The sequence below is a fragment of the Mesonia hippocampi genome (assembly GCF_014197445.1).
GTDB classification, from domain to species: Bacteria; Bacteroidota; Bacteroidia; order Flavobacteriales; family Flavobacteriaceae; genus Mesonia; species Mesonia hippocampi.
In genome coordinates this window covers 57,672-242,424 of sequence record NZ_JACIFO010000004.1, presented here as the reverse complement: position 1 = coordinate 242,424, position 184,753 = coordinate 57,672, and the positions used below count along the sequence as shown (strand labels likewise).

Here is a 184,753-nt window from a genome sequence, read left to right as displayed (position 1 = left end):
ACGATAGACGTTCCAAATGATGTAATTACGAACATCACCCAGATTACCAACGATAGCGATGTTATCACAGAAGTTACGGAGTTAATCAACAACGATATCGTAAACCAGGGCGATATTTACACAAGCATTCAAAACTTAATCGATACGAATACGGATGAGTTTATCGATAACGGAAACGGCACCTTTACACATATAGCGGTAAATGGTGACAGCGTTACCTTCGATGCAAGTACGATAACGATGACTAAGCAGGTAAACGGCACCTACTTATTAGAAGATATCAATGGCGATAGCTTAACGATAGACGTTCCGAACGATGTAATTACGAACATCACCCAGATTACTAACGATAGCGATGTTATCACAGAAGTTACGGAGTTAATCAACAACGACATCGTAAACCAGGGCGATATTTACACGAGCATTCAAAACTTAATCGACACGAATACGGATGAGTTTATCGATAACAACGATGGTACTTTTACACATATAGCTGTAAATGGTGATAGCGTTACTTTCGATGCGAACACGTTGAAGATGGTAGACAATCAAGATGGTACCTATCAATTATTAGACGCCAATGGCGATAGCTTAACGATAGACGTTCCAAACGATGTAATTACGAACATCACCCAGATTACTAACGATAGCGATGTTATCACAGAAGTTACGGAGTTAATCAACAACGACATCGTAAACCAGGGCGATATTTACACGAGCATTCAAAACTTAATCGACACGAATACGGATGAGTTTATCGATAACAACAATGGAACCTTTACACATGTAGCAGTAAATGGCGATAGCGTTACTTTCGATGCAAGTACGATAACGATGACTAAGCAGTCAAACGGCACCTACTTATTAGAAGATATCAATGGCGATAGCTTAACGATAGACGTTCCAAACGATGTGATTACGAACATCACCCAGATTACCAACGATAGCGATGTTATCACAGAAGTTACGGAGTTAATCAACAACGACATCGTAAACCAGGGCGATATTTACACAAGCATTCAAAACTTAATCGACACGAATACGGATGAGTTTATCGATAACAACAATGGAACCTTTACACATGTAGCAGTAAATGGCGATAGCGTTACTTTCGATGCGAACACGTTGAAGATGGTAGACAATCAAGATGGCACCTATCAATTATTAGACGCCAACGGCGATAGCTTAACGATAGACGTTCCGAATGATGTGATAACGAACATCACCCAGATTACTAACGATAGCGATGTTATCACAGAAGTTACGGAGTTAATCAACAACGACATCGTAAACCAGGGCGATATTTACACGAGCATTCAAAACTTAATTGACACAAATACGGATGAGTTTATCGATAACGGAAACGGCACTTTTACGCATGTAGCGGTAAATGGCGATAGCGTAACCTTCGATGCGAATACAACTACGCTTACAGATAATCAAGATGGTACTTATACCTATAAAAATGAAGCAGATTCTGAGACTATTATAAAACCTGTAGATTATAGCAATTCAGCAGTTAAAACAGGCAGAAAATGGATAGGAAATAAGGATGTTTACGAACTTACTGCTGAGGTTAATTTAGCAACAGTTTCTAACGTTATAGATGCAGATGCAGCAGGAGTACCTGTTAATGCTACCTTATTAAGTGTACGTTTTATTAATAAAACTACTAAATCTATTAGTACAAACATTATTAGGTACCAAAGTGGAGATATAATTTTAGGTACCGCAGGTTCAATGACAACCTTACACCCTGCAGGAGATTACTACTTAATCGTAGAATACGTAGTAGAATAAATTAAGAACAATAATAAAGCTAAAAAATGATAAATTATAAATCAGTTTTTATAACATTATTTCTAGCAAGCTCAATAGCTACCTATGCACAAGTAGGTAGCGGAGCTACTGGAATAGGAACCGAAGCTCCAGAAGAAATGCTACATGTAGCAGAAGGAAATGTACGAGTAAATAAAATAAATACCAATACAGGTGTAGTTACAGATAAGATAGTAGTGGCCGATGCTAGTGGGGTGTTAAAAACCGTAAATGCAACAATGCCTAAGTTCTTCTACATGCCATCAGTGATTATGCCAACAGCACAAGATCAAGTACCAGGTATGGCAGGGGCAACTTATAATGCAGGTACTTTTACCGTAAATTTACATGCCAATTACCAAAGTCAATTTAATACTCCGGCCGTTTCTAACACCGGGGCTACAACTACGCTACCTGTTATAGCAGCAAATGCGTTAGATTATCATATTGTTTGGTATGATAATACCGTTTTTGAGAATGTTGTTATAAATAACCTAGGGGAACTTAGTTATACCATTAAAGCAACGGCAGAAATTACCGTAGGCTCATTTATGAATATTGTTTTTGTAGTGAAGTAAAAATATAAAAGATGAAGTTAATTGTTATAATAAGCACTTTTTTATGTTTAATATTTACTAGTGTGAATGCTCAGAGTAGTAGCTTAGTTTCTTTAGAAGAAAAGAAAGAAAAAATAACTTTAGAAGAAAGAGAGTATTTAGACTACTTAATTTATGATGTACCTAGTTCTTTATCGTTTTATGAAGAGCAAGTGGTTAGAGACATAAGAAAAGAAAAAAGTATTCAGACAGTAGAGTTTGATAACGTAGCCTTATTAGAAAATATCAAAAACAAAAAGTACAAAAAAGATTTCAATACAGCTTGTTTACTTATGGTACGTTGGGAGAAGGGAGATGATTTAAACTTGACTAAGGAACAATTAAAAGAGTTTAAAAGCTTAAAATTCCTCCTTATTAAAAGCTATCAGCCAGTAAATAAGCAATTGGAAAACTATTTTACTAAACATATTAAGTTAGAAGATAGAGCTATAGAAATAGAAGTATTATACACCTATATAGGTGAAGAATTTTAGAAAAAAAAAGGATATGTTTTTAAATAGAAAAGCAATATTTTTATTACTATTTACTTTAAGTTTTTTTTCACTTAAAGCACAAATAGATTTCACCCCAAGGCAATCTTCTAAAGCACCTGAGCCGTATAAAAATGTTTCTAATTATTATTTACAAGGGGATTTTACTATGATAGGAAATACTAACCTTACATTAAAAGTTTACAGCAATAATCAAAATAATAGTAATGAGGATATGGAATTTGTAGATGTAGATGGTGATGCAACTACAAAAAATTCTTCTTCAGCAGTATTGGAAATTCCTGATGCTGAATGTGCTGAAATAATTTATGCAGGTTTATATTGGTCTGGTAGAGGGTCCAGTAGTCTTGTTTATAATGGGTTAGATAAAAGGAAGGTAAAGTTAAAAAAAGCAGGACAAGCTTATCAAGAGATTAATGCAAATAGAGTTGATAACAATCCTGAAATTTCTTTTACTAGTAGTAATTATTCAAGTATTTATGCTGCTTATGCAGATGTGACTGATTATGTAAGGACACATGGAGTTGGTAATTATTTTGTTGCAGATATAGCTACAATAGAAGGTGACGGCGGAGCCACAGGATATTTTGGAGGCTGGGGAATGGTAGTTATTTATAAAAACCCAGCTATGAAGTGGAGAGATATAACTGTATTTGATGGTTATGGGTATATGAATAGTTCCGCTGGCTCTAAAACATTACCTGTTTCTGGTTTTAAATCAACTCAAAATGGACAAGTTAATATAAAAATGGGGATGATGGCAGGAGAAGGTGATGTTGGTATTTCTGGAGATTACTTTCATATAGAGAGAAAAAACTCAGGAAGTTACCAAGCGTTATCGCATGCAGGAAATTCTACCAATAACTTTTTTAATTCATCTATTGTTACAGGAGGAAATAGTAGGAATCCTAATCTTCAGAATAACACAGGAATGGATATTTCTATGTTCAATCTTCCCAACACTAACAATAGCATAATAGATAATAACCAAGAATCAACAAGTTTCAGATTTGGTTCAAATCAAGATACCTATAGTATTTTTAGTATTGTTTTTGCCGTAGATGCTTATGTCCCAAAGATAGAAGTAGAAAATTCGAATATAACACCAGGAGTGGTTAATGGCGGAAATGTAGTTCCAGGACAAGAACTTAGCTTTAATCTAGACGTTAGGAATAAAGGAACAGAGCAAATTAGAAATGCTAAAATAGAAATTCCATTACCGTCAAATGTGCACTTTTCAGAAGGAATAATAAACGAAACTACGTATATTACAGGAAGTTCTTATTACTGGGAAAACCCAATAACAAATAGTCCTTCTACAGATTTTACAACGATTCCAGGAGGGAAAATAATTTGGGAGATAGGAGATATTCCTTTAGCAAGTGATTTAACTACAATCTTAGGTTCTTTTATATATAAAATAAAAGTAACAGAAAATTGTACTATATTAACTACAGGAGCAGGAGGTTGTGGTTTAGAAATTCCAATAAATGGAGGAGTAACAGGAGAGGGATTAACCTCAGGAAACCTATTAGAAGCCAATTTAATTAGTGATTATGGCTCAGGAGCTTGTGCAGGTCCCGTTTATGAAGACTTTGAGACGTACATTAATGTAAATAATGTAAATTGTCCTAATGTTACAGAAGACAATATAAAGCAGTTTGTTGTAAGCTGTAAAGATGTAGTAGAGCGAGATATTGTTACTGCAGCTTATCCCGAAGGAACAGTGTTTTACGATGCTATTCCAACAGAAACAGGGGCTAGTGTAGTAACTGGAGATTTTTTAGTAAATAAAATAGGAAAAACACCTACTTCTTATTATGCAGTTCTATTAGGGAGTTCTAGTGGTTGTTATTATAAGTTAGAAACTGTACATGTTCAGTGTCATTTAATCACCAACCCAATGTTGCCTTCAAAGGCTAAAAAATAAAATAACAATGAAGCATATAATAAAAATAGCAAGTATAGCTTTGTGTGTGTTTTGCGGAAGTCCCTATGCACAAACCACTAACGAAGGGATGTTTTACGTGAGTGAAGGCACACAGTTTTCAACCCTAGCGGATTTGGATAACAAACCGACAGGAGCCTTTATTAATGATGGCGAAGCTTTTATTTATGAAAGCTTTAATAATGATGGTTTGGTCGATTTTTATAGCAACACGGGGTTAACACGTTTTATCGGAAGCAATACCCAGTTGCTGTCTGGAATTCAACCAAGCGCGTTTTATAATATTTATTTTGATAACACTAGTAGTGAGGTTCCTTTTCATCTATCTGGTAATATTGAAGCCTATGGACTGGTTGATTTTTTTGAAGGTATAGTCGATAACGATAACCATGGTGGTAGCTTTTTATTCAGTACTAATGCCGACCACGTTAGCACCTCCAATTTAAGCCACGTAGATGGTTTTGTACATAAAATAGGCGCAACAGAATTTACGTACCCTATAGGAGATAAAGGCTATTATAGGTATGCAAAAATATCGTCACCTCAAAATACTGGAGCTAACTTTAAAGGAAAATATTATTTCGAGAACTCTAACAGTTTATATCCGCATGCACAACGTTCAGATGCTATTGTCACTATTAACGAAAAGGAATATTGGGAAATAAAAGAAGTGCCAACAGCTCAAGATAATGTATTGGTAAGCCTATCTTGGGATAGCGCTACAACACCTGCCAATTTTATAGCAGCAGCAGAAAATGGAAACCTTACCATAGTACGTTGGGATGAAGATTTAACGTTATGGACCGATGAAGGCGGAATTATAGATGTAGATGCACAAACCGTTACAACAGCCGTAAGCTTAGAAAAATACGGGATGTTTACATTTGCAATACTTAATGAGAAGGACCTTAACCCATGTAATATCGTAGTATATAACTCTGTTACTCCAAATGGAGACGGCATTAATGATTATTTTATAATCGATAATATACATAATAATGAGTGTATCTCAGAGCTTGAAGTACAGGTGTTTAACCGTTGGGGAGTAAAAGTATTTGAGACGAGCGATTATGATACTTCAGGGAATGTTTTCGATGGTTTTTCTACAGGTCGTCTTACCGTAAAAGATAAAGATATTTTACCAACAGGAACATATTTCTATATCATTACGTATACATATAATGATGGAGGCACAGCAGGAAATCGACGTCATAAAAAAGCAGGTTATTTATATTTAAATAGTAGAAGTTAATCAACCAGATTATACCTAATTCATTATGAAATATATTATTAAATCAGTTATTGTAGTTGCCTTACTTTTGCTATCCATACAAGGCATGCAAGCGCAACAAGATTCTCAATACACACAGTATATGTATAACACAGCTACTGTAAACCCGGCTTATGCAGGAAGCAGAGAAGTATTAAGCATATTGGCTTTATACCGTTCGCAGTGGGTAGGATTAGACGGAGCTCCAGAGGTATTAAACTTTTCTGGGCATACGCCTGTTAACGAGAAAGTTGGTTTAGGGCTAAGTTTTACTAACGATAGGATTGGCCCAACCTCAGAAACTACAGCAGTAGCCGACTTTTCTTATACCATTATGTTAGGAGCAGCAACCAAACTATCTTTTGGAGTGAAAGCAGGAGGGAATTTTCTGGATGTAAATATGAACGAGCTTAATGAGTTTAATGTAAACGACCCGTTATCGTTTAACCATACTTTATCATCGCCGGTAATAGGAGCAGGAACCTACCTCCATACCGATAATTGGTATGTAGGTTTATCTATTCCTAACTTTTTAACTTCAAAACATTATGATATAGATTCGGACCTTAAAATATCGGAAGCCTCAGAAGAGATGCATGCTTATTTAATTGCAGGATATGTATTTAATTTAAATCCGAATCTGAAATTTAAACCAGCAGTATTAACCAAAGCAGTATATGGTTCTCCGTTAGCTTTAGATCTTTCTGCAAACTTCTTGTTTCATGAAAAGCTTACCCTAGGAGCCGCTTATAGATTGGATGCTGCGGTGAGTGGAATGGCAGGATTTCAGGTAAACGAAAATATCATGATAGGTTATGCTTACGATTATGAAACCTCAGAACTAAGTAATTATAACGATGGTTCTCACGAGATATTTTTGCGTTTTGAGTTAGGTACTCGTGTTAGAGGGGTAGTAAACCCAAGGTTCTTTTAAGTGTTAACCAATAAAAGTAGACAAATGAAAAAACAATTACAATATAGTTTAACCTTAATATTCCTAATCGTATTTAGCAGTAATACTGTTTTGGGGCAAGACCGTAAGCTACGTAAAGCGGAGAATAGGTATAACCAATACGATTTTGTAGATGCGTCTAAAATTTATGAAAAAGTAGTAGCTTCTGGATATGTATCAGAGGAAATTCTTCAAAAACTAGGAAACACCTATTATTTCAATGCAAAGTATAAGGAAGCGAAGGAGAAATACGAATCCTTAATGGAATTAAATGATGAGTTAGAGCCTATCTATTACTTAAGGTATGCACAATCATTAAGAGCAATTGGGGAGAATAAAGAGGCAGAAAAATGGTTTGACCGTTATGCTAAAATTGTAAACATTTCGGAAGAAGATTTTTCAACCTCAATAGATTATAACCAACTTATAGAAGAAAACTCAGACCGCTATAAAATAAAAAACTTATCGATAAATACCACAGGGATAGATTATGGAGGAGGAATCCACCAAGGCAATTTGGTATATGCTTCTACGGGAGATTCGATAAAAAAATCTAGGTTGAAAACAGATAGCTGGAGTGGTTTGGGCTATATGCGTTTAAAGGGAGTAAATATAGAAGAGGCAGACTCTACTTCTTTTGATAATCTAGGAAACGGATATAAAGTTAAAGGAGATTTAAACTCTAAGTTGCATGTGTCTTCAGCATGTTTTACCAAAGATGGTAAAACCATGTATTTTACACAAAATATTTTATTACCAGAAAAAAATGCTACACAGGCACCACATGTATTAAAAATATATAGGGCTAGGCTTTCTGAAAAAGGAAAATGGGAAAATGTAGAAGGATTATCGATAAATAGTAACAGTTATTCTAACGCACATCCTGCGCTAAGTCCTAATGAAGATCAGCTTTATTTTGTGTCTAATCGTCCAGGAGGAGAAGGAGAAACCGATATTTATGTGGTAGCTATCGATAAAGAAGGAAACCTAGGCGAAGTAAAAAATTTGGGCGATAAAATAAATACTCCAGCACGAGAGACCTTCCCTTTTGTATCGCAAGCAAATGAATTATATTTCTCATCAGACGGGCATTTAGGACTCGGAGGTTTAGATATTTTTTACGTTAAAATTAATGATGATAATACTTACGGTCACCTTTTAAACGTTGGAACTCCAGTAAACTCTAAGTTTGACGATTTTGCTTATACTGTACGAGAGAATACCAATAAAGGCTTTTTCAGTTCCAACAGAAAAACAGATGAAGCAAAAGGTTATGATGATATTTACACCTTTGTAGAAACAAAACAAATTAAAGATGTATTAAGCACGACTATTTGTGGTCAAGTTATCGATATCCAAACAAAAGAACCTATCCATAATGCGAGTGTAAGCTTATTAAATAGAGATAATGAGGTGCAAAATACGGTAAAAACAGATAGTTTAGGAAATTACTGTATGGAAGCAGAACGATTTAAACACTATTTGGTACGAGCCACCGAAGAAACTTACGACGCAGATGAGCAAATGCTAGAAACAAAAGAAGAGAAACACGAAGTCAATTTTGAATTAAGAAGAAATAAAGTACCATTAGAACCAGGACAAGATCTTGCAAAGGTGCTTAACATTCCAATTATCTATTTTGATTTTGATAAATCTAACATCCGTCCAGATGCAGCAATAGAATTAGAAAAAGTAGTAGCGGTATTACAAGAGTATCCTTTCTTAAAAATAGATATCCGCTCACATACCGATAGTAGAGGTAGAGATGCTTATAATATGGCGTTATCTGAACGCAGAGCACAATCTACATTAAACTATATGGTAAAAAGAGGTATAGACAAGGAGCGTTTGACAGCAAAAGGATACGGCGAAACACGCTTAGTAAACAACTGTGCAAATGGAGTACCTTGCTCTAAAGAAGAACATCAACTTAATAGACGTTCAGAGTTTATAGTAATAGAATAAGGTTTATTATATTAGGGTTATAAGTAATAAAAAAGTGGTTTCGTTAAGAAACCACTTTTTTTATATAGTAATTCAATACAAATTATTGAAAAATAGCTTAAAGTGAATTAAGGAATTTTTGAACACTCTGTCTTTTAAAAACCTCAGGAAATAACTCTTCCATAATAAACGCATATTCAGCATCTATATGGGTTGCTTTTTTTAAGTAAGAATATGCTTCAGAAGGGGAATTTATAAGAAAAGAAACTCCTGAAAGCCGATAAAATACTTCGGCAGCTTCTGGGTGAAACTCTTTTGCTTGGAGTAATGTTTCCTTTGCTAATTCATATTCGCCGAGCTCTAAAAGTAGGTCGCAACGAGTAACCCATGTTTCGAGTTCATAATTACCTAAGTCTAAGCTTTTCTTAAAACCTTTTACGGCTTCTTCATAAAAATGAAGTTTTTTATTTATGTGTGCAAAGCGTTTCCAATAATGTACATTGGCCTCATCTATGCTAATGGCTTTATTGATATAGTATAAAGCTTTACGGAAATCTTTACGTTTATAATAAAAATCGGTTAAAGTGTTCCAGACTTTATCTAAAAGAGGATCCTCGTTTGCTGCCTTTAAAAAGTATTGTAAAGCAAATTCGGGCTGTTGTAGTTTATCGTAACATTTTCCTATGTGTAAATAGGCAAAAGCTGTAGGGTCTTCTAATTCTAAGGTGATAAGGTAATTATCAATAGCTTCTTGGTAGTGTTTTAGCTTTTCTAAAACCTTTCCTTTTTCCATATAGGCACCTAAAAAATGATCGTCCGATATAATAGCATAATCAAAAGCAGTGAGTGCTTTTTCTAACTGTTTTAGGCTCATGTATTGTTTTCCTAGTTGGTGCCAAGCAACTTCAGAATAAGGGCTTTTGTCAAGAAATTTATTTAAAAACAGTATGGCTTGGTGGGGTTGTTCTAAAAAATCGAAACAATAAATAACATTGTATAAAGAGCTATAGTCATCAGCATCAGATTCTAGACATTTAATAAAATGTATTTTGGCCTGCTCGTAATCTTCTAAGAACATGTATTCCATAGCGATAAGAGAATGTACATCGGCTTCATCAGCGGTATGGTTTAAAGCAAAAAGAAGCGTGTTGATAGCCTCGGTATGTTTGTTTTTTTTAGAGAGAATACACGCTTTTTGGATGTAGATTTCTTCATTAGAAGGTTCTATCTCTTGTAGACTTTCAAGGAGTTCATTAGCATCGTTAAGTTTGTTTTCAAAAATAAGTACTTCTACATGAAATAACCTAAGGTTGATAGATTGCGGATGCTGTTCTAAGCCAAGCTTAATTGCTTTTTTGGCTTTAGACATTTTACCATTTTCGAGGTAATAGTAGGTGATGTTTTCAAACTCATCAGCATCAAAAAATAGAATATCATTTGTTTTTAGCATCGATTCAAATCGATCTAAAGAAAAATCATATTGACCATCGTTATCACTTATTTGCATAGAGAATAGGTATTCTTTTTATACGTTATTAAAGTTAAAGGTAATAAACATAGTTTTGTTTGAAATCCTTTTGGACTTGTTAACATATTAATTAACACTTTCGTTTTGAATTTCATTTAAGCAGGTTAAAATAACATTACAACCTTCTTCTATTTCTTGCTCAGTAATGGTAAGCGGTGGAGTAATGCGTACTGCTTTAGGTTCAAATAAAAGCCAAAATAAAATTAAACCTTTTTCTTGTGCTTTTAGCACGAGTTTATTGGCAATTTCTGCCGATTGTACAAGAACGGCTAGCATTAATCCCTTTCCTCTTATTTCGGTAATGTATGGATGTTTTAATAAGTTTCTAAACAAGGTTTCTTTTTGAAGGCTTTCTGCCATTAGGTTGGTGTTTAAAAGCTCTTCTAGCGTAGCTTTAGCAGCAGCAGCGATAACAGGGTTTCCGCCAAAGGTAGTAATGTGTCCCATTTTTGGGTTATTGCTAAGGCTATCCATAATTTTTGCGGGAGCAATAAAGGCTCCTGCAGGTAACCCACTGGCCATTCCTTTTCCTATTACTAAAATATCAGGAATAACGTTGAAGTCTAAATAAGAAAATAGTTTTCCTGTTCTTCCAAAACCGGGTTGTATTTCATCTAAAATTAATAAAGCGCCAACTTCTTCACATCGGGCTTTTACTTTTTGTAAATAATTGTTTTGAGGAAGAATAAAACCTGCACCGCCTTGTATGGTTTCTAAAATAACGGCAGCTGTATTTTCTGTAATAGATGTTAGGTTATCAGTATTGTTAAATAAAATGTGTTTTATTTCTGGAATAAGTGGTAAAAAAGGCGTTTTTCTTTCTTCATAACTCATTAAACTAAGCGAGCCCATAGTGTTTCCGTGATAGGCATTTTTTGCCGCTATAATTTCACTTCTACCTGTATATCGTCTAGCTAATTTTAATGCACCTTCTATGGCTTCGGTACCGCTATTTACCATATAGGTTTTTGCTGTTGGAATTGCCGTGTTTTCAGCAATAAGTTTAGAAAACTCAATGGCAGGAGCCAAGGCGTATTCGCCATAAACCATGACGTGCATATATAAATCTAACTGATTTTTTATAGCTTTTACAATAGTAGGATGGCAGTGCCCCAAGCCACACGCAGATACTCCAGCTACAAAGTCTAGGTATGCTTTTCCTTCTTTATTGTATAGGTAACTTCCTTTTGCTTTAGCTACTTCCATACCAAGCGGTTGAAGGGAAGTTTGTGCTTGGTAGTTTAGAAAATCTTTATTCATTAGTTGTTTTCTATAATGTTATGGTTGGGAGGTGTAGAGGTGTTAATGCTATCTTTCTCTGGGTGTTTGAGTAAGTTTGGCGTTAAACGAGAGTTTTTATGAAGTTGCATTTTGGTGCTGTCTTGCTCAAAGAAACTTTCTTGTGTTTTAGGGGCGTCTATACCTTTTATTTTAGGTAATTCTAAAGAATCTTTACCTATAAAGAGGTCTTCTTTTCTTCGTAGCATTTCGTTTCCTCGCCAGTTAAATCCTTTTAATTTTCTTGCATTTTCGGGCAATTCTTTTTCAGGGTATAAGGTGTTTTTCGGATTGGTGTGGTAGGTAATATAGGTGATTTCTTTGTCTTTAAATTCGATATTTATACTGGAAGAAATAGCTTTGTTAATTCCTATTAAGGCTAAATCGTTATCTCGAGAGTAGTAAATAGTTTCTGTATTTTTTATAAAGTTAACCTCTGTTAGCTCATTTTCATTATTAAATAAACCAAACATTTCTTTTCCTTTTACCTGGTTATAATCTCCAACGGTATCTTTTTGAATCATAAATGCATTGTAGTATACTAAAAGCGAATCTAGTTTATTGGTTTTTGGATTGTTAATAAGCTTGATAGTATCTCCTGTAAGCTGATTGTTTTGTGCCCAAACTATGGGTTTTCCCATCATTGTAGTTACTCCTGTAACTTCCGAAATATGTACCGAGTCACATTTACCGCTCATATCGCTTTTAAATAAGCGTGTATTGTAGTATCCCCTAATAATGCGTTTGTCTGTTTTTCCTGTAATCATTAACGTATCACTATGGATGTGGATAGAATCGCGCTCCTGCTTCATAGAGGCTAAAGCTCTTTTGGTAATAAATACAGAGTCTTTTTCGCGATAAACTTCGGCATAATGTCCGCTAATAAGCGATTGGTTTGCTGTATCTATTACTTTTATATGATTGGTTGCCGAGGCAAAACCTTTTTCTCTGTTAAAATAAATGCTATCGCCCTTAAGGTTTCTTGTTTTATAATCTACACTTGCGTTTTTTACAAAGTGCCCAACATCACCACGGGTATCATAAAAACCGCGTTCGCAATAAACTTTACTGTCTTTTCCTGTAATGGTAGAAGGACCGTATAAATAGGCATGACCCGATTCTTCATAAAAATCTATATGCTGAGAGTTAATAATGTATTTAGGGTGTGTAACAACTACATTGTTGAGAAAAGAATATTTTCCATCTTGCATATAATACCGACCTATTTTACTGTTAATTGTACTGGCGGTATCTTTTACAGTTCCTCCGCTACGGTAAAAAGCTTGCTGTTTTTTTCTGTCAAAAAATAAACTATCTGTGGTAAGGGTATTTTGTTTTGTTTCTAGTTTTACCCGGTTACTGATAAAAGCAAATTGCGTTTTCCCGTTATACTCGGCATAAGTTCCCTGTAGTTGTATAGAGTCACCTTGTTTTATTTGTACATTGCCATAAGCCCTAAGGAAATCTTCTTCAGGATATAAAATGGCTTGATCACACCAAAAGTCTATGCCTTCATGTGTAAAGTAAGGTTGTTTCCCTTCTGCTTTTACAAATATTAAAGCTCCAGGGTATTTTTCTTCATCGGTAAGGAAACGATTGTTTTCGTAATCTATTTTTTTCTGAGCATGCAATGCATAAGGGAAACTCAGGATAAGGATAAAATATATAAAATGAAATTTCTTCAAGTGTATTTTTTTTTCAAAAATACAGATAATAATTGAATGCATTTACTAAGGAAAATAAAAAAGCCTTCTAGAAGTGAAGGCTTTTTTATTTTAGTGTTTTAGCGTTGGATAGTTTGTTTTCTATCTGGACCTACCGAAACAATTTTTATAGGTATTTCTAGGTGGTCTTCAATAAACTTGATGTAGTTTTTAAAGTTTTCGGGAAACTCATCTTCCGAAGTCATTTTTGTTAAATCTTCTTTCCAACCTTTTAGCTCTGTATAAATAGGCGATAAGCTATCGTCTTCTATTGTATAGGGTAAATGTTTAATTTCTTCTCCTTTGTATGTATAGGCTGTGCAAACCTTTAAGCTATCAAATCCGCTTAAAACATCGCCTTTCATCATCATTAATTGGGTAACGCCATTTACTTCTGCGGCATATTTTAAGGCTACTAAATCTAACCAGCCACAACGTCTTGGCCTTCCTGTAACGGCACCAAATTCGTGTCCGTTTTTAGCCATGGTTTCTCCTGTTTTATCAAAAAGCTCTGTTGGGAAAGGGCCGCTTCCTACTCGGGTTGTATAAGCCTTAAAAATACCAAAAACTTCTTTTATTTTATTTGGAGCAATTCCTAACCCTGTACAAGCTCCTGCAGCCGTGGTGTTGCTAGAGGTAACAAATGGATAGGTGCCAAAATCTATATCAAGTAAAGAGCCTTGAGCACCTTCTGCTAAAATGGTTTTTTCGCTTTTTTGCGCTTGGCTTAGGTATTCTTCAGAGTCTATAAACTGTAATTCTTTTAGTTTTTTTACAGCATCAAAAAACTCGGCTTCCAGATCGTTTAAATCATACTGGATGTCTACGTCGTAATGTGCAATCATAGACTCGTGTTTATTGGCAAGATTACGGTATTTTTCTTTCCAATTGGTGAGTTCTAAATCGCCAATTCTAAGTCCGTTTCTTCCTGTTTTGTCCATGTATGTTGGGCCAATTCCTTTTAAAGTAGAGCCTATTTTGGCCTTTCCTTTAGACGCTTCGGAAGCGGCATCTAGCAACCTATGGGTTGGTAAAATAATATGAGCTTTTCTGGAGATAAGCAGGCTTTTTTTGTAATCGATATTAAATTTATCGAGCCCCTCGAGTTCTTTTACTAAAACTACGGGGTCAATTACAACTCCGTTTCCGATAAGGTTGATTACATCTTTGTGAAAAATTCCAGAAGGGATTGTTCTTAACACATGTTTTATCCCGTCAAATTCTAAAGTGTGTCCTGCATTTGGACCCCCTTGAAAACGAGCAATGATATTATAATTTGAGGTGAGAACATCTACGATTTTTCCTTTTCCTTCGTCTCCCCACTGCAAGCCTAATAGCAAATCTACAGCCATAAAGATATTTTTTAATTAGATTTTTTTCGTGTTCCGTAAAGGTATAGTGAATGATTGGAGATTTCTACATCAAAAACTTCTTCTATTGTTTTTTTGATGGATTGAATGCGTGGGTCGCAAAATTCAATAACTTCTCCAGTATCGGTTAGTATTACATGATCGTGCTGACGGTCAAAGTAAGATTTTTCGTACTGAGCCTGGTTTTTTCCAAATTGGTGTTTTCTTACCAAACCACAATCTAGTAAAAGTTCTATTGTGTTGTATAGCGTAGCTCTACTTACACGGTAGTTTTTATTTTTCATGATGATATAAAGTGATTCTATATCAAAATGATCGTTGTTGTCGTAAATCTCTTGGAGTATTGCGAAACGCTCCGGAGTTTTACGATGTCCTTTTTCTTCTAAAAACTTTGTAAATACGTTTTTTACAACAGCTTGATCGTCTGAATGTTTTTTTGTGCCTTCCATAGTAATAGTTGCAAATTTACGCTTTATTCACGGGTAATTTTATCTATTCCGTTAATTTTTTTAAGCCTATCGATTAATTTTTTCAAAATAGTATTGTTTTTTACGGTAACGGTTACTTTACCTTCAAAAACAGAGCCTTCGCTGTTAAAAGCAATACTGGTAATATTTACATGGAGGTTGTTTGAAATAATTTTGGTAATTTCATTAACCAACCCAATGTTATCTAAGCCTGATAGTTTTATAATGGCTTTAAATTCTTGTTGAGAAGAGTCTATCCAAATAGCTGGAATTATCCTGTAGGCGTAATTGCTTTGTAACTGGAGTGCGTTGGGACAGTTTTTTTTGTGCACTTTAATTCCTTCGCTTACGGTTATAAAACCAAATACATCATCGCCAGGAATGGGGTTGCAGCAATTTGCCAGTGTGTAAGGTAGTTTTTCCTCATCTTTTCCAAATACTAGTAAATCATAGTTATAACTGTCTTCTTCGATGGTTATAGGTTGTTCTTGCTGCGAAGGTTTTCTAATTTTATTTTTAAAGAAAGAAACTAAAGCGTTGCTGCGTGAAGCGGCATATTTTTTTAGGGATACATTGTCTATTTTTCCAACACCTACTTGGTAAAATAAGTCTAAACTAGTTTTTACTTTGAAGAATTGTACTAACTCGTTTACGGTTTTTTCGTTAAACTGAATTTTTTGTGTACGGAGTTTACGCATTAATATTGCTTTTCCGTCATCTGCAATAAGTCGTTTTTCTTCTTTTAGTGCTGTTTTTATTTTAGATCGTGCTCTTCCTGTATGTACGTAGTTTAACCATTGGTGGGTGGGTTTTATACCTTCGGAAGTAATAATTTCTACGGTGTCTCCGCTTTTTAGTTGATGGCTTAGAGGAACTAGTTTTCCGTTAACTTTTGCTCCTCGGGTTTTTAAGCCAACTTCGGTATGGATGCTAAAGGAAAAATCTAAAGGGGTGGCTCCTTTTGGGAGTGATTTTAAATCTCCTTTTGGGGTAAAAACAAATATTTCTTTGGCATATAGATTAAGTTTGAAGTGTTGTACAAAGTCTATAGCACTGGCATCATTGCTTTCCAGGGTTTCTTGGAGTTTATTTATCCATTGGTCAAAATTATCGTCTTGTTTTTCTTTACCGTGTTTGTATTTATAGTGTGCCGCATAGCCTTTTTCTGCAATTTCATTCATTCGTTCACTGCGTATTTGCACTTCTACCCATCTTCCTTTAGGGCCCATTACGGTGGTGTGTAAAGCCTCATAACCTGTAGATTTTGGTGCAGAAAGCCAGTCTCTTAATCGAGTTGGGTTTGGTCTAAAGTGGTCGGTAACAATCGAATAGATTTTCCAAGCAATAAATTTTTCTGTTTCGATATTGCTTTTGTAAATAATTCTTATTGCAAACTTATCGTAAACTTCTTCGTAGCTTACGTTTTGTTTTAGCATTTTTTTTCGAATAGAATAAATAGATTTTGGCCTGCCTTTAATTTCATAATCAAGTTGTTCTTGATCTAGAGAAGTAGAAATTACATTGCTAAAATCTTTAATATAGGCATCTAACTCTTCTTTACTCTCTTTTCTTTTGGTTAAGATTTCATGATAAACTTCAGGCTCTGTATATTTTAGGCTGAGGTCTTCGAGTTCTGTTTTTATTTGATATAGCCCAATCCGGTGGGCTAATGGCGCGTATATGTAAAGGGTTTCCGAGGCAATTTTCAGTTGTTTATCAGCTCGCATAGCATCCATAGTTTGCATATTATGAAGTCTATCGGCTATTTTTATGATAATCACCCTAACGTCTTCGTTTAGGGTAAGTAGCATTTTTCTGAAATTTTCAGCTTGGAGCGATACGTCTGCTTCTTTTGGGATGTGACTTATTTTTGTGAGTCCTTCTACAATTCTAGCAATATCTTCTCCAACCAAGTCTTTGATGTCTTGTACAGAGTAGCTTGTGTCTTCCACTACATCATGTAGTAGTGCTGCAGCAATAGAAGTGGCATCTAAGCCTATTTCTGAAGCTACAATTTTAGCCACGGCAATGGGGTGAAAAATATAGGCTTCCCCAGATTTTCTGCGTTGATCCTTATGGGCTTCTACGGCTATTTCAAAAGCTTTTCTTATAAGCGATTTATCTTCTTCACTTAGGCTTCTGTAGCTTATACGAAGTAGCTCTTTGTATTGTTGAGCTATTTCTTTGTTTTCTTCTAATATTTCTTTTTCGGTCATTGGCATACCACTAATATAATAAAAGCCGTAAAAATAAAGAAGTATTTATAATAAATAAGCAGCTTTGGTTGTTATGGCCAAAACTGCTTAGTGAAATTTTATTAAAAATATAGATTTTATTTATTTTGTTCTCCTAGTTCTACAGCTCTGTGAAAAGCAGCATAAGCGGCATCTTCTATTAATTGTTTTACATTATTATCTTCCATCGAGTCTAATGCGGCACGAGTAGTTCCACCTTTAGAGGCAACTCTGTTCATCCAGGATTGTGGTGATAGGTCAGATTGGTTAAAAAGTTCCACCGCGCCTTCAAATGTGTTGCTAACGAGTACTTTAGAGTCGTAATCGGAGAACCCCATTTTTTTTGCAGCTTCTAGCATTGAATTCATAAAATAGAAAACGTATGCAGGGCCGCTACCTGAAATACCTGTAGAGGCGTCTATAAATTTTTCTGAATTTACATGAACAGATTCTCCAGTGGTATCAAGTAAATTTCTAACACTTAGCAGTTCTACGCGGGATACTTCTGCTGCTTCTGTGTAAGAAGTAACTCCTTTACCCACTTGTGCAGGTAGGTTAGGCATGGTTCTAATAACTTTGTTTTGTTGAAGCTCTTTTTGGATGTATTGGATGGTGACCCCAGCCATTAGCGAGACAAAAATTTGTTGTTTATTAAGTAGTGGTCTCATTTCTTTAAAAAGTGCCTCGGCATGGTAAGGTTTTACTGCAATAAAAACAATGTCGCTGTCTGGAAGGCAATCTGTTAGTTTTTCATAAACATTAAATTGGTTTGTTTTTTTTAATGAAGTTGTTTTTTTAGGGTCGGTGTCGTAAATTCTTAACTTTTGTTTTCCTAATAATGGAGAATCCATCATTCCTTCTGCATAAGTAAGACCCATATTTCCGGCTCCTATAACTAATACTTTCATTTTTTTAATTTTATAGATTTATAAGTATTTTGTCAATGTATTTGATATGTCTTGCAAGGATTATGCAAGGTTTAGTTTAAAAATAATTATTAAGTTGTTTTTTTGAATATGGTAATTTATTATAAATTTTATTAAAATAATAGTTATTTAAAAACTAAATTAATGATTGTTTTGTAATTTTGTTTTTTTTAATGAGGTAAAATAAACTGTCATTGTTTCGGGATTATGCAATAATGTCAGACAGCTTATAGAAATAAAAAAGTGCCTAAGGTTAACTAGGCACTTTTGGATATTTAATAGAGAAAAAATTAATCTTCTTTTCTAGGTTTTTCTTCTCTTTTAGTTCTAGGTAATAATGCTTTTCTCGATACCTTTTCTTTTCTTGTTTTAGGGTCTACACCAAAATACTTTACATCAAGTACGTCACCAAGGTTTACAACGTCGGTTACATTATTTGTGCGTTCCCAAGCAAGTTCAGAGATGTGTAGTAAGACTTCATTTCCAGGAGCATCTAAGTATTCAACTACTGCACCAAAATCTAAAACTTTAATTACTTTAACTTCATAAACACTACCTTTTTCAGGTTTAAAAGTTAAAGCGTCGATGCGTTTAAGTACAGCGTCGATACCTTCTTGGTCTGTTCCAAGAATTTCAACCACACCTTTTTCGTCTACTTCATTGATAACAATTTCGGTGCTGGTTTCTTTTTGTAGTTCTTGGATATGTTTTCCTCCAGGGCCAATCATAGCGCCAATAAATTCTCCAGGAATAACGCGGGTAATAATTTTTGGAGCATGTGCTTTTACGTTTTCATTTGGAGTAGCTATGGTATTGGTAAGTTGCTCTAAGATGTGTAACCTGCCGTCGCGAGCTTGTTTTAGGGCTTGGATAAGAATTTCGTAAGAAAGTCCTTTAATTTTTATATCCATTTGGCAGGCCGTAATTCCGTCTGCTGTTCCTGTTACTTTAAAGTCCATATCTCCTAAGTGGTCTTCGTCTCCTAAAATATCAGAAAGTACCGCGAAATCATTTCCGTCGGAAATTAATCCCATAGCAATTCCTGATACTGGTTTTTTAAGCTGTACTCCGGCATCCATTAATGCTAAAGTTCCTGCGCATACAGTTGCCATGGATGAAGAACCATTAGATTCTAAAATTTCAGATACAACACGTACGGTATAAGGACATTCTTCTGGAATCATGGTTTGTAAAGCACGTTGTGCTAAGTTTCCGTGTCCTACTTCTCTTCTAGAAGTACCTCTTAAAGGGCGTGCTTCTCCTGTAGAGAAAGGAGGGAAGTTGTAATGTAAATAGAAGTTTTCTTCTCCTTGGAAAGTAGGTGAATCTACTACATTTACTTCTCTAGAAGTTCCTAAAGTTACGGTAGCAAGGGCTTGGGTTTCACCTCTGGTGAAAACTCCAGAACCGTGTGCAGATGGTAGATAATCTACTTCACACCAAATTGGACGGATTTCGGTGGTTTTTCTTCCGTCTAAACGTATACCTTCTTTTAGTACTACATCGCGTACTGCTTTTTTCTGTGCTGCATTAAGGTATTTATTTATTAAACCTCCAATTTCGGTAAGTTCTTCCTCGGTATAGGTTGAGGTAATTTCTTCTTTAATTTTAGAAAAAGCTTCTCCGCGTTCTGTTTTGCTTGTGCCTTGTTTTGCTATGTCGTAGCATTTTTGGTAAGCAAGCTGCATAATTTTATCTTCTAGAGCGGTGTCTTCTTGTTCTGGTTCGTAGCTTCTGGTTTCTTTTTTACCTACAGCTTCGGCAAGTTTTCTTTGTGCTTGACACTGAATTTTAATGGCTTCATGGGCTATTTTGATAGCTTCAGTCATTTCTTCTTCAGAGCATTCTTTCATTTCTCCTTCTACCATGGCAACGCTGTCTTCAGAGGCTCCAACCATCAAGTCTATGTCGGCGTTTGCTAATTGAGTGCGGCTTGGGTTAATGATAAATTCCCCATCAATACGTGCTACTCGAACTTCAGATATTGGACTTTCAAAAGGAACGTCTGATAATTGGATGGCTGCAGAGGCAGCTAGACCAGCTAAGGCATCGGGCATAACCTCTTCGTCATGCGACATTAGCTGTATCATTACTTGAGTTTCGGCATGGTAATCTTTAGGGAATAAAGGTCTTAATACGCGATCTACAAGGCGCATTACTAAGATTTCTTCGTTGCTTGGGCGTGCCTCACGTTTAAAAAAACCTCCTGGGAAACGTCCTGCTGCTGCAAATTTTTCGCGATAATCTACAGTAAGTGGTAAAAAATCTACAGGGCTTGCTTCGTAGTTAGATACTAGGGTGCAAAGTAATTTTGCTTTTCCCATACTTACAACTACAGATCCGTGTGCTTGTTTGGCTAGTTTGCCTGTCTCTAAGGTGATGCTTCTGCCATCTCCTAAATCGATAACTTCCTGAAATGTTTTTGGAATCATGTTTTTTAAATTCTAATTAAACAATGGTCTTCCGTTTTTTATAACGGTCTGTGTTGTGTTGTTGTGGGTGTTGCTGACCAATGAAAAACTTAGTGAGGAACTTTTGTTAATCTATAAATGTATAAAAAAAAGGGGCGTAAAGCCCCTTGAAGTGTGATTATTTTCTTAATCCTAATTCTTTTACTATTGCACGATATCTCATAATATCTTTTTTCATAAGATAATCTAACAGACTTCTGCGTTTACCTACAAGCATAACAAGAGATCTTTCTGAGTTGAAATCTTTTTTGTTGGTTTTTAAGTGTGCAGAGATGTGCGCAATTCTTTTGGTAAATAAGGCTATTTGACCTTCGGCAGAACCTGTATCATTTTTACCTTTACCGTGTTTCTCGAACAATTGTTCTTTTTCTTCTTTTGTTAAATACATTCCAATATTATTTCAATGATTATTATGTACCGATAGGTTTTCTATCGAAAGGGGCAAATGTACGATTATTTTTATTTTTTATAGAATTTGTGCGTAAATATTTTTTGTTTGGAGTTGTTAAGCTTTTGAGGCTAAGGCTATTTTTGAGAATAGAGGTTGTGAAGAATAAATTTTATGGAATAAAAAAGCTGTATCAGAACATTATGATACAGCTTTTAAAAATAACAAGATTGTTTTTATATCCTTACAGGTTGATTTTGAATTAAATCTATGTAAAGGTTAACTTTATCTTTAAGTTCTTTACGAGGGGTGATAAAATCTAAAAACCCGTGTTCTAGTAAAAATTCAGAAGTTTGGAAGCCTTCTGGTAAATCTTTACCCGTAGTATCTTTAACAACACGAGGTCCTGCAAAACCTATTAAGGCTCCAGGCTCGGCAATGTTAATATCGCCTAGCATAGCGTAGGATGCTGTTGTACCTCCTGTAGTTGGGTCTGTACAAAGCGAGATATAAGGTAGTTTTGCTTCGCCAAGTTGTGCGATTTTTACCGATGTTTTTGCCAATTGCATAAGCGATAAAACAGCTTCTTGCATACGGGCGCCTCCAGATTTAGAGATAATAAGTACAGGAAGTTTTTTCTTGATGGCATAATCTATAGCGCGTGCAATTTTTTCTCCAACTACAGAGCCCATAGAGCCTCCAACAAAGTTAAAGTCCATACAGGCAATAACGATGTCTTTTCCTTTAGATTTTCCTACTGCTGTACGGATAGCATCTTTTAGTCCTGTTGCTTCTTGAGCGTCTTTTATACGTTGAGGGTATTTCTTTTTATCCTCAAATTTTAGAGGGTCTTTAGCAATAAGATCTTTATCTAGCTCCTTAAACTTATTGTCGTCGAATAAAATTTCAAAATACTCTTTACTTCCAATACGAACGTGGTAGCCGTCTTCTGGACTTACGTAAAAGTTTCTTTCTAACTCTTCTGAGTCTACAATTTTACCGGTAGGCGATTTATACCACAATCCTTTAGGGACGTCCTTTTTATCTTGGGTTGCGGTTTGTATTCCTTTTTTAGTTCTTTTAAACCAAGCCATATTTTTTGCTTTAGGTTAATAATAGGGTTTTTACCTTACAATGTGTTTATATTGTTAAGGTCTTCAAAAGCCTTTTTTAATCGATTGATAAAAGTTAGTTCACCTTCGCGAAGCCATTTTCTAGGATCGTAATATTTTTTATTAGGAAGTTCATCTCCTTCAGGGTTTCCTATTTGGCTAGAAAGGTAGTCTTTATATTTGGTTATGTAATCTCTTACACCTTCATTAAAAGCATATTGTTGGTCGGTATCTATGTTCATTTTAATAACGCCATAATCTATAGCTTCTCTTATTTCTTCGACAGAAGAGCCGCTACCACCATGAAATACAAAATCTATGTGGTTGTGTTCTACGTTGTATTTTTTAGAAATAAATTCTTGTGAGTTTTTAAGAATTTTAGGTGTAAGTTTTACGTTTCCAGGTTTGTATACACCGTGTACATTTCCAAAAGCGGCTGCGATGGTAAATTTCTCGCTAATTTTGCTTAATTCTTCATACGCATAAGCTACTTCTTCTGGTTGTGTATAGAGTTTAGATACATCAACATCGGTATTGTCTACGCCGTCTTCTTCTCCTCCGGTAATTCCTAATTCTATTTCTAAGGTCATTCCCATTTTCTCCATTCTGCCAAGGTACTCTTTACAGATTTCGATGTTTTCTTCAATAGGTTCTTCACTTAAATCAATCATGTGAGAACTGAATAGGGGTTTCCCGTGTTGTTTATAGAATTTCTCTCCTTCGTCTAAAAGGCCATCTATCCAAGGGAGTAATTTTTTTGCGCAATGGTCTGTGTGTAAAATTACAGTAACGCCGTATGCTTCGGCTAAATCGTGTACGTGTTTAGCTCCTGTAACTGCTCCTAGAATTGCTGCTTTTTGGTTTTCGTTACTAAGTCCTTTTCCTGCATTGAAAATAGCTCCGCCGTTTGAAAATTGAATGATTACTGGTGCATTTACAGTTGCAGCTGTTTCTAAAACGGCATTGATAGAGTTAGAGCCAACTACATTAACCGCAGGTAATGCGTACTTGTGTTTTTTTGCATGTGCAAAAATCGCTTGGACTTCTTTTCCGGTGGCAACTCCTGGTTTTATGTTATGACTCATAGTATAAGAGGTGTTTTATTGATTTTTAAGTTTACAAAATTAAGAAAATATATGTGAAAATAGATGTGATTAAAAAGGATAATTAATCCCGAAATTAATTACAGAGTTCTGAAAATTGTATTTGGTAAACCATTTTTGGTCGTCATATGCGGGGTCGTAGGTCTTAAAGCCAAGGTCTAATCGTATTACAAAAAAGCTAAAATCGTAGCGTAGGCCAAAACCAGAACTTACAGCAATTTCGGTTAAATCTTTAACCGATTCAAAACGAGAGGGTTTGTGTTCTACATTGTCTAAAACATTCCAAATGTTACCTGCGTCTATAAAAATAGCACTGTCTAAGGAGCCAAAAAGGTTAAACCTGTATTCGGCATTAAGGCTTATTTTAAGGTTAGCTTCATTAAATTCGTTACGTCCGCCGCTGCTTCCTGGACCTATGTTATAAGGTTTCCATCCGCGATTGTCATTGGCTCCTCCTGCAAAAAAACTTCGGGCAAAAGGAATGCTGTTGGCATTTCCTAAAGGGATGGCGATTCCTGTAAAAATTCTTGTGGCAAGAATGTTTTTATTTCCAAAATCCCAGTGTTTTATCAAATCAAACTCTCCTTTTATGTATTGTGAGTATTGTACATTAAAAATGCTGTAAGAATCATTTTCTTTAGATAAATTTAAAAGCGGACTGGCAAGGTTTAGGAGGTTTCCAGCGCCTTCTATTTTAAAACGAAACTGAGTGAATTCTTTATCGTAGATGTTTTCTTGCGTATTTTTTAGGTAATTAAAACTCGTGGCAAGGATAAAGTTGTTTTCTGTAAGCCGGTCTTGACGTTCTATAATATCTCGAATTTCTTCTATTTCGGTATTTTCTAATGTGTATTGATTTTGTTTATAATCGTTAAGAAAAGCGGTAGTCCCGTCAGGAATGCTTAAATTTCCTTTGGAGTTGAAGTAATTTTGGTCAATTTGAGTGATGTTGTTGCCTGCAATTTCGTTTAAACGATTATAGGAGTTTGTATAAACATTAAAGTAATTGCTGGTGTTTAGATTTCTAACATACTGGGCATCTATAAGTTTTAATCGGTAAGTACGCTCTTTGTCGGGGTTCCATTTATAGGTGAATTCTCCAGTGATGTTATGTTTGTCTAGCCCTATGTTTTTTTGTGTGCTTATTCCTGTTTTTAATGTGGTAAAAGGATACATGTATTTAGGAATAATGTTGTCTGTATTTAGTGGGAAGGCTATTTTCGGAAAGCTTAAGCTGGCATCGACACCCACTTCGGAAATATTAAAGAATTTATCTTGACTATCGGCAGCTTCTTTAGATGAACCTACACTTCCTCGTGCTGCGATTTCAAAAACTTCAGCTCCGCCAAAAATGTTTCGTATTAAGAGTGAACCTCCAAAACCAATTCCGAAATTTTGAATGTTACTTCGGGAGAGGTCAAAATTAAAATCTATACCAAATTTGGGTTTTGGGGTTAGAAAAATATTGGTGATTAGTTGTGTGTTTGTACTGTCTCTAGGATCTTGTATGTATTGGATATTTGGGTAGTTAAAAACACGTAACCCATTTATACGGCTGTAGGTTAATGCTCTGTCTTTATCGCTAAAAGTATTTCCTTTTTTTATAAAAATAAGGTCGCTTAAGGCTTTAGGATTGTATGCAAGTTTCTCAAAACTAAAAAAATTATAGCCTCCATAGTGTGTAGAATCTGTGGCAGTATGGTCTGCACTTCCTTTATAGTCAGTAAAAACATTTACTTCGCTAATTTTATGTATTTTAAAAGGTACTTTGTAAGCAGAATCTTCTTTTTTTTCTTCTCGGTTGGTTATCACCATATCTATATTTACCTTATGGTCTGTTGCAATAGTATCGGCATAAAAGGTAATGTATTCTTGGTCAAAATGGTACAAGCCATTATTTCTAAAATAGGTGGTTATGCGCTCGCGCTCGTCTTTGAAATTTGTGGTGTTAAATTTTTCGCCAGATTTTATGGGGCTTTCATTTTTAATGTTAAGGTATAACGAGTCGGCATCTTTTGCGCTAATACTGGTAGATAGGCTATCTAAAATATAAGGTTTGTTAGGGGTTATTCGGTAGGTAACATGAGCACGTTTATTGTTTTTTCTGGTTATTTCGTGTTTTGCTTCTACGTTAAACCAGCCATGATTCCAAAACCATGCTTTAAGGCGCTCTTCAGATTTTTCTGTAAGTTCTTCGTTTACAATAGTGGGTGCTTGCCCTGTGTTTTTTAGGAAATTATTAAAATTGATATAGCCTTCGGCAAGATTACCTGCTTGCTTTTCAGAAAGAAAATTTACTAAACGCTCTTTGCGTTTGGGTTTTTTATGTATCCATTTATAAAAAGCAGAATCGGGTTTTACTTTGGCTAGGTTATAAATATGTAAGCGCAACGGGATACCTACAAAGGGGAGTTCTACATTTGGCTGTTGGTATATTTCTGCGTATGCCTTTTGATTTTTTATAAGTTTATCATTAACATAAATATAATTATCGGTAAGCAGATGTTCTTGATTAGGTACTCTTTTTACACTATTACATGCACTTATGCTGATAAGTAAAATAATTAATGATATTTTTGCGATAGAAATCTTCAAATAGTCACATTTTAGAGTTCAAAAATACATCATTTTATGATTAGTAAAACTCAAATTAAGTTAATAAACAGCTTGTCGCAAAAAAAGTACCGTCAAAAACACGGATTGTTTATTGCGGAAGGGATAAAAGTTATTAAAGAAATCTTAGCTTCTTCGTACGAAGTTACCGATATTTTTAGTAAAACAGATGTTTTTTCTTTGCTAAAGCCTACAAATTTACATTTGGTAACTGAAAAGGAGTTAAAAAAAATATCTAAGCTTACTACGCCACAAACGGCCTTGGCGTTAGTGAAAATTCCACCAGTAAAAAAAGTAAACCTATCAGGAGTGGTTGTGGCTTTAGATGGGGTTCGAGACCCAGGTAATTTAGGAACCATTATAAGGCTTTGTGATTGGTTTGGTATAGAGCATTTGCTTTGCTCGCCCGATACGGTAGATTGTTATAACCCTAAAGTGGTGCAGGCGAGTATGGGTTCGTTAACACGGGTAAATATACACTACAGAAGTTTACCAGAAGCCATAGAGCAAACGGCACTTCCTGTTTTTGGTACTTTTATGGAAGGAGAAAATGTTTATCAGCAAAACCTGCCTAGTGAGGGTATTTTAATTATGGGGAACGAAGCTAACGGGATTAGAGATGATGTTGCGCGTATGGTTACTCATAGGTTAAGTATTCCGCAATTTGGTGCTAATGGTGCTACCGAGAGTCTTAATGTAGCCACTGCTGCTGCAATTTTGTTAAGCGAATTTAAGCGTGCTTAATTTTACTGAAAAGTAAAGTTTATAAAAATTGCTCTACTCTCCATGCTGTTGATGTTTCCTGTATAAGGGCTGTTAGGGTCTAGGTCTCTTTTAAGTTCATCATTAATAGCAAAAACTCCTCGAATAGATGGCGTGAATTTAAAGAAGTAAAGGTAAAAGTCTATACCAAAACCAATTTCATAATAATAGGTATTGGTGTTCATTCTAAATTCACCAACACTATTATCGTCGGGATTATTTTCGTTGCTCGAAAGGTTTATAGAAGTAGATACGCCTCCTACCACAAACGGCTTAAAATTATTAAGGCGCTTTGTAGAAAACTTCATAAGCAGCGGGATATGTATATAGGTAGATTTTACCTCGCGTAGGTTGTCTTCGGGGATTTCAGGATACATAAAATTTCGTTGGGTAAACATTACCCCAGGCTCCAGGCGTAAATCCATATAATCATTAAGCCTTAAATTACCTATAAGCCCTACATTAAAACCTGTTGTTTTGTCAATAATAATGTCTTGCGTAGGGTGTTCTTTATAATCAAATTTAAAATCGTAGGCATTAAAACCTAAAAAGTACCCCCAAGACCAACGGTTTTTATCGAAATTTTCAAGATTTTTTATGTTGTTTCCTCTTCTAAAAAAGCCTTGAGCTTGTATATGTTGTAAGCCTAAAAATAGGCATAACAGAATAAAAACATGTTTTTTCTTAAACATAAAAAATATATTTTTTAGGCTTTGGAAGCACTATAAATGGTAGCAACGCCCAAAGTTTGTGGTTTGTGTTCTACATTTGTAAACCCAATTTTTTGTAAAATATTGTTGAGTTTTTTCCCGTAAGGAAAAATAGCCGCACTATCGCTTAAGTATTGGTAGGCTACTTTGTCTTTAGAGAAGATGCGCCCAATAGAAGGTAAAATATATTTTGTGTAGAGCTTGTAGCCTTGTTTGTAAGGTGTTTTTGTGGGAACCGAGGTTTCTAAAATCACAAAAATCCCCCCAGGTTTTAATACCCGTAAAATTTCTGCTAAACCGTTTTCTAAGGTTTCAAAATTTCTTATTCCAAAAGCTACTGTTATCGCATCAAAACTATTGTCACTAAAGGGAAGTGCTTCAGAATCACCTTGAACCATTTCTATTTTATCGGTTAGGTTTTTTTGCGCTATTTTTTTTCGTCCAATACTAAGCATTCCTTCCGATAAATCTAACCCCGTAACGCTAGGGATACCCGCTTCTGCCATGCTGATAGCTAGATCTCCAGTGCCTGTAGCAATATCTAAAGCGGTTTTTGGTGTTGTAGAACTTACAAGTTTAATTACTTTTTTTCGCCAAGAAGTATCTATACCAAAAGAAATAACGCGGTTTAAGCCATCGTAATCTTCCGAGATGGTATCAAACATTTGTTCAACCTGTTTTTTTTTGGTGAGCTTAGAATCTTTATAAGGCGTGAGCTTTTTGGTCATTGCGAAAAATTTTTGCAAAGATACGTTATCTATAATAGAATAATATCAATGTGATAAAAAATTGTAAACTAGCTATTTGTTCTTTTAGAAGAAAAATAGAAGTATATTTGCTTTCCGAAAAACGTAAATTTTATTTAAGAAACTGATTTTTAATATGTTTTTCGTCTGTTTTAATCTATAAAATTCACAATTAGGTTATGAAAATTATTATTGCTGGGGCAGGGGAAGTAGGCTTTCATTTGGCAAAATTACTTTCGTATGAATCGCAGAATATAACATTGATAGACAATGAGCAAAACAACTTGCAGCATGCCGATAGTCATTTAGATATTATTACAATTAAGGGCGATGCTACCTCAATAAAAATATTAACAGAGGCCCAAGTAGATGAAGCTGATTTGGTGATTAGTGTAACGTCTAGCGAAACCACAAATATTACCATCTGTGTACTCGCAAAACAACTGGGCGCTAAGCGAACAATTGCTAGAATTTCTAACGAAGAGTTTATAGAGCGTAAAAGTAAACTAGGTTTTAAACGTTTTGGAATAGACGAACTTATCTCGCCAGAATCTTTGGCAGCTAAAGAGATAGAAGAATTACTAAATAGATCTGCGTTTAACGATACTTTTATGTTCGATCAAGGGGCATTAACAATGGTTGGTTTTAAATTAGCAAAAAATGCTCCGTTTGTGGGTGAGACCATAAGCAGCGCTGTAAATATTTTTCCAGATTTAAAATTTGTAACCATTGCCGTGCAACGTTATGGAACACAATACACGCTTATTCCTAGAGGGAATACAGTTTTTAAAGAAGGAGACCAAGTATATTTTGTTACCACACAAGACGGTGTAGATGAACTCTATAAACTTACGGGAAAAACTAAGCACGAAATTAAAAACATCATGATTCTTGGAGGGAGTAAAATAGGAAGAAGAACCGCCAAGAGCCTTTGCGATGCAAAATTTAATGTAAAGCTTATAGAATCTAACCGAGAGAAAGCATTCGAGCTGGCAGACGAACTTCCTAAAACATTAGTAATACATAGCGATGGAAGAGATGCAGAGGTTCTAGAAGAAGAGAATATTTATGATATGGATGCGTTTATCGCAGTGACTGGAAATTCTGAAACTAACATTATGACTTGCCTGATGGCAAAATCTAAAGGAGTGATGAAAACCATATCGCTGGTAGAAAATATGGATTATTTTCAATTAAGTCATTCTATAGGAATTAATACCTTGATTAATAAAAAGCTTCTTGCCGCAAATACCATTTTTAGGTATATAAGAAAAGGAGATGTTGTGGCGATGACAAAACTAAACAACATGAATGCGGAGCTGTTAGAGTTTATTGTAAAAGAAGACTCTAAAGTTAGTAATAAACGCATAGCTGATATTAAGTGGCCTCGAAATGCAATTGTAGGTGGAGTTATTAGAAATAAAGAAGGAATTATCCCGATGGGAGATTTTACCATAAAACCAAACGATAGGATTGTAGTTTGCTGTTTGCCACAAGCTATTCGGAAAGTAGAAAATTTGTTGTAAAAATGCCTAAGCTTAATTTAAAAATTATTACCCATATTATGGGGCTTTTACTGCTTTGTAATGGAGGGTTTATGTTGTTGGCCTGCATAGCGAGTATCATTTATAAAGATGGGGCTATTGTAGAGTTGGCAGGAGCATCTTTTACCACTATGCTGGTTGGGTTAATATTAATGTTTGCTACCAAAAATCATAAAAAAGAATTAAAGCAACGCGAAGGGTATATCATTGTAACTTTTGGTTGGGTTTTTATGACACTAAGCGGGATGTTACCCTATCTTTTTACAGGAAGCATAGATAATGTTACCGATGCTTTTTTTGAAACCATGTCGGGCTATACCACAACAGGTGCAACTATTCTTAATGATATCGAAATTCTTCCTCACGGGGTTTTGTTATGGCGAAGCTTAACACATTGGATAGGAGGGATGGGAATTATTGTTCTTGCTGTAGCCATCTTACCCTTGTTGGGTGTGGGAGGAATGCAGCTGTTTGCAGCAGAAGCTCCTGGGCCAAGTGCAGATAAATTAAAACCTAGAATAGCCGATACCGCAAAAAGATTATGGCTTATTTATGTAGGCTATACCGTTGCAGAAACAATACTATTAAGCGTAGCAGGAATGAGTGTATTTGATGCACTAAACCATGCCTTAAGTACGTTATCTACAGGTGGGTTTTCTACAAAAAATGCAAGTGTTGCTTATTGGAATGACGATCCTGTAATTCAGTATATTATTATTGTATTTATGTTTTTGGCAGGAACTAATTTTGTAATGAGTTATTTTAGTTTCAAGGGGCAAATTCAAAAAGTATTACGCAATGAAGAGCTGAAATGGTATTTTATTTTTATAGCAGGACTTACGTTAATTTCTTCTGTGATAATTTATTTTCAGGCCGACCCTTCTTTGTCATCCATAGATCATCCAATGGTGTGGGGAGAGTATGAAAGCGCTTTTAGGCATTCATTGTTTCAAGTGATATCGGTTATTACTACTACGGGATTTGTTTCTGCAGACTTCACTATGTGGACTCCCTTTTTGAGTATGCTCTTTTTTGGGCTTTTCTTCTTAGGAGGCTCAGCAGGTTCAACCTCGGGAGGAGTAAAAATTGTTAGGCATATTATTATGATACGAAATGGGATAACCGAGTTTAAGCGTACGCTTCATCCTAATGCTGTACTTCCTGTACGTTATAATGGAAAAGCTATTCAAGGGAAAATTGTATTTAATATTTTAGGTTTTTTTATATGGTACCTTTTGGTGTTTATAATCGGTGCTGTTTTTCTTGCTTACCTAGGTTTAGATTTTGAAAGTGCTATAGGTGCTGCAGCATCATCTTTAGGAAATATTGGTCCAGCCTATGGGATGTTGAGCCCAGTAGATAATTTTGATGTATTGCCCGATGCAGGTAAATGGTGGAGCGCTTTTTTAATGTTAACAGGAAGGCTAGAGCTGCTAACTGTACTTATTATATTTACACCTTTTTTCTGGCGTAACAGGTAGAATAATGCTATAAAAAAATCCTGAAACATTAACTTTCAGGATTTTTTTATAGGTGAAAGCATGAAGCCTTTAGCTTAAGGCTTTCTTTATTCTGTTAATGGCTGTTGTGATTTCTTCTTTACTGGCAGCGTAGGATAACCTAATACAATCTGGATTTCCGAAGGCTTCTCCTGTTACTGTAGCAACATTGGCTTCCTCTAGTAAATACATAGATAGGTCTGAAGCGTTCTGAATGGTTTTTCCGTTAAACGTTTTTCCGAATAAGGCAGCAACGTTAGGGAATACATAAAAAGCACCTTCTGGGTTGTTGCAGTTAAAGCCTTCAATGCTGTTTAAAAGGTTAAGAATAAGTGTTCTTCGTTCTTTAAATTCATCTACCATGTATTTAATTTTACTTACAGGCGCACTAACAGCTGCAATGGTTGCTTGTTGTGCAATAGAATTTGCTCCACTGGTAATTTGTCCTTGCATTTTAGTACAAGCTTTAGCAATAGCTTCTGGAGCGCCAATGTAACCAATTCTCCAGCCTGTCATAGCAAAAGCTTTGGATACTCCGTTTACAGTGATGGTGCGGTTATACATATCCTCAAATTGAGCCATAGAAACATGACCGCCTACAAAATTAATGTGCTCGTAAATTTCATCGCTCACTACGATAATATCGGGGTGTTTTTGCAGTACATCTGCTAAGGCTCTTAGTTCTTCTTTACTGTAAATAGAGCCACTAGGGTTACATGGCGAACTGTACCATAGCATCTTTGTTTTTGGTGTGATGGCCGCTTCTAATTGCTCTGGGGTTATTTTAAAATCATTTTCTATAGAGGTTTGTACTTCTACAGGTACGCCTTCTGCTATCTTTACAATGTCTCTGTAGCTTACCCAGTATGGACAAGGTAAAATAACTTCGTCTCCAGGGTTAATACATACTAAAGCGGCATTGGCTAAGGCTTGTTTTGCTCCGGTAGAAACAACTATTTGAGCGGTACTATAAGTAAGGTTGTTGTCTCGTTTAAATTTTCCTGCAATAGCTTCTTTTAGTGCTGGATAACCATCTACGGGCGGGTAACTCGTGTAGTTGTCATTTATGGCCTGGATAGCGGCTTCTTTAATAAAATCGGGAGTATTAAAGTCTGGCTCGCCCAAGCTTAAGCTAATAATGTCTTTTCCTTCGGCTTTTAACGCTCTAGCTTTAGCAGCCATAGCTAAGGTAGCTGAGGTTTGCAGCTTGTTTATTCTTTCGGAAAGAAGATTTTTCATATGCAAATAATGCTTTTGTATAACGTAAATAAGGAACTTAATATTAAATTCAAAGGTATAAAACTTATTGTGATTTACCGAATTCAGCAAACTAAACTGTTTGTAATCCTATAGAATGAGGTGGTGCATTATTAATTTTAAAATAGCCAAAGAATTTTTTCTAAAAAATTAGGCTTTAGTTGTACTTTTGCATAAAAATAAAAAGTTGGATTTACTACAAAAATACTTTCCGAACCTAACTGAAGAACAATTGGTTCAGTTTGAAAAACTACAAGAACTTTATAAAGATTGGAACTTGAAGATTAATGTGGTTTCTCGTAAAGATATCGATGAGTTATATTTAAGGCATGTGTTGCATTCGTTAGGAATAGCTAAATTTCAGGGGTTTAATCCTCATGCTAATGTTCTTGATGTAGGTACAGGAGGAGGTTTTCCTGGTGTGCCTTTGGCCATTCTATTTCCTGAAACAAATTTTCATTTGGTAGATAGTATTGGGAAAAAAATTAAAGTTGTAGACCATGTAGTAGAAGGTTTAGGTTTAGAAAATGTAAAAACCACTAATGCTCGTGTAGAGGAGCTTGATGGGCAATATGATTTTATAATAAGTAGGGCTGTTGCCCAAATGGAGACTTTTGTACGTTGGATAAAAGGGCGTATTAAGAAAACGAGTAAGCATGAGCATAGAAATGGTATTTTGTATTTGAAGGGCGGAGATTTGGAAGAGGAGTTGAGAAAATATACAACAGCTCAAATTATTCCGTTAACCAATTATTTTTCGGAAGATTTTTTTGAAACAAAAAAGCTGGTTTATCTTCCGCTAAAATATAAAGGCTAATAAATATGGAAGCCCAATTAAGTATATCGAGATACTAGAATTGGGCTCTGTAGATAGATTGGTTGATTAGCTTCTTTTTAAAGAGAAAGGTGTTAAATTATGCTAAATATAGTGTAAAAATATAAAGTAATCAAGGTAAAGTGATAAAAACAAAAAAAGCTACGGTTAATCCGTAGCTTTTTGTTTTATATTGTTTTTTGAAGCTTATTCTTCTCCGAAAAAACGGATATCTATAATTTGTTGGTGGTACAAAAGTTTCTTTGATTAAGCGAACAGAAACCTAGCGCATTAGGTTAAGCTTAGAGCCTGCTTTATCGTTTGTTTCGCTGGCTCTTGCTCCTCCAAAAGGCTGTCTGCCTACTACGGCTCCTGTACGTCTGCATCGGTAAGTTTATAGCCTAAAACAAGTCGTCCGCCGTTATATATCCTACGTAAGGATCTAAGCCTGCGGCTAACATTCTTAGACGCTTTATTGTTTGACGTGCCTCCTCCGTGTTCGCTCGTTTGCACATAATGTTGGAGTTCGTGGGCGATTGTTTCTTTGGTTCCTTTGGTGCTTCTTTCATAGCCTTTGTAATAAGCAAGGTTTATAGTTAGTGTTTTTCCGTCTGCCGATAAATCCATAACAGACTGTCTATTAGCATTATCAGTTACTTTGACTGTGATGTCTTTAGCTTTCGGAAAATACTAAAAAACGCTGGATATTTCACAATATCCGATAAATTATATCTACTACCTACTCTTAAAGCAGGCATTCTTACATTCATTTTGTTTTGGTCTATTCTATAAGCCCACTCCCATTTACCGTTATTGGTGTTTTGCCTAAGAAAAAAACCTGTTTTTTTCCATATCTCATTTAAGGATACCCCTTCGCTAAACATCTTGTTGGCTTGGTTAAAGCTTTCTTCAAGATGATTGTCTTTGCTTTTACGATAAGGAAAAATTTGTAATATCGATGCTTCGCCCAATTCTGCTAACCGGGTTTTCATTCTGTCAGCATCAAGAATAATTCTTGTTTTTGGGAAAGCCTTTTTTATCCTATTAACAAGCTTAGTAAAGGCACTCTTATCTATTGGGTTTAAGCGTTGTTTTCCTTTTTGGGATTTTGGCTTTTTTGTTGTTGAGTTTTCTCCGCTTGTTCGGCTTTGTGTCTTTCCTCTGCTTTCTTGAATATTGCCATCGCTTTTTTCTCGAACTCTGGGTTTTTCTTCATTAGCCTTGCCGTCTCTAGTTTGAATCGTGCTTTCATTGCTGGTGTGAACCTTGCCCATTTCTCTGCTGTCAGCTTCCCTTGATCCTTCTTGTTCTGTTCTGCTTTCTTGTTCATAATATTTATTGTTAGACTCTTCTTTTTCTGAAAAATAGTTGCTTATTTCTTCATAGGTGGCAAAATCTACCCATGCTGCTGCTTATAAAGATAATAAAAACAAAAAAAGCTACGGTTAATCCGTAGCTTTTTGTTTTATATTGTTTTTTGAAGCTTATTCTTCTCCTAAAAACGGATATCTATAATCTGTTGGTGGTACAAAAGTTTCTTTGATTAAGCGAACAGAAACCCAACGCATTAGGTTAAGCTTAGAACCTGCTTTGTCGTTTGTTCCACTGGCTCTTGCTCCTCCAAAAGGCTGTCTACCTACTACGGCTCCTGTACATTTGTCGTTGATGTAGAAGTTTCCTGCAGCGTTTTCTAAAGCTTTTGTAGCTTGTTCTGCCGCATAACGGTCTTTAGAGAAAATAGCTCCTGTTAATGCGTATTCACTAGTAGTGTCTACTAGGTTTAGCATTTCTTCCCATTTGTCATCTTCGTAAACATAAATTGTTGCTACAGGGCCAAAAAGCTCAGTTTCCATGGTAACATATTTAGGGTTGCTGGTAAGGATTACCGTAGGCTCTATAAACCAACCTTTAGATTTATCGTAGTTACCTCCCATAATTACCTCGGCATCAGTATCGTTTTTAGCTCTGTCGATATAACTGGCTAATTTATCGAAAGATTTTTCGTCGATTACAGCATTAATAAAGTTGCTCATGTCTTCTGGCGACCCCATTTTGAAGGATTTTAGATCGGCCTCTAATTCAGCTTTAACGCTTGGCCACATGCTTTTAGGGATATACATTCTAGAAGCAGCACTACATTTTTGTCCTTGGAATTCAAAAGCACCTCTAGCGATTGCAGTAGAAACTTCTTTTGAATTTGCAGAAGGGTGTGCAACAATAAAATCTTTACCGCCAGTTTCTCCTACAATTCTAGGGTAAGTTTTATAGTTACCTATATTTTGCCCTATTTTACTCCAAATGCTGTTAAATACACCTGTACTACCTGTAAAGTGAACTCCTGCAAAATCAGGGCTGGCTAATACAGTTTCGGTAATCATTTGGGCATCTCCCATTACCATATTTATTACGCCGTTAGGAACTCCTGCCTCTTGGAAAACTTCCATAAGTACTTGTGCAGAGAACATTTGTGTTGCGCTAGGTTTCCAAACTACAACGTTCCCCATCATGGCAGCACTTGAAGGTAAATTCCCTGCAATAGCTGTAAAGTTAAATGGGGTTATGGCGTAAACAAAACCTTCTAAAGGTCTATATTCTACTCTGTTCCAAGCGTGCTCGTCAGATTCTGGTTGTTCATCATACATTTGAGTCATGTACTCTACGTTGAAACGTAAAAAGTCTATAATCTCACAAGCTGAATCTATTTCTGCCTGGAAGATGTTTTTAGACTGCCCAATCATGGTTGCAGCATTTATTTTAGCACGATAAGGTCCGGCAATTAAATCAGCAGCTTTTAAAAATATGGCAGCACGTTGTTCCCATGCTAATTGTGACCATTTTTTTCTAGCTTCTAAGGCAGTGCTTATGGCTTGTTCTATATGTTTTTTTTCTGCAGTATGAAATGTTCCTACACAGTGTTGGTGATCGTGTGGAGGGTTGATATTTCTAGTATTGTTGGTGCGGATTTCTTGATCGCCTATATATAGAGGGACGTCAATTTTCTGGTTGTATAATTCTTTATACATTTTTAAAACTTCGTCTCTTTCTGGAGTGCCTGGTGCATACGATTTAATAGGTTCGTTTACTGCCGGAGGCACGTGAAAAAATCCTTTTCCCATAATTTTTATTTTATAATTCTACACATATTTATATAGCTGTAAATATAGCTATTTTATGCTATTTTAATAATGAAAATAAAAAGAATTGTTTAGGCTTTAATTTAGGGCAAAAGGAGCGCTAAGTTTAAATGTGGGAATTTTAACTTTAAATGTTTTGGTAGAGGTGAAGTTTATCATGTTATAGTAGCCACTCATGGCACCAAATGGCGATGTAATAAGGCATCCGCTACTGTAGTTGTGTGTTTCGCCAGGTTTTAAAACAGGTTTTTTCCCTATTATACCTTCGCCATTTATAATCTCGTTTTTGCTTAATGAGTCTTTAATGAGCCAAAATCGGGAGTTGAGTTGTACAGAATCGTTGCTCTGATTCTCTATGGTAATATGATAAGTAAAGGCAAAATGAGTTTTATAGTTTTTAAGGAAAGCGCCTTGAAAACTTGTTTTTACAGATATTTTTATACCTTTTGTGATTTGTTGTATCATACTAATTAACCTTCTCTGTGCAAAGGCACTAGAATCAAACCACTAAGATATTAAAATAAAAATTAAAAAACTATTTTTCTGTTGTAAAGCTGTAAAATTAATTGGATATATTTTTGCTGTTTGCGCTTCCTACTCCTATTATCCTGTCGTATCTTCCGCCTAAATCTCGGTAATAGGCCAAGACAGTATAATTGTTTTCTGTTTTATCGAAATTACCAGAGATGGCACCATGATCTATGCTTCCGTCTTTATTTACAAGAATGTATTTATAGTTGTAAAAGCCTTGTTTGAAAAGATGTTTTAATTGGTAACTGTCTGTTTTTTTGTTGTAGGTAAGTTTTGTGCTGTCGTCTATGGTGTAATTATTAAAGCTTCCGTAGAGGTGTATTGCTGCATCTTCAGGAATATTGTAAGGGTTTAGTAGGTTGAAATGTACCCAGGTGTACTCGGCTTCAATATTGTTGTTCTCGCCTTGTAGGGTTCGTATTACATAGCTCCCGTTAATATCGGGGTTGTAAGTATATGGTTCGTGTGCTCGGCTGGCATTGGCGTATAAGTAGGTGTTATAGATATCGATCAATTCAATTTTTCTGATATTCATTGCGGTTCCGCGAACATCTTTGGTGTCGAAGGCTAAAAATTCATTTCCTCCCCAAAACGAAGCCTCTTTGTCATAGCGATAAATAAACTTGTTCCCTGTGTTGTACTGTGGTTTAAGGTTGTAGATGCTTTCTTGTAGGTTGTTGTTTTTTATAATTAGGGTTTTAAGATTGCTGTCTGGGTTTCTTATAAGGAGGTTGTCGCTTCCATCTATAGAAAAGTATACAGCTTGTTTTTGGTCTATGTATTTTAAGTCGCGTGTTCGTTTAATTTCGGTAGTAACTTTTGCAATGTCTTCATAAATCATAAATTTTCTTGAGAAAACAATTTCATCTTTATTGTTGTAAATTTCCAGCATGTAGTTTCCGCTTACTTTTAATCTTTTTGTGTTTTTGTTAGGGATTTCTAGCCAGTAATGAGAATATATTTGGAGTGTGTTGTATGAGTTGAGGTAATTTGTGATCCTCATGTTATCATAGCCTTCCATGTATTCGTTTTTTGATAATTCTGAAGGCGTCCAATCGAAATTGTAATGTGTTATTTTGTAATAATAATCGGCTTCATCTCCAATTAAATCATCAAATGATATGTGTATAGACTCTCCGAGTTTTACAATAGGAGTTCCGCTAAATTCAATTCCACCTTCAAACTGGATGGTTTTTATATATGCGGGTGGGGTGATTTCTGGTTGCTGGCTCCAAACAATGCTACTGTATATGATGGCTATAAAAATGAAAAATGAAAATTTCATGACGTTTTTTTGGGTTAAATATACATATTTTTATTTGTAGAGATTTTTATAAAAGTAAGATTAAAACCTGATTTTATTTAGAAAGAATATAAATAAGCAACTTCCATTAGACAAGGCTATAAGATGATAATTTAATTACTAAATTTGCAATCGCGAATAATTAACTTTATTTAAAACACTATGTCAAACGACATTAAAATCAAAAAAGGTCTAGATATAAAATTAGTAGGTGAGGCTGAAAAGTCTACTGAAAATGCCGCTTCTAGTGCGATTTATACCATAAGACCCGAAGACTTTCACGGAATACTCCCAAGACTTATAGCTAAAGAAGGAACCAAAGTAAAGGCTGGAGAAACAATTTTCTTTAATAAAAATATTGAGGAAATGAAGTTTGTATCGCCTGTTGCAGGGGAAGTTGTAGCGGTAGAACGCGGAGAGCGAAGACGCATTATGGCTGTACGGATTAAAGCAGATGCTCAACAAGAGACTGTAGATCACGGAGCTTTAAATGTGGCTAGTGCCGATGCAGAAACTATCAAAACAAGATTATTAGCTTCAGGAGGCTGGGTTTTTATTAAACAACGTCCGTACGATGTAATTGCTAATCCTGAAAAAACACCTAAAGCCATTTTTGTTTCTGGGTATGCTTCGGCACCACTTGCTGCAGATTACGATTATGTATTGCAAGGTAAGGAAAAACAAATGCAGGCTGCTATAGATGCTTTATCGAAACTTACTACAGGTAAGGTTCATGTAAGTGTAGGGAGTGCAAAATCTCCTATGGCAAATTTAACCGGTGTTGCTATACATAAGGTTTCAGGGCCGCATCCAGTAGGGAATGTAGGGACGCAAATCAATAAAATAGATCCCGTTAATAAGGGAGAAACCGTTTGGACAATTACACCGCAAGATTTAGTAATTCTTGGAGACTTGTTTCTTACAGGGAAATTTAATCCAGAACGTATCATAGCTTTAGCTGGATCTGAAGTGAAAAAGCCACGTTATTTTAAAACAAAAATAGGAGCCGATGTAGCTTCTGTTATTTATAACGAAGGCGTTACTAAAGGAGCTAATGTTCGTGTAATTTCAGGAAATGTACTTACGGGGAGAAAAGTTTCTGCAGAGAACGGTAGTCTGGATTATTATAATAACATGATTACGGTAATTCCAGAAGGCAATCATTACGAACTTTTTGGGTGGAATAAACCTATTACCGATAAAGTATCTACCTCTAGAGCAATGACTTTCTCGTGGTTAAGTCCCAATAAAAAATATAAGCTTAGCACCAATACCAACGGAGAGCACAGAGCCTTTGTGCTTACAGGGATTTACGAGGAGGTATTTCCGTTAGATATGTTCCCGATGCAAGTGCTAAAATCTTGTATGTATAAAGATTTAGACGAGATGGAAGCTTTAGGAATGTATGAAGTAGCACCAGAAGATTTTGCTCTTACGGAATTTGTATGTGTTTCTAAACAACCACATCAACAGATTATTAGAGAAGGTTTAGATTTAATGATTAAAGAAATTGGTTAATAACTTCATTTTAATCATAAAAAAGAAAAACATATAGAAAATGGGTTTATTTGATAAATTACATAAAATTAACGATAAATATAAAGGAACAAAATTAGCTCCTTTATTTAACGGCTTTCATACCTTCTTATTTACACCAAACGAGGTGACGCATGGAGGAACGCATGTTAAAGCGGCAGACGATCTTAAACGTACCATGAATACAGTAATCATGTCATTAGTGCCATGTTTAATTTTTGGGATGTTTAACGCAGGATACCAACATTATTTAGCATTAGGCGATATCGAAGCTGTAGAAGGTTTCTTTTCAGCTGCTTTTTGGAGTTGGGATAACCTAGTAATGGGAATAATAAAAGTATTACCCTTAGTAATTGTATCCTACGTAGTAGGTTTAGCAATAGAGTTTTTATTCGCGGTAATAAAAGGTCATGAAATAGAAGAAGGTTACTTGGTAACAGGTATGCTTGTGCCTTTAATTGTTCCTGTAGATTTACCACTATGGATGCTAGCCGTAGCAGTAGCTTTTGGAGTAGTAATAGGAAAAGAAGTATTTGGAGGTACAGGAATGAATATCCTGAACCCTGCCCTCACTATTAGAGCATTCTTATTCTTTGCATACCCTACTTGGATGTCTGGAGATAAAGTTTGGGTACATGGTGCGGTAGAAAATGCACAGCAAATGGCAGCAGGTAAAAATGTAGATGCTATTTCGGGCGAAACTATTTTAGGAAGTTTAGCACAAGGACATGAAGTACATTATTCTGTAGCAGATATGTTCTTTGGTTTTATCCCTGGTTCTATCGGAGAAACTTCAACCTTACTTATTGCCCTAGCAGCCTTATTCCTTATTTTTTCTAAAATAGGAAGTTGGAGAATTATGTTTTCTGCAGTAGTAGGAGCACTAGTAATGGGACTTATATTTAATAGCGTTGTAGATGCCGGCTGGATTACAGAAGGAAGTAAATTCTATACCTTGATGAGTACAGAATTTTGGCATCATTTATTAATAGGAGGTTTTGCCTTTGGGGTTGTATTTATGGCAACCGATCCTGTAACCGCTTCCCAAACCAATAAAGGAAAATGGATATACGGATTCTTGATAGGCTTTATTTCTATCTTAATACGTGTATTTAACCCAGCGTATCCAGAAGGAGTAATGCTAGCTATCTTATTGATGAATGTATTTGCTCCAACCATAGATCACTATGTGGTGCAAGGAAACGTGAAGAAAAGAATGAAACGTCTAAAAGCAAAAACAGCGTAACATGAGTAAAAGAACAGACAGTAACGGATATACAATATTATTTGCCATAGGAATGGTAGTGGTAGTTGGTGCTTTACTTGCTTTTACCGCAGCATCGCTAAAAGGTAAAATATCTACCAATGTAGAGCTGGAAAAACAGCAAAACATCCTTTATGCAATGGGTGTTAATGAAAACAATGAAACCAGTGCTATCTTTGTATCAACCAAAGATGCTCCAGAACTTTTTGGAAAGTACATAACCAAACAAATTGTACTAGAAAGCAACGGAGACATAACAGAGGATGATAAAGCTTATTTAATTGATATTAAAAAAGAAAAAGCAAAAGGAGCAGAAAGAAGATTACCTTTATTTGTTGGAGAAAAAGACGGAAAAACGTTTTACATAGTTCCAATTAGAGGAAAAGGTCTTTGGGACGCTGTGTGGGCATACATTGCTATGGATGAAAACATGGTAATCCAAGGGGCTTATTTTGACCATAAAGCAGAAACCGCAGGTTTAGGAGCCAATATTAAAGAGCGTTTCTTTATGGATGATTTTATAGGAGAACATTTACTAGATAGTAAAGGAAACTTTAAAGGAGTAGCCATTACCAAAAGTAATGCAGACCCGTTGAATAAAGATAAAAAGGATAACGAAGTAGATGCCATTGCAGGAGCAACAATTACTGGAAACGGTGTTGCAGATATGCTTAGAAATGATCTTAAGCTTTATAAGCCTTATTTTGATAAATTAAAAAACAAATAATCGTATGGGACTTTTATCTAGAAAAGATGCAAAATTAATTTCAGACCCATTAGCAGATAATAACCCAATTACTATTCAAGTATTAGGTATTTGTTCTGCATTAGCAATTACAGCCGAGCTTAAAGCATCTATCGTAATGGCGGTATCCGTATTATTCGTAATGGGAGTAGGAAACGTAGTTATCTCTTTAATAAGAAATATCATTCCTTCAAAAATTAGAATTATAGTACAGCTTACCGTAGTAGCTGCCTTAGTAATTATTGTAGACCAAGTGCTAAAAGCCTTTGCATACGAGTTAAGTAAAACCTTATCCGTTTTCGTAGGGCTTATTATTACCAACTGTATTATTATGGGGCGTTTTGAAGCCTTTGCTTTAGGAAACGGGCTTTGGAGATCGTTCTTAGACGGAATAGGAAATGCCTTAGGATATGGTGTAATTTTAATTATCGTAGGGTTTTTTAGAGAACTTTTAGGAGCAGGTACGTTATTAGGCTATAAAGTATTAGGAGATCCAATAGAAAAAACAGGCGTTTATGCTTTTGGATACGAAAATAATGGCTTTATGCTATTAGCACCAATGGCACTTATTGTAGTAGGAATTATCATTTGGGTACAACGTAGCCGTAATAAAGCCTTAATAGAAGACGAATAACATTTAAAGCCTAATCAATTTATAGATTAGTCTAAAAGATATCATATGGAACATATAGAATTATTTTTTAAATCAATTTTTATAGATAACATGGTATTTGCAACATTCTTAGGGATGTGTTCTTACCTTGCAGTATCTAAAAAAGTAAGTACTGCGGTTGGTCTTGGAGCTGCTGTAATTTTTGTACTTGCAGTAACCGTACCAGTAAACTGGTTATTAGATCAATATATTTTACAACCAGGAGCGCTAAAATGGTTAGGAACAGAATATGCAGATTTCGACCTTAGCTTCTTATCATTTATCATGTTTATTGCAACCATTGCAACCATGGTACAATTAGTTGAGATTATTGTAGAAAAGTTTGCACCAGGCTTATATAACTCTTTAGGTATATTTTTACCACTTATTGCTGTAAACTGTGCAATTTTAGGAGGATCTTTATTTATGCAATCTCGTGAGATACCAAGCATAGATTTAGCTTTTAATTACGGAGTATCTTCAGGAATAGGTTGGTTTTTAGCTATTTTAGCAATTGCCGCTATTAGAGAAAAAATCCGTTACTCTAAGGTGCCAGGACCACTAAGAGGCTTAGGAATTACCTTTATTATTACAGGGTTAATGGCTATCGGATTTATGAGTTTTGGAGGTATGTTAACAGGAGGTGATGATGAAGCAAAAGCTAAAGAAGAAGTAAAAACAGCCGAAGCTCCTCGAAAAGCAAACGAAAATAAATTAGTTACTAACACCACTTCAATAAATGAGTAACATGATATTAGCAGTAGATACAACAGGAACTGTCTTAGTAACCGTAGTTGCATTTTTAGTATTAACTTTATTATTGGTAGGATTGTTATTGTTTGTAAAACAAAAACTATCTCCATCTGGTCCAGTTACCATAAAAATCAACGGAGAAAAAGATATCGAAGTAGAATCTGGAGGAACTCTTCTTTCTACCTTAGGAAATCAAAAAATATTTTTACCATCAGCTTGTGGTGGTGGTGGTACATGTATTCAGTGTGAATGCCACGTTTTAGCAGGAGGAGGCGAAGCACTTCCTACAGAAACCCCTCACTTTACACGTAAAGAGCTACAACACGGAGCTCGTTTAGCATGCCAGGTAAAAGTAAAACAGGATATGGAAATTACCATTCCTGAGGAAGTATTCGGAATTAAAAAATGGGAAGCAGAAGTTGTGAGAAATTACAACGTAGCTTCATTTATTAAAGAATTTGTAGTTCGTATTCCAGAAGATATGAATTATAAAGCAGGAGGTTATATCCAAATAGAAATACCTCCTTGCACCATAAACTACAAAGATATAGATATTACCGCTCACCCAGAAGAGCATGAAACTCCAGATAAGTTTCAAGCAGAGTGGGATAAGTTTAATCTTTGGCCATTAAGCATGAAAAACGATGAGGTTGTAGAGCGTGCATACTCTATGGCTTCTTACCCAGCAGAAGGAAGAGACATTATGCTTAACGTGCGTATTGCTACACCACCATGGGATCGAAATAAAAACGGTTGGATGGATGTAAATCCAGGAGTTGCTTCTTCTTACATATTCGCTCAGAAGCCAGGAGATAAAGTAACTATTTCTGGACCTTACGGAGAGTTCTTCATCAACGAGAGCGAAGCAGAAATGCTTTACGTTGGTGGAGGAGCAGGAATGGCACCAATGCGTTCGCACCTATACCACTTATTCAAAACCCTTAAAACAGGAAGAACTGTTACCTATTGGTATGGTGGTCGTTCTAAACGTGAGCTTTTCTATATAGAACATTTTAGAGAATTAGAGAGAGATTTCCCTAACTTTAAATTCTATTTAGCTTTATCTGAACCTTTAGAAGAAGATAATTGGAAAGTGAAGAAAGATATTAACGATGAAGCAGGAGACGGTTTTGTTGGCTTTATCCATAATTGTGTAATCGATAATTACCTTTCAAAACACGATGCCCCAGAAGATATCGAATTATACTTCTGTGGACCACCATTAATGAATAAAGCGGTAGAGAAAATGGGACAAGATTTTGGTATCCCAGATGAAAATATCCGTTTTGACGATTTTGGAGGATAATATTTCAACCTATATAATTTCAAAAAACCGATTTGCTCTGCATTTCGGTTTTTTGTTTTTACAAAGGCTTATATCCCATTATTTATAAAATCTAATTTGTACTTTTGAAAAATGGAAATACTTAGCGAACAAGAACTACATAATTGGGCCATGAATATTGTTGGGCATGACCTCGAGGAACAAGGTTATGAATTTTTGGCAGTAAATAGTAAACTAAAAAAAAATCCGCAATTTGTTGCATTAAAAAAGGGGCAGTTAAGCTTTGTAATTGTAAGAGCAGTTAGCTTTCCTAACGACCCGACTCAGTATGACCGCCGTTTAATACAAAAAATTAAAACACATGCAGAAAAGTATAAAGCAAAAACACTGTATGCCGGCGTAGGATTACTAAATGCAGACGATCCAACAAAACCTGTGGCTAAAAACCAAGATTATAAAATTAATTATTATGGCTTTCAAGAAATTGGTTAAGATAAATAAAGGCGTAGCGTTTATCGCTTTACTTTTGATAGGAGTTATTTTTTCTTGTAAAGAAAAAAATAAAACACCAGACAAAATGAAATATGTTTCGGGGGAAGCTTTAGGGACAACTTATCATATTAAATATTTCTCAGAAGATAATTTTGAAGCATCAACTAAGGTAGATTCTATTTTTAAAGCCATCAATTTATCGATGAGTACTTATCAGCAAGATTCCGATATTTCTAAAATTAATCATGGTGATACAAGCGTTGTAGTAGACGATATGTTTAAGGAAGTATATGAATTGTCGGAAAGTATTTCTCGTAGCACAAAAGGTTATTTTGACCCCACAGTAGGGAATATTGTTAATGCTTATGGTTTTGGAGGAGAGAAGGTAGAAATTAAGTTGGATTCTGTAAAAATAGACTCGATGATGACTTATGTTGGAATGGATAAAATAGCGCTGACAAATGAAAATAGAATAAAAAAAAACAGCCCTAATGTATATTTAGAATTTAACTCTATTGCAAAAGGTTATACCGTAGATCGCCTTGGTATAATGTTAGAAAAAGCAGGCGTAAACAATTATTTGGTAGAATTAGGCGGAGAGCTTCGTGCAAGAGGTAAAAATATAGATAATCAGAAAAACTGGCGTGTAGGAATCGATAATCCGCAAACAAAAGACAGAAGCTTTTCAACGGTAATTAGCCTTAAGAATGTGGCTATGGCAACCTCTGGAAATTACAGAAAATTTAGGTTTGATAGTTTAACGGGAAAACGTTATGTACATACCATCAATCCGTTAACGGGATATTCTTATAAAAGTGATATTTTGAGTGCTTCGGTACTTGCTAATACTTGTGCAGAAGCCGATGCTTATGCCACGGCATTTATGGCAATGGGTTATAGCAAAGCTTTAACAGTGTTAGAAGAAATACCAGGGATAGAAGTATATTTTATTTATGATGAAGCAGGAACGGTAAAAACCTATGCTTCTAAAGGTTTTTTAGCGGCAGGAGCAGCGCCTAAAGGAGACGACATTAAAACTAACTAGGTTTTTTGCAAACCGGTAGAAGTTCTCCTTTTGCAAGGCAGTATTTTTTAACCTCTTCTTCTGTTAGTGTAGCAGTGTAGTTTATAGCATCTACCTTAAAGCCAATGCTGCTTAATTTATCAAAATAATCTAAGCCGTAAACGCGTACATGGTCATATTGTCCAAATATTTTAGTACGCTCGGTTGGGTCTGTAATGCTATCGTCTTCAAAGGTGGTTTTACGGGTTATATCTTGTGGGATTTGAAATATTCCCCATCCACCTGGTTTCATTACTCTAAATAATTCTTGCATAGCTTTAGTATCATCGGGAATGTGTTCTAAAACATGATTACAGAAAATTACATCAAACTCATTATTTTTAAACGGAAGTTGACAAATGTCTGCGTGAACATCGGCAAGCGGAGAGTTTAAATCGGTAGTGGTATAGGTTATATTTTTTAACTTTTTAAAACGTTTATAAAATGCTTGTTCTGGTGCAAAATGCAATAGTTTTAGTTCTTTGTTAAAAAAATCGGTTTCATTTTTTAAATATAACCACAGCAAGCGGTGTCGCTCTAAGGAGAGTGTAGAGGGCGATAAAACATTAGGACGTTGTGTGGCATAACCATAGGGCAGAAACTTTTTAAAGCTTCTGCCATCTATGGGGTCTGTGTATTTGTTTCCAGATAGGTAGAGTTGTAAAACAGGCTTTGCAAGGTAGCTTAGCTTAATTAAAACTGGCCTAGGTATAGTATTTAAAGCCTTTTTAAAAAGTTTTTGTATCATACTTTATTATAACTATCTGGTTAAATGTTTATGCACGATTTACGGCTAAACGATTAAAAGGACTTTGTGGAATATAGCGTTAGTTTATTTTTTTCTAAATTCATCTTCCTCATTGCTAGTTATTCCTAAAGCTTCATATACATAATCGAATGTAGATAAAAGCTGGGGTTTGCCATCAACAAGAGCAACATCGTGTTCAAAATGAGCACTAGGCTTTCCGTCGGCAGTTACAATGGTCCAACCGTCTTTTAATTGTTTTATTCTTCTGGTGCCCAGGTTAATCATAGGTTCGATAGCAACAGTCATTCCTTCTACAAATTTTTTACCTCTTCCTCGTCTTCCGTAGTTTGGCATTTCAGGGTCTTCATGCATTTTTTTGCCTAACCCGTGTCCTACAAGTTCACGTACTACCGTGTAACCATTATCTTCTGCATGTTTTTGTATGGCAAAACCTACATCACCAACACGGTTTCCTAGTTTAAACTCTCTAATTCCTAGGTAAAGTGATTCTTTGGTAATATCTAATAATTTTTTTGTCTCGGGTGCTACATCTCCTACTTCAAAGGTATAAGCGTGGTCTCCGTAAAAGCCATTTTTTATAGCGCCACAATCTACCGAAACAATATCGCCATCTTCTAGTGGAGTAGCCGTAGGCAACCCGTGTACCACAGCTTCGTTTACACTGGTAAGAAGCGTAGATGGGCAGTCGTAAAGTCCTAAAAAACCAGGAATAGCTCCTTGAGCACGGATAAAATCTTCGGCGAGTTTGTCTAATTGGTTGGTAGTAACACCAGGTTTTATTTCTTTAGCGAGCATGCCTAAAGTTTTAGAGACAACTAAGGCACTTTCTCTCATTAGTGCTATTTCTTCTTTATTTTTTGGGATAATCATAACTTATTATTTGGGGTGTATTTTTCTCCAGAAATTATTTTTAGGATGTCTTTTTCTAAATTTTCTTTTGGAGTTTCTACAATACGGTTTATTTCTTCTTTGTTTTTATCTAGAAAAATTATCGTAGGCACAAAATTGATGTTTTTATTTTTTTCGTAACCTTGTTTACTTTCTTTGTTTTTATCTAGCGCAATTGTTTTTAAGCCTTGCATGTTGTAACCTGCTAAGTGTAGTAGTTTATATAACTTTGGGATTTCATTCTGACAATCGGGACACCATGTACCAATATACATTTCTATGGTGTAATTATCTAGGCGTTTGGTTAATTGCTCAAGTGTATTTTTATCAATTGTATAAGCTTTATAAGTAGGCGAAAACCATGTTTCTGTATAAGAATTTATGAAATTTTGGTAAGTAATAATACCTGTATAATCTTCGGGAACGGTATTTTTATTTTCCATATTAAATAAAAATTGAAGGTTTAAAGCTTTTCTATTAATAATGACTTTTGTGTCATTAAAGCAGGTTTCTCTATGCCCATTATTTCTAATAGAGTAGGGGCAATATCGCCTAAAATCCCATCATTTATCGCATGGGTTTGTTTGTTTTCTATAAGAAATACAGGTACGGGGTTGGTGGTATGTGCTGTATTTGGGCTTCCGTCATCGTTGCGCATTTTTTCGCTGTTACCATGGTCTGCAAGAATAATAAACGTATAGTTTTCTTGTCCTGCTTCAACCAGTTTTTTGGCGCATTCATCTACGGTTTCGCAAGCTTTTATGGCAGCATTAAAATCTCCGGTATGTCCTACCATATCTGGATTAGCAAAATTGATACAGAAAAAATCTATTTTTCCTTCTTCTAAGTGAGGAACTAATTTTTCGGTAAGTTCGTAAGCACTCATTTCTGGCTTTAAGTCGTAAGTAGCTACCTTGGGCGAATGAACTAAAATTCGCTCTTCTCCTTGAAAAGGCTTTTCTCTCCCTCCAGAGAAGAAAAAAGTTACGTGTGGGTATTTTTCTGTTTCGGCAGCTCGAAGTTGTGTTTTTCCTGTATATTCTAATACTTCACCAAGTGTAGCTTTAATATTTACTTTGTTAAAAACAACTTTTATATTTTGATAGCTATCATCATAATTGGTAAGGGTTACAAAATATAGGGGGAAAGCCTTTAGGTTATATTCTGGGAAATCTTGTTGTGTAAGGCATTCTGTTAGTTGTCGCCCTCTGTCTGTACGGAAATTAAAAAAAATAACCACGTCTTCCTCTTGTATACTAGCTACAGGTTTTTCGTTTTCTGTGATGACCAATGGGGTAATAAATTCATCGGTAATATCAGCATCATAAAGTTCTTGTATACTTTGGGTAATATTGGTGGTTGGTTTTCCTTTTCCTTGTGTTAATAGGTTATAAGCTTCGGCTGTTCTTTCCCAGCGTTTATCTCTATCCATGGCATAATACCTTCCTATAACACTGGCGAGCTTTGCTTGTTGTTTAGGTAAAAAATGCTCTAAATCGGTTAAAAAACCTTTTCCAGATTTTGGGTCAACGTCGCGCCCATCGGTAAAGGCATGTACATATTTTTCGGTTATCCCGTAGTCATTAGCGGTTTTTATTAATCCTTTTAAATGGTCTATATGTGCATGCACCCCTCCGTCGCTCACCAAACCTATAAAATGTATAGGTTTTTGGTTGGCTTTAGCATAGTAAAAAGCTTGTTTAAGTACAGGTTCCTCTAATAAACTGTTGTTTTGTACCGCCATGTTTATTTTGGCTAAATCTTGGTAAACAATTCTTCCAGCACCAAGGTTCATGTGTCCTACTTCGCTGTTTCCCATTTGTCCTTTTGGCAAACCTACATGCTCACCATCGGTGCGTAGGCTAGCGTTAGGATATAGTTGATATAGGCTATCTATAAACGGTGTATTTGCTTTTTTGATTGCAGAGTAGTTTGGGTTTTTAGGAATTCCCCATCCATCTAAAATTAAAAGAACTGCTTTTTTTTCCATGGATAATTATTTGGGCGATAAAGATACGGAAATATATGTAGCTATTTTTAATGTTATCTTAAATTAGTAATTCCATGTTATCATCTAATACCTTGAAGAACTATTAAAAATACTAGGTAAAAGGGGCTCTACTTTCCATTCCTTGGTTGCTGGTGCTGTTTGATGAACATTGCGTAGTGTCCGTTTTGTTTCAATAAATTTTGTGGACTGCCATTTTCAACGACCTTACCTTTATCCAATACAACTATTTTGTTTCTCTCTATTGCAAGTTGAAAACAGTTCCTGAAGGATCAGTTATCAATAGCTTTGGCCTCATTCAATTCTTCTTTTCTATGATTCATTTTTTATAGTTTTTCGTATATCACTTATTACGAACAAGTTGATCTTAAAAAAGCTTATTTTTCAGCTTCCCTGATTTCCTCTTTATTCATTTTTATTATGTCTATACTACAATGATTTTATTGTTTCCAATTAAGATTTCCATTTTTATCGAACATTTCGATAGATGGATTCCCTAAACTGTCAACCTTTAAGATAATTCTTGGTATTTCGTTGGCATCTTTCATAACCAGTGAAGCGTTCCCGTTTTCCGTAACCAGATTGATTCTATTGACGTTGTGTCCTGGTTTTCCTGATAAATCTTTGTCATTAATAATCAAACCGGCTTTAAAATAATTATCCTCTTTATTATCCTGAGCGAGAACACCAACAGCATCGGCATTTTGATAGTCTAAAGCTATAGTATTTAAATTTGTGGTTTCATTATTAGTTATGGCAATTCCCTCTCGATCATCACCGTTTTTATCATAAAAAATAAGCTCTGCCCGATTTTATCCCTTACAAATGCATCTCTTTAAACAGCAGTATGTAAGGTCTTTACATACTCGTTCAAACTTAACGATTTTCTGCCAAGCAATTTTTCAAGTGAATCCGATGTAAATGAAAACTCACCCGCTTTAATCCCGTTTGCCATACTTACTAATAAATCTGCTACTTCAACAGGTATTTGGTAGCTCATCAATTCTTCTTTAAAATCGGTATCCGCAATGTCAATGTGCTGAATATTCATTTTCTTTTCAGCGTTTATTAGCTGTGCCAATTCGGCAAATGAATACGCTGTATTACCTGTGATTTCATAGGTTTGGTTTTGGTGTGTGGGTTCGGTCAGTACGTTTGCAATGGCTTCTGCAATATCAGTCCTTGAAACAAAACTTACTTTTCCTTTTCCCGATGGATAACGGATTACGTTGGTCAGTAAAGCGTTTCCAATCAGTTCGGGTATGGCTTCCATATACATAGTGTTTCTGAAAAACGTGTAAGGAATATTTGTTTTCTTTATCAGTTCTTCCGTGTGGTATTGCGTTTCCGTTCCCTGAAAAATGGTGTTTGGTCGGGCTTGTACCATACTTGTATAAACAATGTGCTTTATGTTGTTTTTTGCCATTGCATTTACAACATTTTTTTCCTGCTGTTTGGCTGTCTCTACATCTACCCCAATAGTAGAAATCTGTAATGCTTTTTCTACACCTTTAAAGGCTTGTTTGAGCGTTTCATAATCGTTGTAATCCGCTTGCCTGATAATTACACCCTGTTCCTTAAAGTCGTTTATCGTTTCGGGATTTCTGACAATGGCAACAATGTTTGTCGGTGCGACTTTCTGCAATAAAAATTGAATGGTCGCTTTTCCCAAATGTCCGTTTGCTCCTGTAATGGCTATCATAATTATACTTTTCCTGCAAAATTATCAGCCTGTTTTGTTTTAAAATTGGATAAAACCGACAGCCATTAAATCTTCCATTCAGGAAAATTCGCAACTTGTTCGTTGGCCTTGTGTATAAAATGCTTCGGGCTTGTTCCTGCAAACTCCTTAAAATCCCTGATAAAATGCGATTGGTCAAAATAATCGTTTTGATAAGCAATGTCTGTCAGTTTATTAAATTGGGTTTGACGTATGTTTCCCAAAGCAGATTGAAAGCGGTTTATCCTTGCAAATAGCTTGGGAGAGATACCAATGTGCTGTTTAAAATACCGTTCCAATGAACGTTCGGATAAGCTTAGTTCGTTTTGAATGGTCGGTAAGCTCACGCCTTTTTGCAGTTGGGTAGTTGCAAAATTTACTTTTTCGTTTTCCGCTTTTCTTTGTTCAGCCTGTTGTATCAAAAAGGACGATAACAATTTAATTCTTTGTTCGGCAGTAGCAGTATTTAAAAGTTGGTCGGTTATGTTGGTTTTTATCAGTTCGTTGATGTCAATATGTTGGTTGGTCAGTTCGTTTGCATCTATTCCAAAAATGGATTTTAATGCAGTAGGTTGAAAATAAATGCCAATGTTACGGAAAGGTTGTACTGCTTTATGTTCTGTATACCGTGTCGTTTGTCCGTACAAAAATAACTGTGGTAGCTTTTTATTGCCTTTATCAAGAAATGCTTTTTTGTTCTCTTGAAAAATTAACCCTGGCAAGCCGTCCGACATTATTTTGAATGTCTTATCGGAAAATTCTAAACTATCGTCTTCCAACATCCAAAAGTAGCGAACGTATTTTCGCAATGGGTCTGTCGGATATATTTGTTGATAGTTCATTTTGCCAGTACTATTTTTGTTTGCAAGGATGATTGATAAATAATCGCTAACGCTATATTAGTAAGGAGTCACATGGGTTAAGTTCAACATTTGAAACGAATTTAAAGTCTTGATTTTAGTATTGGATCTCCTTTATTTTTAGCGTTTAGATGTTTTCAGTTTTGTTTTTATCGTTTTGACCGTACAGCTTTTATTTTTTTCAATTTCTCGTCAGCAATATACTTTTCGTATTCCAGAGTTTCTACTCCATAAATTGCAATTTTCCCATTACCATCAAAATGAATTCCAAAGCCATATCTTTTGGCTAAAGGAGACGTTCTCAAACAAGCTTGTCCTTTGGAGAAAAAAAGTTCTCTAGCTTCTTTATATTCAGTTTTGGTCAAATCATTTCTATCTGCAAATACCATAAATAATATATCATCAGAGGTATACTTGTATGGGTTTTTCGCAATTAGCTCAAATTGAATTTCTGCAATAGTTCTTTTTTCTTTAGTAGGAGGTTTTGTCCCACATTCAGCCTTTGAGTCTTCTGAAACTTCTATAAATGTGTCAAAATAATTTGTACTGTGTTTTTCCATAGGCTACTTACTGTTAAATTAATCTCTTTAGATTTGTCATATTATCGCTTGGTTTTCTTTCCCATTCAGAAAAAGGTGTTTCTGCAATTATGGGACGCAATTTTTTGCTTGCTTCAAAAGCAAGGTCTGAATTTTCCCAAAGTGAAAGCATAATTATTCTATCATTTTCTTCGTCAAGCCAAGCACCTGCTTCAATATTCCCTTCGCAGGTTGATGCAATAGAGCTGACTTTTTCCGCTACTTCTAAAATATTCTGCGAAAACCCTTCTTTCGGGTAATGAATTCCAAGTGTTAAGTATTTCATTTCTATTTTTTTTTGAGTTTCACTTACAATGACCGCTAACGCCCTGACGGGTAAGGCGATTTGCGTTGAAGTGCTAACTTCAAGAGCAAAGGGAGCTATTAGACGTAATTCGCTATATCCGTTTGTTGTTGAGAGTTCACCTATGTAGGCGTTTCAAGTCAAAAACATTAATAATTTACTACAAATATAGCGAATTACAATTACAGTCGTACTGTCAGGGTGTTGTTCGCGTAGAAACCCAAATAATCAAAGCTGATGCTATTTTGAAAGCAATACAACATCATGGCTTTTTTTGTGAAGAACTTCTATAACATAAAAGAAGTACCCATTTGCCCATTTTTGGTCGGGAGATTTAATTCCGACCAAAAATGGGTTACCTTTCTCCTATTATATACTTCCCTTAATTTGACACACTTCGCATTAACATTTCGAAAGGCCCATACTTGAACTTTCTGCCCCAAAGTTTACTAAAGTAGTAACTTAAAACGAAGTAAATTATCGAATATAGTGCTATTAATAATGGGTGAATTGGATTATCGAAGTTCAGCTCAGGAGAGTATTCTTTTCCGCTTATCCACTCCAAGAGAATGACTCCGAGCGTTAAATGCAAAATATAATGCGTCAATGTCATTTGCCCGGTTTTTGCTATGTTTCTCACTATGCTTTTTTCTTCTATAAATTTACTGATGTACATAAAAAAAGCTATAAGCATCAATCCTATCCCAATAGTGCTTAATAGAAAAGGCAAAAAAGGAGGTAAATAATCGGCATTGATGAATTCTAACAACTCCTTATCTGTAGAATACTGATTGACAACAACTTGTAAAAAAACTATTGAAAAATATATAACACCTCCAACAATAGACGTTTTCTTTTGTACTTGGGACTTGCTCCAATCCAATCTTCCAAGATACATGCCCAAGGTAAAATAGGCTAACCAGGGAAACATTGAATTCCAACCATTATAAAATAGGTTTCTTGTAAAACCATTTATTGTCCAAAGATCATTGTATTGTAGCGTATCAAAATCCCACCCTGTTTCGTAAGGAATGAAAACTAACATAATATGGAATAGAACAATAGAAAAAGCTGTCGCCCAGATGAAGTATTTTTTATTTAAAAAAACAATCAGCGCAGCTATTGTCATGTAACCACCATAAAAATGTAAAATATCAGCAGGCCACCAAAGTGCTAACAGCAAACCCAAAACGAACAAAAACAAAGCTCTTTTTAAAATCGTTTTTCGTAGTTTGTTTTCCTCTTCTTCGGAATACGTTTGCCTATTGGTCATTAAAGCAGTTCCCATTCCAGCAAGTAATACAAAAAGCGTACTTGAATTACCACTAAACAGTGTTAATAACTGGCTGCTCCAACTCGTATCATTAAAGTTGCCAAAAACCATGTTGAAATTGACAACAAACATACCAAATATGGCATAAGCCCTCGCCAAATCAAAGCCGATAATCCTCTTTCTCTGTTCCATAAAAAATTGCGTTGTTTAAATAGAGTGCAAAGATTCATAGAAGTTTATTCAGGAAATTTGACTTAGGTCAAATAATCATATTTTAGCTCTTATTCTGCTCAAGGTTTCTAAAGATATACCCAGATAAGACGCTATATAAGAGAGTGGAATTTGTTGGATTATTTCCGGTTGGTTACTGAGTAAATGTAAATAGCGTTGTGTAGCATTCAAGGTATGAAATTCGAGCAATCTGTTTTCTAACCACATGGCATAATATTCAGTAATTAATAAATCTAATTTCACCAATTCTGAATGCAGGCTTTTTGCTTCCTGAAAAGAGTGATAGTCTAATTGTGATACAGTTGAATCCGTAATGGCTTGAATAAATTCTCGACTCGGTTTTTGTAACACGTAACTGTCAAATGAAACGGCAATATCATCTTCAAAGAGAAATTCTGTTGTTATTTCTTTACCATCATTTAAGTAAAATTTGCGAAGTATTCCTTTTTCAACACTGTAAGTGAATCTACAAGTTTCATTTTGATGTAAAAGTACCTCCCCTTTTTTATACGTTTTTGTGGTTGATATTTTTTCGAGTATGCTGTATTCTTCCCTGCCTAAGTTATTAATAAATTCGTTTATTTTTTGGAGTTGACTCTTCATAAAAATTGTTGGTAGTTCATTTTGAATCTTGTTAATGTTCTCGGTAAAAACCTTACTAAATAGTAATCTCATTAAGCACTAAAATAGTGTTTTTCTACACAACTTAGCAGTAACTAACTTATCATTGACCACTTATAAATTTACAATGTGCTAGCTTCTTTATTATAAGTCCTCAACTAGCTGAATTAAATTTCCACAGGTTAAAGTATGGGAACACATTGAAACCCCATGTTACTCATAAAATGTACAACAAAGTTGGTTTTATCACTTGTGCCATAGACGCGTAATATATTATCACAATCTTCTAGATCAAAATTCATTTCGTAAGCAGGTAACTTATTTTTTAATTGTTCCACAATTTCCTGAGCTTCTTTTTCTTGAACAATATCTGTTTTAAAAATAGCGACAATCATTATTGGTTTTGGCGTTTTAACTTTTAAAGTATTTAACCGCTTGGCGCACACTACCTAGTATTATGGTTATATTCATCTGTTTTTTTTTTTTTCTAGCTGACACTACTTTAAAAGCATAACATTGCAAACTCTAAACACAAAGGAGCATTTATTTAAAGAATCTCGTTATGTGAATTACCTGAATATTGCTTTTCGTTTGTTTAAGTTAATTCATTGTTAGGTTGATACTGTACTTTTTGTAAGGCAGATGCTGTTACAATTACCCAAATTGTACAAACTAAAATCACTACTCGACCAATACCACCAATGGGTGTTTCCGGTGTCAACATTCCATTGGTTTCGGCTAGATATATTGACATTGCAGTAATCATTATAACTTCAACAATAAAAACCATTGCAGTCATTATCAAAACCCTAGCTTTAAACGGTTTTAGTTCATCCCTCTTCACAAATTGAAAACTAATAAAGATCGTAGCGAGTATAAAAAAACCTAATTATCCTGCTGCTCCAGTATGTACACTTCCACTTGTGGTCATATTTTCAGGAAGGGTATGAATGGGGTCTGTATTGAATATCCCTGCAAGGAAATTCCCAATGGCAGCAATAAGCATTAGTATCCCACCTATTTTACCTCCCTTGGTTTTCAAGTTTTGAAAGACATAGATGCCTAGTGCCGAAAATGACAATCCAAGTAAGATAAACGAAATGTTCATTAGCCAACCCAAATTTCCAAGAGCATACATACTAATGGGTTGCCAACTCGGATTAATGTCGACATTTATAATATGATGTAAAGCCAAAATACAAATGAATCCAATAGCTGAGATATTCGAAATTTTAAGTGTATTCATAACTATTTGCTTTGATAGTTAATCATCCAATTAATACCATACTTATCTTGAAAGCTTCCGAAGTATGCACCCCAAAACATGTCTTGAATTGGTATTTCTACCACACCACCTTCAGATAGTTCGTCAAACAGTCGTTTTGCTTCTTCTCTTGATTCAGGCTCTAAATTTAGGTGCATGTTATTACCTTTATTAACCGTCATTCCAAACTCTTTCGGAGCATCAGTTCCCATTAAAATATGACCACCAAGAATGGGTAGCTCTACATGTAAAACCATTTTTTTAACTGATTCAGCCATAGGAGGCTGATTAGGATTGGCTGGAGCTTCTTCAAATCGTTGAATACCGTTAATAAAATCTGATTTGAAAACTTGCTTATAAAAGTTAAATGCTTCTTCTGTATTCCCCGGAAAGTTTAAATAACTGGATACTCGTGCCATATTGTTTGTTTTATTCTGTTTGCGCAATCTAAATTGGGATTCTATGTATTGGTCAAGATTTTCAAGACCAGCTGTAAACCCTTCCTTGAATCCCATATCAATAATCTTTTCAAGGTCTTCCAATGTGTCGAAACTTAATACAATATTGACAATAGTTTCTTCTCCCTGTTTTTTGAAATTATTTTCCCATTTGTTTCGTGGAAGCGAAGTGTTAGGGTTTCCTTCTTCATCACAAAAACCATCTAGTGCCGAAAAAAAATTTTGTGGTATGATTTTGAGGTAATCAACTTTTGCCCAATGCATTTCTCCCTCGGGGCTTACCATGGCATAATGCCACTGGCCTCCCTCTCTGAAGTCCATCGATTTGGTTTGCGCTGTCCAGGGTTTAGGAGCCCACCATTGGTCTAGAATTTCCGCTTCTGTCCATGCGGTCCATACTAAATCGACTGGCGCGTTAAAAGATCGCTCAACCTTGATTTGATTGTTTGCCTTGTCAACATTAAAGTTGAATAATATTGCTTTTTTCATTTTCTATTTAGTTTTAGTTGCTCTAATACATTATCTAATTGATTGAAACGTTGAGCAAGTAGTTGCTTAAATTGCTCTAACCATTTTTCTATCTCCTCCATCTTGTCTGCGTTTAAATGATAGTGAATTTCTCTGCCTTGCTGTTCTTGTCTCACAATTTCACATTCAGAAAGAATTCGAAGATGTTTTGAAACTGCTTGTCTGCTCGAGTTGAAATGTTCTGCAATCGCATTAGGGGTCAAAGCACCAACTGTTAACAACATAATTATTGCTCGCCTTGTAGGGTCGGCTATAGCTTGGAATACATCTCTTCTTGTTCTCATAAGTTTTAAATATGCTACCGTATGGTTGCAAATATAAATGCAATTATTTGGTTGCGCAAAATATTATTACATTTTTCTAACTAATTATTGATTTGGACTGCTGTGAATTAAATTTTTCTTTTAAGGTTTGCATATCCTCACTTACTTTTCTTTCAATTACTCTTGCATAAATTTGAGTAGTAGCAATTTTAGAATGGCCCAACAACTTGGAAACAGTTTCAATAGGTACACCATTACTTAAAGTAACTGTGGTTGCGAAAGTGTGACGAGCAATATGAAAAGTTAGATTCTTTTTAATTTTACATAAATCCGCAATTTCTTTCAAATATGAGTTGAGCTTTTGATTTGAAATGTTAGGGAATAAGGTTTTTGTCTTTTTAGTTTTGAGATGATACTCATATTTCTGAATTAATTCTTCGGCAATTGGCAGTAATGGAATCTTTACTTTATTATGCGTTTTTTGTCTATTGGTGATTATCCATTTTCCACCATCTATACCGAACGTAATATTATCTTCGTTGAGGTTCATTACATCAATATACGATAAGCCAGTATAGCAACTAAAAACGAATAAATCCTTAACGAGCTCCAGTCTTTCAATTTCAAATTCCTTTTCAATAATAGTCCGTAGTTCATTTTCACTTAAAAACTCGCGCTCATTTTTAATGTATGTTGGTTTGAATTTTATAAAAGGATCTTTATCTATCCATTCCATTTTATACGCTAATGTTACCATTTTACGAAGTCGTTGGATATGCTTCATAACTGTATTGTTTTCCATTTGCTTTTGATGGTCCTCCGGAACATAGGAACGTAAGAACTTTTCAAAATCAACCAGAAAACGGAATGTTAATTGAGACAAGTATATGTCTTGGATTTTCTTTTTGATTAGAAATAGTTTGACATACTTTTGAGTTGTGAAGTAATTCTTTAAAGTACCATAACTTAAAGATTCACTCATTTGGGTGTTGTGATAATCAACCAATGTAAGTAGAGAATATTCTTCGTTATCTTCTCCTAGAAACCTTGCTTTAATGGATTGGGCACAAATAAACACTTTTTCTTTTACAAGTTCATCGTGAGCTTCATAGACTCTATTTTTAATCTGATTTAAATGTCTGTTGAGTAGTCGGGATTCTTATTTACTTCCTCTTGCTCTTCCTTTGTTAGAATCCCATTCAGATACAGTTATTTTCCGCTGTAAACTGATGTTTGCTCGTTTACCGTTTACAGTTATTCGTGCATAAACAGAAACTTCATTATTAATTTTACGCGAAGCGCTTACCTAAAATGATAAGCTAAAGGTGGTTTGTGATTGCATAGTTGTCGTCTTTTAGTTAAACATTCATTCAAGACGAAAGTCAAATCAACTATTTCAATTACAGAATTTTAAGCATCTATTCGGTTCACACTTTTTGTGTTTTGAAACTGTGAACCGAATTGTGAACCGAATTAAGCCATATTAATTCAATACTTATGATAGCCCAAAAACCATAAAACCTTGTAAATCATACGATTTACAAGGTTTTAGTTTCTATTGGTATTAATTTTTGTCGGGGTGGCAGGATTCGAACCTGCGACCTCCTGCTCCCAAAGCAGGCGCGATGACCGGGCTACGCTACACCCCGAGGTGTTTTGTTTATTTTGAGAGTGCAAATATAATATTAATATTTAAACTGTCAAAAATTTTTTTGCGGAGAGACCGGGATTCGAACCCGGGCATCGAAAAACGATGACAGCTTAGCAGGCTGCTGCATTACCACTCTGCCACCTCTCCTGTAATAAAATTATGAACATCGCATAATAGCGGATGCAAATATATAAGAATAAAGCGTCTTTGCAAAATAAAATGGTTAAATATTATTTGTTTTTAGGTATTTCCTTGTAAAAGAGTGAGTTATTTTTGTTTATTTAATACTAACTTTAAATAAGGGTATTAAAACGATACTTAATGGTTAGAAATAAGCGCAAAATAATAACAGTATTTGTTCTTTTTTTAATATAAATGAAATGGGCTTATAAATTTAAAATATAATTAGATAAACACTAGGATAACATAATTTATTACTAATAAAATTACTGTTAAAATTCAATCTTATTTATTATCTTAGTTCTATGGTCTAAGAAAAAATAGTTTTTTAAACAATAGGGCTAAATGTAAAAACCTAAATAATTAATAGAATGAAAAGAATACAAAAACTAGCTTTAATGATTGTAGGCGTAGCAGTAATGTTATCCTGTAATTCTAATTATCAAAAAAGTGATATTAACTTGAATAATGGAGAAAAATGGACTGTTAATAATGAGATGAAGCCCCATATAGAGAAAGGTAACGCATTGTTGGATAGCTTTATTTCACAGCAAGACAAGGATTATTTGGGACTGGCAAAAAATCTTAAAGCGCAAAACAAAGCATTAATTAAAAGTTGTACGATGAAAGGAGAAAGCCATGATGAATTACATAAGTGGCTTAATCCACATATGGAGCTTATAGAAGCGCTATCTAATACAAAAAACGATAAGGATGCGACATTAATTGTTGCTAAACTCGAGAATTCTTTTAAAACATACAATACCTATTTCCAATGAATTTGATTGATATCCACGAAAACAAAAGCGTTAGTGCAAAACAGCTTTCTACTGCCATAACTTCAAAAGTTATAGCACTTCAGATACTGGCTAATGGGCTTTTAAAAGAACATATCACAAATACTCCTGCAGTTTTAATTTGTGTAAAAGGAGAGGTGATATATGAAGATGAAAGAGGTAATAAAATAAATTTGACATCAGGAGATTTTAAAGAAATTGAACCCTTGGTGAAGCATTGGGTAAAAGGAATTCGAGATTCTCAATTAATTTTAATAAAATAAAACTACCATCAATATTTGCTGAATATACAAATTAATTGATAATGAATTATTAAAACTAAAGCGTTGGATAACTATATAAAATTCTCACCGATAGCTCTATTGTAATAAATAGAATTGCTTATTTGTTGAAAGAAAATAACATTGCCGTTAATATTGTAGACAATGTTGAATCTTCTCGATTGGCAGGATTTGGCAGTCCTATTAACAATGTTGAACTTTATGTTTAAAGTCCGATTTTAAAAAGGCCGAACAGGTTATAAAAGAGTTTAAAGCAAGAGAATTATAACCTCCCTAAGGTTCTTAGGGGTTTATAAAAGCTCTTTATGAATTCCTAATACATAGTTTTTAAGGTATGTAGGCAGTTCGTTTTCTACAAAAAAATCAGCACCTAATACTTTTTTATTTTTAAGCAAATTGTTTAACGGTAGTTTAGTGTATTGATGGAGCATTTTTTTGGCAGTAGGTGCGTATGAAAAATGCCAAGGTTCGTGTAGAAAACCAGGCCTATCTGTAAGATTCGGGTAGGTCATTATAAATCCGTAGGTTGCGGCGTGTTCTTCCATCCAAAGGCGAAGATTGTTATAAGGGCCATCCTCGTAGTAATTTTCGGTAAGCAGTAGGTTTTTAGGGCGCTTTGCATTTGCATCGATAATATCGATATCGGTTCCCCAGTGATGTCTTGAGGTACCTGGAAAAGTAGAATATTGAGTAATGTTTTTTATAATAGCCGTCTCAGATAAACCTTTTGCTTTATAGCGATTATACTTCCTATTCCATATTTGTTGTTGCCGTAAATAGCTGCGATAGCCAGAAACAATTTGCGGATTAATGTTCTCTTTTGCGGCGGCATTTTTAAGGGATAAAAACGCATTATAGGTTTCTTTCTGTACAATGCTTTTGTTTAAAATAAGCGAATTGTTTTTTCCTAATAATTGTGCTTGTGTATAGGCTTTCTGATAGGTGAATTCTGGTAATGGAACCATACAAAACGCTATTGCTTTTGCGCTTTGCTTTATAAAATTTCTACGCTTCATCGGTTAAATGTTTATACATTACAAAGTGAGTTCCTATTTCAGGAATTTCAAAAGCATTACCTAAAATATTAAAATCAGATTTTTGGTAAAATTTAAGGGCACTTTCTCTAGCATTCATCCAAAGTAGATCTGCATTTTTTTCGGCAGCCAAATCGGTAGCTTTGGTTAAAAGTTTTTGTCCGTATTGTTTATTTTGAAAATCTTTTAATACCGCCATTCCCCTAAGTTGGTAGGCATTTTTAGCAAGTTGAGGGTGCTGGTTTTTTACAAGCGTAGCAATTCCTGCTAAGTTATTGTTATCATACAAACCTAGGTGTACTGTTTCTTTGTCCTGATCCATATCAAAATAGCAATGTTCGATGGTTTTTCCTGGGCGAAGCACAGCCTGGCGAATGGGTAAAATTTCGGCTAGTGTTACAAGCGTTAAGGTTACAGGCATATTCTAGACTTTTAATGATTGGTAAGCTTCAATTTCTTCAAACTTTATTTCAACAAATGGACATAAAGGGTCTATTTTTAACTTATTTTCTTTGGCGTAGTTTACTACATGGTCTAAAAGATAAGAAGCTAAACCCTTTCCTTGTAAATCTTTTTTTGTTTGCGTATGGTCAATAACCATAATATTGGGTTCTCTTTTTTTGTAAGTAAGTTCTGTAATAACATGGTTATCTTGGCTTATAAAAAATATACCGCCTGTATTACTTTCTTTATGTTTTATAGGATATTTCATGATAAATAAATTATGAAGATATAAAGGTAAACCATATTTTTTTAAAAAAATTGGAAGGAAATAAAAAAGTGTTGTATATTTGCCTCCACAAAATTGCGGGAGTAGCTCAGTTGGTAGAGCGTCAGCCTTCCAAGCTGAATGTCGCCGGTTCGAACCCGGTCTCCCGCTCAAAAGGTTACTTGAAAAAGTAACCTTTTTTTATTTTAAATTCTTAAAAGATGTGTTTGGGGCAACTTCATAAGGTATTTCCCCTTGTTTAAAAACACGAGCCTTTAAGTTACCTTCCAAAACAATATCTTTTTCGGTTGCTTTTAACCAACTTCCTTCTCGTAGCCCAATTACAGGCGTTGAGTTATATGCATGAAATTCTTTAATACGGGTTTCGCGAGTTTCTCCTTTATGGGTAGAATTTGGATTAGGGTCTAAATAATGAGGATTGATGTTAAAAGGGAGTATGCCAAGGCTGTCATAACTTGGTGGATATACAATTGGCATATCGTTGGTGGTTTTTATGTTTTTTCCGCAGATATTACTTCCTGCACTCGTTCCTAAATAAGGGATTTTTCGGTTTAAAATAGCATCCTGTAAAGGAGCGATAAGCTTATGTTGATAAAGCTGATTTAGTAAAACAAAGGTGTTTCCTCCGCCTGTAAAAATAGCCTCAGCTTGTGTTATGGCCTCGGTATAATTCTTAAACTCATGTATGCCTTTTACCTTGATGTTTAAAGCCGCTAAACCTTCTTGCGCTTTTTGGGTATAAACATCGTGTGAAATTCCACCAGGACGAGCAAATGGAATAAAAATAAGCTCCTTGATGTTGTTAAAATGCTCTTTAAGAGTAGGCTGTAAGTAAGCAAGGTATTCACTGCCGTGAATTGTAGAAGTACTCGCAATTATGGCGTTCATATTAAATATATTTTTTGTAAATTTAAGATAATATAAACGAACTAAAAATTAGGATAAAAACTAAACGAATGAAAAAATACTTTTTATTGACAGTCATAACTTTATTAAGTTTTATAGGGAGTGCTCAACAATTTTCTAGAGTATTATTAAAGGGTGAAGTAATTGCTCCGCTAGGAGGAAATGCCGCAGATATTAATATTTTTAATAAAAACACAGGCATGGGAACTTTTACCAACGATGATGGCTTGTTTGTGATTGCTGCTCAAAAAGGAGATGTGCTTATTGTTTCGGCATTACAATATCAAGTGTTTTCGGTAGCGGTAACCACATTTATGCAGGAGGAGCAAAAAGTAATTATAACCCTACGCGAGTCTGTAAACCAATTGGAGCCAGTTAAAGTATCTTCAACAAAACTTTCTGGAGATATTATTGCCGATGTAAATAAGATTGATGTAATGGAGGTTGAACCTTTATCCTTATCTTCTATAGAGATTGTACAAACATACGATTACCAAATGGCTCAAGATAAGTTATCGCCAACAGAAAATATTGCTATGGAAGACCATTATTTAAAATATGGCCTAAACATTGCAAATGTTTTTAGGTTACTTCTGCATAAAAATTCTGATAAAAAAACAGATAAAAACAACCTCACTAAAGCAGTAGATAAATTATGCGAAAATAACTTTATAAAGGAACAGTTGCAGATTTCGCCAGAAAACATGGAGCCTTTTTTAGCCTATGTGAAAGAAAATAATTGGGATGAAAACTTGCTGAAAAAAGAGAATCAGTTAGACTTATTAGCTTTTTTATTAGAAAAATCTAAAGATTTCAGGTTGCAACAACAAGATAAATAAATCGTATATTAGGTGTAGAATTCCTTTTATGTCTAAACCTTATATTTTGAAGTTACCTTGTTTGTTGTGTTTTATGCTTTTCTCGTGTAGTTTTTTTGCACAAGAAACATATTTGGAAGGAAAAATATTAGCCGACTCTATCGCTTATCGAGAGGTGAATATTATTAACCTGACTAAAAAAATAGGAACCATTAATCAAAAGGATGGAAGCTTTAAAATAACAGCAAAGCTTGGCGATACATTGTTTTTTTCATCTATTCAGTATAAGGTAAAGCGCTTGCCAGTAACCAAAGAGGTTTTGCAATCGCAGCCTGTGCTGGTTTCTTTAACAACCGAAATTAATGAATTAACAGAAGTAGTAATAACAGATATGCAGCTTACAGGAGACGCAAAAAAGGATGCGGCACTCATCCCTACCAAACCTTATTTTAATCCTTTTGGTGGAGGCGAAAATAAATATACCGTAGAAGAAAGACGTTTATATACGGCGGTAACAAGTTCGAGCGGAATTCCGCTCGATTTGCTTATTAATAGCCTTACAGGTAGGCTAAAACGTTTAAAGCGCGATAGGGATAATGCTTATTTCGAAAAGCTTATTCAAGAGGCTAAAGACTTGATGCACCTGAATTTTTTTACTGATGATTTACATATTGAAGCCGATTATGTAGATGATTTTATTTATTTCACTTCAGACGATAAGCGCTTTAAACCCTATGTAAAACAAAAGAGAACCCTTGAGCTCATCACTTTATTTAAATCTAAAGTAAAACCTTATGAGCTTTTTAAGGCAGCACAAAACAAGCCGTTAATTACAGAATAAAGCAGTGGCGTTTTTTTATAAACAAGTGTATTTAGGAGATTGAAAATTATATAGAAAAGCCTATGTTGTAAGTCCGTTTTTTATAGTAATTTTGTAAAAATATTTTATCATGCCCGTATTACCTTTATTTATTAGCGGAGCCGAAATAACTTTTATCATGTTTGTATTGGTAATCGTATTTGGTGCCGATAAAATCCCCGAAATAGCTCGAGGATTAGGCAAAGGTATGCGTACGTTAAAAGACGCTACCAACGATATTAAATCTGAAATTTCTAACAGCGCAGAGAAACATACACAAGGCTTTTCTGAAACTACTGCAGATATTCAGAAAGAAGTAGATGATGTGCAAAAAGAGTTAGAAGAGTTTACTGGTTCTATAAAGCGCAGGCCTTAATGCTAGAACAGTTTCTGCATTATGACGAGCAGCTACTTATTTATCTTAACAATTTAGGTTCTCTCCGTTATGATGCTTTTTGGTTGCTTGTTACCCGTATATGGTTTTGGATACCTTTGTATCTTTTTATAACAATCCTCTTTTTTAAAGCACTTAGTTATCCTAAGTTTTATGTAGCTATTTTAGGGTATTTGCTAAGTTTTGGAATTTCCTTTGGGCTTGCCCAATGGATTAAAGTAGCTGTTGGTAGGTTACGGCCTAGTCATTATACAAAAATAAGCGAACAAATACGAGTACTTCACGACGCTACGCATTTTAGCTTTGTTTCTGGGCATAGCGCAACTTCTATGGCAATAGTGGTGTATGTAGTGTGCTGGTTTACGCATAAAAATAAATGGATTTTTCTCTTATTTTTATGGCCTTTATTATTTGCGTATAGCCGTATTTATGTAGGTGTGCATTATCCGTTAGATATTTTAGTGGGTTACTTTTTAGGGGCAATTGTAGGTGTGGCGGTTTTTTATGGCATAAAATATTTAATAAGCCAAAATAAACCTAGTACAACACAATAAATAGTAAAAAGATAATTCCTGCAATAAGGTTGAAATAAACAATGTTGTAATAGGTGTTTTCGCTTATTTTTCTTTTACTAAGCATAAAATAAATGCCTATTCCGTTACTGATAAACAAGATAAATGAAAAATACTTTTTAAAAGGAGTTAGCCCGTTTGATAGGTATTTCCGATTAGATTTTTCAGGTTTAGCGATTTCTCTTACATCTTTCATCAGCCCAAGAATAGGACTGTAATACAGTTTTATTTCTCTGGTTTCTAGCAAATGGGCATTCATAAATATTTTCTTCCCTTTTGTAAAATGCCTATATCCCAATATTTCTAAATAATCGCCATTTCGGAGCACTTCTTTGTTGATGTTTATAATGGTATCTTTTTCTATTTTAGAAGGAAGAATAAAAATATCGGTATAAACAAAGCATAGCAAACCAAACGATAAGAATATAAAGTTAACCCGAAAGCTATTCGAAAATCGTTTATAATAGTGCCGTAGATTACGCGTTATCGGGATGTTGCTTTCATTCAAAATTCAACTTATTTTACTCGTGTAATGGTGAGGCCGTCTCTAATTGGGAGCAATACGGTTTCTACCCGAGGGTCTTCATTAACTTTTTTATTATAGCTCAATAAAGCCTCGGTATCCTTATCTCCTTTAGTAAGCGGCTCGATTACTTTTCCGCTCCAAAGTACATTGTCTGATAAAATTACGCCTCCTTTGTTCATTTTTGGTAAAATAAGGTCAAAATAGTTGGAGTAATTACTTTTATCGGCATCTATAAAAACCAAATCATAGGTTCGCTCTAATTTAGGAATAATAGATAAAGCATTGCCTATATGTTGTTTAATTTGATTGCTAAGCGCAGACGCATGAAAGTATTTTTGTTGAAAATCAAAAAGCTCTTCATTAATATCTATGGTATCTAAAATTCCTTTTTTTTGCATTCCTTCTGCTAGGCATAAGGCAGAGTAACCGGTATAAGTTCCAATTTCTAAAATATGTTTCGGGGAAATAAGTTTACTCAACATGCTTAACACCCTACCTTGGTAATGCCCACTTAGCATTCTGGGACGAAGAATTTTCAGGTGTGTTTCTCTATTTAATTGCTGTAATAATTCAGGCTCTTTGGCAGAGTGATCATCAATGTATTGTTCTAGTTCTTCTGGTAAAAAGTTCATAATTATTCGTTTAAAATACGTTTGATAAGTGCTTTTTTTGCTTTTTCATCTTTTCCACAAAGCCATGTAATTACGTTGTTTTCCCAGATGTCATCATATTGTTTTGGGGTAATAATTTCTCGTTCTACAGCTAAATCTAGAATTTTACCGGGGTAAGATGATTGTGGAGCACTTTCCATTTCTCCAAGCGGGTAAGGGTCGTCTAGTCCCATAATAATTTGTTTTGGTTTTTGGTTTTCTACCAAAAGCTTTAATGAGCCTGTATCGTGTACAAGGGTATCAAAGAAAATATTAGGATGTCCTACCGATTTTCTAGGGTGTGTTTTTCCTTCAAATAAATCTGGGCGACCATCAAAACCTTGAATTCTTCTTCCTAAATTAATTTGCGCTAATTGTCCGCCGTGAGCAAAACATACACGCATATTTGGGTATTTATCGGGGTAACCATTTAAGGTAAGAAAATGATAGGCATCTGCACATTGGGCAAGCATCCAAATTAAATGAAAACGCCAAGCGGTATTTTCAAGATTGATAAATTTTTCGCCATCATAAGGGTGTATTTCTACCGCAAGGTTGTATTTGTTGGCAAGCTCAAAAATAGGTTCGTTTTCTTCATCAAAAATACAACGCCAGGTGCCTATACTATCCATGTAATGTGTAGGTAAACAAAGTAAACTCATACCTAATTCTTCTACGCAGCGTTCAATTTCCCATAAAGCACCTCTTACAAAACCAGGGTGTACTACAAAACCACATGTAAATTTTGAAGGATGGTCGTGCTGGATGCGTGCGTTAAAATCGTTTTGAAAACGCAAGGCTTGTTTCATTTCTTCAACACGTAAGCCGTTCCCGTAGAGTTGTGATAGGTTTAAAACAACGGCGTGATCTATTTCAAAGCGCTCCATCCATTCTAATTTTTCGTCCAAGAAAAAACTAGAATCGGTTACGGGGCGTCTCCAATTTTTTTGGAGCATATATTTTCGTTCTTCATCTACCCAAAATATTTCTTTATCTTTCATGAATTGAGGAATTTCTTCTGGGTATGGAAGTAAATGTGAGTGTCCGTTGATGCGCAGTTTTCTTTTCATTAAATTAGTTTTAGCTGGGTGTAGGAATGCTTTTTTAAAATTATTAATTGGCGGTGTATTGGATACAAATGTTTTTGGGTTCGGTAAAAAACGCTAGCGCGTAATGGCCACCTTCTCTTCCTACGCCGCTGTCTTTCATTCCGCCAAAAGGTGTTCGTAAGTCTCTGTTTAACCAAGTGTTTACCCAAACAATACCCGCTTCTAATTGGTTGCTTAATCGCATAGCCCGATTGATATTGGTTGTCCAAAGGCTTGCAGATAAGCCATAACGAACATCGTTTGCATAGCTTAATACTTCTTCTTCAGAAGAAAAAGGCAACAAGGTTACTACGGGGCCAAAAATTTCTTCTTGGTTAAGTGCACATTGGTTAGAAGGCACTTCGATAATAGTAGGTTCAAGGTAATATCCCTTCTCAAATCCTTCAACAGTTACTTTCTTACCGCCATAAAGGATATTGGCTTGTTGTTTGGGAGCACTTTTGATGTAGGCTTCTACTTTTTCTAAATGACTTTTAGATACCAAAGCTCCTAAACTAACATCCTTGGCTAGTGGGTTGCCTACTTTTAACTGTTTTACCTTTTCGATAAAGTCGGTTTTAAATTTTGTATAAATGCTTTTTTCTATAAAAATACGAGAACCGCAAAGGCATATTTGTCCTTGGTTAGCAAAGGATGATTTTACAGTGGTTTCTAGCATTTTGTCATAATCGCAATCAGCAAAAATGATGTTGGGGTTTTTTCCGCCCAATTCTAACGAAAGCTTTTTGAACATAGGGGCAGCGGTACGGGCAATATGTTCTCCTGTTTTTGTGCCGCCAGTAAATGATATGGCTTTGATTTTAGGATGCTCGGTAATGCTTTGTCCTACTTGGCTTCCTAAACCGTGAATGATGTTTAATACCCCTTTAGGAAGATTGATTTCTTGGCAGATTTTTGCTAATAAAAAAGCTGTCATAGGAGTAACCTCGCTGGGCTTGGCTATCACACAATTTCCTGCCGCCAATGCAGGGGCAATTTTCCAGCTAAAAAGATATAGGGGGAGGTTCCAAGGTGAAATACAGCCTACAACACCAATGGGTTTACGCAAGGTGAAGTTTATGGTGTTTCTTCCTGTAGTTTCATGTGCATTGCTTGAAAATTGAGTAATGGCATTGGCATAAAACCTAAAATTGCTTATCGCTCTAGGGATATCTACCTTTTTGGCTAATGAGATAGGTTTGCCATTATCAATGGTTTCTGCTAAGGCAAAATCTTCTAGTTTGTCTTCAATGGCTTGTGCAATTTTAAATAACCAAGCACTGCGTTCCTCTATGCTGGTGTTGCTCCAAGCGGGGAATGCTTTTTCTGCAGCGATTACAGCTTTTTCAACATCGGGGGTATTGCTACTTGGAATTGTACCATAAACCTCTCCCGTTGATGGATTAAAGTTGTCTAACCACTCGTTTTGTATAGGAGGGTAGAAAGCACCATCGATATAGTTTTCTATTTGCATTAGGCGTTTTGTTTTTTATAAGCAATTACTTTTATTTCTATAAGCAAATGCGGATGCGGAAGCTGATGTGCGGCGACTGTAGTTCGAGTAGGACCTGTTTCTGCATCGAAAAATTCGCCATAAGTTTCGTTATAACCTTTAAAATCGTTCATGTTTACTAAAAAAGTAGTCACATCGACTACATCTTTAAGCGAGGCGCCTTCCTCTTGTAAGATACTATTTATATTTTGAAGTACGGCGGCGGTTTGCTTTTTAATGTCTAAAGTGGTGGTGCCAAATTTATCAACTTCGACTCCTTCAAAAGTGTTGTCTGGACGTCTAGAACTGGTACCAGAAACAAAAATAAAATCACCAACACGTTTTACATGTGGGTATTTTCCTCTTGGAGTTGCTTTGCCTTGAATTACTTTTCCTTTCATTTTTACTAATTATTTTACACGAAACGCTACGTTCCCCATTTTTTCTACTTGTACTTCGATGTGTTGATTTTCTTTTAGATAAATGGCCGCTGTGGCAGCCCCAGCAAGTACAATATCTCCCTTTTTTAAAGGAACTTCTGCTTTTTGGGCTAAGCGTGTGAGTTCTACAACAGATTGTAATGGGTTGTCTAAAATAGCTGAGGTTTTTCCTGTTTCGACAGTTTTACCATCTATGTGCAGGGAAATATTTAATTCTGAAATATTGGTATCTACATCAATCCAATTTCCAATAACATAACCTGTAGAAGAACAATTGTCTGCAACAACATCTTCTAAAGAAAATTTAAAGTTCTCATAGCGTGAGTCTATAATCTCGATAGCAGGAGCCATTTTATCAATATAGTTATGAATTTCGCTTAACCCAATGGCTTCTGTTATGTCTTGATTTAACCTAAATGCTATTTCAGGTTCTGCTCTGGGATGAATCCACTGGTTTAAACTTACCTCTTCTTCTGGTGCAATATGCATTTTATCGGTAAGAATTCCCCAGATTAAATCGTGAACTCCCATTTGTTCCATTTTAGCTCTACTGGTAAAACCCAGCTTAAAGCCTGTGGTTTTTTCGCCGCGTTCTATACGTTTATTGATAGATAAGCGCTGGATGTTGTAAGCTTCTTCGAGGGTTATATTTTCTGTTGCGGCTAGTTGTGCTATGGGTTTACATTTCCTAGCGGCTTCATCTAGCTTTAGTGCAATTTCGTCTTGTGTCATGCTGTTTTTATTTAGCGTGAATTAATACGCTAATAAGTCTTTTTCGGTTAATATTTTTTGTGTTTGTTCTTGTACAAGATTTAGTTTTTCTTGTAGCGACATCTTGTTGTTTATTTTATTTTCTGCAATTAATTGAAGGATAGCCTTGTCTTGAGCTCTTCCTTTTGCCATGGCTTCGGCGTAGCCTATTTCTTCCTGGAAGGTAACTAAGCGATATTTGGAAGCGTATTCTTTAGGGGTATTTTCTTCGAAAGCAGTTTCTAATTTTCTTTTTTCTTGAAAAATAGGAGCTGCGGTATGTGCTTTCATTTCATGAAAGTTGTCAATCGCAAGGTCGGCAATAGCATCAGTATCTTTTTTACGCATTTTTTCGTAGCGATTAAAGGTATCTTCCCAGTTGCCTTGGTGTTTTTTTAAGGCTTCGTTAAAAACAACAACATCTTCAAAAGAGGCGTTCATTCCTTGTCCGTAAAAAGGGACAATGGCGTGAGCAGCGTCTCCCATAAGCAGGGTTTTGCCATAGCTTTGCCAGGGTGTGCATTTTACAGTGCCTAAAGTTCCTGTAGGGTTTTCAAAAAATTCTTTTCCTAAATTAGGCATTAAGGCAAAAGCATCGGGATAAAATTCTTTAAAATAGCTTTCTACTTTTTCAGGTGTAGTAAGGTTATTAAAGTTGTGCTCCCCTGTTTTGTAGGCTAGAAATAGGGTTACTGTAAAGCTTCCGTCGAGGTTAGGAAGGGCAATCAGCATATTTTCTTTACGAGGCCAGATGTGTAGGGCGTTTTTATAGAGCTGAAATTCACCTTTGGCATTAGGTTCTATAGAGAGTTCTTTATAGCCATGCGTGAGGTAATCTTGCGAGTAGCTAAATAGAAACTCATGGCTGTCCATCATACTTTTTCTTAAAGCAGAACCTGCTCCGTCTGTTCCGAAGATTAAATCGGCAGTTTTATGATAGGTTTCTTTGGTTTGGTAATCTTGAAAGCTGGCTTGTGTTTTCTCTAAATCTACCGAGAGGCATTCTTGGTTAAAATGTATGCTTACATTAGGCATTTTTTCAGCCTCGTCGATAAGTAGTGCGTTTAAATCTGTTCGGGATATGGAGTTGATGTACTCTTCCTCCAGTCCACTATAAGGAGAGAGAAAGTTTTCTTCTTGATTAGGATGAATCATCCTTCCGTTCATAGGGATACATAATTCTTTTACTTTATCGGTTACCCCAACCATTTGCATGGCTTTTAACCCTCGGTCTGATAAGGCTAAGTTGATAGATTTACCAGCCGAAATATCGGTATTTCTTAAATCTGGTCTTTTCTCATAAACCGTTATGTTGTATCCGAGTTGAGCTAGGCGAAGGGCTAATAGCGAGCCACAAGGGCCTGCACCTATAATCATTATATTTTCTTTTTTCATGCGAGTAGGTTTTTAAGAATCTGAACCATTTTATAAACATCCTCGAAAGAGTTGTATAAAGGAGCGGGTGCAAGTCTAATTACGTTGGGTTCTCTCCAATCGGTAATTACTCCAGCTTTCATTAACTTATCAAATAAGCTTTTGTCGGCATTTTTTAGTTTTATTGATAATTGGCAACCACGTTCGTTAGCGTTTCTAGGGGTGATAATTTCTATTTTTTCACCTTCCAAATCTTTTAAAAGGTATTCTAAATATCCTGTAAGTTTAACCGATTTTTCTCTGATGTTCTCAAATCCTGCAAGGTCAAAAACGTCTAATGATGCTCGGATTGCCGCCATTGATAGAATAGGAGGGTTACTTAGTTGCCAACCTTCTGCGCCTTCGATTGGGGTAAAATCATAGCGCATGTTAAAGCGTGTTTTTTTATCGTGTCCCCACCAACCAGCATAGCGTTTTAAGCTATTGTTGTTTGCATGCCTTTCGTGTACAAAGCAACCACCAACACTTCCTGGGCCGCTGTTTAAGTACTTATAAGAGCACCAAACGGCAAAATCGGGGCCGTTGTCGTGTAGGTTAGGTTGTATGTTTCCTGCTCCGTGTGCTAAGTCTATTCCTACTTTTGCGTTGTATTGATGTCCTAGGGTTGTTATTTTTTTAATAGGGAAAGATTGTCCTGTATAATAATTGGTAGACCCAATAAGTAGGAGGGCAACTTCATCACCATGTTGTTGCATAATGGCTTCTAGGTCTTCAAACCTGCAGAGTTCTTCTCCTGGTCTTGGTTCCCATAAAATTAAAGCTTCTTCGGGATTATAATCGTGTGCTTTTATTTGAGATTCTACTGCATATTTATCTGAAGGAAAAGCATCTTTTTCGATAATAATTTTAAATTTTTTGCTGGTAGGACGGTAAAAAGAAACCATCATTAGGTGAAGGTTTACCGTTAAGGTATTCATCATCACTACCTCTATAGGTTTTGCGCCTACAATTTTTGCCATTTTCTCGGTAAGAAGCTCATGGTAAGGCATCCAAGGGTTTTTTGCTTCGAAGTGTCCTTCTACGCCAAGTGTAGCCCAATCGTTAAGTTCTTCTTCTAAGTATGCTTTGGTGAGTTTGGGTTGTAGGCCAAGGGAGTTTCCGCAGAAATATAGTTGAGGTTCTCCGTTTGCTGAAATAGGGATATGGAATTGTTCTTTAAAATCACGAAGTGGGTCTTTATGGTCTTGCTCTTTTGCGTAATTTAAAGTGTTTTGGTAATTATATTCTATCATTTGTAAGCTATTCAAAAAAATGTTCTGATTCCTACAAATTTATAAATTCTTTAAAATATTAGGCTTATTTCTGCCAATTAATAATTTAATGAATTATGACTTTTTATAATTGGTTAGCTCTAATGTTATTTTTATTATGTTGTTTTAAGTGTAGGGATATGGTTTATCGATATAAAAAAATCAAAGCCCAATGCTAAAATAGTTAGTATTGGGCTTTAAATTTAGTAGGTTAATTGGGTTAGAATTTTAATTCTACATCAATTTCAAAATCATCATAAATGGTTTTGTCTCCTAAGTTGTCAAAAAAGCTTCCAGAACCGTATTTGATGCCGTAGTTGGTGCGGTCTATAACTAATTCTGCTTCGGCTTCATTTGCTTTAACTTCTATATCAAAGTTTATTGTTTTTGTAGTTCCTTTTATGGTAAGTTTAGCTATTACACCATAATCGTTGTGTCCTTTTTCGGCAACATTAGTAATAACTAGTTTTGCTGTTGGGTGGTTTTTTACTCCGAAAAAGTCATCAGAGCTTAGGTGGCCTTCTAGTTTTTGTTTTCCTTCACCAGAGATGTCGGTAACATTTAGCGATTTCATATCTACAATAAATTCACCGCCAACAAGTTTGTTGTTTTCTAGTTTTAAGTGACCCGATTTAAAGTGTAAAGTACCTTCGTGAGAACCTGTAAGTTTTTCTCCTTTCCACTCAATTTTACTTGTTTTGGTATTGATTTTTTTTGTGTCTTGAGCAAGAATACTAGTGCTTCCTAATAGTGCTAATCCGATAGCAATTGATTTGAATGTGAACATTTTCATAAGGTTAAAGTTTAAATGTTTATAAATAAATTTTCTTGATTTTTTCTTACTTTTTTAAGTGCTTGGTTGGTATCGTTTTCACTGCGGTAACCTATGGCTGCAATTACTGTGGTAGCCAAACCTTGTTTGTCTAGCTGTAAGATTTTGTCGTATTCTTTGGTGTTAAAACCTTCCATAGGGGTGGTGTCTATTTGTAAATGTGCAGCGGCGCTTAAAAGGTTTCCTAACGCGATGTAAGTTTGTTTGGCAGCCCAAGTTTGTTGTATTTCTGAGGGTAATGGCAAGATTGTATTTTCTATAACTTCTTTGAAAGGAGCTAAGCTTTCTAAAGGTATTTCTCTGGTTTTGCTAATGTTGTCCATATACTCTTCAATGTGTTGTAAGGTAATATGGTTGGGTATAGCAAAAACAATAAGGTGCGAAGCATCTGTTACTTGCGATTGGTTCCAAGAAGCTTCAAAAAGCTTATTGCGCATTTCTTGGTTTTCAATAATCAAAATTTTGTAGGGCTGTAACCCGTAGGAAGAAGCCGAAAGTTGTAATGCTTTTTTTAACATTTCTAAATCTTCAGGACTAATTTTTTTAGTAGAGTCGTACTGTTTTGTAGCATATCGCCACTCGAGGTTTTTTATATAATCTGTCATTATTTTGTATTTGATTCTCTTAATTTTTCTAGCAATTGTATCATTACTTTTTTATCTTCAGAATTTAAATTTCTGGTGATTTCTTTTTCTTCTTTATCTAGTTCGGGGTCTATTTTTTCAAGTAGATCTAAGCCGTTTTTAGTAATAAAAACTTCTACTTTTCTTCTGTTGTTTGGACAAGTAGAACGTTCTACCAGTTGTTTTTCAATAAGTTTATCTACAATGCGAGTGGTGTTACTTTTTTTATGAATCATCCGTTCTTGGATATCAGCCATATTTACAGCGGTATCTTTTTGTCCGCGTAAAATTCGTAACACATTAAATTGTGGTTGAGAAATTTCATGCTGTTTTAATAATAATGCTAGGCGTTCTATAATATCGGCATTACTTATAAATAAATTTAAAAGCAGTTGTTTGGTAAGCGATAGCTTTACGTTGGTTTTTATGATTTCCTCTACATTCATGTATAAACAATATTTGTAGGTACAAATTTAATAGAAGGAAATAAAGTTCAAGCATAACGAAGTGTTAAAAAATGTAAATCGAATCTTAATTATTGTGTTTTTAGGATTAAAGTGTTGTTAAATAAAGTGTTGACTATTTTTATAAGCGATACTTTTGTTTGAAAATGAATTAGATGATGAAATTTCTACTTACTTTTTTTGGGGTTTTACTTTGTTTCTCTTGTAAGCAAGCAGGAGGAATGGAAGTGGAAAAAAATCAAGTCTTGGTAGAGAAGTATTCTTTTTCGGAATTAGAATCTTTATTAGTTCCGACTGGACATAAACCTAAAGTAGTTAATTTTTGGGCAACTTGGTGTACACCTTGCCTTGAAGAATTGCCTTATTTTTTGAAATTAGAAGAAAAAGGATTGGCCGATGTGGTATTGGTAAGTTTAGATATTCCGTCGATGTTAGATTCTCATGTAGTTCCGTTTATAGAAAAAAACAAGATAAAATCTCAAGTTGTATTGTTAGACGATCCTTATAGTAATTTATGGATTCCAAAAATAAATAAGAATTGGAGCGGAGCCATTCCTGCAAGTTTAATTATCGCTAACGATACCAATGTTTTTGTTTCTAAACCATTTCCAGAATATAAGCCTTTAGCAGAATTAGTAAAAAATTTATAACCTGATGAAAACATTTGTTACCCTAAGCATTGTTGCGTTATTATTGTTGGTGTCGGTAATTTCTTTTGGAGATATTTTTTCTAATCGCTCATACTCTAATGCACTAAAAGGAGGTTATAAAATTGGCGAACAAGTAACCGACTTTAACTTACTTAATGTTGACGGAAATTATGTTTCTCTTGCAGATTACCCTGCCGCAAAAGGATTTATTATTGTTTTTACAACAAACCATTGCCCGTATGCTAAGGCGTATGAAGCGCGTATAGCTAACCTTGATAAAAAATATAAATTACAAGGCTATCCTGTTATCGCAATAAATGCTAATAGTCCAGATATTATAGCCGAAAATAACTTTACCAATATGAAAGTTAGGGCACAACAAAAAGCATTTACATATCCATATTTATTTGATAAAAATCAAGAAGTTTGTAAAGCCTTTGGAGCAAGCAAAACCCCACATACGTATTTATTGTGTAAAGAGAATAAGAAATTGGTGGTGAAATATATAGGTGCGATAGATGATAATTATAAAGATGCAAAACAAGTACAGCAAAAATTCTTAGAAGAAGCAATCCAAGCTTTATTACATGGTGAAGAAATAGCCATAAAAACTACAAAAGCCATAGGATGTAGTATAAAATAAGTAAGAAATTATACTTTTGTATAATAATAAATTATAATTTTATACGCATGAAAGATTTGTCGCAACAAGAATGGGCAACAGCTATACAAACCGATACTAACGCTGTAATATTAGATGTACGAACCGATGAAGAATTTTCGGAAGGATACATCAAAAATGCAAAACAAATAGACATCTACCAAGCACAACAATTTATGGAAGAAGTCAATGCACTTGATAAATCAAAAACCTATTACATTTATTGCCGCTCAGGAGGCAGAAGCGCACAAGCCTGTATGCTATTAGAGCAAATGGGTTTTAACGAAGCCTTTAATTTACAAGGTGGATTTTCAGAGTGGCAAGGAGAAATTGAAAAATAATTTTTTCTTAGATAAGATAAAAAAACAAAACCCCATTAAAATATGGGGTTTCTGTTTTTTATAGTGGAGTCGGGGAGACTCGAACTCCCGTCCAAACAAGCAATTCAATAGCTTTCTACATACATAGTTTTCACTTCGGTTTTCGAGAAAAAGCCGGCAAAAAACCTCCTACTTTTTCCTTAGCCTTAAAAAATTCGGTATTACTTAAAGGCATCATAACACCTAGATTTATTTTATCGGTGCCTCTTAACGGAACGCCATAAATCAAGGCTTTCCAGAGGCATCTCAGCTCGCTACCTCGTAGCGATTAAGCATAACTTACTATAGTTCAGATTATGCAGCTAAGGCGTAATTATTTTCGCCGTTTAAAAAAGATAGAACCTGAGATTTACGAGCTATATCCCAGCGCTCGGTATGCTTACTATCCAATTGGTCTTGCTGTCAAAACCAAATCGACCCCAATATGTCACAGAACTTATTCTGGGCGTTACGCTTGCAAGCAAGCGTCGGGCTATCCGCTACAATCTTTTGCAAGCAAAAGTATTTTCGCTGCTATCCCTAACGCAAGGCTGCAAAGATACAGATAAAATTTTTATATTTACAAACCACTAAAATTTATCAATACTTATTCTAAAATCACAAAAATTTATGAAATTCGGATTAATTACAGAGAGAAAATCTCCACCTGACAGAAGAGTAGTCTTTTCCCCTACAAAGCTAGCAACAGTAAAAGCTCAATTTCCGCAGGTAAATTTTTTGGTAGAAGCTTCAGCTATTCGAGTTTTTCCCGATGCTTTATATCAAGAAAACGGCTTTGAAGTAACTAAAGATATGTCTTCTTGCGATGTATTACTTGGGGTGAAAGAGGTGCCTATCTCTGCTTTAATTCCTAACAAAAAATATTTTTTCTTTTCACATACCATCAAGAAGCAACCTTATAATAGGGCGTTATTACAAGCGGTTTTGGAAAAGAATATAGAGCTTTATGACCACGAAACAATTACAGATGCCTCAGGTTCTAGATTAATTGGTTTTGGTCGTTATGCTGGGATTGTAGGCGCATACAATGGGTTTAGAGCCTTAGGAATGCGGGATAAACTCTACGAACTTCCTAAGGTAGAAAATCAGCCCGATTATAAAACGGTAAAACAAGCGTTAGATGCTATAAAAACTAAACTTCCGGCAATAAAAATAGTGTTGACAGGAAGCGGAAAGGTTGCTTATGGAGCAAAAGAGATTTTAGATCATTTAGGCATAAAAGAAGTAAACGTAGACGATTATTTGTCTAAATCTTTTAGCGAGCCTGTGTATTGCCATATTGATGTACTGGATTACAACAAGCGTAAAGATGGACAGCACTTAGATAGGTTTGATTTTTATAACCATCCTAAAGATTACCAATCGGATTTTATGCGGTTTGCCAAAGTGAGCAATTTTTTTATCACAGGACATTTTTACGGGGAAGGCGCACCTGCTTTTTTTACAAAAGAAGAAGTGAAATCTCCAGCGTTTAAAATCGATTTAATAGCCGATGTAAGTTGCGATATCAACGGGCCTATACCATCTACGATTAGGGCTTCAACTATTGCGGAGCCTTTTTATGGTTATCATCCAGAAACAGATACCGAAGTAGCATTTAATGCGCCGGGAGCTATAACTGTAATGGCGGTAGATAATTTACCTTGCGAGCTACCTAAAAATGCAAGCGAAGGTTTTGGAGAGATGTTTTTAAAAAATGTAATTCCTGCTTTTTATAATCATGATAAAGATGGAATTTTAAAACGAGCTAAGATGACCGAAAACGGTAAGCTTACTCCCAAATACGCTTATTTACAAGCTTATGTAGAAGGAAAGGAGTAAGCTATTTTGTTTTTTAATATTTAGCTACCCATAAAGGAAAATGAAGCAACTCATTAAATAAGTCCTCGGTTACACTACCTACGAGTAAGGATGAGAATGTGTTGCTTCCTTTATCTGCAACAATAAGTAAATCTATATTTTCTTTTTGGCCTTCTTGATTTAAGCGCTGACTTATACTGATATCTTGTTTCCTGTAGATTTCCAAATCATATTTTTGATCTAGTTTAAGTTTACGCATAAAACGGGCACCTTTCTCGGTAGCGTGCTTTTTTATCGTGCTTGCCATGTTTTCGGTAGGAAGATAATGTGAAAATTGTAGCGGTATTTTATATACATAAACCGCATTAACTTTAGTGTCTTCCTGTTTGCTTTTTATGTATTCTGCCACGCCAAAAGCTTTTTTAGAAGCCATAGAGAAATCGGTTCCTACCCAAGTTTTTTCTAATTTTATAAGGGTGTTTTTAGGAACAGATAAAATATGACATTTTAGTAGCTTTAGGAGTTTATTGCTTAATACCCCAGAGCCATTTGCGGTGTTTTTATTTCCTACAATGGTAAGTTGTATGGCGTATTTATTTACGATATAATTGAAAAGCGATTCGGTATATGGGTCATCTGATATAAGTACTTCCCACTCGATAGTACTAGTGAAGTTTTCTTCAATTTTATCGTTGAGTTCTTCACCCACAACATCATCTAAATTGATATCGTCTAAAGCTTCTGAAAATAAATTAGAAAACTCATAACGTTTAATGTTGTGAACAAAATAAACTTTTTCTACCTGAAGTTTTTCTGCGATAAAAGAAGTGTATTTTATTAAGGTGTTATCTATGGCAGATAAGTCTAAACCTACCAAGATATTTTTTATGGGGTTTGTTGCAAAAATAGTGCTCATGATGTTATAGGGTTTATTCTTCTTTTAATTGTTTTGCGTTTCGTTTAGAAATAATATCGGCAATTACTTCTTCATAATCATCTTTTTCTTGTTGAGCTATCCGCTGTGAGCGTTTTTTGTAATCTTCAGAAAGGCCTTTGTATAGCGAATAACACATGGATAACAAAATTAAGGCAAACGGTAATCCCGTGGCTATTACGGCGGTTTGTAGTGCTTTTAGACCTCCTCCAAAAAGCAGTACCGCAGCCATAATTCCTTCTACAAAGGCCCAAAATATACGTTGTCCTACAGGGGCGTCTATTTTCCCTCCAGTGGTAAGGCTATCTACAACAAGCGAGCCTGAATCTGATGAGGTTATAAAAAAGCCAGCAATTAGCAAAATGGCAATTACATTTAAAATATCTGCAAAAGGAAGTGTTTCTAAAAATGCATACATGGCTAAAGCATAATCTTTTTGAGCTACTTCTGCAATAGCATTGTTTCCTAACAATGTTTCGTGTATGGCTGAACTACCAAAAGCAGTAATCCAAAAGAAAGTTACAATTGCAGGAACAATAAGGACACCTAAGATAAACTCTTTTACAGTACGCCCTTTAGAGATACGAGCAATAAACATTCCTACAAAAGGAGACCAAGCTATCCACCATCCCCAATAGAAAACTGTCCAATCATTTTGCCAATTAGAATCTACAAAAGTTTCTGTCCATGTAGATACTTGCATAAAGCTAAAGAAATAACTTCCGGTATTTTGTATAAAAGCTTCAAAAATAAAAATGGTAGGGCCTAAAATAAGTACTAAAATTAATAATACAACGGCAATACGCATATTCCATTCGCTTAAAATTCGGACTCCTTTGTCAACACCCAGTACAACAGACAGTGTAGCAATAAGTGTAACCCCTATAATAAGCCATATTTGGGTAGACATACCCGTAGAAATACCAAATACATGGTTAAGACCACCAGCAATTTGCTCTACGCCTAAACCTAATGAGGTAGCTAAACCAAATAAAGTAGCTAACACAGCAAAAATATCGATGAGATCGCCAATAATACCATAAATACGATCGCCTAGAAAAGGGTAAAAAACCGACCTTATGGTAAGGGGTAAACCTCTAGAGTAAGCAAAATAAGCTAATGCAAGCCCTACTAAAGCATAAACCGCCCAAGCATGTAGTCCCCAATGTAAAAAAGTCAAGTCCATAGCTTGTCTAGCAATAAAGTCTGGGCTAGCGTCTTGGTTTAGCGGAGGTTTAAGAAAGTGTGTTAAAGGCTCTGATACACTCCAGAAAATAAGTCCAATCCCCATTCCTGCACTAAATAGCATAGCAAACCAAGAGAGTGTTTTAAACTCTGGCTTCGCTTTTGGTCCTCCAATACGTAGTTTGCCATATTTACTAAAGGCGAGGTACACCATAAATATTAAGAAAATATTTACGCATAAAATAAAAAACCAGCCTCCTTTAGTAGCTACAAAAGTTTGTGCGGCATCAAAATATTTTTTGGCTGTTTCACCAAAATAAAGAGTGAAAAACACACACAGGCTAACAATAATGGCCGATGTGAAAAATACAGGGCCGTTGACCTGTAGACCAAAAATTGATTTTTTCTCGTCGCTACGAATAATTTTCTTTGCCATAAATAATAATGTATGTTAAATTAAAAATAATAACCAATGTTTATATTAAATCTTGCTTCCCATTTTGCATCGGGATTTCCTTGGGCAAAATCGTCTACGTAATTTCCTCCTAACCAAGAGTGGTTGTATCCGGCGGCATAATCTACATAAGTGTATACTTGCCCAGTAGTAAGCATGAGTCCAAAAACATTCATATATGAATTAGTGAAACTCTTTTCATATTTATCCATAAAAGCAAAATCATTATACAGGCGGATATTACTAATAGGACCTAATTCTATGGGGATATCTTTAGCAATAGCAAGGGAGTAGATGTTAAAATTGTTAGCTACTTCATAGCTGCCTCCATAAGCAGCCATACTAATGCTGTTGTTAGAAGGGTTGCTTTTAGGATTGTGTTTTGCTGTTGTGGCTTGAGCTTTTAGAAGCCAGTTTTTATAAAGAAGTTCGTAATGTATAGCTAGTGCGTGGTGGCTGCCAACTTCTTTGGTTTCGGTATTGTAAATTCCACCGTATTGTAAAGATGCACCTGCTTTTTGTTGTATGCTATCCCCGAAATGATAACGTATTTTTCCGTTAAATTGATTTATTTCTTTTTGAATTCCTGCAATATCATAAGAGTATCTACTCGGAGAAATAGGCGAGTTGTTGCCAAAATTTAACTCCTCTGCATTTTTAAAAAAAGCAAGATGATACTCCCAACGTTTACCTTTATGAATAAATTTAACTCCCATATCATGGTCGTCTTCTAGCCCAACATAATAAGTAAGGTTAAAAAACCAGTTATGTGAGTTGTAGCGTTGTATACCAAAAGGAACTTGAGTGAGCCCTATTTGGATTTCATCTTTTTCGTTAAATTGATAACCTACCCAACCTTGTTTTAGCATACCGCCACCAAAAGAATCGGAATATAATCGGTATTCGGCATTTAAGTTGATTTTTTTATACGAGGCGTTAGCATTTACCCTAAACATATCGTAGCCAAAATCACCACCTCGTTTTTTTTGCCCTTCTTTCCAAGAAGATAGGTTGTAATTAAAACGCAGTGCGCCTCCTAGCGTTAATTTGGGTTTTTCTTGACTATAGAGTTTTAATGTAGAAAAAAGGAATACTAATCCCAATACTAAGGATAGTAGGTTGATTTTCTTTAAATTCACAACAAATTGGTACTAGTTAGATTACAAAGTACCGACTTTTTTTAGAGAAACCCCTATTGAGTTTATCAATTAAAAAAGCCGTAAGATAAATAGACTCTATCTTGCGGCTTTTTTTCTCTTAAAACACTGTTTAATAGAAGTATTTTAAGTATTTGTTTATTTCTAACGAAAATATTTCATAGCTTTTTTATGTTATTTAATTTGGTTTAAATAATAACAATAAAATTACATTTAATGTATTTATAAGCTTATTACTGTTTTACGTATTTTAACAAGGTTGGTAAGTAGCCTTTCTAGATTATCTAAGTGTAGCATATTAGCTCCGTCACTTTTTGCATTAGCAGGGTCAAAATGGGTTTCTATAAACAATCCGTCTACCATATTTACAATTCCTGCACGAGCAATGGTTTCTATCATTTCGGGTCTTCCGCCTGTTACCCCGATAGATTGATTAGGTTGTTGCAAAGAGTGGGTAACATCGAGTACCGTTGTGGCGTATTTTTTCATGGTAGGAATTCCTCTAAAGTCAACAATCATATCTTGGTAACCAAACATAGTTCCGCGGTCGGTAAGCATTACGTTTTCGTTGTGGCTATCTAAAACTTTTTTTACCGCATGTTGCATGCTCTCGGGACTCATAAATTGTCCTTTTTTTAAGTTTACTGTTTTTCCTGTTTTTGCTGCTGCAACTACCAAGTCTGTTTGGCGTACTAGAAAGGCAGGAATTTGGAGGATATCTACATATTGAGCCGCTATTTCGGCATCGTTACTTTCATGAATATCGGTAACCGTAGGAATGTTAAATGTTTCTGCTACCTTACGGAGAATTTTTAAGGCTTTTTCGTCTCCAATTCCTGTAAAACTATCTATTCTGCTACGATTCGCTTTTTTGTAACTACCTTTAAAGATGTACGGAATGGCAAGTTTATCTGTAATGGTAACAATACGTTCTGCAATACGTAATGCCATGGTTTCATTCTCGATGGCACAAGGACCCGCCATAAGGAAAAAGTTATTGCTCTCGGTATGTTTTATATTTAGTATATTGCTTAAATTCATGCTGTAGGTTTTCTGTTTGTAAAACAAAGATAAGTTATTTTGTGCAGCTAAAATTTGTTTTCTAAACTAAGGATGTAAAGATTATTCATCAAAGGCTTTTTAAAACTTTTAAAAGAAGACTTCTTGTTTTTGAGAAAAGGCAGGAATAAGTGTTTTTTGTTAAAAAAAACGTAAAAAATAACGCTTAATGTTCCGTTAAAAATAATTTTTAAATTCAATAACTAAAAAAAATCTTTTATATACAGAAATATAACGTACATTTGCAGCCTTTCAAAGAAATAAGGTTAACTTATGAATATTAGAAACATAGCTATTATAGCCCACGTTGACCACGGGAAAACTACCTTGGTTGATAAAATTATGTATCATTGTAGGCTTTTTCGCGAAAGCGAAAACACCGGAGATTTAATTCTGGACAACAATGATTTAGAACGCGAAAGAGGAATTACAATTACCTCTAAAAACGTATCGGTAACTTATAAAGATACTAAAATCAATATTATTGATACGCCAGGTCACGCCGATTTTGGAGGAGAAGTAGAGCGTGTTCTAAACATGGCAGATGGTGTTTTACTACTGGTAGATGCCTTTGAAGGCCCAATGCCACAAACACGTTTTGTACTACAAAAAGCCATAGATTTAGGACTTAAACCTTGTGTGGTTGTTAATAAAGTAGATAAAGAGAACTGTACGCCAGATGAGGTACACGAGAAGGTTTTTGACTTGATGTTTGAATTAGGAGCAGAGGAGTGGCAGTTAGATTTTCCAACCGTGTATGGGTCGGCTAAAAACAATTGGATGAGTACCGATTGGCAGAAACCAACCGAAAACTTAGAACCTTTGTTGGATATGGTTATCGAGCATATTCCTTCTCCAAAAGTAGAAGAAGGTAGCTTGCAAATGCTTATCACATCCTTAGATTTCTCTTCTTTTACTGGAAGAATTGCTATTGGAAGATTACAACGTGGCGTTTTAAAAGAAGGAATGCAGGTTTCTCTAGTAAAACGTGATGGAAGCATTATAAAATCTAAAATAAAAGAGCTACATACTTTTGAAGGCTTAGGAAGACGTAAAGTACAAGAGATTAAAGCAGGAGATATATGTGCAATTGTAGGTTTAGATGGTTTTGAAATTGGAGATACAATTGCCGATTTTGAAAACCCAGAAGCCTTGCCAAGCATTACGATAGACGAACCTACCATGAGTATGTTGTTTACGATAAACGATTCGCCTTTTTTCGGAAAAGATGGAAAGTTTGTCACCTCGCGTCACGTAAAAGAAAGACTGTACAAGGAATTAGAGAAAAACTTAGCTTTACGCGTAGAAGATACAGATTCGGCCGATAAATTTATGGTTTTTGGTCGTGGTGTATTACACTTATCAGTACTGATAGAAACAATGCGTAGAGAAGGTTACGAACTTCAGATAGGGCAACCACAAGTAATTATTAAAGAAATAGATGGCGTAAAGTGTGAACCTGTAGAAGAACTTACCATAGATTTACCAGAAGAAGTTTCAGGAAAAGCAGTAGAAATGGTAAGCTTGCGTAAGGGTGAAATGCTTAGTATGGAAGCCAAAGGAAGCCGTATGATTTGTGAATTTATAATTCCGTCTAGAGGAATTATAGGCTTGCGTAATCAGCTGTTAACCGCTACCGCAGGAGAGGCAATTATGGCACACCGATTTAAAGAATATCAACCCTTAAAAGGAGATATCCCACAACGATTAAATGGGTCTTTAGTATCTATGGAAAACGGAACGGCTATTCCGTATTCTATCGATAAATTACAAGATAGAGGTAAGTTTTTTATCGATCCAGGAGAGGCTATTTATGAAGGACAAGTTATTGGCGAAAACTCTCGGCAAGACGATATGACGGTAAATGTTACCAAAACTAAAAAGCTATCTAACGTACGTTCGGCAGGAGCCGATGATAAAGCAAAAATTGTTCCTGCTATTAAATTTAGTCTGGAAGAAGCTTTAGAATATATCCAAAAAGATGAGTATGTAGAGGTTACTCCAAACCACTTGCGTATTCGTAAAATATATTTAAAAGAAGTAGATCGTAAGCGTTACAAAATAGTATAAAAAATACTTGATTTTTTAAAAGGCTAGCGAATTTCGTTAGCCTTTTTTGCGTTTAAAAACGTATCTTCGTTAGTTAAAAGCTTTTATTTTGGAGGTAATACAGTATTCAGAAACATATAAAACCGTTTGGGATGATTTTGTAAAAAACACTAAAAACGGAACCTTTTTGTTTTACCGAGATTTTATGGAATACCACAGCGATAGGTTTCAAGATTTTTCGTTAATGGTATTTCAGGATAAAAAACTTATTGCCTTATTACCTGCCAATAGGCAAGGCGATAAAGTTTTTTCGCATCAAGGGTTAACTTATGGAGGTTTGGGGCTTTCTAAAAAGATAAAATTTGAAGTAGTTACAGCTGTACTGAAAAATATCTTGGTCTATCTCTGTGAAAACAAGATTAATTCTTTTATACTAAAGCTGATGCCGAAAATTTATAACCTATATCCTTCAGACGAAATAGATTATTTATTGTTTATTCTAAAAGCAAATTTATTACGGAGAGATTTGTCGGCGAGTATAAAAAATAGTGAAGCTCTACGCATACAATCCAATAGAATAGAAGGCGTAAAGAAAGCTAAAAAACAAAACTTAGAAATACATAAAGTTACTGAATTTGATGGTTTTTGGGAAAATATATTGATACCTAATTTAGCAGAAACACACCAAGCAAAACCAGTACATACAGCTGCAGAAATAAAATATTTACAGCGTAATTTTCCTGAAAATATTCATCAGTATAATGTGTTAAAAGAAGGAGTGATTGTTGGAGGAGCTACAATTTTTGAAACCAAAACGGTAGCTCATGTACAATACATTTCGGCAGATAAAAATAAACAACAATTGGGAACCTTAGACTATCTTTTTTGGCACTTAATAGAAAATGAGTTTAGCCATAAAGCCTATTTTGATTTTGGGACATCGAACGAGCAAGGAGGAAAGGTAATAAATAAAGGCTTGTTGTATTGGAAAGAGGCTTTTGGAGCAAGAGGCGTTGTACATGATTTTTATGAAGTAAACCCTCAGCATCACCTATTGTTAAATACATTATTTATATAGATGAACATTCAATTCTTAAACCTTCAGAAAATAAATAAGCCTTATCAAGAGGCCTTTCAAGAAGCTTTTTCCTCTTTTTTGGCATCAGGGTATTATGTGTTAGGAAATTCGGTGATTGCTTTTGAAGAAGCTTTTGCAAATTATTGTGGAACAAAATTTTGTATAGGAGTCGGTAACGGTTTAGATGCCTTGCGGCTAATTTTAGAAGGCTATAAAGCATTAGGTAAATTAACCGAAAACGATGAGGTTCTAGTTGCAGCAAACACCTATATAGCAACTATTTTAGCGATAAAACAAGCGGGGTTAACTCCTGTTTTGGTAGAAGCCGAAGCCAGGACTTATGGTTTAAATTTTATGGATGTTCGGAGGAAAATATCTAGTAAAACAAAAGCAATTATGCCTGTGCATTTATATGGGCAAATAAGCGGAACGAAAGAGTTATTGGCTGTCGCAAAAGCACATGATTTGTTAGTGATAGAAGATGCGGCACAAGCACATGGTGCAAGTTTAGAAAACGGCAAAAAAGCAGGTAATATAGGGCATGCTGCGGGTTTTAGTTTCTATCCTACCAAAAATTTAGGGGCTTTGGGTGATGCTGGCGCCATAACAACCAACGATGAGGCTTTAGCTACAAGCGTTAGAAAGCTTAGAAATTACGGGACATCTACCAAATACGTTAACGATTTGATAGGTTTTAATTCTCGTTTAGACGAAATTCAAGCAGGCTTTTTAAGTATTAAACTTAAAAACTTAGACAAGGATAATCATAAACGGAAAGCAATTGCTAAAAAATATTTAACGCAACTATCTAACCCGAAAATCATCTTACCTAAAGTGAACGACTTTAATGCACATGTTTTTCATCTTTTTGTAATTAGGGTAGAAAACAGGACAGATTTTGAGCAGTATATGAAAGCGAATAACATAGGAACTTTAATTCATTACCCTATTCCGCCGCACAAACAGCAGGCACTATCAGCGTTTCATAATTTATCTTTTCCTGTTACAGAAGAAATTCATAAAACCATTATAAGTATTCCTATAAGTCCAGTAATGACAACTGAAGAGGTAGATAAAGTGATTAACGTGATTAACGCTTATTAATTGAGTTTAAAGGAAAAAATAAAGAATAATTTATTATTAAAAATGACATCGCTTAATGGAGGAGTGATGGCAACCAAGCTTGTTATTTCTATATTTGTTCAGCGGTTAATTGCGGTACATTTAGGTGAAGTAGGAGTGAGTAGAATGGGGCAATTACGCGATATGCTAAATATGGTAACAACCTTTTCTTCCTTAGGTACATTTAATGGCGTGGTAAGGCATATTGCTGAAACAAAATACAAGCATAAAGCTTTTGAAAGGGTGCTGTCAACCTCATTTCTGTTAACATTGGCAGGGAGTTTTATCATTTTTTTAGCCCTGTTTTTTGGAGCAGATTACTTTAGCGAGGTGTTGTTTAATACAACCGAGTATGCTTGGATTATAAAAGTATTAGGCGTGTTATCTCCAGCCATTGGGGTACAACGCTTGTTTTACGGAATAGCAAATGGATTATCGGTGTATAAAAAAATAGCAATTTTTGATTTTTTAGGCTATTTGTCAGCAACAGTATTTACATTGGTCATGCTTTTTACCCGAGATCTAGAAGGTGTATTATTGGCTATTGTAATTAGTCCTGTGCTACAATTGTTAATATTGATAGGCCTGTTTTTTAAATTGTTACACAAGCGCTTAAAGGTAAAATTACGTGCAGATAAGGAAATCGTAAAAAGCTTTATGGGCTATGCGCTCATGGCATTTGTGTCGTCTATCCTTATCAATTATGTAAGTATAGATATCCGTAATATGTTGGTAAATAAATTATCGGAAACAGATGCGGGTATTTGGACAGCAATGACCAATATTTCTAAAAATTACATGCTTTTTTCGAGTGCTTTGTTTTCGATGTATGTATTGCCTAAATTCTCTCAAATTCAAGCCGCCAAGGATTTTAAAAAAGAAGTTTGGTATATTTATAAAACCTTATTGCCTATTTTTGGCTTAGGAATGTTGCTTATTTATTTGCTGCGCGATTGGGTAGTAGCCATAATCTATCCAGGGTTTGAGGGTTTAACAACATTATTTAAATGGCAATTGATAGGCGATTTTATTAAGCTAGCATCCATTATATTGTCTTATCAGTTTTTAGCAAAACGATTACTTAAATATTTTATTTTTACCGAAATATTCTCACTTATTAGTTTCTATGTATTGGCAAATTATCTGGTAAGTAAAATAGGTATAGAAGGCGTGGTGCTTGCAGACGCTTTACGCTACTTGCTATATTTTGTGGTAGTAGGTTTGTGTGTAATTAATTATTTTAAACAGCAAAAAAAGAATAGGAATGAAGTCGAAAATTAATGATGTAAAATGGATTGATATTCCAAAAATAACCGACCCAAGAGGTAACCTGGCTGTGGTAGAAAAACATACACTACCTTTTGCTATAAAACGAGTTTATTACCTATACGATGTTCCTAGCGACGCGAGTCGTGGAGGACATGCACATAAAAAATTGCTTCAGGTTTTGGTAGCGGTTAGCGGAAGCTTTGAAGTGATAATTGATGATGGCGAACAACGAAAAAAAATTCTTTTAAACAAACCTAACAAAGCACTTTTTATTCCGAATGGAATATGGCGAGAAATAGAGAATTTTTCATCAGGTTCGGTTTGCCTTTCATTAGTGTCTGATGAATTCTCGGAGGTAGATTATATAAGAGATTATGATGATTTTTTAGCTTATTTTGAAGTTAAAATGTAAAAATGTGCTAAGCTTTTTAGTTTAGTATACCTCCAAATGTTTTTTATGTTTTTGTGTTTTAAAGCTTCCTTTAATCTTTCGTGTATACGTTTTAGTAAGGCTTGATGCTCTGCTTTGCTTTGGTTTCTTTTAAGGGATTCTTTAAAAATAATTTCTAAAGAAACGTTTAAGGCTTTATTATATTTAGAGGAGCTATGAAACTGACTCCCTAAAGAGTTGGTGAGTACTCTTTTTTCTACCAAAAAATCATCAATAAAAGCAATGTTATATAATCTAGAAGCCCTAAACCAATAATCTAAATCTTCGAAAGAAAGCTTTTCATTGTAACCATTTAACTTATCAAAAATACTTCTTTTTACCATCGAGGCTACCGAGCACATTACAAGTCCGCTTCCTATTAACCTGAGATAATTGGTTTGATGTAATTTTTTATCGATTACTTTTTGTTGGTTATCAACCTTAAAGTAAGGCGATAATCTTTTTCCTTCTGGATTTATTAGATAAGCATTCCCAAAAACAATAGCCGTATTTTCTGGTGAGTTATTAAAACAAGCTATTTGTTGGGTTATACAGTTGGGGAGTAAAATATCATCGGCAGCTAAATCTATCAAGTAGCTTCCGCGTGCTTTTTTTACCGCTAAATTAAAAGCTTTGGTGTTGCCAAGATTGGTAGGGTTAATTAGTACTTTTACGTCTGGATGTGTTTGTTGCCATTGTTTAATGATAGCCGCCGAATTATCGGAACTTTTATCATCAACAATAATTAATTCGATATTTTTGTAACTTTGGTTAATTACAGATTCTAGACTAGCAACAACAAACTGTTCATGGTTGTAACAAAGACAAATAACACTAACAAGAGGTAACGCCATTTAGGAATAATTTTGAGTAAAAGTAATAATAAAATAGCAATTGTAACCTACGGTTTAGAAGTTGGCGGACTCACGAGGGCCGTTTTTTTGTTGGCTAAAGCATTAACTTTAAACGGAGAATGTGTTTCTATATTAAGTTTAAAAAAAGCAGAAAGGCAAGAGAATTTTGTAGTCTCGTTTGGATTGGGACAAACAATATTGTCAAAATTAACAGCATACAAAGCATTTAAAGCACATTTAAAAACTAACAATTATGATTGTGTTATAGATATGCGTTTTAGGCTTAATCCGGTTGCAGAGTATTTTTGGGTAAAGTATTTATACCATAAGCAGCCAGTTATTTACACCATCCATAGTGCTCATACCAATACATACCTCACAAAGTATAAGCTTGTAGCTAATTGGTTGGTGAAGCAGGTTCCTTTTGTTGTTGTTAGCAAAGGAATAAAAAAACAACTGGAAACAACTTTTTCTACACAAAGTACGGTTTTGTACAATCCTATGGATTTTTCTGAAATCGAAAACCTACAAAATGAAGGAGAAACATTGGCATTCCAATATATTTTAGGAGTAGGACGAATGGATGCTTCTAATGTAAAACGATTTGATTGGATGATAGAAGACTACCTGCAATCAAATTTACCAATAAACAACATACATTTGGTATTGTTGGGAGATGGCGTTATGCAAGAAAAATGGAAACGTAAAGCCGCACAAACCGAGCATAAAGATAAAATTCATTTTCTAGGGAATAAAGAGAATCCTTTTTCTTATTTTAAACAAGCATTATTTACCATATTAACCAGTAGAAATGAAGGCTTTCCGTATGTGCTCACAGAAAGTTTGGCATGCGGAACTCCTGTAGTTGCTTATGATATTCCTACAGGACCATCAGAGATTATCCAAGATGGGAAAAATGGATTGTTAATTTCTGCTGGCAATAGAGCGGACTTTATTGCTGCAATTAATGCTTTAAGCTCAGACAACAAGATGTTGATGCAACTGCAAAAGAATGCGAAAAAATCGGTAGCTTATTTAAACTTTAAGACTATTGCAAACCAATGGAAATCGCTTATTAATAGTAAGCACTAATGTCTATTCCTTTCTTTTTTAAAAGCTGTTTTAAAGCATATAACTTCCTTAATAAAGAGGGAGGAAGTTTTAATAATAGCTTTGTTTTTGTAGGGATATTTTTCTTGTCAACATTTTTTAGGTAAAAATCGCGTTGTTTTTTATATCCTAGTAGGTAAAAGTTTAAGGCGTATTCAACACGGTAAAGATCTAAAAATTGCTTTAGCGAAGGCTTGTTTTGTTCAAACTCCTTAAAGCGGTCAAAATCTATTAATTTCTTTTTGTAAATGGGGGTTTTAGAGAGGCTGTAGTTATTCTCGTTATAGTTGTAAATAAGTGTAGTTTTATTAGTTATGGCTATTTTGTAATGTAGTGCAATACGAATCCAATATTCTAAATCTTGTCCACTAGATATATTCGCATTAAAACCGCCTATTTCGTCAAAGACCGTTTTCTTGATACATACAGCCGAGGTTAAAGCAACACGGTTAATTAAACTGCTTTTAAAAAAATCTTGTACATAACCTTCGTAGGTTGTTTCTATGCCTATAAAAGTGTTGTGAAGGTGGTGGTGTTTTGTAATTTCGGTAACATACCTGCTGCAATACATGCCCGCTTTAGGGAATTTTTGTATTGTATTGTCTAGCACTTCTAGGTGGTTTTCTTCCCAAATATCATCAGCATCTAAAAAAGCAATATAAGCTGCTTTCGCCTGTTTGATACCGTTATTTCTTGCTTCAGAAACACCTTGGTTCTCTTGTTTTAGAACTTGTATTCTGCTGTCGTTAATGGTATCGATTAGCTCAAGACTATTATCGGTAGAACCATCATCTACAATAATTACTTCAAAATCTTTAAAATTTTGATTCATAACACTTTTTAAAGTGCTAAGTATAAATTTTTCTTTATTAAATAAAGGGATAACGACAGAGAACTTAGGCATTTTGTTCGAGTTTAATAAGGTAGTAGAGTTTGTAAAAATCAAGTGTTTTTAAAACGGGTTTTTTTCCTAATAGATTTTTTTTTATTAGTGGTTCACTCACATTGCCTAATAGGTAAATAAGGTATAAGGCTAAACTTAAGTTTTCTAATTTCTCATAGTAAGTTAACAGCTTTATGTATGAAGAAGGGATTAATTTTTGGTTTTTTAAAAACAAGGCGCTTTTTACACTTAATAAGCTTTTGTTTAAAAAAATAGTGTTGTTTTCTAAGCCTAAATGAAAAATAGGATTGTTTATATGTAGAATTCTTCCTTTTTGTGTTTTAAAATTGTAAGCAAACAAGGTGTCTTCATGCCCATATTGTTCTATGGTTTCATTAAAATAAATCTTGCTAAAGATACTTTTTTTAATAAGAAAATTGGCCGATGAAAAATTATTGTAAGGGTTTTGGTTTCGTAACGAGGCCGTTTTGGTTTCTCTTTTGTGGCCATATATCCACCTTAAATATTGGGCGGAATCGGTTGGTTTTTTAGTACTATAATTAATTCCCCCAGCTATTAAATCTGTTTTAGGATTTATAGCAGTTATGTATTTTTGTAAAAATGTACTAGAAGCAGGAAGTACATCGGCATCTAAAAATAGCAACCAATTGTATTTGGCTTTTTTGGCTAGTAAATTTCGTATCTTACTCCTGCCTATGTTTTGGGTTAATATTTGGTAATTGGTAAAGCTGAGGTTTTGTATTTTTTTATTCTTGGCAAGAAACTTATCGGAAGCATCTTCATAGGCTAAAATTTCAAATGTTATTCCTAAATTTAGGGCTTGCTGATGTAAGTTGTGAATTAGTTTTATAACATCATAATTATAAATAGGAACAAGAATAGAAAGCATTTTATTAGAAATTAAACATTCTTCTGAACTACTTCAAACACTTTTTGCCCATCGCATTTTAAGGTTTTTGAAGGGTACTTAAGCAGCAAAGCATAATCGTGCGTTGCCATCAAGATGGTGTTTCCATTTTTATTTATTTCCTGAAGCACTTCCATTACCTCTACGCTGGTTTGCGGGTCTAGGTTTCCTGTAGGTTCATCGGCAAGTATTAGTTCGGGGTCGTTTAATAGTGCACGTGCAATCGCAATACGTTGTTGCTCACCTCCAGAAAGCTGGTAAGGGTATTTAAAGTTTTTACTTTGCATACCAACTTTGGTTAATACTTCGGTTATTTTGGCATCCATAGCTTTTTTATCTTTCCATCCCGTTGCTTTTAAAACAAATAAAAGGTTATCTTTTACGCTGCGGTCGTTTAGTAATTTAAAATCCTGAAAAACCACGCCTAATTTTCTGCGTAAAAACGGAATTTGTTTTTCCTTTAAACCATTTAGGTTAAAGCTCACAATGTTGCCTTCGCCTTCTTGTAGCGGGATATCCCCATAAAGCGTTTTCATAAAACTACTTTTTCCTGTCCCCGTTTTACCTATAAGATAAACAAACTCTCCTTTGGTAACTTCTACATTTACTTCCGATAGAATTAAGCTTTCACGTTGATAAATAGCCGCATTGGACAGTGATAAAATAGTTTCAGGCATCATATTATTTTTTAAACTTTAAAGGTAAACTAAAATTTTTATTCCTATAAATTTTTTACGAAAATACACGGAAAGTTAGATTAACATAATTATCACAGCAGAATTTCGTTATAGAAGTATAGAATCGATTATATTTGATTAACGATTAAAATCTAAAAATGTTTTAAATGAAACATCGTCTAAAACTTAGCCTTTTAGGCTTATGCCTATCGGCAGGTACAGCTTTTGCACAACAATCTGTGCAATATACACATCCAGAAGAAAAATTTTATGAAGCTATAAGTCTTTACAATCATCAACAATATTATGCTGCGCAGCAACTTTTTAAAAGTGTAGATGCAGCTTATTTAAACGATTTAAAAGGCGATGCTGCTTATTATATAGCCGATTGTGCTGTAAGGCTTAAGCAACCCAATGCCGATGTATTGATGCAGGATTTTGTAAACTCGTATCCTAACAATACGCATCGAAATTCTGCCTATGGGAAAGTAGCTAATTATTATTTTGATGCCGGAAACTACAAAAAAGCAGAGCAATGGTATGCCAAAGTAGATGTTTATAACCTGAGTAAAAAAGAACAGGAAGAGCTAAACTTTAATAAAGCATACACTTATTTTAGGGCTGGTGACAAAGAAAAAGCAAAGGTTTATTTTAATCGGGTACTCCACAGCGAACAATATGCAGACCAAGCCAAGTATTATTTAGGTTTTATGGCTTATGAAGGGGAAGATTACCAACAAGCAGACCAATTGTTTCAAGAGGTAAAAAACACAGGAGGACAAGATAAAAACATGGCTTACTTCCAAAGCGATATGAGCTTTAAACAAGGGAAGTTTCAAGAAGCTATCAAGTTAGCTAAAGAACAGTTAGCAACCGCTTCTGTTTCAGAAAAATCGGAGTTAAATAAAATTATAGGCGAGAGTTATTTTAATTTAAAAGAATACGAAGCTGCTATTCCTTATTTAAAACAATACCGTGGTAAAAAAGGAAAATGGAACAATACAGATTATTACCAATTAGGCTATGCGTATTATAAACAAGCAGAATTTCAAAAAGCCGTAAATGAATTTAATAAAATTATAGGTGGGAATGATGTTGTGGCGCAAAATGCCTATTATCATTTAGCAGAATCTTACATTAAACTGGCAAAAAAACAACAAGCCCTTAATGCGTTTAAAAATGCTTCAGAAATGAATTTTAATGAAAAAATTCAAGAGGATGCGGCTTTAAATTATACCAAATTAAGTTACGAAATCGGAAATAGTTATAAAAGTATTCCTGAGGTATTAACTTCTTTTATAAAAAAATACCCAAATAATCCTGAACGAGATACTATAGAGGAATTGCTAGTAGACTCCTATGTTACTGCAAAAAATTACGAAGCTGCACTTTTACTTTTAGAAGGAAGCAATGCGTATAAAGATAAAAAAGTCTATCAGAAAGTGGCGTATTTTAGAGCGATAGAATTATATAATGAAGCGAATTATAAGCGAGCCAGTCAATTATTCGAAAAATCATTGGCACAACCTGTAGATTCAGAATTTACCGCAAAAGCAACCTTCTGGAAAGCCGAAGCTGCTTATAGTTTAAATGAATATGATGCGGCTTTAATAGGCTACAAAGAATTTAAACGAATGCCAGCTGCTAAAATATTAACCGAATATAAAAGCATAGAATATAACTTGGGTTATACTTACTTTAAAAAACGCAATTACCCCGCAGCAATTACTCATTTTAAGGCATATACAAAAACCACAAATCAGTCAACCACACAGCTAAACGATGCTTGGTTGCGTTTGGGCGATAGCTATTTTGCCAATAGCAACTATTGGCCAGCGATGGAAGCTTATAATAAAGCCATTGCCATGAAAGATATCGATAGCGATTATGCTTACTTCCAGAAAGCCATTAGCTATGGGTTTGTGGAGCGTAACCAGCAGAAAATAAAAGATTTAGAAGCATTTCTTGAAAAATATAAAAAATCTATTTATAGAGATGATGCCTTATACGAATTAGGAAATACTTATGTGGCCGAAGGGAATACAACAAAAGGTTTAAAGGCATATCAGCAGCTTATCAAAGAGCAGCCTAAGAGCAATTTTATTGCTAAAACCATGCTAAAAGAAGGACTTATTTATTACAATAGCGATCAAAATGAACAAGCCTTAACTCAGTTTAAAAAAATAGCCAAGAACTATCCCAATACCAATGAGGCTACACAAGCCGTTACAACAGCTAGGAACATTTATATAGATTTAGGGAAAACCAACGAGTATGCTGCTTGGGTAAAAACCTTAGATTATGTAGAAGTTTCTGATGCAGATATAGATAACACCACTTTTGAAGCCGCCGAAAAACAATTTGTTAATAACCAAACCGAGAAGGCAAAAACAAGTTTAACAGCTTATCTTAACCAATTTCCTAACGGGATACATGCGTTAGAAGCTAATTTTTATCTCGCACAATTGTATTATAGAGCATCCGCTTATCAAGAGGCAATTCCATATTACCAAGAAGTATTAAATAAAAACAGAAACCAATTTACCGAGCAAGCATTAGCAAGAATCGGAGAAATTTATTTAACTCAAAAAAACTACAAGAAAGCTATTCCGGTATTAAAAGAGTTAGAAGAGGTAGCAGATTTTCAGCAGAACATAAGCTTTGCGCAATCTAATTTGATGAAAGCTTATTATGAGCAAGAACAATATCAGCAAACTTTAACCTATGCAGAAAAAGTGCTGGCAGATACAAAAGCAGCCGAAAACGCAAAAACAGATGCACAGTTATTTATAGCCCGTGCCGCTATGAAAACAAATAACGAAGCAAAGGCCGAAAAGGCTTATGCCGAAGTACAAAAAAAGGCAACGGGTATCTTAGCTGCCGAAGCTCATTATTATCAAGCTTATTTTCAACATCAATCGGGTAACTATGAGGCATCTAACCAAGCCGTACAAGTTTTAGCAAGAGATTATTCTTCTTATCAAGAATACGGTTCTAAAGGGTTATTATTAATGGCTAAAAACTTCAATAAGTTGGGTGATGCTTATCAAGCAACCTATATTTTAGAAAGTTTAATTAATAACTTTAAGCAATACCCAGAAGTGGTTAAAGAAGCCGAACAAGAGTTGATTCGTATAAAAACAGAAGCAGCAAAAACAAATGCTTCGGTTAAACCACAAGAAGATTAAAATCCGTTATAAATAGATAGTAAAGACGAATGAAAATAGTAAAATTAAAATATTCATTTTTGTTAAGTGCATTGAGTGTTTTTGTCATGAATGCACAAGAAACAAATAATAAACCTGCCGACACCATAAAAACAGAACGCCTGATTATTGTAAAACAATATTCACCTACGGTAAGCGATGCGTTTAAAGTTAAACAAGCTCCAAATACGGCAGATTCCGCTCAGTTACAGAAAAAAGCTATTCAATACACCATAAATTCTTTTCCTGTAGCTTCTACCTTTCAGCCACAAAAAGGAAAAGCCGTGGGGATACAAAAAAAACCGCAGCCTAAATTATATAAAAATTATGCTGCTTTAGGAGTGGGAAATTATACCAATATCATGGCGAAATTCTACGGTGAAGTAGATTTAAAAAACAAGCAAAGTTTGGCTATTGGGCTGAATCATAACTCTTCGCAAGGCGGAATAAAAGATGTTTTGCTAGACGATAAATATTACGATACACAACTCAATATAGGCTATAGCAAAATTACCGACCGTTATGTGTGGGGGCTAGATTTAGATGTACAACACCAACTTTACAATTGGTACGGAACGCCTAACGGATTGCATCATGATATGACACTAGCAACAAAAGGAGGTTCTACGTTTCAAGAAATACAAGATGAAGCCATAAACTTAATAGATCCTAAACATACTTATTTGACTGTAGGTGTAGGCGGAAACATTCAAAATACTAATGAAACTGCAATTTTTGATAAGGCTAAAGTTTATTTTAGAAATTTTACCGACGATTATAGCAGTATGGAAAACCAATTAAGTGTTGCTCCAGAATTTAAATTTCTCATCGAAGAAGATAGCTTTATAAAAACAAAAGTAGGTTTAGATTACCTTAGCGGAAGTTTCGATAAAGGGAAATTAACATATAACCCACAAGGTTTTTTAGCATCAGCCGAAGAACAAAAATATAGTTTTTTAAACCTGTCTGTAGCACCGAGCTACCAATTGGTAAACAACGATTTTGCTTTAGATATTGGTTTACAAGCAGTACTTAATTTAGATAATGAAAACAGTAAAACCAATTTTTATGTATATCCTAAAGTAGAAGCTTCGTATGCTATTGCAGGCGATTATTTTAAGCTTTATGCAGGAGCAAAAGGAGGTTTAACCCAAAATACGTATTATAATTTTGTACAAGAAAACCCTTATGTAGCACCAACCTTAGCAATACAACCAACCGATAAACCTTTTGATATTTTTGCAGGAACCAAAGGGAAATTTACCGAAGATTTAAGTTATGACTTTCAAGTAAGTTACAGCTCAGAGAATAATGCCGCTATGTTTGTAACTAACCGATACAGTGCTTTAGCAAATTTAGAAACAGCCGTTGTACTTAATGAAACTGCCAAAAGTTACCAATACGGTAATGCTTTTCATGTAATTTACGACGATATAAAAACCTTACGAGTGGCAGGAGCTTTAAACGCAAAGGTAAACGAAGATTTACTCCTTAGGCTTTCGGCAAGTTATGCCAACTATTCATTAAACACACAAGAAGAGTATTATAATAAACCAAATTTAGAGGCATCCTTAACTGGGAGTTACCAAATTACAGACAAGTGGTTTGCCGATGCGCAATTGTTTTTCTACGGAGAACGTAAAGATAGGATAGACCGTTTGCATAGCGAAATAGTTATGGGAACATTTTTCGAGCAAAAAAATGTAACCTTAGATGCTTTTATCGATGCAAACTTAAAAGTAGGTTATAAAATAACACCGCAATTAACCGCTTTTGTAAAAGGAAATAACTTGTTGAGCGATAATTATGAACGTTGGTATAATTACCCTGTACAAGGAATACAAGTAATGGGCGGACTTAGTTATCAGTTTAACTGGTAGTAAAATAGATGATAGATTAAAAAAAGACTTTCTAATTATTTTTAGAAAGTCTTTTTTTATGATCCAGAATTAAACGTTTAAAGTTAAAACCGCTAGGTAATCGTAATGTTGCCCTTTTTTTACAAGTTTACACTGGAAACCATTGGTTTCTGCCGCCAGAGCAAGTGAGTTGAAATCGATATAAAGCCAATCAAAAACTCCCGACTTATCTCCTTTATAACTAAGTTGATACGTGAGCTCTCCGTAATACTTGTTCGGGTTAACCCAAATTCCGCCATCTTCATCGGTATCAAATAAATACTGTAAATCAGAAGAGTCTAAAAGTACTTTTCCATGAGGCGTTAAAAGTGTTTTTAGATGGGTGAAAAACAAGTTGAGGTTTTTCATTTTTCCTATAATTCCGCTACCATTCATCAGCATTAAAATAGTATCAAATTGTTCGTTTTTCACATCGAAAAAGTCAATATTTTCTGCATTTTTAATACCGCGTAATTTACAAACTTCGATAGCTCCTTCAGAAAGGTCTATGGCTTTTACCGCTATGTTTTTTTCTTGCAAATATAGCGAGTGGCTTCCTGCACAAGCGCCAACATCTAAGGTTTTTCCAGCGGCCAGTTGTAAAGCTTTTTGTTCTAATACGGGCATTTCGGAGAAATTACGAAATAAATAAGCTGTAGGAATTTCATCGTCATCAAAATCGGGAGAATGCACCATGATGTTGGTCCAATTTTTTTGGTGGTAAAAATCTAATACTGCATTCCCGAAAATATCGTTATTTTTCTTCATAAACCTATTTTATAATTATTTTTGCATCATGGAAGATTTTTTAAAACAACTCCCTAAACTTGCCAAAGATAAAAATAAGGAGAACAAAAAGTTTTTTAAGCAATTAAAAAATAAACCGCCAAAGCAGTTGGATGTTTTAATGCAAGAATTGCATGAAGATGAATTTAAGCGTACCGATTGCCTAAGTTGTGCAAATTGTTGTAAAACCACAGGGCCTTTATTTACCGATAAAGATGTTACAAGAATTGCAAAGTTTTTAAAAATGAAACCTCAGCACTTTATAGCTACTTATTTGCGTATAGATGAGGATAACGATTATGTGTTACAATCGCTTCCGTGTACGTTTTTAGGGCAAGATAATATGTGCTTGATTTATGATGTGCGACCAAAGGCTTGTGCCGAATTTCCGCATACAGACCGTAGGAAGTTTCAACAAATTTCTCACCTAACCATAAAGAATGTAGAGATCTGCCCGGCAGCTTATAATATTGTGGAAGAAATGAAGAAGCGATTGCAATAAACTTATTTCCAAATAGATGTTAAAATTATTAGAAGGTTTCGTTATTACTTATAAATTAAATACTTACTTCTTGTTTTTTTAAAATCATCAATGCCTTTTTGCCAGGATTTTCTAATCTCGGATGCTGTTGTATGGGTTTCTATTTGTTTACGTAAAGCTGATGTCCCTGCCAGTTTTTCGAAAAAATTAGTAAAGAATAGGTTTTTGTTTTTTGTGTTTTGATAAGCTTCTATTAGCCATTTTAGTTCGATATGACTTAAATAACTGGTATTTTCGAGGTTTCGTCCATAGCATAATTCCCCTTTGTTTTTAGGATTTTTGGCACCAAAATTAGGTTGAGGTGTATATTGATAATCAAAATGGTTTTTAGCGAGCCATGGCGAACCAAATACTTGAAATTGTTTAGTTGTTCCTCTGCCGGCATTAACATTAGTGCCTTCAAAAAAGCATAAGCTCGGGTATAGGTTAATGGCTTTAGCGTTAGGTAAATTAGGAGAAGGTTTAATAGGAAGCTCGTAGGCTGTTTGATGGGTGTAATTTTCTAACGGAATAATAGATAGTTGGCATGATACTTTATTTTTAAGCCATTTTTCTTCATTTATCATGCAGGCATATTCACCAATGGTCATCCCATAAACAATAGGGACAGGATGCATCCCAACAAAACTTTTATGTGCTTCTTCTAAAATAGGCCCATCTATATAATGCGCGTTGGGGTTTGGCCTGTCTAAAACAATAACCGGAATGTTGGCTTCTGCTGCAGCTTCCATTACATAATGTAAAGTAGAAATATAGGTGTAGAAACGTACACCAACGTCTTGGATATCGAATAAAATAATATCGATATCGGCAAGTTGTTCTGCATTTGGTTTTTTGTTTTTTCCGTAGAGCGAAATAATTGGCAATCCTGTTTTTTTATCAAGTGCGTTTTTAACATGTTCGCCAGCGTCGGCATTTCCGCGAAAGCCATGTTCTGGCGAGAATACTTTTTGGATGACTATATCTCTATTAAGTAAAGAATCTACAAGATGAATGTATTTTTTATTCTCTTTGTAGATTATAGAAGTTTGGTTAGCTACCACACCAACTTTTTTATCTTGCAATAATGGGAGGTATTTTTCCGTTTGGTTAGCAGCAATTTTTATATCGGTAGTGCTTTGCGCAAAAAAAGTATTAATGCCAAAAAGCATGCTGAAAAGAAAGAGAAAACCTGTATTTTTGAAAAATCTGAAAAACATCATATAGATTGAAATTTGAACTGTTTATAGCCAAGCGCCTTATTGGTGCAAAAGATTATAAAAGTAGTATATCGGCACCAATTATAAAAATTGCCATTACCGCTATTGCTTTAGGGGTGGTTATGATGTTGATTGCGGTAGCTACAGGAATCGGGTTACAAGAAAAAATACGCGATAAAATAGCGGCATTTAATGGGCATATTGTTATTCATCATTTAGATAATAATAACTCCAATACCTCAGAGCGTCCTATTTTACTAGCGCAACCTTTCTACCCAAGTTTTACAAGTGTTACAGGGGTTTCGCATATACAAGCTGTAGCAAAAAAATATGGCGTAATTCGTACCGAAGATGATTTTGAAGGAATTGTTTTTAAAGGAGTAGGTGAGGATTATCGGTGGGATTATATGGAAGAGTATTTAGTCTCGGGACGGCTACCAAACTTTAACGATAGCATTAAGTATAGTAAAGAAATCATGTTGTCTACCTATACCGCGGCACGATTAAACTTTAAGCTTAACGATCAAGTTGTGGTCTATTTTATGGGGGATAATGCTCAAAGAAAACCCAGGCTAATTGCTTTTGATGTAGTTGGTTTTTATAATTCTGGTTTTGAGGAATTTGATAAGAATTATATTTTGGGTGATTTAGCTCAGATACAACGTCTTAATAAGTGGGATAAAAACCAGGTAGGTAGTTTTGAGGTGTTTGTAAATGATTTTACAGAAATCGATCAAGTAACAGGAGAAATTTACCAAACAATAGATTCGTTTTTAGATGCTACAAGTATAAAACAAAGCTATGCCTCTATTTTTGAATGGTTATCGATGTTTGATTTTAATATCATCTTAATTATAGGAGTTATCATACTTGTTTCTGGGATTAATATGGTTACGGCTTTGTTAGTGCTTATTTTAGAACGAACCCCAATGATAGGAACTCTTAAAGCTTTAGGGAGTAATGACTGGAGCATACGTAAACTATTTTTATACAATGCAGCTTACTTAATTGGAAAAGGTTTGTTCTGGGGAAACCTAATAGGAATCGGTTTATTGTTGGTACAGAAATACACTAAGATAATTCCGCTTCCGCAAGAAACTTATTATGTAGCAGAAGTACCAATATTTATCAATGTTTGGATAATTATTTTAATCAATATAGGCACGTTACTGTTGTGTTTATTAATGCTTTTAATTCCATCGGTAGTCGTTACTAAAATTAGTCCGTCTAGAGCCATGCGCTTTGAATAGCCTAGGCTTTTAAATTTTGCATTCGCTGAAGTAATGTAGGGTGGGAGTAATGCATAAAAACATACCACGAATGTGGAGTTAAGTTGCTAAAGCTTTTTTGCGATAATTTTTTTAAACCACTAATTAAGGCTGTGCTATTAAAGGTTTCTTTAGCATAATTATCGGCTTGGTATTCAAACTTTCTACTTATGATATTCATTAATAAGCCTGTAGCCTCAGAAATAGGGGTGTATAAAATCCCAAATGTAATTAATCCGATATGAAAACTAGGGATGTCTATATGTAAAGCTTCCGATAGTAAAGGGTTTCCCGCAAGTAGCGAAAATATATAAAGCGTAATTCCTGTAGTCATAATTCCTGCCACTAGGTTATATAGAATATGTTTCTTTTTGTAGTGCCCAACTTCATGAGCTAGAACGGCTATAATTTCATCTTCCGTCAAATCATTTATCAGCGTATCGTATAAGGTAACTTGTTTTGTACTCCCAAACCCCGAAAAATAAGCATTAGCTTTAGTGCTTCGTTTAGAGCCATCAATCACCATAATACGGTTTAATTTAAAACCTACTTTTTTTGCATAAGCTTCAATTTTATTACGTAGCTCTCCTGGAGCTAATGCGGTTTGTTTATTAAAAATGGGAACAATTAATGTGGTGTAAAACATATTTATAAACACAGAAAAAATACTTATTACAATCCATGTGTACCACCAAAAATTATCGGGAAATTTATAATATAACCAAGTGATTAATGCTAAAATGGCTCCGCCAAGTAGCGCCATAAGCAACCAAGATTTTAATTTATCTAAGAAAAATGTTTTCCGATTGGTTTTATTAAAACCATACTTCTCTTCGATAACAAATGTGCTGTAATAGGCAAAGGGCGTTGTAAGCAAATCGCTTCCGAGCATAATAATCCCGAAGAAAATAATGGAAATCCATATAGGATTTTCGGTATAGCTGCGTGCAAAATTATCTACAAAGGCAAATCCATCTAAGATGAAAAACAACAAGGTAAGCACAAGGCTAAATATGGTGGAAATACGACTAAATCTATAGCGTACCTTTTTATATTCTTGAGATTTTAAATATTCATCTTTAGCATAAACATCGGTTAGAGGTTTAGGAATAGGGTCGTTAAAATGTTTTGCATTTAAAAAATCAATAAAGCTATCTACGCAGAAATTTAGTATGATAATTCCGATAAGAAGATAGAAAAGAAGGTTAGCATCCATAGGTAATAGCATTAATTATTGCGTTGGCGTTTGGCTTCAAAGATTAAAATTCCGGCAGCGACCGATACGTTCATCGAATCTATTTTACCTTCCATAGGTATTTTTATGTTTTGTGTTGCAGCGGTTCGCCATTCATCTGTCAATCCGTCTGCTTCTGTTCCTACAACAATAGCCGAAGCTTCTTTATAGTTTTGGCTGGTGTAATTTTTGGCTTTTTGTAAGATGGCGGTGTATATGTTGATGTTTTTTTCTTTTAAAAAAGCAATAATTTCTGCACTGCTAGCCATGGCTATATTGTTGGTAAATACACAGCCAACACTAGAGCGTATAATGTTAGGGTTGTATAAATCTGTTCTAGGATTGGCAATAAAAAAAGCATCTACATTTGCGGCATCTGCTGTACGTAGTAAAGCACCTATGTTTCCAGGTTTTTCTGGGGCTTCTGCGATAAGAATTAACGGGTTTTCTGGAAGCTCTATTGCTGAGAGTAAATGGGGTTTGTTTTTAGCGATACCTATTATACCTTCGGTGCTATTTCGGTATGCAATTTTTTGATAAACCTCTTGGCTAATGTTAATTAAGGTTGCGTTGCCTGTGTTAATATGAGGTATATGTTCTGCCGAAAATACTTCGGGGCAAGTATAAATTTCTGTAAACATATATCCTGCGGCAATGGCTAAATTAATTTCGCGTAAGCCTTCTACAACAAAAAGCCCTTCCTTACGTCGGGTTCTAGATTTTTCTTGTAATTGTAATAGTTGTTTAATGTTTTTATTATGAAGGCTACTAATGCTTTTCATCTTGTATGATTTATAGGGCAAACTTACGTAAATTAAGAAAAATGCTTAGGGTTTTTATGGGCGTAATTTACCAATAATGCAACTACATAATTGTAGCTTTTTATACCTTGTGGTTGGTTATTTGTTTTAAGAAAATTATCGTAAAATAATTTAAAAAATGGTTCTAACATATTTTGATGTGTTTCCCAAAAGACACTCACTTCTTGATAATTTTTTTTAACTCCAGGATGAAGTTGAGCTACTAGGTTTTCAAAACTACATTTATCACGAGCATAAAGTTCGCCTAAGCAATACTGCAAGGCAAAGGCATTACCTGCATACCTAAACCTTATATCGGTGTGTTGCATGGTTGTTAAGCAGGCTAAAAAATTAGCTTCACTTTCTTTAGCAATTCCTAGTTGGTGCGCAATTTCATGTGTGGTGGTACTCGGTAATTTAAAGAGAGGAATTTTTGTGTTTATTTGTGCTTCGTTGGTAAAAGGGTTTAAATACCCATTAAAACCCATATAGGTTAAAGGGGTAGAAAGCAATGAGTTTTTAACGCTTTTTTTAGGGTAGGTAAAGTTTGGGAAATCAATTTCTAGTTGTTGATAAGCAAGAGCAGATTTTTTATAAATTTCATTTAAACTATAATTAAAATCAACCTTAGTCGAATCGTTTTTAGCAATTTCTATTTGTAAACGGTTTGTATTTAATACAAGCTGGTGCGTGAGTTGAATAAGCTCTTCTGTATTGTAATCTGTGCCGATATTTAACTTTTTATGTAAAGGTTCTCGATAATAATTAAAGCCCCACAGTACATGGAATAAAAAATAGCCAATAGAAAAAGTGGCTAAAAGCTGGATAAGCCGAGAAGTTGCTTTTTTAAATCGAGATTTAAAAACTATAAACACCCACCTGGCGATGCATGAAATAGCAAGTATATATAAAATATCTCCGACCGAAAAAGGAATCCAGCCTAATAAAGTTCGAGATAACAAGGCAATTTTAGGGTATAAACCTTCGCTATACAGCAATTCTACCTGGGAAGGGAAACGCTGTAAAAGATGTAAAATAAATAGTTGAACAGGTAAAAATACCACCCAAAAAATTGAGGCTTTTCTCTTCATGATTAAAAATACATATTGCCAAAATAAGCATTTTTTGATAGCTATACAGATTGAGTGATTAAAAATAAATAGTTAAAAAACAGGAAAACAAATTTATAACCTAAGAGAAGTCTAAGCAAATTCTTATTTCTAAAGATAATCGGTACCTTTGTAAAACCAATAAGCGTATAAAATAAAAAATATGAATACAGAAATAAGAAATTTAGCTCCAAAAGAGGTTTGGAATAATTTTGCCGATTTAAATGCTGTTCCTCGTCCTTCAAAAAAAGAAGAAAAAGTAATTGCTTTTATGCAAGAGTTCGGAAAAAAACTAGGTCTAGAAACCTTAACCGATGCTGTAGGAAATGTTGTAATCAAGAAACCTGCTACAAAAGGTTACGAAAATAAAACAACGCTTGTGCTGCAATCGCATTTAGATATGGTTCATCAAAAAAATAATGATACCAATTTTGATTTTGCAACCCAAGGTATAGAAATGTATGTAGATGGTGACTGGGTTAGGGCTAAAGGGACTACACTTGGAGCAGATAACGGACTAGGTGTAGCAACCATTATGGCTATTCTACAGAGTGAAACTATCGAGCATCCTGCAATAGAAGCTTTATTTACCATAGATGAAGAAACAGGGATGACTGGAGCCAAAAATCTAGACGAATCTATCTTAGAAGGAGAAATTCTGTTAAACTTAGATACAGAAGAGGATGATGAAATAGGTATTGGTTGTGCAGGAGGAGTAGATATTACAGCAACAAAAACCTATACACCTGTTGCCGTAGAAAACGGGAGTAAAGCTTATAAAGTTACCGTAAAAGGATTAAAAGGAGGACACTCTGGGATGGATATTATCAAAGGACTTGGTAATGCCAATAAGCTTATAAATAGGGTTTTATATACAGCTTACCAAGAAGAAGCATTTTGTATTTCTGAAATAGATGGCGGAGGCCTACGCAACGCGATTCCACGTGAAAGCAATGCTATAATTACTACAAAAAACAACAATTTTGGTGCAGTAATAGAAAAAGAAGCCTTAGCTATAAAAGCCGAATATAAACTTCTTGAAGCTGATTTGGAAGTAGTAGTAACTGAAGTAAACCTACCAAAAGAAACACTTACAGCTGAAGATACATTAGTGTTATTAAAAACGCTTTATGCTGCACCAAACGGTGTTTACCGCATGAGCCCAGAAGTAAAAGGCTTGGTAGAAACCTCTAATAATATTGCACGTGTAATTGTAAAAGAAGGAAATATAAAAATTTCGTGCCTTACACGTTCTTCGGTAGAGACAAATAAGTGGGATTTTGCTAATGCACAGCGTTCGGTTTATGAATTAGGCGGATTTACAGTAGCGTTTTCTGGAGAGTATCCAGGTTGGGCGCCAAATGCAGATTCTGAGATTTTAAAAGTCTTAGACAGTTTATACACAAAAATTAATGGAGAGCAAGCTAATGTAGCTGCTTGTCATGCAGGATTAGAGTGTGGAATTATAGGAAGCCATTACCCTAAAATGGATATGATTTCTTTTGGACCAACTATTCTAGGTGCACATTCGCCTGATGAACGTGCAAGTATTTCTTCAATGCAAAAGTTTTGGAACTTTTTATTAGAAGTGCTTAAAAATTCTCCAGAAAAGTAATTGATAATACTATATAAAAGAAAAGAGCTGTGTTTGAAAAAACATGGCTCTTTTACCTTCTAGGATGGAAGTTTTCAACTACCTCTTTTAAGTGTGTTCTGTCTAAATGCATATAAATTTCGGTAGTGGTAATGCTTTCATGCCCTAGCATTTGCTGTATAACCCTTAAGTTTGCTCCGTTTTCTAATAGGTGCGTAGCAAATGAGTGCCGAAATGTATGCGGGCTAATGTTTTTGTTTAATTGGGCTTTTTCGGCTAAGGTTTTAGTAATGGTAAAAATCATAGCTCGAGTAAGCTGCTTTCCTCTACGGTTTAAGAATAGGAAATCTTCGTGTTTAGGCTGAATCTTGATTAGATTCCGTTCTCTTTGCTTATAAATATTAATATACTTAACGGTAAGATTGTTTATAGGAATTAAGCGTTGTTTACTTCCTTTACCTGTTACTTTTATAAAGCCTTCTTCAAAAAATAAATCTGATAGTTTTAAATTAATAAGTTCAGATACGCGTAAGCCGCAACCATACAATGTTTCTATAATAGCACGATTGCGTTCGCCTTGTGGATGGCTTAAATCTATTTGATTTATAAGTTTATCTATTTCAGAAACAGAAAGCGTATCGGGTAATTTTCGCTCTTGTTTTGGCGTTTCGATAGGTGTTAAGGGGTTATCCTCTCGGTAATTTTGCAGTCGTAAAAAAGCAAAGAAGCCTTTTAATCCAGATAAGATTCTTGCTTGTGAACGACTTTCATAACTTTTTCCAATATGCTGAATAAAAGTTTGTAAATCTAACGAGCTGATAGTTAAAGGAGAAACCTCAAGCTTATAGGTGCCGATATAATCTATTAATTTCTGAATATCATAACTGTAATTAATAATGCTGTTTTGCGCAAGACCTCGCTCTAGTTTAAGGTAATGCTGATATGCCTTAAGTGCTTCGCCCCATTTCATAGGTTAGAAAGTAAATAAAAGTCCTAAGTTAATGTTGCCAAAATCTATACCTATTTGGAAATCCTCTTCTTTAGTGCTTTCATTGTAGCTAGCGTTAATACGGTCGTAGCTAAGTAGCCCAATACTGGCTTCTAAGGCAAAATTACGCGCGATAAAATAACTTAATCCAGGAGAGAAGTGAGCGTTTATACCATTAGAAGAGCTATTGTTGATATGGTTTTTTAAATGCCCGTAGCCTAAACCAAGTTCGGCAAAAACAGAAAATTTATTTCCAGGAAGTAGGTAGTACCTTCCAAAAGCATCAATGGAATAGGAGTTGTTATCGGTTATTTTATTTCCTGTGGTGTTTTTATAGGTTTCTGTACCAATTCCTGCACTTAATCCAATAGCAATAAAATCATTTACAAAGTATGCGTAGCGAGGCTGAAAGGTGAAAGTTTTTAAGGTGGAGTTATCAGGCTTAGAGCTGCTTTTATAACCTACAGCTCCAGAAATAAATTGCGAACCTTTAGCGAAACCATAAGTTTTTTCGTCTTGTGCAATTATTGTAGAAAAACAAAAAAATAAAACCAAACTAAGTAAACCTTTCATAACTTTTTTAAACAAAGATACATAGATAATAACTTTTTTACTTTTTAATAAAGCTTAAAAATGTAATGTTTAATACAGGTGTTAGCATTTTAACCCTTGTTTATTGCTTATGTAATCCACTAAATATGTAAATAAGGCAAAACCTACTTTATTTATAATAATTCTATGTATGATGTTTTTGTGTTGATATATAGCCTGTTGTATTTGTGATTGTTTTAAATCGGGAAACATTAAGAGAACATTTTCTTAAAGTTAATTTAAAATGCTATGATTGTTAAAGGGAGTTTATCAAATTTGTCCTATTAATTAATAAATATAATTTACCATGAAAAAATTATTACTTAGTGCTGCAGTTGCAGTTTTAGGATTCTCAGGAATGAATGCTCAAGAAGCAAAAACTTACGGTTTCTCTGAAGGAGATCTTTTCTTAGAAGGTAATGTTGGATTCTCTAGTACAAACGACAAAAATACTGAAGAGAAAACAAACGGATTTAACATTAGCCCAAGTGTAGGGTATTTTATTACTGAAGATATCGCTATTGGAGGTAGAATATCATTAGAAAGCTATAAAGAAGAAATCGCTGGAGTTGATACTGAAGATAACTTTGGTTTCGGAGTAGGCGCTTTTGGACGTTACTACTTTTTAGACTTAGGAGAGCGTTTTAAAACCAATGCAGAATTTGGTTTAGGATATGCTTCTTTAGATAATAAAATAGAAGATGTTAAAGCAAACACTTTTGGAGCTGGTTTAGGTTTAGGAATCAACTACTTTGTAACAGAAAAAATCGCTTTATCTTTTGGATTAAAGAACGTTTTATCTTTCTCTACATCTAAATTAGATACAGATGGAGCAGAAGCAGTATCTGGATTTAACTTAGGTTTCGGAGATGTTGCTAACCCATTTGGAGGAAATGCATCATTTGGATTATTATTTGTTTTATAATCTGTACGCAAATAAAAAAAGAGACCGCCTAAATTTTTAGGCGGTCTCTTTTTTATAGTATTTTAGCTAGAGAAAAACTTTGTATAAGATGAAAATTCTAATTATTAATGGTCCAAACTTAAACTTATTAGGTGCTAGAGAACCCGATATTTATGGAGCCGTAACTTTTGAAGATTACTTTACTCAATTACAATTTAGATTTAAAACGTTAGAATTATCTTACTTTCAGTCTAACCATGAAGGAGAATTAATAGACAAACTTCAAGAAGCTCAAGAAAACTTTCAAGGTGTAGTTCTTAATGCGGCAGCTTACACCCATACTTCTATTGCTATAGCCGATACGGTTAAGGCGATAAAAATTCCAGTAGTCGAAGTACATATTTCTAATATACACACACGAGAAGATTTTAGAAAACACTCTTATATAGCACCATATACTAAAGGCGTAATAGTAGGTTTTGGCTTGGAAGGTTATGCACTTGCCATACAAAGTTTTAATAGTTAAAAAGTTTATGGAAAAACGTTACTTAAATTGGAGTACAGGAAAAGATGCTTGTTTAGCATTACATAAATTAAACACCGCAAATAAACCTGTAGAAAAATTATTAACTACCCTTAATGCAGAAACAAAACGCGTATCCATGCATGGCGTTTCGGCAGATTTATTACGTGCGCAGGCAAAAGCTTTAGGCATTCCTTTAGAAGAAATAGCTTTGAGCGGAGAGGTTTCTTTAGAAACATATAATAAAAAAATGCAGGAATATGCAGAAAAGCTAAAATCAGAAGGTTTTACTACAGCAGTTTTTGGAGATATTTTTTTAGAAGATTTACGTGCATACCGAGAAACTCAATTGCAAAAAGTAAGTTTAGCCGCAGATTTCCCTCTTTGGAATACAGCACCAAAAGCCCTATTAACAGAATTTTTTCAGTTAGGCTACAAAGCAATAATTGTTGCTGTAAATGCCAGCGTATTAGATAAATCTTATTGTGGAAAAGAATTAACCCCCGAACTTATCGATTCTTTTCCTGATGGTGTAGATATTTGTGGCGAGAATGGAGAATATCATACCTTTGTTTATAATGGGCCAATGTTTAAAACGCCTGTTGATTTTATTATAGGAGAAACAGTTAAACATACCTATAAACCAGTAAAAAATAAAAATGAAGGAGATTGTTTTAAAAACTGCTTTAAGGAAGAAGAAGAACTAACCTGGGATACCTCTTTTTGGTTTACAAACCTTCAGTTAAAATAAAAAGAGAAGAAGTATTTATTACTTCCTCTCTTTATAAAACTGCTTAGATAAAGTAAGGTTGTTATTTATCTAATTGTATTTCGTAACGCCATCCAAATTTATCTTCTGCACGATTGTATTGAATATCTTGCAACGATTTTTTTAGATATTGGCTATAAGCATCTTTTACTTCTGGTAATTCATAATAATCTCCGTTATACTCAAAACCTTCTATCGGAGCAATGGTAGCAGCAGTTCCTGCACCAAACATTTCTTTTAAACTTCCATTTTTAGCAGCATCCACAAGTTCGCTAACTGTAATACGTCTAATTTCCACCTGGAGTCCTTGGTCTTGCGCTAATTTAATTAAGCTTTTACGTGTAATTCCATCTAAAATACGATCGCTAGTAGGAGCGGTAATTAGCGTGTTATTTATTCTAAAGAAAACATTCATAGTTCCAGCCTCTTCTAGATATTGGTGTGTGCTAGCATCAGTCCAGATTACTTGCTGGTAGCCTTTTTCTTTAGCTAAATTGGTAGGGTAAAAAGAGGCTCCATAGTTTCCCGCAGCTTTTGCGTAACCAACTCCACCATCGGCAGAACGGCTATATTTTTGAGCAATAGTAACTTTTACAGGAGAGCTGTAATAAGCTTTTGCAGGGCAGCATATAATCATAAATTTATAAGCGCTAGAAGGAGAAGCCGATACTCCATTTTCAGTAGCAATTACAAAAGGCCTAATGTATAGTGAGTTTCCATCTCCAGCTTTAATCCATGCTTCATCTAATTTTAGCAAGGTTTCTAAAGCTTCAAAAAAATATTCTTTAGGAAATTCTGGCATAGCCATACGCTTACACGAGATGTTTGCTCGGTTAAAATTCTCTTCTGGTCTAAATAGCCATACTTTTCCGTTTTCATCTTTAAAAGCTTTCATTCCTTCAAAAATTGCTTGCCCGTAGTGAAAGGCTTTGCACGAAGGTTCTACAGACAGTGGTCCGTAGGGCATAATTTTAGGTGTGTTCCATTTCCCGTTTTCGTAGTCGCAAACCATCATGTGGTCGGTGTAGTATTTTCCGAAAACTAGATTGTCAAAATCAACTTCAGCAAGTCTAGAAGTAGTCGCTTTTGTGATATCCAACGGGATTTTTTTGGTTTGCATAGTGTTTTGTTTTTGATTCATGCAAAAGTATTAAATTAAAACCTGTATTAAAAGCAGCCTGTTTTTTAATTTTGTTGTAAATTGTGCGATTATCAATACTTAAGAAAACTTTAATTTATGAAAAAAATACTCTTGTTAAGTTTAGCCATAAGTTTATTTTCTTGTAAGGAAGGAGACGCAACCAAGCAGCAGGAAAATAGCCAAACGGTTGTAGCTACAAAAACTACCGAGAAATCTTATGCGAGTTTTGGAGAAAAAATAACCTCGGCAGATGCCTTGACTAATACCGAAATGAAAGCGAAGTTTGATAAAATGCAGGTAGGCGATACCTTAGCGGTAAAATTTATAGCGCAAGTAGATAAAGTATGTAAGAAAAAAGGCTGCTGGATGCGGTTAAAGCTAGATGACTCGTTAACTTCTTTTGTGCGATTTAAAGATTATGAATTCTTTGTTCCTTTAAATTCCGATAATCGCGAAGCCATTGTAGAGGGGAAAGCCTATATCACAGAAACCAGTGTAGAGGAATTACAGCATTATGCTCAAGATGCAGGGAAAACTCAAGAAGAAATTGCAAAAATTACAAAGCCTAAACGCGAATATGCATTTATGGCAGAAGGTGTTTTGATGGAAGAATAAACTAGAAATATGCTAAAAAGTATTGTTGCAATTTTTACATTTTTAATTGTTTTTTCTAGTTGCGAAGAAACTGCGAAAGAGAAAAATACTCCTAAAGAAAAAGGAGTTACAGAAAAAAAAGAGCCTTTGCAAGTCTATACACACTCTGAAATGGCTGCTTTTATGGAAGAGATGTATAAAGAGCATAAAACCATAAAACGTAAACTTGAGGCAGGTGAAAAGATAGATTCATTACCTTATAATTTATTGCATTTACACACAAAGACATTCACAACCCCATCGGATTACGATACTACTTATAGGCAATTTGCAACAGCTTTTATAGAGGTTGAAAAATTAATAGTTTCTGATACTTCTAATGCTTTAGAGCATTATAATCAGGCAATAAACCTATGTATTAGCTGTCACCAAATTAAATGTACAGGGCCTATTCCTAGAATAAAAAAGTTAAAAATTCCTATTCCGTAATTCAAAATTTTGAAAAGAAAGATAATAACTACTGCAGATGGTTCTACTACCATACAAATTGAAGATTGGAATGAACAATACCACTCCAAACATGGAGCTATTCAAGAGGCTAAACATGTGTTTCTTGAAATGGGATTACAACCTTTTTTAACAACAGAAAAATTATCTATTTTAGAAATAGGTTTTGGCACGGGCTTAAATGCTTTGCTTGCAGCTTTAGAAGTTATTAATCACAAGACAACTGTTTATTATACCGGTGTAGAAGCATTTCCGGTAGAAGAAAAAGAGTTGTCCCAATTAAACTATCATAAGTCGTTACCGTTTTTAGAGGCCGAAACTATATTTAAAGCACTTCATCATGCAGCTTGGGAAAAACCTGTTGAAATTACTTCAAATTTTACACTTCATAAACAACAATTAAAGTTTGAAGCTATTTTAGCTAAAAACACCTATCAGTTAATTTATTTTGATGCGTTTGGCATTCGGGTACAACCTCATTTGTGGGAAGCTTCTATTTTTAAAAAAATGTACGATGCATTAACTAATGCTGGGGTATTGGTAACTTATGCTGCAAACGGTAAAGCTAAACGAGCCATGAAAAGCGTAGGCTTTTTGGTAGAAAAGCTGCCTGGTCCTCCTGGGAAACGAGAAATGTTACGCGCAACAAAACAACTGCTCTAAAAATAAAATGTTAATTTACTATTAATCGCTTGGTGTATAGTTTTTTATAGTAGTAACTTTTAAACAAAAAAATGAAAGTTTTAGTAACAGGAGCAACAGGGATGATAGGGAGAGAAATTGTAAAGGAATTAATGCTTACCGGTTACAAGGTATGTTTTCTTACCACATCAGTTGCTAAATTGGATAGCATACCAAAGGCTAAAGGTTTTTTATGGAATCCTTCTAAAAATGAAATTGATGAAACTTGTTTTGAAGGAGTAAAAACAATTATCCATTTAGCGGGATCATCTATCGCAAAACGTTGGACAAAATCTTATAAAGCGCATATACTAAAAAGTAGGACAGTATCGGCAAAGTTACTTTTTACAACATTAGAACAGATTCAGCATAACGTTACACATTTTATTTCGGCAAGTGCCGTAGGCAAGTATCCACCATCGTTAAGCAATTATTACACCGAGGATATGCCCGAAACGGCAAATAACTTTTTAGGCGAGGTAGTAGAAAAATGGGAGGCTGCTGCCGATATGTTTAAAACCATAGGAATTAATGTTTGTAAAATAAGAATTGGTTTGGTGCTTAGCGCTAAAGGAGGAGCTTTAGAAAAGTTAGTTACTCCCATAAAATATTATATGGGAACTCCGTTAGCCTCAGGGAAGCAATGGCAATCATGGATTCATCTTCAAGATTTAGCAGCAATTTTTGTACATGCTTTGCGTTTTAAATTGGAAGGTGTTTATAATGCTGTAGCGCCAGAGCCAGTTACCAACCAAGAACTTACAAAAGCTATAGCAAAGCAACTTAATAAACCTATTTTACCAGTGCATATCCCTGCTTTTTTACTCTATTTAATGTTGGGCGAAATGGCGGTTATGGTAACAGAAGGGCAATATGTAAGCGCCGAAAAAATTTTGAATGAAAAGTTCTATTTTCAATATTCAAATGTTCATCAAGCCTTAAAAAATATTTTAGTTAACTAGGTTTCTATAAGCCTATACTTATGTTAGCTGTTTGTTAACTGTATTTTTGGGTGTTTTTTTTTAGTTTATTGATTTGTAGTTATTTGTTTTTTATTAATAAAAGCCAAATCTTCTTTTTCTCTTAAAATAATCCTAAAATGTAGTTAACCCGAAACCGTGTTGAGCAATTTAGTTTTGCACCAAACAAATTCTCAACACCAATGAAAAAAAATGCGTATTTATTAATCATTAATTTATTGTGCTTTTCTGGTTTTGTACATGCACAACAGCCAGTTATAGGTACCGTAACCGACCCTCATGAAGTGCCTATAGGCGGAGTAAATGTAGGCTTGAGTAGTAAGAAATTAGGTACAGTAACAGATTTTGACGGAAACTTTTCTGTTAATGCCATAGCTACCGATACTCTTGTTTTTTCTTATGTAGGATTTCAAACACAAAAAATCGCTGTAGGAAATAACACAAGGTTTACTATTGTTTTAGAACCAAGTACAGAAGCCTTAGAACAAGTAGTTGTAACCGCTTTAGGTATTACTAAAGCAGAGAAAAAAGTAGGTTACTCTATGCAACAGATAGAAACAAAATCTTTCGATAAGATTCCTGTAGCCAATGTAGGGAGTATGTTTTCTGGGAAAGTAGCAGGGCTTCAAGTGAGTAATCCTCCAGGAATGTTTCAAGCACCAAAATTTTCTTTACGAGGAAAAGAACCCTTAGTGGTAGTGGATGGAATTCCTGTAGAAACAGATTTTTTTGATGTTCAGCAAAATAACATTAGTAATATAAATGTGTTAAAAGGTACAACGGCCTCTGCACTTTATGGATCTAGAGGAAGAAACGGAGCTATCTTAATTACCACTAAAGATGCGACCGATAACGGATTAACGATAGAAGTAGCTCAAAATGTAATGATGTCTGCAGGGTATGCAGTATTCCCTGAAACACAAAAAAAATATGGGAATGGTTCTAACGGTAAATATGAGTTTTGGGACGGTGCCGATGGGGGTATTGCCGATGGCGATATGATTTGGGGACCAAAGTTTGATAGAAATTTATTAATTCCGCAATGGAATAGCCCTATTGTAGATAAAACAACAGGGGAAGAAATTGAATGGTACGGGAGCGTAACCGGAACACAGTATGACGACCGTTCACGCTACGAGCGTAAACCATTGCCTTGGGTGCGTCATGATAACTTAAAAGAGTTTATGCGTCCAAGTGTTATTTCTAGTACAACATTTAATATTAGTCAGAAAAACGAAAAAGGTTTTTTTCGTCTTAACGGAAACTATTCTTACAATCAAGACAGGGTACCAAATTCTAGCTTACAACAAGGGGGTTTAAGTTTTAAATCGCTTACGCATTTATCAGATAAGTTAACCTTGAGTAGTAAATTAACCTATTCTAAAGTATATTCTCCTAATTATCCTAATTATTCATACAACCCAAGTGGGCACATGTATACCTTGCTTATTTGGATGGGAGACGATGTAAATGGTAAAGAGTTAAAAAATAACCTTTGGGTACCAGGTTATGAAGGATACAGGCAAGCAAACTGGAATTATGCATGGTATAATAATCCTTGGTTTGGCGCCGAAAATTATGTGAAAGAATTTAATTCAGATTTGGTAAATGCTCAATTAAAATTAAACTACCAAATCGATAATAACTTTAGTGTGCAAGTACGCGGTTCTGGAGTGCTAAAGAAAACTTTTGAAGACTTAGAAAGTCCAAAATCGTATTTCAATTACTCAGCTCCAAGAGAAGGGTCTTACCAAACTACAAACAAGTCGAGGTTAAATGTTGATTATGATGTTCTTGGAACTTATAAAAATCAAATTTCAGATAATTTTGGTTTTGTAGTAAATGCTGGAGCATCGGTGTTTTATAGACAATATCAAGAGCAATTTGCCGCTACAGACGGGCTAACTATTCCTGGGGTATATAATATGGGGAACTCTACAGGTCCGGTACGTGCCGAGAATGAATTATGGGAAAAAGCTATTCATAGTGTTTACGGAACAGCAGAATTCGACTTTTTAGACACTTATTTCTTAACCATTGCAGCAAGAAACGATTGGTCTTCTACATTACCTAAAGAAAATCGTTCGTATTTCTACCCTTCGGTTTCTTTTAGTGCCTTGTTAAGCAATATTATAGAAATGCCAAGCTATATTAGTTATATGAAACTCTATAGCTCTTGGGCAAAAGTTTCTTCAGATTTAGATCCATACAAATTATCTTCTTATTATTCTAGCTCTGGTAATTTTGCAAACTTACAGCGTTTAGAATACCCAAGCTCTATTGTAAACCCTAATATTTCTCCAGAAACTTCTACCTCTTTTGAAGTTGGTTTAAATACGTCATTTTTAAACAATAGGTTTTCATTAAATGCGACTTATTACAATACGGTAGATACCAACCAAATTATCGATTTACCTATTTCATTAGCTTCAGGATTTGAGGACAGAAAAGTAAACGGAAACGAATATACTACCAATGGAGTAGAAATTTCTTTAGGATATAAAGCAATCCAAAAAGAAAACTTTAAATGGTCTGGGGTTTTAAACTGGGCTACAAAAGTGAAAAAAATTACAGAAATTACAGGAGGAGCCGATAAGTTTGGTAACCTATCATTAAACGATAGAGTAGATAGCTATTACGGACAAGAATGGATGAAGTCTCCAGACGGAAAAGTAATTTTAGACCCAGCAACAGGACTGCCAACGCGCGATACTTATTACTCTTATTTAGGGCATTTTGACCCCAACTGGAGCTTTGGTTTTGTAAATAACTTTAGCTATAAAAACTGGGGATTAAATGTAGCTATAGATGGTGCTTGGGGCGGTGTTATGCGTTCTCATGTGGTAGAAAAAATGTGGTGGGGAGGAAAACACCCAAAATCTGTAACCTACCGAGATCAAGAATATGCTGCAGGAACACCCGTATATGTTCCTAAAGGAGTGAATGTAGTAAGCGGAGAATTAAAAAGAGATGTAAATGGAAATGTAATTTCAGATACACGTGTTTTCTCTGAACATACCACACCGGTTAGTTGGCAAACTTGGTCGCAAAATTACCCGTATAGAGCACGAGTAACCGAAGATGAAAGCGAAACTTTTGCAAACGTTTTTGATAGAACTTATTTAAAACTACGAAGTGTATCCTTAACCTATAACTTTACAGAACTTTTAAAGAGTAAAACCATTAAAGATGCCAATGTAAGCTTAAATGGTTATAACCTTTTTGTATTGACCAAAGGAGATTATTATACCGATCCAGATTACAAAACTACAGACGAAAACAATATTCAAGATCCTTCCTCTAGGTATATAGGATTAGGAGTGAATCTAAAATTTTAATTATGAAAAAGAATATATATTATATAGTACTTTGTCTAATAGCTTTAGGAACCTATAGCTGCCAAGATTTAGACGAACTTAATAAAAACCCTAATAAAGGGGAACAAACCCATCCAGAACTTTTATTAACCGATATCCAAGCAAAAACATTTCAAGTAGAAGGAACTCCGGCGTTGTATGCTTCTAGAATGATTATTCAGACAGGAGAAGAGAGCTCTTATCAGTACTATAAATGGGGATCTGGGAGCTTTAATAATTACAATATTTTGCGTCAAGTTACAAAAATGATAGAAGAAGCTAAACGTCTAGATGATCCTAATTATATAGCTTTAGGAAAGTTTTTTAGAGCATACCACTTTTATCAGCTTAGCATGAAATTTGGCGATATTCCTTATACCGAAGCCCTACAAGGGGAGTCAACTGCTTTGTATCAACCTAAATATGATCGTCAAGAAAATGTTTTTGAAGGAATTTTAAACGAGTTAGATGAAGCCGAAGCGCTGCTTTCTCCAGAAATTAGCATAAGTGGAGATATTATTTATAACGGAAACCACACTAAATGGAAAAAATTAATCAATTCTTTTCAGTTAAAAGTATTGATTACCTTATCCCATAAAACTACTGTAGGCAGTACAAGTATCGCAGATAAATTTAATCAAGTAGCCAGTAGAGCATTGATAAGCTCTTTAGAGGATAATGCACAATTGGAGTTTCAGGACCAGTTAGGAAGCAGGTACGGGGAGTTTAATTCAAGTAGTTACGGATCAAGTATGTATATGGCTTCTACTTATGTAGATTTACTTAAAGATCTACAAGACCCAAGGCTTTTTGTTGTAGCAGAGCATACTGCAAGTGCAGCTTCAGAAGGGCTTCCGGTAAACGATTTTACAGCTTATAATGGAGGAAATCCAGCAGATAATTACGCTGAGGTTCAAGAAACTTTAGTGAAAAACGGAAATATATCTAAAGTAAACAGGCGCTATTATAAAGACCCAACTAACGAGCCTCATAATATATTAAGCTATTGGGAGGTAGAGTTTATTCTTGCAGAAGCAGCAACTAGAGGTTGGATTAATACCAATGCCGTAACACACTTCCAGAATGCAGTACGCGCAAACCTTATGTTTTATCAGCTACATGCAGAAAGATATACAGATTATTTTAACGAAACAGAAATTCAAAATTACTTAAACCAACCCTCTCTAACCTTAGAAGGAAGTGTAGAAGAACAATTAGAAACTATTATTACACAAAAATACATTACAGGTTTTCTACAAACAGGTTGGCGTATTTATTACGATTATTTACGCACAGGATTTCCCGAGTTTCAATACCCGCAAAGTTTAACGCCTCCATATCGTTTTGTATATCCAAATTCAGAATATAACAATAACACTATAAATTTAGAAGCCGCATTAAATGCTCAATTTGGAGGTAACGATGGGATTAGACAACAACCATGGTGGTTGCAATAGTATTAACCAATAAATAAAACAAAATGAAAACAAGATTAAATATAATTGTCATAACGATTTTAGTAAGCCTATTTGCTCCAAGTGCAATAGCACAAGAAAAAGTAATTATTATTACATTAGATGGATTGCGCTGGCAAGAATTATTTGGAGGTGCCGATAAACTTTTTATAGACAATAAAGAGTTTGTAAGCAATCCAAAAGAACTTAAAAAGCGTTTTTGGGCAGAAACCCCAACCGAACGAAGAGAAAAGTTAATGCCTTTTGTATGGGATTATATCGCCAAAAACGGAGCTATTTTAGGAAACCGTTGGGAAGGGAATTACGTAAACCTAACAAATACCATGCTGTTTTCCTATCCTGGTTATAACGAAATCCTTACAGGGAAAGCAGATGATAAGCGTATAAATAGCAACAATAAAACCAATAACCCAAACAAAACCATTTTAGAGTTAGCCAACACCTCTAAAACCTATAAAAATAAAGTAATGGCATTTGGTAGCTGGGATGTTTTTCCTTTTATTATTAACGAAACACGTAGCGGAATTCCTGTAAACGCAGGTTATAGAAGTACCTTATCTAAAAAACCTTCAGAAAAAGAATTGTTTTTAGACAAAATACAAGCAGAAACCCCAAGACGCTGGGGAGGTGTTCGTTTTGACGTATTTACCCATAATTATGCGTTAGAAGCTATGCGTAAAGAGCAACCAGACGTACTGTTTATAGCCTACGGAGAAACTGACGATTTTGCTCACGATGGGCGTTACGACCATTATCTAAAATCAGCCTATCGCACAGATCAGATGATTAAAGAAGTTTGGGAAGAAGTGAATAAAAATCCATATTATAAAGGGAAAACCACCCTCTTTTTAACCACAGACCATGGTCGTGGTGATAACGGAAAAGATAACAGCTGGCGTAGCCACGGAAGCAAAATAAAAGGAGCAGAGCAAACTTGGATTATGGCTTTTGGAAAACAAATAAACCCAGTGGGTGAAGAAAAAGTACAAGCGCAATATTACGTTCCGCAGTTTGCGGCAAGTATCGCCGAAATTCTGAACATAAAACTTCCGCAAGCAGCGGAAAAATTACCTGTTCTTAAATAATTTTTTTTAAAATATAGGCACAAGAGTCATTCGTTAGGATGGCTCTTTTTCTTTTTAATACAGGAATAATCAACTAAATTTAACCTAAATGAATAAATTTGTACATTAGTAAAAAATTAATAAATGAAAAATATCGTATTTATAATACTTTGCATTACAACCATAATGCAAGCACAAACACAACGTAATATGGAAAAAACAATTTATGCCTATGAGATAGAGGATATTTACGGAGAACCTTTTTCTTTAGCAAACCTAAAAGGCAAAAAAGTGATGATTGTAAATACGGCAAGTAAATGCGGACTAACGCCACAATATGAGCAATTAGAAGAACTTTACCAATTATATAAAGATAAAGATTTTGTAATTATAGGCTTTCCTGCTAATAATTTTATGAGGCAAGAACCAGGAACAAACAAAGAAATTGCTGAATTCTGTAAAGCTAATTATGGGGTAAGCTTTCCTATGATGAGTAAAATTTCGGTAAAGGGTAAAGATATACATCCTTTATACCAATTTCTTACCCAAAAAAGTAAAAACGGTGTAGAAGACAGTAAGGTGAAATGGAATTTCCAAAAGTACTTAATTAACAAGAATGGTGAGTTGGAAAAAGTAATAAAACCAAGAACCTTACCAACAGATACCGAAATTATCGATTGGATAGAAGCAAAGTAATAACCGTGCCAAGTAAGCCGATGCAGAAGATAAATTTATTATTACTAGGAGTTGTTTTTTTATGCTTTGGATGTAAAGATTTTGAAACAAAAAAAGTTTCTTCGACCAAAATTGTAGAGGAGGAATTAAAACACATCGATTGGAAAGCAATAGAACAATACCCAAGCTTTGATGTATGCGAAAAAACTACCGAAAAGCAACAGCAAAAAGCTTGTTTCGAGCAGCATTTATCGGCTTATATATACGAGGAATTAGCTACGCATCAAGTAATTTCTAACGATAGTATAAATCAAAAAATAGTACTTTATATAAAAATAGATGCAACGGGGAAACCCAACATAGATTCAATTCAAGCACCCAAAACATTGTTTTTAAAACTCCCAGAATTATCAAATTGGTTAACAGAGGCTGTTGTAAAATTGCCTAAAATATTCCCAGCGCAGAAACGAGGAATACCAGTATCTACCAATTATAAATTACCTTTGCAAATAGTAACTCAATAATAAATTTTGGATAAAGAGCGTATCATATTAGGAATAGACCCTGGAACTACCATTATGGGATATGGTTTGATAAAAGTGGAGAAAAAGCAAATGAAATTTTTACAGCTTAATGAGTTGATTCTTAAAAAATATACAGACCCTTATATCAAATTAAAATTAATTTTTGAACGCACTATCGAGTTGATAGAGACCTATAAACCTGATGAGATTGCTATAGAAGCTCCTTTTTTTGGAAAAAATGTACAATCGATGTTGAAATTGGGAAGGGCACAAGGAGTAGCGATGGCAGCGGGTTTAAGCAGAGAAATTCCTGTAACAGAGTATTCGCCTAAAAAAATTAAAATGGCAATAACAGGAAATGGAAATGCAAGTAAAGAGCAGGTTGCACGAATGCTTCAAAGCTTATTAAAGCTTAAAAGTTTACCAGACAATTTAGACTCGACAGATGGTTTAGCGGCAGCGGTTTGCCATTTTTATAACGCAAACAAGCCACAAAAAGAAAAAAGTTACTCAGGTTGGGCTGCTTTTGTACAGCAAAACCCGAATAAGGTTAAGTAGTTTTTTTATGCATATTTAACTGGAGCGAGGTTTTTTTCTTCCTCCTCAGTAAAAATCCTATACTGTATTTTAAAAGTTTTTCCTAGTGGGGTTTCTAGCGAGAACCCTCCGGCACCAAAGCCGTCTAATACATCTAATGTAAAATGGGCGTGTTTCCAATATTCAAATAGATCTTTGTCTACCCAAAACTCACAATCTTCAACTTCTCCAATACATACATCGTTCATGCGTAAATAAAAGCCGCCTTTTACAAAACATTGTGGCTGTGTGCCTTCACAACAACCACCTGCTTGGTAAAACATAAGTTCTCCGTGTTTAGTTTTTAATTGTGCTATTAAGTTTTTTGCTTTTTCTGTGCAGTCTATACGTTTTATAGTCATAGTTGTAATGATAAAAAAGAGGAATACATACAAAGATAAGATGTACTCCTCTTGGTATTATTTTTTTAGAAGAAACCTAGCTTCTTTTTATCGTAAGAGATAAGCATGTTTTTAGTTTGGCGGTAGTGTGCCAACATCATTTTATGGTTTTCACGTCCAATTCCAGATTGTTTGTAACCTCCAAATGGAGCGCCAGCAGGATAAGCATGATATTGGTTTACCCAAACTCTACCTGCTTCGATAGCTCTAGGAACTTGGTAAAGTTCATGTGCATCACGTGTCCAAACACCTGCGCCTAATCCGTAAAGTGTGTCGTTTGAAATTTCGATAGCTTCTTCTACCGTTTTAAAGGTAGTAACCGCTAGTACAGGGCCAAAAATCTCTTCTTGGAAAATACGCATTTTGTTATGTCCTTTAAATAAGGTTGGTTGGATATAGTATCCGTTAGCTAAATCCCCATCAAGATGCTTCACTTCTCCTCCTGTAAGCACTTCAGCACCTTCTTCTTTTCCTAATTTTAGGTAGGAAGATATTTTTTCGAGTTGTACTTTAGAGGCTTGTGCTCCCATCATTACAGAACTATCAAGCGGGTTCCCCATTTTAATTGCTTCAACACGCGCAACTACACGTGCAATAAACTCTTCATAGATGTCTTCTTGAATTAATAATCTAGAAGGGCAAGTACAAATTTCACCTTGGTTAAATGCAAATAATACAGCACCTTCGATGGCTTTATCTAGAAACTCATCATCGGCGTCCATTACAGAATTGAAAAATACGTTAGGCGATTTTCCTCCTAACTCTAGTGTTACAGGGATAATATTTTCGGTAGCATATTGCATTACCATACGTCCCGTAGCTGTAGATCCTGTAAAAGCAGCTTTAGATACTTTAGGGTTGGTTACCAATGGTCTTCCTATTTCTGCACCAAATCCGTTTACAATATTTATAACACCTGCAGGAAGTAAATCTTCAATAAGCTCCATAAGAACCATAATAGATACAGGCGTACTTTCCGCAGGTTTTAGGACTACGGTACAACCAGCAGCAAGTGCCGGGGCTAGTTTCCAAACCGCCATTAAAATTGGGAAATTCCAAGGGATAATTTGTGCCACCACGCCAATAGGCTCATGTACGATAAGTGAAACTGTATTTTTATCAAGCTCTGTATGCGAACCTTCCTCGGCTCTAATTACACCTGCAAAGTAACGGAAATGATCTATGGCTAATGGGATATCGGCATTTAGTGTTTCTCTAATGGCTTTACCGTTATCGATAGTTTCTACCGCAGCCAATTTTTCAAGATTGGCTTCTAGACGATCTGCAATTTTGTTAAGGATAATGCTTCGCTCTGTTGCAGAAGTTTTTCCCCAGGTTTTAAAAGCTTCGTGTGCAGCATCAACAGCAAGGTTAATATCTTCTACTGTAGAGTGTGCTGCTTTTGTGAAAACTTTTCCGTCTATGGGAGAGACATTGTCAAAATAATCTCCTTTAATTGGGGCTGTCCACTTACCGTTAATAAAATTATCGTATTTTTCTTTAAATTTAGGTTTTTCTATACTCATAAGGCTATTTTTAAAATAAAGTTAAATTTTTATAAAAATGATAGTTTATAAAACTATTTTAAATATATTACATAACATTGAACATGACTATTAATAAATTGAACAATCCTGTTGTTTTTTAGGAATGTTACTTATGGAACACTTGTTAGATATACATAAAAGACAAAGAAAATTAACGACATTGGTGGAAAACCAAACCGTGTATAATGTAAAAAATGCAGAGTTAAATATTTTTGAAACTTATGAGCAGGCAGCGAAGGTTCAACTTATTTTTGATTTTCCTGTAATTACGAGTATGCTTTCAGGCAAAAAAATAATGCATCTTACCGATGAGCCTAGTTTTGAGTATTTTCCTGGAGAATCTGTTATCATGCCAAAAGGAAAGCCTATGTTGATAGATTTTCCCATAGCAGAAAGAAACAGCCCAACACAATGTTTGGCTTTAGGAATAGATGAAACCAAAGTAAAGGAAGTGGTTTATAACTTTAATAATTTGGTGGCAATTGAAGAGGAAAACAACTCTTGGAGTTTAGATGAGAATTCTTCCCATTTGGCAAATAATATAGAGCTTAACCAGTTGTTGCAGCGCTTAATGCATACATTTCTATCCAATACAAAATCTAAAGATATCTTGTTAGATTTAATGTTTCAGGAATTAATAGTTAGGTTACTACAAACAAAAGCAAAGAATATCTTCTTACAAGGAAAAACAAATGCAGATACGCGTATAGGTTTTATTCTGAATTATATAAAAGAAAATTTAACGCATAAAAACATTACGGTAGAGCATCTGGCTACTAAAGCTTATATGAGTAGTTCTCATTTCCATAAGAAATTTAAAAATACCTTAGGGGTTTCTCCTATAGATTATGTAAATTCAGAACGAGTTAAGTTTGCAAAACAACTTTTGAGTGCGGCTAATAGTAACAAAACGATAGCAGAAGTGGCTTTTAAATCTGGTTTTAATAGTATAAGTTACTTTAATAGACAGTTTAAAAAATATGAGAAAATTACACCTTCTCAGTATTTAAAGCTTATATCTTGATAGATTGTATTTATATAAACAAAAGTCCATTGCGAAGAGCCAATGGACTTTTATTATAGAAATAGTTGTTAGTCTAATAAGCCTGCTCGTTTTAATAAAGCGTTAGGGTTGGGTTCTTTCCCACGGAAGCGTTTGTATAAAAGCATAGGGTCTTGGGTGCCTCCTTGCGAAAGGATGTAATTTTTAAATTTAGTTGCAATTTCAAGATTAAAAATTCCATTTTCTTTAAAGTAAGCAAAGGCATCAGCATCGAGTACTTCGGCCCATTTATAGGAGTAATATCCAGAAGAATATCCGCCTTGGAAGATATGAGAAAAAGCTGTGCTCATACAGTTTTCAGAAACATCTGGGAAAAGTTTGGTGGCTTCAAAAGCTTGATTTTCGTGCTTTTTAACGTTATCTATATCACTAGGGTTTGTAGCATGCCAAGCCATGTCTAGCATTCCAAAACTTAACTGGCGTAAGGTTTGCATGCCCTCTAAAAAGTTGGCGGCTTTTTTTATTTTTTCGATTAAATTTTGTGGGATGAGCTCATTGGTTTGATAATGTTTAGCAAACAAGGCTAGGGCTTCTTCTTCGTAACACCAATTTTCTAATAATTGACTAGGAAGCTCTACAAAATCCCAATAAACAGAAGTACCCGATAGGCTAGGATAGGTGGTGTTGGCTAACATTCCGTGTAAGGCGTGTCCAAATTCATGGAAAAGCGTTGTTACTTCGTTAAAGGTAAGTAAAGATGGCTTGTTTTCTGTAGCTCGTGTAAAGTTACATACAATTGAAATATGAGGACGTTCGTTGTGGTTGTTTTTTTGCTGTTGGTCTTTATAAACCGTCATCCAGGCACCTCCACGTTTTCCTGCTCGAGGATGAAAATCGGCATAAAGCAAAGCAACTTTGTCTCCTTGAGTATTGGTAACTTGATAGGTTTTAACTTCTTCGTGATATTTATCGATGTTATCGACTTCTTGAAACTTTAATTGATATAATTTTTCTGAAATATCAAAAACTCCTTTGATAACGTTTTTAAGCTTGAAATAGGGTTTTAATTTTTCATCATCTAAATCAAATCGCTGCTGTTTTAATTTTTCGGCATAATAAGCGCTGTCCCATTTTTCTAACCTATCGATGTTATCTAGGTTTTTAGCAAAAGTTTCTAACTCGTTAAACTGTGCTTTTGCTTTGGTTTGTGCTTTTTCTCTTAATTCTGCTAAGAAGTTGTTTACTTTTTCAGGGTTTTTTGCCATACGCTCTTCTAGAACAAAATGAGCGTGGGTTTTGTAGCCTAAGAGTTGTGCGCGTTGGTAGCGAAGTTTGGCAATTTTTAAAACAATTTCTTCATTGTTAAAAACATTATCTTGGAATGCTTTTTTGCCAAAAGCTAATGCCATTTTTTTACGTAACGTACGATTTTTTACATACTTCATAAAAGGAAGGTAGCTTGGGTATTGAAGTGTAAAAAGAAAACCATCACGCCCGTTAGCCTTTGCTAATTTAGCGGCGGTTTCTTTCTCATCTTCTGGAAGCCCTTCAAGGTCTGCTTCATTTTCAATTAATAGCTCATAGGCATTTGTCTCGGCTAAGACATGTTCGCCAAAGCTTAGGGATAATTGAGCTAATTCGGTATCTATTTCACGAAGCTTTTCTTTATCGGTATCCGATAAATTTGCACCATTTCTGCTAAAAGACTTGTAATGTTTCTCGAGCAACATTTGTTGCTCTGGTGTTAGGTCGAGGTTTTCTTTTTCCTGAAAAACAGTTTTAACACGTGTAAATAAAGTTTCGTTTAATAGCAGGTCGTTTTTAAATTTACTTAGCCAAGGGGAGATTTCTTGTGCAATTTGCTGAATTTCCTCGTTGGTTTCTGCGGCATTGATATTGAAAAATATACCAGTAATACGCCCTAATTTTTCTCCAGAATATTCAAGCGCTTCAATTGTGTTTTGAAAGGTAGGTTTTTCGTTAAGGGTTGTAATAGCATCTATTTCTTGGTTTGCTAATTGTATAGCTTGCTTGATGGCGGGTTTATAATGTTCGTTTTTTATTTTAGAAAAAGGAGCGTAGTCGAAATTTTCTAATAACGGATTGTTTGCGATCATGTTTTAATTTTTAATAACCTCAAAGATATAAATAGTATCTAGATTAAAGGCATAAGGAAATGTTAGATAAGTTTAAAAATAGGATGCTTTTGGTATTAATATTCGAAAGTTTTAATGGCTTCGTCTGGAGCAATAATGTTATAGTTTTCCCAGATACTGGCATCGTATTTTCTAATTTCTTCTACAGTTGTTGAGGTTTTTTCTGTAAAGTTATCGAATTGTTTTTCGGTAATTTTATGGTTATCTACAAAAAGGCTTTCGCTTACCAAGTGATTGTTGGTTTCTATTTTAAAATCAAATTTAAATTTAATTCTATTTTTTCTGTCCTGGGTATTTTCTTTAAAGCTTACACTTCTGTTTAAGTAAATGTATTGGTGCATTTCTCTTCTAAAGAAAACAGGATCGTAGCTATTGTTTTTGTTTTTTCTAAATACTAATGTGCCTGCATCTTTATCTTGAATTATTTTTACTCCGAGCAGAAATTTCATGTTAAAACTGTTTGTGCGCTTACCTGGTGCTAGCTGATATTCAGCTTTTAAAACGGCAAAGGTATCGGCAGAGATGTATAGCTTTCCGGTGTATTTTGCTTTGCGTTTGTTGGGCGTAAAACTAAGAATGTACACCATCTCATTATTAAAGCCTGTAATTTCGTCTAGTTGAAATTTATAATTTGGGTAATTTGTTAAAAAATCTAATTTTTGCGCTTCTAGAATATTTTTCTCGTGGTTAATGCCAAGCAGGTTGCTTTCTCGCCAGTGAGCAGTTTTTACCGTATCGGCTTCGTTTTCTTCTTTTATTTTGAAGCTTTCGCCTACTTTTAGCGAATCATCTACAGGGATAATTCCGCTTCTTACCTTAAAAGTGTTTTTACTGTCTAAGTTTTCTGCGATGAGTTTAAAAATTTTTTCTGCTATTTTTTCGCCATCTAGACTTGTTTCGGGGTTTTCTAAAGCGGTAAGTTTTATAAGGTCTATTTTTATAGAGTCGTTGTTTTTATAAATACTAAAATAATCTTCTGAGTAGCTGTGGTGTTCTATATTTTTATGTTTATCGTTTTTAAAAGCTTGTTTGATTTCTTTATTAAATTTTCCCTGTGTTTTTTTAGGTAAAAAAGTAGCTTTGTTTATTTCGAAATCAAAATCTTTTAAGGTCGATTTTTCTGATTTTCTAGCAAATATGGTGTATTTGGCTAAAGGTTTAGAATAATTTTCGGAAGCTTTTTTTGTTACTTTTTCTAGTATTTCATCTGGAGTTAAATTCTTATTAACAAGGTAAACTTCGGCTAATTCATTTATGTTATCGGCTAGATAAATCGTACTATTTTGTTGGAAATCCTTTAGGGCTATTTTTTTAGATTCGAATCCCATACTGGAAAAAAGCAAAGAATCTGTAGGAAGAAATTTTTCTGTTTGGATTTGAAACAGCCCTTCGGTATTTGTAATCACGCCATAATTGTCGCTAATTTGTACACTTGCAAACGGAATACTTTCCTGCGAGGATTTAGATTTTACAAAGCCAGTGAGTTGCTGTGAAAAACCAATGGTAGTACATAAACTTATAATAATTGATATAACTAAAGTTTGAACGCTTTGCATAGAAAAAGGTTTTGTTTAATAACGGTTAACATGCTCTAATGTAACACATTTAGACTTGTTTTTTTAAAAAAATTATATATTTATAACTTATAGTTAAATTTATGTCTAAGCTTTTTTTGTTTATAGGGTTATTTTGTTTAAGCTATTGCAGTCCCGTAATGGCGCAGTTACAGGCGTCAAAATGGTATTTTAATAATAAATTAGGGCTTGATTTTTCGTCAGGAAGTCCACAACAAATCAACGAAAGTGAAATGCAAGCATTAGAAGGTTGTGCCGTTATTTCTGATGCAGATGGGAATGTGTTGCTTTATTCTAATGGACAACAAATTTGGAATAAAAACCATCAGATAATGAGTGGAGGTGCTAATATATTAGGGCATTATTCTGCAACACAAAGCGTACTAATAGTTCCTAAGCCAGGGAGTAGTACTATCTATTATGTTTTTACAACAGACCGGCCATCGGTGTCTAATGCTAATGTTTATCCTAGTCAAAACTATAATCCAGATTTAACAAATCCTCTTCCAGGTGTTTTAAACCAACTGTTACAAGATGATGGGTATAATAATGGGGTAAATTACGTAACGGTAGATATTACCGCAGATAATGGAAATGGTGCAGTAATTTCGGGAAGCACACACTTAATTACTTATGATGTTAATGATAATTTAGAACCTAGGTATAAAAACTCTGAACGCTTAACCGGGATAGCAGATAAAGTAACTGGCGATATATGGGTGATTTCTCATTTTAAAGATCGCTTTAATGCCTTTAAAGTAACCACAGCAGGAGTAAACCCTACACCAGTTATTAGCCCAACAATAGTAACTAATTCACCAACTGATTTTACTTCTTCACTAGGAAGTATTAAAGTCTCTCCTGATAGAAAACATATAGCGATGACAAGTTACTTGGTAGGAAATGATATAGGTACTTATATGGGATATGTAGCCCTGTTTGATTTTGATGCGGCAACAGGAGTAATTACCAACGAGCAAATGTTAATAGAAGATGTATCAGCCTATAGTTTAGAGTTTTCTCCAGACGGGAGTAAGCTTTATGCTTCAATGCAATATGTTGAAAATGAAGAGGCCTACTATAAAATATATCAATTTGATTTAGAAGCAACAAATATAAGCGCCTCAGGAACTATTGTAAATCAAAGTAAAGGAACTTGTGGAGCTTTGCAATTGGCAATTGATGGGAAAATTTATCACTTAAATCCGAGATTTTTTGCTTTAGCTTGTATTCATAACCCTAACGAACAAGCACAAGAGCTAAATTATCAATGGAATGAAGTAAATTTTTTTGGAGAGGAATTGGTATCCCATTTCGCAACAGGCTTACCCAATTATTTACAATCTTATTTTGATAGTTTAATAGCAGTTAGAAATACTTGCTTAGGAGAAGAAACAATTTTTACCCTAGAAGATTTAACCGATGTACTTCAAGTATATTGGAATTTAGGCGATGGAACAGTTGTAACAGGAAATACAGTACAACACACCTACATGCAGCCAGGTAGTTATCTTATAGGAGCTACTGTTACAGATGTAATGGGCAATGTGCGCAATTTTAAAACAGAAGTTTTTATTGCAGAAGATGTACAAGTTTTTCCTGTAGAAAAGGTTTACGGTTGTGATACGACAGGAGATGGACTTATAGATTTTATAGATGAAAAAAGCATTATAGAACAAGCAATAGGAAATCAGCAAAATGTAGAAGCACAGTTTTATGATGAAGCAGGTAATTACCTCCCAACATTAGAGCAATTAGAAGCGGGAACATATACTTTACAAGTATTTAATAAGAAAAACAAGACCTGTGCAAAATCAATTCAATTAGACATAGAGGTAGGGAGTGTTGCACAACAAATAGAAATAGATAACATTTATGTTTGCACCACAGATAAAACAGGTTATGCAACCTTTTCTACACAACGTATTTTGGAGCAGGTAGAAGGGAAAATAGATACAGAAAAATTTCAATTAAAATTGGTAAGGAATAATGGAGACGAAATAGCATATCCGTTTCCAGAAAGCATTCAAAACCTTACCAGAAATTATGAAAAAATAAGCCTTGTAGTTACAGAAGGTGTATCTAGTTGCAGTGAGACATATCAATTTTATTTAGTAGTTATTGCTCCGCCACAATTAGACGAGATAGAAAACAATATACAATGTGCAGAAAACATAACAGGAATACAAAAATTTCCTACCAGACAAATTGCAGAAAGCATTTCTGTAAAAACAGAAGAAAAACTTAGTTTTTACACAACTACAGGAGAAGATATAACCGAGGAAATGTATGCGGGATATACCATTCGGCAAGCGTTTTCAGAAATAATTATAGTTCGTTTAGAAAACAAGAATGATAAAAATTGTTTTACAGAAAGAAAATTTAAGTTGGCACTAAAAATTTGTAAAGATAAAGCAGCGCTTTTTTTTCCTCAGTTTTTTACTCCAAATCAAGATGGTTATAACGATAAGTGGCAAGCATTACCTAAAATACGCCCTCATATTTCTACTATAAAAATATTTGATAGGTATGGGAAATTATTGGCTAAAATACCTCCCAACTCAAGTGGATGGGACGGTATTTATAATGGGAAGTTAATGCCAAAATCTTCATATTGGTTTAGCACTCGCCTATATGGTAAGTATGAGATTAAGGGGCATTTTGCGCTTTTGTATTAAGGCTGCTTAAGCATTAATCTCTTTAGCACCATTTATTACTTTTTCTTTTAAGTTTTCTTTAAAGGCTATAATTTTATCAAGAATATTTTTATCGGAAGCACCAATAATTTGTGCGGCTAAAATCCCTGCATTTTTAGCACCATCAAGTGCTACGGTTGCAACAGGAACACCTCCTGGCATTTGTAAAATGGAGAGTACAGAGTCCCAACCATCTATAGAGTTTCTAGACTTTACGGGTACTCCAATTACAGGAAGTGGAGAAAGAGAGGCTATCATTCCTGGTAAGTGTGCTGCTCCTCCTGCTCCTGCAATAATTACTTTTAATCCTCGGGTATGTGCTTTTTTTCCGTAGTCGAAAAGCTTTTCGGGAGTTCGGTGTGCAGAGACAATATCTACTTCTACGTCTATACCAAATCCTTTAAGCACATCAATGGCTTCTTGCATTACTGGGAGGTCACTTGTGCTTCCCATAATAATTCCTACTTTATTCATTTTGTTGGCTTATAACTTTAATTTCGTTTTTTACTTTTTCCGCTACTTTTCGTGCTTCATTTATGTCTTTATGAGTTATGGTAACATGCCCCATCTTTCTAAAAGGGCGTGTTTCTTTTTTTCCATAAATATGAGGTATAACCCCAGGCATTTGCATAATTTTTTCAATATTTTTATAAACTACTTGCCCTTGATAGTTTTCATCGCCTACCAAATTTACCATAATTCCTGCAACTTTACTTTCTGTATTTCCTAAGGGAAGGTTTAAAATAGCACGTAGGTGTTGTTCAAACTGGTTAGTAAAACTAGCTTCGATACTGTAGTGACCGCTATTGTGCGGTCTAGGAGCTACTTCATTAACCAAAATTTCATCGTTTTTGGTTTGAAACATTTCTACGGCAAGTAGCCCTACGTGGGCAAAACTTTCGGATACTTTTTTAGCGATGTTTCTTGCTTTTAAAGCGACATTGTCGTTAATGCGAGCAGGGCATATAACGTACTCTACTTGGTTTGCTTCTGGATGAAATTCCATCTCAACCACAGGATAAGTGACTACTTCTCCATTAGGGTTTCTTGCTACAATTACAGCCAGTTCATTTTTAAAGTCTATCATGGCTTCGGCTATACAAGCAACATCGGGAAGGCTGTTAAGTTGCTCTTGATTTTTAATCAGGCTAACCCCTTTACCATCGTATCCGCCAGTGGTGCTTTTCCATACAAAAGGAAAACTCCATTTCTGCTCCTCTACGGCTTTAAGAAGTTCACTTTTGTGAGCGAAAACCTCGAAAGGAGCTGTTGGAATTTGGTGCGTGTTGTAAAATTTTTTTTGGATGCCTTTGTCTTGAATGTTTTTAAGCGTAGCGGAAGAAGGGAATACTTTTTTTCCTTCTTTTTCAAGTTGCTCAAGGGCATCAACGTTTACACTTTCTATTTCAAAAGTGAGTAAATCTACTTTTCGTCCAAACTGTATTACCGTATCGTAATCCATCAAATCACCTACTTCAAAAGTGTTGCAAGCAATACTTGAGGGAGCTTCGGGGTTGGGGTCTATCACCGCAGTAGCGATATCATATTTACGGGTTTCGTAGAGTAACATTTTACCTAGTTGACCGCCTCCTAAAATACCGAGGGTGAAATTAGATGAGAAGTAATTCATAACAAAAAAGTTTAAGCAAAAATAAGTTTTCTAAGCATTTTAGCCTAAGTTTACAACTGAAAATCTTTACAGTTATAGAATATAGAATAGTTGGTTATAGCTCCTTTTTTTAGAAGTTTACGTATCTTTGTGTTTTTATGTAAAATAATAAATCGCTATGATTCAGCTTCACGACTTAGAATTTGTCCCTTTTATATCCTCCAAGGAAATAAAAAATAGGGTGGTAGAATTAACTAAAAAAATAGCTGAAGATTACAAAGGGGAAACCCCTGTTTTTCTAGGAATACTTAACGGCTCTTATCAGTTTTTAGCTTCAATAACCTCCCATTATAAAGCAGATTGTGAGGTGGAGTTTACTAAGCTTAGCTCTTATCAGGGAATCCATACCACAACATGTGTAAGGCAGTTGATAGGCGTAGAAAACCTAAAAAATAAAGACATAATAATTGTAGAAGATATTGTAGATACAGGAAACACATTGGTTTCTATCGTAGAAAATTTAAAAGCTTTAGAAGTAAAATCGTATCGTGTAGCTACACTTTTTCATAAACCAGAAGCCTATCAGAAGAATATTAAATTGGATTACGTAGGTTTTGAAATTCCCAATAAATTTATTGTAGGATACGGTTTAGATTATGATGGCTTAGGAAGAAATTTATCAGAAATATATCAATTAAAGCATTAAGAATGACGAATATAGTATTGTTTGGGCCTCCGGGAGCAGGAAAAGGAACACAAGCAGAATTTTTAAAAGAAAAATATAACTTAGTACATATATCTACAGGCGATGTATTTAGGTATAATATAAAAAATGGTACAGATTTAGGGAAACAAGCCAAAGTTTTTATAGATGAAGGAAAGCTGGTGCCAGACGAGATTACCATTGGAATGCTAGAAGCAGAAGTAGATAAAAATAAAGAAGCAGAAGGTTTTATTTTTGATGGTTTCCCAAGAACAGAAGCACAAGCCGATGCACTGGAAAACTTTTTAAATAAAAAACAAACTAAAGTAGATGCAATGTTAGCCCTAGAGGTAGATGATGAGGTTTTAGTACAACGTTTGTTAGAACGCGGAAAAACATCTGGACGCGTAGACGATGCTAACGAAGAAGTAATTAGAAAACGTATAAAAGTATACTATAACGAAACAGCCATTTTAAAATCATATTACCAGAAAAAAGACAAGTATTACGGGGTAGATGGAGTAGGTAGTATACAAGAAATAACAACACGCCTAAGTGAAGTTATCGATAAATTATAAATTTAAAGAAAACCAGTGAGAGAAGGAAATTTTATAGATTATGTAAAGTTACATGTAACGTCGGGGAAAGGCGGTAGAGGTTCTGCACATTTGCATAGAGAAAAATATATTGATAAAGGCGGTCCAGATGGCGGAGATGGCGGAAGAGGAGGACATGTAATTATTCGTGGCGATAAAAATCTTTGGACGCTTTTTGAGTTTAATTTTAAACGCCATATTCGAGCAGGACATGGAGAAAACGGAGGGAAACAACGCAGTACCGGAAGAGATGGTGAAGATAAATACATCAACGTACCCCTAGGTACAGTAATTAGAGATACCGATACCCAAGAGGTAATTGCAGAAATTATAGAAGAAGGACAAGAATATATCATCGCAAAAGGCGGTTTAGGCGGAAGAGGAAACTGGCATTTTAAAACCTCTACCAACCAGACTCCTCGTTATGCACAACCAGGAATAGAAGGAGAAGAAAAAGACATAACATTAGAATTAAAAGTACTAGCAGACGTAGGCTTAGTAGGTTTTCCAAATGCAGGGAAATCAACCCTATTGTCTGTAATTACTGCCGCTAAACCCAAAATTGCCAACTATGAGTTTACCACATTAAAACCTAATTTGGGGATAGTTAAATACCGAGATTTTAGAACCTTTGTAATGGCAGATATTCCAGGAATTATAGAAGGAGCTGCCGAAGGAAAAGGACTAGGATATAGATTTTTAAGACATATAGAAAGAAATTCAACATTACTTTTCTTAATTCCTTGTGATGCAGAAGATGTTAAAAAACAATACGATATCTTGGTAGATGAGCTTAGGCGTTATAACCCAGAACTACTAGATAAGGATAGGATTGTGGCCATCTCCAAAACAGATATGCTAGATGAAGAACTTAAAAAAGAAATGGATGCTGAACTGAAACATCAATTCTCAGATGTACCTTATTTATTTATTTCGGCAGTAGCACATCAAGGCATTCAGGAGTTGAAAGATGCACTATGGGAAGTTTTAAATAAAGAAGTGGAATAAATTAACTACTTTTAGTATATTGAAGAACAATTAAAGAAATATGATTAGGACTTTAATTGTTCTTTGTATTTAAAGCCAATATCATGAAGTTTATAGTTGTTTTTTTTGTAATGTTTACGGTTGCTGCTTGTGGTCCTAAAATATATGTAGATTACGATCCGGAGGTAGATTATACCAAACTTTCAAGTTATACCTTTATCGAAAATGAAGTTGAAGCTTTAAACGAACTAGACCAAAAACGCTTTACAACCGCTATCCAAGAGTACTTAAAAAAGCAAAATTATCATTTTAACAATACGCCAGTTGTAGGAATACAATTATTAACAAACTTAGCAGATAGGCAGACGCATAGCACTATAGGAATTGGTGTTGGCGGAGGTGGCGGTCATATAAATGGCGGTATATCGGGAGGGATTCCCATTACTCAAACCAAAAAATATTTACAAGTAACCCTAAACCTCGTTTTTCTAAAGAATAGAGAGTTGTTTTGGCAAGCAACAACAGAAGTCGTATTTAACCCAAATATGAACCCCGAAGAAAGGGAACAGTTTTTTAAAGCTTTAGCAAACCAGCTCTTAAAAAAATACCCGCCTAAAAAGAAAAAATAAAATGCTGAGTTGCCCTTTGCTTATACATTTTTTACCTTTACATTTTTAAGAAATCACCCATGCGTATACATTTTATAGCCATAGGAGGAAGTGCTATGCACAACTTAGCCTTGGCATTACACCAGCAAAAACATCAAGTAACAGGAAGTGACGATGCTATTTTTGAACCTTCTAAATCACGTTTAGAAAAAGCAGGAATTCTACCCGAAAAATTAGGATGGTACCCTGAAAAAATAAACACAGCTATAGATGTAGTTATTTTGGGAATGCATGCGCAGCAGGATAACCCTGAGTTAGCCAAGGCACAAGACTTAGGGCTTAAAATATATTCGTATCCAGAGTTTTTATACGAGCAAAGTAAAGATAAAACACGAGTAGTAATAGCTGGTTCTCATGGAAAAACCACCATAACATCTATGATTTTACACGTGCTTAATTATCATGATAGAGAAGTAGACTTTATGGTAGGCGCTCAATTAGAAGGCTTTGATACCATGGTTCATCTTACAGAAGAGAATGATTTTATTGTTATTGAAGGCGATGAATATTTATCATCTCCTATAGATAGTAGGCCTAAATTTTTATGGTACCAACCTAATATTGCATTAATTAGTGGTATTGCTTGGGACCATATCAATGTTTTTCCAACTTTCGAAAATTATTTAGAACAATTTTCAGCTTTTACCGAAACCATGGTAAACGGAAGCATTTTAATTTATAATGAAGAAGATAAACAGCTTGAAGAAATAGCAGCTAAAGCAACCAAGCCTACTAGAAAGCAAGCCTATCAAACGCCAGCATATAGAGTAGAGAATGGAGAAACTTACTTAGAAACCCCAGAAGGAGAAATGCCCCTAGAAGTTTTTGGTAAACATAATTTACAAAACCTTGCTGGAGCTAAATGGGTATGCCAGCATATGGGTATAGATGAAGAAGATTTTTACGAAGCAATAGCGAGTTTTACAGGAGCTTCTAAACGTTTAGAAAAAATAGCAGAAAATCCGTCGGCAGTGGTCTTTAAAGATTATGCCCATAGCCCATCTAAAGTAAAAGCAACTACCAAAGCAGTAAAAAACCAATACCCTAATAAAAAATTATTGGCTTGTTTAGAGTTGCATACCTATAGTAGTTTAAATACAAATTTTTTAGAAGAATATAAAAACGCATTAGCAGAAGCAGATGAAGCTGTAGTGTTTTACTCTCCAGAAGCAGTAAAATTAAAGCGATTAGAAATGATTGATGAAGCGCGTATAAAAGAAGCCTTTGGGCATAAAAACCTTAAGGTATATACTTCTCCAGAAAAATTCAAGCAATTTCTAGCAGCTACTTCATACCAAAATACCGTGCTGCTATTAATGAGTAGTGGAAATTATGGAGGTTTAGATTTTGAAGAAATAAAAACTTGGCTATAAACTGTTTTTTATTTTTAGAATAAGAAAGTTGCTGTAAGTATAAGCCTAATTAGATAAACAAATTAATTTTAGTTATCTTTAAGAAGTTTCAGAACAAATAAAGAGGCTAAAGTTATGGCAAAAACCCCATCGTTTTCAATAAAAAAATGGGCAGTAGATGATCGTCCACGAGAAAAACTCTTGCTAAAAGGTAAAGAAAGCTTGAGTGATGCCGAACTTATAGCTATACTTATTGGTTCTGGAAATAAAACAGAAAGTGCAGTAGAATTATCCAAGCGTATTTTGGCAGATGCCTCCAACAAATTTAATCAGTTAGGAAAACTCACCGTAAAAGAGCTCATAACTTACGTTGGGATAGGAGAAGCAAAAGCCATAAGTATTATAGCTGCTTTAGAGATAGGGCGGCGTAGAAGGTTAGAAGAAGCCTTAACGCAACCTAAAATTACCTCTAGCTCAACTGCTTTTGAAATTTTAAAACCTATCTTGGAAGATTTACCTCATGAAGAATTTTGGATTCTTTACCTAAATAATGCCAATAAAGTATTACAACGGCATCAGCTAAGCAAAGGTGGTATTACAGGAACACTTGTAGATGTAAGGTTGATATTTAAACAAGCCTTAAGCCTAGGCGCTACGGCCATTATAGCAGCACATAATCATCCGTCGGGAAAATTAACGCCTAGCCGAAGCGATATAGAAATTACCAAAAAATTAAAACTAGCAGGAAAAAGTTTAGATATAAAATTGTTAGATCATCTTATTGTAACACAAAACACGTATCTTAGTTTTGCAGATGAAGGACTTTTAGAATGAAAACCAATACCAATACCCAACTGCTTGTTTATACCGATGTGCAAAACCTTCGGGTTACTTATGCTTTTAAGCATATTTGTACAACTATTTTAGGGTTAGAGATAGCTTTTACATCAGTGATAGAAGAGTTTATAGCCTTTCAAGGCATGAAACTTTCTTATGGTAAAAAACGTTTGGGCAAGCAATTATTTATTCAGCAAGGAGGACTTTTGTGGGAACACGGCATTAACCCTATTGATGTTTTTGTTTTTCCGTGGGAAGAAACAAAATGCTTCTATAAAACATCTGAAGATAGTGATTTGCCCTTCGATATATTTTCGGCTAGCTTTTACCTGTTAAGCCGTTATGAAGAATATACACCACACGTTAAAGATAGCGTAGGGAGGTTTCCTGTAGAGGAGAGCTTAGCGTATAAACATAAATTTTTGCGGCAGCCAGTTATCGATATATGGGCAAATAAATTTAAAAAAATTCTCCAGCAAAAATATCCAAATAAAAAATTTCCAGAACCCCAACTTAAAAACATAAATATTTTAACCGTTCACGAAGCCTATAAATACAAGAAAAAAGGAATTGTTAGAAATGTAGGGGCTGGCTTTAGAGATATTGTTAAACTTCAGTTTTATCAGGTTTTAGAGCGTTTGCAAGTAATAAGCTTTATTAAAGATGATCCTTACGATATTTATAAGGAGTTTGTGCAGTTTTCTAAAAAGGAAAAAATAGCTTGGAACTATATGTTTCAACTTAGCGATTATTCTATCTACAATAAAAATATTAGCTATCATAAAATAAATTACCGAACCCTGATAAAATCTTTAGGAGATTATGGTGTTTTAGGGCTGCTCCCAGGATACGAAGCATTAGGAGATATTACTGTTCTTAAAAAAGAAAAACAACGTTGGGAACATATCGTTAATAGGCCTTTGCAACGTTTGTTAATAATTAATTACGGACTTAACTTACCTAACTATTACAACAATTGCGAAAAATTAGAATTGACGCAAGATTACTCGATGTTTTATCCAGAACATATAGGTTTTAGAGCAGGTACATCCTTTCCGTTTTTCTTTTACGACATCAGTATGGAAAGCATATCGCCATTGCGTATTTTTCCGATGTTATTTAGTAGTATGAGTTTTGAAAACTTAACTTTTTTTGAGGTGAAGAAAACTTTAATGAACATAAAGGAACAGATGAAAAAAAATGGCGGTAACTTTGGGTTGGTATTTGCTAACAAGGATTTTGAACACGCCGAAAACCGACAAAAATATTTATCACTTATCCATGCACTTAATCAATAACAACATAGAGCATATTTTCTTTGATTTAGACCATACACTTTGGGATTTCGAAAAAAATTCTGCATTAAGTTTTCAGTATATATTTCAACAAGCAGGCTTATCTATAGATATGGCTGCTTTTTTAAAAGTTTACAATCCAATAAATGATAATTATTGGAAGTTGTACCGAGAAGACAAAATACCAAAAGATGCCTTGCGTACAGGCAGGCTGGTAGATACATTCGAGCAGTTAAATATTACTTATAACATTGCATTGGTAACAACCCTTGCCGATGCCTATATTCAGCATCTTCCTCAAAATAATTACTTGTTAGAAGGGGTAGAAGAATGTTTGGAGTACCTCAAGAAAAATTATAAATTGCACATTATTACGAATGGATTTAGCGAGGTGCAACATGTAAAATTAAAAAAATCGGGTATTAAAGATTATTTTTTAAGTATTACCACCTCAGAAGAAGCGGGAGTTAAAAAACCACATCCTTTAATTTTTGAAAAGGCCTTGCATAAGGCAGCTGCAGAAAATAAAAACGCCCTTATGATTGGTGATAATTTAGAGGCAGATATTCTTGGCGCTAAGCAATTTGGAATGCAAAGCGTTTATTTTAATACACGAGGAGAAAAACATAACTATAACGGAAAGCAAATAGCTAAATTAAGCGAACTAAAACATATTTTATAATGAAACAGATAACACATTTACTAGTAGCAATAAGTGTATTTACGATAAGTTTTTCTGGTTTTTCGCAAGGTGAATCTGCAGCAAAAGACATGCTGAATAATTATAAAAATGTTGTAGTACCGATAGAGTTTAAACTGCTTTCAGAAAAAAATCAGTACTTATTAAATTCATTAACCAAGCATTTACTTAGCCAAAAAGGTTTTACTACTTATATGGATGTAGAAGTGCGTAAGGGAGAAGTTCCTGAAATTCGTCTTAATCCGTGTAGCGCGTTGTATGCAAGTTTGGAAGGAACAGAAGTTACCATGTTCTCTTTTGTAACAAAAGTAAAACTTGTCTTAAAAAATTGCCATGAAGAAGTTGTTTACGAAACAGGTTTTGGTTCTAGCAGAGAAAAAGATTACAAAGAGGCTTATCAAGAAGCCTTGCGTAAAGCTTTTGCAGATTTAGAGAATACAGCTTACGAGTATAATGGAAGCAATGGTTTGCAAATAAACACTTCGGTTGCTGTTGTGGAAAAAAATGACCATAAAAATAGTGAAGCAGCGCAATTACCTGTAAAATCTAAAACATTAGAAGCGTTGGCAGGGCGGAAGTATCGATATAATAACCAAACCTATACCTTAAGGAAGATAGAAGCAGGTTTTATACTCGAAGAAGGCGAAAATCAAAAACGTTACGCTTTTATTAGCCCTACCGATGGTGATTTTTTATACAATTCAGAAAGCATAAATGGGACATTAAAAATAACCACCAATAATAATTTAAAAGTCACTTATTTTGATACTGCTATAGGGAAGTTACAACATATTATTTATGGGTTAATGGCAGATTAATAATTGTATTTTCCTTTCCATTTTTTTTGTAAATCTTGTAAATATAAATGCTCTTTTTTATTGTTTCCAGGAATATAGAGTTTCGTATTTTCTATTTCTGAGGGTAGGTAATTTTGCTGTACGAAATTATTAGGGAAATCGTGAGCGTATTTATACTCGTTACCGTAACCTAAATCTTTCATAAGCTTTGTGGGGGCATTTCTTAACGCAATAGGCACAGATAAATCACCTGTTTGTTTTACCAGTTGTTGCGCATGATTAATAGCCATATAAGCTGCATTACTTTTTGGAGAAGTAGCTAAATAAATAGCACATTGGCTTAAAATAATTCTTGCTTCGGGGTAGCCAATCGTGGTAACCGCTTGAAATGTGTTATTTGCCATAATGAGTGCGGTAGGATTTGCAAGACCTATATCTTCACTTGCAGAAATAATCATTCTTCGGGCAATAAACTTAATATCTTCTCCGCCTTCTATCATTCGGGCAAGCCAATATACAGCTGCATTGGGGTCGCTTCCGCGGATAGATTTTATAAAAGCAGAAATGATGTCATAGTGTTGTTCGCCAGTTTTGTCATAACGTACGGTGTTTTGTTGTACTTTTTCAGTTACTAATTTATTGGTAATAACAACAGTGTTGGTATTAACAGCATTTACAAGTAATTCAAAAATATTTAAAAGTTTTCGAGCATCTCCGCCACTAAGCCTTAATAAGGCATCTGTTTCTTTAAGCGTGATACGTTTTTTCTGTAAAAACTCATCTTTAGCTATGGCTCTTTCTAATAAATCTAATAAATCATTTTTACTAAATTCGTTAAGTGTGTACACTTGACATCGTGATAATAATGCCGGAATAACTTCAAAACTAGGATTCTCTGTAGTGGCACCAATTAAGGTAACCCAACCTTTCTCTACAGCTCCAAGCAGCGAGTCTTGCTGAGATTTTGAAAACCTATGTATCTCATCAATAAATAAAATAGGATTTTTAACCGTAAATAAACCGTCTTGCTTCTTTGCCTTCTCGATTACCTCCCTAACATCTTTTACACCGCTATTAATTGCACTTAAGGTAAAAAAAGGCCTATCGGTAGTATTTGCGATAATAGTAGCCAGTGTAGTTTTGCCAACACCTGGAGGCCCCCAAAGAATTAGTGAAGGGATTACCCCGCGTTCTATTTGTTGGCGTAAAGCTCCATTTTTTCCTATTAGATGTGCTTGGCTGACATAATCACCTAACGATTTTGGACGTAGCCTTTCTGCTAAAGGTTGTTGCATGTTTATTTTTTTGTAAAGATAATTCTATTTCTATAAAATAGTAAATAGGAGTAATTATAAGCATTACTTTAATTCCTAATATAGGAAATAATAACTGCCATTATTTCGTGGTTATTATTTTTGGCTATCTTTTTGTATACTTAATGTATATGAAATCGAAAAAAGATTTATTTTTTAAAATAGATATAAAAACCATAGGGATACCTTTACTTGCTGTTTTAGTAATTTGGTTGGTTTATTGGGCAGAAATACGTTTTGGATTGTTTCTAAATCCTTATGGGGTACAGCCGCGTAGTATAACAGGCTTGAGGGGTATTGTTTTTTCACCGTTTATTCATGGTAGTATAGAGCATTTGTATAGTAATACAATTCCTATTTTTTTACTTAGTTTCAGTCTGTTTTACTTTTACAGGAAATTGGCCGCCGCTGTTTTAATAGGAAGTTGGTTGTTTTCGGGTGCTTTTATATGGTTTATTGGCGAAAGTTATAGTACGCACATAGGCGCTAGTGGAATAGTTTATGGGTTGGCTAGTTTTTTATTTTTTAAAGGAATATGGTCTAAGCATTACCGGTTAATGGCTTTAAGCTTGGTTGTTGTTTTCTTTTATGGGAGTTTTGTTTGGGGAATTTTACCTGGACGAGAAGGGATTTCTTGGGAAGGACATTTGGGAGGCTTTATAGCAGGTGTGTTGTTGGCATTACTGTATAAGAAATACCAGTTGCCCCAGAAAAAATATACTTGGGAGGAAGCAAATTTTAATGATGAAGAGGATGAGTTTATGCGTCATTTTGATAAAGACGGAAACTTTATTCCGTCTTCAGAGCTTTATCCTCAAGGCGAAGAAACTACAACCGATATTACTACTATGGATGATACTAAAGTTTCTCCTCCAAGAATTGTGTATTGCTTACGGCAAAAAACTAAAGGTGATAAACATTCAGATTAAAGTCGTTGGCGAACAATTTCATATAGAAAAACACCACAAGCAACAGATACATTTAAGGAAGAGATCTCTCCGAGCATAGGGAGTTTAGCCTTATGGTTTGCCATACTTAATATGGTTTTAGAGACTCCTTTGCCTTCGCTTCCCATAATAATAGCCAAGGGTTTTTTTAGGTCTATATCATAAACGGTATTTTCTGTTTTTTCGGTGGCAGCAAGGGTTTCTACTTGGTATGATTGTAAGTAAAACAGCGCATCTTTTATATGGTCTACTTTACATACAGGCATGTTAAAGATGGCTCCGGCAGAAGTTTTTATGGTTTGCGCATTTATAGCTGCTCCACCTTGTTTAGGAATTATTATTCCGCTTACGCCTGTACATTCGGCAGTACGGATTATGGCTCCTACATTTCTAACATCGGTCAATTCATCTAAAACAATAAAAACAGGGTTTTCTTTGTTTTGAAAACTGGTTTCTAAAAGTGTTTCGATGCTTATAAATTTTATTGGCGAAATATTGGCAACAACTCCTTGGTGATTTTCTTTTGTTAGCCTGTTTAGTTTTTGAATAGGAACATAGGATACCGGAATATTAGCTTTTTTTGCCAAGTGTTCTATGTCTTTTATCGGCTGACTTTTTAGTTCTTTCTGAATAAAAATTTTATCGATTTCTTGTTCAGATTTCAACGCTTCAAGGGTGGCGTGAATACCGTAAGTGATTTGTTTGTTTTCCATGGGGTAAAGGTATAAAAAAACCACCCAATTAGGGTGGTTTTGTTTAGAACTTAATGAATGTGAGATTATTTATTTGCATTAACACTTGCGTCAAAATTATCGTTTGAATCAATTTCAACTTGAGGTATTTTTAAAATAAACTTAACGTCATCTGGAGTTAAATCTACTACAACTCGGTGGTTGCTATCACGAGTTATACCTTTTCTGTAGCGTTTTGCATCAAACCACTCTACACCCATTTCTCCATATAGTTCTTTACGTCTTTCTAGAAGGATTTCGTCTAATAGAGCATCTCCTGTATTTCCTGATGCTACAGCATTTGGATCTCTACTTGATTGAACGGCAAAAAGTAAATTTTGAGCTTCGGTGTCTCTTCCTCCTTGTCTGTTTATCGCTTCTGCTTCTGCTAAGATCATTTCAGGGGTTCTTATTAAGGCAACATCTGCATCGAAAGTAAATGTGAACTTTGTTGTAACAAATTCTTGCCAAGTACCAGCAGTTCCTTTTGTGGCAAATAATTTACGTACATCAGAGTTGCTAAATTTATTCACAAAGTTAGCGTTAATATAGGTGCCATTATAAGAAGGGTTTTGATGATCGGCTTGAGCTGCGGGAGCTCCGTAGTAATAATTAGACTGGTCTGAATATTGAGCAAGACCCCATATCCATTCTGTGTTACTCATGTCATTAAAGCCTGAGGCATAGGTGCTAGGAGCTAGAACCGCGCTAGGAGAGCCACCATAAGCAGCATTTGCTGCAGCTTCTACGCCTTGCCAATTATGAGTTGTTTGGTAAACTCTAGCAAGTATAGCGTTTGCTACGTTTACATTTATGTAAGATTTATCTAATCTGCTTTCGTCTAATAAAGGAATAGCTGTTGTGAGGTCATCTATGATAAAATCATAAACTTCCTGCATTGTAGATAAATCTTTCGCATCTTCATTAGTCTTTTTATAGATAGGAAGTGTAGGTAAAGAAGAGTCGTAAGTATACGTGTGTTGGAATTCTAAGGCAAGCTGGAAATAATAGAAAGCTCTCATTGCTAAACCTTGTCCTTTTAGGTTATTCTTGTCTTCTTCACTTAGTTGAGAGTTTTCTACTCCTTCGATAAACACATTAAGCTGGTTGATTATTTCATACGAAAACCTCCAGGTAAAAGAAGTTCTTCTGTAGTTAGCCTCTCTGTTTTCATGTGCATAATCGGAAAGAAACCAAGTTGGCGCTTGTATAATATCATTTCCTTTTACAGTTCGAGCATAATAGATAGAATTTAATCCTCCCGCATCATGAGCATTTGCAACGTATTGACCTCTTGTATTACGGATAATACCAGACATAAAGGTTTCTGCTCCTCCTCGGGTTGCAAAGACAACATCTTCAGAAACAACATCTGAAGGTTTTGGGTCATCTAAAAAATCATCTGAACATGCGACAAAACTTAAGCCAAGTGTTGCTGCAATTGCAATTTTATATATGTAATTTTTCATGTTATTTTTTTTTAAAGTTGGATATTTATTCCGAAAGAAATAGTTCTTAAGATAGAAGATCTACTATCGGTAACTCCAGAGATGCTTTGTTCTGGATCTATTCCATCATGTGTTTGGTATGTCCATAAGTTATCTCCTCTTAAGTAAACTCTAACTTTACTTAGTCCTATATCTTCTATTGCGTCAATAGGAAGGTTGTATCCTAGTGTTAAGGCTTTTAGACGGATATAGTCATTGTCGTATAAGAATCTAGTAGATCTCGAGTTAGACTGGTTTTGAGCAGCTAGTAACCTAGGGACGTTAGTAATGTCTCCTGGTTGTTGCCATCTGTTTTCTAAGTCTGTTGAACCTTGGAAACCTGCTCTTTGTAAACCAGACATTAAGCTAGCATATGAGTTGTCGTATACTTTTGCTCCAAAGCTAAAGTTGAATAAAGCACTAAGATCGAAATTTTTATATTCAAAACTAGTAGAGAAACCTCCTATGATGTCTGGAAGAGATGAACCATCAACATATTTTTTTGTAGCATCTTCATAGTTTTCTGTCGTAGTCTGACTAACCTGATTTGCTAATGTAGGGTTGTTGTACTTCCATTCCTCTAAATCAAATATTCCTTCTCCAACATCTACTTGTCCGTTATTATTGGCATCGTGATAATATTGGTTCCATTGTGCATTTCCATTGTCAGGGTTTACACCTGCCCATTCTTGCATATAGAAATCATAAAGAGATTTTCCTTCTTCCCAACGTTTAGTGCCATTTATAAACGATTGCTGTGTTAACTCAGTGATTTCATTATTATCTAAAGAAAAGTTTAAACCAGTTCTCCATTTAAAGTTTTCACTATCTATATTTAATGTATTTACACTAAATTCCCATCCATAGTTTCGTAATGATCCAACGTTTGTTGTGATTTCTTCATAACCAGTTGATGGTGCGGTTGGTTGATTGTATATAAGGTCTATAGATTTTTTGTTATAGTATTCGATAGTACCATCTATTCTGTTATCAAATAATCCAAACTCTAGTGCGGCACTTGTTAGGGCTGTTTTTTCCCATGATAGTCTAGGGTTTGCAGCTCCGCCTAAATATACACCAATATTAGACCCGTTAGGATATCCTACTTCATAAGCTTGTAAGTAAGGGAAGTATAATTCATTAAGATTGCTGTCTAATATGTTGTTGTTACCAAGCTCTCCGTATGAAGCTCTAAGCTTTAAGAAGTTTATTGTAGAATTGTTTTTTAAGAAGTTCTCTTCGGATATTATCCAACCTCCTCCTACAGAAAAGAAGTCTCCCCATCTAGATTCTTTAGCAAATTTGGTAGAACCATCTCTACGGTAAGAACCTTCAACATAGTATTTATCTTTATAGCTATAGGTAAGTCTTCCTAAATAACCTACAAGTCTTTCTTTGTTAACATATCCGATAGCATCTGTTGGAGATGTTCTTCCTACTAAGAAGCGGTAATCTGGTAAGAAACCTTCTCCTTGAGCACCGAAACGGTCATACTCTTTTTCATAAGCTTCAAAGATAGCGTCAGCGCCAATTGTATGGTCTCCAAATGTTTTTTTGAAGTTTAAGCTATTTATAAAGTTGGTTGTTGTAGTTATGTTTCTATCTTGTGTGATACGACCGTTAACATTAGAAGCGTACCCAACTTCGCTATTGGCATAGTCAAAATGATCATAAAGATAATTTTCGTATGATAGGTTTGTTTTAAACGATAAGTAATCTGTAATGTTTACTTTAGCAAATCCGTTTATATTAAAGTTACTTCTTTTGTATTTTGTAGAATAGTTGTATAGAGATCCAACTGCATTTTCGTTAGAAAAGACAGGCCTGCTACTTCCATAATCATAAACAGGATTCCCTAAGTTATCTCTTACTATGCCTCCATTTGCATCTCTTTCGTATAATGGGTATATAGATGCAACATTATAAATCCATTGAATACTACTTTGGTAAGCGTTTCCTGATTGTGTAGGGAACTTTTGCTCAGATAAGCTCATAGATGAGTTTAAACCTATTTCTAACCAGTCGGTAACTTTAGATTCTAAATTTAATCTGGTGGTGATTCTTTCAAAACCAGATTCTTTTACAGATCCTTCTTGGTCTAGATAATTGGCAGATAAGAAATATCTTGATTTTTCGCTACCTCCAGAAAGAGTCATCCCGTATTCTTTTCTAAGTGCTGCTTTTCTTAATAATTCATTTTCCCAATTTGTATCCCATAGTAATTTTGCACCAGGTACTAAATTACCATTGGCATCAATAGGTGTAGCAACATTATAAGGGTTGTACCCTAATTCTGAGATTATGAGGTTAGAAGCGTTTTGTCCAGCAGTAGCCATATCTGCACCATTATCCATTATGGCGTTTCTTTTTGCTTCCCAATAATATTTCATATAATCTTCAGCGCCTAATACATTGTGCAATTTAACAGCAGGATCAGAGAATCCAGTTACGGCGCTTAAGGTTAATGTTGTAGGGGCATCAAAGCTTCCTTTTTTTGTTGTAATAACGATAACACCGTTTGCTCCTCTTGATCCATATAGAGCTGTAGATGCCGCATCTTTTAATACGTTCATCGACTCTACTTGGTCAGGGCTAATGGCATTTATATTACCGTTAAAAGGAGATCCGTCAACAATGATAAGAGGGTCTGCACTAGCATTAATAGAGCCAACTCCTCTAATTCTTATTGTAGGATTTGTACCTGGTTGACCTCCAGAAGTAATAAGATTTACACCCGGTACATTACCTTGTATTGCACTAGTTACAGAGGTTAGCTGTTGTTTTTCAAGCACTTCGTTGTCTAAAGATACTACAGAGCCAACTAAAGCCCTTTCTTCTTGAGCTCCATAAGCTACAACAATCACTTCTTTAAGTGCTTCTCCTGCTTTTAAGCTTACGCTTATGTTGTTAGAAGCTCCAACTTTTATTTCTTGTGAGGTGAAACCAACATAAGAAAATTCTAATACATCTCCTTGATTCGCACTGATGGAGTAATTTCCGTCAAAATCAGTTTGTGTTCCCGAAGAGGTATTCTTAATTAAAACATTTACTCCTGGTAGCGGCAGTCCCGAATCATCGGTAACCGTACCGGAAATTGTTTTTTGTTGAGCAAAACCGATTTGCACAACAAACGCTAAGAGTAGCGTCAAAATTCCACTAAATTTTGTTCTCATTGTATAATTTATTTGAATTAGCCAATTTCAAAACTCGAAAAAAAAAATGGGTTTCGCAACTATTTACTCTTAAAACCACTAAGTTGGTAAAATAAACAAGGCTTATTTAGGGTTATCTTAATCTTAAAAATTTATTATTAAACTTATGTGAACAATGGTATTTTGTAGGTTAAAGGGTTGATTTTCATGCATTCCGTTGGCGAAACTTAATTTTAATAAACTTTGTTTATTCCTTAATCCTAGTCCAAATCCTAGGCTATAATAATTTCTGTTAAATTTTTTATCGCTTGCATTGCTAAAGTTTGCGAAGTCGATAATAGAATGTATATAAATATTAGGATTTAATAAATAGCGATATTCGGTTTGTAAGCTTGTGTAGAAAGAAGCATATAGTTGGTTTTCTGTAAAACCACGTAGGGAATTTGTGCCGCCAAATCGGTAGAGTTCATTTGTAAGGTAGTTTTTGCTATCTAAGTATGCGGTGTTGTTTTGTAGATGAATGCTGTTTCGGGAATTTAATATGAAACTGTGAGCGGCAGCCGCTTCGATAAAAACTTGTCTGTTTTTACTATTGTTAGTTCTGCTGTTGCCAGCTCCTATAGATGCTTCTATATAGCTATGTTCTTTAATTAGTGATGTAGCACTTGCTGGTGTGTAGTTTAAATTTAAGGTGGCAAATGTTTTGCTGAAATCTTCTTGATTTTGAATAAGGATACTTTCTGTAAGATTATTCGAGCTAATTGCACGATAGCCAATACTGGTTTGTATAGAGGGAGTTATTTGGTAAGATAATTTTATTTCTTGAGTGTTGTTGGTAAAACTACTATCCTGTTTTGTAATGTTAAGGTTTGCGGCAATCCCTATAGGGCTGTTAAATAAAAATGGAATTTTTGCAGAGGCAGAGAATTGTGTTTGTGATTTACCATCATTAAGGTAGTGTATATTGAGCTCTTCACCTGCGTTGAAATTATTTTTTAATAATAAGTTGGCGTTTCCTGTTAATTGAAAATCACCTTCAGAATTGGTAAAACCAATAAAACCGTCAAAAGTATTCGCATTTTTCTTTTTTAAATAAAGGTATAAGGTAGTAGAGTCCTTTGTAAATAGAACTTCTGGAGGTTTTATTTGCGAGGCAAAACCTAGACTGTTTATTTTTTCGGTCTGTTTGGCGATTTGTTCTTTATTAAAGACAATACCGGGTTTAATTTTATATTTATATTTTAGAAAAGCTTTAGGGAAGCTTTCGTATCCTTTAAGCTCTATAGTAGTCACTTTTCGTTGCTGCTGTTGTTTTATTTTTAGTTGAGCTTCTAGCAAATCTTGTTTTATGTTAATCTCAGATAAACCTACCTCTTGGAAAACATAACCTTTCTCTGTATAGAATGCATTTATTTTTTTTAGCAATTTTTCAATGCCTTCAAAGTTGGTGTATATATATAAGGTGTCGTGTTTATGGTTTAGCTCTTTTAGGAGTTCTTGATGTAATAGATTGTTGTGTTTTATGCGGGCGTTTTTAATAGGAGTGTTAAGTTTCCATTTCTCAGTATAGGTCGAGTCGTTTTTTTTAATAAAACCACTTCGTTCAATATTTATATATCCTTGTTGAATTAATTGATTTTGCGTTTGTAGAAGTTTTTCTTCTAAAATTTTAAAATTTTTAAAAGAATTCGAATTTAAATGCTGCTGAAGTAATTTTGTTTCAGTGTCAGAATTGCCCATAAGCTCTATGTTAATTTCTTGGCTGTTTCCAGAAATATAACAAAGGAAAAAGAGTAGTGATATCTTAAAATAGGAAGGGAAAATCATACTAAATATTGATGCGTAAAATTACAGAATTCAGTTTAAGTAAACGTAAAATTTTATAACCTTATTGAAAATTAATTCATTATCGTTTGAATTTTTGCAGAAAACCTTTACATTTGCAAACCCGAAAAAGCGGGATTTTTATTTTTAATATTAATAACAGTGTAAAAGAAATTATGCCAACAATTTCACAATTAGTACGAAAAGGAAGAGCCAAAATAACTAAGAAGAGTAAATCGGCTGCTTTAGATTCGTGTCCTCAAAGAAGAGGAGTGTGTACACGTGTGTATACTACTACACCTAAAAAACCAAACTCGGCAATGCGTAAAGTAGCAAGGGTTAGGTTAACAAACGGGAAGGAAGTGAATGCTTACATCCCAGGTGAAGGTCACAATCTACAGGAGCACTCGATAGTATTAGTTAGAGGTGGAAGGGTAAAAGATCTCCCTGGAGTTCGTTATCACATTGTACGCGGAGCTTTAGATACCGCTGGTGTGGAAGGAAGAACACAACGTAGATCTAAATACGGAGCAAAACGCCCTAAAAAGTAAAACTTAAACGTTTAAAAAGAAGACATGAGAAAAAGACAGGCAAAAAAGAGGCCAATTTTACCAGATCCAAAATTTAACGATCAGTTAGTGACGCGTTTTGTTAACATGATGATGTGGGACGGTAAAAAATCAGTGGCTTTTAAAATCTTTTACGATGCAATTGCAATTGTAGAAGAAAAAAATCAAGACGAAGAAAAAACGGCTTTAGAAGTTTGGAAGGATGCGTTGTCAAACGTAATGCCGCACGTTGAAGTGAGAAGTAGACGAGTAGGTGGGGCAACATTCCAAATCCCGATGCAAATTAGACCAGATCGTAAAGTTTCTACTGCGATGAAGTGGTTGATATCTTTCTCAAGAAAGCGTAATGAAAAATCGATGGCTGCTAAGCTTGCTGCAGAAATAATGGCTGCTGCAAAAGAAGAAGGTGCTGCGGTTAAGAAGCGCGTTGATACGCATAAAATGGCAGAAGCAAATAAAGCATTCTCACACTTTAGATTCTAATATAACAACATGGCACAAAGAGATTTAAAATTTACAAGAAACATAGGGATTGCAGCGCATATCGATGCTGGAAAAACTACTACAACTGAACGTATCTTGTTCTATACAGGAGTGAACCACAAAATGGGAGAAACTCACGAAGGTTCATCTACGATGGACTGGATGGAGCAAGAAGCAGAAAGAGGTATTACTATCCAATCGGCAGCAACCTCTTGTACTTGGAAATTCCCTATGGAAAATGGGAAACCATTACCAGATTCTAAAGATTATCATTTTAATATTATCGATACTCCAGGACACGTTGACTTTACAGTGGAAGTTAACCGTTCTTTACGTGTATTAGATGGGTTAGTGTTCTTGTTTAGTGCAGTTGATGGGGTTGAGCCTCAGTCTGAAACTAACTGGAGGTTAGCGGATAATTATGGTGTTCCGAGAATTGGTTTCGTTAACAAGATGGACCGTCAAGGGTCTAACTTCTTAATGGTAAACAATCAGGTAAAAGAAATGTTAGGTTCTAACGCAGTGCCTATCGTTTTACCAATTGGTGAAGAAGCTGATTTTAAAGGAATAGTAGATTTAGTAAAAAACAGAGCTGTTGTATGGCATGATGATAACTACGGTTCTACATTTGACGTAGTTGATATTCCTGAAGAAATGAAGGAAGAAGTGCGTGAGTACAGAGCTAAATTAGTAGAGGAAATCGCAGAATACGATGAGAATTTAATGGAAAAATTCTTTGAAGATGAAGACTCTATTACAGAAGAAGAAATGCACGCTGCACTTAGAGCTGCAGTTATGGATAGAGCTATTATACCAATGGTATGTGGTTCTTCATTTAAAAATAAAGGAGTTCAGTTCTTGTTAGACGCAGTTTGTCGTTATTTGCCTTCTCCGGTAGATAAGGAGGCGATTGTAGGAACTAGCCCAGATACAGGAGAAGAAATTTCTCGTAAACCAGACGTTTCTGAGCCGTTTTCAGCATTAGCATTTAAAATTGCTACCGATCCTTTCGTAGGTCGTTTAGCGTTTTTCCGTGCTTATTCTGGGCGTTTAGATGCAGGTTCGTACGTATTGAACAACCGTTCAGGAAAAAAAGAACGTATTTCTCGTATCTACCAGATGCACTCAAACAAGCAAAATGCAATTGAGTATATTGAAGCAGGAGATATTGGGGCTGCAGTAGGATTTAAAGATATTAAAACAGGAGATACGCTTTCTGATGAAAAAGCACCGATTGTTTTAGAATCTATGGAATTCCCAGATCCAGTAATCGGTATTGCTGTTGAGCCAAAAACTAAGGCAGACGTTGATAAATTAGGAATGGCTTTAGCTAAATTAGCAGAAGAAGATCCTACATTTACAGCAAAAACAGATGAAGCATCAGGACAAACGATAATCTCTGGTATGGGTGAGCTTCACTTAGATATTATTGTAGATCGTCTTAAACGTGAGTTTAAAGTAGAAGTGAATCAAGGGAAACCACGTGTAGAGTATAAAGAAGCTGTTACACGTCCTGCAGATCATAGAGAGGTTTACAAAAAGCAATCTGGTGGTCGTGGTAAATTCGCAGATATAGTATTTACATTAGAGCCAGCAGAAGAAGGTAAATCAGGATTAGAATTTGTTTCAGAAATTAAAGGTGGTAACATTCCTAAAGAATTTGTTCCTTCTGTAGAGAAAGGATTCAAAGAAGCGATGAAAAACGGACCTTTAGCTGGGTACGAAGTAGATGCTATGAAAGTCACTTTAAAAGATGGTTCTTATCATGATGTGGATTCAGATCAACTATCGTTCGAGTTGGCAGCTAAATTAGGTTTTAAAGCGGCAGCAAAAGCAGCAAAAGCTGTAATCATGGAGCCAATTATGAAACTAGAGGTGCTTACGCCAGAAGAGAACATGGGAGATGTAGTGGGAGACTTAAACCGTCGTCGTGGTCAGGTTAATAACATGAGTGACCGTGCAGGTTCTAAGGTAGTAAAAGCTAATGTGCCGTTATCTGAAATGTTTGGTTATGTAACAGCGTTACGTACATTAACTTCAGGTAGAGCAACTTCTACAATGGAATTTTCTCACTATGCAGAGACTCCTTCGAATATCGCAGAGGAGGTGATTAGTGAAGCAAAAGGATCTAACGATTAATATTAAGAAGAGATGAGTCAAAAAATTAGAATAAAATTAAAATCTTACGATCATAACTTAGTAGATAAATCTGCAGAGAAGATTGTAAAGACTGTAAAAACCACAGGAGCTGTTGTAACAGGGCCAATCCCTTTGCCAACACACAAAAAAATATTTACGGTACTAAGATCGCCACACGTTAACAAAAAATCACGTGAGCAATTTCAGTTAAGTTCATATAAGCGTTTATTAGATATCTATAGTTCATCATCAAAAACTATCGATGCTTTAATGAAACTTGAGCTTCCAAGTGGTGTAGAAGTGGAAATAAAAGTGTAACTTTGCCGAACGTTTTTGGTAAAAACACGTAAAAGCCTCATTCTGAATAAGAATAGGTAACATGTCCTGAGCTGCGTGCGAAGGAAAAACGGAAGAAAAATGTATTCTAAAGGGTTAGAAAAGCGTTTTTCTGGCCCTTTAGAGTTTTTTAAAATAAATTTTAAATTAATTATTAATTATTATGTCTGGGTTAATAGGAAAAAAAATCGGAATGACCAGCATTTTTGACGAGAACGGGAAAAACATCCCTTGTACCGTTATTCAAGCTGGGCCATGCGTAGTCACCCAAGTCAGAACTAAAGAGGTTGACGGGTATGAAGCACTTCAACTTGGTTTCGATGACAAGACAGAGAAGAGTAGTACTAAGGCTGAAAAAGGTCACTTTAAAAAAGCTGGTACTGCTGCGAAGCGTCGTGTTATTGAGTTTCAAGGATTTGAAGAAGAGTATAAACTAGGAGATGAAATTACAGTAAGTCATTTTGCAGAAGGTGACTTTGTGGACGTTTCAGGAACATCTAAAGGTAAAGGATTCCAAGGGGTTGTGAAACGTCATGGCTTTAGAGGTTCTTCAAGAACTCACGGTCAGCAAAGTATGCTTAGAGCTCCAGGTTCTATAGGTGCTGCCTCGTATCCTGCGCGTGTATTTAAAGGTATGCGTATGGCAGGAAGAATGGGAGGAGAAAAAGTTAAAGTTCAAAACCTAAAAGTGTTGAAAGTAGTGGAGGATAAAAATCTGCTAGTTGTGAAAGGTTGTGTGCCAGGTCACAAAAACGCTTATGTAACTATTCAGAAGTAATGAAAATAGCAGTAGTAGATATTAAAGGGAAAGAAACAGGTAGAGAGGTGAGCCTTTCAGAAGCTGTTTTTGGAATAGAGCCTAACAACCATGCTGTTTATTTGGATGTTAAGCAGTATTTGGCAAATCAACGCCAAGGTACGCACAAAACTAAAGAGCGTGCGGAAATTACGGGAAGTACACGTAAAATTAAGAAACAAAAAGGTACAGGTACTGCGCGAGCAGGAAGTATAAAATCTCCAGTTTTTGTAGGAGGTGGACGTATTTTTGGGCCTCGCCCAAGAGATTACAGGTTTAAGCTTAATAAAAACCTTAAGCGTTTAGCACGTAAATCTGCTTTAAGCCAAAAGGTGAAAAATAATGAAATTTTAGTAGTTGAGGATTTTCAATTAGAAGCTCCAAAAACTAAAGATTTTATAGCGATTTTAAGAAATTTAGGCTTAGAAGGTAAAAAATCACTGATAGTATTGGGTGAATCAAATAAAAATGTATATTTGTCATCACGTAATTTAAGCGCTTCGGAAGTTGTAACTAATTCAGAATTAAGTACTTACAAAATACTTAATGCGAATAAGATTGTACTTTTAGAAGGTGCTATAGAAGGAATAGAGACTAACTTGAGTAAATAGTAAACGTTATGAGTATCTTAATAAAACCTATTATTACAGAAAAAGCAACAAGCGATGCGGAGTTGAATAACCGCTTTTCGTTTATTGTGAATAATAAGGCGAACAAGATTGAAATAAAAAATGCAGTAGAATCTGCTTATGGCGTTTCGGTTGAAAAAGTTCGTACGATGAATGTTCGTCCTGATTATAAAACTCGTTATACTAAAACGGGAGTTGTGACTGGTAAAACAAATGCTTATAAAAAAGCAATTGTACAGATAGCGGACGGAGAGACAATAGATTTATATGCTAATCTTTAAGACGAAAAAGAATGTCGGTTAGAAAATTAAAACCAATTACTCCTGGTCAGCGTTTTAGAGTAGTGAATGGGTTCGACGCTATCACTACTGATAAGCCGGAGAAAAGCTTATTAGCTCCGAAAAAAAGAACAGGAGGTCGAAACAATCAAGGTAAAATGACTATGCGCTACATAGGTGGTGGTCATAAACAGCGTTACCGTATTATCGATTTTAAAAGAGATAAGCAGGGAGTTCCTGCAACGGTTGCGTCAATTCAGTACGATCCAAACAGAACTGCGTTTATCGCTTTGCTGCATTATCAAGATGGAGAAAAGCGATACATTGTTGCTCAAAACGGACTTAAAGTTGGGCAGAATGTAGTATCTGGAAAAGAAGATGTTCCTACTGAGATAGGGAATGCAATGCCATTGTCTAAAATACCGTTTGGTACAGTTATTTCTTGTATAGAGTTAAGACCTGGTCAGGGAGCTGTTATGGCTCGTAGTGCTGGTGCGTTTGCTCAACTTATGGCAAGAGAAGGGAAGTATGCAACGATTAAATTGCCTTCTGGTGAAACTAGAATGGTTTTAGCAGAGTGTTTAGCTACTGTAGGTGCTGTGTCTAACAGTGACCATCAGTTGTTAGTGTCTGGTAAAGCGGGTAGAAGTCGTTGGTTAGGAAGAAGACCAAGAACAAGACCAGTTGTAATGAACCCGGTAGATCACCCAATGGGTGGTGGTGAAGGTCGTGCTTCTGGAGGTCATCCAAGATCGCGTAAAGGTCTTCCTGCTAAAGGTTTTAGAACGCGTTCTAAAACTAAATCGAGTAATAAGTATATTATAGAGCGTAGAAAGAAATAATAAGAAGACATGGCAAGATCATTAAAAAAAGGACCTTACGTTCATTATAAATTAGAGAAAAAAGTAGCTCAAAATGTAGAGTCTGGTAAGAAAACTGTTATCAAGACTTGGTCTAGAGCTTCTATGATTACTCCTGATTTTGTAGGGCAAACTATAGGAGTGCATAATGGTAGACAGTTTGTGCCAGTATATGTTACTGAAAATATGGTGGGTCATAAATTAGGAGAATTTTCACCTACACGTTCTTTTAGAGGGCATGCTGGTGCGAAAAATAAAGGTAAAAAATAATTGAAGTTATGGGAGTTCGAAAAAGACAAAGAGCAGAGCAAATAAAAGAGGCTAAGAAGCAAGTCGCTTTTGCGAAATTAAATAACTGCCCAACTTCACCACGAAAAATGCGTTTAGTTGCAGATTTAGTGCGTGGAGAGGATGTGGAAAAAGCACTTCAAATATTGAGATTTAGTACGAAAGAGGCTTCTGGGCGTGTAGAAAAACTTTTATTGTCAGCTATTGCTAACTGGCAGCAAAAGAATGAAGATGCAGATATAGAAGATGCTGAATTGTATGTAAAAGAAATTCGTGTTGATGGAGGTAGTATGCTAAAAAGATTACGTCCAGCTCCACAAGGGAGAGCACATAGAATTAGAAAAAGATCTAACCATGTAACATTAGTGTTAGGATCTAAAAATAATACACAAAGCTAAGAAGTAGTATGGGACAAAAAACAAATCCAATAGGAAATAGACTTGGTATCATTAGAGGATGGGAATCTAATTGGTATGGAGGAGATGACTACGGAGATAAATTAGCCGAAGATGATAAGATAAGAAAATACATCCATGCTCGTCTTTCTAAAGCTAGTGTATCTCGTGTAATCATAGAGCGAACTTTAAAACTTGTAACCGTTACTATCACTACTGCTCGTCCGGGTATTATTATCGGGAAAGGCGGTCAGGAGGTAGACAAGCTTAAAGAAGAACTTAAAAAGATTACCGGTAAAGAAGTTCAGGTAAATATCTTTGAGATTAAAAGACCTGAGCTTGATGCTCATTTAATCGCAGCAAGCATTGCACGTCAAATTGAAAATAGAATTTCATACAGACGAGCAATCAAAATGGCTATTGCTGCTGCTATGCGTATGAACGCAGAAGGAATTAAAGTGCAAATTTCAGGTCGTTTAAATGGAGCTGAAATGGCGCGTTCTGAAGCGTATAAAGAAGGAAGAATACCTTTATCTACATTTAGAGCAGACATAGATTATGCTTTAGTGGAAGCGCATACTACCTACGGAAGATTAGGGGTTAAAGTATGGGTAATGAAAGGAGAAGTTTTCGGAAAAAGAGAATTATCTCCATTAGTAGGGCTTTCTAAAAAACAAGGAGGAAAGTCAGGTCGAGGTGGTAACAAATCACGTCGTAGAAAGTAATTTTTTAAAATTTAGAAAATGTTACAACCTAAAAGAACAAAATACCGCAAACAACAAAAAGGCCGAATGAAAGGAAATGCCGGAAGAGGACATAGACTTTCTAATGGTACTTTCGGGATAAAATCTTTAGATGCTAACTTTGTTACTGCACGCCAAATCGAGGCTGCTCGTATTGCAGCAACTCGTTATATGAAAAGAGAAGGTTCTATCTGGATACAAATTTTTCCAGATAAGCCAATTACCAAAAAACCTCTTGAGGTACGTATGGGTAAAGGAAAAGGTAATGTTGAGTATTGGGCAGCAGTAGTGAAGCCAGGAAGAATGCTTTTTGAAGTAGGAGGCGTTCCTATGGCAATAGCAAAAGAAGCGTTACGATTAGCTGCACAAAAATTACCGGTAAAAACCAAATTTGTTGTAGCAAGAGATTATCAAGAATAATTAGAGTATTATGAAACAATCAGAGGTACAAAAATTATCTGTAGCTGAATTGCAAGAAGAATTTGCAAGCCAAAAACAAGCGTATACCGATTTAAAAATGGCACATGCAATTACTCCTTTAGATAACCCTGCACAAATTAGAACTGTGCGTAGATCGATTGCACGATTAGCAACAGAGTTAACCAAACGACAATCAGATAATTCTGCTGAGTAAGATGGAAAAAAGAAATTTAAGAAAAGAACGTATAGGTGTAGTTACAAGTAACAAAATGGAGAAATCTATTGTTGTTTCTGAAACGAAAAAAATGAAACACCCTATGTATGGAAAATTCGTTTTGAAAACGAAAAAATACGTAGCACACGACGAGAAAAATGACTGCAACGAAGGGGATACTGTACGTATCATGGAGACACGTCCACTTAGTAAAACCAAATGTTGGAGAGTAGTAGAAATAATTGAAAGAGCGAAATAATTATGGTACAACAAGAGTCTAGACTAAAAGTAGCAGATAATACCGGAGCAAAAGAAGTGTTAACCATACGCGTGCTTGGCGGTACTAAAAAGAGATACGCTTCTATTGGAGACAAAATTGTTGTAAGTGTAAAAGAAGCAACTCCTAATGGAAACATAAAAAAAGGAGCTGTTTCTACAGCAGTTGTTGTTCGTACCAAAAAAGAAGTGCGTAGAGCAGATGGATCTTATATCCGTTTTGACGATAATGCATGTGTTCTTTTGAATCCAGCTGGGGAAATGCGCGGAACTCGTGTGTTTGGTCCAGTAGCAAGAGAACTTCGTGATAAGCAATTTATGAAGATTGTATCATTGGCACCAGAAGTGCTTTAATACACAAAAAATGGCAAAGCTTAAAATTAAATCAGGAGATACTGTACGTGTAATTGCCGGAGAATACAAAGGGCAAGAAGGAAAAGTACAAAAAGTATTAATCGATAAAAACAGAGCCATTGTGGAAGGCATCAATATGGTTTCTAAACATGAGAAACCATCGGCGTCAAATCCGCAAGGAGGAATCAAAGAAAAAGAAGCTCCAATCCATATCTCAAACCTTTCTTTATTAACTAAAGATGGTAAAGAAACTCGAGTAGGGTACCGTATGGAAGGAGATAAAAAAGTGAGATTTTCTAAAAAATCTAATGAAGTAATTTAGTATGAGTTACCTACCAAGACTTAAACAAGAGTATAAAGAGCGCATAATACCGGCGCTTACCAAAGAATTTAGCTATCAAAATGTTATGCAGGTACCTAAACTTACTAAGATTGTACTTAGTAGAGGAGTAGGAGCTGCAGTAGCAGATAAAAAGCTAATCGATCATGCAGTAGATGAACTTACCATGATTACTGGTCAGAAAGCGGTGGCAACCATATCTAAGAAAGATGTTGCAACATTTAAATTACGTAAAGGAATGCCAATTGGGGTAAAAGTAACTTTACGTGGTGAGCAAATGTATGAATTTTTAGATCGTTTAATTACGGCAGCATTACCTCGAGTAAGAGATTTTGATGGAGTAAAAGCTACAGGTTTTGACGGAAGAGGAAACTATAACCTTGGGATTACCGAGCAAATTATTTTCCCTGAAATCAATATCGATAAAGTGAATAAAATTGACGGGATGGATATTACTTTTGTAACTACAGCTCCAACCGACAAAGAAGCAAAATCATTATTAACCGAGTTAGGAATACCGTTTAAAAAGAAATAATATGGCTAAAGAATCGATGAAAGCCCGTGAGGTAAAGCGCGAAAAGTTAGTAGACAGATATGCGGAAAAACGCAAAGCTTTAAAAGAAGCTGGTGATTACGAAGCATTACAAAAACTTCCTAAAAACGCTTCTCCTGTTCGTTTACACAACCGTTGTAAACTAACAGGAAGACCTAAAGGTTACATGAGACAATTTGGTATTTCGCGTGTAACTTTCCGTGAAATGGCAAACCAAGGCCTAATTCCAGGGGTTAAGAAAGCAAGCTGGTAGAAATTTTTTTAATTGAATGAAGGTTTGGGGTTTACCAAAAACCACATTCGCAAATAAGTATATATGAATACAGATCCTATCGCAGATTATTTAACAAGAATTAGAAACGCAGTGGCTGCTGGGCACCGCGTTGTAGAAATTCCTGCATCTAATCTAAAAAAACAAATTACTAAAATACTATTTGATCAAGGTTATATCCTAAGCTATAAATTTATGGCAGAAGGGCATAGAGAAAATATCAAAATTGCTCTTAAATACGATAGTATTACTAAAGAACCTGTAATAAAAGCAATTCAGCGTATAAGTAAACCAGGTTTACGTAAATATGCAGGAGCGAAAGATGTGCCAAGAATCCTTAACGGATTAGGTATTGCTATTGTTTCTACATCTCACGGTGTAATGACAGATAAGCAAGCACGTAAAGAGAATGTTGGAGGAGAAGTACTTTGTTACGTTTACTAATACTAAAATTCCAGAAAAATGTCAAGAATAGGAAAAAACCCAATAACAGTTCCAGAAGGCGTTACAATAGACGTTAAAGAGGGAGTTGTTACGGTAAAAGGAAAATTAGGAGAGCTTACTCAAGAGTATAGCGATATAGAAATAAAGCAAGAAGATGGTCAGATTGTTTTAGAGCGTTCTTCAGATAAAAAAGATTTAAGAGCTAAACATGGTTTATACCGTGCTCTTATCAATAACATGATCGAAGGAGTTTCTAAAGGATTTACTAAAGAATTAGAGTTAGTAGGAGTAGGTTACAGAGCTTCTCATCAGGGTCAGAAATTAGATATAGCTGTTGGTTTTTCGCATAATATCGTTCTCGAGTTAGCCCCTGAAATCAAAGTAGAAACTGTTTCAGAAAAGGGTAAAAACCCAATCATCAAGTTAACCTCTCACGATAAACAACTAGTTGGTCAAGTAGCTGCTAAAATTCGTGCTTACCGTAAACCAGAACCTTACAAAGGAAAAGGTATCAAATTTGTAGGTGAACACATTAGAAGAAAAGCAGGTAAATCAGCTTAATAAAAAGTAATTATGGCGTTTTCAAAAACAAATAGAAGACTTAAAATACGAAAAAGAATCCGTAAAAATTTAACGGGGACTGCAAACAAGCCAAGGCTTGCTGTATTTAGAAGTAATAAAGAAATTTATGCTCAGCTAATTAACGATGTAGAAGGTGTAACTATTGCAGCAGCATCTTCTCGCGATAAAGAAATAGATAATGCAGGTTCTAAATCTGAAGTTGCAGCTAAAGTAGGTAAAGTAATTGCCGAAAAAGCAAAAGCAGCAGGAGTAGAAACTGTAAGTTTTGATCGTGGCGGATATTTATATCACGGTAGAGTAAAATCATTAGCAGACGGTGCTCGCGAAGGAGGCCTTAAATTCTAAATAAGATATGTATCAAGATTATAAAAACGTAGAGCGCGTAAAACCTAGTGGTTTAGATTTAAAAGACCGTTTAGTTGGAGTACAACGTGTTACCAAGGTAACAAAAGGAGGAAGAGCTTTTGGTTTTTCTGCTATTGTTGTTGTAGGTGATGAAAACGGAGTAGTAGGTCACGGTTTAGGGAAGTCTAAAGAAGTTGCAGAAGCAATTTCGAAGGCAGTAGAGGATGCTAAGAAAAACTTAGTGAGAGTACCTTTATTTAAAGGAACTTTACCACACGAACAAAGAGGGAAATACGGAGGAGCTAGAGTATTATTAATGCCTGCAACAGAAGGTACAGGGGTAATTGCTGGTGGTACCATCCGTCACGTCCTTGAAGCTGCTGGTGTACATGATGTATTATCTAAAAACCAAGGATCTTCAAACCCACATAACGTAGTAAAAGCTACTTTCGATGCATTATTGCAATTAAGAAGTGCAGAGACTGTTGCTAAACAACGTGGAATTTCATTAGATAAATTGTTTAACGGATAATCACAGGAATAATGGCAACTATAAAAGTAACGAAAGTAAAAAGTGCTATTAATCGTCCTAAAAACCAAAAGCTTACTTTAGAAGCTTTAGGTCTTAAAAAAATAGGACAGACTAAAGAGCACCAAGACACCCCAAATATCCTTGGGATGATCAATAAAGTAAAACACTTAGTCTCTGTTGAAGAAACAAAATAAGATAGATTATCATGGAATTACATAACTTACAACCAGCTAAAGGTGCTGTAAAGAGTAACTCAAAACGAGTAGGTAGAGGTGAAGGAACTGGAAAAGGAGGAACTTCAACTCGTGGGCATAAAGGTGCTAAATCTCGTTCTGGATATTCTAGAAAAATAGGTTTCGAAGGAGGACAAATGCCACTTCAGAGACGTGTGCCTAAGTTTGGATTTACCAATATTAATAGAAAAGAATATCAAGGAATTAATTTAGATGTTATCCAAAATCTTGTTGAGGAAGGAAGAATATCTGATGTGCTTGATTTCGAGACAATCATAGACCTAGGTTTAGCTAGAAAAAATGAACTAGTTAAAATTTTAGGTAGAGGAGAGTTGAAAACAAAACTAAAAGTATCTGCTCATAAGTTTACAGCTTCAGCTAAACAAGCAATCGAAGCTGCAGGAGGAGAAGCTGTAACTTTATAATAGAACACATGAAGTTTATAGAAGCAATAAAAAACGTCTGGAAAATTGAAGAACTAAAAAACCGAATCTTGGTTACTTTAGGACTTCTATTAGTATACCGTTTTGGAACACAAATCGTATTACCAGGAATAGATGCATCGCAATTGTCTCAATTGGCCTCGCAGACCGAAAACGGTTTGCTAGGTCTGCTTAATGCCTTTACTGGTGGAGCATTTGCTAACGCATCTGTATTTGCCTTAGGAATTATGCCGTATATTTCGGCTTCGATTGTAGTGCAACTTATGGGAATAGCAGTACCTTATTTGCAGAAACTACAAAAAGAAGGAGAAAGCGGTCGTAAAAAAATTAACCAAATTACACGTTGGTTAACCATAGCAATTACCTTGATTCAAGGTCCTGGATATATTATGAATTTGTATAATACCCTTCCAGAAAGTGCCTTTGTTTTAGGAAGTTCTTTTGGGTTTATTGCTTCTTCAGTTATCATACTAACAACAGGTTGTGTTTTTGCCATGTGGTTAGGGGAGCGTATTACCGAAAAAGGTATTGGTAATGGGATCTCTTTACTAATTATGGTGGGAATTATTGCACGTATGCCGCAAGCTTTTATACAAGAATGGTTGTCTCGTGTAACAGAATCTAACGGAGGTATGATTATGATACTTATAGAGTTAGTGATTTGGTTTGCAATTATCTATGCTTCGGTAATGCTAGTAATGGCAGTGCGTCAAATTCCGGTACAGTATGCAAGAAGAAATTCTACTGGAGGATACGAAAAAGATATCTTTGGTGGAGCAAGGCAATTTATACCACTTAAGCTAAATGCTTCAGGAGTTATGCCAATTATCTTTGCGCAAGCAATTATGTTTATCCCTGCTGCATTAGTAAGCTTATCAGATTCAGAAACTGCACAAGGTATAGCGGCAACATTCAATAATATTTTTGGGTTTTGGTATAACTTAGTATTCGCATTATTAATAATTGTGTTTACTTATTTTTATACTGCAATTACCGTACCTACTAACAAGATGGCAGATGATTTAAAACGTAGTGGAGGGTTTATTCCTGGGATTAGACCAGGTACCGAAACTGCCGATTATTTGGATAAAATTATGTCGCAAATTACATTGCCAGGATCTATTTTCTTAGCACTTATCGCCATATTTCCTGCTATTATCGTTTCTTTTGGAGTTCAGCAAAGTTGGGCATTATTTTTCGGAGGAACATCTCTTTTAATTATGGTAGGAGTGGCAATAGATACCATGCAACAAGTAAACTCATATTTGTTAAACAGACATTATGATGGGTTAATGAAATCTGGGAAAAATAGAAAAGCAGTAGCGTAATTATGGCAAAGCAACCATCAATAGAACAAGACGGAACCATTATAGAAGCATTATCTAATGCTATGTTTAGAGTAGAATTAGAAAATGGACATGTAGTAACCGCTCATATTTCTGGTAAAATGCGTATGCACTATATAAAGCTTTTACCAGGTGATAAAGTTAAGTTAGAGATGAGCCCGTATGACTTAACTAAAGCACGTATAACATACAGATACTAATATACTTGAATTAAACTTTAGGTTATTTGTATTTTTTTTGTACTTTTGCACACCAAATTTATGGGCTATAATATAATTTATAGAAAAATATAAACCGATGAAAGTAAGAGCATCAATAAAAAAGCGTAGTTCTGACTGTAAAATAGTTCGCAGAAAAGGAAGATTATACGTTATTAACAAAAAGAATCCTAGATTTAAACAAAGACAAGGCTAATAATTATGGCAAGAATTGCAGGGGTTGATATACCAAAACAAAAGCGAGGAGTTATAGCATTAACCTATATCTTCGGAATCGGAAAAAGTAGAGCTCAGAAAATTTTGAGCCAAGCAAACGTAGACGAAAACACTAAGGTTTCTGATTGGACAGATGAGGAAATAGGTAGAATTCGTGAAGCTGTAGGGCAATTTACTATAGAAGGTGAATTAAGAACAGAAGTACAGCTTAATATAAAACGCCTTATGGATATAGGTTGTTACAGAGGTATACGTCACAGAACAGGTTTACCTCTTCGTGGACAACGTACCAAAAACAACTCTAGAACACGTAAAGGAAGAAAGAAAACTGTTGCAAATAAGAAAAAAGCAACTAAATAATAGTAGTGCGATGTAGTTTAGAGGTTAGTTAGGTTTTAACCTTTTAACTAATCACTAAATTAACACTTACACAATATTTAAACTATGGCAAAGACAGTAGCTAAAAAACGTAAAGTAAAAGTTGAAGCGTACGGAGAAGCACATATTACAGCTTCTTTTAACAATATCATTGTTTCGCTTACAAACAAAAACGGTGATGTGATTTCTTGGTCTTCTGCAGGAAAAATGGGCTTTAGAGGAAGTAAGAAAAATACTCCTTATGCAGCTCAATTAGCTGCCGAAGATGCTACTAAGACTGCTTACGAAACTGGCTTGAGAAAAGTAAAAGTTTTTGTAAAAGGTCCTGGTAACGGAAGAGAATCTGCAATCCGTTCTATCCATAATGGAGGGATAGAAGTAACCGAAATTATCGATGTTACTCCAATTCCTCATAACGGATGTCGTCCTCCAAAAAAACGTAGAGTATAATAATTAATTAGATAAAAGGAGTTTTTGATTATCGAAGGATTAACTATAATTTTAGACCTTAATTCATAATCATCCTTTTTAAAACATTTTATAATGGCAAGATATACAGGTCCAAAAACTAAAATAGCTCGTAAATTTGGCGAAGCTATCTTTGGAGATGATAAATCTTTTGAGAAAAGAAATTATCCTCCAGGTCAACATGGTAATAACAGACGTCGTGGTAAAAAGTCAGAATATGCAGTTCAGTTAACTGAAAAGCAAAAGGCAAAATATACTTACGGAATTTTAGAGCGTCAGTTTAGAAACCTATACAAAAAAGCAAACAGATCTCAAGGGATTACAGGTGAGGTGTTACTGCAATTATGTGAATCACGTTTAGATAACGTAGTTTACCGTATGGGGATTTCTCCTTCACGAAGAGGAGCACGTCAGCTAGTTTCTCACCGTCATATTACCGTAAATGGTAATATTGTTAACATTCCTTCTTACCAGTTAAAAGCAGGAGATGTAGTAGGAGTAAGAGAAAAATCAAAATCGTTAACAACTATCCAATCATCTTTAGATAACGCATCTACAGTATACGAATGGATTACTTGGAACTCAGAAAAGAAAGAAGGAACTTTTGTAAGCATTCCATCTAGAATTCAAATTCCAGAAAATATCAACGAGCAATATATCGTCGAATTATATTCTAAATAATAAATAGATAATAGAACTCAAACTATGGCCATACTTAATTTTCAGAAGCCCGATAAAGTAATCATGATTGATTCTACGGAGTTTGAAGGTAAATTCGAATTTCGTCCACTAGAACCTGGTTACGGTTTAACAGTAGGAAACGCCTTGCGTAGAGTGCTTTTATCATCTTTAGAAGGTTTTGCAATAACATCTGTTCGTATAGAAGGAGTAGATCACGAATTCTCTACCATAGCTGGAGTTGTAGAAGATGTAACCGAAATTATCCTAAATTTAAAACAAGTACGTTTTAAACAACAAGTAGAAGATGTAGATACCGAAGCTGTAAGCATATCTGTTTCTAATAAAGAGCAGTTAACAGCAGGAGATTTTCAGAAATTTATTTCAGGATTTCAAGTGCTAAACCCAGATTTGGTAATCTGTAATATGGAGAAGAAAGTAAGCTTAAATATAGAGTTTACTATCGAGAAAGGAAGAGGTTACGTTCCTGCTGAAGAAAATAAAAAGGCAAATGCACCATTAGGAACCATTTTTACCGATGCTATCTATACACCAATTAAAAATGTAAAGTATAGTATTGAAAATTATCGTGTGGAGCAGAAAACCGATTACGAAAAATTGGTTTTTGAAATTATTACCGATGGTTCTATTCATCCAAAAGACGCCCTAACAGAAGCAGCAAAAATTCTAATCCATCACTTTATGTTATTCTCTGACGAGCGCATTACGCTAGAGGCAGATGAAATAGCACAAGCTGATACTTATGATGAAGAATCGCTTCACATGCGTCAGTTACTAAAAACCAAGTTAGTAGATTTAGACCTTTCAGTAAGAGCATTAAACTGCTTGAAAGCTGCAGAAGTTGATACCCTTGGCGATTTAGTATCTTATAACAAAAATGATTTGATGAAGTTTAGAAACTTCGGAAAAAAATCCCTTACCGAATTAGAAGAACTTGTTGGAAACAAAGGTTTAACTTTCGGAATGGATTTAGCAAAATATAAATTAGATAAAGAATAATACCTGCGTAGTTTGCTCCTTAGTAGTAAGTTGAGCAAGATGTAGGCAAAATAAAATGTCATGAGACACGGAAAAAAGAACAACCACCTATCAAGAACAGCAGCACATCGTAAAGCGATGTTGGCAAATATGGCATGTTCATTAATCGAGCATAAGCGTATTAATACCACTACTGCTAAAGCTAAAGAACTTAAAAAGTTTGTAGAGCCACTTGTTACAAAATCAAAAGAAGATACTACACACAACCGTAGACTTGTTTTCTCTAAACTACGTAATAAATATGCAGTTACAGAACTTTTTAGAGAAGTAGCACAAAAGGTAGGCGATCGTCCAGGAGGATATACTCGTATTATTAAGTTAGGAAACCGTCTAGGAGATAATGCCCAAATGGCAATGATCGAGTTGGTAGACTATAACGAGCTTTACGATCCTAAAGGAGGGAAGAAGAAAACTACTCGTCGTAGCCGTCGAGGAGGAAGTTCTAAAGCTTCAGAAGACACAAGCCCTAAAGCGGAAGAAACAAAAACTACCGAAGAGGAATAGTATGATATTTTTATTTATACATGATATAAAAGGATAAGCTCTTTAGAGTTTATCCTTTTTTTTAATATTTAATCCAAGCTTAGCATGAAATACAAAACTAGAAACAAAGCCATTATTCTTTTACAAGACGGAACAATTTTTCACGGGAAAGCCGTATCTAACATAAAAGCTACAGCCTATGGTGAAGTTTGTTTTAATACAGGGATGACAGGTTATCAAGAAATTTTTACCGACCCTTCCTATTTTGGCCAGCTAATGGTAACAACCAATGCACACATAGGTAATTATGGGACTTTTGCAGAGGAAATAGAATCTGACGGGATTAAAATTGCAGGATTAATTTGTAAGAATTTCAGCTATAATTATTCACGCCCATTAGCAGATAAATCGTTAGAAACTTTTTTAGAAGAACAAAATATTTTAGCAATTTCAGATGTAGATACAAGAGCTTTGGTAGCCTATATTCGAGATAACGGCGCTATGAATGCTGCAATCACAACAGAATTAGATAAGCTAGACGATATAAAAAAGGCATTGGGAGATACTCCAGAGATGAATGGTTTAGAACTTGCCTCTAAAGTATCAACAAAAGAAGCTTATGAAGTGGGTAACCCAGAGGCAACCTACAGAATTGCCGCTTTAGATATAGGTATAAAAAAGAATATCATCCGGAATTTTGTAAAAAGAGATTGTTTTGTAAAAGTATTTCCTTTTAATACAAGTTTAGCCGAAATGAAAGCGTGGAATCCAGACGGATATTTCCTTTCTAACGGTCCTGGAGATCCAGAACCTTTGGCAGAAGCCATTACATTAGCAAAAGATATTTTAAAAGAAAACTTGCCTTTATTTGGAATATGTTTAGGACACCAAGTAATCGCGTTAGCTAACGGAATTTCTACCTTTAAAATGCATAATGGGCATAGAGGCATAAACCACCCAGTTTTAAATAAAGACACAGGAAAAGGAGAAATTACCTCTCAAAACCATGGTTTTGCAGTAAGTAGAGAATCGCTGGAAGCTAACCCTGAAGTTGCCATTACTCATGTACACCTTAACGATCAAACCGTAGCTGGACTTAAATTGAAGAGTAAAAATTGCTTCTCTGTACAATATCACCCAGAGGCAAGCCCAGGACCTCATGATGCTACTTATTTATTTGATCAGTTTATAGAAAACATAAAAAAGGCACAGGCCTAAATTTATTTAAATAATAATTAATCGTATCTTTTTCCACTTATTACGACAACTTACATATTATGAGTTTAATTATAGATATTAAAGCACGACAAATTTTTGATTCTCGTGGTAACCCAACTGTAGAAGTAGATGTAATCACAGAAAATGGCTATTTAGGAAGAGCCGCTGTACCTTCAGGAGCTTCTACCGGAGAACATGAAGCGGTAGAGCTTCGTGATAATGAAAAAGCCTATATGGGTAAAGGCGTGAGCTATGCAGTAGAAAATGTTAACACCATTCTAGCAGAAAATATTTTAGGGATGTCGGTATTCGAGCAGACCAAAATAGACCAGTTAATGATTAACCTAGACGGAACTCCAAACAAAGCCAATATTGGTGCCAATGCTATTTTAGGTGTCTCATTGGCCATTGCAAAAGCCGCTGCAAACGAGTTAGGAATACCATTATATAAATACATAGGAGGCGTTTCTGCTAATACACTACCGGTTCCTATGATGAATATTATCAACGGAGGTTCACACTCAGATGCTCCCATTGCATTTCAAGAGTTTATGGTTATGCCTGTAAAGGCTAAAAACTTCACCGAAGCTATGCAAATGGGGTCGGAGATATTCCACCATTTAAAGAAAGTACTTAAAGATCGTAATTTAAGCACTGCCGTAGGAGACGAAGGAGGTTTTGCACCAACACTAGAAGGCACAGAAGATGCTATAGAATCTATCAAAAAAGCTACCGAAAATGCTGGATATACCTTTGGTGATGAAATTATGATTGCTTTAGATTGTGCTGCTGCAGAATTTTATAAAGATGGAAAGTACAACTATCAACTTTTTGAAGGAGAAAAAGGACAAATTCGTACAAGCGAAGAACAAGCCAATTACCTTGCAGAACTAGTAGCAAAATACCCAATAATTTCTATTGAAGACGGAATGGATGAAAACGATTGGGAAGGGTGGCGTATTCTGACTGAAAAAATAGGCGATAAAGTACAACTAGTAGGTGACGATTTGTTTGTAACTAATGTAAAACGCTTAGAAAAAGGAATTAAGGAAAATATAGCCAACTCAATCCTAATTAAAGTAAACCAAATAGGTACGCTAACCGAAACTATTGCAGCCGTGAACATGGCACATCATGCAGGCTATACTTCTGTAATGTCACACCGTTCAGGTGAAACAGAAGATAATACCATTGCCGATTTAGCCGTAGCACTAAACACAGGACAAATAAAAACAGGCTCTGCATCACGTTCAGACAGAATGGCAAAATACAACCAATTATTAAGAATTGAGGAAGAACTTGCCGAAACAGCTTACTATCCGCAGAACAAAGCTTTTAAACATATAAATTAAAAGCATAAAATAAATTAATTTTTAAGAAGGCTATCCTAAAAGATAGCCTTCTTATTTTTTAATCAAATTAGCGAAGAAATAACGAAGAAAAACAAGCTTGATTATTATTATTTTTATAAAAGAAAACCCTTATAGAACTATAGTTAAAATACATCGAAATAAGTGTTTGAATTAACCATAAATTAACAATAAATTTTGTAAATTAGCGACACTTAAAAAAATAAAATACCATAAACATATGTCAAAACAAGCTACGTTACAAATTGATGGGAAATCGTACGATTTTCCTTTGGTTGTAGGAACAGAAAACGAGATAGGAATTGATATCAAAACTTTACGAAGTGCAACAAATGGTGTAATTACAATAGACCCTGGATATAAAAATACAGGATCGTGTGAGAGTGCTATTACTTTTCTTGATGGAGAAAAAGGAGTGTTGCGTTATAGAGGTTATGCTATCGAAGATTTAGCCGAAAAGGCCAGTTTTCTTGAAGTAGCTTACTTGTTGATTTTTGGAGAACTTCCAGCAGAGTCACAATTAGAAAAATTTTATACAGATATAAAAGCCGAATCTATCGTAGATGAGGAAATGAAGAAAATCTTAGACGGTTTTCCAAAATCTGCACACCCAATGGGGGTATTATCTTCTTTAACAAGTGCTTTAATAGCTTTTAATCCAAGCGCTGTAAATGTTGATTCAGAGGAAGATATGTATAGAGCAATTGTAAAGCTTTTAGCTAAATTCCCTGTGCTTGTAGCTTGGACATTACGTAAGAAAAATGGGCAGCCTTTAGATTATGGAGATAGCTCATTATCTTATGTAGAGAACATCTTGAAAATGATGTTTAAAAAACCTCAAGAAGAATATAAAGTAAGTAAAGTGGTTACAGAAGCACTTAATAAACTACTTATTTTACATGCAGACCACGAGCAAAATTGCTCTACCTCTACGGTAAGAATTGTAGGTTCTTCACATGCCGGGTTATTTGCTTCTATTTCAGCAGGAATTTCAGCATTATGGGGACCTTTACATGGAGGAGCAAACCAAGCTGTTATCGAAATGTTAGAAGGAATAAAAGAAGACGGAGGTGACACTAAAAAATATATGGCTAAAGCTAAAGACAAAGAAGATCCTTTCCGTTTAATGGGCTTTGGACATAGAGTTTATAAAAACTTTGACCCACGTGCCAAAATAATTAAAAAATCTGCCGACGAGGTATTAGGCGATTTAGGAATACAAGATCCAGTATTAGACATTGCTAAAGGCTTAGAAAAAGAAGCTTTAGAAGATGATTATTTTGTAAAACGTAAACTATACCCGAATGTAGATTTCTACTCAGGCATAATTTATAGAGCTTTAGGGATTCCTACAGAAATGTTTACCGTAATGTTTGCGTTAGGACGCTTACCAGGATGGATTGCACAATGGAGAGAAATGCGTTTACGCAAAGAACCAATAGGAAGACCACGTCAAATTTACATAGGTGAAAACTTACGCGAATTTAAAGACATTAGTAACCGATAATTAAAGCTACACAGCTTAAAATATCTTAAAAAGGTTGTTTGGAATGGAATATCTAAAAGAGATGTTTTAAAATTTCAAACAACCTTTTTTAATAGTTAAACAATATGCTTATACCACAAGTAAATAACGAGACAGCAAGACTAAAAGAAGTAGTATTAGGAACAGCAAAAAGTTTAGGCGAAGCACCAAGCCTAGAAGAAGCTTACGACCCTAAATCTAGAGAACACATAAAAGCAGGAACATACCCTACAGAAAAGGATATGGTTACAGAAATGACGGCTGTACAAAAAGTGCTAGAAAAACACCAAGTAAAAGTTTATAGACCAGAGGTTATAGAAAATTATAATCAAATATTTTCTCGTGATATAGGTTTTGTAATAGCAGATAAATTTATAAAAGCTAATATTTTGCCAGATAGAGAACGAGAAATAGAAGCAATCCAGCATGTTCTTGAGCTAATTCCAGAGGAAAACATAGTTCGTTTTCCAGAAGATGTACACGTAGAAGGTGGCGATGTAATGCCGCATAACGAATATATTTTTATAGGGACTTACCGAGGGGATGACTATCCCGAATATATTACGGCCCGTACAAATATGAAGGCCGTAAACGCAATACAAGCACTTTTTCCCAATAAAAAAGTAAAATCTTTTAATTTGCGTAAATCTAATACTGATGCTAAAAACAACGCACTGCATTTAGATTGTTGTTTTCAGCCTGTAGGAAATAATAAAGCAATTATCCATAAAAACGGATTTTTAGAAGAAGAAGAATACCAGTGGTTGATAAACTATTTTGGAAAAGAAAATGTTTTTGAAATCACAAAAGAGGAAATGTATAACATGAACAGTAATATTTTTTCAATTGCTCCAGATATTGTAATTTCAGAACAAAACTTTACCCGATTAAATGCATGGCTGCGAGCACAAGGAATTACCGTAGAGGAAGTTCCTTACGCAGAAATAGCAAAACAAGAAGGACTATTACGATGCTCAACCTTACCTTTAATACGTGAATAAGATGAAAAAACTACAACAAATTACCAATCACATTTTAATGATTCGTCCTGTAGCCTTCGAAATGAATGAGGAAACAGCTGTAAACAACTACTTTCAACAAAAGTTTGAAGCTACTAACGAGGTAGTAAACCAAAAAGCCCAAGAAGAGTTTGATGCATTTGTAGAAAAGCTAAGAAAACAAGGCGTTACCGTAACCGTAGTAGATGATATAAAAGAAAATAAAACCCCAGATTCTATTTTTCCGAATAACTGGATTTCTTTTCATCAAGATGGTAGTGTTGCTTTATATCCTATGTTTGCAGAAAACAGGCGTAGAGAACGTAGAATGGATATTTTGGACACGCTAGAAGAAAAAGGTTGTGAAATTACAAGCGTGGTAGATTATACCGATGCAGAAACCGATGGCCTATATTTAGAAGGAACAGGAAACCTTATTCTAGATAGAGAAAATCGTAAAGCATATTGTGCTCTTTCTCCTAGAGCAGATGAAGATTTGGTAATTGAATTTTGTGAAGATTTTGAGTTTATGCCAGTAATTTTTCATGCCAATCAAACCGTAGCAGGAGAGAGAAAAGCTATTTATCATACCAATGTAATGATGTGTGTAGCCGAAAATTTTGCCGTTATTTGCTTAGATACCATTGATGATAAAAAAGAGCAGAAACATGTTGTTGAAAGTTTACAAGATGATAATAAGGAAATTATAAAAATTTCTGAAGAACAAATGCATGAATTTGCTGGTAACATGCTACAAGTTCGTGGTGCTTTTGATAAAAAGTTTTTAGTGATGAGCAGCAGAGCTTATAGAAGCTTAAATCAAGAGCAAATTTCTGCTATAGAAAAACACTGTGAGATACTGCACAGTGAGCTAGAAGTGATAGAAATTTGTGGAGGAGGAAGCGCCCGTTGTATGATGGCAGAAGTTTTCTTACCAAAAGTATAAAAGAAGTTAATGATGAAAAACACCCTTAAAACAGTACTGTTGCTACTAGGTATATTACTTAGTTTATATGGCTTATTGAGTTTATTTTATCCAGAACTATTAATGCTAGAAATTTTATCAAGTTCAGATAATACAAAACAAGCTGTTGCTATACTTGCTTTAGGGGTGTTAACTTTACTTAGTGGTTTAGGTTTTAAAAAACGCTAGTTAATGCCTTCTATAAGGGCTAAAATAGAAGAGCTAATATATTCTATCCCAATAGCAATAACAATAAACCCTATAATTCTAGAAATGGCATTAATCCCAGAAGCGCCTAAATATTTTACTATGTAATGTGAGCTTTTTAGCATTAAAAAAGTAGCAAAGCACACTAAAAAAATTGCCGAAACTATAATAAAATCTTCTGTTATTTGTTGGTGTTTTTCGTGTAAGCTAATTAATAAAGAAATAGATCCTGGTCCTGCCAACATTGGGATTGCAAGCGGAGTAAGCGAAACCCTGTCGCGTTGTAGTAAATCGTTTTTTATACGTTCGCGTTCCATCCCTTTATGTTTCTGAAAACTTCCTGTTAATAACGCAAATCCAGAGGAAATAATAATAAGCCCTCCAGCAATACGTAACGAGTTTATACTAATACCAAAAAAGTTTAGTATATATTCTCCTACATAAAACGAAACTACAAAAATTACAAACGTATTTATAACAGTTAGTAAGGCGGTTTTAGAGCGCTCTTTGGCAGAATCATCTGTAGTTAAGCCTACAAAAATGGGCAGTGTTCCTAGAGGGTTGGCAACCGAGAACAACCCTGCAAAAGTAAAAATAAATAAATCCAATTGTTTTTGTTGCAAATATCTTTCACTTTACAAGGATAAACTTTAGGCTTTTATTAAATGAGTGTTATCAAATAAAGTACAATTCGGCAGAAATGTTATTTTTGTAGCTTATATATTATAAGCACAAGCTATGAACATTCAGAAACTTATTCAAGAGCAGGTACAAAAAGCAGCACAAGAGCTGTATCAAGTAAATTTAGAGAGTGTAGAGTTTCAAGCCACTCGGAAAGAATTTGAAGGAGATATTACCGTAGTGGTTTTTCCAATGTTACGGCAAATAAAAACCAACCCTGTACAATTAGGAGAACAATTAGGGGCTTTTCTTGTAGAAAACTTAGCCGAAGTAGTGAGTTATAATGTTGTAAAAGGCTTTTTAAACGTTGTATTGTCAGGAAACTTTTACTTAGATAAGTTTAACAGCATAAGAAATACAACGGCTTATGGTTGTGTGCAGCCCACGGAAAATTCGCCTAAAATTATGGTCGAATATTCATCGCCAAACACCAATAAACCTTTACACCTTGGGCATATACGTAATAATTTATTAGGATATTCTGTAGCCGAAATTCTTAAAGCAGCAGGAAATACGGTATATAAAACTCAAATTATTAACGATAGGGGAATACATATTTGTAAAAGTATGTTAGCTTGGCAAAAATTTGGAGAAGGAGAAACCCCAGAAAGCACAGGTTTAAAAGGCGATAAATTGGTAGGGAATTATTATGTAAAGTTTGATCAAGCCTATAAAAAAGAAATACAAGCTTTAGAAAACGAAGGGAAAACTACCGATGAGGCTAAAGCAGAAGCTCCATTAATGCTAGAAGCTCAAGAAATGCTAAGAAAATGGGAGCAAGGAGATGAGGAAATTGTAAAGCTTTGGAAAAAAATGAACCAATGGGTTTATGATGGTTTTGAAGAAACTTACCGAGAATTAGGTGTAGATTTTGATAAAAACTACTATGAAAGCAATACGTATTTGTTAGGGAAAGAAGTTGTACAGGATGGATTAGAGCGTGGCGTATTCTTTAAAAAAGAAGATGGTAGTGTTTGGATAGACCTATCGGATGAAGGCTTAGACGAAAAACTAGTATTACGTGCCGACGGAACGGCGGTTTATATGACACAAGATATTGGTACGGCCATACAACGAGTTAAAGATTTTGATATTAATGGGTTGGTCTATACGGTAGGGAACGAGCAAGACTACCACTTTAAAGTACTGTTTTTAATCTTAAAAAAATTAGGATACGATTGGGCAAATTACCTTTACCACTTAAGCTACGGAATGGTAGATTTACCTAGTGGGAAAATGAAAAGTAGAGAAGGAACTGTAGTGGATGCAGATGATTTAATGAAAGAAATGACAGCAACAGCCAAAACTATTTCGGAGGAATTAGGCAAATTAGATGCTTACAACGAAGAAGAGAAAAACGATTTATATAAAACCATCGGATTAGGAGCCTTGAAATACTATATACTAAAAGTAGATCCTAAAAAACGTATTTTATTTAACCCTGAGGAATCGGTAGACTTTCAAGGAAATACAGGACCTTTTATTCAATATACTTATGCTAGAATTCAGTCGATTTTACGTAAAGTAGATTTCGACTATACCAACTCACTTACAAATTATCAATTAAATGATAAAGAAAGAGTGCTGATAAAACAGCTAGAGTTATTTCCCGAAACCATACAAATAGCGGCAAAACAACACAGCCCTGCTTTAATTGCTAATTATATTTACGATTTAGTTAAGGAGTTTAATTCTTTTTATCAAAATGTAAGTATTCTAGGAGCAGATACCGCCAACGAGAAAGTGTTTAGAACACAATTATCACAAACAGTTGCTAGCAGTATAAAAACAGGCTTTAGCTTGTTAGGAATAGCTGTTCCAGAACGTATGTAGGTTTCAAAAATTTTAATGTAAGGGGCGACGTTTTATCATGCCGCCTTTTGCATTTTTAACACTAGCCATAACAACAAAAGCGTTTTTGTCTATTTTAAGAATTTCTGTATTTAAGCGGTTTAGTTCTAAACGGGTAACAACCGAATAAATAATATCTAGATTATCATCGATGTGTTGGTGTTTTACGCCTCGCTCTCCTTTATAAATAGTTACTCCACGACGCATTTTATGTAAAATCATTTGGCGTATCTCCTCGCTGTGTACAGAAATTATAGTTACTCCAATATATTCTTCTATTCCTTCTACTACAAAATCTAAGGTTTTAGAAGCGGCAAAATAGGTAATCATAGAATAAAGGGCGGCTTCTATAGAGAGTAAATAAGCTGCAGTAGAGAAGATAATAACATTAACAATCATAATAATATCACCAATACTTGCGCCTAATTTTCTACTCAGGAAAATAGCAAGTACCTCGGTGCCATCAATAACAGCTCCACCACGTACGGCAAAGCCAATACCTGCACCCAAGAAAAAACCACCAAAAACGGCTACCAAGAGTTTATCGTCGGTTACTTCTGGAAAATGAACGGTAGCTATAACTAGGGCCAATACGCCAATTGCAATACTTGTTTTTATAGCAAACTGTTTGCCAACTACTTTAAGTCCGAGCAATACAAAAGGGAAGTTTATGATTAAAATAAGCCAGTATAAAGGCATATCGGTCACTCCAGAAATTAACAAGGCAATCCCTGTTGCACCACCATCAATAAAATTATTAGGTAAAAGAAAACTTTCTAGACCAAATGCTGCCGCAAAAATACCAGTAATAATAAATAAGCTTTCTTTTAATAATTGTTTAAAGGAAACCTTAAATTTATAAAAAACTTTTGCATTTTTAAAACGAGTTACGTTTTCACCTTCAGAGATGATATCTTGTTTGTCTAAAAATAAATTGATAAACTTTCTCCAAAAACTTTTCATACTGTATAATGGCTTAAATATTTAGGCAAGGTATAAATTTTAAGAAAAAAAATATACTTTTTTAAAATTTTAATCTAAAAACAAAGTTAGGAGTTGTACCTAGTGCCTTCTGTTTTATGAGTGAAATTTCGTCATTTTGTTGTTTATAATATGCATTGATGATATTATTGAAATCAAATATATTCCAAATAGATAAACCTGCGTAAGCAGATATTTTATTTCCTAACGAAAATTCTTGACTTACCGAAAAATCTATACGTTTATAGTCTTTTAAATTTCTGCTATTAGCAGTATCATAATCAAAAACATTTTGCGTTTCTCCGTAGGTTGTAAGTGGGGTAAAAGGTTTTCCATTTCGCCATAAAATACCTAATGAAGCTTTAAACTTGTTAAGGTGGAAAGAGCTACCTAACGTTATGGAATTTTTAATTTCAAAATTGTTAGGAAAGTGTTTTGGAGAGAATTCAGGGAAGGTGTAATTGTTGTTACTAATAGTATAAGTTGCCCAAATATTGAAATTTTTAAGGCTTTTGCTCACCAAAAAATCTATGCCTGTAATGTTGTATTCTCCAAGTACGCTGGTGTATTCGTATTGGTTTTGAAACTCTTGACTTTGAGAGGGGAGGTTTTTTACTTCTTTAGTATACATTTCTGCGCTTGCAAGCCAATTTTTCTTACTAAAGTTTATTCCTGCCGATAATTGCTTACTTTTAAGAATAGGTAAGTTTTTAGCAGTGGTAAGCTCCCATTTTCTGTTTTCTATGCCTAGAAAGTCGGTTTGGAAATCGGAAATTTGCGTAGTGGTTTGGCTTTTTAACTCGCCAGAAACCTCTAAGGAAAACGCTTCAGATAGCTTTTGATTTAGCGAAAGCCGAGGTTCTGCCCTAAAATGATTTATTTTTTGAAAATAATTAAACCTGCCTCCTAAATTTATTTTTGTTTTTTTGTTGCTACTCGTGTATTCAATAGTACTAAAAACAGCATGTGTAGATAATTTGTTTTTACTGTTCAGACCAAAAAAGTTGGTGTTATTTACCTTTGTTAAACTAAATTCATAGCCATTATTCCATTTTATATAATTATTTATTTGCCAATTGGTTTCTGTTAGTATGCTGTATTCTTGTAAATTATTGCGTTCTTCTTGGGAGCTTAGGTCTATTTCTGTATTTATTGCTGCTAACTGATAGTTAGAAAAGTAAGTTTGTACATTGGTTTGCACTCTGCTATTCCATTGCTTCTGATAAAAAATGCCAATACCTAAATTTTCTTGATTTAGGTTACTTTGGTTAGTTTTAAGTTGTTGATTTATAAACTTATTTTCTTTAAAATTTAATTCGTTAGAAAAATAAACAAAGTTAACACGTAGTTTATCCTCGTTAGAAAGTTGAGATAATGCACGTAAACTTATATCGGAGAAAGAAAATTGTTGATGTGTATTTATCTGATTAGGGCTGTTGCTGGTTATTTCTGTATCCTGAAATGCTCTGGCATAGTATTTATTGTAAGTAGGGGTAACAAATGTCCCGTTTATAGATGTTCTAGCGGCTACTTGAACAGAAGTTTTTTTAGTTACAGGGACATCCGCTAATGCATCTATGCTGATAAAATTTATACCTGCTTCTCCTTTAAATTTAGGGTTAACATAATTGTCTGTTTCCAAAGAAATAACCCCAGAAACACTGTTGCCAAATTTACTAGGCGTGCCGTTTTTATATAATGTGGTTGTTTTGGTTAAATAAGGATTTATGGCAGAAATTAATCCGAAAAAATGTCCTGATTGATACAATTTTATCCCATCCCAAAGGATTAAGTTTTGATCGTGTGTACCTCCGCGAATATTTAGGTTAGACACGGTTTCATTTACACTTTCTACTCCGGGTAATGCTTGTACTGTTTTTAATGGGTCGGGTTCTACGAGTCCAGGAAGAATCCCGAAGTTTTTATAATCAATTTTGTAGCTCCCGTCTAAACGTTTGGTAATTCCTTTAGTAATATAATTAGAAATAATAATCTCCTCAAGGAGTTGTACCTCTCTAAAAACAACATTAGATTCGGGTTTTTTATAAACAGTAACAATACTTTTTTCTAATAAAGAAAATTTTAAGCCAGATTCTTTTTCTAAAAATTCAAGGGTTTGCTCAAAATCGATGTTTTTAGGAACATACGGAATGTTAATGTTGTTGATGGTTTGGTTAGCATAAGAAAATTTGTAAGGAAACCTTAACTGGATTTCTTTTAATGCCTCATAAAGGGATATTGTTTTTTGTTGCGCAAAAACCAACGAGGAACCGATAGAAATCCATAAACATAATATAAGTAAAAATTGTTTACTCACCTTTTTGTAGGGTTACTACATGACCGTTTTGCTGATAGGTTAGGTTGAAAGCTAAAGCGATAGATTGTAATGCGCTAGATAAATTATCATGAACAAAAGTGCCAGTATATAAATCATCACTACCAAAGGTAACATTTTTTATTTTAATTTCTATGGCATACTGGCGTTCTAAGGCTTTAATTACTTCAGTAATCGGAATACTGGTAAAAGAGCTGTAGCCATTTACCCAATCGGGTGTGTTTAGGTTGGTTTTTTGGGTTGTAATATTTCCGTTATTTAGGCTAAAACTTTCTCCAGCTACTAGATGTAATGTTTTTTGTGGGGTTACTACCAAAACTTTTCCTTCATAACAAGTAACCTCAAAAAAGTTATCGCGCTGCTCAACATTAAAAGTTGTCCCTAATACGCTTACGTTTCCTAGCGGTGTTTCTACTGTAAATTTTTCCCCTTTTTCTACTTCAAAAAAGGCTTCTCCTTCCAATGTTAAGTTTCTGTTTTGTTTCCAGTTAAATCGGGAGTAAGAAATAACAGAGGCTACACTTAAAGAGACCTTAGAGTTATCTGGAAGTGTAATGTGTTTAGTTTGGGCTGTTTTAGTGGTGTAATTGTGTGTTGTAAAATAATAAGTATATCCGCCAAAGGCAAGCGCTATTATGGCAGCAACAGCAGCAATTTTTAATAATGGCTTAAAAATAGCGCTTCTTCTTTTTTTATGAGAAGCTAAGTTTTGTTGCAATTGCTTATAACTTTGTTGCGAGTTAGGCTTGGGAAGTGTAAATAACAAAGCTGTTTCGGCTATTTTTTTATAGGTATGAAACTCCTCCCATTGCTCTAGCACTGCAATTTCTGCTGGTGTGGCTTCGCCGTCCAACCATTTTCGGAGTAATAATTCTATGTTTTTTTGTTCTTCCATTTTATATACAACAACTTAAGCTGTAAAAACCCTACCTTTTAAAGCTCTTTTATTGTTTTGCGTAATTTTTTTAAAGCCCCATAAATTCTTTTTTCTACTGCTTTTTGAGAAATGCCTAGTATTTCTGCAATTTCTTTATGTTTTTTTCCTTCAATGCGGTTCATTAGAAAAGCTACGCGCTGGGCTTCAGATAATTCAGCTAATGCTAATTGGTATTTTTTTAGGTATTCTTCTTCTTCCAACAAAAACTGAGGGTCTTGATGGTTGGTATGCTCTTTTTTTTGTTGTTGATATTTTAGAATTACTTTTTTGTGCTTAACTTCATTTAGCATGGCGTTATTAGCAACTGTATAAAGGAAACTTTTTGCTTTTTCTGGCGGCACATCTTTACATTTCTTCCAAAGCTTTATAAATGCTTCCTGCATTTTATCTTCGGGGTTTAGGTTACTCCCAAACTTGTAGTATAAAAAATTTCGTATCTCATCCGCATAGCGGAGGTATATTTTTTTAAAAACAGTTTCTTGACAAGTATTGTTATGTAAAGATTTGGGCATTGAAAAATAATTCGGGCTTTAAATGTAGTAAAAAAAAGAAAGTAATTTTAATAAAATAATTTTTTGAAGTCTCCTTAACCAAAATGATTGAAATTTTATTAATAGATAGTTTTTCTTGTTATCTTACAAATGATTAACTTTGCAAACCTTACAAAACCGAATATAAATTATGTTTGATAATTTAAGTGATAAGTTAGATAAAGCTTTACATATACTAAAAGGGCATGGGCAAATTACCGAGGTAAACGTTGCCGATACCCTTAAAGAAGTTCGTAGAGCCTTAGTAGATGCAGATGTTAATTACAAAATTGCAAAGAATTTTACCAACGCTGTAAAAGAGAAAGCCATAGGGCAAGGTGTATTAAAAGACCTTAAGCCAGGGCAGTTGATGGTAAAATTGGTAAAGGATGAACTTACCGAATTGATGGGAGGAGATACAGCGGGGATAAACCTTTCGGGAAACCCAAGTATCATTTTAATGTCTGGTTTACAAGGTAGTGGTAAAACTACTTTTTCGGGTAAGTTAGCCAATTACTTAAAAACCAAAAAAACAAAAAAGCCACTTCTGGTTGCCTGTGATGTATACCGACCAGCAGCTATCGATCAGTTACACGTAGTGGGCGATCAAATAGGGGTAGAGGTTTTTAGTGATAAAGAAAATAAAAATCCGGTAGATATTGCTCAAAAAGCGATTGCACATGCAAAACAAAATGGGCATAATGTCGTGATTATAGATACCGCAGGGCGTTTGGCTGTAGATGAAGCAATGATGAAAGAAATTTCTGAAATTCATCAAACCATTCAGCCACAAGAAACCTTATTTGTTGTTGATGCCATGACAGGTCAAGATGCTGTAAATACAGCAAAGGCCTTTAACGATGTCCTGAATTTTGACGGGGTAATTCTTACTAAACTAGATGGAGATACGCGAGGAGGAGCTGCCATTTCAATTAAATCTGTAGTTAATAAACCTATTAAATTTATTGGTACAGGAGAGAAAATGGAAGCTATAGATGTTTTCCACCCTTCACGTATGGCCGACCGTATTTTAGGGATGGGAGATGTTGTATCTTTAGTAGAACGTGCTCAAGAACAGTACGACGAAGAAGAGGCAAGAAAACTACAAAAGAAAATTGCAAAAGATCAGTTTGGTTTTGATGATTTTTTAAAGCAAATTCAACAAGTTAAAAAAATGGGGAACATGAAAGACTTAATAGGCATGATTCCCGGTGCAGGAAAAGCACTAAAAGATATCGATATCGATGACGATGCGTTTAAACATATTGAAGCAATAATCCATTCGATGACACCAGAGGAAAGAGAACAACCTGCCATTATTAACGCAAGTAGAAAAAAGCGAATAGGTAAAGGTTCAGGAACTTCGGTTACCCAAGTTAATCAACTCTTAAAACAATTTGGGCAAATGAGTAAAATGATGAAGATGATGCAAGGCGGTGGCGGTAAAAAAATGATGCAAATGATGCGCGGAATGCGTTAAAAGTTTTAAGCTTGCTTGTGAAAAGTAAGCTTTTTTTATAGATATAAAAATTCGTTATCATGACTATTTTAGACGGTAAAAAAGTAAGCAACGACATTAAAGATGAAATTGCTTTAGAAGTAGAAAAATTAAAAAAACAAGGCGGAAAAATACCTCACTTAGCAGCAATTATTGTAGGTAGTGATGGAGCAAGTTTAACTTATGTAAATAGTAAAGTAAAAGCTTGTAAACGTGTAGGTTTTGAATCTACATTGGTAAGAATGTCTGGGACTACGAGCGAAATAGAATTACTAGATAAAATAGAGGAGTTAAACCAAAATGATGATATTGATGGGTTTATCGTACAGTTGCCTTTGCCGCCACAGATAGATACACAAAAGATATTGATGGCAATAAATCCAGATAAAGAC

Annotated in this window: 190 protein-coding genes, 3 tRNA genes, 1 other RNA gene and 1 pseudogene (1 of these 195 running past the window's edge); 107 read left to right on the top strand and 88 right to left on the bottom strand. The window is 34.9% G+C overall.

Translation table 11 applies throughout. The annotated features are described in order from the left end of the window. The 7 genes and pseudogenes from GGR32_RS06640 to GGR32_RS06610 form a co-directional block, all read left to right on the top strand. Window positions 1–1,800, top strand: a pseudogene (locus GGR32_RS06640) (hypothetical protein); the annotation flags it as partial. Window positions 1,801–1,826: 26 nt separating this feature from the next. Beyond that, entirely contained in the window at window positions 1,827–2,396 is a 570-nt protein-coding gene (locus GGR32_RS06635; protein ID WP_183477403.1) for a hypothetical protein, read from the top strand. Between the two features lie 11 nt (window positions 2,397–2,407). Further along, on the top strand, window positions 2,408–2,908 hold the full coding sequence (locus tag GGR32_RS06630) for a hypothetical protein (protein ID WP_183477402.1): 501 nt from the start codon (window positions 2,408–2,410) through the stop codon (window positions 2,906–2,908). A 13-nt stretch (window positions 2,909–2,921) separates the two neighbouring features. Beyond that, a complete protein-coding gene (locus GGR32_RS06625; protein ID WP_183477401.1) occupies window positions 2,922–4,856 on the top strand; it encodes a hypothetical protein in 1,935 nt (644 codons plus the stop codon). A 7-nt stretch (window positions 4,857–4,863) separates the two neighbouring features. Further along, a complete protein-coding gene (locus GGR32_RS06620; protein ID WP_183477400.1) occupies window positions 4,864–6,126 on the top strand; it encodes a T9SS type B sorting domain-containing protein in 1,263 nt (420 codons plus the stop codon). A 25-nt stretch (window positions 6,127–6,151) separates the two neighbouring features. Beyond that, window positions 6,152–7,078, top strand: coding sequence for a PorP/SprF family type IX secretion system membrane protein (locus GGR32_RS06615; RefSeq protein ID WP_183477399.1), 927 nt, complete (start codon window positions 6,152–6,154; stop codon window positions 7,076–7,078). 24 nt (window positions 7,079–7,102) lie between these two features. Beyond that, window positions 7,103–9,061, top strand: a complete 1,959-nt coding sequence (locus GGR32_RS06610) for an OmpA family protein (protein WP_183477398.1) — start codon at window positions 7,103–7,105, stop codon at window positions 9,059–9,061. A 97-nt stretch (window positions 9,062–9,158) separates the two neighbouring features. On the opposite strand, the gene GGR32_RS06605 is transcribed toward GGR32_RS06610, so the two are convergent. From GGR32_RS06605 to tamL, 12 genes are all read right to left on the bottom strand, one after another. Then, complete coding sequence (locus GGR32_RS06605) at window positions 9,159–10,547, bottom strand: tetratricopeptide repeat protein (protein WP_183477397.1); 1,389 nt, start codon at window positions 10,545–10,547, stop codon at window positions 9,159–9,161. 87 nt (window positions 10,548–10,634) lie between these two features. Then, on the bottom strand, window positions 10,635–11,828 hold the full coding sequence (locus GGR32_RS06600; RefSeq protein WP_183477396.1) for an aspartate aminotransferase family protein: 1,194 nt from the start codon (window positions 11,826–11,828) through the stop codon (window positions 10,635–10,637). Then, complete coding sequence (locus GGR32_RS06595) at window positions 11,828–13,531, bottom strand: OstA-like protein (RefSeq protein WP_246415181.1); 1,704 nt, start codon at window positions 13,529–13,531, stop codon at window positions 11,828–11,830. The genes GGR32_RS06600 and GGR32_RS06595 overlap by 1 nt, the downstream gene beginning before the upstream one ends. A 98-nt stretch (window positions 13,532–13,629) precedes the next feature. Beyond that, on the bottom strand, window positions 13,630–14,901 hold the full coding sequence (locus GGR32_RS06590; protein WP_183477394.1) for an adenylosuccinate synthase: 1,272 nt from the start codon (window positions 14,899–14,901) through the stop codon (window positions 13,630–13,632). An 11-nt stretch (window positions 14,902–14,912) separates the two neighbouring features. Then, the gene (locus GGR32_RS06585) at window positions 14,913–15,368 is read right to left on the bottom strand and encodes a Fur family transcriptional regulator (protein WP_183477393.1); all 456 of its coding nucleotides are present in this window, start codon (window positions 15,366–15,368) and stop codon (window positions 14,913–14,915) included. Window positions 15,369–15,391: 23 nt separating this feature from the next. Beyond that, window positions 15,392–17,602 carry a RelA/SpoT family protein gene (locus GGR32_RS06580; protein WP_183477392.1) on the bottom strand — a complete coding sequence of 737 codons (2,211 nt, stop codon included), beginning with the start codon at window positions 17,600–17,602 and terminating at the stop codon, window positions 15,392–15,394. Window positions 17,603–17,718: 116 nt separating this feature from the next. After that, complete coding sequence (proC, locus tag GGR32_RS06575) at window positions 17,719–18,528, bottom strand: pyrroline-5-carboxylate reductase (protein ID WP_183477391.1); 810 nt, start codon at window positions 18,526–18,528, stop codon at window positions 17,719–17,721. 308 nt (window positions 18,529–18,836) lie between these two features. Next, window positions 18,837–20,978, bottom strand: coding sequence for a polyribonucleotide nucleotidyltransferase (locus tag GGR32_RS06570; protein ID WP_183477390.1), 2,142 nt, complete (start codon window positions 20,976–20,978; stop codon window positions 18,837–18,839). Window positions 20,979–21,135: 157 nt separating this feature from the next. Next, the gene (rpsO, locus tag GGR32_RS06565) at window positions 21,136–21,405 is read right to left on the bottom strand and encodes a 30S ribosomal protein S15 (RefSeq protein WP_183477389.1); all 270 of its coding nucleotides are present in this window, start codon (window positions 21,403–21,405) and stop codon (window positions 21,136–21,138) included. Between the two features lie 236 nt (window positions 21,406–21,641). Continuing rightward, complete coding sequence (gene accD / locus GGR32_RS06560) at window positions 21,642–22,499, bottom strand: acetyl-CoA carboxylase, carboxyltransferase subunit beta (protein ID WP_183477388.1); 858 nt, start codon at window positions 22,497–22,499, stop codon at window positions 21,642–21,644. 35 nt (window positions 22,500–22,534) lie between these two features. Then, on the bottom strand, window positions 22,535–23,602 hold the full coding sequence (gene fbaA / locus GGR32_RS06555; RefSeq protein ID WP_183477387.1) for a class II fructose-bisphosphate aldolase: 1,068 nt from the start codon (window positions 23,600–23,602) through the stop codon (window positions 22,535–22,537). A 69-nt stretch (window positions 23,603–23,671) separates the two neighbouring features. Then, a complete protein-coding gene (tamL, locus tag GGR32_RS06550) occupies window positions 23,672–26,215 on the bottom strand; it encodes a translocation and assembly module lipoprotein TamL (RefSeq protein WP_183477386.1) in 2,544 nt (847 codons plus the stop codon). Window positions 26,216–26,251: 36 nt separating this feature from the next. On the opposite strand from tamL, the gene GGR32_RS06545 reads away from it, so the two are divergent. Then, entirely contained in the window at window positions 26,252–26,977 is a 726-nt protein-coding gene (locus GGR32_RS06545) for a TrmH family RNA methyltransferase (RefSeq protein WP_183477385.1), read from the top strand. Between the two features lie 2 nt (window positions 26,978–26,979). Here the strand turns inward: GGR32_RS06545 and porT are convergent, their stop codons facing one another. Next, a complete protein-coding gene (gene porT / locus GGR32_RS06540) occupies window positions 26,980–27,687 on the bottom strand; it encodes a type IX secretion/gliding motility protein PorT/SprT (protein ID WP_183477384.1) in 708 nt (235 codons plus the stop codon). 14 nt (window positions 27,688–27,701) lie between these two features. Further along, complete coding sequence (ubiE, locus tag GGR32_RS06535) at window positions 27,702–28,433, bottom strand: bifunctional demethylmenaquinone methyltransferase/2-methoxy-6-polyprenyl-1,4-benzoquinol methylase UbiE (RefSeq protein ID WP_183477383.1); 732 nt, start codon at window positions 28,431–28,433, stop codon at window positions 27,702–27,704. Between the two features lie 197 nt (window positions 28,434–28,630). Between ubiE and trkA the strand changes: the two genes are divergently transcribed. After that, complete coding sequence (gene trkA, locus GGR32_RS06530; RefSeq protein ID WP_183477382.1) at window positions 28,631–29,977, top strand: Trk system potassium transporter TrkA; 1,347 nt, start codon at window positions 28,631–28,633, stop codon at window positions 29,975–29,977. A 2-nt stretch (window positions 29,978–29,979) separates the two neighbouring features. Further along, window positions 29,980–31,476 (top strand): TrkH family potassium uptake protein, encoded by a 1,497-nt coding sequence (locus GGR32_RS06525; RefSeq protein WP_183477381.1) that lies wholly within the window; start codon window positions 29,980–29,982, stop codon window positions 31,474–31,476. A gap of 69 nt (window positions 31,477–31,545) precedes the next feature. Here GGR32_RS06525 and GGR32_RS06520 read toward each other — a convergent pair whose 3' ends face one another. Continuing rightward, window positions 31,546–32,733 carry a pyridoxal phosphate-dependent aminotransferase gene (locus tag GGR32_RS06520; RefSeq protein WP_183477380.1) on the bottom strand — a complete coding sequence of 396 codons (1,188 nt, stop codon included), beginning with the start codon at window positions 32,731–32,733 and terminating at the stop codon, window positions 31,546–31,548. A gap of 205 nt (window positions 32,734–32,938) precedes the next feature. Between GGR32_RS06520 and rsmG the strand changes: the two genes are divergently transcribed. Beyond that, window positions 32,939–33,568: a 16S rRNA (guanine(527)-N(7))-methyltransferase RsmG gene (gene rsmG / locus GGR32_RS06515; RefSeq protein WP_183477379.1), complete on the top strand. Its 630-nt coding sequence runs from the start codon at window positions 32,939–32,941 to the stop codon at window positions 33,566–33,568. Window positions 33,569–33,928: 360 nt separating this feature from the next. Here rsmG and GGR32_RS06510 read toward each other — a convergent pair whose 3' ends face one another. The 6 genes from GGR32_RS06510 to GGR32_RS06485 all read right to left on the bottom strand — a co-directional run bounded on the left by GGR32_RS06510 (window position 33,929) and on the right by GGR32_RS06485 (window position 38,515). Then, window positions 33,929–34,234, bottom strand: a complete 306-nt coding sequence (locus GGR32_RS06510; protein ID WP_343066432.1) for an eCIS core domain-containing protein — start codon at window positions 34,232–34,234, stop codon at window positions 33,929–33,931. After that, complete coding sequence (locus GGR32_RS06505; protein ID WP_183477377.1) at window positions 34,219–34,557, bottom strand: hypothetical protein; 339 nt, start codon at window positions 34,555–34,557, stop codon at window positions 34,219–34,221. The genes GGR32_RS06510 and GGR32_RS06505 overlap by 16 nt, the downstream gene beginning before the upstream one ends. Window positions 34,558–34,646: 89 nt before the next feature. After that, window positions 34,647–34,895, bottom strand: coding sequence for a hypothetical protein (locus GGR32_RS06500; protein ID WP_183477376.1), 249 nt, complete (start codon window positions 34,893–34,895; stop codon window positions 34,647–34,649). 154 nt (window positions 34,896–35,049) lie between these two features. Beyond that, window positions 35,050–36,681, bottom strand: a complete 1,632-nt coding sequence (gene pruA, locus GGR32_RS06495; protein ID WP_183477375.1) for an L-glutamate gamma-semialdehyde dehydrogenase — start codon at window positions 36,679–36,681, stop codon at window positions 35,050–35,052. A gap of 96 nt (window positions 36,682–36,777) precedes the next feature. Then, window positions 36,778–37,164: a Co2+/Mg2+ efflux protein ApaG gene (apaG, locus tag GGR32_RS06490; protein ID WP_183477374.1), complete on the bottom strand. Its 387-nt coding sequence runs from the start codon at window positions 37,162–37,164 to the stop codon at window positions 36,778–36,780. 97 nt (window positions 37,165–37,261) lie between these two features. Next, the gene (locus GGR32_RS06485) at window positions 37,262–38,515 is read right to left on the bottom strand and encodes a type IX secretion system plug protein (protein ID WP_183477373.1); all 1,254 of its coding nucleotides are present in this window, start codon (window positions 38,513–38,515) and stop codon (window positions 37,262–37,264) included. A 180-nt stretch (window positions 38,516–38,695) separates the two neighbouring features. On the opposite strand from GGR32_RS06485, the gene GGR32_RS06480 reads away from it, so the two are divergent. The 8 genes from GGR32_RS06480 to GGR32_RS06445 all read left to right on the top strand — a co-directional run bounded on the left by GGR32_RS06480 (window position 38,696) and on the right by GGR32_RS06445 (window position 46,305). Then, on the top strand, window positions 38,696–40,051 hold the full coding sequence (locus GGR32_RS06480; protein ID WP_183477372.1) for a Na(+)-translocating NADH-quinone reductase subunit A: 1,356 nt from the start codon (window positions 38,696–38,698) through the stop codon (window positions 40,049–40,051). A 40-nt stretch (window positions 40,052–40,091) separates the two neighbouring features. Further along, window positions 40,092–41,315, top strand: coding sequence for an NADH:ubiquinone reductase (Na(+)-transporting) subunit B (locus GGR32_RS06475; protein ID WP_183477371.1), 1,224 nt, complete (start codon window positions 40,092–40,094; stop codon window positions 41,313–41,315). Window position 41,316: 1 nt separating this feature from the next. Further along, a complete protein-coding gene (locus GGR32_RS06470) occupies window positions 41,317–42,060 on the top strand; it encodes a Na(+)-translocating NADH-quinone reductase subunit C (protein WP_183477370.1) in 744 nt (247 codons plus the stop codon). Between the two features lie 4 nt (window positions 42,061–42,064). Beyond that, the gene (locus tag GGR32_RS06465; RefSeq protein ID WP_183477369.1) at window positions 42,065–42,712 is read left to right on the top strand and encodes an NADH:ubiquinone reductase (Na(+)-transporting) subunit D; all 648 of its coding nucleotides are present in this window, start codon (window positions 42,065–42,067) and stop codon (window positions 42,710–42,712) included. A gap of 45 nt (window positions 42,713–42,757) precedes the next feature. Then, window positions 42,758–43,477, top strand: a complete 720-nt coding sequence (gene nqrE, locus GGR32_RS06460) for an NADH:ubiquinone reductase (Na(+)-transporting) subunit E (protein WP_183477368.1) — start codon at window positions 42,758–42,760, stop codon at window positions 43,475–43,477. A 1-nt stretch (window position 43,478) separates the two neighbouring features. Further along, entirely contained in the window at window positions 43,479–44,789 is a 1,311-nt protein-coding gene (nqrF, locus tag GGR32_RS06455; protein ID WP_183477414.1) for an NADH:ubiquinone reductase (Na(+)-transporting) subunit F, read from the top strand. 111 nt (window positions 44,790–44,900) lie between these two features. Next, window positions 44,901–45,260, top strand: coding sequence for a Na(+)-translocating NADH-quinone reductase subunit F (locus tag GGR32_RS06450; protein ID WP_183477367.1), 360 nt, complete (start codon window positions 44,901–44,903; stop codon window positions 45,258–45,260). Beyond that, window positions 45,238–46,305: an FAD:protein FMN transferase gene (locus GGR32_RS06445; RefSeq protein WP_183477366.1), complete on the top strand. Its 1,068-nt coding sequence runs from the start codon at window positions 45,238–45,240 to the stop codon at window positions 46,303–46,305. The genes GGR32_RS06450 and GGR32_RS06445 overlap by 23 nt, the downstream gene beginning before the upstream one ends. Here GGR32_RS06445 and GGR32_RS06440 read toward each other — a convergent pair. The 19 genes from GGR32_RS06440 to GGR32_RS06355 all read right to left on the bottom strand — a co-directional run bounded on the left by GGR32_RS06440 (window position 46,298) and on the right by GGR32_RS06355 (window position 59,886). After that, entirely contained in the window at window positions 46,298–47,068 is a 771-nt protein-coding gene (locus tag GGR32_RS06440; protein ID WP_183477413.1) for a methyltransferase domain-containing protein, read from the bottom strand. The genes GGR32_RS06445 and GGR32_RS06440 overlap by 8 nt on opposite strands. Window positions 47,069–47,155: 87 nt before the next feature. Beyond that, window positions 47,156–47,962: a type I methionyl aminopeptidase gene (map, locus tag GGR32_RS06435; RefSeq protein WP_183477365.1), complete on the bottom strand. Its 807-nt coding sequence runs from the start codon at window positions 47,960–47,962 to the stop codon at window positions 47,156–47,158. Continuing rightward, the gene (locus GGR32_RS06430) at window positions 47,959–48,423 is read right to left on the bottom strand and encodes a TlpA family protein disulfide reductase (protein WP_183477364.1); all 465 of its coding nucleotides are present in this window, start codon (window positions 48,421–48,423) and stop codon (window positions 47,959–47,961) included. The genes map and GGR32_RS06430 overlap by 4 nt, the downstream gene beginning before the upstream one ends. 20 nt (window positions 48,424–48,443) lie before the next feature. Further along, window positions 48,444–49,970: a 2,3-bisphosphoglycerate-independent phosphoglycerate mutase gene (gene gpmI, locus GGR32_RS06425; protein ID WP_183477363.1), complete on the bottom strand. Its 1,527-nt coding sequence runs from the start codon at window positions 49,968–49,970 to the stop codon at window positions 48,444–48,446. Between the two features lie 853 nt (window positions 49,971–50,823). Beyond that, window positions 50,824–51,690 (bottom strand): SDR family oxidoreductase, encoded by an 867-nt coding sequence (locus GGR32_RS06420; RefSeq protein WP_183477362.1) that lies wholly within the window; start codon window positions 51,688–51,690, stop codon window positions 50,824–50,826. A gap of 65 nt (window positions 51,691–51,755) precedes the next feature. After that, window positions 51,756–52,550 carry a helix-turn-helix transcriptional regulator gene (locus GGR32_RS06415; RefSeq protein WP_183477361.1) on the bottom strand — a complete coding sequence of 265 codons (795 nt, stop codon included), beginning with the start codon at window positions 52,548–52,550 and terminating at the stop codon, window positions 51,756–51,758. A 167-nt stretch (window positions 52,551–52,717) separates the two neighbouring features. Further along, window positions 52,718–53,128 (bottom strand): DUF6157 family protein, encoded by a 411-nt coding sequence (locus GGR32_RS06410; protein WP_183477360.1) that lies wholly within the window; start codon window positions 53,126–53,128, stop codon window positions 52,718–52,720. A 13-nt stretch (window positions 53,129–53,141) separates the two neighbouring features. Beyond that, window positions 53,142–53,432 (bottom strand): antibiotic biosynthesis monooxygenase family protein, encoded by a 291-nt coding sequence (locus tag GGR32_RS06405; RefSeq protein WP_183477359.1) that lies wholly within the window; start codon window positions 53,430–53,432, stop codon window positions 53,142–53,144. Between the two features lie 400 nt (window positions 53,433–53,832). Further along, the gene (locus GGR32_RS06400) at window positions 53,833–54,915 is read right to left on the bottom strand and encodes a DUF418 domain-containing protein (RefSeq protein ID WP_183477358.1); all 1,083 of its coding nucleotides are present in this window, start codon (window positions 54,913–54,915) and stop codon (window positions 53,833–53,835) included. Window positions 54,916–54,990: 75 nt separating this feature from the next. Continuing rightward, complete coding sequence (locus GGR32_RS06395) at window positions 54,991–55,629, bottom strand: Crp/Fnr family transcriptional regulator (RefSeq protein WP_246415179.1); 639 nt, start codon at window positions 55,627–55,629, stop codon at window positions 54,991–54,993. A gap of 128 nt (window positions 55,630–55,757) precedes the next feature. Then, window positions 55,758–55,970 carry a hypothetical protein gene (locus GGR32_RS06390; protein ID WP_183477356.1) on the bottom strand — a complete coding sequence of 71 codons (213 nt, stop codon included), beginning with the start codon at window positions 55,968–55,970 and terminating at the stop codon, window positions 55,758–55,760. Window positions 55,971–56,170: 200 nt separating this feature from the next. Continuing rightward, window positions 56,171–56,329 (bottom strand): hypothetical protein, encoded by a 159-nt coding sequence (locus GGR32_RS06385; protein ID WP_183477355.1) that lies wholly within the window; start codon window positions 56,327–56,329, stop codon window positions 56,171–56,173. 135 nt (window positions 56,330–56,464) lie between these two features. Next, window positions 56,465–56,821, bottom strand: a complete 357-nt coding sequence (locus tag GGR32_RS06380) for a DUF998 domain-containing protein (protein ID WP_281372605.1) — start codon at window positions 56,819–56,821, stop codon at window positions 56,465–56,467. A 2-nt stretch (window positions 56,822–56,823) separates the two neighbouring features. Then, window positions 56,824–57,786, bottom strand: a complete 963-nt coding sequence (locus tag GGR32_RS06375) for an SRPBCC domain-containing protein (protein ID WP_183477353.1) — start codon at window positions 57,784–57,786, stop codon at window positions 56,824–56,826. Beyond that, window positions 57,783–58,109, bottom strand: a complete 327-nt coding sequence (locus tag GGR32_RS06370) for an ArsR/SmtB family transcription factor (protein ID WP_183477352.1) — start codon at window positions 58,107–58,109, stop codon at window positions 57,783–57,785. The genes GGR32_RS06375 and GGR32_RS06370 overlap by 4 nt, the downstream gene beginning before the upstream one ends. Before the next feature lie 76 nt (window positions 58,110–58,185). Continuing rightward, window positions 58,186–59,166, bottom strand: coding sequence for a site-specific integrase (locus GGR32_RS06365; protein ID WP_343066430.1), 981 nt, complete (start codon window positions 59,164–59,166; stop codon window positions 58,186–58,188). 81 nt (window positions 59,167–59,247) lie between these two features. After that, window positions 59,248–59,376, bottom strand: coding sequence for an Arm DNA-binding domain-containing protein (locus tag GGR32_RS12100; protein ID WP_343066431.1), 129 nt, complete (start codon window positions 59,374–59,376; stop codon window positions 59,248–59,250). 286 nt (window positions 59,377–59,662) lie between these two features. Further along, a tRNA-Pro gene (locus GGR32_RS06360) sits at window positions 59,663–59,737 on the bottom strand. 66 nt (window positions 59,738–59,803) lie between these two features. Then, window positions 59,804–59,886, bottom strand: a tRNA-Ser gene (locus tag GGR32_RS06355). A gap of 404 nt (window positions 59,887–60,290) precedes the next feature. Here GGR32_RS06355 and GGR32_RS06350 point away from each other — a divergent pair. Further along, window positions 60,291–60,698: a hypothetical protein gene (locus GGR32_RS06350; RefSeq protein ID WP_183477351.1), complete on the top strand. Its 408-nt coding sequence runs from the start codon at window positions 60,291–60,293 to the stop codon at window positions 60,696–60,698. Continuing rightward, window positions 60,695–60,979, top strand: coding sequence for a hypothetical protein (locus GGR32_RS06345; RefSeq protein WP_183477350.1), 285 nt, complete (start codon window positions 60,695–60,697; stop codon window positions 60,977–60,979). The genes GGR32_RS06350 and GGR32_RS06345 overlap by 4 nt, the downstream gene beginning before the upstream one ends. A gap of 308 nt (window positions 60,980–61,287) precedes the next feature. Here GGR32_RS06345 and GGR32_RS06340 read toward each other — a convergent pair whose 3' ends face one another. Genes GGR32_RS06340 through GGR32_RS06330 form a run of 3 tightly spaced genes read right to left on the bottom strand, consistent with a single transcriptional unit; the run spans window position 61,288 to window position 62,743 of the window. Next, entirely contained in the window at window positions 61,288–62,013 is a 726-nt protein-coding gene (locus GGR32_RS06340; RefSeq protein WP_183477349.1) for a M15 family metallopeptidase, read from the bottom strand. Beyond that, the gene (locus GGR32_RS06335) at window positions 62,003–62,452 is read right to left on the bottom strand and encodes a GNAT family N-acetyltransferase (RefSeq protein WP_183477348.1); all 450 of its coding nucleotides are present in this window, start codon (window positions 62,450–62,452) and stop codon (window positions 62,003–62,005) included. Before GGR32_RS06335 ends, GGR32_RS06340 begins: the two co-directional genes overlap by 11 nt. 3 nt (window positions 62,453–62,455) lie before the next feature. Then, complete coding sequence (locus GGR32_RS06330) at window positions 62,456–62,743, bottom strand: GNAT family N-acetyltransferase (RefSeq protein ID WP_183477347.1); 288 nt, start codon at window positions 62,741–62,743, stop codon at window positions 62,456–62,458. Between the two features lie 95 nt (window positions 62,744–62,838). On the opposite strand from GGR32_RS06330, the gene GGR32_RS06325 reads away from it, so the two are divergent. After that, a tRNA-Gly gene (locus GGR32_RS06325) sits at window positions 62,839–62,911 on the top strand. 30 nt (window positions 62,912–62,941) lie between these two features. Here the strand turns inward: GGR32_RS06325 and pepE are convergent. Beyond that, window positions 62,942–63,649: a dipeptidase PepE gene (pepE, locus tag GGR32_RS06320; RefSeq protein WP_183477346.1), complete on the bottom strand. Its 708-nt coding sequence runs from the start codon at window positions 63,647–63,649 to the stop codon at window positions 62,942–62,944. 68 nt (window positions 63,650–63,717) lie between these two features. On the opposite strand from pepE, the gene GGR32_RS06315 reads away from it, so the two are divergent. From GGR32_RS06315 to GGR32_RS06300, 4 genes are all read left to right on the top strand, one after another. Then, the gene (locus GGR32_RS06315) at window positions 63,718–64,506 is read left to right on the top strand and encodes a carboxypeptidase-like regulatory domain-containing protein (protein WP_183477345.1); all 789 of its coding nucleotides are present in this window, start codon (window positions 63,718–63,720) and stop codon (window positions 64,504–64,506) included. A gap of 46 nt (window positions 64,507–64,552) precedes the next feature. Beyond that, window positions 64,553–65,326, top strand: a complete 774-nt coding sequence (locus GGR32_RS06310; protein WP_183477344.1) for a peptidase associated/transthyretin-like domain-containing protein — start codon at window positions 64,553–64,555, stop codon at window positions 65,324–65,326. Between the two features lie 109 nt (window positions 65,327–65,435). After that, entirely contained in the window at window positions 65,436–65,720 is a 285-nt protein-coding gene (locus GGR32_RS06305) for a Sec-independent protein translocase subunit TatA/TatB (protein WP_183477343.1), read from the top strand. Beyond that, window positions 65,720–66,292, top strand: a complete 573-nt coding sequence (locus GGR32_RS06300) for a phosphatase PAP2 family protein (protein WP_183477342.1) — start codon at window positions 65,720–65,722, stop codon at window positions 66,290–66,292. The genes GGR32_RS06305 and GGR32_RS06300 overlap by 1 nt, the downstream gene beginning before the upstream one ends. On the opposite strand, the gene GGR32_RS06295 is transcribed toward GGR32_RS06300, so the two are convergent. The 11 genes from GGR32_RS06295 to GGR32_RS06245 all read right to left on the bottom strand — a co-directional run bounded on the left by GGR32_RS06295 (window position 66,276) and on the right by GGR32_RS06245 (window position 75,841). Further along, window positions 66,276–66,818, bottom strand: a complete 543-nt coding sequence (locus tag GGR32_RS06295) for a hypothetical protein (protein ID WP_183477341.1) — start codon at window positions 66,816–66,818, stop codon at window positions 66,276–66,278. The genes GGR32_RS06300 and GGR32_RS06295 overlap by 17 nt on opposite strands. 8 nt (window positions 66,819–66,826) lie before the next feature. Next, window positions 66,827–67,468, bottom strand: coding sequence for an O-methyltransferase (locus tag GGR32_RS06290; RefSeq protein ID WP_183477340.1), 642 nt, complete (start codon window positions 67,466–67,468; stop codon window positions 66,827–66,829). 2 nt (window positions 67,469–67,470) lie between these two features. After that, window positions 67,471–68,556 carry an amidohydrolase family protein gene (locus GGR32_RS06285; protein WP_183477339.1) on the bottom strand — a complete coding sequence of 362 codons (1,086 nt, stop codon included), beginning with the start codon at window positions 68,554–68,556 and terminating at the stop codon, window positions 67,471–67,473. A gap of 43 nt (window positions 68,557–68,599) precedes the next feature. After that, window positions 68,600–70,048 (bottom strand): aldehyde dehydrogenase, encoded by a 1,449-nt coding sequence (locus GGR32_RS06280; protein ID WP_183477338.1) that lies wholly within the window; start codon window positions 70,046–70,048, stop codon window positions 68,600–68,602. After that, window positions 70,048–70,467: a RidA family protein gene (locus GGR32_RS06275; RefSeq protein ID WP_183477337.1), complete on the bottom strand. Its 420-nt coding sequence runs from the start codon at window positions 70,465–70,467 to the stop codon at window positions 70,048–70,050. Before GGR32_RS06275 ends, GGR32_RS06280 begins: the two co-directional genes overlap by 1 nt. A 9-nt stretch (window positions 70,468–70,476) precedes the next feature. Continuing rightward, a complete protein-coding gene (locus GGR32_RS06270; RefSeq protein ID WP_183477336.1) occupies window positions 70,477–71,238 on the bottom strand; it encodes a 2-keto-4-pentenoate hydratase in 762 nt (253 codons plus the stop codon). A 21-nt stretch (window positions 71,239–71,259) separates the two neighbouring features. Beyond that, window positions 71,260–72,651 (bottom strand): FAD-dependent oxidoreductase, encoded by a 1,392-nt coding sequence (locus GGR32_RS06265; RefSeq protein WP_183477335.1) that lies wholly within the window; start codon window positions 72,649–72,651, stop codon window positions 71,260–71,262. Continuing rightward, the gene (kynU, locus tag GGR32_RS06260; protein ID WP_183477334.1) at window positions 72,648–73,922 is read right to left on the bottom strand and encodes a kynureninase; all 1,275 of its coding nucleotides are present in this window, start codon (window positions 73,920–73,922) and stop codon (window positions 72,648–72,650) included. Before kynU ends, GGR32_RS06265 begins: the two co-directional genes overlap by 4 nt. 238 nt (window positions 73,923–74,160) lie before the next feature. Next, complete coding sequence (locus tag GGR32_RS06255; RefSeq protein ID WP_343066429.1) at window positions 74,161–74,733, bottom strand: YceI family protein; 573 nt, start codon at window positions 74,731–74,733, stop codon at window positions 74,161–74,163. A gap of 11 nt (window positions 74,734–74,744) precedes the next feature. After that, entirely contained in the window at window positions 74,745–75,377 is a 633-nt protein-coding gene (locus GGR32_RS06250; RefSeq protein WP_183477333.1) for an NAD(P)H-dependent oxidoreductase, read from the bottom strand. Further along, window positions 75,377–75,841 (bottom strand): MarR family winged helix-turn-helix transcriptional regulator, encoded by a 465-nt coding sequence (locus GGR32_RS06245; RefSeq protein WP_183477332.1) that lies wholly within the window; start codon window positions 75,839–75,841, stop codon window positions 75,377–75,379. Before GGR32_RS06245 ends, GGR32_RS06250 begins: the two co-directional genes overlap by 1 nt. A gap of 173 nt (window positions 75,842–76,014) precedes the next feature. On the opposite strand from GGR32_RS06245, the gene GGR32_RS06240 reads away from it, so the two are divergent. The 3 genes from GGR32_RS06240 to GGR32_RS06230 are packed head-to-tail and all read left to right on the top strand — an operon-like array spanning window position 76,015 to window position 77,511. After that, complete coding sequence (locus GGR32_RS06240) at window positions 76,015–76,509, top strand: TlpA disulfide reductase family protein (RefSeq protein WP_183477331.1); 495 nt, start codon at window positions 76,015–76,017, stop codon at window positions 76,507–76,509. A 4-nt stretch (window positions 76,510–76,513) separates the two neighbouring features. After that, window positions 76,514–77,152 (top strand): thioredoxin family protein, encoded by a 639-nt coding sequence (locus GGR32_RS06235; RefSeq protein ID WP_183477330.1) that lies wholly within the window; start codon window positions 76,514–76,516, stop codon window positions 77,150–77,152. A gap of 47 nt (window positions 77,153–77,199) precedes the next feature. Then, window positions 77,200–77,511: a rhodanese-like domain-containing protein gene (locus GGR32_RS06230; protein WP_183477329.1), complete on the top strand. Its 312-nt coding sequence runs from the start codon at window positions 77,200–77,202 to the stop codon at window positions 77,509–77,511. A 61-nt stretch (window positions 77,512–77,572) separates the two neighbouring features. On the opposite strand, the gene ssrA is transcribed toward GGR32_RS06230, so the two are convergent. Further along, window positions 77,573–77,971: a transfer-messenger RNA gene (gene ssrA, locus GGR32_RS06225) on the bottom strand. Window positions 77,972–78,159: 188 nt separating this feature from the next. Between ssrA and GGR32_RS06220 the strand changes: the two genes are divergently transcribed. Then, window positions 78,160–79,371 carry an NAD(P)-dependent oxidoreductase gene (locus tag GGR32_RS06220; RefSeq protein WP_183477328.1) on the top strand — a complete coding sequence of 404 codons (1,212 nt, stop codon included), beginning with the start codon at window positions 78,160–78,162 and terminating at the stop codon, window positions 79,369–79,371. A gap of 13 nt (window positions 79,372–79,384) precedes the next feature. Here GGR32_RS06220 and GGR32_RS06215 read toward each other — a convergent pair whose 3' ends face one another. The 4 genes from GGR32_RS06215 to kdsA all read right to left on the bottom strand — a co-directional run bounded on the left by GGR32_RS06215 (window position 79,385) and on the right by kdsA (window position 84,121). After that, a complete protein-coding gene (locus tag GGR32_RS06215; RefSeq protein WP_183477327.1) occupies window positions 79,385–80,266 on the bottom strand; it encodes a universal stress protein in 882 nt (293 codons plus the stop codon). A gap of 13 nt (window positions 80,267–80,279) precedes the next feature. Continuing rightward, entirely contained in the window at window positions 80,280–81,905 is a 1,626-nt protein-coding gene (locus GGR32_RS06210; protein WP_183477326.1) for a BCCT family transporter, read from the bottom strand. Between the two features lie 20 nt (window positions 81,906–81,925). Continuing rightward, on the bottom strand, window positions 81,926–83,062 hold the full coding sequence (locus GGR32_RS06205; protein WP_343066428.1) for a hypothetical protein: 1,137 nt from the start codon (window positions 83,060–83,062) through the stop codon (window positions 81,926–81,928). Window positions 83,063–83,302: 240 nt separating this feature from the next. Beyond that, the gene (gene kdsA / locus GGR32_RS06200) at window positions 83,303–84,121 is read right to left on the bottom strand and encodes a 3-deoxy-8-phosphooctulonate synthase (protein WP_183477325.1); all 819 of its coding nucleotides are present in this window, start codon (window positions 84,119–84,121) and stop codon (window positions 83,303–83,305) included. Window positions 84,122–84,412: 291 nt separating this feature from the next. Here kdsA and typA point away from each other — a divergent pair, with 291 nt between their 5' ends. From typA to GGR32_RS06175, 5 genes are all read left to right on the top strand, one after another. Beyond that, window positions 84,413–86,209: a translational GTPase TypA gene (gene typA, locus GGR32_RS06195; RefSeq protein ID WP_183477324.1), complete on the top strand. Its 1,797-nt coding sequence runs from the start codon at window positions 84,413–84,415 to the stop codon at window positions 86,207–86,209. Window positions 86,210–86,297: 88 nt separating this feature from the next. Next, a complete protein-coding gene (locus tag GGR32_RS06190) occupies window positions 86,298–87,266 on the top strand; it encodes a GNAT family N-acetyltransferase (protein WP_246415178.1) in 969 nt (322 codons plus the stop codon). Beyond that, window positions 87,267–88,370: a DegT/DnrJ/EryC1/StrS family aminotransferase gene (locus tag GGR32_RS06185; protein WP_183477323.1), complete on the top strand. Its 1,104-nt coding sequence runs from the start codon at window positions 87,267–87,269 to the stop codon at window positions 88,368–88,370. Between the two features lie 42 nt (window positions 88,371–88,412). Beyond that, window positions 88,413–89,669, top strand: a complete 1,257-nt coding sequence (locus tag GGR32_RS06180) for an O-antigen translocase (protein ID WP_183477322.1) — start codon at window positions 88,413–88,415, stop codon at window positions 89,667–89,669. Continuing rightward, a complete protein-coding gene (locus GGR32_RS06175) occupies window positions 89,653–90,069 on the top strand; it encodes a sugar 3,4-ketoisomerase (protein ID WP_183477321.1) in 417 nt (138 codons plus the stop codon). Before GGR32_RS06180 ends, GGR32_RS06175 begins: the two co-directional genes overlap by 17 nt. Here GGR32_RS06175 and GGR32_RS06170 read toward each other — a convergent pair. Next, window positions 90,048–90,941: a glycosyltransferase family 2 protein gene (locus GGR32_RS06170; protein ID WP_183477320.1), complete on the bottom strand. Its 894-nt coding sequence runs from the start codon at window positions 90,939–90,941 to the stop codon at window positions 90,048–90,050. The genes GGR32_RS06175 and GGR32_RS06170 overlap by 22 nt on opposite strands. Window positions 90,942–90,953: 12 nt before the next feature. On the opposite strand from GGR32_RS06170, the gene GGR32_RS06165 reads away from it, so the two are divergent. Then, the gene (locus tag GGR32_RS06165; protein ID WP_183477319.1) at window positions 90,954–92,033 is read left to right on the top strand and encodes a glycosyltransferase; all 1,080 of its coding nucleotides are present in this window, start codon (window positions 90,954–90,956) and stop codon (window positions 92,031–92,033) included. On the opposite strand, the gene GGR32_RS06160 is transcribed toward GGR32_RS06165, so the two are convergent. From GGR32_RS06160 to GGR32_RS06150, 3 genes are read right to left on the bottom strand one after another with little or no spacing between them, the layout of a single operon-like run. After that, window positions 92,017–92,955, bottom strand: coding sequence for a glycosyltransferase family 2 protein (locus tag GGR32_RS06160; protein WP_183477318.1), 939 nt, complete (start codon window positions 92,953–92,955; stop codon window positions 92,017–92,019). The two genes, GGR32_RS06165 and GGR32_RS06160, sit on opposite strands and share 17 nt — an antisense overlap. After that, window positions 92,948–93,844 carry a glycosyltransferase gene (locus tag GGR32_RS06155; RefSeq protein WP_183477317.1) on the bottom strand — a complete coding sequence of 299 codons (897 nt, stop codon included), beginning with the start codon at window positions 93,842–93,844 and terminating at the stop codon, window positions 92,948–92,950. The genes GGR32_RS06160 and GGR32_RS06155 overlap by 8 nt, the downstream gene beginning before the upstream one ends. Window positions 93,845–93,855: 11 nt before the next feature. Further along, window positions 93,856–94,539, bottom strand: coding sequence for a cell division ATP-binding protein FtsE (locus tag GGR32_RS06150; RefSeq protein WP_183477409.1), 684 nt, complete (start codon window positions 94,537–94,539; stop codon window positions 93,856–93,858). A 167-nt stretch (window positions 94,540–94,706) separates the two neighbouring features. On the opposite strand from GGR32_RS06150, the gene GGR32_RS06145 reads away from it, so the two are divergent. Both GGR32_RS06145 and GGR32_RS06140 read left to right on the top strand, forming a co-directional pair. Next, window positions 94,707–97,727, top strand: a complete 3,021-nt coding sequence (locus tag GGR32_RS06145) for a tetratricopeptide repeat protein (RefSeq protein WP_183477316.1) — start codon at window positions 94,707–94,709, stop codon at window positions 97,725–97,727. 29 nt (window positions 97,728–97,756) lie between these two features. After that, entirely contained in the window at window positions 97,757–99,625 is a 1,869-nt protein-coding gene (locus GGR32_RS06140) for a TonB-dependent receptor (protein ID WP_183477315.1), read from the top strand. A 69-nt stretch (window positions 99,626–99,694) separates the two neighbouring features. Here GGR32_RS06140 and GGR32_RS06135 read toward each other — a convergent pair whose 3' ends face one another. After that, the gene (locus tag GGR32_RS06135) at window positions 99,695–100,411 is read right to left on the bottom strand and encodes a class I SAM-dependent methyltransferase (RefSeq protein ID WP_183477314.1); all 717 of its coding nucleotides are present in this window, start codon (window positions 100,409–100,411) and stop codon (window positions 99,695–99,697) included. A 28-nt stretch (window positions 100,412–100,439) separates the two neighbouring features. Between GGR32_RS06135 and GGR32_RS06130 the strand changes: the two genes are divergently transcribed. Continuing rightward, entirely contained in the window at window positions 100,440–100,931 is a 492-nt protein-coding gene (locus GGR32_RS06130; RefSeq protein WP_183477313.1) for a YkgJ family cysteine cluster protein, read from the top strand. 44 nt (window positions 100,932–100,975) lie between these two features. On the opposite strand, the gene GGR32_RS06125 is transcribed toward GGR32_RS06130, so the two are convergent. Beyond that, window positions 100,976–102,169, bottom strand: a complete 1,194-nt coding sequence (locus GGR32_RS06125; protein WP_183477408.1) for an exo-beta-N-acetylmuramidase NamZ family protein — start codon at window positions 102,167–102,169, stop codon at window positions 100,976–100,978. Window positions 102,170–102,177: 8 nt separating this feature from the next. On the opposite strand from GGR32_RS06125, the gene GGR32_RS06120 reads away from it, so the two are divergent. Then, on the top strand, window positions 102,178–103,419 hold the full coding sequence (locus GGR32_RS06120) for an ABC transporter permease (protein ID WP_183477312.1): 1,242 nt from the start codon (window positions 102,178–102,180) through the stop codon (window positions 103,417–103,419). Between the two features lies 1 nt (window position 103,420). On the opposite strand, the gene GGR32_RS06115 is transcribed toward GGR32_RS06120, so the two are convergent. The 3 genes from GGR32_RS06115 to GGR32_RS06105 are packed head-to-tail and all read right to left on the bottom strand — an operon-like array spanning window position 103,421 to window position 106,562. Further along, on the bottom strand, window positions 103,421–104,653 hold the full coding sequence (locus GGR32_RS06115) for a M48 family metallopeptidase (protein WP_183477311.1): 1,233 nt from the start codon (window positions 104,651–104,653) through the stop codon (window positions 103,421–103,423). An 11-nt stretch (window positions 104,654–104,664) separates the two neighbouring features. Further along, window positions 104,665–105,453 (bottom strand): TrmH family RNA methyltransferase, encoded by a 789-nt coding sequence (locus GGR32_RS06110; RefSeq protein WP_183477310.1) that lies wholly within the window; start codon window positions 105,451–105,453, stop codon window positions 104,665–104,667. A 32-nt stretch (window positions 105,454–105,485) separates the two neighbouring features. Continuing rightward, window positions 105,486–106,562 carry a DUF3810 domain-containing protein gene (locus GGR32_RS06105; RefSeq protein WP_183477309.1) on the bottom strand — a complete coding sequence of 359 codons (1,077 nt, stop codon included), beginning with the start codon at window positions 106,560–106,562 and terminating at the stop codon, window positions 105,486–105,488. A 181-nt stretch (window positions 106,563–106,743) separates the two neighbouring features. Between GGR32_RS06105 and GGR32_RS06100 the strand changes: the two genes are divergently transcribed. Continuing rightward, entirely contained in the window at window positions 106,744–108,195 is a 1,452-nt protein-coding gene (locus GGR32_RS06100) for an aminoacyl-histidine dipeptidase (protein WP_183477308.1), read from the top strand. Between the two features lie 52 nt (window positions 108,196–108,247). Here the strand turns inward: GGR32_RS06100 and xerD are convergent, their stop codons facing one another. Continuing rightward, on the bottom strand, window positions 108,248–109,144 hold the full coding sequence (gene xerD, locus GGR32_RS06095) for a site-specific tyrosine recombinase XerD (RefSeq protein ID WP_183477307.1): 897 nt from the start codon (window positions 109,142–109,144) through the stop codon (window positions 108,248–108,250). 3 nt (window positions 109,145–109,147) lie between these two features. Further along, window positions 109,148–109,735: an outer membrane beta-barrel protein gene (locus GGR32_RS06090; RefSeq protein WP_183477306.1), complete on the bottom strand. Its 588-nt coding sequence runs from the start codon at window positions 109,733–109,735 to the stop codon at window positions 109,148–109,150. A gap of 325 nt (window positions 109,736–110,060) precedes the next feature. Between GGR32_RS06090 and GGR32_RS06085 the strand changes: the two genes are divergently transcribed. The 3 genes from GGR32_RS06085 (at window position 110,061) to GGR32_RS06075 (ending at window position 111,931) form a co-directional block, all read left to right on the top strand. Further along, the gene (locus tag GGR32_RS06085) at window positions 110,061–110,678 is read left to right on the top strand and encodes an outer membrane beta-barrel protein (protein ID WP_183477305.1); all 618 of its coding nucleotides are present in this window, start codon (window positions 110,061–110,063) and stop codon (window positions 110,676–110,678) included. A gap of 88 nt (window positions 110,679–110,766) precedes the next feature. Continuing rightward, on the top strand, window positions 110,767–111,183 hold the full coding sequence (aroQ, locus tag GGR32_RS06080) for a type II 3-dehydroquinate dehydratase (RefSeq protein WP_183477304.1): 417 nt from the start codon (window positions 110,767–110,769) through the stop codon (window positions 111,181–111,183). A gap of 7 nt (window positions 111,184–111,190) precedes the next feature. Beyond that, entirely contained in the window at window positions 111,191–111,931 is a 741-nt protein-coding gene (locus GGR32_RS06075) for a Dph6-related ATP pyrophosphatase (protein ID WP_183477303.1), read from the top strand. Window positions 111,932–111,992: 61 nt separating this feature from the next. Here GGR32_RS06075 and GGR32_RS06070 read toward each other — a convergent pair whose 3' ends face one another. After that, window positions 111,993–113,069, bottom strand: a complete 1,077-nt coding sequence (locus tag GGR32_RS06070; protein WP_183477302.1) for a branched-chain amino acid aminotransferase — start codon at window positions 113,067–113,069, stop codon at window positions 111,993–111,995. A gap of 117 nt (window positions 113,070–113,186) precedes the next feature. Here GGR32_RS06070 and GGR32_RS06065 point away from each other — a divergent pair, with 117 nt between their 5' ends. The 10 genes from GGR32_RS06065 (at window position 113,187) to ruvC (ending at window position 123,504) form a co-directional block, all read left to right on the top strand. Beyond that, entirely contained in the window at window positions 113,187–113,705 is a 519-nt protein-coding gene (locus tag GGR32_RS06065) for a DUF4920 domain-containing protein (protein WP_183477301.1), read from the top strand. Window positions 113,706–113,714: 9 nt separating this feature from the next. Then, complete coding sequence (locus tag GGR32_RS06060) at window positions 113,715–114,173, top strand: hypothetical protein (protein ID WP_183477300.1); 459 nt, start codon at window positions 113,715–113,717, stop codon at window positions 114,171–114,173. A gap of 9 nt (window positions 114,174–114,182) precedes the next feature. After that, window positions 114,183–114,854: a tRNA (5-methylaminomethyl-2-thiouridine)(34)-methyltransferase MnmC2 gene (gene mnmC2 / locus GGR32_RS06055; RefSeq protein WP_183477299.1), complete on the top strand. Its 672-nt coding sequence runs from the start codon at window positions 114,183–114,185 to the stop codon at window positions 114,852–114,854. Window positions 114,855–114,925: 71 nt separating this feature from the next. Then, window positions 114,926–115,834 (top strand): TIGR01777 family oxidoreductase, encoded by a 909-nt coding sequence (locus GGR32_RS06050; protein ID WP_183477298.1) that lies wholly within the window; start codon window positions 114,926–114,928, stop codon window positions 115,832–115,834. Window positions 115,835–116,034: 200 nt separating this feature from the next. Beyond that, the gene (locus GGR32_RS06045) at window positions 116,035–119,190 is read left to right on the top strand and encodes a SusC/RagA family TonB-linked outer membrane protein (protein WP_183477297.1); all 3,156 of its coding nucleotides are present in this window, start codon (window positions 116,035–116,037) and stop codon (window positions 119,188–119,190) included. A 2-nt stretch (window positions 119,191–119,192) separates the two neighbouring features. After that, window positions 119,193–120,665, top strand: a complete 1,473-nt coding sequence (locus GGR32_RS06040; protein WP_183477296.1) for a SusD/RagB family nutrient-binding outer membrane lipoprotein — start codon at window positions 119,193–119,195, stop codon at window positions 120,663–120,665. A 23-nt stretch (window positions 120,666–120,688) separates the two neighbouring features. Continuing rightward, the gene (locus GGR32_RS06035) at window positions 120,689–121,768 is read left to right on the top strand and encodes an alkaline phosphatase family protein (protein ID WP_183477295.1); all 1,080 of its coding nucleotides are present in this window, start codon (window positions 120,689–120,691) and stop codon (window positions 121,766–121,768) included. A 123-nt stretch (window positions 121,769–121,891) separates the two neighbouring features. Continuing rightward, a complete protein-coding gene (locus GGR32_RS06030; protein ID WP_183477294.1) occupies window positions 121,892–122,443 on the top strand; it encodes a glutathione peroxidase in 552 nt (183 codons plus the stop codon). A 20-nt stretch (window positions 122,444–122,463) separates the two neighbouring features. Then, window positions 122,464–122,946 (top strand): hypothetical protein, encoded by a 483-nt coding sequence (locus tag GGR32_RS06025; protein WP_183477293.1) that lies wholly within the window; start codon window positions 122,464–122,466, stop codon window positions 122,944–122,946. Between the two features lie 6 nt (window positions 122,947–122,952). Further along, window positions 122,953–123,504, top strand: a complete 552-nt coding sequence (gene ruvC / locus GGR32_RS06020) for a crossover junction endodeoxyribonuclease RuvC (RefSeq protein ID WP_183477292.1) — start codon at window positions 122,953–122,955, stop codon at window positions 123,502–123,504. Window positions 123,505–123,509: 5 nt separating this feature from the next. Here the strand turns inward: ruvC and GGR32_RS06015 are convergent, their stop codons facing one another. Together GGR32_RS06015 and GGR32_RS06010 are read right to left on the bottom strand one after the other, a co-directional pair. Beyond that, window positions 123,510–123,884, bottom strand: a complete 375-nt coding sequence (locus GGR32_RS06015; RefSeq protein ID WP_183477291.1) for a DUF779 domain-containing protein — start codon at window positions 123,882–123,884, stop codon at window positions 123,510–123,512. A 65-nt stretch (window positions 123,885–123,949) separates the two neighbouring features. After that, complete coding sequence (locus GGR32_RS06010; protein ID WP_183477290.1) at window positions 123,950–125,449, bottom strand: aldehyde dehydrogenase family protein; 1,500 nt, start codon at window positions 125,447–125,449, stop codon at window positions 123,950–123,952. 133 nt (window positions 125,450–125,582) lie between these two features. Between GGR32_RS06010 and GGR32_RS06005 the strand changes: the two genes are divergently transcribed. After that, window positions 125,583–126,494, top strand: coding sequence for an AraC family transcriptional regulator (locus GGR32_RS06005; RefSeq protein ID WP_183477289.1), 912 nt, complete (start codon window positions 125,583–125,585; stop codon window positions 126,492–126,494). Between the two features lie 68 nt (window positions 126,495–126,562). Here the strand turns inward: GGR32_RS06005 and GGR32_RS06000 are convergent, their stop codons facing one another. Then, window positions 126,563–128,590: a M3 family metallopeptidase gene (locus GGR32_RS06000; protein WP_183477288.1), complete on the bottom strand. Its 2,028-nt coding sequence runs from the start codon at window positions 128,588–128,590 to the stop codon at window positions 126,563–126,565. 95 nt (window positions 128,591–128,685) lie between these two features. After that, entirely contained in the window at window positions 128,686–130,185 is a 1,500-nt protein-coding gene (locus GGR32_RS05995) for a carboxypeptidase-like regulatory domain-containing protein (protein WP_183477287.1), read from the bottom strand. Window positions 130,186–130,286: 101 nt separating this feature from the next. Between GGR32_RS05995 and GGR32_RS05990 the strand changes: the two genes are divergently transcribed. Next, window positions 130,287–132,881 carry a T9SS type B sorting domain-containing protein gene (locus tag GGR32_RS05990; RefSeq protein WP_221403697.1) on the top strand — a complete coding sequence of 865 codons (2,595 nt, stop codon included), beginning with the start codon at window positions 130,287–130,289 and terminating at the stop codon, window positions 132,879–132,881. A gap of 6 nt (window positions 132,882–132,887) precedes the next feature. Here GGR32_RS05990 and purE read toward each other — a convergent pair whose 3' ends face one another. After that, entirely contained in the window at window positions 132,888–133,373 is a 486-nt protein-coding gene (gene purE / locus GGR32_RS05985) for a 5-(carboxyamino)imidazole ribonucleotide mutase (protein WP_183477285.1), read from the bottom strand. Then, complete coding sequence (locus GGR32_RS05980) at window positions 133,366–134,529, bottom strand: 5-(carboxyamino)imidazole ribonucleotide synthase (protein ID WP_183477284.1); 1,164 nt, start codon at window positions 134,527–134,529, stop codon at window positions 133,366–133,368. The genes purE and GGR32_RS05980 overlap by 8 nt, the downstream gene beginning before the upstream one ends. A gap of 157 nt (window positions 134,530–134,686) precedes the next feature. Between GGR32_RS05980 and hpt the strand changes: the two genes are divergently transcribed. From hpt to GGR32_RS05935, 9 genes are all read left to right on the top strand, one after another. Beyond that, complete coding sequence (gene hpt, locus GGR32_RS05975; RefSeq protein ID WP_183477283.1) at window positions 134,687–135,214, top strand: hypoxanthine phosphoribosyltransferase; 528 nt, start codon at window positions 134,687–134,689, stop codon at window positions 135,212–135,214. 2 nt (window positions 135,215–135,216) lie between these two features. Beyond that, the gene (locus GGR32_RS05970; RefSeq protein ID WP_183477282.1) at window positions 135,217–135,789 is read left to right on the top strand and encodes an adenylate kinase; all 573 of its coding nucleotides are present in this window, start codon (window positions 135,217–135,219) and stop codon (window positions 135,787–135,789) included. Between the two features lie 15 nt (window positions 135,790–135,804). After that, entirely contained in the window at window positions 135,805–136,815 is a 1,011-nt protein-coding gene (gene obgE / locus GGR32_RS05965; protein ID WP_183477281.1) for a GTPase ObgE, read from the top strand. A gap of 83 nt (window positions 136,816–136,898) precedes the next feature. After that, window positions 136,899–137,423: a DUF4136 domain-containing protein gene (locus GGR32_RS05960; protein WP_183477280.1), complete on the top strand. Its 525-nt coding sequence runs from the start codon at window positions 136,899–136,901 to the stop codon at window positions 137,421–137,423. Between the two features lie 59 nt (window positions 137,424–137,482). Continuing rightward, the gene (locus tag GGR32_RS05955) at window positions 137,483–138,835 is read left to right on the top strand and encodes a UDP-N-acetylmuramate--L-alanine ligase (RefSeq protein ID WP_183477279.1); all 1,353 of its coding nucleotides are present in this window, start codon (window positions 137,483–137,485) and stop codon (window positions 138,833–138,835) included. A gap of 114 nt (window positions 138,836–138,949) precedes the next feature. Continuing rightward, window positions 138,950–139,648 (top strand): RadC family protein, encoded by a 699-nt coding sequence (gene radC / locus GGR32_RS05950; protein WP_183477278.1) that lies wholly within the window; start codon window positions 138,950–138,952, stop codon window positions 139,646–139,648. Then, on the top strand, window positions 139,645–140,949 hold the full coding sequence (locus GGR32_RS05945) for a DUF7033 domain-containing protein (RefSeq protein ID WP_183477277.1): 1,305 nt from the start codon (window positions 139,645–139,647) through the stop codon (window positions 140,947–140,949). Before radC ends, GGR32_RS05945 begins: the two co-directional genes overlap by 4 nt. After that, window positions 140,933–141,628: a YjjG family noncanonical pyrimidine nucleotidase gene (locus GGR32_RS05940; RefSeq protein WP_183477276.1), complete on the top strand. Its 696-nt coding sequence runs from the start codon at window positions 140,933–140,935 to the stop codon at window positions 141,626–141,628. The genes GGR32_RS05945 and GGR32_RS05940 overlap by 17 nt, the downstream gene beginning before the upstream one ends. After that, window positions 141,628–142,464, top strand: a complete 837-nt coding sequence (locus GGR32_RS05935) for a hypothetical protein (protein WP_183477275.1) — start codon at window positions 141,628–141,630, stop codon at window positions 142,462–142,464. The genes GGR32_RS05940 and GGR32_RS05935 overlap by 1 nt, the downstream gene beginning before the upstream one ends. Here GGR32_RS05935 and GGR32_RS05930 read toward each other — a convergent pair. After that, window positions 142,461–143,738 carry a replication-associated recombination protein A gene (locus tag GGR32_RS05930; RefSeq protein WP_183477274.1) on the bottom strand — a complete coding sequence of 426 codons (1,278 nt, stop codon included), beginning with the start codon at window positions 143,736–143,738 and terminating at the stop codon, window positions 142,461–142,463. The genes GGR32_RS05935 and GGR32_RS05930 overlap by 4 nt on opposite strands. 149 nt (window positions 143,739–143,887) lie before the next feature. On the opposite strand from GGR32_RS05930, the gene GGR32_RS05925 reads away from it, so the two are divergent. Further along, a complete protein-coding gene (locus GGR32_RS05925; RefSeq protein ID WP_183477273.1) occupies window positions 143,888–144,685 on the top strand; it encodes a rhomboid family intramembrane serine protease in 798 nt (265 codons plus the stop codon). Here the strand turns inward: GGR32_RS05925 and rlmB are convergent. The 4 genes from rlmB to GGR32_RS05905 all read right to left on the bottom strand — a co-directional run bounded on the left by rlmB (window position 144,682) and on the right by GGR32_RS05905 (window position 151,813). Then, on the bottom strand, window positions 144,682–145,416 hold the full coding sequence (gene rlmB, locus GGR32_RS05920; protein ID WP_183477272.1) for a 23S rRNA (guanosine(2251)-2'-O)-methyltransferase RlmB: 735 nt from the start codon (window positions 145,414–145,416) through the stop codon (window positions 144,682–144,684). The two genes, GGR32_RS05925 and rlmB, sit on opposite strands and share 4 nt — an antisense overlap. A gap of 65 nt (window positions 145,417–145,481) precedes the next feature. Further along, window positions 145,482–146,903: a RagB/SusD family nutrient uptake outer membrane protein gene (locus GGR32_RS05915; protein WP_183477271.1), complete on the bottom strand. Its 1,422-nt coding sequence runs from the start codon at window positions 146,901–146,903 to the stop codon at window positions 145,482–145,484. A gap of 11 nt (window positions 146,904–146,914) precedes the next feature. Next, window positions 146,915–150,094, bottom strand: coding sequence for a SusC/RagA family TonB-linked outer membrane protein (locus GGR32_RS05910; protein WP_183477270.1), 3,180 nt, complete (start codon window positions 150,092–150,094; stop codon window positions 146,915–146,917). A 123-nt stretch (window positions 150,095–150,217) separates the two neighbouring features. Then, window positions 150,218–151,813, bottom strand: coding sequence for a BamA/TamA family outer membrane protein (locus tag GGR32_RS05905; RefSeq protein WP_183477269.1), 1,596 nt, complete (start codon window positions 151,811–151,813; stop codon window positions 150,218–150,220). Between the two features lie 260 nt (window positions 151,814–152,073). On the opposite strand from GGR32_RS05905, the gene rpsL reads away from it, so the two are divergent. From rpsL to GGR32_RS05715, 38 genes are all read left to right on the top strand, one after another. Then, complete coding sequence (rpsL, locus tag GGR32_RS05900; protein ID WP_010230128.1) at window positions 152,074–152,448, top strand: 30S ribosomal protein S12; 375 nt, start codon at window positions 152,074–152,076, stop codon at window positions 152,446–152,448. 24 nt (window positions 152,449–152,472) lie between these two features. Next, entirely contained in the window at window positions 152,473–152,949 is a 477-nt protein-coding gene (gene rpsG, locus GGR32_RS05895; RefSeq protein ID WP_183477268.1) for a 30S ribosomal protein S7, read from the top strand. A 9-nt stretch (window positions 152,950–152,958) separates the two neighbouring features. After that, window positions 152,959–155,088 (top strand): elongation factor G, encoded by a 2,130-nt coding sequence (gene fusA / locus GGR32_RS05890; protein WP_183477267.1) that lies wholly within the window; start codon window positions 152,959–152,961, stop codon window positions 155,086–155,088. Window positions 155,089–155,100: 12 nt separating this feature from the next. Further along, window positions 155,101–155,406, top strand: coding sequence for a 30S ribosomal protein S10 (gene rpsJ, locus GGR32_RS05885; RefSeq protein WP_007094989.1), 306 nt, complete (start codon window positions 155,101–155,103; stop codon window positions 155,404–155,406). A gap of 181 nt (window positions 155,407–155,587) precedes the next feature. After that, window positions 155,588–156,202 carry a 50S ribosomal protein L3 gene (rplC, locus tag GGR32_RS05880; RefSeq protein WP_183477266.1) on the top strand — a complete coding sequence of 205 codons (615 nt, stop codon included), beginning with the start codon at window positions 155,588–155,590 and terminating at the stop codon, window positions 156,200–156,202. Beyond that, window positions 156,202–156,831: a 50S ribosomal protein L4 gene (rplD, locus tag GGR32_RS05875; protein WP_183477265.1), complete on the top strand. Its 630-nt coding sequence runs from the start codon at window positions 156,202–156,204 to the stop codon at window positions 156,829–156,831. The genes rplC and rplD overlap by 1 nt, the downstream gene beginning before the upstream one ends. 8 nt (window positions 156,832–156,839) lie before the next feature. Next, window positions 156,840–157,130 carry a 50S ribosomal protein L23 gene (gene rplW, locus GGR32_RS05870; RefSeq protein ID WP_183477264.1) on the top strand — a complete coding sequence of 97 codons (291 nt, stop codon included), beginning with the start codon at window positions 156,840–156,842 and terminating at the stop codon, window positions 157,128–157,130. 11 nt (window positions 157,131–157,141) lie between these two features. Beyond that, window positions 157,142–157,969, top strand: coding sequence for a 50S ribosomal protein L2 (gene rplB / locus GGR32_RS05865; protein ID WP_183477263.1), 828 nt, complete (start codon window positions 157,142–157,144; stop codon window positions 157,967–157,969). A gap of 9 nt (window positions 157,970–157,978) precedes the next feature. Then, on the top strand, window positions 157,979–158,257 hold the full coding sequence (gene rpsS, locus GGR32_RS05860) for a 30S ribosomal protein S19 (protein WP_183477262.1): 279 nt from the start codon (window positions 157,979–157,981) through the stop codon (window positions 158,255–158,257). Between the two features lie 8 nt (window positions 158,258–158,265). After that, a complete protein-coding gene (rplV, locus tag GGR32_RS05855; protein ID WP_183477261.1) occupies window positions 158,266–158,673 on the top strand; it encodes a 50S ribosomal protein L22 in 408 nt (135 codons plus the stop codon). 8 nt (window positions 158,674–158,681) lie between these two features. Beyond that, window positions 158,682–159,395, top strand: coding sequence for a 30S ribosomal protein S3 (gene rpsC / locus GGR32_RS05850; RefSeq protein ID WP_183477260.1), 714 nt, complete (start codon window positions 158,682–158,684; stop codon window positions 159,393–159,395). Between the two features lie 18 nt (window positions 159,396–159,413). Further along, window positions 159,414–159,833, top strand: a complete 420-nt coding sequence (gene rplP, locus GGR32_RS05845; RefSeq protein WP_183477259.1) for a 50S ribosomal protein L16 — start codon at window positions 159,414–159,416, stop codon at window positions 159,831–159,833. Window positions 159,834–159,843: 10 nt separating this feature from the next. Then, window positions 159,844–160,047 (top strand): 50S ribosomal protein L29, encoded by a 204-nt coding sequence (rpmC, locus tag GGR32_RS05840; RefSeq protein ID WP_183477258.1) that lies wholly within the window; start codon window positions 159,844–159,846, stop codon window positions 160,045–160,047. A gap of 1 nt (window position 160,048) precedes the next feature. Further along, on the top strand, window positions 160,049–160,306 hold the full coding sequence (rpsQ, locus tag GGR32_RS05835) for a 30S ribosomal protein S17 (protein WP_183477257.1): 258 nt from the start codon (window positions 160,049–160,051) through the stop codon (window positions 160,304–160,306). Between the two features lie 2 nt (window positions 160,307–160,308). Then, window positions 160,309–160,677: a 50S ribosomal protein L14 gene (rplN, locus tag GGR32_RS05830; protein WP_183477256.1), complete on the top strand. Its 369-nt coding sequence runs from the start codon at window positions 160,309–160,311 to the stop codon at window positions 160,675–160,677. Between the two features lie 10 nt (window positions 160,678–160,687). After that, window positions 160,688–160,999 carry a 50S ribosomal protein L24 gene (gene rplX, locus GGR32_RS05825; protein ID WP_183477255.1) on the top strand — a complete coding sequence of 104 codons (312 nt, stop codon included), beginning with the start codon at window positions 160,688–160,690 and terminating at the stop codon, window positions 160,997–160,999. Window position 161,000: 1 nt separating this feature from the next. Continuing rightward, window positions 161,001–161,552: a 50S ribosomal protein L5 gene (gene rplE, locus GGR32_RS05820; RefSeq protein ID WP_183477254.1), complete on the top strand. Its 552-nt coding sequence runs from the start codon at window positions 161,001–161,003 to the stop codon at window positions 161,550–161,552. A 1-nt stretch (window position 161,553) separates the two neighbouring features. Continuing rightward, window positions 161,554–161,823: a 30S ribosomal protein S14 gene (gene rpsN, locus GGR32_RS05815; protein ID WP_183477253.1), complete on the top strand. Its 270-nt coding sequence runs from the start codon at window positions 161,554–161,556 to the stop codon at window positions 161,821–161,823. A 63-nt stretch (window positions 161,824–161,886) separates the two neighbouring features. Beyond that, window positions 161,887–162,285: a 30S ribosomal protein S8 gene (gene rpsH, locus GGR32_RS05810; protein ID WP_183477252.1), complete on the top strand. Its 399-nt coding sequence runs from the start codon at window positions 161,887–161,889 to the stop codon at window positions 162,283–162,285. Between the two features lie 18 nt (window positions 162,286–162,303). Beyond that, window positions 162,304–162,846, top strand: coding sequence for a 50S ribosomal protein L6 (gene rplF, locus GGR32_RS05805; RefSeq protein ID WP_183477251.1), 543 nt, complete (start codon window positions 162,304–162,306; stop codon window positions 162,844–162,846). 12 nt (window positions 162,847–162,858) lie between these two features. Next, window positions 162,859–163,212: a 50S ribosomal protein L18 gene (gene rplR, locus GGR32_RS05800; RefSeq protein ID WP_183477250.1), complete on the top strand. Its 354-nt coding sequence runs from the start codon at window positions 162,859–162,861 to the stop codon at window positions 163,210–163,212. Between the two features lie 7 nt (window positions 163,213–163,219). Continuing rightward, entirely contained in the window at window positions 163,220–163,744 is a 525-nt protein-coding gene (gene rpsE / locus GGR32_RS05795) for a 30S ribosomal protein S5 (protein WP_183477249.1), read from the top strand. Between the two features lie 11 nt (window positions 163,745–163,755). Then, window positions 163,756–163,938, top strand: coding sequence for a 50S ribosomal protein L30 (gene rpmD, locus GGR32_RS05790; RefSeq protein ID WP_183477248.1), 183 nt, complete (start codon window positions 163,756–163,758; stop codon window positions 163,936–163,938). An 11-nt stretch (window positions 163,939–163,949) separates the two neighbouring features. After that, on the top strand, window positions 163,950–164,402 hold the full coding sequence (rplO, locus tag GGR32_RS05785) for a 50S ribosomal protein L15 (protein WP_183477247.1): 453 nt from the start codon (window positions 163,950–163,952) through the stop codon (window positions 164,400–164,402). Window positions 164,403–164,410: 8 nt separating this feature from the next. Beyond that, a complete protein-coding gene (secY, locus tag GGR32_RS05780; protein ID WP_183477246.1) occupies window positions 164,411–165,748 on the top strand; it encodes a preprotein translocase subunit SecY in 1,338 nt (445 codons plus the stop codon). A gap of 2 nt (window positions 165,749–165,750) precedes the next feature. Then, window positions 165,751–165,966, top strand: coding sequence for a translation initiation factor IF-1 (gene infA, locus GGR32_RS05775; RefSeq protein ID WP_183477245.1), 216 nt, complete (start codon window positions 165,751–165,753; stop codon window positions 165,964–165,966). A 97-nt stretch (window positions 165,967–166,063) separates the two neighbouring features. Continuing rightward, window positions 166,064–166,180 (top strand): type B 50S ribosomal protein L36, encoded by a 117-nt coding sequence (gene ykgO, locus GGR32_RS05770; RefSeq protein ID WP_183477244.1) that lies wholly within the window; start codon window positions 166,064–166,066, stop codon window positions 166,178–166,180. Between the two features lie 5 nt (window positions 166,181–166,185). Next, window positions 166,186–166,560 (top strand): 30S ribosomal protein S13, encoded by a 375-nt coding sequence (rpsM, locus tag GGR32_RS05765; RefSeq protein ID WP_183477243.1) that lies wholly within the window; start codon window positions 166,186–166,188, stop codon window positions 166,558–166,560. An 84-nt stretch (window positions 166,561–166,644) separates the two neighbouring features. After that, on the top strand, window positions 166,645–167,028 hold the full coding sequence (rpsK, locus tag GGR32_RS05760) for a 30S ribosomal protein S11 (RefSeq protein WP_183477242.1): 384 nt from the start codon (window positions 166,645–166,647) through the stop codon (window positions 167,026–167,028). Window positions 167,029–167,121: 93 nt separating this feature from the next. After that, the gene (gene rpsD, locus GGR32_RS05755) at window positions 167,122–167,727 is read left to right on the top strand and encodes a 30S ribosomal protein S4 (protein ID WP_183477241.1); all 606 of its coding nucleotides are present in this window, start codon (window positions 167,122–167,124) and stop codon (window positions 167,725–167,727) included. A gap of 24 nt (window positions 167,728–167,751) precedes the next feature. After that, a complete protein-coding gene (locus GGR32_RS05750) occupies window positions 167,752–168,744 on the top strand; it encodes a DNA-directed RNA polymerase subunit alpha (RefSeq protein WP_183477240.1) in 993 nt (330 codons plus the stop codon). A 60-nt stretch (window positions 168,745–168,804) separates the two neighbouring features. After that, window positions 168,805–169,287 carry a 50S ribosomal protein L17 gene (gene rplQ, locus GGR32_RS05745; protein WP_183477239.1) on the top strand — a complete coding sequence of 161 codons (483 nt, stop codon included), beginning with the start codon at window positions 168,805–168,807 and terminating at the stop codon, window positions 169,285–169,287. An 84-nt stretch (window positions 169,288–169,371) separates the two neighbouring features. Next, complete coding sequence (carA, locus tag GGR32_RS05740; protein ID WP_183477238.1) at window positions 169,372–170,484, top strand: glutamine-hydrolyzing carbamoyl-phosphate synthase small subunit; 1,113 nt, start codon at window positions 169,372–169,374, stop codon at window positions 170,482–170,484. 59 nt (window positions 170,485–170,543) lie between these two features. After that, complete coding sequence (gene eno, locus GGR32_RS05735) at window positions 170,544–171,836, top strand: phosphopyruvate hydratase (protein ID WP_183477237.1); 1,293 nt, start codon at window positions 170,544–170,546, stop codon at window positions 171,834–171,836. A 238-nt stretch (window positions 171,837–172,074) separates the two neighbouring features. Continuing rightward, entirely contained in the window at window positions 172,075–173,361 is a 1,287-nt protein-coding gene (locus GGR32_RS05730; RefSeq protein ID WP_183477236.1) for a citrate synthase, read from the top strand. A 104-nt stretch (window positions 173,362–173,465) separates the two neighbouring features. Then, window positions 173,466–174,380, top strand: a complete 915-nt coding sequence (locus GGR32_RS05725) for a dimethylarginine dimethylaminohydrolase family protein (protein WP_183477235.1) — start codon at window positions 173,466–173,468, stop codon at window positions 174,378–174,380. Window position 174,381: 1 nt separating this feature from the next. After that, entirely contained in the window at window positions 174,382–175,323 is a 942-nt protein-coding gene (gene ctlX, locus GGR32_RS05720) for a citrulline utilization hydrolase CtlX (RefSeq protein ID WP_183477234.1), read from the top strand. Between the two features lie 9 nt (window positions 175,324–175,332). Next, window positions 175,333–175,530, top strand: coding sequence for a hypothetical protein (locus tag GGR32_RS05715; protein ID WP_183477233.1), 198 nt, complete (start codon window positions 175,333–175,335; stop codon window positions 175,528–175,530). On the opposite strand, the gene GGR32_RS05710 is transcribed toward GGR32_RS05715, so the two are convergent. Then, window positions 175,527–176,156, bottom strand: coding sequence for a MarC family NAAT transporter (locus GGR32_RS05710; protein ID WP_183477232.1), 630 nt, complete (start codon window positions 176,154–176,156; stop codon window positions 175,527–175,529). The two genes, GGR32_RS05715 and GGR32_RS05710, sit on opposite strands and share 4 nt — an antisense overlap. 130 nt (window positions 176,157–176,286) lie before the next feature. Here GGR32_RS05710 and argS point away from each other — a divergent pair, with 130 nt between their 5' ends. After that, window positions 176,287–178,062 carry an arginine--tRNA ligase gene (gene argS / locus GGR32_RS05705; RefSeq protein WP_183477231.1) on the top strand — a complete coding sequence of 592 codons (1,776 nt, stop codon included), beginning with the start codon at window positions 176,287–176,289 and terminating at the stop codon, window positions 178,060–178,062. A gap of 12 nt (window positions 178,063–178,074) precedes the next feature. Here the strand turns inward: argS and GGR32_RS05700 are convergent, their stop codons facing one another. The 4 genes from GGR32_RS05700 to GGR32_RS05685 all read right to left on the bottom strand — a co-directional run bounded on the left by GGR32_RS05700 (window position 178,075) and on the right by GGR32_RS05685 (window position 182,845). Continuing rightward, complete coding sequence (locus GGR32_RS05700; protein WP_183477230.1) at window positions 178,075–179,043, bottom strand: YitT family protein; 969 nt, start codon at window positions 179,041–179,043, stop codon at window positions 178,075–178,077. A 61-nt stretch (window positions 179,044–179,104) separates the two neighbouring features. Next, window positions 179,105–181,378 (bottom strand): TonB-dependent receptor plug domain-containing protein, encoded by a 2,274-nt coding sequence (locus tag GGR32_RS05695; protein WP_183477229.1) that lies wholly within the window; start codon window positions 181,376–181,378, stop codon window positions 179,105–179,107. Then, window positions 181,371–182,291 (bottom strand): FecR family protein, encoded by a 921-nt coding sequence (locus tag GGR32_RS05690; RefSeq protein WP_183477228.1) that lies wholly within the window; start codon window positions 182,289–182,291, stop codon window positions 181,371–181,373. Before GGR32_RS05690 ends, GGR32_RS05695 begins: the two co-directional genes overlap by 8 nt. 38 nt (window positions 182,292–182,329) lie before the next feature. Then, window positions 182,330–182,845 (bottom strand): RNA polymerase sigma factor, encoded by a 516-nt coding sequence (locus tag GGR32_RS05685; RefSeq protein ID WP_183477227.1) that lies wholly within the window; start codon window positions 182,843–182,845, stop codon window positions 182,330–182,332. Between the two features lie 169 nt (window positions 182,846–183,014). Between GGR32_RS05685 and ffh the strand changes: the two genes are divergently transcribed. Both ffh and GGR32_RS05675 read left to right on the top strand, forming a co-directional pair. Beyond that, the gene (ffh, locus tag GGR32_RS05680; protein ID WP_183477226.1) at window positions 183,015–184,343 is read left to right on the top strand and encodes a signal recognition particle protein; all 1,329 of its coding nucleotides are present in this window, start codon (window positions 183,015–183,017) and stop codon (window positions 184,341–184,343) included. 59 nt (window positions 184,344–184,402) lie between these two features. Continuing rightward, on the top strand, window positions 184,403–184,753 hold the 5' end (the start) of the coding sequence (locus GGR32_RS05675; RefSeq protein WP_183477225.1) for a bifunctional 5,10-methylenetetrahydrofolate dehydrogenase/5,10-methenyltetrahydrofolate cyclohydrolase. It continues 537 nt past the right edge of the window; the window shows 351 of its 888 coding nt (coding positions 1–351); it begins with the start codon at window positions 184,403–184,405; the stop codon falls past the right edge of the window.

What these genes read in the sequence shown, in the direction of transcription:
- GGR32_RS06635 (WP_183477403.1), top strand. Translation starts at nt 1,827, where the DNA reads ATGATAAATTATAAATCAGTTTTTATAACATTATTTCTAGCAAGCTCA.
- GGR32_RS06630 (WP_183477402.1), top strand. Translation starts at nt 2,408, where the DNA reads ATGAAGTTAATTGTTATAATAAGCACTTTTTTATGTTTAATATTTACT.
- GGR32_RS06625 (WP_183477401.1), top strand. Translation starts at nt 2,922, where the DNA reads ATGTTTTTAAATAGAAAAGCAATATTTTTATTACTATTTACTTTAAGT.
- GGR32_RS06620 (WP_183477400.1), top strand. Translation starts at nt 4,864, where the DNA reads ATGAAGCATATAATAAAAATAGCAAGTATAGCTTTGTGTGTGTTTTGC.
- GGR32_RS06615 (WP_183477399.1), top strand. Translation starts at nt 6,152, where the DNA reads ATGAAATATATTATTAAATCAGTTATTGTAGTTGCCTTACTTTTGCTA.
- GGR32_RS06610 (WP_183477398.1), top strand. Translation starts at nt 7,103, where the DNA reads ATGAAAAAACAATTACAATATAGTTTAACCTTAATATTCCTAATCGTA.
- GGR32_RS06605 (WP_183477397.1), bottom strand. Translation starts at nt 10,547, where the DNA reads ATGCAAATAAGTGATAACGATGGTCAATATGATTTTTCTTTAGATCGA.
- GGR32_RS06600 (WP_183477396.1), bottom strand. Translation starts at nt 11,828, where the DNA reads ATGAATAAAGATTTTCTAAACTACCAAGCACAAACTTCCCTTCAACCG.
- GGR32_RS06590 (WP_183477394.1), bottom strand. Translation starts at nt 14,901, where the DNA reads ATGGCTGTAGATTTGCTATTAGGCTTGCAGTGGGGAGACGAAGGAAAA.
- GGR32_RS06585 (WP_183477393.1), bottom strand. Translation starts at nt 15,368, where the DNA reads ATGGAAGGCACAAAAAAACATTCAGACGATCAAGCTGTTGTAAAAAAC.
- GGR32_RS06580 (WP_183477392.1), bottom strand. Translation starts at nt 17,602, where the DNA reads ATGACCGAAAAAGAAATATTAGAAGAAAACAAAGAAATAGCTCAACAA.
- proC (WP_183477391.1), bottom strand. Translation starts at nt 18,528, where the DNA reads ATGAAAGTATTAGTTATAGGAGCCGGAAATATGGGTCTTACTTATGCA.
- GGR32_RS06570 (WP_183477390.1), bottom strand. Translation starts at nt 20,978, where the DNA reads ATGATTCCAAAAACATTTCAGGAAGTTATCGATTTAGGAGATGGCAGA.
- rpsO (WP_183477389.1), bottom strand. Translation starts at nt 21,405, where the DNA reads ATGTATTTAACAAAAGAAGAAAAAGAACAATTGTTCGAGAAACACGGT.
- accD (WP_183477388.1), bottom strand. Translation starts at nt 22,499, where the DNA reads ATGGCTTGGTTTAAAAGAACTAAAAAAGGAATACAAACCGCAACCCAA.
- fbaA (WP_183477387.1), bottom strand. Translation starts at nt 23,602, where the DNA reads ATGAGTCATAACATAAAACCAGGAGTTGCCACCGGAAAAGAAGTCCAA.
- GGR32_RS06545 (WP_183477385.1), top strand. Translation starts at nt 26,252, where the DNA reads ATGATTAGTAAAACTCAAATTAAGTTAATAAACAGCTTGTCGCAAAAA.
- porT (WP_183477384.1), bottom strand. Translation starts at nt 27,687, where the DNA reads ATGTTTAAGAAAAAACATGTTTTTATTCTGTTATGCCTATTTTTAGGC.
- ubiE (WP_183477383.1), bottom strand. Translation starts at nt 28,433, where the DNA reads ATGACCAAAAAGCTCACGCCTTATAAAGATTCTAAGCTCACCAAAAAA.
- trkA (WP_183477382.1), top strand. Translation starts at nt 28,631, where the DNA reads ATGAAAATTATTATTGCTGGGGCAGGGGAAGTAGGCTTTCATTTGGCA.
- GGR32_RS06525 (WP_183477381.1), top strand. Translation starts at nt 29,980, where the DNA reads ATGCCTAAGCTTAATTTAAAAATTATTACCCATATTATGGGGCTTTTA.
- GGR32_RS06520 (WP_183477380.1), bottom strand. Translation starts at nt 32,733, where the DNA reads ATGAAAAATCTTCTTTCCGAAAGAATAAACAAGCTGCAAACCTCAGCT.
- GGR32_RS06505 (WP_183477377.1), bottom strand. Translation starts at nt 34,557, where the DNA reads ATGAAAACCCGGTTAGCAGAATTGGGCGAAGCATCGATATTACAAATT.
- GGR32_RS06500 (WP_183477376.1), bottom strand. Translation starts at nt 34,895, where the DNA reads ATGAACAAGAAAGCAGAACAGAACAAGAAGGATCAAGGGAAGCTGACA.
- pruA (WP_183477375.1), bottom strand. Translation starts at nt 36,681, where the DNA reads ATGGGAAAAGGATTTTTTCACGTGCCTCCGGCAGTAAACGAACCTATT.
- apaG (WP_183477374.1), bottom strand. Translation starts at nt 37,164, where the DNA reads ATGATACAACAAATCACAAAAGGTATAAAAATATCTGTAAAAACAAGT.
- GGR32_RS06485 (WP_183477373.1), bottom strand. Translation starts at nt 38,515, where the DNA reads ATGAAATTTTCATTTTTCATTTTTATAGCCATCATATACAGTAGCATT.
- GGR32_RS06480 (WP_183477372.1), top strand. Translation starts at nt 38,696, where the DNA reads ATGTCAAACGACATTAAAATCAAAAAAGGTCTAGATATAAAATTAGTA.
- GGR32_RS06475 (WP_183477371.1), top strand. Translation starts at nt 40,092, where the DNA reads ATGGGTTTATTTGATAAATTACATAAAATTAACGATAAATATAAAGGA.
- GGR32_RS06470 (WP_183477370.1), top strand. Translation starts at nt 41,317, where the DNA reads ATGAGTAAAAGAACAGACAGTAACGGATATACAATATTATTTGCCATA.
- GGR32_RS06465 (WP_183477369.1), top strand. Translation starts at nt 42,065, where the DNA reads ATGGGACTTTTATCTAGAAAAGATGCAAAATTAATTTCAGACCCATTA.
- nqrE (WP_183477368.1), top strand. Translation starts at nt 42,758, where the DNA reads ATGGAACATATAGAATTATTTTTTAAATCAATTTTTATAGATAACATG.
- nqrF (WP_183477414.1), top strand. Translation starts at nt 43,479, where the DNA reads ATGATATTAGCAGTAGATACAACAGGAACTGTCTTAGTAACCGTAGTT.
- GGR32_RS06450 (WP_183477367.1), top strand. Translation starts at nt 44,901, where the DNA reads ATGGAAATACTTAGCGAACAAGAACTACATAATTGGGCCATGAATATT.
- GGR32_RS06445 (WP_183477366.1), top strand. Translation starts at nt 45,238, where the DNA reads ATGGCTTTCAAGAAATTGGTTAAGATAAATAAAGGCGTAGCGTTTATC.
- map (WP_183477365.1), bottom strand. Translation starts at nt 47,962, where the DNA reads ATGATTATCCCAAAAAATAAAGAAGAAATAGCACTAATGAGAGAAAGT.
- GGR32_RS06430 (WP_183477364.1), bottom strand. Translation starts at nt 48,423, where the DNA reads ATGGAAAATAAAAATACCGTTCCCGAAGATTATACAGGTATTATTACT.
- gpmI (WP_183477363.1), bottom strand. Translation starts at nt 49,970, where the DNA reads ATGGAAAAAAAAGCAGTTCTTTTAATTTTAGATGGATGGGGAATTCCT.
- GGR32_RS06420 (WP_183477362.1), bottom strand. Translation starts at nt 51,690, where the DNA reads ATGATAGCCATTACAGGAGCAAACGGACATTTGGGAAAAGCGACCATT.
- GGR32_RS06415 (WP_183477361.1), bottom strand. Translation starts at nt 52,550, where the DNA reads ATGAACTATCAACAAATATATCCGACAGACCCATTGCGAAAATACGTT.
- GGR32_RS06410 (WP_183477360.1), bottom strand. Translation starts at nt 53,128, where the DNA reads ATGGAAAAACACAGTACAAATTATTTTGACACATTTATAGAAGTTTCA.
- GGR32_RS06405 (WP_183477359.1), bottom strand. Translation starts at nt 53,432, where the DNA reads ATGAAATACTTAACACTTGGAATTCATTACCCGAAAGAAGGGTTTTCG.
- GGR32_RS06400 (WP_183477358.1), bottom strand. Translation starts at nt 54,915, where the DNA reads ATGGAACAGAGAAAGAGGATTATCGGCTTTGATTTGGCGAGGGCTTAT.
- GGR32_RS06395 (WP_246415179.1), bottom strand. Translation starts at nt 55,629, where the DNA reads ATGAGATTACTATTTAGTAAGGTTTTTACCGAGAACATTAACAAGATT.
- GGR32_RS06390 (WP_183477356.1), bottom strand. Translation starts at nt 55,970, where the DNA reads ATGATTGTCGCTATTTTTAAAACAGATATTGTTCAAGAAAAAGAAGCT.
- GGR32_RS06385 (WP_183477355.1), bottom strand. Translation starts at nt 56,329, where the DNA reads ATGTCAATATATCTAGCCGAAACCAATGGAATGTTGACACCGGAAACA.
- GGR32_RS06380 (WP_281372605.1), bottom strand. Translation starts at nt 56,821, where the DNA reads ATGAATACACTTAAAATTTCGAATATCTCAGCTATTGGATTCATTTGT.
- GGR32_RS06375 (WP_183477353.1), bottom strand. Translation starts at nt 57,786, where the DNA reads ATGAAAAAAGCAATATTATTCAACTTTAATGTTGACAAGGCAAACAAT.
- GGR32_RS06370 (WP_183477352.1), bottom strand. Translation starts at nt 58,109, where the DNA reads ATGAGAACAAGAAGAGATGTATTCCAAGCTATAGCCGACCCTACAAGG.
- GGR32_RS06350 (WP_183477351.1), top strand. Translation starts at nt 60,291, where the DNA reads ATGAAAAGAATACAAAAACTAGCTTTAATGATTGTAGGCGTAGCAGTA.
- GGR32_RS06345 (WP_183477350.1), top strand. Translation starts at nt 60,695, where the DNA reads ATGAATTTGATTGATATCCACGAAAACAAAAGCGTTAGTGCAAAACAG.
- GGR32_RS06340 (WP_183477349.1), bottom strand. Translation starts at nt 62,013, where the DNA reads ATGAAGCGTAGAAATTTTATAAAGCAAAGCGCAAAAGCAATAGCGTTT.
- GGR32_RS06335 (WP_183477348.1), bottom strand. Translation starts at nt 62,452, where the DNA reads ATGCCTGTAACCTTAACGCTTGTAACACTAGCCGAAATTTTACCCATT.
- GGR32_RS06330 (WP_183477347.1), bottom strand. Translation starts at nt 62,743, where the DNA reads ATGAAATATCCTATAAAACATAAAGAAAGTAATACAGGCGGTATATTT.
- pepE (WP_183477346.1), bottom strand. Translation starts at nt 63,649, where the DNA reads ATGAACGCCATAATTGCGAGTACTTCTACAATTCACGGCAGTGAATAC.
- GGR32_RS06315 (WP_183477345.1), top strand. Translation starts at nt 63,718, where the DNA reads ATGAAAAAATACTTTTTATTGACAGTCATAACTTTATTAAGTTTTATA.
- GGR32_RS06305 (WP_183477343.1), top strand. Translation starts at nt 65,436, where the DNA reads ATGCCCGTATTACCTTTATTTATTAGCGGAGCCGAAATAACTTTTATC.
- GGR32_RS06300 (WP_183477342.1), top strand. Translation starts at nt 65,720, where the DNA reads ATGCTAGAACAGTTTCTGCATTATGACGAGCAGCTACTTATTTATCTT.
- GGR32_RS06290 (WP_183477340.1), bottom strand. Translation starts at nt 67,468, where the DNA reads ATGAACTTTTTACCAGAAGAACTAGAACAATACATTGATGATCACTCT.
- GGR32_RS06285 (WP_183477339.1), bottom strand. Translation starts at nt 68,556, where the DNA reads ATGAAAAGAAAACTGCGCATCAACGGACACTCACATTTACTTCCATAC.
- GGR32_RS06280 (WP_183477338.1), bottom strand. Translation starts at nt 70,048, where the DNA reads ATGCAAATAGAAAACTATATCGATGGTGCTTTCTACCCTCCTATACAA.
- GGR32_RS06275 (WP_183477337.1), bottom strand. Translation starts at nt 70,467, where the DNA reads ATGAAAGGAAAAGTAATTCAAGGCAAAGCAACTCCAAGAGGAAAATAC.
- GGR32_RS06270 (WP_183477336.1), bottom strand. Translation starts at nt 71,238, where the DNA reads ATGACACAAGACGAAATTGCACTAAAGCTAGATGAAGCCGCTAGGAAA.
- GGR32_RS06265 (WP_183477335.1), bottom strand. Translation starts at nt 72,651, where the DNA reads ATGAAAAAAGAAAATATAATGATTATAGGTGCAGGCCCTTGTGGCTCG.
- kynU (WP_183477334.1), bottom strand. Translation starts at nt 73,922, where the DNA reads ATGATAGAATATAATTACCAAAACACTTTAAATTACGCAAAAGAGCAA.
- GGR32_RS06255 (WP_343066429.1), bottom strand. Translation starts at nt 74,733, where the DNA reads ATGAAAATGTTCACATTCAAATCAATTGCTATCGGATTAGCACTATTA.
- GGR32_RS06250 (WP_183477333.1), bottom strand. Translation starts at nt 75,377, where the DNA reads ATGACAGATTATATAAAAAACCTCGAGTGGCGATATGCTACAAAACAG.
- GGR32_RS06245 (WP_183477332.1), bottom strand. Translation starts at nt 75,841, where the DNA reads ATGAATGTAGAGGAAATCATAAAAACCAACGTAAAGCTATCGCTTACC.
- GGR32_RS06240 (WP_183477331.1), top strand. Translation starts at nt 76,015, where the DNA reads ATGATGAAATTTCTACTTACTTTTTTTGGGGTTTTACTTTGTTTCTCT.
- GGR32_RS06235 (WP_183477330.1), top strand. Translation starts at nt 76,514, where the DNA reads ATGAAAACATTTGTTACCCTAAGCATTGTTGCGTTATTATTGTTGGTG.
- GGR32_RS06230 (WP_183477329.1), top strand. Translation starts at nt 77,200, where the DNA reads ATGAAAGATTTGTCGCAACAAGAATGGGCAACAGCTATACAAACCGAT.
- GGR32_RS06220 (WP_183477328.1), top strand. Translation starts at nt 78,160, where the DNA reads ATGAAATTCGGATTAATTACAGAGAGAAAATCTCCACCTGACAGAAGA.
- GGR32_RS06215 (WP_183477327.1), bottom strand. Translation starts at nt 80,266, where the DNA reads ATGAGCACTATTTTTGCAACAAACCCCATAAAAAATATCTTGGTAGGT.
- GGR32_RS06210 (WP_183477326.1), bottom strand. Translation starts at nt 81,905, where the DNA reads ATGGCAAAGAAAATTATTCGTAGCGACGAGAAAAAATCAATTTTTGGT.
- kdsA (WP_183477325.1), bottom strand. Translation starts at nt 84,121, where the DNA reads ATGAATTTAAGCAATATACTAAATATAAAACATACCGAGAGCAATAAC.
- typA (WP_183477324.1), top strand. Translation starts at nt 84,413, where the DNA reads ATGAATATTAGAAACATAGCTATTATAGCCCACGTTGACCACGGGAAA.
- GGR32_RS06185 (WP_183477323.1), top strand. Translation starts at nt 87,267, where the DNA reads ATGAACATTCAATTCTTAAACCTTCAGAAAATAAATAAGCCTTATCAA.
- GGR32_RS06180 (WP_183477322.1), top strand. Translation starts at nt 88,413, where the DNA reads ATGACATCGCTTAATGGAGGAGTGATGGCAACCAAGCTTGTTATTTCT.
- GGR32_RS06175 (WP_183477321.1), top strand. Translation starts at nt 89,653, where the DNA reads ATGAAGTCGAAAATTAATGATGTAAAATGGATTGATATTCCAAAAATA.
- GGR32_RS06170 (WP_183477320.1), bottom strand. Translation starts at nt 90,941, where the DNA reads ATGGCGTTACCTCTTGTTAGTGTTATTTGTCTTTGTTACAACCATGAA.
- GGR32_RS06160 (WP_183477318.1), bottom strand. Translation starts at nt 92,955, where the DNA reads ATGCCTAAGTTCTCTGTCGTTATCCCTTTATTTAATAAAGAAAAATTT.
- GGR32_RS06155 (WP_183477317.1), bottom strand. Translation starts at nt 93,844, where the DNA reads ATGCTTTCTATTCTTGTTCCTATTTATAATTATGATGTTATAAAACTA.
- GGR32_RS06150 (WP_183477409.1), bottom strand. Translation starts at nt 94,539, where the DNA reads ATGCCTGAAACTATTTTATCACTGTCCAATGCGGCTATTTATCAACGT.
- GGR32_RS06145 (WP_183477316.1), top strand. Translation starts at nt 94,707, where the DNA reads ATGAAACATCGTCTAAAACTTAGCCTTTTAGGCTTATGCCTATCGGCA.
- GGR32_RS06140 (WP_183477315.1), top strand. Translation starts at nt 97,757, where the DNA reads ATGAAAATAGTAAAATTAAAATATTCATTTTTGTTAAGTGCATTGAGT.
- GGR32_RS06135 (WP_183477314.1), bottom strand. Translation starts at nt 100,411, where the DNA reads ATGAAGAAAAATAACGATATTTTCGGGAATGCAGTATTAGATTTTTAC.
- GGR32_RS06130 (WP_183477313.1), top strand. Translation starts at nt 100,440, where the DNA reads ATGGAAGATTTTTTAAAACAACTCCCTAAACTTGCCAAAGATAAAAAT.
- GGR32_RS06125 (WP_183477408.1), bottom strand. Translation starts at nt 102,169, where the DNA reads ATGTTTTTCAGATTTTTCAAAAATACAGGTTTTCTCTTTCTTTTCAGC.
- GGR32_RS06115 (WP_183477311.1), bottom strand. Translation starts at nt 104,653, where the DNA reads ATGGATGCTAACCTTCTTTTCTATCTTCTTATCGGAATTATCATACTA.
- GGR32_RS06110 (WP_183477310.1), bottom strand. Translation starts at nt 105,453, where the DNA reads ATGAAAAGCATTAGTAGCCTTCATAATAAAAACATTAAACAACTATTA.
- GGR32_RS06105 (WP_183477309.1), bottom strand. Translation starts at nt 106,562, where the DNA reads ATGAAGAGAAAAGCCTCAATTTTTTGGGTGGTATTTTTACCTGTTCAA.
- GGR32_RS06100 (WP_183477308.1), top strand. Translation starts at nt 106,744, where the DNA reads ATGAATACAGAAATAAGAAATTTAGCTCCAAAAGAGGTTTGGAATAAT.
- xerD (WP_183477307.1), bottom strand. Translation starts at nt 109,144, where the DNA reads ATGAAATGGGGCGAAGCACTTAAGGCATATCAGCATTACCTTAAACTA.
- GGR32_RS06090 (WP_183477306.1), bottom strand. Translation starts at nt 109,735, where the DNA reads ATGAAAGGTTTACTTAGTTTGGTTTTATTTTTTTGTTTTTCTACAATA.
- GGR32_RS06085 (WP_183477305.1), top strand. Translation starts at nt 110,061, where the DNA reads ATGAAAAAATTATTACTTAGTGCTGCAGTTGCAGTTTTAGGATTCTCA.
- aroQ (WP_183477304.1), top strand. Translation starts at nt 110,767, where the DNA reads ATGAAAATTCTAATTATTAATGGTCCAAACTTAAACTTATTAGGTGCT.
- GGR32_RS06075 (WP_183477303.1), top strand. Translation starts at nt 111,191, where the DNA reads ATGGAAAAACGTTACTTAAATTGGAGTACAGGAAAAGATGCTTGTTTA.
- GGR32_RS06070 (WP_183477302.1), bottom strand. Translation starts at nt 113,069, where the DNA reads ATGCAAACCAAAAAAATCCCGTTGGATATCACAAAAGCGACTACTTCT.
- GGR32_RS06065 (WP_183477301.1), top strand. Translation starts at nt 113,187, where the DNA reads ATGAAAAAAATACTCTTGTTAAGTTTAGCCATAAGTTTATTTTCTTGT.
- GGR32_RS06060 (WP_183477300.1), top strand. Translation starts at nt 113,715, where the DNA reads ATGCTAAAAAGTATTGTTGCAATTTTTACATTTTTAATTGTTTTTTCT.
- GGR32_RS06050 (WP_183477298.1), top strand. Translation starts at nt 114,926, where the DNA reads ATGAAAGTTTTAGTAACAGGAGCAACAGGGATGATAGGGAGAGAAATT.
- GGR32_RS06045 (WP_183477297.1), top strand. Translation starts at nt 116,035, where the DNA reads ATGAAAAAAAATGCGTATTTATTAATCATTAATTTATTGTGCTTTTCT.
- GGR32_RS06040 (WP_183477296.1), top strand. Translation starts at nt 119,193, where the DNA reads ATGAAAAAGAATATATATTATATAGTACTTTGTCTAATAGCTTTAGGA.
- GGR32_RS06035 (WP_183477295.1), top strand. Translation starts at nt 120,689, where the DNA reads ATGAAAACAAGATTAAATATAATTGTCATAACGATTTTAGTAAGCCTA.
- GGR32_RS06030 (WP_183477294.1), top strand. Translation starts at nt 121,892, where the DNA reads ATGAAAAATATCGTATTTATAATACTTTGCATTACAACCATAATGCAA.
- GGR32_RS06025 (WP_183477293.1), top strand. Translation starts at nt 122,464, where the DNA reads ATGCAGAAGATAAATTTATTATTACTAGGAGTTGTTTTTTTATGCTTT.
- GGR32_RS06015 (WP_183477291.1), bottom strand. Translation starts at nt 123,884, where the DNA reads ATGACTATAAAACGTATAGACTGCACAGAAAAAGCAAAAAACTTAATA.
- GGR32_RS06010 (WP_183477290.1), bottom strand. Translation starts at nt 125,449, where the DNA reads ATGAGTATAGAAAAACCTAAATTTAAAGAAAAATACGATAATTTTATT.
- GGR32_RS06005 (WP_183477289.1), top strand. Translation starts at nt 125,583, where the DNA reads ATGGAACACTTGTTAGATATACATAAAAGACAAAGAAAATTAACGACA.
- GGR32_RS06000 (WP_183477288.1), bottom strand. Translation starts at nt 128,590, where the DNA reads ATGATCGCAAACAATCCGTTATTAGAAAATTTCGACTACGCTCCTTTT.
- GGR32_RS05995 (WP_183477287.1), bottom strand. Translation starts at nt 130,185, where the DNA reads ATGCAAAGCGTTCAAACTTTAGTTATATCAATTATTATAAGTTTATGT.
- GGR32_RS05990 (WP_221403697.1), top strand. Translation starts at nt 130,287, where the DNA reads ATGTCTAAGCTTTTTTTGTTTATAGGGTTATTTTGTTTAAGCTATTGC.
- purE (WP_183477285.1), bottom strand. Translation starts at nt 133,373, where the DNA reads ATGAATAAAGTAGGAATTATTATGGGAAGCACAAGTGACCTCCCAGTA.
- GGR32_RS05980 (WP_183477284.1), bottom strand. Translation starts at nt 134,529, where the DNA reads ATGAATTACTTCTCATCTAATTTCACCCTCGGTATTTTAGGAGGCGGT.
- hpt (WP_183477283.1), top strand. Translation starts at nt 134,687, where the DNA reads ATGATTCAGCTTCACGACTTAGAATTTGTCCCTTTTATATCCTCCAAG.
- GGR32_RS05970 (WP_183477282.1), top strand. Translation starts at nt 135,217, where the DNA reads ATGACGAATATAGTATTGTTTGGGCCTCCGGGAGCAGGAAAAGGAACA.
- GGR32_RS05960 (WP_183477280.1), top strand. Translation starts at nt 136,899, where the DNA reads ATGAAGTTTATAGTTGTTTTTTTTGTAATGTTTACGGTTGCTGCTTGT.
- GGR32_RS05955 (WP_183477279.1), top strand. Translation starts at nt 137,483, where the DNA reads ATGCGTATACATTTTATAGCCATAGGAGGAAGTGCTATGCACAACTTA.
- radC (WP_183477278.1), top strand. Translation starts at nt 138,950, where the DNA reads ATGGCAAAAACCCCATCGTTTTCAATAAAAAAATGGGCAGTAGATGAT.
- GGR32_RS05945 (WP_183477277.1), top strand. Translation starts at nt 139,645, where the DNA reads ATGAAAACCAATACCAATACCCAACTGCTTGTTTATACCGATGTGCAA.
- GGR32_RS05940 (WP_183477276.1), top strand. Translation starts at nt 140,933, where the DNA reads ATGCACTTAATCAATAACAACATAGAGCATATTTTCTTTGATTTAGAC.
- GGR32_RS05935 (WP_183477275.1), top strand. Translation starts at nt 141,628, where the DNA reads ATGAAACAGATAACACATTTACTAGTAGCAATAAGTGTATTTACGATA.
- GGR32_RS05930 (WP_183477274.1), bottom strand. Translation starts at nt 143,738, where the DNA reads ATGCAACAACCTTTAGCAGAAAGGCTACGTCCAAAATCGTTAGGTGAT.
- GGR32_RS05925 (WP_183477273.1), top strand. Translation starts at nt 143,888, where the DNA reads ATGAAATCGAAAAAAGATTTATTTTTTAAAATAGATATAAAAACCATA.
- rlmB (WP_183477272.1), bottom strand. Translation starts at nt 145,416, where the DNA reads ATGGAAAACAAACAAATCACTTACGGTATTCACGCCACCCTTGAAGCG.
- GGR32_RS05915 (WP_183477271.1), bottom strand. Translation starts at nt 146,903, where the DNA reads ATGAAAAATTACATATATAAAATTGCAATTGCAGCAACACTTGGCTTA.
- GGR32_RS05910 (WP_183477270.1), bottom strand. Translation starts at nt 150,094, where the DNA reads ATGAGAACAAAATTTAGTGGAATTTTGACGCTACTCTTAGCGTTTGTT.
- GGR32_RS05905 (WP_183477269.1), bottom strand. Translation starts at nt 151,813, where the DNA reads ATGGGCAATTCTGACACTGAAACAAAATTACTTCAGCAGCATTTAAAT.
- rpsL (WP_010230128.1), top strand. Translation starts at nt 152,074, where the DNA reads ATGCCAACAATTTCACAATTAGTACGAAAAGGAAGAGCCAAAATAACT.
- rpsG (WP_183477268.1), top strand. Translation starts at nt 152,473, where the DNA reads ATGAGAAAAAGACAGGCAAAAAAGAGGCCAATTTTACCAGATCCAAAA.
- fusA (WP_183477267.1), top strand. Translation starts at nt 152,959, where the DNA reads ATGGCACAAAGAGATTTAAAATTTACAAGAAACATAGGGATTGCAGCG.
- rpsJ (WP_007094989.1), top strand. Translation starts at nt 155,101, where the DNA reads ATGAGTCAAAAAATTAGAATAAAATTAAAATCTTACGATCATAACTTA.
- rplC (WP_183477266.1), top strand. Translation starts at nt 155,588, where the DNA reads ATGTCTGGGTTAATAGGAAAAAAAATCGGAATGACCAGCATTTTTGAC.
- rplD (WP_183477265.1), top strand. Translation starts at nt 156,202, where the DNA reads ATGAAAATAGCAGTAGTAGATATTAAAGGGAAAGAAACAGGTAGAGAG.
- rplW (WP_183477264.1), top strand. Translation starts at nt 156,840, where the DNA reads ATGAGTATCTTAATAAAACCTATTATTACAGAAAAAGCAACAAGCGAT.
- rplB (WP_183477263.1), top strand. Translation starts at nt 157,142, where the DNA reads ATGTCGGTTAGAAAATTAAAACCAATTACTCCTGGTCAGCGTTTTAGA.
- rpsS (WP_183477262.1), top strand. Translation starts at nt 157,979, where the DNA reads ATGGCAAGATCATTAAAAAAAGGACCTTACGTTCATTATAAATTAGAG.
- rplV (WP_183477261.1), top strand. Translation starts at nt 158,266, where the DNA reads ATGGGAGTTCGAAAAAGACAAAGAGCAGAGCAAATAAAAGAGGCTAAG.
- rpsC (WP_183477260.1), top strand. Translation starts at nt 158,682, where the DNA reads ATGGGACAAAAAACAAATCCAATAGGAAATAGACTTGGTATCATTAGA.
- rplP (WP_183477259.1), top strand. Translation starts at nt 159,414, where the DNA reads ATGTTACAACCTAAAAGAACAAAATACCGCAAACAACAAAAAGGCCGA.
- rpmC (WP_183477258.1), top strand. Translation starts at nt 159,844, where the DNA reads ATGAAACAATCAGAGGTACAAAAATTATCTGTAGCTGAATTGCAAGAA.
- rpsQ (WP_183477257.1), top strand. Translation starts at nt 160,049, where the DNA reads ATGGAAAAAAGAAATTTAAGAAAAGAACGTATAGGTGTAGTTACAAGT.
- rplN (WP_183477256.1), top strand. Translation starts at nt 160,309, where the DNA reads ATGGTACAACAAGAGTCTAGACTAAAAGTAGCAGATAATACCGGAGCA.
- rplX (WP_183477255.1), top strand. Translation starts at nt 160,688, where the DNA reads ATGGCAAAGCTTAAAATTAAATCAGGAGATACTGTACGTGTAATTGCC.
- rplE (WP_183477254.1), top strand. Translation starts at nt 161,001, where the DNA reads ATGAGTTACCTACCAAGACTTAAACAAGAGTATAAAGAGCGCATAATA.
- rpsN (WP_183477253.1), top strand. Translation starts at nt 161,554, where the DNA reads ATGGCTAAAGAATCGATGAAAGCCCGTGAGGTAAAGCGCGAAAAGTTA.
- rpsH (WP_183477252.1), top strand. Translation starts at nt 161,887, where the DNA reads ATGAATACAGATCCTATCGCAGATTATTTAACAAGAATTAGAAACGCA.
- rplF (WP_183477251.1), top strand. Translation starts at nt 162,304, where the DNA reads ATGTCAAGAATAGGAAAAAACCCAATAACAGTTCCAGAAGGCGTTACA.
- rplR (WP_183477250.1), top strand. Translation starts at nt 162,859, where the DNA reads ATGGCGTTTTCAAAAACAAATAGAAGACTTAAAATACGAAAAAGAATC.
- rpsE (WP_183477249.1), top strand. Translation starts at nt 163,220, where the DNA reads ATGTATCAAGATTATAAAAACGTAGAGCGCGTAAAACCTAGTGGTTTA.
- rpmD (WP_183477248.1), top strand. Translation starts at nt 163,756, where the DNA reads ATGGCAACTATAAAAGTAACGAAAGTAAAAAGTGCTATTAATCGTCCT.
- rplO (WP_183477247.1), top strand. Translation starts at nt 163,950, where the DNA reads ATGGAATTACATAACTTACAACCAGCTAAAGGTGCTGTAAAGAGTAAC.
- secY (WP_183477246.1), top strand. Translation starts at nt 164,411, where the DNA reads ATGAAGTTTATAGAAGCAATAAAAAACGTCTGGAAAATTGAAGAACTA.
- infA (WP_183477245.1), top strand. Translation starts at nt 165,751, where the DNA reads ATGGCAAAGCAACCATCAATAGAACAAGACGGAACCATTATAGAAGCA.
- ykgO (WP_183477244.1), top strand. Translation starts at nt 166,064, where the DNA reads ATGAAAGTAAGAGCATCAATAAAAAAGCGTAGTTCTGACTGTAAAATA.
- rpsM (WP_183477243.1), top strand. Translation starts at nt 166,186, where the DNA reads ATGGCAAGAATTGCAGGGGTTGATATACCAAAACAAAAGCGAGGAGTT.
- rpsK (WP_183477242.1), top strand. Translation starts at nt 166,645, where the DNA reads ATGGCAAAGACAGTAGCTAAAAAACGTAAAGTAAAAGTTGAAGCGTAC.
- rpsD (WP_183477241.1), top strand. Translation starts at nt 167,122, where the DNA reads ATGGCAAGATATACAGGTCCAAAAACTAAAATAGCTCGTAAATTTGGC.
- GGR32_RS05750 (WP_183477240.1), top strand. Translation starts at nt 167,752, where the DNA reads ATGGCCATACTTAATTTTCAGAAGCCCGATAAAGTAATCATGATTGAT.
- rplQ (WP_183477239.1), top strand. Translation starts at nt 168,805, where the DNA reads ATGAGACACGGAAAAAAGAACAACCACCTATCAAGAACAGCAGCACAT.
- carA (WP_183477238.1), top strand. Translation starts at nt 169,372, where the DNA reads ATGAAATACAAAACTAGAAACAAAGCCATTATTCTTTTACAAGACGGA.
- eno (WP_183477237.1), top strand. Translation starts at nt 170,544, where the DNA reads ATGAGTTTAATTATAGATATTAAAGCACGACAAATTTTTGATTCTCGT.
- GGR32_RS05730 (WP_183477236.1), top strand. Translation starts at nt 172,075, where the DNA reads ATGTCAAAACAAGCTACGTTACAAATTGATGGGAAATCGTACGATTTT.
- GGR32_RS05725 (WP_183477235.1), top strand. Translation starts at nt 173,466, where the DNA reads ATGCTTATACCACAAGTAAATAACGAGACAGCAAGACTAAAAGAAGTA.
- ctlX (WP_183477234.1), top strand. Translation starts at nt 174,382, where the DNA reads ATGAAAAAACTACAACAAATTACCAATCACATTTTAATGATTCGTCCT.
- GGR32_RS05715 (WP_183477233.1), top strand. Translation starts at nt 175,333, where the DNA reads ATGATGAAAAACACCCTTAAAACAGTACTGTTGCTACTAGGTATATTA.
- argS (WP_183477231.1), top strand. Translation starts at nt 176,287, where the DNA reads ATGAACATTCAGAAACTTATTCAAGAGCAGGTACAAAAAGCAGCACAA.
- GGR32_RS05700 (WP_183477230.1), bottom strand. Translation starts at nt 179,043, where the DNA reads ATGAAAAGTTTTTGGAGAAAGTTTATCAATTTATTTTTAGACAAACAA.
- GGR32_RS05690 (WP_183477228.1), bottom strand. Translation starts at nt 182,291, where the DNA reads ATGGAAGAACAAAAAAACATAGAATTATTACTCCGAAAATGGTTGGAC.
- GGR32_RS05685 (WP_183477227.1), bottom strand. Translation starts at nt 182,845, where the DNA reads ATGCCCAAATCTTTACATAACAATACTTGTCAAGAAACTGTTTTTAAA.
- ffh (WP_183477226.1), top strand. Translation starts at nt 183,015, where the DNA reads ATGTTTGATAATTTAAGTGATAAGTTAGATAAAGCTTTACATATACTA.